Genomic DNA, 226,738 nt, shown 5'->3' with positions numbered 1-226,738 from the left:
GTTTCGATCGGTTTATGGAGGTGCGCCCTCCACCGCTGAGGTTGCCGATGCGCTAGCATCCTTCCAGCGCACCCTCGAAGAGCCGACACGGCTGGATCGTTTCCTTTCAGGTCAGTATCGCGCACTCAGCAATGAGCAGATCTGGGGCATGCATATCTTCCGCACGAAAGGCGGCTGTGCAAACTGTCACAACGGGCCTCTCCTGACGGACAACAAGTTTCATAATCTGGGGCTGTCATTTCTCGGGCGCCCAAGGGAGGATGTCGGCCGCTACACGGTCACGAACAGCCTTCTCGATGTGGGGCGCTTCAAGACGCCAAGCCTGCGGCACATCTCCCGCACCGCGCCTTACATGCACAACGGCATTATCCGTGACCTCAGGCGTGTGGTGCGCTTCTATGAAGTCGGCGGCGGCAGGACGCTTGCGCGCAACGAAGCCGAACGCGACAATCCGCTCATGCGCTTTGCCGGCATGACGTCCCCGTTCCTGGAGCCGTTTTCACTGACCGCGCGCGAGCGCGATGCGCTGGTAGCATTTCTGGAGGCCCTTTGAGGAAAGGCTTTTAAGTCACCCGGCGCGGAAGTGCTTGGAGAGCTTGAGGCCCTGGGCCTGATAGTTGGAGCCGAGGCCCGAACCGTAAAGGCCTGCCGGGGCTTCGAGCATGTGCTCGTAGATCAGGCGGCCGACAATCTGACCGTGTTCGAGGATGAAGGGCACCTCGTGGCTGCGCACTTCCAGCACTGCGCGGCTGCCGGAACCGCCGGCCGGCGCGTGGCCGAAACCGGGATCGAAGAAGCCGGCATAGTGCACGCGGAATTCGCCGACCAGCGGGTCGAACGGCGTCATCTCGGCCGCATAGAGCGGCGGCACATGCACGGCCTCTCGGGAAACGAGGATGTAGAACTCGTCCGGATCGAGGATCAGCTCGTTGCGGCCGCGACTGAACAGCGGCTCCCAAAAGTCGAAGATGTCATGCTGGTTCTTGCGATCGACATCGACAACAGAGGTGTGATGCTTCCCGCGATAGCCGATCAGGCCATCCGGCCCCGTGCCCTGGAGATCGATCGACAGGGCGATGCCGCCGCCGGAGACATTCGGCGTTTCGCTGGCGACAAGCGTGTCGCTGACATGGAGCGCCGTGAGCTCGCTTTCGCTGAGGAGCGCATTGCCCTTGCGAAAGCGGACCTGCGACAGGCGAGAGCCGCGCCGCACCACGATGGGGAAGGTGCGCGGGGAGATTTCCAGATAGAGCGGGCCGGAATAGCCGGCCGGAATCTTGTCGAATTCCTGTGCGCGGTCGGTGATGACGCGGGTGAAGATATCGAGGCGGCCGGTGGAGCTCTTCGGATTTGCCGACGCAGCCAGTTCGGCCGGCAGGTCGAGGCTTTCCATCAGCGGCACGATATAGACGCAGCCGGTTTCCAGCACCGCGCCCTCGCTGAGATCGATGACGTGCAGCTGCAGGCGGTCGAGCTTGTCGGCGACGAGATGGGACGGGCCGGGCAGGAAGCTGGCCCGCACGCGAAACGCCTTGGCGCCAAGGCGCAGATCGAGGCTCGCCGGCTGGATCTGATCGTCATCCAGCGCGGCTTCGCTTTTCAGCCGCCCGCTTTCGAACAAGCCGCGGATGGCGTTGTCCGCCAGAATGCCCGTGCTGCGCACCACAGAAGCCATAGTCATACCGTCCCGTCAGAAGCCCCGCACAAAACCAAATGCCGGCAATTGACGCAAGCGCGGGCGCGCAGTATTAGCAGATTATCCCGTGGTGATTTGGCCGGCCGGCTTGCAGCCACGTAAAACAAGTAGCTAAAAAGGCCGGGTTCGAAACCGGCTTGCTTTTGCGGCCGGTTTTTTTGTTTGAAGGCGACGATCACATGAGCAAGTCCTGGCGCCCGGCCACCCAACTCGTTCACGGCGGAACCACCCGCTCCCAGCACGGCGAAACCGCCGAAGCCATCTTCCTGACGCAGGGCTTTGTCTATGACACGTCCGCTGCGGCCGAAGCCCGATTCAAGGGCGAGACGGACGGTTTCATCTACGCCCGTTACGGCAGCCCGACAAACGACATGTTCGAAAAGCGCATGTGCATGCTGGAAGGCGCCGAAGACGCCCGCGCCACCGCCTCCGGTATGGCCGCCGTATCCGCCGCGATCCTCTGCCAGCTCAAGGCCGGCGACCACATCGTCGCCGCGCGTGCACTGTTCGGGTCCTGCCGCTGGGTCGTTGAAACGCTCGCGCCGAAATACGGCATCGAATGCACGCTGATCGACGGCCGCGACCTCGCCAACTGGGAAGGCGCGATCCGCAAGAACACAAAGGTGTTCTTCCTCGAAAGCCCGACCAACCCGACCCTGGAGGTCATCGACATCGCAGGCGTGGCAAAGCTCGCCAACCAGATCGGCGCGAAGGTGGTGGTCGACAACGTGTTTGCCACGCCGCTCTTCCAGAAGCCGCTGGAGCTTGGCGCGCATGTCGTCGTCTACTCCGCCACCAAGCATATCGACGGCCAGGGCCGATGCCTCGGCGGCGTCGTTCTGTCGGACAAGCAGTGGATCGACGAGAACCTGCACGACTACTTCCGTCATACCGGCCCGGCCATGTCGCCGTTCAATGCCTGGACGCTGCTGAAGGGTATCGAGACGCTGCCGCTGCGCGTGAAGCAGCAGACGGAAAATGCGAGCCGCATCGCCGACTTCCTCGCCGACCAGAAGCAGGTTGCCCGCGTGATCTATCCCGGTCGCAAGGACCATCCGCAGGCCGACATCATTGCCAAGCAGATGACAGGCGGTTCGACGCTCGTCTGCTTCGAGATGAAGGGCGGCAAGGAGGCGGCGTTCGCGCTGCAGGATGCGCTCGAGGTGGTGAAGATCTCCAACAATCTCGGCGATGCCAAGAGCCTGATCACGCATCCGGCGACGACGACGCACAAGAACCTGACGGACGAGGCGCGCGCCGAGCTCGGCATCTCTGACGGCACCGTGCGCCTGTCGGCCGGCATCGAGGACAGCGACGACCTGATCGAGGATTTCGCCCGCGCGCTTTCCAAGGTCCAAGCCTGATCCCGGCAGGATTGAAAAATGAAAGAGGGCACCGGCTGCAAGGCCGGTGCCCTTTGCGCTTCTCCTTGACGAAACCGTATTCGTGTAGAATAGCAGGGGTTGTTAAGTTCAAGGCTTGCCCATGTATCGTGCGCTGACCCGCGACATCGAAGTGACCGTCGAGCCATATTATCTGGCCGATCAGTCCGATCCCGACGACAGCCGCTATGTCTGGGGATACCGGGTCGTCATTTCCAACCACTCCGACATCGCCGTGCGTCTGGTGACGCGCTATTGGCACATCACCGACCAGAACGGACAGGTGGACGAGGTGAACGGCCCGGGCGTGATCGGCGAACAGCCGGTGCTCAGGCCCGGCGACACCTATGAATATTCATCCGGCTGCCCGCTGGAAACGCCGTCCGGCATCATGTTCGGCCGCTACCGCATGGAAGCGGAAAACGGGGAAGCCTTCGACGTCGCCATTCCGGCCTTTTCGCTCGACACGCCGGGACAGGCGCGCACGCTGAATTAAGGGCGGGCTGGAAGCCCCTCATCCGGAACCTTCTCCCCGCAAGCAGGGCGAAGGTTCCGGCAGGCGGATGAGGGGCAGCCGCTGACCTTAGTGCGGCAGGACTTCCGCTGCTTCGAAGCGGTAGGTGGTCGAGCAGAACTCGCAGGTGACAGCGATCTCGCCTTGTTCGTCCGCTGTATGGGCGATCTCTTCGGCGCTGAGCGCCGCCAGCACACCCTTCAGCTTTTCGCGCGAGCACGAGCAGCGGTCGAAGACCTGCTGCGGCGGGTAGACCCGCACGCCGCGCTCGTGGAACAGGCGAAACAGCAGCCGTTCGGTGCCGACAGTCGGATCCGTCAGCTCATCGGCATCGATTGTTTCGACCATGGCCTTGGCCTCGGCCCAATGATCATCTTCATCGATCCTGTGGCCGGCGTCGTCGCCGTCACCGCCGGGAAGATCGGCCTGGCGCATGCGCTCGGGTGATTGCGGCAGGAACTGCGCGACCATGCCGCCGGCACGCCAGCGATGACGCGCCTTGCCATCGGCATCACGGTCGTACAGCTCGGCGACGCCAAGGCGCACCTTGGTCGGGATCTGCTCCGACTGGCGGAAATAGACGCCGGCGATCTCTTCCAGCGTATGGCCGTCGAGCGGAACGATGCCCTGGTAGCGCTGCATATGCGCGCCCTGATCGATGGTGAAGGCAAGGATGCCCTTGCCGAGCAGCTCATGCGGCTCGGTCGCGCCGGCAGCGATGGCGGCATCGAGCGCGGCCTGATCGAAGCGCGCATAGGCGCGCACATCCTGCGGCGCGGAGAAATCCGCGACGAGCAGGTCGACCGGGCCATCGCCCTTGGTCTGCACGATCAGCTTGCCTTCGAATTTCAGCGAGGTTCCGAGAAGCACGGTCAGCGCGATGGCTTCCGCCAGCAGGCGGGCCACGGGTGCGGGATAATCATGCCGGCCGAGAATGGTATCCAGCATCGGGCCGAGCTGCACGGCGCGGCCGCGCACATCCAGGCCCTCGACCTGGAACGGCAGGACGTGGTCATCGCCGGCATAGCCGGGTTCACCGAGTTTCAGGGCGGTTTCCGCCATCATCATTCTACTCCTTCACGCGCCGCGATACCGGCGGGCGCCAGGCCCGGCCGCTTGGGGCAGCACTCTATCGTGATTGCGCATTTGCCGGCCGGGATCATTCCATACCAGGCGGGCATGCGCCAGTGAAAGCGCCTTGCGACGCCTCTGCGATAGGCCCTAGATCGTGCCGCCAGCGCCGTTTTTCAAGACGGCCTCAAACGGCTCCGAAGCACCAGGCGAGGATGGACTTCTGTGCGTGCAGGCGGTTTTCGGCCTCATCGAAAACCACCGACTGCGGGCCGTCGATAACCTCGTCGGTGACTTCCTCGCCGCGATGGGCGGGCAGGCAGTGCATGAAGAGCGCATCCTTGCCGGCACGCGCCATGAGCTGCGGATTGACCTGATAGGGCTGGAAGATGTTGTGGCCGCGGGCGCGATGCTCCTGGTTCATCGAAACCCAGGTGTCGGTGACAACAAGATCGGCACCGTCGACCATCGCCTCGGCATCGTGCCCGAGCAGGATGTTGCCGCCGTTGTCGCGCGCCCAGTTGAGGATCTTGTCATCCGGCTCGGAGCCCATCGGCACGGCCATCTTCATGGTGTAGCCGAAGCGGGCCGAGCCCTCCACGAAGGAGTGCAGCACGTTGTTGCCATCGCCCGTCCAGGTGAAGGTCTTGCCCTTGCTCGAACCGCGATGCTCCTCGAAGGTCATGACATCGGCCATGATCTGGCAGGGATGCGTGAGATCCGTCAGCGCATTGATGACCGGCACCGTGGCGTGCTCCGCCAGTTCCAGCAGGCGTGCATGATCCGTCGTGCGGATCATGATGGCGTCGACATAGCGCGACAGGACTTTGGCCGTGTCGCCGATCGTTTCGGCGCGGCCGAGCTGCATTTCCGTGCCCGACAGGAACAGCGTCTCACCGCCGAGCTGGCGCATGCCGACGTCGAACGAAACGCGCGTGCGGGTGGAGGGTTTCTCGAAGATCATGGCAAGCATCTTGCCGGCCAAAGGCTTGGTTTCGGTGCCGGCCTTGTTGGCGGCCTTTCGCGCATGCGCATCGTCCATGATGACGCGGAGATCGCTTTCCGAAACGGCGGAAAGATCGAGAAAATGCTTGGCCATGATGTATCCTGTCCCAGTCCCTTGTGCGCTCAGGCAGCCTTGGCGGCGCTCAGCTTCTCGGCGGCCCGCTCAATGCGGGCAAGCCCTTCGCGTGCATCTTCCGCCGTGGTGATCAGCGGCGGCAGAAGGCGCAGCACATTGTCGCCCGCCGGTACGGCAAGCAGCTTTTCAGCGCGCACGGCCTTCAGCAGATCGGCGACAGGAATCCGCGCCTTGATGCCGAGCATCAGGCCCTCGCCGCGCACGTCCTCGATGATGTCAGGGAAGCGATCCTGCAGCGCCGCGAGGCCCTGACGGAACACCAGCGCGACATCACGCACATGCTCCAGGAAGCCATCGGCAAGCACCACGTCGAGCACGGCATTGCCGACGGCCATGGCGAGCGGATTGCCGCCATAGGTGGAGCCGTGCGTGCCGGCCACCATGCCGGATGCCGCTTCGGCCGTCGCAAGGCACGCACCGAGCGGGAAACCGCCGCCAATGCCCTTGGCGATTGCCATGATATCGGGCGCAACGCCGGAATGCTCATAGGCGAAGAAGCGGCCCGTGCGGCCAACGCCCGTCTGCACCTCATCGAGGATGAGCAGCAGGCCGTATTCGTCGCAGAGCTGGCGCAGCTCCTGCATGAACTCCTTCGGCACCGGCCTGAGGCCGCCCTCGCCCTGAACGGGCTCGATCAGGATTGCGGCGGTTTCCTCGGTGATCGCGTCCTTTACGGCGGCGATATCGCCGAAGGGAACCTTCAGGAAGCCCGCCGCCTTGGGGCCGAAGCCCTCGATGTACTTTTCCTGTCCGCCCGCGGCGATGGTCGCGATCGTGCGGCCATGAAACGCGCCTTCGAAGGTGATGATGTGGTATTTGCCGGGATGCCCCTTGGCGAAATGGTAGCGGCGCGCGGTCTTGATCGCGCATTCCAGCGCTTCCGCACCCGAATTGGTGAAGAACACCTTTTCCGCGAAGGTTGCGTCCGTCAGCCGCCGGCCGAGGCTTTCCTGACCCGGAACCTCATAGAGGTTGGAGAGGTGCCAGACCTTGTCGGCCTGCTCCTTCAGCGCGGAAACGAGATGGGGATGACCATGCCCAAGCGAGCTGACGGCCACGCCGGCGGCGAAATCGAGATATCGGTCGCCCTTCTCGTCGACCAGCCAGACGCCCTCCCCGTGCGTGAACCGGAGCGGCGCACGCATATAGGTTTCATAGAGCGGCGCGGCATCGGCCATGGCGCGTATCCTCCAAAAGGGATGCGGAAAAGAAATTCAGGGGCTTGACTTTCCGATTGCCAGAAAAATCAAAAGCCGCCTTGCGGCGGCATGCTGCACTATCTGCATTTCATGTCGTGATGTCAATAAAATGCATAGCTCCAAATCGCACTGAACCTCCCGCAGGGTGAGGATTCACGGCATCCATGGACAGTGTCGCTATCGAGTCACACCCTACCAGCAAGTTGGGGAAAACTCCGAAATCGATTCGCCCCGATTCCCCCGACTCTTGTCACAGAGTCCCCCGGACTCTAGGTTAAGGGCCAATTACTAGACTGCATGCGGCGGAACTAGTCACCACCAGAGTTAGGGCGCTCAGGCTGCGAATTCGTTCGTGGCGCGATGAGGGATTCCCGCATAGCGAGCGCCGAACGGAGACGAGAGCATGAACTGGACAGACGAGCGGGTCGAGAAACTCAAGAAGCTCTGGAGCGAGGGCCTCAGCGCCAGCCAGATCGCTGCGCAGCTCGGCGGCGTGAGCCGCAACGCCGTCATCGGCAAGGTGCACCGGCTTAACCTACCGGGCCGCGCCAAGGCTGGCGGCACGCCGGCTTCGGCCCGTCCGAAGCGCCCGGCGGCGACCACCCCGCGCCCCTCGAACTTCGCAGCGCGCCCGGCCAACGCCCCCCGCCCGGTCAGCCGGCCGGTGGGCAATGCGCTCACCAAGGACGAAGTCGACACCGATTTCGACGTAGAGACCGAGAACCTGCCCGTCGTCATCAGCGGCAAGAACGTCGTGGTACCGATGTCGCGCAAGCTGGAACTGACGCAGCTCACCGAGCGCACCTGCAAGTGGCCGATCGGCGATCCGCTGAACGACGACTTCCATTTCTGCGGCTGCGAATCCCCTGACAACTCGCCGTACTGCACCTATCACCAACGCCTCGCCTACCAGCCTTCGGCCGAGCGCCGCCGCGCGCGGTGACATTAGCGACAGAAGAATAGAAACGGGGCCGGAAGGCTCCGTTTTCGTTTGTGCGGCAAGTGGCACGCCGAGACGCAAACAGGCCCCGAAGGGCCCATTTCCGTCCTCGGGAGGAATTGCGTTCGCTCAGGTTTCCAGCGAATAGCCGGCGCCGCGGACCGTGCGGATGACATCCTGCATGTTGGCGAAGTTGAGCGCCTTGCGCAGACGGCCGACATGCACGTCGACCGTGCGCTCGTCGACATAAATGTCATGCCCCCAGACACCGTCGAGAAGCTGCGAGCGTGAGAAGACGCGGCCGGGCGAGGTCATCAGGAATTCCAGGAGGCGGAACTCCGTCGGGCCGAGGCGCACTTCACGCGTGCGGCGATGAACGCGATGCGTCTCGCGATCGAGTTCGATATCCCCGCAGCGCAGCACCGTGGACACGACTTCCGGCTTGGCACGGCGCAGCATTGCCCGCACACGGGCGACGAGTTCCGGCGTGGAGAAGGGCTTGACCACATAGTCATCCGCACCCGTGGCCAGGCCACGCACGCGTTCGCTCTCCTCGCCGCGCGCCGTCAGCATGATGATCGGCAGGCGCTCAGTTTCCGGCCGCTGGCGCAGGCGCCGGCACAGCTCGATGCCGGAAACACCAGGCAGCATCCAGTCAAGGATGAGAAGATCGGGCATGCGCTCCTGCAAGCGCATCTCCGCCTCGTCGCCGGACAGGATCGTATCCACCTCGAAACCTTCCGCCTCGAGATTGTAACGCAGGAGGACGCTCAGCGCCTCCTCATCTTCCACGACGGCTATTCTGGGCACCATGTAGAGAACCCTATCCAGTTTACTCGGAAGCTTCGGAGACATCGGCCGTGACGACGGATGTCGAGGTGTCGTCCTTCGGGCGCTCGCCCTCGGGCTGGGAGCCGGTCGCCATGTAATAAATGGTTTCGGCAATGTTGGTCGCATGGTCGCCGATGCGCTCGATGTTCTTGGCGCAGAACAGGAGATGGGTGCAGGGCGTGATGTTGCGCGGGTCTTCCATCATGTAGGTCAGGAGTTCGCGGAACAGCGAGGTGTAGATCGCATCGATCTCGTCGTCGCGCTCACGGATGGCCTTGGCCTTGTCCACCGAACGGGTGGCGAAGACATCGAGTACTTCCTTGAGCTGCATCAGCGCCAGTTCGGCCAGATGCTCGAGACCGCGGGCAAGCTTGCGCGGCATGCCCGAGCTCTGCACGGCAATCACGCGCTTGGCAGTGTTCTTGCCGAGATCGCCGACGCGCTCCAGCTCCGCGGCAATGCGGATCGTGCCCATGATTTCGCGCAGGTCCGCCGCCATCGGCTGGCGCTTGGCGATGGTGACGATCGCCTTCTCGTTGATCTGGCGTTCGGCATTGTCGAGGATCACGTCCTCGGAAATGACCTTCTGGGCCAGCGCCGCATCGGCGGAAACAAGGGCGCGGACCGAATCCGCCACCATCTGCTCGGCCGTGCCGCCCATTTCGGAAATGCGGCGGGAGAGATATTTCAGTTCTTCGTCGTAAATCGAGACAATATGGGTCGATGACATCGTTCTGTCCTTAATACACGCGGGTTTCAGGGGCTAAGGCGACGAAAACGTCAGCCGAAGCGGCCCATGATGTAGTCCTGCGTGCGCTGGTCATCCGGGTTGGTGAACATCTTGTCGGTGTCGTTCTCCTCGACGAGGTTGCCGAGGTGGAACATGGCGGTGCGCTGCGACACGCGGGCCGCCTGCTGCATGGAGTGCGTCACGATGACGATCGTGAAATTGGTGCGCAGCTCGTGGATCAGTTCCTCGACCTTGGCGGTGGCGATCGGGTCGAGCGCCGAGCAGGGCTCGTCCATCAGGATGACTTCCGGGCTGACGGCGACGGCGCGGGCGATGCACAGGCGCTGCTGCTGACCACCGGAGAGGCCCGTGCCGCCTTCGTGCAGGCGATCCTTCACCTCGTTCCACAGGCCGGCCTTCTGCAGGCTCTGCTCGACAATGGCGTCCATGTCGGCCTTCGCCTTGGCGAGGCCATGGATGCGCGGACCATAGGCAACGTTCTCGTAGATCGACTTAGGAAACGGGTTCGGCTTCTGGAACACCATGCCGACGCGGGCGCGCAGTTCCACGACGTCGATGTTCGGATCATAGATATCGTCGCTGTCGAGCGTGATGCGGCCGGTCACGCGGCAGCCGTCGATCGTGTCGTTCATGCGGTTGAGCGTGCGCAGGAACGTCGACTTGCCGCAACCCGAAGGGCCGATGAGCGCGGTAACGGTGTTTTCGCGGACGTTGAGGTTCACGTCGTAGAGGGCGCGCTTCTCGCCGTAATAGACCGAAACGTCCTTGCCGATCATCTTGTAGGAAATGTCGTTCATTTGTCTGTCCAGGGCTTTCTCGACTGCTGCTTCTGACATCATGTTCATATGACCGGTCCTTCTACCAGCGTCGTTCGAAACGGCGGCGCAGGAGGATCGCACCGACATTCATGAGGATGAGGAAGATGAGGAGCACGATGATGGCTCCCGACGTGCGCTCCACGAAGGCGCGTTCGGCCTCGTTCGCCCACATGTAGATCTGCACCGGAAGAGCCGTTGCCGGGTCCATCGGCGTTGCCGGGACGTCGGCGACGAAAGCGACCATGCCGATGAGGAGCAGCGGCGCGGTTTCGCCGAGCGCATGGGCAAGGCCGATGATCGTGCCGGTCAGGATGCCCGGCATGGCGAGCGGCAGGACGTGATGGAACACGGTCTGCATCTTGGAGGCACCGAGCCCGAGTGCTGCTGCACGGATCGAAGGCGGCACGGCTTTCAGCGCGGCGCGGGTCGCGATGATGATCGTCGGCAGCGTCATGAGGGTCAGCACCAGACCGCCGACCAGCGCCGCCGAGCGCGGAAAGCCGGCAAAGTTGATGAAGACGGCGAGACCGAGCAGACCGTAGACGATGGAAGGTACGGCGGCGAGGTTGTTGATGTTGACCTCGATGAGATCCGTGAAGCGGTTCTTCGGGGCAAACTCTTCGAGATAAATCGAGGCGGCCACGCCGATCGGCAGCGACAGCACCAGCACGATCAGCATCATGTAGAGCGAACCGATGAGGGCGACGCCCACGCCTGCGGCCTCCGGACGGCTCGATGCGCCGTTGGTGAAGAGTCCGGTGTTGAAGTGCTTGGAAAGGGCGCCGCTTTCGGCAAGCTGGTTCATCCAGCCGACCTGCTTGTCGGAGACCTTTCGGTTCGTTTCGGGCACGCCGAGATCGATCTGCCCCTTGAAGGCGGAGTCGAGATCGCCGTGCGCCAGGAAGGTGACGTTCTGCGTCGTGCCGATGATCGACGGATCGGCCGTCACGAGATTGCGCAGCTGCACCCGCACGCTGTCGGAAATCATGCCGTTGACGGCTTTCAAGCCGGCGCGGTCGTCTTCGCTGACGCCGAGCACCTTGGCGAGCGCGTTGCGCGCCACGACGGGGTAGTTCGCGGTCACGAGCTTCTGCGGATTGGTGGCGCGCTCGTTGTTCTTGTCGATGATCTGCTGCGAGAACTCGACCGGGATCGTGATCATCGTCTGCTGGAATGCGGTGTAGCCTTTGGAGACGACCGAAAACAGCAGGAGGAAGAGGAACAGGAGGCCGAAGGCGATTGCTGCCATTCCGTAGAAGCGGAAGCGGCGTTCGGCGGCATAGCGGCCACGCAGGCCGATATCGCGGCGTTCGGGCTTGGCGGAGGCGCCGACGGCAGCCATGGAGGGGCTGGTGGAGACCTGGCTCATTCGTACTGCTCCCGGTATTTGCGCACGATGTAGAGGGCGTAGATGTTCAGGCAAAGCGTGATCGCGAACAGCGTGATGCCGAGCGCGAAGGCCACCAGCGTCTGCGGCGAGGTGAATTCGAGGTCCCCAGTCAGCTGGTTGACGATCTTGACCGTCACCGTTGTCATCGGCTCGAACGGATTGAGCTGCATGCGGGCGGCGACACCGGCCGCGAGCACCACGATCATGGTTTCGCCGATAGCGCGCGAGGCAGTCATCAGCAGTGCACCGACAACGCCCGGCAGTGCGGCCGGCATGATGACCCGCTTGATGGTTTCCGAGCGGGTGGCACCGAGACCGAGCGAACCGTCACGCAGGGCGCGCGGCACTGCGGTGATGATGTCGTCCGATAGCGAGGAGACGTAGGGGATGAGCATGATGCCCATGACGATGCCGGCCGTCAGAACGCTCTGCGCCTGGATGAAGCTCGCATAGTTGCCCGTGACGAGGCCGTTCAGCTGTGCGGAGATATCGCGCAGGAACGGGCCGACGGTGATAAGGGCGAAGAAGCCGTAGACGATGGTCGGGATGCCCGCGAGCACTTCGAGCAGCGGCTTGGCGATGGAACGCACGGTCCGCGAGGCGTACTCCGACATGTAGATGGCGGCGAAGAGACCGACCGGCACGGCGACCAGCATGGCGACGAAGCCGATATAGAGCGTGCCTGCAAGCAACGGGATCAGGCCGAACTGACCGGCCGACGCCGTGGCGCCCGCTGCGGCGAAGCGCGGATCCCAGGTCGTTCCGAAGAAGAATTCCCAGGCCGGAACCATGTTGAAGAAGTGGATGGCTTCCGTCGCCATGGAGGCCACAATGCCGACCGTCGTCAGGATCGCGATGGAGGACGCCGCGATGAGGCTGACCAGCATCACACCCTCCACGCGGTTGCGAGCGCGGAACTTCGGCGCAATGGCGCGATAGGAGAGGAAGGCGCCGGCAAGGGCCGCGATGATGACGAGGATCGACAGGAAGGTGCTGCTCGCCTGCGTCATGCGGTTGAGATCGTCGGCGGATGTCAGCATGTACGGCGCCGGATCGGCCGCAAGCGGAACACCCTTGGCAGCCAGAACGGTGCGGGCGGTCGCGCTATCGGCGAACATCGCTTCGCGCTCCTGGGCCGACAGCGTGTTCAGGCCGCGCGAAATGGCGCCGATCATGTTGTAGGCGAGGTTCTGCTCGGCCTGCGACGTGGCCTTGACCTCTTCAGGAAAGCCGCCGCGAACCGTCGAGCTGATGTAGATCGGGCTTGCGATGATCCAGACCAGTATCACGACGAGAGCCGGCAGGATCGACCAGATAGCGACGAAGGAACCGTAGTAGCCCGGACGCGAATGCAAGCTCGAGAGCTTGCCGCCGGCAAGCGCGTTGGCGCGCCAGCTTCCGAAAAGATAGCCCGCCACGCCGATCACGGCGATGATGAGCAAAAGAAAGGAAATACTCATTTTAGGAAAGTCTCCTGGCGAGATCATCCGCCCTGAGCGTGCCAAATCGCTCGCCCCGACCGTTCGACAGGGCGCCCCATTCCCGGTCGAAGAACATGACGTGGGCGTCGCCGCCCGAAAGCCAGAGGTCGCCGCGGCGCAAACCGCCGCGGCGACCCAAGGTCATTACATGATCTTACCGTCAGCGAAGGCCTTGCGGATTTCTTCGCGCTCGGCTTCCGGAGCGGCAACGAGGCCGTATTCAGCCAGCGGAGAGTCGGGGCCGATCATGTCGTCGCTCGTGAAGAACTCGACATATTCCTTCAGGCCGGGGATGACGCCGAGATGCGCCTTCTTGACGTAGAAGAACAGCGGGCGCGAAACCGGGTATTCGCCGGAAGCGATCGTTTCGGTCGACGGAACGATACCGTTGACGGTGGCGACCTTCAGCTTGTCGGCGTTGTTTTCGTAGAAGGACAGGCCAAAGACGCCGATGCCGGACTTGTTGGCAGCGATACGGGCGAGCGTTTCGGTGTAGTCACCGTCGATATCGACAGCCAGGCCGTCCTTGCGAACGGCGACACACTTGGCGTGCTGTTCCTTTTCGTCGGAAACGGCAGCCTTGATCGCGTCAAGCGCGCCGGCATCCTTGCAACCGGCAGCCAGGATCTTCTCTTCGAAGACTTCGCGCGTGCCGTGCTTTTCGCCCGGGATGTAGGCGGCGATTTCGGCGTCCGGAAGGTCCTTGTTGACTTCCGACCACTTCTTGTAGGGATTGGCGACCAGCTTGCCGTCAACGACGACTTCGGCGGCGAGGCCGAGATAGAGATCCTTCGGAACCAGCTTCAGATCGGCATTGCCGCTGTCGGTTGCGAAGACGATGCCGTCATAGCCGATCTTCACTTCCTGGATCTCTGTCACGCCAGCGGCCTTGCAGGCCTCGACTTCGCTTTCCTTGATCGGACGCGAAGAATTGGCAACGTCGATGGTGTTCGGGCCGACGCCCTTGCAGAATTCCTTCAGGCCGCCGGAAGAGCCGCCGGATTCGACGATCGGGGTCTTGAAGTCCGGATAGGTCTCGGCAAACGTCTCGGCGACGATCTTGGCATAGGGAAGAACGGTGGAGGAGCCGGCGATCTGGACCTGGTCGCGCGCAACGGCAACGCCTGCGAATGCGGCGGAGGCTACAAGCGCCGCAACTGTGAACTTAAGAGATTTCATCTGGGTTCTCCCGAAGAGGACATATGTGGGAAGCGCTCGTCTGGCGCTCTCTGCCGCTGACCGGCGGCTTCTCTCTACGCCCCGATCGCCATCCCTTTTATGTCAGTTTCGCGAAACATTTGTGACAGGGTAACCGACTGAAAATAATCGCTTATTCCAGACAGGCCCGATACGTCGTGACAGTTTGTGTCAGAACTTCACCGTAAAGACGGTTCCCTTGCCCACCTCGGACCGCACCACGAGGCGTGCCTTGTGGCGGGTAAGGATATGCTTGGCGATCGCAAGCCCAAGGCCCGTGCCTTTCTTGGACCGGCTGGCCTCGACATTAACCCGGTAGAAACGTTCTGTGATGCGCGGCACATGTTCAGGAGGAATGCCGGGGCCGTAATCCTTAACGGAGACCTCGACGGGCGCCCCGCCGGTGCCGCCGGAGAGCGCCACGTCGACGCGCTTGCCATCCTGGCCATATTTGCAGCCGTTCTCGATGAGGTTCTCGAAGACCTCCACGAGTTCGTCCCGCTCGCCAGAGACGAGAACGGGATGGGCGGGCAGGTCGAGCACGATGTCGACGCCGAGCTCCGAGGCCAGCGGCTGCAGACTGTCGCGAACATGGGCGATCAACGGTACGAGATCGACGGTCTGATCGGGCGCAACATTCGACCGCAGCTCGAGGCGTGAAAGCGACAGGAGGTCATCGACAAGCCGACTCATGCGCGTGGCCTGTTCATGCATGATGCCGAGGAAGCGCTCGTGGGCCTTGGTATCGTTTTTTGCAGGGCCTTGCAGCGTTTCGATAAAGCCGCGCAGCGAGGCGAGCGGTGTGCGCAGTTCATGGCTGGCATTGGCGATGAAATCGGACCGCATGCGATCGATACGGCGGGCCTGCGAGACATCGCGGAAGGTCAGGAGCCAGAGCGGTTCGCCGGATTTTTCGGCCAGAGGGGCAATACGGACCACATAGACCGTCTCGGACGGCAGGCGCTCGGCATGCTCCGTTTCGCGCGGCTGGCCTGTCGCGAGGGCTTCGCGGACCATGTCGAGGATGCCGGGTGCGCGGATGCGCCCCGCAAGGTCGCTTCCGAGCGGGATAGCCCCGAAGACCGCCTCTGCGGCGCGGTTCTGCAATCTGACGGTCTCGCGGGCGGAAATCAGCAGGGCCGGCGCATCCAGCGCGCCCAGGACGGCGGCGATGGCCGACAGATCGTCCTGCCCGGCAGCCACGGTATCGTTTTCCGGCACCGCAACGGCCGGAACCGCCATGGTGCGCGCATTGCCTTCGGCGGCGCGCCGGTCGGTTCGCACCAGGCCGGCAATGACGAGCAGGAGCACGGTGAAGGACACCCAGCCCAGATGCAGGCCGGCAAGCCACATCACGAAGCCGACAAAGATGGCCGAGGCGATCAGAACGCGCTCGCCCCACAGTTGCGTTGCCAGCCAGCCGAGGATCGTCCGCTGATCCGTCACCGCCACCCATTCCCTTGCAAGCATCTCAGCCTCCGCGCCCCGCCGATTCTCGATGGATAGCGCGATTTCATGACATGTTTTTCACGGTGCGCTTGAATTCGCAATGCGCTTATGGCCACCTTTCGAAGAAGCGGCGCGCGCCGCGGTCTGTACCCGAAGGAGCAAACGATGGCGGAAGTGGCCGAAAACCGGTCTGTCGAACTGGATATCAACGGCAAGAAGCGGGTGTTCGACATCGACAATCCCGTGCTGCCCGACTGGATCGAGGAGAAGGCCTTCGGCTCCGACGACTATCCCTATGAAAAGAAGCTCGACAACAAGGAATACGAGAAGACGCTAAAGCTGCTCCAGATCGAACTGGTCAAGGTACAGTTCTGGCAACAGAAGACCGGAAAACGCATCATGGCCGTGTTCGAGGGCCGGGACGCGGCCGGCAAGGGCGGCGCGATCCATGCGACCATGTCCTACATGAACCCGCGCTCCGCGCGCATCGTCGCGCTCACCAAACCCACCGAGACCGAGCGCGGCCAATGGTATTTCCAGCGCTATGTCGCCACCTTCCCCACGTCGGGCGAATTCGTGCTGTTCGACCGCTCCTGGTACAACCGCGCCGGCGTCGAACCGGTCATGGGCTTCTGCACGCCCGAGCAATACGAACGCTTCCTCAAGGAAACGCCGCGCTTCGAGAAGATGATCGTTTCGGACGATATCCATCTCTTCAAGTTCTGGCTCAATATCGGCCGGGAGATGCAGCTGAAACGGTTTCACGATCGCCAGCACGATCCGCTCAAGGTCTGGAAGCTCTCGCCGATGGACATTGCCGCGCTCAACAAGTGGGACGACTACACACAAAAGCGCGACCGGATGCTGAAGGAGACGCATTCGGACCACGCGCCCTGGACCGTGATCCGCGCCAACGACAAGCGGCGCGCGCGCATCAACCTGATCCGCCACATCCTCAAGACGCTCGACTATGACGGCAAGGACAAGAAGGCGATCGGCGAGATCGATGACAAGATCGTCGGCACGGGGCCGACTTCGTAAAGTAGGCCGACGAAAATCTGCGAAGGCGCGGGACCGGCCCGCGTCCGCTTCTTATTCGCCCGGGAGGATACGGACGGCGTAGAGGTTCACGCTCGCGCCGCCGCCGGCAATGTCGCTGTTGAGCAGCAGATGTCCCGGCTCGCTCGGCGAAAGCGAGCGGTCGAACTCCACCTGGAACAGAATGTCCGTGCGCTCCGACACCGTGAAGCGATGGCGCCCGCAGCCGCCCATGGTGGAGAAATCGCATTCCACAGCCACCTGCACCGGCTTGTCGCCGGCAGCCTGCACGGTGAGCGCGATCGTTGAGGTCTTGCCGCCCATCTCGCTCAGAACCTCCGGCGATACCTCTATCTGCACCGCACCGGCACGCTCCGGGTTTGTCGAGGTGATACGCACGGCCTGCCCGTCGCTGGTGCTGACCGATTCGAATCGTCCGGCCGCACCGGCGGAAAGCTTGGCGGCGTCGCCCGGCGCGAAGACCGAGCGCCAATCGGAGGTGAAGCGGCTTTGCGTGTCGAGCGCCTTCTTGATCGGGTCCTCGCCGGAGAAATCCTCCGCCGAAACCCGCGCCGGCGGCCTGGAGTCGTCCTGCAGGTCGTCCAGCAGGCCGCTCGATCGCACCCACCAGGCAAGCGCGCCGAATGCCGCGATCAACGTTGCGAGCACGAGAAGGAAGGAGAACAGCCGCCCCCGGCGCTTGCGCGCCTTGGCGACGCGCTCCGGGCGGAAATCGGAGGGCTGGCTCGCAGAGGCGGCCGCCGCCGTCGTCGTCGGCGCACCGCCTTCACCGAGACGCTCCATGCGCTCGGGACGTATCGCGCCCATATCGCCTTGCGGCGCCCTGCGCTCCGGCTCGATGCGCGGCTCGGCATCCAGCGTCGGCTCAGGGCGGATATCACGCTCGGCGCGCATCTCCGGTTCGGGCCGCATCTCGACCCGCGGCTCCGCGCGGACCTCGCGTGCGGCGGCACCGGCCTGCGCCCGCTCTTCCGTCTCGATCTGGCGGATCGTCGCCTCGAGCCGATGGCGTTGCGCGGCCACCGCCTCGGGATCGTTGATGTCCTGCTTGCGCAGGCCCGCCTCCAGGGCGTTGCGCGCCGACTGGTAGATGCGTGCGCGCACCTCGGCATTGGCACGTTCCGAGCGCGCCAGCGCGTTTCTGATTGCCGCTTCCAGTCCGCTCACGTCCGATCCTTCTCGGCGACCGCTCCCCGCCGCGGTCAAACACATCTGTGGAAAGAGCTTCACTTTCCGGCTTTTGTTGGTTTTTGCGTAACGTTTGACGAGAATTTGCGCAAGTCTCGGCAGCCGAACCGCCCTCCTTCTCCGGGGATAAGCTGCGTTGGAGCCCGCAGCACGCGAGCCACGATCGCTCCAGCCGCCACAAACGCGAATCGGGGCGGACGCGCACCGGACCGGTTCAGTGGGATCACACCGGCGCGATCACGACGGGCCACATGGCCAGAGAGCCCAGTTCGGCGAGGCACGGCGCTTGCCGGTGCTCTCGGGCCTGCTACCGACTAACGCCCCTTTACCCGTCCGCCTTCAACCTCTTTTCACGGCGCATTCCCACTGCTATCCTTTTGACGTTTTCGTAAACGTCAAAGAAGGACGTCTTCATGGCCCTGCCCGCGATCCTCAAGGACAAGCTGCGCCTCCCCGTTGTCGCGGCACCGCTCTTCATCATCTCGCACCCTGCACTGACCATCGCGCAATGCAAGGCCGGGGTGGTCGGCGCCTTTCCAGCGCTGAACGCGCGCCCGGAATCGCAACTTGACGAGTGGCTGGCCGAGATAACAGAAACCCTTGCCGCACATGATGCGCAGCACCCAGACCGCCCGGCGGCGCCGTTTGCCGTCAACCAGATCGTCCATCGCTCCAACAAGCGGCTGGAGCACGATCTCGCGATGTGCGTGAAGTACAAAGTGCCCATCGTCATTTCTTCGCTGGGGGCGGTGCCTGAAGTGAATGCCGCGATCCACTCCTATGGCGGCATCGTGCTGCACGACGTCATCAACAACCGGCACGCAAGCTCCGCGATCCGCAAGGGCGCCGACGGCCTGATCGCCGTCGCAGCCGGTGCGGGCGGCCATGCGGGCACGCTCTCGCCCTTCGCACTCGTCCAGGAAATCCGCGCATGGTTCGACGGCCCCCTGCTGCTCTCCGGTGCCATTTCCACCGGCGGCGCCATTCTTGCAGCCCAGGCGATGGGCGCCGACATGGCCTATATCGGCTCGCCCTTCATCGCCACGACAGAAGCCCGTGCCAGCGATGCCTACAAGCAGATGATCGTCGACAGCGCCGCCGCCGACATCGTCTATTCCAACTATTTCACCGGCATTCACGGCAACTACCTGAAACCCTCCATCGCCGCCGCCGGCATGGATCCGGACCATCTGCCGGAGGCTGATCCCTCGAAGATGGATTTCGAGACGGCAACATCAGGGGCCAAAGCGTGGAAGGACATCTGGGGCTGCGGCCAGGGCATCGGCGCCGTCCAGTCCGTTACCCCGACGGCAGAACTCGTCGCGCGCCTGGAGCGGGAATATGCCGCCACCAAGGCCCGCATCGCTGCCGGCTGAAGTGGGCGCGCACCAGATGGCGCGGGGAAAAATGCGGAAGTTGAAACTCACCGCTTGAAATCTCCGCGCATAGCGGTTATCAGCGCACCCATTCCGGTCCCGGCACGCTTCGGGACCATGAAGGCCGCTTTAGCTCAGTTGGTAGAGCACGTCATTCGTAATGACGGGGTCACGTGTTCGAGTCACGTAAGCGGCACCATCTTCCTCCCCAAAACATTTATGATTTCGACTTGCCGTCAGGCAGACGCAGTTGGTGGTTAAATCCGGTAAACTGTTAGACTCGATCGTCCCCTTTACAGGAGCCTCCTCGTATGAGCGACACCTGCCCTATTCCCACGCCTGAACAACGGCGCGCCAACGATATCGTGGAGAATGCCCAGGCGCGGATGATGGATGCCGTCCTGGCAGCGGTTGAGGGTGCTGCGCAAGAGGTGGGGGAGGCCTGGAAAAGCGTCCAGACGCCAGAGGCTCCGCCGCCGCAGGACTATTTTGCCGCCGTCGTGCACCAGCGCATGTTCCTGCTTCTGTGCGGTGCCGATGCCGAGCGTATGACGGGCGGTGACCCTGCCATCGCGGGCCATCTCATCGGCAATCAGCAGAAAATCGTCGAGCATTACTGGACAGCGAAAGACGGGAAAGACGCCGCCCCCTGAAACATCCCTCGCGGGGGCCCGCCACCTTGCGAACCGTGCGGACGCCGCTAGACTGACGCAGTTACACGGAGCTTGCGATGATCGTACAGGCCTGCTTGAACGGGGCACGGCCCCACGACTACCATCCGCGCTTGCCCACTACCGCAGACGCCATGGCCGCCGACGGCGCGGCCTGTGTTGCGGCGGGTGCGGCTGAGTTGCACATCCACCCTCGCGGTGCCGACGGACGCGAAAGCCTGGCGGCCATCGATGAAACGATACTGGCCGTGCGACGCGCCTGCCCGGGAACGCTTATCGGTGTGTCGACGGGCGCCTGGATCGAAGGCGACGTGGAGCGGACGCGGGACTGCATTTCCCGCTGGCGCATGCTGCCCGACTATGCCTCCGTCAATCTGTCGGAGCCCGATGCACCGGCCGTCATCGGATTGCTGCATCATATCGGTGTCGGCGTGGAGGCGGGGCTGGCCACCATTGCCGATGCCGAACGGTTCGCTTCGCTTGCAGACAGCCGCCGTATCTTTCGCGTCCTCATAGAGATCGAGGAGCAGGATTTCGCCAGGGCCGATGCGATTGCCGATGGCATCGAGCGTGTTCTTGCGCGCGCCAATATTGTCCGGCCGATCCTGCTTCACGGTTTCGACGCGACTGTCTGGCATTTCGTTGCACAGGCGCATCGGAAACGCTGGTCCACCCGTATCGGATTGGAAGACGGGCGCCTGCTCGAGAACGGCGAACAGGCATCCGGAAATGCCGAACTGATCGGTGCAGCCGCGGCCATCTATCGCCGGAGCGCAGCGTAAACGACGCTGCAAAACGGCATCGTCAGCTGGCGTTGCGCCCACGTTCAGGCAGGTCCGGCGTCTGTGGGCGGGCGTCCAGGCGGATTGCGGCGGGCGGATCCGTCGCGTCGATCTCCCGAATCCATTCACGCCAGATCGCGACCAGCAGCGCCATCAGCACGGGGCCGATGAACAGGCCGAGAAAGCCCATGGTTTTCACGCCGCCGATCAGGCCGAAGAAGGTCGGCAGGAAGGGCAGCTTGATCGGACCACCGACGAGGCGCGGCCGCAGCGTCTTGTCGACGATGAAGAGTTCCACCGAGCCCCAGATGAACAGCGCGAGGCCGGCGATGGGCGAGCCGCTGGACACGAGATAGATCGAGACGAGTGTGAAGGAGAGCGGCGCGCCGCCCGGAAACAGCGCCATGACGCCGGTGAGAACGCCAAGCGTGACGGCCGAGGGCACGCCAGCGATCCAATAGGCGACGCCAAGCACGATGCCCTCGCCGATGGCGATCAGCGTCATGCCCGTGACGGTGGAGCTGATGGTAGCGGGAACAATGCGCGAGATGCGCTCCCAGCGCATCGGCAGGATACGCTCGCCGAGACGATCCACCTGGGCGGCGAAGGACTGGCCATCGCGATAGATGAAAAACAGGGCGATCAGCATGAACAGCATGGCGAGCAGAAGGCCGAAGGCCTTGCCGCCGGCCGCAAGGGCCACGCGGTAGATGTTGCCGATATTGGCGCCGCTGACGATCTGCGTCAGTTCGCCGATGGCGCCGGGATGATCGAGGAAGCGCGTCCACTGCATATCGAGCCAGCCGCCGATGACAGGCAGCGCGCCGATCCAGTCCGGCGTAGGCGCGCCCGTGCGATTGGTCTCGACCGCCCAGCCGATCCACTCGCGGATTTCGTGGAAGGCATAGGTCGACGCGATCATGATCGGCCCGATGATGAAGCCGAGAATGAGGAGGATCGCGATGGAGGCGGCAAGCGTGCGGTTGCCGTTGACCTGCGCGAGCAGGCGCGAATAGAGCGGCCAGCTAGCGAACGCAATGACGAGGGCGGCCAGAACCGGGACCACGAAACCATGGAAGAAGTAAATGCCGGCCAGCACGACGAGGACAAGCAGCCAGCGCGCCGCCGATGTCGGCGAGATGAGCGCCGCTCCGCTCGGGCGCGCCATACCGATCAGCCGGGGCTCATTTCTGCGATGTTCCGATTGCGGCAAACTCGTCTACTCCATTGGGGCCGTGCAGGCCGGGCCTCTAGATAAGGTCTATCCGAAGAATGTTAAACATATACGTGGTTTTTTCGTCGCTGGCGTGGTGAGACGCCGCAGCCGGGCGGCCTCACGAAAAAGCTATCGGGCACGAGACGGGCGATTGTTGACGTTTACGTCAATGTAAGATAGCCATGGTGCTTGATGGCGCCCGCCAAAAGCATCATCTTGTTCGCACCGGACGGTTGGAGGACCATGCGGTGACCGCAGGACGGACGATGCCCCACGCGCCCACGAGGAGGAACCCCATGTCGGCCATTGAACAGAAGCCATCCACCGAAGCGTCCGGCCGTTTCTGGCTTGCCTCCTATCCCGAGGGCATGGCCGAAACGATCGCGCCGCTTGGCCATTCATCGATCGGCGCGCTGGTGGAAAGCTGCTGCGCCCGGTATGCCGACCGCCCGGCCTTTACCAGCATGGGCAAGACGCTTACTTTCCGCGACTTCGACGCAGCCTCGAAAAAGGTCTCGGTCTGGCTGCAGGCGCAGGGGCTGGAAAAGGGCGACCGCGTCGCGGTCATGATGCCCAATATCCTTCAGAACCCGGTCGTGATCTTCGGTATTCTGCGCGCCGGTCTCGTCGTGGTCAATGTCAATCCGCTCTACACGCCGCGCGAGCTGGAACACCAACTGAAGGATTCGGGCGCCAAGGCGCTGTTCGTGCTGGAGAATTTCGCCGGCACCGTGGCACAGGTCGTCGCGCGCACCGCCGTTCGCCACGTCGTCGTCACGACGATGGGCGACATGCTCGGTCTGAAGGGGCTGATCGTCAACCTCGTGGTGCGCAGGATCAAGAAGCTCGTGCCCGCGTGGTCGCTGCCGGGACATACACCTTTCAAGCAGGTCATGAGCCAGGGGGCGCAAAACAGCCTGAAGCCGGTGGACATTTCGCCTGGCGATACGGCCTTCCTGCAATATACCGGCGGCACGACGGGTATATCCAAGGGGGCGACACTCACCCATGCCAACCTGCTTTCCAACATGGAGCAGATCAAGCTGTGGATCGAGCCGGTCTTCCGCATCAAGAAGCGGCCAGAGCAGCTCGTCTTCGTCTGTGCGTTGCCGCTCTACCATATCTTCGCACTCACCGTGAACGGGCTGATGGGCATCGCGCTCGGCGGCCACAACGTGCTGATCGCCAATCCGCGCGACATCCCGGCCTTCGTCAAGGAACTGGGCAAGTACCGCGTCCACATCTTCCCCGGCCTCAACACGCTGTTCAATGCCATGATGAACAACCCCGACTTCGAGAAGCTGGACTTTTCCGAACTCGTGCTGACGCTCGGTGGCGGCATGGCAGTGCAGCGGCCGGTCGCGGAGCGCTGGCAGAAGATCACGGGCTGCGCGGTGACCGAAGGCTACGGCCTGTCGGAAACCTCGCCGGTCGCCACCGCGAACCGCTTCGACAGCCCCGATTTCACCGGCACGATCGGCCTGCCGCTACCCTCCACCGATATCGAGATCCGCGACGACGAGGGCAAGACGCTGACGCTCGGCGAGGTCGGCGAGATCTGCATTCGCGGGCCGCAGGTCATGGCCGGCTACTGGCAGCGGCCAGACGAGACGGCAAAGGTGATGACACCGGACGGCTTCTTCCGCTCCGGCGATGTCGGCTTCATGACCTCGGAAGGCTATACCAAGATCGTCGACCGGAAGAAGGACATGATCCTCGTCTCCGGCTTCAACGTCTTCCCCAACGAGGTGGAGGAAGTGGCCATGTCGCTGGCCGGCGTGCTGGAATGCGCGGCGATCGGCGTGCCCGACGAACATTCCGGCGAGGCCGTGAAACTCTTCGTCGTCAAGAAGGACCAGGCCCTGACGGAGGCCGACGTGAAGGCCCATTGCGTCGCCAACCTGACAAACTACAAGCGGCCGAAATTCATCGAATTCCGTGCCGACCTTCCGAAATCCAATGTCGGCAAGATCCTGCGCAAAGACCTTCGGGGCTGACACAGCCCCGGTTAAACCGATTTAATTTTTTCGCGGAAGGCGCATTTGCGGTCTTGATTTGCGCCCTCCAAAGCGACTAGCTAACCGGCATCGTCCCAAGGCCCGAGGAACACGCCGATGAACGCGCTTGTCGAAAAGCTGAAATCCATCGTTCGCGAGACCAATGCCACAGACATAAGGGCGGCCTTCGCGGCCGATCCGCAACGGTTCTCCCGCTACAGCGTCACGCTCGAAGACTTTCTCTTCGATTATTCCAAATGCGCTGTGAACGACGCCGTGCTTGATGGCCTGGAAGAGCTTGCCCGCAAGGCCGGCGTCGAGACGAAGCGCGACGCGATGTTTGCAGGCGAGATCATCAACATCACCGAAGAGCGCGCCGTGCTGCACACGGCCTTGCGCAACCGCGCCAACACGCCCGTCCTCGTCGAGGGCAAGGATGTCATGCCCGACGTCAATGCCGTGCTTGATGCCATGGGTGCGTTTTCCGACGGCGTGCGCTCCGGCGCCCTGAAAGGCGCGACGGGCAAGAAGATCACGGACGTCGTCAATATCGGCATCGGCGGCTCGGATCTCGGCCCCGTCATGGCGACGCTGGCGCTGGCACCCTATCACGACGGGCCGCGCCTGCACTTCGTTTCCAATATCGACGGCGCGCATATTGCCGACACGCTGAAGCTGCTGGAGGCGGAAACGACGCTCTTCATCGTCGCGTCCAAGACCTTCACCACCATCGAGACGATGACCAATGCCGCGACCGCGCGCAGGTTCATCGCCGACGCGCTGGGCGAGGCCGCGGTCGGCAGCCACTTCTGCGCGGTCTCGACGGCGCTCGACAAGGTCGCGGCCTTCGGCATCGGCGCCGAACGCGTCTTCGGCTTCTGGGACTGGGTCGGCGGGCGCTACTCGATCTGGTCGGCCATCGGCCTGCCGCTGATGATCGCTATCGGCAAGGAGAACTTTGCCGATTTCCTGGCCGGCGGCCACGCTATCGACACCCATTTCCGCACCGCGTCGATCCGCGAAAACATCCCCATGCTGCTCGGCCTGATCGGCTATTATCACCGCAACGTGCTGGATTATCCCTCGCGCGCGATCCTGCCCTATGACCAGCGGCTGTCGCGCTTTCCCGCCTATCTTCAGCAGCTCGACATGGAATCGAACGGCAAGTCGGTGACGATGGATTCCACGCCCGTCGAAGGCCAGACCGGCCCGGTCGTTTGGGGCGAACCCGGCACGAACGGCCAGCACGCCTTCTACCAGCTGATCCATCAGGGCACAGCCATCATTCCGGCCGAATTCATGATCGCGGCCAACGGCCACGAGAAGAGCCTGCGCCACCAGCACCAGCTGCTGATCGCCAATTGCCTGGCGCAGTCCGAAGCGCTGATGAAGGGCCGCACTTTCGCCGAGGCCAAGGCGCAGCTCACCGCCAAGGGCATGGACGAGGCGAAGGCCGACCGGATCGCGCCGCACCGCGTCTTCTCCGGCAACCGCCCATCGATCACCATGGTCCACGACAGCCTGACGCCCTTCGCGCTCGGCCGGCTTATTGCGCTCTACGAGCACCGTGTGTTCGTCGAAGGTGCGCTCTTCAACATCAACTCGTTCGACCAGTGGGGCGTGGAGCTGGGCAAGGAGCTGGCGACGGGCCTTTTGCCGGTCGTCGAGGGCAAGGAAAGTGCGGCAGGCCACGATTCATCGACCGCCGGCCTTGTCACCGCACTGCTGAAGGCGGCGAAATAATCCATAGCCTTTCCCGTGAATATGGGTTCACCGGAAAGGCTCTATATCTTTGCTTTTGCCGCATTGTCCGACGCCGACGCGATCCCGCTTCGCCTGGAAATGCCTAGCGAAGGCTGAAGCGGCGTGCCGCGAACGAACTGCGCGGCACGCGGGCGAGATTGCCCAGAAACTCCCGCGCGCAGGCACGCCAGCTGTAGGTCGCGGCCCGGCTGAGCGCGACGTCCTTGGGGATGTCGAGAGCGGCGAGTGCTGCTTCACGCAGATCTTCCGACAGAACGCCGGCATCACCCAACACGTCGCGCGGGGCCGTCACCGGGAATGCGGCGACGGGAACGCCGCTGGCAAGCGCCTCCAGCATGACATTGCCGAACGTATCCGTGCGGCTCGGGAAGACGAAGACATCGGCCGAGGCGTAGACGCTCGCCAAATCCTCGCCGGTCTTGCGGCCGAGGAAGTGCACATCGGGATAGCGCTGGCGCAGCGTGGCGAGATCAGGCCCGTCGCCGACCACGACCTTGCTGCCCGGCAGGTCGAGACCTAGGAAGGCCGGAAGGTTCTTCTCCACCGCGACACGCCCGACATTGAGAAAGATCGGTCTTGGCAGTCCGAGATCGCGACGTTTGGCGGGATCAAACAGCTTGGTATCCACGCCGCGCGACCAGCGCTTGATGCGCACGAAACCGCGCGCCGCCATTTCCGTGCCGAGCGACTTCGTCGCCACCATCATGCCTTCGCCGGCATTGTGGAAGCGGCGCAGCCACCAGTAGCTCCAGCTTTCGGGAATGGGCAGGCGGGCGCTGATGAATTCCGGAAAACGCGTGTGATAGGCCGTCGTGAAGGGCAGCCTGCGGCTGAGACAGGCACGGCGCGCCGCCATGCCGAGCGGGCCCTCGGTGGCGATATGGATATAGTCAGGCGCGATTGCCTCGATCTCGGCCAGCACGCGCCGCGAGGACGCAAGCGCCAGGCGGATTTCGGGGTAGGACGGCAGCGGGACGGTCGCGAACTTTTCCGGCGTGAGGAAGACGACCTCGACCCCCTCCTCCGCCATGGACCGCGCCAGTTCCTCCAGCGTGTGCACCACGCCGTTCAGCTGCGGGCGCCACGCATCGGTGACGACGAGCACGGTGGACGCCCGGCCATTCGTCGGGACAGGTACAAGCGAATCTGGAGCAGTGTGATCGAGCATGGCCCCTTTTGACCATGCCGCGATGACAGGGGGATGAAGGGGTGCCAAGCGGCTCCCCTTAGCGGGATGTCGCTCAGGCGAGCCCGATCTCGTTTGCCCAGGGCGGATTGGCGCCCGCGCGGGAGACGGTGACGGCCGCAGCCTTGGCGCCGAGCGCCAGCGCCTTGGCGATCTGCTCCTGCTCGAGCCTGGCCACCTGCTGCTTGGTGAGCAGGTTCTGCATCTTGAGCGAGGCCAGCACGCCGGCATCGAAGGTATCGCCAGCACCAACCGTATCGACAACGCTGACGCGTTCGCTCGGCACCGTCACCTTGTGTTCCGCCGTATAGCCGACGGCGCCGTCGGCGCCACGGGTTACGACGACGAGCTTGGCGCCGTGGTGCAGCCAGTAGCGGGCCAGGGCATCCTCATCGCCATCAAGACCGAACCAGGCGAGGTCCTCGTCGGAGAACTTGACGATATCGGCCATCGCCGCCATCCGGCGGATGCGGGCCATATGCGCGTCCTTGTCCTTGATGAAGCCGGGGCGGATGTTGGGATCGAGCGAGATGACGCACTTTCCGTGTTCGCGCTTCAGGAGCGCTTCATAGGTGGTGCCGCAGGGTTCCGGGATGAGGCTGATCGCGCCGAAATGCAGCGCCTCGCACGTATCCCCCAGCGCCGGCAGCTCGGCTTCGGTGATCATGCGCCCGGCTGTGCCTTCGTCATAGAAGGCGTAGGTGGCATGACCATCGACCAGCTTGACGAAGGCGACCGTTGTCGGGCGCGACAGCGTTGCGCAATAGCTGTAGTCGACGCCGCTTTCGCGCAGCGTCTTGCGCAGGATATCGCCCATCATGTCATCGGACAGGCCGGTGAAGAAGCCCGTGGGCACGCCGAGGCGGCCGAGCGCGATGGCCGTGTTGAAGATCGCGCCACCGGCATAGGGCGCATAAGCGTCCTCACCGAGCGTCGTCGTCCGCGGCAGCATGTCGATCAGCGCTTCACCACAACACAGGATCATCGAAATTCCTCCAACCGAATTTCAATCGATTTAAACAATCACGGCGGAAAGCGCCAGCGCTTTTTAGGATGTCGGCAGTTCCGAGACACCGCCATGGGCGGCCGACCAGGCCAGTGGCGCATCGAAGAAGGAGGAGACGGAGGCGAGCGTCGCGTCATCGAAGAGCTTTTCCTGACGCGCGACGGCCAGAACATCCCGCCAGGTCGCGACATGATGCAGCTTCACGCCGCCATTGGCATAGCGCGCCTCGGCTTCCTTGAAGATGCCGTAGTAAAACAGCGACATGCCATGATCGACCACGCCGCCGGCCGCGCGGATCGCGTCGATGAAGGTGAACATGGAGCCGCCGACCGTTACGAGGTCCTCGATGACGAGCACGCGCGCGCCTTCTGCCATCACGCCCTCGATCTGCGCATTGCGGCCGTGGCCCTTGGGCTTCTTGCGCACATAGATCATCGGCAGGCTGAGGCGATCAGCAAGGAGGGCCGCGAAGGGAATGCCGGCCGTCTCGCCACCGGCGATCACGTCGATACGCTCGAAGCCGACATTGCGGGTAAGGGTCGCGGCGGCGAAATCCATGATGGCCGAGCGGATGCGCGGATAGGACAGCAGCTTGCGGCAATCCATGTAGACCGGGGAGGCCATGCCGGAGGCGAGCTTGTAGGGTTCTTCCGGGCGGAAATGGACCGCCTTGATCTCCCACAGCATGCGGGCCATCAGCTCCGCCATCACGTCTCGGTCCGGAAAGGAATTGGAAAACATCGGCATCTCCCGCAGGGTTCTATCCCCGTGCGCATAGCAGCAAGAGTGTCGGCTTTCCAGCGTTGAGACAACGAAAAACCCTCCCCGGGGACCGGGAAGGGTTTCTGGAGGATCAGACGGGTGTTCGGGATCAGGCGGCGCGGCGGGCGTCGACCGAGAGCGAACCGGGGCCGAAGGCGGCAAGCACGAGGAAACCACCGGCAATCGTGATGTTCTTCCACATCATCAGGCCGTTGAAGACCGTGAGCAGGCCGTTTGCGCCTTCCGGGAAATCCGGAACGTTGATCGCGCCGCTGTGGAAGGTGAGTGCGGTGAACACGCAGAAGGCGGCGAGCAGGTAGGCCGTGATCTTCGTCTGGAAGCCGACGAGGATGAAGAGGCCGCCGACGAGTTCGAAGATGCCGGCAATGTAGGCGAGAGCGGTCGCTGCCGGCAGGCCGGCACCCGCGATCATGCCGGCGGTGCCGGCGGGATCGAGCAGCTTGGGATAGCCCGCAGTGATGAACATGAGGGCGAGGAGGATGCGTCCGACGAGGACGACGGCGTTCTGCGGCATGGAAAGCTCCTGAGGCTTCGTTGTTTGCGTTGGCGACAGAGATAGCAGCTTTCATTCGTCAAGCTAGCCGGTCGTTCGGAAGACAGATTGTTCACTTTTTGAGAACGAACTTCTGTTCCCGCCGGAACAGAGCGGCACATGGGACCATGCGAGAAGGGTGCATACCGCCTGCCCTTTCAGGAGAGATCATGCGTCCCACCCTGCTCGCCCTCGCCCTTGCCGGCGTCTTGTTCCCCTTCACTCCCGCCAGCCACGCGGACGCTTCTTACGGCGAAGGCTATTACGGGCACTATCAGCAGAATTGCATCACCAAGCGCATCCGAACGGCGGATGCCTATGGAAGGCCCGTCACGAAGCGCGTGCGCATCTGCGGATAGCGGCCGCGAAGGCACGTTCTTTTCTGTTGCAAGCGCCCGGCTGCTGGGCGAAGATTTCCGCCGGGTGGCGCATTTGGCGCTGGCCGGGGGCCGCGGACATGAACGAGATCAACAAGAGTGCCGCATTCTGGCGTTCCTTTCCCATTTTCGAGGGTTTCAGCAAGGAGACGATCGGCGAGATCGCTTCGATCGCGACCTATCGCAAATGGTCGGCGGGAACGGTGATCTTCCAGCGCGGCGACGAGGGCACCTACCTCATCGTGCTTGTGACCGGCCGCATCAAGCTCTCCCTCATCACGCCACAGGGCAAGGAACTGTCGTTGCGCCAGCTCGAACCCGGCGCCGTGCTCGGTGAGATGGCGATCCTCGACGGCCAGCCGCGTTCGGCGGATGCGACCGCGGCGGTGGCGACGGAAGGCTATGTCATCGTAAAGCGCGATTTCCTCGACCTGCTCGCCCGCAACCCTTCGGCCGCACAGGCGGTCATTCACTATCTCTGCACCAAGCTGCGCGAAACGACGGAACAGCTGGAAACAATCGCGCTCTACGACCTCGATGCGAGGGTCGCCCGTTTCTTCCTCGCCACGCTGCGCAACATCCACGGCGAGGAATTGCCTGACAGCGCCAATCTCCAGATCGCACTGAGCCAGACTGAAATCGCCGGCATTCTCGGCGCGAGCCGACCGAAGATCAACCGCTCGATCCTTGCGCTGGAGGAAGCCGGCGCCATCCGGCGCAAGGACGGCATCATCCAGTGCCATATCGGACGGCTTTACGGCATTGCCGAGCCGGACGACGACTAGGCTGTCGAAAGCAATGATCGTAAAGAAATACAGGTCCCTCGCCGCCGGCCTCATTGCCAGCCTTGCCGGCGCGCTGGCGCTTCTTGCCCTGGGCGAGACGGCGCTGGAGCGGCAGCGCGAATTCTATTTCGACGCGCTCACCCAGGCGGTTCCGGCGGCCCGAAGCGACCGCATCGTTGTCGTCGACATCGATCGCAAGGCCTTCCAGAGCATGCCGAACCGTGACTGGACGCGAGCGGAGACGGCGGCGCTCGTCGAAAAGCTTGCGGCGGCCAAACCCACCGCCATTGCCTTCGACTTCATCTTCAGTACGGATTGCGCGCCTGACGTGCCCGCCAATGCGGCGTTGGCGCAGGCCATCGGCAAGGTGCCGACCGTCCTCGGCTTCCTGATCGGCGAAACGCTCGACGGCGCGCCGCATCCGGTGCCGAAGCTTGCGTTGCACCGGCCCGTCGACGTGCCGGACCTCTGGTTCGTCGAGGGCACGGAAAGTTCATGCACCTTCCTTCAGGACCGCTCATCGGCAGCGGCAGCCGCCTTCCTCGTCGGGGACGAGGATGCGGTGGTACGACGGGTGCAGGCATATGCGATCGTCGGGAATGCAGCCTATCCCGCGCTTGGCGTGGAGGTGGCCCGGCTTGCAGCGGGGGCGCGAACACCCGTGCTGGGCGGCAAGCCGGCTTGGCTTCGCCATGACAGCCGCGTCCTGCGGCTCGATGAGGACGGCAGCCTGCGCTTCGTTGCAAGCGGTGCCGGGGCCATCGCGGCACGTACCTTCTCCGCTGCCGATGTGGTGGCCGGCGCCGTGCCGGCAGAGAAGCTTGCCGGCAAGGTCGTGCTGATCGGCAGCAGCCTGCCCAATCTGGGTGGGCTGCGCACCAGCGCTTCGATGCCGCTCGAGCCATCGGTGCAGATTCACGCCGACCTGGCGGACGCCATCCTGACCGGCCACATCCCGACGCGCGATCCGCTGCTGCCCCCCGTCGAAGCCGGCTTTGCTCTGTTTGCCGGTGCAGCCGCGGCGCTTGCGGCGGCGCGTCTTCGGCCGCTCGGCGCCGCGGTTTCCGGCCTCGGCCTGATCGGACTCATCTTCGGCGCGTCGGTGCTGCTCTACGAGCGAACCGGCCTGCTTTCCGATGCGATCGGCGTATCGCTTATCGTTGCCACGGCCGCGCTCGTCACCGGCCTCATGCAATACGCCCATGTTCGGCGCGCGGAAGCCACAGCCCGGCAGCGTTTTGCGCAATATCTGCCGCAATCGGTCGTCTCGCGCTATATCGACAATCCCGACATGGGGCGTGTGGCGGGCGAGGCACGGCAGGTGACGGCGCTCTTCACCGATATCGAGGGCTTCTCTGCACTGGCGCAAAAGATAGGCCCACACGATCTCGTCAAACTGCTCGACATCTACTTCGCCGAGGTCAACGCACTCGTTGCCCGCCACGGCGGCATGGTGGACAAGGTGGTGGGCGATGCGGTGCATGCTCTTTTCAACGCACCTGATGATCTGGAAGGCCATGTCGACAAGGCGCTGGCCTGCGCCGACGACATCCGCACACTCACCGAGGAGATGCGCCACCGGCCCCTGTTCCTCGAACAGGCCTTCGGCCGGACCCGCATCGGCATCGAGACGGGCATCGCCGTGTTGGGCGAAGTCGGCGCCGGCGGCAGGCTCGACTATACGGCCCATGGCGATGCCGTGAACCTCGCCGCGCGGCTGCAGGACGCCAACAAGTTCCTGGGCACGCAGATCTGCATCGGCCCGCGCGCCGCGAGCGAAGCCAGTCGAACACTCCGTCCCATCGGCAGCCACGAAATCCGCGGCTTCGGGACGATGGCGCTGTTCACGCTCGACTAGAATATTTGCGTTCGCAGCCTTATCCGGCCCCGACACTGGCATAGGCTTCGCGGATGCGCGCTTGGCCCCATCGGGCCACGGCCGTGGGTGCGGCGCCGGGTGCGGCGAAATCCACGCCCTCGCCGCGGCCGACCTGCCGTGTCACGCCACCGCCAGTGACCTCGACCAGCCCGTGTTCCACGAAGACGGCGAAGGCTGCATCACGGCTCGGGCCGGCGAAGAATTTCGTGCCGCGCACGCCGATCATGCCGAAGGCGGTGCGCATGCTGAAATCGATCTTGGTAAGCCCCTCGGCACGGTCGAACATCATCTGGCCGGTGCCGAGCTCGATCGTTCCGCCCTGCCCGGCGATGAAGCTGTCGATCAGCAGTTCTGTCTCACTGCCAAGAAGCAGGCTCGTATCGTCGCCCAGCGCCAGGGCCGCGAAACTCTCCTTGCCGGTCGCCACGAAATCGCGGTCCATCAGGCTCGCGCCAGCGCTCAGGCCCTCCAGATGGCCGGCCTGCCGGCGCGTCACATCGCCCGTGATCTTCACGGCCTTGCCGATGACGGTGTTGGCCTGCGCCGCTCCGACCCCGGCCCCCATGAGCGTCAGCGCCCCGCCGGCCAGGAAGAGCCGTCGCCCGAAAAGGCGTGGGTTCAGTGCTTGGGACGGTCTCATGACATGTCTTTCGCTTCGATATGCGTGGCGCGGACTTGACCCGATGGCGGCGGCGGCGTCAACCGCCCAACCCGCTTGGGCCATCTCCTTATGCGCCGATCCGGCCGCGCCCTCTGTTTCCACGGAGACAGCAACCGTTTCACCGGCCGCCAAAGCTCGCGCCCGGTCAGACGATCTCACCGGCCTGCGGGCCCCAGGTGTCCGTCATGGCAAAACCGTTTGCCAAGGGATCGGTCGGGTCGAGTGCGATCTGGTGCAGGCCGAAGGTCCAGCCGCGGCCGGTAATGCTGGGAACGATCGCCGGGCGGCCGGCAACCATGGCCTCCGCCTCCAGTCCGACTTCGAATTCCGTGCCGATGATCGAACGCGAACGGAACGTATCGCCGACCTTGGCGAGGCCGCGGGCGTGAAGCGTGGCAAGATTGGCGGAATTGCCGGTGCCACAGGGCGAGCGGTCCACGCGGCCGGGCCACATGGTGGTGGCGGTGCGCACGAGACCATCAGGATCGCGATCGCGGAACATCACATAGGCGATGCCGCTGATCTCGGGAATCTCGGGATGCACGACCTTCATGGAACGATTGATGAGATCCTTCAGTACCATGCCGGCATCCACCAGCGCGCGGGCATTGGCTTTTTCGATCTTGGTGCCGATCTGATCGACATCCACAAGCGCATAGAAGATGCCGCCGTACGAGATATCGAAGCGCACGCGGCCCCAATGGGGCGTGTCGATCTCCACGTCCAGCGCCTCGACGAAGGAGGGCACCATGGTGAGCCGGACCTTTTCGCAGCGCCCGTCACGGCAGGTCGCCGTCGCCTTGACGAGGCCGGCGGCGGTATCGAGCACGACGACCGTCTCCGGCTCCTTCATCTCGACGATACCGGATTCCAGGAGCGCCGTCGTGACGCAGATCGAATTCGAGCCCGAAGAGGCATGCGCCTGATCGGCCTGAAGGATGATGAAGCCGGCATCTGCCTCCGGGCGCTTGGCCGGCAGCAGCAGATTGACGGAGCCTGTCGCCGCCGCGCGCGGCTCGAGGCAGAGAAAGCGGCGCAGGCTGTCGTCGACCGTGTTGATGTGATTGAGCTGCTCGGCGATCGTGTTGCCGGGGATTTTCGGCACACCGCCGATCGCCACTTTACCGATTTCGCCTTCGCAGTGAACGTCCAGCAGCTGGATCGTGCGCTTCCATCTCATATCGATATCTCCGCTCCACCGGCTGGCCGGCTCTCCTAGTCTGATATATCAGATTGTCGCCCGTTCCAACCGCTTTTCATGCTGCCGGTTTACACGCTACGAAAGTGGTCTGCGCACCACGGGATTCTCCATGACAAAACTCATCGTTTTCACCGACTTGCACATGGTGCCCGAAGGCGCCACGATCATCGGCCTCGACCCTTACGGCAGGCTGCTTGCAGGCATCGAGCACGTCAACCGCTATCATGCGGATGCCGACCGGGTGATCTTCATGGGTGACCTGACGCATCGCGCCGACCAGCCGTCCTACGAGCGCCTGCGGGACCTTCTCTCGCTGCTGACGCCGCCGGCCGCCATCACCATCGGCAACCATGATCATCGCGCGCGTTTTCTGGAAAGTTTTTCCCATGTGCAGCCGGACGAACACGGCTTCATCCAGCAGGTGATCGATCTCGGCGACTGCCGCGTCGTGCTGCTCGACACCCTGTTTGCCCCGCCTTACGACTATCCGATGAGCCATGCGGGCTATCTGTGCGAAACGCGCCTCGCCTGGTTCGACCGAGCGCTGGCCGGCGCGGGCGGGCGGCCCGTGCTCATCTTCATGCATCACCCGCCGCACAAGACAGGCTTCACCGGCATGGATGCCATTCGCCTGGGCAACGAGGATGCCTTCTACGAGCTGGTGATGAAACACGGCAATGTCCGCCACATCTTCGCCGGCCACGTGCACCGCACGATCGGCGGGTCGCATCTCGGCGTTCCCTTCTCAATCTTCAAGAGCCCCATACACCAGCAGCCGATGCCGTTCGACACGCCCGACACCTCGCTTTCGGTGGACGAGCCTGCCGCCTACGGCATCGTCGTCGTGACGCAGGAAGGGCTTCAGGTCCACACCGAGGACTACGAGATCGCCGGGCGCGACGTGGCAATCGCCTGACGGCGGTTCAGGCGATTGACAAGCAGGCCCCGAACGGCCCCGCCGCATCACTGCCCGACGGCGGTTGTCGTCGTGTCTTCGACGGAATTGCCGAGGCGTCGCCACTGATCTTCGTAGTTACGGCGCGTCACCGGATCGAAGACGGCGATGGGTGTCGAGACCGCGATGCTCGCGGCACTGCCGACCGTCTGCGCCGTGCCAAGAGCGACCGCGCCGAGGCGCTCGCCGAGACCGACCTCGGAATCCGTTACCGACTGGCCGTCGATGAGGCGATTGCCGATGAGACGAACCACCTCCGGGCTTTCGGCGAATTTTCCGTGGTTGAGGCGGTCGCCGGATTTCAGCGCCGTCAGGTCGAGCACGGTAATGCCCTGCTTTTCCAGCATGGTGCGGTAGGGTTCTTCGGCCGGATTGATCTGGCCGAGCCGGTCGATATTGCCGGAGATGCGGCGCGACAGCGTCAGCGCGCGGTCATCGCGAGAGACGAAGAGAGTAAAATTCGGGCGATCCTTGCTGTCCTTGCCGATGGCCCGCATCTGCTGGCCGAACACATCGACGTCGAGATCGGGCGACGCGAGAATGACCTGCTGGATCTTCTTCGGCACGCGGCCGTCGCGGATCGCCATCTGGCGCAGCGTTTCCACGGCAAGCCAGGTGCCCATGGAATGCGCCATGATGGTGATTTCACCGACCTGCGGCGTGTTGACAGCGGCCCGCAGCAACTCCTCCAGCGCATCGCGCGAATAGTTGGTGCTTTCCTTGTCGTAGGAATAATCGAAGATGCTGGCGCGCGAGGGCCAGGTGAAGATCACCGGCGCCGCATCGGTCTTGGAGTCGTGCACGATCTGCGCAAAGCGGTAGACGGCGTCCTCATAACGGTTGTTGAAGCCGTGCACGAAGATCAGCACCCGGCGGCTCTTCGGCAGATTGCGGCCGAGCCAGAGGCGAGCAGACTTCGCACCATCGACCGGCTTCACGCTGACCGTGGAAAAATCCTTCATAGGATCGGCGGGCAGCTTCTTGGGCCATTGCACCTGGCCGACCTTGCGCCTGTCATCGGGCGGTATCGACACGACGATGTCGCTGAGCGCCAGCTCCGAGCCGCGCTCGCCGGAAAACAGAACGCCGGGCTGGCTGGAGGGCGCGCGCGTGGTCGCAACCAGCAGATCGACGGTGGATACGCCCGGGGTCACCGTTCCGCTCGGCACCAGAACACCCTCCGGCCGACCGGCACAGCCGGCCAGCACGATGAGCCCGGCGAATATCACACGTCGCAACATGCGCGGCACCTGGCGGTTCGTCATGTCCCGCTTCCTTCACTTTCCCGTTTCGCCGGCGCCTGAAAGCTCCGCTCGCTCCTGCTTAGCCGAGCAGCGGGCGCTTTTGAAGAGAAGGCATGCGGGCGCGCGCTCACAGCCGCGCAAGGAACCGTCCCCGTGACATATCGGTCACGGGCGGAAAAGCCGCTTTGGTGAACGAATGCGCAAAGAAGCGCATCGGTCATCGGCTTGCGGAATGTCGATTGGAAGAATGGCGCACCCGAAGAGATTCGAACTCCTGACCCCCAGATTCGTAGTCTGGTGCTCTATCCAGCTGAGCTACGGGTGCGCTGGCAGTGGCGGGTTTATTGCCCGGCTGCGAGGCGGTTCTCTAAAGGGTGCTTCGGGTTATTGCAAGCGTCTTTCGGAGAAAAATGTATTTTTTTCATTGCGGCACCTCGTGCTGACGAGGTTACGCGCGGTGGCGGAAGGCATCCAGCGGGACGGGACGGTCCGGAAGCTCGATGCGGAAGAGCGTGCCGGGCGTGACCTTTTCCACAAGCGCGATCGTGCCGCCATGCGCAAGCACCAGTTCGCGGGCGATCGCAAGGCCCAGCCCCGTCCCGCCGGAGCGAACAGAGCCCCGGAAGGCCGTGAACAGGTTCTCGCGCGCCTTTTGCGGCATGCCGGGCCCGTTGTCCTCGATAGCGATAGACACGACGCTGCCGGTGCGCAGACCCGTGACGATGACTGTGCGGCGCTCGGCGGAAATTTCCTGCGACAGCGCCTCGACCGCGTTGCGGCAGAGATTGTGGATCACGCGGAAGAGCTGCTCGCCATCCGCATCGACCTGAAGGGCCGATTCGACCTCCACGACGAAATCGATGTCGCCGCGCGCATCCAGTGCGAGCACCTCGGAGACCTCCTGCACCAGCGGCCGCAGCGAAACGAATCGGCGGCGCGGCTCCGGCTCGCGCATGCGGCCATAGGACATGACCTCGTTTGTATAACCGACGGCGCGGTCGATGCTGCGCAGAAGCTTCGGCGCAACGCGCTTGACCACGGGATCGTCGACATCCGAAAGGCGGTCGGACATGAGTTGCGCCGACGACAGGATGTTACGCATGTCGTGGTTGATCTTCGAAACCGCAAGACCGAGGTCCGCGAGGTTCTTCTGTTCTTTCAGCGTGCGCTGCAGCGTCTGCTGCATGGCCGCCAAGTGGATGCCTGCGACGGCGATTTCGTCGCGCCCGCCGGACGGACGCAGGACACGGGCGGGATTGGACGGATCGGCGGCGAATTCGCGGATATTGGCCGTCATGCCACGCACCGGGCGGATCAGCAGTCGGTTGAGCGCGAAGAAGATCGGGGCGGCCGTAACAAGCGAAATGAACAGGGAGAGGAAGAAGACGTTGCGCGCGTAGCGCAACATGGCACGGCGCAGGGCGCCGTCGTCGAGAAGCAGTTCGATACGCGTCGTCGTCTCTCCCACGGGGCCGTAGACGCGGATGACCCGGTTGCCGCCGAAAAGCAGCGTATCGAAGGCATCGTAAACGGCGGTGAGCGTCGAGACATCCGACAGATCATATTGCGCGTCCACAGTCGGCGGCATATCGATCGCGGCGACCATACGCGAGGCATCGGCCTTCTTAAGCACGATCGCCTTGGCGCCCGTCGCCAACAGCGTCTCCTGCTGCACGGAGCGCGGCAGCTCCTGATCCGGCAGGCCTTCAATGACGACACTCGCGGCAGCGGCGGTGTTCAGCCGGTCGCGCAGCCACATCAGCCGCATATTGGCGACCGAAGGCACGAAGATCAGGATTTCAGCGATCAGAACGAAAATCGCCGTCACGAGGAGGAGCCTGCCGGAAAGCCCCGACAGAAAGCCGACTTTCGGCACCGGCATCTCGGCCAAGGACGGCGTTCCGTCTCTGTCCACCATGTCTCAACTCCCGGGCCCGGCCACACGATGCGCCACCACACAGGCACCGCTCGGCGGCGCGTTCTCGATAACGACCGCGAGCCAATTATAGGAGATTACGGCAATTTTTCCAACGGAGCGCCGAGCAATGAAAAACGCGGCGATCCTGCGACCGCCGCGTTCGATTTTGAGATGGCTTCAGCCTTCGATCAGAATTCTTCCCAGTTCTCCTGGACCGCGGCGGCCGATGCAGCGCCACCGCCGCCGAAGGCGCGGGCGACATTGCCCATCATGCGCCGGGCCGGCGATTCGACCGGGCGCGTTTCAGTGCGGGCGACAGCGATGCGCTGGAGCGCATCGCCAGTGCGGAAGCGGGCGACCAGGTCGGCGAGGCCGTCGGCTTCCGCCTTGAGCTTGTGGGTCGCGGCCGAGGTCTCCTCCACCATGGCGGCATTGTGCTGGGTGACCTGATCCATCTGGTTGATGGCGGTGCTGACTTCCTGAAGTCCGGTCGCCTGCTCGCGGGCGGCCGTGGCAATCGAGTGGATGCGATCGTTGATGGTCACGACGCGCCCCTCGATGTCGGTCAATGCCGCACCCGTTTCCTGCACGTACTTGACGCCGACGGACACCTCGTCGGAAGACTTGGTGATCAGCCCCTTGATGTCCTTGGCCGCACTGGCGGCACGCTGTGCGAGCTCACGCACTTCCTGCGCGACGACAGCGAAGCCCTTGCCGGCCTCGCCCGCGCGGGCAGCCTCGACACCGGCATTAAGGGCCAGCAAGTTGGTCTGGAAGGCGATCTCGTCGATCACGGAAATGATCTGGCTGATCTCCGACGAAGCCTGCTCGATACGGCCCATGGCATCGATGGCGTTGCGCACGATGGTGCCGGACTGCTTGGCGCTCTGTGTCGCCTCGGCGACCATGCGGCTCGCCTCGCCTGCCTGATCCGTCGAATTCTTTACGGCGACGGTGATCTCGTCGAGTGCAGCGGAGGTTTCCTCAAGGGCCGCAGCCTGCTGTTCGGTGCGCTTCGACAGATCGTCGGATGCGGTGCGCAGCTCGCCGGAATTGGCGTTGATCGCATCGGTGGACGAACGCACCTCACGCATCGTGCGCTGGAGCGTGGCCAATGTCGCGTTGACGTTCTGCTGCAGTTCGGCGAACGCGCCGCGGAAGCTGCCGCTCATGGTCTGCGTGAGATCGCCCTCGGACAGCGCGCCGATGACGCGGCGGGTTTCGGCAATGCCTTCCTCGACGCCGGCCACGAGTTCGTTGACGCTGCGCGCGAACCGGTTGAGGTCGTCGTTGTCGTAGTCCTTGTTGATGCGCGAGGAGAAGTCACCGGCTGCCGCGGCATGTACGACGGTGGCGATGGAGGACTGGAGGTCGGCGCTCTTCTCGCGCAGAACCTGTTCCTGCGCATTGAGATCGCGCACGGTGATGGCGTTCTGGCGGAAGACGGCGACCGCGGCTGCCATTTCGCCGATCTCGTCCTGACGGCCGGCATAGGGCACTTCGGTCGCGAGATCGCCGCCGGCAAGACGGTTCATGGTGTCCGTGACCTTCTGGATCGGACGGCTCAGCTCGTTGGTCGCGATGTAGAAGGCTGCACCGCCACCGACGGCCAGGCCAACGCCGATCGTTCCCAGAACCAGGGTGAGCATGAGCGTTTCGAATGCGGCGACGTCGCTTTTGATCGCGCTCAGATTGGCGTTATCGGTTTCGACGACGGCGTCGATTTCCTTCTGGAAAGCCTTGCGGTTGGCGCGGTTGCTCTCGTTGTTGCCCTGCTCGTTGGCGGCAACGGGTGAAACCTGCGTACCAAGGCGTGCCGTTTCCGAGCGGAAGGTGCGGAATTCGGCAGCACGGGCGACGACCGCATCGAAGGCGGCCTTCTGGGATTCAGGCACGAGCGGACGCCAGTCGTTCAGCGTCTTGTCGATGCCGTCGAGTTCCTTGCTGATTCCGTCGGCGAACTTCTTCGCACTCTCGCTGTCCTTGGAGGCATAGATGCCACGGGCTTCCATCACGACGGCCGTGACCTGGCGGTTCAGGTGCTCGCCCAGGAAGGCGCGGTCGGAGGCGTTCTGATACCGGCCGAGCTTGGCGCTGTATTCGGACACCACATGAACGGCGATTCCACCAACAAGCACAGAAACGAGCCCCATCATGCCCACGATGAGATAGATCTTTCCCCGTATTTTCACGTCATACTCCAATAGGTAAGCGGAACGGCAAGATGGCACGATCCAGCTCACCCCCTCGGGGAGAAATGTAAGTTTCAAAGGTTAATTAGATTTTGATGAAAATCCCCTCATTTTCGGCCTGAAGGTCTTTGAAGACGGGTACTTAGTGAAGACCTGCGGAGATTTTCATCACGCGACGCTCATCCCACTAAATAGTCGCGACGTTTCACAACCCTTGAGGGAAACAGCATTAACGACTTGGACCGGCAGCGCGACGTCAGGCCCACAATTGACTTTCGACCGTTTTTGCCCTTATAAGCCGGCCACGTTCGGAAAGCTCGGCTTCCCGTGAGGGATAACCGTTGCCGGACAGAAACGCTGCTTGCTAAAACGCAAACCCAAGAAGGGCCGCACACCGCGGTATTAAATAAATGTCCAAGCGTACCTACCAACCCTCCAAGCTTGTTCGCAAGCGTCGTCATGGCTTCCGTGCCCGCATGGCAACGAAGGGCGGCCGCAAGGTCCTCTCCGCTCGCCGCGCACGCGGTCGCGCTCGTCTCTCGGCCTAAGCCGTGCTTGCCCGAACAGAGGCGACGGGCATATGACGAAAACTGTTGGAAAATCCACTGTCGGACGGCTGAAAAGCCGTCCGCAGTTTCTTTTTGTGCGCGAGGGCGAGCGCCGCAGGGGACAGCTGTTCCTTCTCGAAGTGCGCGACCGGCAGATGCCGGAGGAGCCCCCTCGCGTCGGCTTCACCGTTACGAAGAAGCATGGCAACGCCGTCGAGCGCAATCGCATGCGCCGCCGCCTCAAGGAGGCGGTGCGGCTATCCGCCGGGTTTGCAATGGAGCCCGGACACGACTATGTGGTTGTCGCCAGACGGGACGTGTTACACGCGCCCTTCAAAACCCTAAAAGCGAGCCTGAAAGACCGGATCGCAACAGGTAAGAAACAGAAGCGGCAGCAATCCTCAGCTGCTCCCGGGAAAGAGTGATGGAAAAGAACCGCAATTATTTCGTGGCGATCGCACTGTCCGTGCTGATCCTCGTCGCCTGGCAGTTCCTGTATGTGAACCCGAAGCTGGAAAAGGATCGCGCCGCGCTGGAAGCCCAGCAGGCCACCCAGACACAGCAGCAGACAACGACGACGACCGACGGCACCACGCCTGCGGTGAGCACGAGCGGAACGCTGCCCGGCGCGACGGCGACAGGCACGGCCACCGAGGCGCGTGATACCGCGCTTGCGAAATCCGCGCGCGTCGAGATCGACACACCCGCGCTTTCCGGCTCCATCAACCTGACGGGCGCGCGCTTCGACGACCTGAAGCTCAAGGAATTCCACGAGACGGTCGACAAGTCGAGCCCGATCATCACGCTGCTCAGCCCGGCTGAGACCGAACACGGCTACTTTGCCGAAATCGGCTATGTCGGCAGCGATGCGACCGGCACGGTTCCGGGGCCCCAGACGGTGTGGACGCAGGACGGCTCCGGCAAGCTGACGCAGACGACCCCGGTGAAGCTGACCTTCACCAACGACAAGGGCGTTACCTTCGCCCGCACGATCTCGGTCGATGAACATTACATGTTCACCATCAACGACAGCATCGAGAACCGCACGGATGCGGCCATCGCGCTGTCGCCCTACGGCCGCTCGACGCGCTTCTTCAAGCCGACCGATCCGTCGGTCTACGTCCTGCACGAAGGCTTCATCGGCGTGCTCGGCGACCTCGGCCTGCAGGAAGTGAAGTACAGCAAGACCGAGGACAACACGACCGTCACGCCCGGCAAGGCGACCGGCGGCTGGCTCGGCATCACCGACAAATACTGGGCGACGGCGCTCGTACCGCCGCAGGCCACACCTTACGAGACGCGCTTCTCGCACTTCACCGACGGCCGTTCGCGCTACCAGGCGGACTATCGCCAGGACGACATCACCGTCGCGCCGGGCCAGACGATCGAAGTCAAGAACCTGTTCTTCGGCGGCGCCAAGGAAGTGCCGATCATCGACCAGTACGAGAAGACCTACGCGATCCCGCAGTTCGACCTGATGATCGACTGGGGCTGGTTCTGGTTCTTCACCAAGCCGATGTTCCAGCTGATGGACTTCTTCTTCCGCTATTTCGGCAATTTCGGCATCGCGATCCTGATCACCACGATCGTCGTGAAGGGCCTGTTCTTCCCGCTCGCCAACAAGCAGTACGCTTCCATGGCGAACATGAAGAAGATGCAGCCGAAGATGGAGGAGCTGAAGGCCAAGCATGGCGACGACCGCATGGCGCTGCAACAGGCCATGATGCAGCTCTACAAGGAAGAGAAGATCAACCCGCTGGCGGGCTGCTGGCCGATCCTTCTGCAGATCCCGGTTTTCTTCGCGCTCTACAAGGTCATCTATGTGACCATCGAGATGCGCCATGCACCGTTCTTCGGCTGGATTCAGGACCTGTCCGCTCCCGATCCGACCTCGATCTTCAACCTGTTCGGCCTGCTGCCTTTCGCGGTGCCGCACATGCTGATGATCGGTGTTTGGCCGATCATCATGGGCATCACCATGTTCCTGCAGATGCGCATGAACCCGACGCCGCCGGATCCGACCCAGGCGATGATCTTCACCTGGATGCCGCTGGTCTTCACCTTCATGCTGGCGACCTTCCCGGCCGGCCTCGTGATCTACTGGGCCTGGAACAACACGCTCTCGATCATTCAGCAGGCGATCATCATGAAGCGCCAGGGCGTGAAGATCGAGCTGTTCGACAATCTCAAGGGCCTGTTCAGCAAGAAACCGAAACCATCCTGACGACTGGTCAGGCGACGATTGCAAAACCCGGCCTCGCGCCGGGTTTTCTTTTGCGCGGCGCTGCTTCTCTCGCTCGGCACCGCGCTTTGGTGGCAGCGTCGCGCTTGACATTCTCGGCCAAAACCGGGAAGCGGAGGGCCTGAAACAAAGGCAGGACGCAATGACCGAGACGACGACGCCCGGCGAAAAGCCCCTCTTCGGACGTCCGTGGATCTTCATCCGCGGCGTGCCGGCCATGAAATTCCTGCCGCCAGAAGGTCCGCCGGAGATCGCCTTTGCCGGGCGTTCGAATGTCGGCAAGTCGTCGCTGATCAATGCGCTCGTCGGCCACAAGGGGCTCGCGCGCACCTCGAATACGCCCGGCCGCACGCAGGAACTCAACTACTTCGTGCCGGATGGTTTTTCCGGTGCGGCAGATGACCTTCCGCCCATGGCGCTCGTCGACATGCCAGGATACGGCTACGCCCAGGCGCCCAAGGAGCAGGTGGACGCCTGGACCAAGCTCGTCTTCGACTATCTGCGCGGCCGCTCCACGCTCAAGCGCGTCTATGTGCTGATCGACAGCCGCCACGGCGTCAAGAAGAACGACGAGGAGGTTTTCGCGCTGCTCGACAAGGCCGCCGTCTCCTACCAGATCGTGCTGACCAAGACGGACAAGATCAAGGATGCCGGCGTGCCGCGCCTCATCGAGGAAACCCGGCAGCAGATCCTGAAGCACCCGGCCGCTTATCCGGAAGTGCTGGCGACATCGTCGGAAAAGAGCCGCGGGCTCGATGATCTGCGCAATGCCATCCTGACGGCGATCGCGCGTTGATCAATCCGGCCTGCGCGCCTCAGTCAGCCTGCGGCGGATAGGCGTGCACGTCGCCGCGGAAATCGCGCAGGCGGAAACAGCCGTCATCCGCCTCTTCCACTGCCGTGGAATCCGCGCGCACCTTGCCGTGCCCGCCCGGGATATCGAGGATATAGGCCGGCTGGCAGAGACCGGAGACGCGGCCGCGCAGGCTCTCGACCAGTGCCCTGCCCTCGGCAAGCGTCAGGCGGAAATGCGCAGTGCCGGGCGCAAGGTCCGGGTGATGCAGATAGTAGGGTTTGACCCGGTTCTCGACGAAGCTGCGCATCAGCGCAGCCAGTACATCGGCATCGTCGTTGACGCCTTTCAGCAGCACCGTCTGGCTGATCATGGCCATGCCAGCATCGACGATGCGAGCAATGGCGGCACGCGCATCCGCCGTGAATTCGCGCGGATGGTTTGCGTGAAGCGCGACATAGGTCGTCTTGCCGGAGGCCTTCAGCGCGTCGATGAGCGCGGCGTCGACGCGGGCGGGATCGACGACCGGGACGCGGGTGTGAAAGCGCACGATCTTCACATGCGCGATTGCACCCAACCGCTCCATGATGGCCTGGAGGCGTCGCGGCGAAAGCACGAGCGGATCGCCGCCCGTCAGGATCACTTCCCATATTTCCGGCCGTTCGGCGATGTAGGCGATGGCCGCGTCCAGCGCGTTGGCCGAGAGCGTGCCGAGGCCTTCCGGCCCGACCATCTCGCGGCGAAAGCAGAAGCGGCAATAAACGGGGCAGACATGCACCGCCTTGAGCAGAACGCGATCCGGGTAACGATGTACGATGCCCTCGACGGGGCTGTGGGCGAGGTCGCCGATGGGATCGGCGCGTTCCTCCGGCAGGGTGACGAGCTCGGCGGCGTCAGGCACGAACTGCCGCGCAATCGGATCCGAGGGATCGTCGGCATCGATCAGGGCAACGAGCGCGGGCGTCACCGCCACGGCATAGCGCTCCGCAACCCTTGCTGCATCGGCTCGCTTCGCTTCGGGCACAAGGCCAGCTTCCGCGAGTTCGGCGACCGTCGTCAGGCTGCGTAGCGCGGTCACTGTGCCGTCTCCGCGACCGGCGCCCAGATCACCTGGTCGATGCGCCGGGCGCCCGTGGCCAGCATGACGAGACGGTCGAAGCCGAGCGCGATGCCGCTCGCTTCCGGCATGATGGCGAGCGCGGCGAGGAAATCCTCGTCGAGCGGATAGGTCTCGCCGTAGACGCGTGCCTTTTCCGCCATTTCCAGCTCGAAGCGGCGGCGCTGCTCCGCCGCGTCCGTCAGCTCTCCGAAGGCATTGGCCAGTTCCACGCCACAGGCATAGAGTTCGAACCGCTCGGCGACGCGCCGGTCATGCGGGACGGGACGGGCAAGGGCGGCTTCGGCAATGGGATATTCGCAGAGGATCGTGGCGCAGCCGAAACCGAGTTCGGGTTCCACCTTCTCCACCAGCACGCGGCTGAACAGGTCCGCCCAGGTATCGTCGCCGGCAACGCGCAACCCGGCCGCCTGCATCGCCGCGGCAAGCCTTTGCCGGTCGGTCGCGCCATCAGGGTCGATGGTGGCGAGGAGATCGATACCGGCATGGCGCCGGAAGGCGTCCGCCACCGTCAGCCGCTCGGGCGCAAGATCGGGATCGCAGGTCGCACCGCGATAGGTGAGGTGCGAGACGCCGGCCACCTTGGCGGCAAGCTTCAGAAGCGCGCCGCAATCCTCCATCAACACGTCATAGGTCTCGCCGGCGCGATACCATTCCAGCATCGTAAATTCCGGGTGATGCAGCGGTCCGCGCTCGCGGTTGCGATAAACATGGGCAAAGCAGGCAATGCGTCTTTCGCCTGATGCCAACAGCTTCTTGCAGGCGAATTCGGGCGAAGTGTGCAGGTAAAGCGGCGTTTTCTCACCCGCATGACCGATCGCAGTCGTTGCGAAGGCATGCAGATGCGCCTCGTTTCCCGGGGAGACCTGCAACGTCGCCGTATCGACCTCGATGAACTCACGCGCCGCGAACCAGCCGCGCAACGCCGCCTGGATACGGTTGCGCGCCAGCAGGAACGGCCGGCGATCGGCATGGACATCGGGCGTCCACCAGGGCGAGGGCTTCAGGTTCATGGCGTTTCCATGACAGGTTTCTTCGGACCAGACGGCGGCGGAGACTGGTGTTTTGCCGGAATATAGGATAGTTGCGGCCCCGAAAACGCTTTTTCAGGCGCTCGGGGAAGACGTCGTGCGACGGTCCTCTACGACGCGGTCCATTCAGTTACAAGGAAGACTTATGGTAAAGATCATCGCTTCTTCCGTCCGTAAGGGCAATGTGCTCGACGTCGACGGCAAGCTCTATGTCGTGCTGACGGCACAGAACTTCCATCCGGGCAAGGGCACGCCGGTCACGCAGGTCGACATGCGCCGCATCTCCGACGGCGTGAAGGTCTCCGAACGCTACCGCACGACCGAGCAGGTCGAGCGCGCCTTCGTGGAAGACCGCGAGCACAACTTCCTCTACGAGGACGGCGACGGCTACCACTTCATGAACCCGGAAACCTACGACCAGCTGACCATGTCGGTCGAAGATATCGGCGACCTCAAGGCCTATCTCCAGGAAGGCATGACGGTCGTCCTGTCGGTGCATGAGGGCGTTGCCATCGCCATCGACCTGCCGCGCCACGTTACGCTCGAGATCGTCGAAACCGAGCCGGTCGTAAAGGGCCAGACGGCCTCGTCCTCCTACAAGCCGGCGATCCTGTCGAACGGAATTCGCACGCTCGTTCCGCCGCACATCACCGCCGGCACCCGCGTCGTCATCGCCACCGAAGACGGTTCCTACGTGGAACGCGCCAAGGACTGACCGGTCTCTTCCAGAAAAAGGCCGCCCGCCGGAAAAACGGTGCGGCGGCCTTTTTGCTTTCAACTTCCGGAAAATCCGGTAAGACCCGACTCCGGCTTTCACAACGAAGACGGGATTCCCGCATGACCAAATTCGACGTGCTGACGGTCGGCAATGCCATCGTCGACATCATCGCGCGCTGCGACGAGAACTTCATCACGGACAATGGCATCATCAAAGGCGCGATGAACCTCATCGATGCGGAGCGGGCTGAACTGCTCTATTCGCGCATGGGACCGGCACTGGAGGCCTCCGGCGGCAGCGCCGGCAACACGGCCGCGGGCGTTGCCAGCTTCGGCGGCAAGGCCGCCTATTTCGGCAAGGTCGCCAACGACCAGCTCGGCGACATCTTCATTCACGACATCCGCGCCCAGGGTGTGCATTTCGAAACGAAACCGCTCGCCAAAACGCCGCCGACTGCGCGTTCGATGATCTTCGTCACGCCGGACGGCGAGCGCTCGATGAACACCTATCTCGGCGCCTGCGTGGAGCTTGGGCCCGATGACGTGGAAGAACAGGTCGTCGCCGAGGCGAAGGTCACCTATTTCGAGGGTTATCTCTGGGATCCGCCGCGCGCCAAGGATGCGATCCGCGAATGCGCCCGCATCGCGCATGCCCATGGCCGCGAAGTCTCCATGACGCTGTCCGACAGCTTCTGCGTCCATCGCTATCGCGGCGAGTTCCTCGACCTCATGCGCTCGGGCACGGTCGACATCGTCTTCGCCAACAAGGCCGAGGCGCTTGCGCTTTACGAGACCGAGGATTTCGAAGAGGCGCTTACGCGGATTGCCGAGGACTGCCGGCTTGCCGCGGTGACCATGAGCGAGGAAGGCTCCATCATCCTGACAAAGGGCGAACGCACGAAGGTGGACGCAATCGATATCCCGCGCGTGATCGACACGACGGGTGCAGGCGATCTCTACGCCGCCGGCTTCCTCTATGGATATACGGCCGGCCGCACACTTGCCGATTGCGGCAGGCTCGGCAGCCTTGCCGCCGGGCTCGTTATCCAGCAGGTCGGGCCCCGCCCGCTGCTGTCGCTTTCGGACGAAGCCCGAAAGGCCGGTCTTATTTGAAGGCTTCGCCCGGATAGGCGCCCCAGATCTCGTTCTGCGAGACCCATCCGGCGGCGCCTTCCGCTTCGGCGCGGCACCAGTCGCCATTGCATTCGCCGACCTTCACGACGACGCCGGGCTGGATCTTGGCGACGATTGTCGCATTGGGCAGCGCTTCACGACGCATGTTGACGAAGACATCCTCACCCTTGCCGCGCATCCAGGGCGCGGTGACGGCGGTGCGCTCGCCCGACAGCAGCGCCTGGTTGACCCAGCCTTCCGTGCCGTCGGCATCGCGGATGCGGCGCCAGTTATCGTATTCCTGTATGATCTCCACAGGCACGCCAGACTTCATGTAGCGCCAGGCGACAGCGTAATCGACGCTGGGGCCGACGCGCAGGTTCACGCTCTTGGCCTTGAGGCTCACGAAGCGCGGCAACGGCAGGCCGCTCGGCCCCTTTGCCGCCTGCGCATGGGCCATCTGGATGCCGGCGACGGAAACGAGGATACCCGCGAGGGTGGCGAGGCTGAAACGCATGACAAGGTTACGCATGGCAAATCCGCACGAACAGAGGAGGGCATCGGGCTTCAGAACCGGCACGCTGCGGCAAATCGCGGGGACCGCTCCCTGAGCGGATTGTCTTCGCGACCGGGTCTGGTAGAAAATGCCCCTGATGAAGCAATCCTTGCCCAACTTGGTTAAGGACCCGTCAACAGGACGCCGGAACATCCCATGACCCAGAAGAAAAAACCGAAGGTCTATATCACCCGCCGCCTTCCCGAGGTGGTGGAGACGCGGATGCGCGAACTGTTCGACGCTGAACTCAACATAGACGACACGCCGCGCAGCCAGCCCGAGCTGGTGGCCGCAGTCAAAAGCGCGGATGTTCTCGTACCCACGCTAGGCGACCGGATCGATGCCGCGCTCATCGAGCAAGCGGGCCCGCAGCTGAAACTCATCGCCTGCTTTTCGAACGGCGTCGACAATGTCGACGTGGAAGCGGCCGCCAGGCGCGGCATCACGGTTACCAACACCCCGAACGTGCTGACCGAGGACACCGCCGACATGACGATGGCGCTCATCCTTGCGGCGCCCCGGCGCCTTGCCGAAGGTGCGCGCATCCTGACGGACCGCAAGGGCGAATGGGCCGGCTGGTCGCCGACCTGGATGCTCGGCAGGCGCATCTGGGGCAAGCGCCTCGGCATCGTCGGCATGGGCCGCATCGGCACGGCCGTGGCCAAGCGCGCCAAGGCCTTCGGCCTCTCCATCCACTACCACAACCGCCATCGCGTGCGCCCGGACACGGAAGACGCGCTGGAGGCGACCTACTGGGACAGCCTCGACCAGATGCTGGCGCGCGTCGATATCGTCTCGGTCAACTGCCCCTCGACGCCTGCGACCTACCATCTGCTTTCGGCCCGCCGGCTCGAGCTGATGCAGCCGACGAGCTACATCGTCAACACGGCGCGCGGCGGCATCATCGACGAGACGGCGCTGATCAAGTGCCTGCGCGAGGGCAAGATTGCCGGCGCAGGCCTCGACGTGTTCGAAAACGAGCCGTCGGTCAATCCGAAGCTTCTGAAGCTGGCGGCGGAAGGCAAGGTCGTGCTGCTGCCGCATATGAGTTCGGCCACGATCGAAGGACGCGTCGACATGGGGGAGAAGGTCGTCATCAACATCCGCACCTTCTTCGACGGCCATCGCCCGCCGGATCGCGTGCTGCCGGGGCGGGTGTAGCGGTTAAGCGGCATACCCCCCTCTGCCCTGCCGGGCATCTCCCCCACAAGGGGGGAGATCCGCAAGCAGCGGGACCTTCGCTTCATCAGCTTTCAGGAGAAGGGCAACACGGCGCCACAATTCAATCTCCCTCCTTGTGGGGGAGATGCCCGGCAGGGCAGAGGGGGGGTGAAACGGCACCCACCGTCAGGACTCAAGTACCGCTGTTGCGCCGCCGGTATTTCAGCGTCTCGAACCGGGCCGCCAGCCCGTCATAGAGCAGCAGGCGGCCGACCAGCGGCTCGCCCGCACCCGTGACGAGCTTGATCACCTCCATCGCCATCAGCGTGCCGATGACACCCGTCAGCGCACCGACAATGCCGGCTTCGGCGCAGGCGGGCACGACACCCGGCGGCGGGGCCGTGGGGAAGAGATCGCGGTAGCCGGGATATAGCGCACCGTCCGCGCCGGCCTCGTAGGGTTTAAGCACCGTCAGCGAACCATCGAAACGACCGACCGCGCCGGTGACCAGCGGGATGCCCGCGGTCTCGGCCGCATCGGCGGACGTGTAGCGTGTATCGAAATTGTCGGAACCGTCCACCAGAAGATCATAGCCGGCTAACAAGTCCGCGGAATTCTGTACGGTGAGGCGTTCCGCGATGCCGGTAAAGCGGACATGCGGGTTGAGGCGAGCGACCGCAGCCGCCGCACTCTCAACCTTCGGCGCACCGAGACCCGCCGTGTCGTGGATCACCTGCCGCTGGAGGTTGGAGAGCGAAACTGTGTCGTCGTCGATGACGCCGATATGCCCGATGCCGGCGGCGGCAAGATACTGGATGACCGGCGCACCCAGCCCGCCTGCGCCGACAACAAGGACATTTGCCTGCTTCAGCCTCTGCTGACCGGCACCGCCGATTTCGGCCAGCACGATATGGCGACGGTAACGGTCTATCTCTTCGGGGCTCAGAGGATCGGTCATGGCAGAATGCCTCCGTTCGAGACGGTGAGGAACTGGGCGCGCTCGCCGAGCGCATCGAACATAGACCGGTCCGTGCCGGTCATGAAGGCCTGGCCGCCGAGCGCATCGACGCGGTCGAACAGTGCGGCGCGGCGGCCTTCATCGAGATGGGCGGCGATCTCGTCGAGCAGCAATACCGGCGCATGGCCGGTCATGCCGCCGACAAGCCCCGCATGGGCCAGGATGAGGCCGACGAGCAGTGCCTTCTGCTCCCCCGTTGAGCAGCGTTCGGCCTCCATGTCCTTTTCGCGGTGGCGAACGAGGAGGTCGGCACGGTGGGGACCTTCCAGCGTGCGGCCGGCGGCAGCATCGCGGTAACGGCCGTCCTGCAGCAGGCCGAGATAGATATCCTCGATCTCATAGGCAGGGCGCTGCCATTCCTCGTCCAGGAAGCCCGACAGCCGCATCGTGGCCGACGGAAACGGCCCATCATCGCGCGCCGCCTCGACGAGGCCGGACAGCAGCCCCACGAGTTCGTGGCGCGCATGGGCCATGGCGATACCAAGCTCGGCCATCTGCTTTTCCAGCGCTGTCAGCCAGGCGGGATCGGGCCGCGACTCGGACAGGAGACGATTGCGGCCGCGCATCGCCTTTTCGAAATCCGCGGCCCGACGGCCATGCTCGGGATCGAGCGACAGCACGAGCCTGTCGAGAAACCGGCGCCGGTCGGCGGAGGGGCCGGTGAACAGGCCATCCATCGAAGGCGTCAGCCAGACCACGCGCAGATGGTCCAGAAGCTCGTCCACGGTGCGGGCGGGCGTGCCGTTAAGGCGAAGCCTGCGCGCCTGCCCCTCCTCGCCGCCTTCGGTTCCGGTACCGATATCCACCTCGCCCGACATGCCGTCGAGCGTGGCAAAGACAGAAAAGCCACCCGCGCTTCCGGCGCGGGGGATATCGCCATAGGCGGCGCGGCGCAGGCCGCGGCCGGGCGACAGGAACGACACCGCTTCCATGAGGTTCGTTTTGCCCGCACCGTTCTGTCCTGTCAGCACGACATGCCGGCCGTCGAACGGCAGCGATAGGCTCGCATAATTGCGAAAATCCGTGAGCTTGAGGCGGGAAAGGGAAACCTTGTGCGGCATGGCTTGAGAGCTAGAGCATTTTTCACGCGAGTGGAATCACTTGCGGGCATATTCATCGGACAACAACAGAAAGATGGTGTCGTGGCCGGCCGCAACCAAGTCCGGCCCGGCCGATAACGCAAGAAAGGTTGCCTGCGCGGCCCCAAGCGGGTAATCGAAAGGCCCGCGCTTTGCATCCTCCTCTCCCAGCCAACAGGTTCCTGTCTTGCTCAACGCCACACCCGTTTTCGATCGCAGCTTCTCGGCTTTCCTCTTCGACATGGACGGCACGCTGATCAATTCTATCGCTGCTGCCGAACGTGTCTGGTCGCGCTGGGCGCTGAAGCATGGGCTGGACGTGCCGACCTTCCTGCCGATGATGCATGGCAAGCGCGGCATCGATACCATTACGCAACTGGGACTGCCGGGTGTGGATGCGGCTGCGGAGGCCCTGGAGGTCGAGCGGCAGGAAATCGAGGACGTGGAGGGCGTGGTTGCCCTGCCCGGCGCCGTTGCCTTCCTGACGGCCCTGCCTCGGGATCGCTGGGCCATCGTGACGTCGGCCCCCATAGCCCTTGCCCGCCGCCGCCTTGCGGCCGCCGGTATTCCGCTGCCGGATGTCCTTGTAACGTCTGAGGATGTCACCAAAGGCAAGCCAGCGCCGGATGGCTACAAGCTCGGTGCCGCGCGGCTTGGCTTCGATCCGGCCGATTGCCTGGTGTTCGAAGACGTGCCCGCCGGCATCCTTGCCGGGGAGAGCGCCGGCGCGAATGTCGCAGTGATCACTGCCACACACGACCATCCGATCGAAACGAGCCACCCGCAGCTCGCGAACTACCTCGGCGTGGCCCCTCTCGTCGCCAGCGATGGGACGCTGCGGCTCGTCCACACGGCCGGCTGAGTGTTCAAGCGGATGGGCTTGCCGCAATCCCGGTAAGAACGGCGTCGACGACGGCGTCGATGTCCTTGTCGGAAATGTCGAGCCTGTCCGTCAACAGGCGACCCCAGGCGAAACTCGCCAGTATTTCCGTCATCAGCTCGGGATCCGCATCCGCACGCACTTCGCCACGCGCCTGCGCCGTCTTGATAATTTCGCCGCTCTGCGCGCGCCGGTCTGCCATGTAGGCAGAAAGCGCGGCCAGCGCCGCCGGCTCGCCCTGCGCCTTCGCCACCAGACTGCGGAACACCGCGCCGCTGGTGTGTTCGCGCCAAGTCTTCAGCAGGCCGGAAAGATAGGCGCGCAGATCATCTCGCACATTGCCCGTATCGGGAAAGATGAAATTGATGTGCTTGCGGCTGTGGTAGACATCCAGCAGAAGAGCCGCCTGCGAAGGCCACCAGCGATAGATGGTCGGCTTGCCCGCGCGCGCGCGCTTGGCCACCGCCTCGATGGAGAAGCCGTTCAGGCCGTTTTCCAGAAGCACAGCTTCAGCAGCCGCCAGAATGGCCTCCTGACTTGCCGGATTGCGGGTGGCTCCGATCGAGCGGCGGGCCGGGCTGTTTTCTGTCTCGGGCATGGCATTTTCCTTTTTTATGTTTCTAGCACAGTAGGCACTTGAACGGAACGTTTCGTTTCTATATAAACGAAACGTTCCGTTCCATAAAGGTCCTCCCATGTCCGACACATCCGTTCCCCGCAAGCTTTCCAAGTTGCACCTCGCCCTCGCCATGCTGGTGCCCGTCTACCCGCTGATCACGACGATCCTTTATATCGTCCTGCCGCTGACCGAGCGCTGGACGATCTGGCAGCGTACGGCTGTCATCGCGCCCGTGATGGTCTTCTCCATCGTGTTCGTCGTCTCGCCCTTCGTGCAGAAGCGTTTCTCGAACTTCATTCTAAGGGCGGCATAAAAAAAGCCGGGGCGCGTCGCACCCCGGCTTTTTGCTTGTCTTTCAATACGGCTCAGCCGTCGAAGAATTCCTTCATCCGGGCGAAGAAACCCGACGATTCCGGATTGTTGTCCTTCGAGGAAATCTCCTCGAACTCCTTGAGCAATTCCCGCTGGCGCTTGGTCAGCTTCTGCGGCGTCTCGATCTGGATCTGGATATAGAGATCACCGACCTGCGAGGAACGCAGAACCGGCATGCCCTTGCCCTTCAGGCGGAACTGCTTGCCGGCCTGCGTGCCCTCCGGCACCGATACGCGCGACTTCGTGCCGTCGAGCGTCGCGACATCGAAGGTGCCGCCAAGCGCTGCCGTCGTCATGGAGATCGGCACGGCGCAGTAGAGGTCCGCACCGTCACGCTGGAAGAACTCGTGCGGCCTCACCGACAGGAAGATGTAGAGGTCGCCCGCGGGGCCGCCACGAAGGCCTGCCTCGCCTTCCCCGGCCAGCCGGATGCGCGTGCCGTCCTCGATGCCCGAGGGTATGTTGACCGACAGCGAGCGCTCTTCGGTGACGCGGCCGTTGCCGTGGCACTTCGTGCAGGGATCGCTGATCGTCTGGCCGCGACCATGACAGGTCGGGCAGGTGCGCTCGACGGAGAAGAAGCCCTGTGCGGCGCGCACGCGACCAGAGCCCTGGCAGGTCGCGCAGGTCTTGGGGCTGGTGCCCGGCTTGGCGCCAGAGCCGGAACAGACATCGCAGGTGATCGACGTCGGTACGCGGATCTGTGCGGTCTTGCCCGCATAGGCCTCTTCCAGCGAGATTTCCATGTTGTAGCGCAGGTCGCCTCCGCGCTCGCGCCCGCCGGAGGAGCGACGCTGGCGACCGCCGCCCATCATCTCGCCGAAGATGTCTTCGAAGATGTCGGAGAAGCCGCCGCCCTGGAAACCGCCGCCGCCGAAGCCGCCACCGCCCATGCCGCCCTGCTCGAAGGCGGCGTGGCCGTATCGGTCATAGGCCGCGCGCTTCTGCGGGTCCTTGAGCGTCTCATAGGCCTCGTTGACGTCCTTGAACTTCTGTTCGGCTGAAGCATCGCCGGGATTCTTGTCCGGGTGAAACTTCATCGCCATCTTGCGGAAGGCGCTTTTCAGCTCCTTCTCGTCGGCGGTCTTGGAGACACCCAGCGTCTCGTAAAAATCAGCTTTTGCCATTCGGGTTCACGTCCGTTTCGTGGGAACGGTCTTCTTGTTATGGACCTGGAAGCTTGCCTTAGCCTGCGCGAGCGAAAAACGCGCATGCAAAAAGGCGGAAGCCAGCGAAGGGAAGGCCATGACATCGTCGCCGCGAAAAACGGGAGTAATCATGGTGCCTTGTTTCCCTTCGCGCTGACTTCCGCCTTCCTGCTATCCAATTGCACCGGCCGCGTAAAACGCGGCCGGCATCTCTGGAGGCTTAGGCCGACTTCTTGTCGTCCTTGACTTCCTCATAATCGGCGTCGACGACGTTGTCGCCGGCATCACCCGAGGAAGCGGCCTCTTCGGCCTGCTGCGCCTCATAGATGGCCTGACCGAGCTTCATGGAAACTTCCATGAGCGTGTTGGTCTTGGCCTTGATGTCCTCGGCGTCCGGCTCGGATGCTTCGACAGCGGTCTTGAGCTCGGCAATCGCGTCCTCGATGGCCTTGCGGTCGGCTTCCGTGACCTTGTCGCCGTAGTCCTTGAGGGACTTTTCCGACGAATGGATCAGGCTTTCGGCCTGGTTCTTCGCCTCGACAGCCTCACGGCGCTTCTTGTCGGCCTCGGCATTGGCTTCGGCGTCCTTGACCATCTTCTCGATGTCGGCGTCGGACAGACCACCGGAAGCCTGGATGCGGATCTGGTGCTCCTTGCCGGTGCCCTTGTCCTTGGCCGAGACCTGCACGATGCCGTTGGCGTCGATGTCGAAGGTGACTTCAATCTGCGGCATGCCGCGCGGTGCCGGCGGAATGCCGACGAGGTCGAACTGGCCGAGCAGCTTGTTGTCGGCAGCCATTTCACGCTCGCCCTGCGAGACGCGAATGGTCACGGCCGACTGGTTGTCTTCGGCGGTCGAGAAGGTCTGCGACTTCTTCGTCGGGATCGTCGTGTTGCGCTCGATCAGACGGGTAAATACACCGCCCAGCGTTTCGATGCCGAGAGACAGCGGGGTCACGTCGAGGAGCAGAACGTCCTTGACGTCGCCCTGCAGAACGCCGGCCTGGATGGCGGCGCCCATGGCGACCACTTCATCCGGGTTCACGCCCTTGTGCGGCTCCTTGCCGAACAGCTGCTTGACGACTTCCTGCACCTTCGGCATGCGGCTCATGCCGCCGACGAGAACGACTTCGTCGATCTCGGCCGCCGTGACGCCGGCATCCTTGAGGGCTGCCTTGCACGGTGCGACGGTGCGCTGGACGAGGTCATCGACCAGAGCTTCGAACTTGGCGCGCGTCAGCTTCATCGTAAGGTGCTTCGGACCGGAAGCATCGGCCGTGATGAACGGCAGGTTGATTTCGGTCTGCTGCGAGGAGGACAGTTCGATCTTGGCCTTTTCGGCAGCTTCCTTGAGGCGCTGCAGAGCGAGCTTGTCGTTCTTCAGGTCGATGCCCTGATCCTTCTTGAACTCGTCAGCGAGGTAGTTGACCAGACGCATGTCGAAGTCTTCACCGCCGAGGAAGGTATCGCCGTTCGTCGACTTCACTTCGAAGACGCCGTCGCCGATTTCCAGAACCGAGATGTCGAACGTGCCGCCGCCAAGGTCATAGACAGCGATGGTCTTGCCGTCCTTCTTGTCGAGGCCGTAGGCGAGGGCCGCAGCCGTCGGCTCGTTAATGATGCGGAGAACTTCAAGACCTGCGATCTTGCCGGCATCCTTGGTTGCCTGACGCTGCGCGTCGTTGAAGTAGGCCGGAACCGTGATGACGGCCTGCGTGACTTTTTCGCCGAGATAGGATTCAGCGGTTTCCTTCATCTTCTGAAGGATCATCGCGGAAATCTGCGAGGGGGAATACCCCTTGCCCTGTGCCTCGACCCAGGCATCGCCATTGTCGCCCTTGACGATGTTGTAGGGAACAAGGCCCTTGTCCTTCTCGACGAGCTTGTCGTCGTAGCGGCGGCCGATGAGGCGCTTCACTGCGAAGAGGGTGTTTTCCGGGTTGGTGACGGCCTGGCGCTTTGCCGGCTGGCCGGTCAGGCGCTCGCCATCATCGTTGAAGGCGACGATCGAAGGGGTCGTACGCGCGCCTTCCGCATTCTCAATGACCTTCGCGTCCTTGCCGTCCATGACGGATACGCAGGAATTGGTCGTCCCGAGGTCGATACCGATTACTTTAGCCATGTCATTCTCTCCTTCAAGCGAACTGCCGGAACCCATTCAGGCATTCTTTTGGCAGCCCCTAATGGTATGGTCTTAGCGAAAGCCCCGGACTTATCCGTAGCCTTGCGGGGTATATAAGGACCCCTCCAGACGACTGCAAGACATCGCGACGCCGCAAAGCTCGCAAAATCAGCACGTCCGGCGCAGGATTGCCGGCCCGTCCGCGCACGCTGCAATCAAGCGCAATCGCGGGCGCGATTCAAGCCATTGCTCGCGAAGCTGATCCAGACGGACCCAGATCTTTTACAATCACGCTACCAGTACGCAGCGCTCAATGTCGAAATGCGCGCGCCCACCTTGTCCCTCCACCTGAAGGCGGGCTTCCGCGCCGACCAGCCGCGCATCCCGGCCGGAAATCCCGATGGAGGACAATGGACGGCTGAAGGCGATGGAGACCGCCCCATCCTCGTCAGCCGCCGCGGTCCGCGCGGCAGCCGCAAGGTGCGCATTCTCGGCAGATGGCAACCCATCACGCTCGCGCAAGAGGCGCGACTGGCCGTCAGCACGAGCCGAATGCAGGAGGCGCTGCGGGCAGCTCACAGGCGCGAACCGAACTGGAAACCAACGCCGCAAGCCCAAGCCTATGAGACGGTTGAGGGGCTGATACGCGCCAATGAGGCGGTAGCACGGGAGACGACGCTTCGCGCGCTCCAAATTAGGTTGCCGCGGACCGGGGTCGGACCTTATGCAGAGGAATGGATTCCCGCACCAGCCACCAATAGAAAAACAAATGTCACTATAGCTTACGGATAGAGTAGGCGGCGGCCGTTAGCCCCCCAGAAGCACATCCAGCAGCGTCGTGCGCCGCGTGGCCGGCTGGCGCTGTTCGCCCACATCGGCAGGCGGCGTCATGCCATCGTCGAAAGGTACCGCGCCCGTCTGTTCGCTCGCGACAGCCGCGCCACCTTCTGCCGGGCGCTCGTCGACGCCCAGCGTGCGGGAGATGACGTCGAACAGTTCGTCGCCGCCTTCCTGCGGCACCGGCTGGGTGCCTTCCAGTAAGGGATCGCCGCCCGCGGTTCCGAAGAGCGGCGAGGGTGTGAGCCCGGCATGGGCGGCGGCCATGAACTGGCTCCACGCCTGGGCCGGAAGCCCGCCGCCGGTGACCTTTTTCATCGAATCGCCATTGTCGTTGCCGAACCAGACACCGGTCGTCAGGTTGCTGGTATAACCGACGAAGAGCGCATCGCGGAAGGATTGCGTCGTTCCCGATTTGCCCGCCGCCTGCCAGCCGGGAATGCGTGCCGCCTTGCCCGTGCCCTCGGTAATGACCCTCATCATCATGCCGTTCATCATCGAGACGATGTTGGGTTCGAGAACGCGGGGCGGATTGTCGTAGGTGTTCTCGTAGAGCACCTTGCCTTCGGCGGTCGAGATGCGGCGGATGATGTGCGGCGTCGCCTTGTAGCCACCGTTCATGAAGGGCGCATAGGCCGATGTCAGCTCCACAAGCGTGACTTCGGACGTGCCGAGTGCAATCGAGGCATTGGCCTGCAACTCCGATTCGATACCGAGCCGGCGCGCAAGCTTGACGACATCGTTCGGGCCGACCTCCATGACGAGCTGGGCCGCAATCGTGTTCAGAGAATGGGCGAGCGCGGAGGTGAGCGTTACCTCGCCGCGGTATTTCTGATCATAGTTCTCGGGCGTCCAGTTGCCGATACGGACAGGCGCGTCGTTGCGCACCGACAGCGGTGAACGTCCCGCTTCAAGCGCTGCGGCATAGACGAAGGGCTTGAAGGCGGAGCCGGGCTGGCGTTTGGCCTTGGACGCGCGGTCGAACTGGCTCGTGGCATAATCCCGCCCGCCGACCAGCGCGCGAATGGCGCCCGTGCCGTCGATGGAAACGAGGGCGGCCTGAGAGGCGTTGGATTTCGCGCCGTTCTTGTCGAGCAGGGCGGTGAGCGTCTCCTCGGCCTTCTTTTCCAGATCAAGGTCGATGGTCGTATCGATGACCAGGTCTTCCTTGATGTCGCCGATCATGCCCGGCAGCTGCGCCATCACCATGTCGGCGGCATAGTACTGGGCGCCCGACCAATAGCTCTTCGCCCGCGCAGGCGTCTGCGACATGGCGGTCTTGATCTCGTTGTCGGTAACGAAACCTTCCTCGCGCATCGCGCCGAGCACCACCTGCGCGCGGGCTTCGGCGGCTTCCGGGTCGCGGGCGGGCGACAGGCGCGACGGCGCCTTGAGCAGACCGGCGAGAAGCGCCGCCTCGCCGAGGTTCACGTCGCGCGCGGACTTGTTGAAGTAGCGCCGCGAGGCGGCCTCGACGCCATAGGAATTCGAGCCGAAGAAGACGCGGTTGAGATACATCGCAAGAATCTGGTCCTTGCTGTATTTGTGCTCGAGCCAAATGGCGAGCAGCACTTCCTGCACCTTGCGCTCCAGCGTGCGGTCGGGCGAGAGGAACATGTTCTTTGCGAGCTGCTGCGTGAGCGTCGAGCCGCCCTGCACCATGCGGCCGGACGTGACGTTCGTCAGCATGGCGCGGGCAAGCCCCAGCGGATCGATGCCGAAATGCGAATAGAAGCGCCGGTCCTCGATGGCGATTACTGCCTGAGGAATGTAGGGCGACATGTTTTCCAGCGACAGCGCCTCGCCGCCGGTCATTCCGCGGTTTGCGATGGCGTCGCCGTTGACGGCCAGGATCTTGATGTTCGGTGGCCGGTCGGGAATGGCCCAGCTCGTGGCACTCGGCATGCGCGCGCCGTAATAGAGCACGAGGCCGCCGACGCCGATCGCGCCCCAGATACCCAGCACGATGCACCAGTAGAACAGGCGACGGATAAGACCAAAAAAGCCGCCCGACGTGCCGCGCCGGCGCGACGAGGCGCGCTTTTCACGCGACGTCTTCTGGGCTTTACCGCGGGCCTTGCGGCCCCCATCGACAACACGATCCTCGGCGCCGACGTGGAAGTCATCGTCGTCGTCTCGTCGTCCGGAACCCCGGAAAGACGGTTCGATGCGCTGGGATTTGCGGTTGGATGCCATAAGCGGTCGGAGATGCCCTCGGAAACGTTGTCGTCCGATGAACTTTAAATGCGGCGATTTAAGGGGTCGTTAAGAAGCGGTGAACACGTCACCGTGACTTTGAGCCAAATCGGCGTGAAGAGATCGGGCGGCCCGAAGGCCGCCCGGAGAAACTGCCTCAATAGTAAGGCGAAAGGCACTCGCGTCGCGGGCCATAGTTGGGCTGGAACGTGTTGTCGTAAGCCCGGTAGGAGCGGTACTGTGCGAAGCACCAGTCGGTGTGGCGCGGGTTGATACCCGCTTCGCGCGGACGGGAGTAACCGTCATTGGCGATTGCACCACCGATGATGGCGCCGGCACCGAAAGCGGCCAGCGGATACCACCAGCCATCGGAATGACGGCGATAGCCACGACGATGTTCACGATAACCGCGGTGGCCATTGTGCCAGCCACGACGATCCTCGCGCCATGCACGGCGGTCACGATAATGACGCTCGCGATAGTACTGCACCTGCTCGACGTCCGTAGATTGCGAAACGCCGGCCTTGGGCAGCGGCATGGCGATGGCCGGCGCGGCCACAAAGGACGTTGCAAACATGGCTGCTGCCATGACTGCGGACAGGCCGGTCTTGATCGATGTCTTCATGGCGGTCTCCCTACTGTTCGTAGTTCTTCATGTTGTTCTAGACGTTTCATATAATGAAATAATTCGAATGAACGCAGTATGAACCGGAAAGATCCTGCCTAGTCTTCGCCTTCCCGCACGCGCGCAAGATAACGGGACCGCTCATAGATCAGGATCACGACCAGCGCCATGATGAACGGGATGATCAGGTAGAACAGCCTGAAGACGGCGAGTGCGGCGAGCACAGAAGCCGGATCCATATCCGGCAGGCCGGCGATGAAGACCAGTTCGAGCACGCCAATGCCACCGGGGGCATGCGACAGGAGCGCCACCGAAAAGGACGCCAGGAAGATGCCGAGAATCACGAAGAAGCCCGGATTGCCTTCCGTCGGCAGCACGAAATAGATGATCGCAGCCGCACCGATCAACTCGATGGGCGCGATGAAGAGCTGGCGGAAGACCAGCGAGGGCTTGGGATATTCAAGCTTCAGCCACCGGGTGTTGATCGGCCGGAAACCGACAAGACTGCCCACCACGTAGAGGGCTACCAGCGCCAGGATCACGAAGCCCGTCGAATAGGCCGCCTCGAGCGGAAGAAAATCGGCGAAGCGCTCGATGATCTCGGGTTCAAGCACCAGGACGAGGCCGAAGAGCATCACCGTGCCGAGCGCGAAGGTGAAGGAGCAGAAGGCAACGAGGACGCCGACCTCCGATCCCGTCAGCCCCTTCGACGTATAGGCGCGGTAGCGCACCAGCGCGCCCGAAAACACCGAGGCGCCGATATTGTGTGACAACGCATAGGTCGTGAAGGATGTGACCGTGATGTACCACAGCGATATGCGGTGGCCGAGATGCTCCAGCGCGAGATGGTCGTAGGCCGCAAGCGCCGCATAGGCCACAAGCGTTGCGACACAGGCGAGAAGCCAGCCGGATGTGGGGATGGCGTGGATGCTGGCGATGAATTCCTCAAGGGAAAGACCGCGCAGGTCCTTGTAGAGAATGTAGATGGACAGAGCGATGGCGAGCGTGCTGACGAGCGGCCAGAAGAACTTCTTCAAACGCTTCATCCTGCCTCGCCTCCTGCCGGCATCATCCTGTTGCGGCAAGGGTTTTTCGCGATCCATCGTGACGCCATCCTCATCCTTTCCCCATTTTCCGGGCCTGTCATCGCACGCGGCGATGCAGGCTTTCTCTTGTCCGTAGGCCAGTCTTTACCCGTGTGCGATTAAAGCCGGTCCTTTTCGTGATCACATCTGCGTCAACGTGCGGCGAGCGCTGCGAGAATCCGCACCCAGGAGCGGATACCCTTTTCGAAGGAGCGCAGCTCGTACTTCTCGTTCGGCGAATGGATGCGGTCATCCGCCAGGCCGAAGCCGACGAGAAGCGAATCCATGTCGAGCATCTTCTGGAAATCGCCAACGATCGGGATCGATCCGCCCATGCCGATGATGACGGCGGGCTTGGGCCACTCGTCCGAAAGCGCCGACTTGGCCTTGTTCAGCAGCGTCGAATCGTAGGGCAGCTGGATTGCCGGCGAGCCGCCATGGGCGTGGAACGTGACCGAGCAATCGGCCGGGATCTTGGAGCGCACATAAGCACGGAAGGCATCGCGCACCTTCGCCGGGTCCTGCTTGCCGACAAGGCGGAAGGACACCTTTGCCGAGGCTTCCGCCGCGATCACGGTCTTGAACCCCTCGCCCGTATAGCCGCCGGTAATGCCGTTGACTTCGGCCGTCGGACGCGCCCAGGTGAGTTCAAGCACGGAACGGCCCTTTTCACCCGAAGGAATGGAAAGACCGACCTCGCCGAGGAAGCTTTCAGCAGTCTTGCCGAGCGTCTCCCAGGCAGCCTTAATCTGCGTAGGCGTCTCCTCGACACCGTCGTAAAAACCATCCAGCGTGACGCGCCCCGTCTCGTCATGCAGGCCGGCGAGGATGTCCGTGAGGATATGGATCGGGTTTGCGGCCGCGCCGCCGAAATAGCCGGAATGCAGGTCGCGGTCGGCGGCCTTGATGACGATCTCCTCGCCGACCAGGCCGCGCAGCCCGCCCGAGATGGCCGGCGTATCGCCGTCCCACATATTGGTATCGCAGACGAGCGCGAAGTCGGCCTTGAGCTCGGCGGCATTCGCCTCGAGGAACGGCTTCAGCGACGGAGAGCCGGATTCCTCCTCGCCTTCGAAGAGGATGGAAACGCGGCAGGGCAATGCGCCCACCGTTTCCTTGTAGGCCCGGCAGGCCTCGACAAAGGTCATAAGCTGACCCTTGTCGTCGGACGTACCCCGGCCGGTGATGACGCGGCGGCCGCCGGCGGACTCACGCACCGCCGGCTCGAAGGGATCGTGATCCCAAAGGTTCAGCGGATCGACCGGCTGCACATCGTAGTGGCCGTAGAACAGAACATGCGGCGCATCGGGTTTGGCACCGTCGTGATGGGCGACGACCATGGGGTGGCCGGGGGTGTCGCGCACCGTCGCGTCGAAGCCGAGCGAGCGCAGTTCCGCCACCAGCCATTCGGCCGCCCTGCGGCACTCCGCCTTGAAGGCCGGATCGGTGGAAATGGACTTGATGCGCACCAGCTCGAACAGGCGTTCGAGGCTGGCCGGGACACCGGCAATGGCGTGATCGAGGACGGGCAAAATATTGGTCATGGTAGAATCCCCGGAGAATACCGCGTCGCGAGCGGAGACGCCCGGGCCTTCATGCGGCAAATCAGATGTGTTCATGCCGACATTAGACCGATCGCGTCGGAGAGGGCAAATCGTATGACGTTTCCGCGACGGTCACACGCGCGGATCGCGGCCGAGATTTGCAAGCAGCATGCGCATGTACTCCAGCAGAAGCTCGCGCTCGAAACGACGGAATCCCTGGAAGAGAGCGTCCTCGGTCTGGCTGGCCGCCGTCATGGCCGTATCGCGCAGGGCCTTGCCGCGCTGCGTGAGGAAAACGAGTTGCGCGCGCCGGTCGCTGGGATGGCGCCGGCGCGAGATCAGGCCGTCGCGCTGCATGCGGGCCAGGGTGTTGGCCATCGTCGCCTGCTCGATGTCGAGGCGGTCGAGAAGTTCGCGCTGGGTGAGACCGTCGCCGTTCCACAATTCGAGCAGGACGGGCAACTGCCCCGGGGCGAAGCCGGCCCCGTCCGCCCGTGCCTGGAGGGCACGGGACGCCGCCTTCGCCAGGAGATTGGCGAGGTATGCTGCCGACGCCGTCCGGTCAAAGTCCATGCACGAACGCTATGCCGGTTCAGGGCGGAAGACAATGGATAGCCTGCGATCCACGAACCCAAAAACGAGAAGCCGCCTACGACAGGAGGCTTGTCGCGGCGGCTTCTTCGAATTATGGACAAAGGCCCGGAGAGGGGGATGAGGCCTTTGTCCTTTGTCTGGCGCGGCGGGGGACAGGCCGTGTGCCAGACAACGGCTTGATCAGGTGCCGTTGATAGATAATTGTGCCTCCGAATGTGGCTTTTCAAGGGAGCCAAGTCCCCGCGAGAATTACAAATTGGTAACGTTCGCGTGAGGCTTTTCAGCCCTGTGAAAGGCCCTTCCAGGCGCAATGAAAGATGGACGCGGAAAGCCGCCCGCGCTATCCATTCACCCCATGAAAAAAGGTGATCATCTCTTCCTCGTCGACGGCTCCGGCTTCATTTTCCGCGCCTTCCACGCCATCCCGCCGCTCAACCGCAAATCGGACGGGCTGCCGGTCAATGCCGTCTCGGGTTTCTGCAACATGCTGTGGAAGCTGCTGAAGGATGCGCGGAATACAGATGTAGGCGTGACGCCGACCCATTTCGCCGTGATCTTCGACTATTCGTCAAAGACCTTCCGCAACGAACTTTATGACCAATACAAGGCAAACCGCACCGCGCCGCCGGAAGACCTCATTCCGCAGTTCGGCCTCATCCGCCATGCGACCCGCGCCTTCAACCTGCCCTGCATCGAGAAGGAAGGCTACGAGGCCGACGATCTGATCGCGACCTATGCCCGGCTTGCCGAGGCTGACGGGGCCGACGTTACCATCGTCTCGTCCGACAAGGACCTCATGCAGCTCGTGACGCAAAACGTCTCGATGTATGACGGCATGAAGGACAAGCAGATCTCCATTCCCGAGGTCATCGAGAAATGGGGCGTACCGCCGGAGAAGATGATCGACCTCCAATCGCTCACGGGCGATTCGACCGACAACGTGCCCGGCGTGCCCGGCATCGGCCCGAAGACCGCGGCCCAGCTGCTGGAAGAATACGGCGACCTCGATACATTGCTGGCCCGCGCGGAAGAGATCAAGCAGGTCAAGCGCCGCGAGAATATCATTGCGAACCGCGAACTCGTCCTTCTCTCGCGCCAGCTCGTAACACTCAGGACGGACACACCGCTCGACACGACGCTCGACGAACTCATCCTCCACCCGCAGGACGGCCCGCGCCTGATCGCTTTCCTGAAGGCCATGGAGTTCACCACGCTCACCCGTCGCGTCGCCGAAGCCTGCGATTGCGATGCGGGCGCCATCGACGCAGCCAACGTGCCGGTCGAATGGGGTGCGGAAGCCCATGGGCCCGATCTCGACAAGGGTGACGTCGCCGGCCCGGCACTTCAGCTTGACGGCGAAGAGACGGCCGCCGAAGCGGCCGCAACGCTGCTGCCCACTGCCGGTGGGGATGCCAACACGCCTTCCGCTCTCGCCCGCGGCCGTGCCGAGCGCTTCTCCGCCGCGCCGATCGATCATGCGTCTTACGAGACTGTGCGCGATCTCGACGCCCTCGACCGCTGGATTTCCGCCGCGCGGGAAACCGGTCTTGTCGGCTTCGACACGGAGACCACTTCGCTCGACGCGATGCAGGCAGAGCTCTGCGGTTTCTCGCTGGCCATCGCCGATAATGCGAAGGATCCGACCGGCGCGGCCATCCGCGCCTGCTACGTGCCGCTCAATCACAAGACCGGTGTTGGCGACCTGCTCGGCGGAGGGCTCGCCGAGGGGCAGATCCCCATCCGGGCGGCGCTCGAACGGCTGAAGGTGCTGCTGGAGGATCCGTCGGTCCTGAAGGTCGCGCAGAACCTCAAATACGACTACCTCGTCATGCGCCGGCACGGCATCACCATGCAGAGTTTCGACGACACGATGCTGATGTCCTATGCGCTCGATGCGGGCGCCGGCACGCACGGCATGGACACGCTTTCGGAACGCTGGCTCGGCCACAAGCCGATCGCCTACAAGGACGTCGCCGGGTCGGGCAAGGGTGCGCAGACCTTCGACATGGTCGACATTGCCCGCGCCACCGCCTATGCGGCAGAGGATGCCGACGTGACGCTGCGCCTGTGGCACGTGCTGAAGCCGCGTCTGGCAGCAAACCGAATGACGACCGTCTACGAAAGGCTGGAACGTCCGCTGGTGCCGGTTCTCGCGCGCATGGAAGAGCGCGGCATCACCGTCGACAGGCAGGTCCTGTCTCGCCTTTCCGGCGAACTGGCCCAGGGCGCCGCCCGTTTCGAAGAGGAAATCTACGAGCTGGCCGGCGAACGTTTCAATATCGGCTCGCCCAAGCAGCTTGGCGACATCCTGTTCGGCAAGATGGGCCTGCCCGGCGCCTCCAAGACCAAGACCGGCCAGTGGTCCACCTCCGCGCAGGTGCTTGAAGACCTCGCCGCGCAGGGGCTTCCGTTGCCGCGCAAGATCGTCGACTGGCGCCAGCTCACCAAACTGAAATCCACCTATACCGACGCGCTGCCTGGGTTCGTGCATCCCGAAACCAAGCGGGTGCACACGTCCTATGCACTCGCCGCCACGACGACCGGCCGCCTCTCCTCCTCCGAGCCGAACCTGCAGAACATTCCGGTTCGCACGGCGGAAGGCCGCAAGATTCGCACGGCCTTCGTCTCGACGCCGGGCAACAAGCTGGTCTCGGCCGACTACAGCCAGATCGAGCTGCGCGTGCTCGCCCATGTCGCGGAAATTCCGCAGCTGAAGCAGGCCTTCGCCGATGGCATCGACATTCATGCGATGACGGCGTCGGAAATGTTCGGCGTGCCGGTCGAGGGCATGCCGGGCGAAGTGCGCCGGCGCGCCAAGGCGATCAACTTCGGTATCATCTACGGCATTTCGGCCTTCGGGCTTGCCAACCAGCTCTCCATCGAGCGCTCGGAAGCCGGCGAGTACATCAAGAAGTATTTCGAGCGCTTTCCGGGCATCAAGGACTACATGGACAGCACGAAAGCCTTTGCGCGCGAGCACGGCTATGTCGAGACGATCTTCGGCCGCCGCGCGCACTATCCCGAAATCAAGTCGTCCAATCCATCGGTGCGCGCCTTCAACGAGCGCGCCGCGATCAACGCGCCCATCCAGGGTTCGGCCGCCGACATCATCCGCCGCGCCATGGTGAAGATGGAGCCTGCGCTCGCCGCCGCCGGCCTTTCGGCCCGCATGCTGCTGCAGGTACACGATGAACTGATCTTCGAAGTCGAGGACGGCGAAGTCGAAAAGACGATCCCCGTCGTCGTCGACGTCATGGAGAACGCCTCGATGCCGGCGCTTTCCATGAAGGTGCCGCTGAAGGTGGATGCGCGCGCGGCCCATAACTGGGACGAGGCGCACTGAAGGGACGGTTGCCCCTCATCCGCCTGCCGGCTCCGTCTCCCCCGCAAGCGGAGCGAAGGTCGCCGCAGCGGGGTGGGGATTATCAGGCCGTCTCGTTCATCTCGGCGTGCCCTGTCTGGATGTTCCAGAGCGTGCGGTAAAGCCCGGGGCATTCGACGAGCCGGTCGTGCGGGCCGGACTGGATGATGCGGCCGTCGTCCATCACATGGATGGCGTCGGCATGGACCACCGTGCTCAGCCGGTGCGCCACGAGAATGACGGTGCGCTTGCCCTTCATCTTGGCGAGCGAGCGCTGGATCGCCGCCTCGGTCTCGTTGTCGACCGCGCTCGTGGCCTCGTCGAGGATCAGAATGGCGGGATCGATCAGCAATGCGCGGGCAAGCGCGATGCGCTGGCGCTGGCCGCCAGAGAGCTTCTGGCCATATTCGCCGATCTGGCTTTCATAGCCGTCCGGCAGCGCACGGATGAAGCCGTCGGCCTCGGCAAGCCGGGCGGCTGCCTCGACCTCCTCGCGGCTCGCTGACGGCTTACCATAGGCGATGTTGTCGGCGATGGAGCCGGAGAACAGCGTCACCTCCTGCGGCACCCAGGCCATGCTCCTGCGCAGGCGCTCGCCCGACCAGTCCGCAAGCGGCACGCCATCGAGGCGGATCGCGCCCTTCTGCGGGCGGATGAACAGGCCGAGCAGCTTGATGAGTGTCGACTTTCCGCTGCCAGTCGGCCCGACCAGCGCGACCGTTTCGCCCGCCCGGATCGCAAGATTGATATCGGTGACCCCGCCCGGGCTCGTCGCATAGCGGAAGCCGACGCCTTCCAGTTCAAAGCGGCCGGAAACCGAAGCGTCGTGCGCGCCGTGCGGCTCGCCGCGCGGTTCATCGAGCAGGCGCAGGATGCGGCGCGTCGAGGCCATGGCGCGCTCGTAGAGATCGGCGATTTCGGCGAGATGGGTCATCGGCCAGAGCAGGCGCTGGGTGAGGAAGACGAGCAGGCCATAGGCGCCCACCTGCATCTGGCCGGTCAGCGTCAGCCAGCCGCCGATGAGGAAGGTGGCGAGGAAACCCGAGAGGATCGCCATGCGGATGATCGGGATGAAGGCGGAGGAGACGCGGATCGCCGCCCGGTTGGCGTCGACATAAGCCCGGCTTTCCTTGCTGAGCGCCGCGGTCTCGCGGGCCTCGGCACCGAAGGCGCGAATGGTCTGGAGGCCTTGCAGGTTGGTGGTGAGCCGCGCGCCAAGACCGCCGGCGCGCGCGCGCACCGCATCGTAACGCGCCTGCGCGCGGCGCTGGAACCAGAAGGCTCCGGCAATGATTGCCGGAACCGGCGTGAACGCGACGACGGCGATCAGCGGGCTGACGATGAAGAACACCGCGCCGACGAGGACGACGGCGGCAAAGGTCTGGATCAACTCGTTGGCGCCACGGTCGAGGAAGCGCTCGAGCTGGTTGATATCGTCGTTCAAGACGGCCACGAGATCGCCCGACCGGTTCTCCTCATAGAAGCTCGTGGGCAGATGCTGGGCATGGTCGTAGCATAGGATACGCAGGCGATGCTGCACGTCCTGCGCCAGGCCGCGCCACAGGATCTGGTAGAAATACTCGAAGAGCGATTCCCCGAACCAGATCAGGAAGGTGGCAATGCCGAGCAGCGTCAGCTGATGTACGGGATCGGTGATGCCGACCTGCGCCACGAAGGAATCCTTGCCGCGCACCACGACGTCCAGTGCGATGCCGATGAGGATTTCCGGCATCACGTCGAAGATCTTGTTGATGACAGACGCCGCAACCGCCCTGACGACGCGGCCCTTCTCCTCGCTGACGAGCGAAAGCAGCACCCGCAGCGGATGGCGTTTGCCGGAGGAGAATGGTGCTGAGGGCGGGGAAATGGACATAAGGCAACCTGTTGTCGGCAAGGGACGAGGCGTGGAGGCTTCCGCCTCTAACCGGGCGGACCGGCGGTTGCAATCTCTTAATCCTGTTTGTCGGCACGCCGCGCGCCTTAACGTCGCCTTAAGGCCATCGGAGTGTTATCCCCGCGACGAATGGCACGGAGAAAAGGCATGCGATCCCCATCCGGTACAACGCCGGTTCTTCGGTTGGTGGCTGCTATGACGGCAATTGCAATTCCCCTTCAGGCGAACGCGGCCTGCCTTTCGGGCGTCAACCTCGCGGGCGCGGAATTCGGCCAGGGGCGCGGCACCTACGGCAAGGACTACGCCTATCCGTCGGACGAGACGATCACCTATTTCGCGGACAAGGGCTTCAATGCCGCGCGCCTGCCGTTCAAATGGGAACGCCTTCAGCCGCGGCTCAACCGAAACTTCGACAAGGCGGAGCGCAAGCGCCTATCCGATACGGTGAAGGCCCTGCGCAAGGCCGGCATGACCGTTATCCTCGACCCGCACAACTATGCCTATTACGGTGACCAGCAGATCGGCTCGGCCGCCGTGCCTGATAGCGCCTTCGCCGATTTCTGGAGCCGGCTCGCGGTAGACTACAAGCAGGATGCGGGCGTCCAGTTCGGGCTGATGAACGAGCCGCACGACGTGCCGGCAACTCAATGGCTGGCTTCCGCGAACGCAGCCATCGCCGCGATCCGCGAAACCGGCGCGACCAACCTCGTGCTGGTGCCCGGCACGATCTGGAGTGGCGCGCACAGCTGGGAAGAGGAACGGGACGGCGGCGCCAACGGCACGGTCATGCTCGGCATCCAGGACCCGGCCGACAACAACGCTTACGAGGTCCACCAATATCTGGATGGCGATTTCTCCGGCAAGGCGAGCACCTGCGAGCGCGCGGATGATGCCGTGAAGGCGCTGGAGCGCTTCACCGACTGGCTGAAGCGCAACGGCAAGCGCGGCTTTCTGGGAGAATTCGGCGGATCGGCCGAGCCGGCCTGCCTTGACGGTCTCGCCCGTATGACCGCGCTGGTCCATCGCGAAAACGCCGTATGGACCGGCTGGACCTATTGGGCGGCGGGAGATTGGTGGCCGGCCAGCGAGCCGCTCAATATCCAGCCTACAGCCGATGGAGACCGCCCGCAGCTGGCTGCCCTCATGAGCGGCGGTGCGCTGCCCGCAAAACCGGGAACCTGCCCGTCGCTTCCCTGAAGATGGCCCTCAGAAGAAGACGTGGGTCGGCCAATGCACCGGACGACGGGACGAGGAAAGGCGGCTACCTTCGAGCGGCAGGGGCTCCTGCATTCCATCGGCAGCGTCTTTTTCGCCGGGATTGTCGGCAGACCGCGCATCCTCGGTCTTCGGCTGAAAGCCGACCGGATAGAGGTTGAAGTAGCCGAGCGTCACGCCACCGAGATACATCATGCCATCGCTTCCGTTCTGGTTAAGATCCGGTCATCATCATGGCAAAAACGTGGCGGCTGTCAATAGTCCATAAAATTTGTAATCTATTCAGCCCTTGATGCCGCCTGCCGCCAAGCGTTACGAGACGGCGAACGCCACCGGAAACCACCGTTTGTACACTCTGGACCAGACCGAACGCTTCGAGCAGGACATCCGCAAGAGCCGGTTCCTCGCGGTTGCCTGCCCGGTCGACACCGAGGCGGAAGCGAAGGCGCGGCTAGCCGAGGTTTCCGATCCTTCCGCCAACCACAATTGCTGGGCCTGGCGCATCGGCCAGGCCTACCGCTTCAGCGACGACGGCGAACCGAGCGGCACGGCCGGAAAGCCCATTCTCCAGGCGATCGACGGACAGGCGCTGGACCGCACTCTGGTCGTGGTGACGCGCTGGTTCGGCGGCATCCTTCTCGGCAGCGGCGGCCTCATCCGCGCCTATGGCGGCACGGCGTCGCTCTGCCTGCGCGCGGCTGCCAAGACGGAATATGTCGAACGCGCTGCCCTTGCTGTCTCGCTCGGCTTCTCCGATCTTGCGCTCGTCAAGGCCCGGCTTGCCGCCCTGCCGGGGGTCCTGATGGACGATGAAGTGTTTCATGAGAGCGGCGCAACGCTTCTCTTCCGTGTCCCGGCCGAACAGGCCGAGGAAACGAGTCGCCTCGTCATCGACCTGACGAGCGGCCGGGCCGAATTTGACGCCTGAGCGCCATCTGATCCAAAAGGCAAAATAAAATCGCCTTTCCACCGAAGGCTAGCCTGGTGGAAAGGTTTGGCGCGTCGGCCGTGTCTCGCCGAAAGCCTTCTTCCAACCACTTGAAATGACGAAAAGTTCCGGCCCCTGGCACGGCCAGAATGACGTGATACCGCTATAGGCAATCGCGATTTTTCGGTCTATCTACCGCCACGGTTACACTTTCGCGGGCCTGCGCCTGCGATCCCGCAAGACAAAGAGGACGAGACATGAGCCTTCGCATCAACGATATCGCTCCGGACTTCACCGCCGAAACCACTGCCGGCACCATCAATTTCCATGAGTGGATCGGCGACGGCTGGGCGGTTCTCTTCTCGCACCCGAAGAATTTCACGCCCGTCTGCACCACCGAACTGGGCGCAATGGCCGGCATCGAGGGCGAATTCCGCAAGCGCGGCGTCAAGATCATCGGCATCTCCGTCGATCCGGTCGAAAGCCATGCGAAGTGGAAGGCCGATATCCGCACCGCCACCGGCTTTGACGTGGATTATCCGCTGATCGGTGACAAGGATCTCGCCGTCGCCAAGCTTTATGACATGCTGCCCGCCGCGGCCGGCGAGAGCTCGGAAGGCCGCACGCCCGCCGACAACGCCACGGTCCGCTCGGTCTTCGTCATCGGTCCCGACAAGAAGATCAAGCTGATCCTCACCTACCCGATGACGACGGGCCGCAACTTCCCCGAAATCCTGCGCGCCATCGATTCGATCCAGCTCACCAGCAAGCACCAGGTCGCCACCCCGGCCAACTGGCAGCAGGGCGACGACGTCATCATCACCGCCGCTGTCTCGAACGAGGATGCCATCGCGCGCTTCGGCTCCTTCGACACCGTGCTGCCCTACCTGCGTAAAACTAAGCAGCCGGCCGCCTGATATCGGGCCGTCACCGCAATACGAAAAACCCCGCCTGAACGGCGGGGTTTTTCTTTTCGGGATACTTTGAAACGAACGGTCTTACTGGCCGACCGACGAGACCATGACGGCGTCGCCGTTTTCGATGGAGACCCAGCGGCCGGCGTGGAACGAGGCCTGACGCTTCAGATAGCGGTAGGACGTCTCGGTCCAGAGCTTCACGTCGTTGTTGAGATTGTCGAGGATGAAATCGCCCTGCGTGGTGCGCAGGGTCAGAACGGCATGCCCCTCGCCATCGGGCTTGCGCACCACGGTGATCAGCAGGTCCCCCGCCGCGAAACCCTTTTCCATGAGCATGCGGCGCTTGAGGAGCACGAAGTCCTCGCAGTCACCGGCGTCGCCGGGATAGGTCCAGAACTCGTCCTTGCCGTAGAGTTCCTTGTCCGTCATCGGCGTGATGTCGCGGTTGACGCGGGCATTGATCTGGCGGACCGTCGCCCAACCGAACTCCGTGACCTTGGCGGGCGCCTGGTTACGCGCGCCGGCGCGGCATTCGGATTTGTGGCTCTGACAGAATTCGTAATGGCCGATCGGCTGGGAGGTTACGCCGCCTGTCTTCATGGAGAGCGCCGATGCCGGCGCCGTAAAGGCCGAGGAAGAAGAAACGAGAAGCGCCAGAAACGCCGCAGTCCCAGCCTTTGCACCAATCATTCGTGCCATGAACCGTCCCCTTATCGTTAATAAAGAGTTAACGGTCAGTCGGCCCTCTCGTCAATCATCAGAATTGGCGATGCTGGAATATGGTTAAGATGTGACCGGCGCGACACGCCGGCGGCTATTGCCCGCGTGCCAGCGTTTCGGCAGCCTCCAGGATCTTGGCGATATCCTGCGGCCGCGACAGGCGGTGGTCGCCATCACGTATCATCGTCAGGACGACATCATCGCCGGACAGATGCTCCATCAGGCGTACGGCATGGGAATAGGGCACATCAGGGTCCGCCATGCCCTGCAGGATATGGACCGGGCAGCCGGTCTCGATGGCGCCCGTCAGAACGCGGTTCTTCCTGCCGTCCTCTATAAGCTTGAGCGTGTAGATGTTCGGATCGGGGCCATAGGGTGTCGGCTCCTCGAACTGGCCGCGCTCTGCCAGCGCCGTCCGCTCGGTGTCTGTCAGGTTCGGCTCTATCAGTTCCGAGGTGAAATCCGGCGCCGGCGCGATCAGCACGAGGCCGGTGATCTCGATGTCACTCTGCCGGGCAAGCTCGGCGACGGCGCGCAGCGCGATCCAGCCGCCCATCGACGAGCCGACGAGAACGATGCGCCGGGCACCGATGGCGCCGGCCGCGTGCCTTATGGCCGCCAGCGATTCCTCCAGCCAGCGCGAAATCGTGCCGTCGACGAAGGCGCCGCCGGATGCGCCGTGGCCGGAATAGTCGAAGCGCAGGCAGCCGGTGCCGAGGCGGGCGGCAAGGCCGGCGAGCTCGACAGCCTTGGTGCCGGACATGTCCGACCGGTAGCCGCCGAGCCAGACGAAGTGCGCGAGGCCGTTGCCCGCAGCGGGCGACTGGAGGGCTATGGCGATGTGTCGTTCCGCTTCACCGGTGCCGACCGTGATGAATTCCGCCGCCTGCCCATTGTCGTTCGTGCCCGTCATGCCTATCTCCCGTTCTTGCGCCCCGGCTGCGAAAAACCACCCCCGAAACCGGCCCTTGCGCCAGACCTAGACCAGATTCGCAAGCGCAAGGACAGGTGGTGATTTTTTCCACGCGCCGTGCTATTGACTTCATAAGCGCGATCAACACATTGCCGAGAAAACGCCGGCAGGCGGGCAAATGTCCTGGTCGACGCGCAGATTCATACCCTTTCGAAACAGTTCGAGGAGAACACGACCATTCGCAGACCATTCAAAGCGGAAGCCCCCGTCAAGGACGGGCCGCGTTCCAACAGGGAAATTCGGGTTCCCCGCGTCCAGCTCATCGATGCCGAAGGCCAGAACCACGGCACCGTCCCCACCGATCAGGCGCTCCGTATGGCTGAAGAGGCCGGCCTCGATCTCGTGGAGATCGCGCCGAACTCCGAACCGCCCGTCTGCAAGATCCTTGACCTCGGCAAGCTGAAATACGCCAACCAGAAGAAGGCTGCCGAAGCGCGCAAGAAGCAGAAGATCGTCGAGATCAAAGAAATCAAGATGCGCCCGAACATCGACACGCACGACTATGACGTGAAGATGAAGGCGATGAACCGCTTCTTCGAAGAAGGCGACAAGGTGAAGGTGACGCTCAAGTTCCGCGGCCGTGAAATGGCCCACCAGGAACTTGGCATGAAGCTTCTCCAGCAGGTCAAGGAAGACACGCTGACGATCGCAAAGGTCGAAGCCGAGCCGAAGCTCGAGGGACGCCAGATGATGATGGTGCTCGCCCCGCGGTGAGCCCCTTCCTCGGCGCGCCGCGCTGAACGGATCAAAGCCGCCCTCCGGGGCGGCTTTTCCATTTCTGCGCCGCCGGACCCGCAGCATGAGCGGATTCCGGTTGCGCTTTTAAAGGACATCGGTTACAAGCCGCCGTCCGAACGGTCCGGCAGGGCATGCCGTGGCCGTTCTTTACGCTGGAGCCGTGCATCGTCACGCGGCTCGAATTCAAGAAGAATGGAGTAGCAAAATGCCCAAGATGAAGACGAAATCGTCTGCCAAGAAGCGGTTCAAGATCACCGCATCGGGCAAGGTCCTGGCCGCCGCAGCCGGCAAGCGCCACGGCATGATCAAGCGTACCAACAAGTTCATTCGCGACGCGCGCGGCACCATGGTGCTGGCCGAAGCCGATGGCAAGAAGGTCATCAAGAACTACCTGCCGAACGGTCTCTAAGACTTCTCGAGCAATTTGATACGTTAAGGAGATCATGACATGGCACGTGTAAAACGCGGCGTCACCTCGCACGCCAAGCACAAGAAGACGCTGAAGGCAGCCAAGGGTTTCTACGGCCGCCGCAAGAACACCATCCGCGCCGCCAAGGCTGCGGTTGATCGTTCGAAGCAGTTCGCCTACCGCGACCGCAAGGTCAACAAGCGCAACTTCCGCGCTCTCTGGATCCAGCGCATCAACGCTGCCGTCCGCGAGCATGGCCTGACCTATGGCCGCTTCATCGACGGCCTAAACAAGGCTGGCATCGAAGTTGACCGCAAGGTCCTGTCCGACATGGCGATCCATGAGACCGAAGCTTTCGGCGCGCTCGTCGCTGCCTCCAAGAAGGCTCTGGAATACCTCAAGGACGCCGGCACGAAGAACGAGTTTGAGGCCGCCGTAAACTAACCGGCGCTCACAACCACTTTCATTCGTTGTGAAACCCGCGCCGGGGAACCGGTGCGGGTTTTTCTTTGGACCGCAGGATTCTAACCATGGATGGCAGGCATACCGCGCTCGGCAATATCCCCCATATGACCGATGGGGACATCGAGATGCTGCTTGCCGCGCTGACCCGCGAGACACGCCGGGTAGAGCGCGTCGACCTGTCGTTCGGCGCCGTCTGGATCAAGCGTTACGGCACGGAACGGCCGCCCATCTGGACGAAGGCACAGACGAGCTTGGCGAACCTGTTCCGCCTGCCCTTCCTGCGCCCCTCCCCCGCGCTCGACAGCAAGGGCATGATCGCCCGTGAGATCCGCCGCATCGAGACTTTCGCCGCTCACGGCGTACCGGTGCCGCAGGTGCTTTACGCCTCCGGCAATGCGCTGGTGCTGTCCGACGTCGCGCCGACCGTGACGGCGCGCCTGGATGCCTTGCGCGACACCGACCCCGCCGCCCACGATGCGCTGCTCGTGCGATGCGCCGCCGATCTCGGCGCACTGCACGCCAAGGGCCTGTGCCACGGCCGGCCCCACCCCCGCGATTTCTTCGTGGCGGGCGATGGCATCGGCTTCATGGATTTCGAGGAAGAGCCGGAGGCCGCAATGCCGCTTGCCGATGCGCAGGCCCGCGACCTGTGGCTGCTGTTTCTCCAGCTGACGGATCGCGCCTGTCTGGGCGAAGCGACGGCGCGGCAGGCCTATGCCGCGTGGCGCGCCGCCGCACCGCCTGAAACCGAGGCGGCGCTTGCGACGATGATGCGGTTCCTGGCCAAGTTTTTGTCGCCGACCCGATTGATCGGGCGCGTTCACATGGGTAGTGATCTGCGGCGCTTCCTCGCCGCAACCGGCTATCTGTCCGAGGTTCTCCTGGCCCCTCGCGCGGCCGATGCAAGCAAAGCAGGTAAAGATGACTGAACTCGAAACACTGGAATCCGGGCTTCTGGCCGATGTCGCCGCCGCCTCCGACGAAGCGGCTATCGAAGCCGTGCGCGTGGCCGCACTTGGCAAGAAGGGCTCCGTCTCCGAACTCCTGAAGACGCTCGGCACCATGTCTCCGGAAGAGCGCCAGACGCGCGGCGCGGCCATCAACGCGTTGAAAACCCGTGTGACCGACGCGATCAACGAGCGCAAGACAGCGCTACGTGACGCAGCCATCGATGCCCGCCTCAAGGCCGAGACCGTCGATGTAAGTCTGCCGGTCCGCTCATCGCCCGCCGAGCGCGGCCGCATCCACCCGATCAGCCAGATCGTCGACGAGATCACCGCCATCTTCGGCGACATGGGCTTTTCGATTGCCGAGGGCCCCGATGTCGAGACCGACTACTACAATTTCACGGCGCTGAACTTCCCCGAGGGCCACCCGGCCCGCGAGATGCATGACACGTTCTTCTTCCCGGTGGACGAGAACGGCGATCGCAAGGTGCTGCGCACGCACACCTCGCCCGTGCAGATCCGCACGATGGAAGCGCAAAAGCCGCCGATCCGCATCATCATCCCCGGCAAGACCTACCGCCAGGACAGTGACGCGACCCATTCCCCGATGTTCCACCAGGTCGAAGGCCTGGTTGTCGACAGGAAGGCGAATGTCGCCAACATGCGCTGGGTGCTGGAAGAGTTCTGCAAGGCCTTCTTCGAGGTGGACAGCGTCACCATGCGCTTCCGCCCGTCGTTCTTCCCCTTCACTGAACCGTCCTTCGAGGTGGATATCCAGTGCGACCGCTCGTCGGGCCCGATCGTCAAGTTCGGCGAAGGCACCGACTGGATGGAAATCCTCGGCTGCGGCATGGTTCACCCGAACGTGCTGCGCGCCGGCGGTCTCGACCCGGACGAATACCAGGGCTTTGCCTGGGGCATGGGCCTCGACCGCATCGCCATGCTGAAATATGGCATGCCCGACCTGCGCGACTTCTTCAACGCCGATGTCCGCTGGCTCAGCCACTACGGTTTCCGTCCGCTCGACATGCCGACTTTGTTCGGCGGCCTGAGCGCGTAACCGGCATCCAAGGAGAAACTAACCATGAAATTCACGCTCTCCTGGCTGAAGGACCACCTCGACACCGATGCCTCGCTCGACGAAATCTGCGAGAAGCTGACGGCGATCGGCCTTGAAGTGGAAGATGTCGACGACAAGGCGGCGTTCAAGCCCTTTGTCATCGCCAAGGTCGTTTCGGCTGAACAGCATCCCAACGCCGACAAGCTGCGCGTGCTGATGGTCGATACCGGCAAGGGCGATCCGATCCAGGTCGTCTGCGGTGCGCCGAACGCGCGCGCCGGCCTCATCGGCGCCTTCGCCGCGCCCGGCACCTATGTTCCAGGCATCGATGTCACGCTTTCCGTCGGCAACATCCGCGGCGTCGAAAGCCGCGGCATGATGTGCTCGGAAAAGGAACTTGAGATTTCCGACAACCACGACGGCATCATCGAGCTTCCGGCGGATGCGCCTGTGGGTCAGAGCTATGCCGGCTATGCCGGCCTTGACGATCCGGTCATCGAGATCAATCTGACGCCGAACCGTCCGGACTGCACGAGCATCTACGGCATCGCCCGCGACCTCGCCGCTGCCGGCCTCGGCACCCTCAAGACACCGAAGGCACCGTCCTTCAAGGTCGAAGGCGAGACGCCGGTCAAGGTGAAGCTGGAGCTTGGCGGTAATGACTATCTGTGCCCCGGCTTTGCGCTGCGCCTCGTGCGCGGCGTCAAGAACGGGCCAAGCCCGCGCTGGATGCAGCAGCGGCTCATCGCCATCGGCCTTCGCCCGATCAACGCGCTCGTCGACATTACCAACTACATGACCTTCGACCAGGGCCGTCCGCTGCACGTCTTCGACGCCGCCAAGGTGAAGGGCGACCTCGTCGTGCGCCGTGCCACAGAGGGTGAGAAGGTACTGGCGCTCGATACCCGCGAATACACCCTGAATCCGGCTAACGTCGTCATCGCCGACGACAACGGCGTCGAGTCCATCGGCGGCATCATGGGCGGCGAGCATTCGGGCTGCGATGAAAACACTGTGGATGTGCTGATCGAATCGGCCCTCTGGGATCCGATGAACATCGCCAAGACCGGCCGTTCGCACGGCATCATCACCGATGCCCGCTATCGCTTCGAGCGCGGCGTGGACCCGGAATACATGGTACCCGGCCTCGAGCGCGCCACCGAACTGGTGCTGGAACTGTGCGGCGGCGCGCCGGCCAGGACCGATGTCGTCGGTTACAAGGGCTACGCCGCCAAGGTCGTGGACTTCCCCTTCTCGGAAGTGAAGCGCCTGACGGGCCTCGACGTCTCGGAAGCCGAAAGCACCAACATCCTCACCCGTCTCGGCTTCACCGTGACCGGCGCGGGCGAGCGTGTTTCGGTCGCCGTCCCCTCCTGGCGCCCGGATGTCGATGGCAAGGCGGACCTTGTCGAAGAGGTCATGCGCATGCACGGCGTCGACAACATCAAACCGGCGCCGCTCGAAAGCCATGCCGCGGTCAACGGCCGCATCCTGACCACGCTGCAGATCCGCACGCGCCTCGCCAAGCGGGCGCTTGCCGCACGCGGCATGCTGGAAGCCGTCACCTGGTCCTTCATTCCGAAGGCCCATGCCGAGCTGTTCGGCGGCGGCGCGCCGTCGCTGGCGCTGTCGAATCCGATCGCATCGGATATGTCTGACATGCGCCCCTCGCTGCTGCCGGGCCTGCTCGCAGCCGCCCAGCGCAATGCCGACAAGGGTTACGGGGACGTCGCACTGTTCGAAGTCTCCGGTACCTATGAGAACGACCGCCCCGAAGGCCAGCGCCGCTTGGCCGGCGGTGTGCGGCGCGGCACGGCGACGCTCGCCGGTTCCGGCCGCCTCTGGTCGAATGCCGCCAAGGGCGGCGGCAAGCCGGTCGATGTCTTCGACGCAAAGGCCGACGCTCTTGCCGTGATCGAGGCCTGCGGCCTGCCGATGGGCAATGTGCAGATCGAGCCGGGCGCGCCGGGCTGGTACCATCCGGGCCGATCGGGAACCATCAAGATGGGTCCGAAGATCGTGCTCGGCTATTTCGGAGAATTCCATCCGAAGACCCTCGGCGCGCTCGACGTCTCCGGCGCACTTTGCGGCTTCGAGATCTTTGTCGATGCCATGCCGGAACCGAAGAAGAAGGCGACGCGCACCAAGCCCGCACTCGACCTCTCGCCGTTCCAGGCCGTGAAGCGCGACTTTGCCTTCGTCGTCGACAAGACGGTGGAAGCGGGCGCCATCGTGCGCGCCGCGACGGGCGCCGATCGCAAGCTGATCGCCGCGGTCAATGTCTTCGACGTGTTCGAGGGCGCTTCGCTTGGCGAGGGCAAAAAGTCCGTCGCCATCGAGGTCGTCATCCAGCCGGTCGACAAGACGCTGACGGACGAGGATTTCGAGGCGCTGACGACAAGGATCGTCGGCAATGTGGTGAAAACCACCGGCGGCACGTTGCGCGCCTGATGACGACAAAAAGGGGCGGCGACGCCCCGTTTTGCTTTTTCATGAACGGTGGTCGCGTTTTGTGAACGCTCTATCGCCGTTTTCGGCATTGCAGTCTGGTTAACGACCGCTTAATTGCCTCGCAGGGAGGTAAATTGAGGTCGAAATGGATTCTGTAGCCAATCTTCTGCCGCTCGCCCTGATGGCCTTCGGCGTTTATCTCTTCTACCGCTGGGTCGTGCGCGACATGAACCGGACGACGCGCCGCTAAAGGCGGCTCTTGTCCCTATGCATTTCCAATAAGGATACCGGCTGCCAGAACGAGACTGCCGCCCAGCACCACCTGCATCGCCGCGCGCAGGAACGGGGTCTCCATATAACGGTTCTGAATGAAGGCGATGGTCCACAACTCCACGAACACCACCAGGACGGCAATGCTCGTCGCCAACATGAAGTTCGGGATAAGGTAGGGCAGCGCGTGGCCGAGGCCGCCCAGCGCCGTCATGATGCCTGAGGCCAAGCCGCGCTTGATCGGCGAACCACGTCCCGACAATTTGCCGTCGTCATGGGCGGCTTCCGTGAAGCCCATCGAAATACCCGCACCGACGGATGCCGACAGGCCGACAAGGAAGGTCTGCCAGGTGTCCTGCGTGGCGAAGGCGGCGGCGAATATCGGCGCAAGCGTCGAGACCGATCCGTCCATCAGCCCGGCCAGGCCGGGCTGCACGTAGGTGAGGATGAATTGCCGGCGTGCCGTCTGGTCTTCCTGCGTCTTCACATCGGCCGGCGTGTGCTGTTCGCCGAGCCGCCGCGCAAGCGATTCATGCGACTTCTCCGCCAGCGCCAGATCGCCCAGCAGCTTGCGCGTGGCGGCATCCTGCGTGCGGGCGGCCGCCGTCAGGTAGAATTGATGCGCGGATGCCTCCATGGCTTCCGCCTGCGCGCGGATGGCGTCCAGCGACATGTTGCCGATCAACCAGTCCGGCTTGCGCTCCGGGAAGTCGCGCACGAATTCGCGACGTACCAGTGGGATGCGGTCGCCGAAGCGGGAGATGTGACGATCGATTAGCATCTGGCGGTGATGGCTTTCCTCGGCCGACATCTCCTCGAAGACGCGGGCCGAGTGAGGATAGGCTTCCCGCAGGGCATCGGCATAGGCGAGGTAAATGCGCCCGTCATCCTCTTCCGAGGAGATGGCGAGTGCCAGGATTTCCTGCTCGCTGAGCGATTCGAGACTGCGTTTTCCAGGGCGGAGGAGACGGGAGAACATCGGCGGCCATTCCAGTTTAGAATTATTCTAAATATAGGACTTGCCATATCGGCGTCAAGCTCGACATGCGGTCAGCCCAGGGGCTAGAGTGGCGCCGGTATGACAGTAAGGGACGAGACGTGACCGCCGGGTTGAAGCCGCTTTCCACAAGCCGCGACACGCTGCTCGATCGTCTCGGCCGCCATGTCGCCGACCGGCTTCAAAGCCAGACATCAGGCTATGAGCCCTACACGCCTTCCGATCCCGAAACGCTGTCGCGCACGCTGCACCCCGGCGACGTGCTTCTGGTCGAGGGCAACCAGAAGGTCTCGGCGGCGATCAAGTATCTGACACAGTCGACCTGGTCCCATGCGGCGCTCTTCGTCGGCGACGAGATTCCGCTGACGCTCGACCAGGCGGCGCGGCCGGCGATGGAACGGCCGCAGCTTATCGAGGTCAATATCGGCGAAGGCTGCGTGGCGGTGCCGCTCACCAAGTACCGAACCTACAACACGCGCATCTGTCGCCCGGTGGGGCTGACGCCCGACGACCGCGATACGCTGGTCGGCTTCATGGTCTCGCGTCTCGGGCTCAAATACGACCTGAAGAACATCACCGACATGCTGCGCTATTTCCTGCCGACGCCGCCCGTGCCGGTGCGCTGGCGTCGCCGCATGATCGCCTTCGGCTCGGGAGATCCGACGCGGGCGATCTGCTCGACGCTGATCGCACAGGCATTCGAATCGATCCGCTATCCGATCCTGCCGGAGGTCACGCGGGCGCCAGGCCGGGCGGCGGCGACCTCACCCTATTCCAGGGAAGAAATCCTGCATATCCGCCATCACTCGCTCTATACGCCGCGCGACTTCGACCTCTCCCCCTATTTCGAGATCGTGAAGCCGACATTGAAATATGGTTTCGATTACAAACGGCTGGAATGGGCGCCGGGACGCGAAGGCCCCTGAACCTTCTGCGGCGATCGGCCGGATTGCGAAGGTCGCGCGCCGCACCTATCTTGCCGGCATGACAGAGCAAAAACCCGACCGCCAGTCCCATTTCGCCGCCATCCGGGCCCGCGCGGAAACCGAAATGCACGCCCTTGGCATCACCGCCGATTTCATTCCGCTGCTGGTAGATACGTTCTATGGCCGCGTGCGGGCTCATCCGGAGCTTGGCCCGGTCTTCGACGGACGGCTTGCCGGTCGCTGGCCGGAGCATATGGAAAAGATGAACCGTTTCTGGTCTGCCGTCGCCTTCAAGGACGGCGGCTATGGCGGCAAGCCTGTCATGGCGCATCAGGGCGTTGCGGGCATGAACCCGCCGCTGTTCCAGACCTGGCTCGGCCTGTTCTCCGCCACGCTCGACGACATCGCGCCCTCGCCCGAGGCGAAGGCCTGGTTCATGGCGACGGCCGAGCGAATCGCAAAGAGCCTGGTGCTCTCGCTCTTCTACAACCCGGCCGACGACGATCCGGCGCTCAGGCGCGCCTGACGCCCTTTAACCCTGACGAAGCGGGGAGATCGAGATTTCGACGCGACGGTTTTGCGCGCGGCCCATTTCCGATGCGTTGGAGGCGATCGGACGTGTGAGGCCGTAGCCCATGGCCGACATGCGGCGGGGATCGACGCCGCGTGCGGCCAGGTAGTTGGCCACCGAATTGGCGCGGCGTTCGGACAGATCCTGATTGTAACGGGCATTGCCGACAGAGTCGGTATGGCCGTCGACGTCGATCAGCGTCTTGTCGAACTTGCGAAGCACGGTCGCAACCGAATCGAGCGTCGGGTAGAACGGCGGGATGACCTGATCCTGGTCCGTCGAGAAAGTGACGTTCGAGGGCATGTTCAGGATGATGCGGTCGCCGTTGCGCGTGACCGAGACGCCGGTGCCCTGGAGCTGCGCACGCAGCTCGGACTCCTGCGTGTCCATGTAATTGCCGATGGCACCGCCGGCCAGCGCGCCGATACCGGCGCCGATCAGGGCCGCGTTGCGGCGTTGCACCGGATTGTTGCCGACGAGGAGGCCGGCAACGGCGCCCATGCCGGCGCCAATGGCCGCACCGCCCGCTGTGTTGGAAACCTTCTGCTCGCCCGTATAGGGATCGGTCGTCGTGCAGGCGGAAAGATAAGTCGCGGCAAGTGCGACAAGCAGAGCCTTTTTGTACATGTGGGTCCCCGGAGACTTCGATGATTCTGCTTCAACCTAACGATTGCGGCGGGAACATGAAAGAGGGACGGCCGTCGCGCCATTTCGGGTAGACATCGCCCTTCGCGGTCGCCGTCAGGCCCGGCCCGATTCCCAGCCGAGCATCGCGCGCTTGCGTGTCAGGCCCCAGTGATAGCCGGTCAGGGCGCCGCTCTTGCCGAGCGCGCGGTGGCAGGGCACGACGAAAGAGATCGGGTTGCGGCCCACCGCGGCACCGACGGCGCGCGAGGCTGTCGGCTGGCCGAGCTTTTCGGCAATCGACGAATAGGTGACGGCGCAACCCATCGGGATACGCAGCAGCGCCTCCCAGACGCGAACCTGGAAATCAGAACCGATCAGCACGACCCGCAGCGGCTCCTCCGGGTTCCAGCGCGCGGGATCGAAGATGCGGGCCGCATAGGCCGCCGTTGCCTCGGTATCCTCGACATAATGGGCATTCGGCCAGCGGGACGACATATCCTCGAAGGCATCTGTGCCGCCCGCCTGGTCGGTGAAGGCAAGGCCGGCAAGTCCGCGGTCGGTGATCATTACGAGCGCTGTGCCGAAGGGCGACGGATGCAGGCCGTAGCGGATCGTCAGCCCCGCGCCCCGCGCCTTCCACTCGCCCGGCGACATGGCTTCATGCGTGACGAAGAGGTCGTGCAGCCGTCCGGGGCCGGACAGGCCGACTTCGAAGCTCGTTTCGAGCAGCGGCAGCGCCTCCTGGCGCAGCAGGCGCTTGGCATGATCGAGTGTCACAGCCTGGAGAAAGGCCTTGGGCGAAAGGCCCGCCCAGCGCGTGAAGGTCTTCTGCAGCTGGCTCGGCGACTGGCCGAGACGGGCGGCAATGTCTTCCAGACCCGGCTGTTGACGGTAGTCCTCGGTGATCATCTCGATGACCTGTCGGACGGTTGCGTAGTCCTGGCCATCGGGGGTGATATCGGCTTGCAAGGTCGCGGCAATGTTCATGGTCTTCTCCTGTGCCGCCAGAAAAGCACGCCGCCGGCGTGGCTGCCACCCGTTTCCTGCCGACCCGTCAATAACCGCGCTTCACGCGGGCAAGCGCACCCGAAAAGGCCGAGGCGAAGCGCTCGCGGTCATCGAGCGGCAGGAACGTGCCGACATCGGTCTCGCGCCCGTTGCCGCGCACATGCATGGCCGTGATGCCGATCTTCGGTTTGCGGGAAACGAGGAAGCGCGCCCAGAACGGGTTGAAGGCATATTGCGTTTCGCGACCGGACGCGCTGATCTTGCGGATGGAGATGCTGGTGCGTGACAGCGACACCAGTTCGCGCGCCTTCGCCGCCCGGTTGTTGAGCCAGAAGGCGCCGAAGAGAACGAGGAAATCGAGGCCGAAGAACAGGGCGACCGGCCACGCGCCCGAAATCAGGAAGACGGCCACATGCGCAAGGCTGAGAACGCCGGCGATGAGGAAGAAGATGCGATGCCCGTGGCGGCCGAGCGAACGATAAGGATGAAGCTCGGCCGAGAAGACCGGGCGCTCGTTCATGCTCATGTCGGCCATGCTCGTGTCGGCGTTGCCTTGTGTCATGACGCATGACTATAGAAGCATCATGGAAAACGGAAAGATCAAAAAATCGAGAGCCCCCGCCCCTGTCCGCCGCAAAGTGTCCGCACGGCCGAAGAGCCTTTATTCGCAGGATGACCTGCGCGAAATATTCCGCCGCTTTTCCATCCAGCGGCCTGAGCCGAAGGGTGAACTCGAGCATGTGAACCCGTTCACGCTGGTGGTTGCCGTCGCACTCTCCGCGCAGGCCACCGATGCCGGCGTCAACAAGGCGACACGCGCGCTCTTCCAGGTGGCCGACACGCCGCAGAAGATGCTGGCGCTGGGTGAGGAAAAGCTGCGCGAATACATCAAGACGATCGGTCTCTATCGCAACAAGGCCAAGAACGTGATCGCGCTCAGCCAGATGCTGATAGATCGCTTCGGCGGCGACGTGCCGCGCACCCGCGAGGAGCTGGTGATGCTGCCGGGTGTGGGACGCAAGACGGCCAATGTCGTGCTGTCCATGGCTTTCGGGCAATCGACCATGGCGGTCGACACGCATATCTTCCGCATCGCCAACCGCCTGCGCCTTGCGCCCGGCAAGACGCCCGACGAGGTGGAGGACAAGCTCGTTCGTCTCATCCCGGACGAGTATCTCTACCACGCCCATCACTGGCTGATCCTGCACGGACGTTACTGTTGCAAGGCGCGCAAGCCCGAATGCGAGCGCTGCGTCATCGCTGATCTGTGCAAGGCTCCTGAAAAGACCTGCGACGTTCCGGCCCCGCTCGTCGAACTGCCGCCCCAGCTATACGGCCCCACGCCTTAATCGCAGAGAGGGACGCTACCAGCCCGAGAAATCCGCAAGCAAGGTGTCGTCAACCCGCCCCGCAGCGACATCCGCGAGGGCCTGGTCGAGAATGGCGAGGCCTTCGCGCGCCTCGCTCTCCGTCAGCGTGAGCGGCGGCGTGAATTCCAGCACATTCGACCGCACACCGACATAATAGAGCACAAGGCCAAGCTGGAAGGCGCGGTAGACCGTAAGGGCGGTCTCCCGCATTGCAGGCGCGCGGCTGGCGCGATCGCCGACCAGTTCCACGCCGAGCGCAAGGCCATGCCCGCGGACATCGCCGATCAAGGCGTGGCGCCGGGAGAGCGCATCCAGACCGTCGCGCAGCACGCGACCGGTTCTGGCGGCATTCTCGGTCAGGCGTTCGCGCTGGATGGTCTCCAGCACGGCAAGTGCGGCCGCCGCGCAGACCGGATTGCCGTGCACGGTCTGGAGCGAGAATGCCACAGCGTGATTCATGATCGCTTCCGGCCCGACGACGGCGGAGATCGGCAAACCGCCGCCAAGGCCCTTGCCGAAGACGACGATGTCGGGTTCGATGCCGGAATGTTCGAAGGCGTTGAAGCGCCCCGAGCGGCCAAGCCCCACCTTCACCTCGTCCGAGATGATGAGGATGCCGTGCCTGCGGCAACGCTCCTCGACGGCCCTGAAGAAACCGTCCGGCGGCACCAGCATGCCGCCGTCGGACTGGATGGGTTCGATGAAGAAGGCTGCGATCTCGTCCGGCGCGATTTCTGTTTCGAAAAGCTTGTCGAGATAAGCAAGGGCCGCCTCGCTCGCGGCCTGCGGCGTATCCGCAGCATAGCTGTTGGGATAGGGAACGAGCGTCAGGCCGTCAGCGCGGGCGCCCTGTTGCGCCGGGTGCCCCGAGACCGCCATGGAGCCGACCGTGCCGCCGTGATAGGCGCCGTCGAAGGCGAGAATGCGGGACCGGCCGGTTGCCGCGATCACCATGCGCGCGACGGTCTCGTTGGCATCAGAGCCGGAATGGCCGAACCAGACGCGGCCGCGCGCCTGCTCCGGCACGAGCGACAAGAGCTTTTCGGCAAGCAGGACGCAGGCTTCGTTCGCCGACGAAAGGTAGCTCGCTCCCGCCTGATCGGAGAGCGCACGGTCGACCGCAGCCCGCACCGCCGGGTGGGAATGCCCGAGGCTCGCGGCACCCCAGGATGCGGCGAAATCGAGAAGCCGCCGTCCGTCGTCTGCCGTGAGATACGCACCGCTTCCCCCGACGACCGCCTGCGGGAAGAACCGCAGATGCGCCATGCAGGAAACCGACTGACGTTCACGCGCATAGAGGCCGGACATGGGCTTTCCCTTTACTTCTTGAAGAAGGTCAGGACCTCGTCGAGCTGCACGACGTGGCAGTAGATCATGTTGATGATCTCAAGCTCGCGCTTGTGCAGTTCGTCGGTCGCGGCCGCGCCGCAATCGTCCACGACGACCACGCCGAAGCTCTCGTCGGCAAGGCTGCGCACGGTCGAGGAGACGCACTGGTCAGTGAAGATGCCGCAGCAGATGACATCCTTGATGCCCATATTGTGCAGGATGAGGCGCAGGTTCGTGCCGGTCAGGGCGCTGTCCGTCGTCTTGGTGATGACGATCTCGTCCGCGCGCGGCTCGAGTTCCGGCACGACCTGCCCTTCCGGCAGGTCCTTGGGCAGCAGCAGGTAGTTGAAGCCGGGCTTCTTCTGGCTGAGCGAGCGGTCGCGGCCATCGGGCTTCAGGCAGGCGATGCGCGCGAAGATCACCTCCACCTTGCGCTTGCGGCACTCGTCGATCAGGCGCGCCGTGTTGGGAATGACCGTCTGGCGCATGCGGTCGTAGAACGGCTGCCAGCGCGCGGTTTCCTCGGGCGTATCCTTGGGATCGAGATAGGTGTTCTGGATGTCGATGACGAGCAGTGCCGTCGTTTCCGGATCGAGCACGATATCGTCGGGCTCTTCGGCATTCGCATAGTAGAAGGAGCGATAGGCGGTTTTCCAGGTCATGCGGTCTTCTCCTTCTTTTGGCGGCTGCGGGTGAGGATGTGGCCGATCTCGCGGTTCGGGAAGAGACCGCCCGGCCGGACGATCATGACCGCGATCATCGCGAGCGCGAGCACGATCTCCGTCAGGCCGATGACCTGGCCGGAACCTGAGGACCCGGCATTGAGCGCCGCTTCCGTGCCGCGCAGCCCCTCATAGGCGACTGTGATGAGGACCGTGCCGGCAACCGCGCCGGTGACGGTGTTGGCGCCGCCGATCACCAGCATGGTGATGATGAGGAAGGTTTCCTTGAGGTAGAAGGCCTTGGGCGCGAAGGACGTGATGAAATGCCCCCACAGCGCACCGCCGATACCGGCGATGAAGGCCGCCAGGATGAAGGCGCGCCAGCGCAGGTGCGGAATGTTCGCGCCAAGCGCGGCCGCAGCGACCTCGTCTTCGCGCGAGGCGCGCAACAGCTTGCCTGTGCGCGATTCCTTGAAGGCGAGCGCAACCACCACCACGGCGGCGGCGACAACCGCGGCAATCGGCATCTCCGTCGTCTTGGGCAGGCCGAACAGCGTGCGCGGACCGTTGGTGAGCGCGCTCCAGTTGTTCATGACCGTGTAGAGCACGACGAGGAGTGCGAAGGAGGTGATGACGGCGGCCGCATCCGAAAGCCGCATCAGAGGATAGGCGACGACGGCGGCAACGAGGGCCGCGACCACGCCGGCGGCCAGCATGGCGAGCATCGGCGAGATTTCAACGACCTTCATGAACTCATAGAGATCCGGCAGTGCCATGCCCTTCATCTGCGCCGGGATCGTCAGCACCGCCGACGTGTAGGCGCCGAGCCCCATGAAGCCGATATGGGCGAAGGATAGCAGGCCGGAATTGCCCATGAAGGTTTGCAGGCCGACGACCAGAACAAGCGAAATCAGGAGGTTCGTAGCGATGCGGTCGTAAAGCCTGATGCCGAGCATCTGGCTGCCGACGGCAATCACGGCGATGACGGCGATCAGGATGAGGGCGGTGAGATAGGAATGTTTCATGGGTTCCGCTCCTCAGGTCCGCTGGCCGCTGGCCGGACCCTTGATGAGGCCCTCGGGCCGCCAAAGCAGGATCAGGATCACAAGGCTGAAGGTGAAGGCATCGCGGAACTTCAGGAGGTCCTGCGACAGGGTGTAGTTGAGCGTGGTGTCGATCAGCGCCAGAAGGAAGCCGCCGACCACCGCACCCGGCAGGCTGCGCATTCCGCCGATGACGGTGGCGATGAAGGCCACGAGCAGCGGCTCGAGACCGACGCCGGGCACGACCGTGCCGATACGCCCGATCCACAGCAGCCCGACGACGCCGGCTAGGAAACCCGACAGCGCGAAAGCCGACGAGATGATCAGGTTGGCCGGGACGCCCAGCATGCGTGCCATGGTGAAGTTCGTGGCGGCCGCGCGCATCGCGATGCCGAGCGTCGTCTTGCGCATCAGGAAGGCGACGGCGGCCAACAGCACGATGGAGGCGGCGATGGTGATGAGATTGCGCACCGGCGTGATTGCCCCGCCGATCGAGACCGTCTGCGAGAAGATGTCTGGCAGCGGCACATTGCGCGGACGCGGCGAGATGAAGAGCAGTGCCGCGTTCTGCAACAGGTTCGAGAAAGCGAAGGAGGTGATCAGCACCGCCGTCACCGATTTCGCGCGTACCGGACGGAAGGCGATGTAGTCCGTGAGGATACCGAAGACGACCGCCATCGCAACGGCGAGAACCGCCATGAGCAGCCAGGGCAGACCGGAGCCGCTCGTCAGGAACATGGTATAGCCGGCGACCATGATGAGTTCGCCATAGGCGAAATTCACCAGCCGCAGGATGCCGTAGATGATGACAAGGCCGAGCGCCATCAGCGCATAGGCGCCGCCGAGGCTGAGCACGTCGATGAGGAACTGGATCGCGAAAGCCATGGATCAGCCTCCCAGATAATGTGCGCTGAGATCGCTGGTGGAGCGGATCTCGTCTGCCGTGCCGGACGCGACGATCGCGCCAAGTCGCATGACATAGGCACGATCGGCGACGGCGAGCGCCTGGTTCACGTTCTGCTCGACGAGCAGGATGGTCAGGCCGGATTTCTTCAGGGTCTCGATCATCTCGAAGATGCGTTCGACGATGGCGGGTGCCAGACCCAGGGAGGGTTCGTCGAGAAGCAGCACGCTCGGGCGCGCCATGAGCGCGCGGGCGATGACCAGCATCTGCTGTTCGCCGCCGGACAGCGTGCCCGCCGCTTGCGAGGCGCGTTCGGCGAGGCGCGGAAAGAGCGTGTGCAGCCTGTCGAGGTTCTCGCGGTTGCCGGCGTGGTCGCGGCGATGGATGTAGGCGCCCAGCATCAGGTTCTCGGCGACCGTCAGGTCCGGAAAGACGTCACGGGTTTCCGGTACGGTGGCAAGGCCCGCACGGATGACCTGCTCGGGATTGGCCGAGGTGATGTCTTTGCCTTCGAGCGTGACTGCGCCGCCGGAGGTCTTCATCGCGCCGGCGATCGCCTTGATGGTGGAGGACTTTCCCGCGCCGTTTGCGCCGAGCAGGCTGACGAGTTCGCCCTTGCCCACGGTGAAGCTGATGCCGCGCACGGCGCGGATCGTGCCATAGCTGACGGAGAGGTCGCGCACATCAAGCATGGGCCGCCCCCTTGCCGAGATAGGCTTCCACAACGGCCGGATGACTGCGCACGTGGGCGGCGTCTCCTTCGGCGATGGTGCGGCCGGAGGCCAGGACGTGCAGGCGGTGGCAGAGTCGCATGATGAGACCCATGTCATGGTCGATGATGATGAGGCCGAGGCCTCGGGTCTTCGGCAGCTCGGACAATGTGTGCAGCAATGTCTCTGTCTCGGTATCGTTCATGCCGGCGGCCGGTTCGTCGAGCAGCAGGAAGCGCGGCTCGGCGGCCAGCGCACGGGCGATCTCGACGCGACGCTTGTCGCCGTAGCTCAGGCTCTCGCCAAGCTCGTCCGCCTTGTCCGTCAGGCCAAGCTCGTCGAGCAGCCTGACCGCGCGCTCGGTGCTGACGGCGCGGGAAACACCCTTGGCGAGGGCCGCGGCCTCCACATTCTCCAGCACCGTCATGCCGTTGAACAGGCGAACGATCTGGAACGAGCGGCTGACGCCGGCCAGCGCAATATCGCGCGGCGACAAACCCGACAGCGTGACGTCGCCGGCGGTGATCGTGCCGCCGGCGAGCTTCACCTGTCCGGTGATCGCATTGATCATCGTCGTCTTGCCGGATCCGTTCGGCCCGATGAGGCCGAGAACCTCGCCGGTGGCGACGGACAGCGAGACATGGTCGAGAGCGCGGAGGCCGGTGAATTCCACCGACACGTCATTTACCGCGAGACGTGCTTCAGACATGGCTTTTCCGAAAAGTATGGGCCGGCTGATGCGCCGGCCCGAACGGCAGGGATCAGGGCTTCGGCAGGGATTCCGGCTTGCGCCAGCCAACGAAGCTCGGCTTGCCGGCCTTGAGTTCGATCACCGCGGCGGCCTTGTTCGGGACGTGTCCCTCTTCGGCCGTGCCGTAGTCAAGTTCGCCGGTGAGCAGCTTGAAATTGCCGTCTTCAAGCGCCTTGGCCAGTGCGGCACCTTCCGTCGTGCCGGCCGCCGTAATGGCCTGAGCGATCATCATGATCGTGTCCCAGCCCGTCGAAACGAAGGAAGTATCCGGGTCCTTGCCGAACATCTCCTTGTAGAGGCCGATGAACTTTTCCATCTCCGGATCGGCGCCTGCGCCCATCCAGGTGTGGGTGACGAAATAGACGTCGTTGCCGAACTTCTCGCCGAGCGCTTCGTGCATGGCCGGATCGTCATAGGCGTCACCGCCGAGAACCGGCGCATCGTAGCCGACTTCACGCAGCGCGCGGATGATCACGCCGATATCCGTGCCGTAGGACGAAACGAAGATGACGTCGGGCTTCTTGCCGAGCGCCTGGAGGCGCGAAAGCTGGGCGGAGAAGTTGTTGTCGCCGTTCGTATAGGTGTCTTCCAGCAGGATTTCGCCGCCGTCAGCCTTGAACTGCTCGACGAAGTACTTGGAGAGCGACTTGGTGTAGGCGATGAACTGGTCGGTGACGACATAAGCCGTCTTCCAGCCCTTTTCCTTAAGCGCGAAATCGGCAGCCGTCGCGCCCATCGTGGTGTTCCACATGGAGAGCGTGAACTGCTTGTCGCCGAGCGACCACGAGGAGTAGAGCGGGTCGGAGGCGCAGGTCGAGATGCCGACGATATCGGCGGACTGCGCCTCGCGGCTGGCCGGCGAGCCAAAATCGAAATCGCAGGGTGCGACGATGACCTGGGCACCCTTGTCGATCAGTTCGACGGCGACGTTGCCGACCGTGACCGGATCGGACTTGCCGTCGATATTGATGAACTCGATCTTCTTGCCGAGCACGCCGCCATTGTCGTTCAGGTATTTGACTGCGACCTGCGCGCCGTTGAAGCCGGGCGTGTCGAGCGGGGCCTGGATACCCGTCATCGAAAGCGCGCCGCCGATGACGATCTTGTCGTCATCGGCAAAGGCGGCGGAGGAGGAAGAGGCAAGCACGAGGCCCGCCGCCAGAAGCAATTTGGATGTTTTCATCATGATCGTTCCCCTTGATGAATGCCTTGCGGCTGTGAATGGCATGCGGTCCGGCCTTTTTCTTGTTTTGTGCGGCCCGCCTGAAAGCTCCTTGGTTGATCCCGTCGCGTAACTGTGCCGGGCCGCTTACTGCCCGATTTCCTTGAGCAGATCGTCGGTCGAAATCTGCCGGCAATAGCCCTTGATCGCATTGATCGAGAAGTCGTGCCGCTCCTGCGAATAGGTGCCGCAGGCATCGGGCACGAGCGTCACGAGGTAATTGAGGTCGCAGGCATCGCGCACCGCTGATTCCACGCACTGGTCGGTCAGGAGACCGCAGAGCACGATCTGCCGTACACCGAGATTGCGCAGGATGTAATCGACATGCGTGGATACAAAGACGCTCGACGAGCTCTTCGGCAGGACGATCTCGTCCTCCAGCGGCTCCAGCTCGTCGATGACCTTGCCGTCCCACGAGCCCTTCGGCACGTTGAAGCCGGTGATCTTGTAATCGAGGCTGCGGTCGCGGCCGTCCTTCGTCAGGCTTTCGATCGTCGTGTGCAGCACTTCGATGCCGGCCTTGCGGAAGCCGGCAAGCAGGCGCTGCATGTTCGGGATGGCGACCTCATGGATGCGCTTGAAATAGTAGCCGTACTTGCCCTCGATATCGGCGTCGGAGACGTCCTTGAACTCGCCGCCGTCACGGCGCACGGAGAAGTTCTGCACGTCGATGAAGAGGATGGCGGACGCGGCCGGATCGAGCGGCAGGTTGCGGGTGGAGGGATGGTCAGCGGCCATCGGAAGATCCTTCAAGGCTTTGGGCTGCGAGGAGAAGCGGGCCGGCAAGGCGCTCGGCCCATGCCTCCTGACCGCTCGCGTCTTGGATGAGGTCGTTGCGCACTTCGATGAGCACATGCGGAATGCCGCGTCGTTCACCGTGCACCGGGATGGTGTAGTCGGAGACATCGTCAACGTGATACGGCGCGTTGAGCTTGACCGTCACGTCGGCATTCGCTGCGCTGAAGGTTTCCGCAAGCCGTTCGGCAAAGCGCGCATCCCTGTTGTAGAGCAGGCCAAGTTCGAAATCGCGGACCGCGCCGGTGGCGCGCATGACGGGCGTGAAGCTGTGCACCGAAACGAGGACAAGCGGCCCGCCAGCCGCCTGCCGCCGTTCCAGCGCAACGGAGATTGCCTCATGCAGAGGCTGGTGGATTTCCACGAAACGGCCGCGCCGCTGGGCGTCGGAAACATTGGCATTGGCCGGAATGAGCGTGCCGTCGCTCTGCTTGAGAACGCAGTCTTCCGCTTCGAACGGGCGGTTGCAGTCGATCACCAGACGGCTGTAGCGCTGGAGGATGAGAGCGGCATCGAGCCGTTCCGCAAGCCGGCGGGCAAGGCCTTCGGCCCCGACATCATAGGCGATGTGCCGGTCCATTTCCGCGGACGCGACACCGAGATCGCCAAGTGCGGCCGGCACGGCGCGGCCGGCATGCTCGCAGGTCAGGAAGATGGACGAACGCCCGGTCGCGTTGATCCATTCCACGGGGTCCGGGTCGCCAGCATTCAGCAATCTGGACATGTCGCTATCTGCAAGACTGAGCATGAAATGGTATCCGTCGAACGTATCGGCTTGGGCCGACACGTGAGCTTCTATGACAGCCAGTCAAAGAAATTTTCCAATCATAGTCAATCCGATTTTTCCATTTGACTAATTTTTTTCATGGCGCAAATATCCGGCCCCAATAACGGGAACACACTTATGAGCGATGGGAAATCGTCGACGACGGTCCGCACGCGGATCCGGGAGGCTGCTGGGCAGCTGACCGCCAGCGAGCGCAAGATCGCCAATGCCATCCTTGCCGACTACCCCTTCACGGGGCTCGAGAACATTCAGGAACTGGCGGCGAAAACCGGCGTCAGCGCGCCCTCGATCACCCGCTTCGTCAGCAAGATCGGCTGCAGCGGCTTCCAGGATCTGCAACGTCAGCTCATCGCCGAGCTGAAGGAAGGGCAGCGATCGCCGCTCGACTTGAAGACGCGGCAAACGCCGGTCGGCCATTCGGAATTCCTGTCGGAATATGTACGGCGCATCGCCTCCGTCACGCAGGAGATGGCGGCAACCGTCTCGCAGGCGCAGTTCGATATCCTCGCCGACCTGATCGCCGATCCTTCGCGCAACATCTTCCTGCTCGGCGGCCGTGTCAGCGACAATGTCGCGTCCTTCCTGTCGATCCATCTGCGGCAGATCCGCAGCGGCATCTACCACATGTCCGACAATCCGGAATTCTGGCCGGAACACGTGTTGCGCATGCGCAAGAAGGATGTCGTGCTGCTGTTCGATTTCCGGCGCTATCAGCTCAGCCTCGCACGCCTTGCCGAAACGATCGCGCAGGCGCGTGGCGCCACCATCGTCGTGATCACCGACAAATGGATGTCGCCGGCCGCCCGCAGCGCCGACCACATCGTCGCCCTGCCGATCGAGGCCGGCACGGCCTGGGATACGGTGGCGGCCGCAATCGTTCTCGTCGAGGCGCTGATCGTGCGCGTCTCCGAGGCCGATTGGGAGGCGACGCAGAAACGCATCAGGGATTGGGACGGCGTACGCTTCTCCATGCCGGGCTACGATCAGGATACGATCAACGGGGACGACGATGAAACGTGAAGAAATGATGGTTGCCTGCTGCGGCGACCTTTCCGGCAAGGTGCGCGGCAAGGCCTTTCCGCTGGCGCAGATGGAAAAGCGCCTGAAGCGCGGCGTGGGCTGGACGCCGACCAATGTCCAGATCACCTGCTTCGACGCCATCGCCGAAAGCCCCTTCGGCTCGCTGGGCGACCTCGTGCTCATTCCCGATCCGGCGACCAGCGTCAGCATCGAAAGCGAGGAAGGCGCGCCGAACGAGAACTTCGTGCTCGGCAACATCCGCTATACCGACGGCAGGCCATGGGAATTCTGCACGCGCTCCATCCTCGAAGGCGCGCTAGAGCGCCTGCAAAGGGTGGCAGGCGTGACGCTCTACGGCGCCTTCGAACATGAATTCCAGATCAAGCATCTGGTGTCAGAGGTCGGCGGCGCCTTCACGCTGGGCGGCTTCCAGCGGGAGCGGCATTTCTGCGAGGCGATCATCGCCGGCATGCGCACGGCCGGCGTGACGCCCGACACGATCCTCAAGGAGTTCGGCGCCGGGCAGTTCGAGGTGACGATGGGCCCGCAAAAGGGCGTGACCATCGCCGACCATTCCATCATCACCCGCGAGATCGTCGGCCTCGTTGCCCGCGAGCTCGGCTACGACCCGACCTTCACGCCGATCCGCGACCCGGCCGGCGTCGGCAATGGCGTGCATGTCCACATGAGCATGCTGGACGCGTCGGGCAATCCCTTGACCTACGATCCCGCTGGCAAGCACGAACTCTCGGATGTCGCGGGCAAGTTCGTCGCCGGCATCCTGAAATATCTCGATTCGATCATCGCGATCACCGCACCGAGCGTCGTTTCCTACCTGCGGCTGACGCCGCATCGCTGGAGTGCTGCCTTCAACAATCTCGGCTTCCGGGACCGTGAAGCGTCGGTGCGCATCTGCCCGGTCTCCGATATCAGCGACATTGCCCGCGCCGCGCAGTTCAACTTCGAATTCCGTGCGGCGGACGGTGCGGCAAACCCGCATCTGGCGCTTGCCGCCATCGTCCATGCCGGCGTGCAGGGCATCGAGGAAGGCCTTGCCGTGCCGGAGGCAACGCAGGAAGATCTTTCGCTTCTCGGCACGGATGCACTTGCCGCCCGTGGCTATGTCCGCCTGCCGCAGACGCTGGAAGCGGCTTTGCAGAGGTTCCGCGGCAACGAGACCGTTTGCGGCTGGTTCCCGGAGGGTTTCGCAGACGTCTATGTCAAGCACAAGGAAGGCGAGATCGCCTATCTCGCGGGCAAGACCCAGGCGGAGATCTGCGCGGCGTACGAAGGCGCCTACTGAGCCGAACCGCCATCTGACGATCGAAAAGCCGGCACGATCCTGTGCCGGCTTTTCCTTTATCATGCCTGCGGAAGCGCGAAGCCGGGGTCCTTGCGGCTCAAAGCCTTGTGCACGTGCACCATGAGGCCAGCGGCGAAAAGCGGGGTGAGAAGGTTGACAATCGGTATTGCCAGGAAGGCCGCGACCAGCAGGCCGGCGATCAGCACCGTGGAAAAGTGCTTTTCCCGAAACAGCCGCGCCTCCTGCGGCGAGCGATAGCGCATGGCGGCAAACTCGAAGAATTCCCGGCCGAGCAGGTAGCCGTTGACGGCGAAGAAGGCGATGAGATTGACGCCGGGGATGAACAGCAAGAACAGCGCGACGAGATTGCCGACAAGAACGATGCCGAGGAATTTGACCGAGCCGGCAATCGCCTGCCCCATCGGTAAGGGAACGCCCGGCGTTTCGTTTGGATAGTCCCGCTTCTCGATGACCTCGGCGACGTCGTCGAGGAAGAAGCCGGCGATGATGGCGGTCACTGGGGCCAGCAGCAGCGCCAGGCCGAGCGCAAGCCCGATGCTGGCGACGATGCCGAACACGAAGGTGAGCCAGCCGGCCCATTGCGGCAGATCGGGCATGAACGCGCCTTGCAGCCATGGCCAGGCGAAGGCGATGAAGCTTTCGCGCAGCCCGAACCACACGACGATGAGGGCGAGGAGTGTCAGGCCCAGAACCTTCCAGAAGACGCTACGCGTTTCGGGGGCGAAGAGGTTGGCAAGCGCAAGCCGCGCGGCGTCGAGGATCATCGAAAACTCCTGTTCGACCTCGCATGTAGGGTGGGGAAAACCGGCCGGCAAGGCAGGAGATGAGAACGCTCCATTAAGGCCGCGTTAAAGGACGGGCCCTAGACTTTCGCGCAACCGCACAAAGCGCGTCTTCGAGAAAACCAGGGAACTGTCATGCACAATGTCCGGATCAGCAGGCTCCTGCCGGCGCTCTTCCTTCTGATGGTCGTTCTGGGGGCGCTGCAAGGCGCGGTTGCCTTCCGCTCGCTGTCGGCGATGACCGGCCATATCGAGCGCATCGGCACCGACCGCATGCCGCAGCTGAGCGCCATCCTGCAGCTGAGCCACGCCTTCTCCGATCTCAACGCGATCTACGCAGAACATCTGCTTTCGATGGACCCGGACGAGATCGGCCGCATCGAGGCGCGCATCAAGGAACGCACGGAAGCCTTCGAGGCCATGGTGAAGACCCATGCGGCCGACAACAGCGGCGACGCCGCGGCAATCGCCGGGATCGACACCATCAAGGCGACGCTGACGACCTATCTCGACGAAGCCGGCAAGCTCGTGCAGTTCTCCGCCATCGGCGCCAAGGGACCGGCGCTCGACATCTACAAGGGGTCGATGAAGGCAAGTGCCGATGCGATCACCGCGGCGCTCAACGCGCTCGTGGCGCACACCCAGACCGTGACGGACGAGACGATCGAGACCGCACGCGGCGAGGAAGGTTCCGCCTTTGCGCTGACCTGGGCCTCGCTCGCCGCCGCGATGGGCCTCGCCATCGCTGCCATTTTCCTCGTCAACCGACGCGTCGTGCGACCGCTCAACGGCCTTGCCGGCGCAATGAAGCGGCTGGCCGAAGGCGATACGGTCGTCACCATCCCCAGCGCCGGCCGCAAGGACGAGATCGGCGACATGGCCGGCACCGTCGCCGTCTTCCGCGACAATGCCGCCGAGCGCCAGCGTCTCGAACGCCAGGCCGAAGACGACCGCCACCGCGCCGACAGCGAGCGACAGGCACGCGAGGCGGAACGCACCCGTGACAGCGGTCAGGTCCAGCAGGCGGTCGCAAGCCTTGCAGACGCTTTGGGCAAGCTCGCCGCCGGCGACATGACCTGCCGCATCGACGTGCCCTTCGAGGGTGATCTCGACCGGCTGCGGGCGGACTTCAACGCCTCCGTCTCGCGCCTCAGCGATGCGCTGCGCGAAGTGGGCGAGAACGCCGCGGCGATCGATGCGGGCGCAAGCCAGATCCGCTCGGCGGCCGACGACCTGTCGCGCCGCACGGAACAGCAGGCCGCTTCCGTCGAGGAGACCGCCGCGGCGCTGGAAGAGATCACCACCACCGTCAAGGATTCGACCCGGCGCGCGGAAGAAGCCGGAGACCTCGTTTCGCGAACGCGCACGGGCGCCGAAAAGTCCGGCGAAATCGTTCGCCGCGCTGTCGCGGCCATGCATGAAATCGAGAAATCCTCCAGCGAGATCACCAGCATCATCGGCGTGATCGACGATATCGCCTTCCAGACCAACCTTCTGGCGCTGAACGCCGGCGTGGAAGCCGCTCGCGCAGGCGAGGCCGGCAAGGGCTTTGCAGTCGTGGCGCAGGAAGTCCGCGAACTGGCCCAGCGCTCGGCCAAGGCCGCCAAGGAAATCAAGTCGCTGATAACCACCTCGGGCGAGCAAGTCCGCACCGGCGTCTCCCTGGTCGGCGACACCGGTCGCGCATTGCAGACCATCGTCACCGAAGTGCAGGAGATCAACAGCCACGTTGCGGCCATCGTCGAGGCGGCGCGCGAACAGTCGGTGGGCCTTCAGGAAATCAACACAGCCGTCAACAGCATGGACCAGGGCACACAAAAGAATGCTGCCATGGTCGAGGAGACCACGGCCGCAAGCCACGGCCTAGCCGCCGAAGTGCAGGCACTCAACGCTCTGATCGGCCGCTTCAATGTCGGCGGCGCGGCGGCGTCAAGCCGAACCGTGCAGGCACCGCATCTTCACGTCGTCCCCACGACGCCGTCGATGCCTGTCACACCCCAGCCTGCGGCGGTTCGCAAATCCCCGGGCCAATGGAACGTCAAGGCGGCTTCCAGCCAGTCCCGTCCCGTCACCTCTCCCGCGCTCGCACTCAGCGAGAAGCTCGCCGGCGCATTCGGCGCACATCAGGAGAAGAGATCGGATGCGGATTGGGAAGAGTTCTGAGAAGACCGGCAATCCACCGTCCCCATCTCACTTTTCAGGCGGTTCGCCGGATCGTGACAGGATGAGCGCGCTTCCGGCCTTATGAGGCAGAACGCCCAGCGACACTGGCGCCTCGCCTTCCTTCTTCAGCCAGACTTCGAGCGCACGCTTTTTCTCATTCGCATCGGAAACCGGCGTGAGGCGGAGCGCGCCGTTGGTTTCTTCATAATGCACGAAATGGTCGATTGCGGCTCCCTCGCCGGCCGCGTCGGAAACGAGCCGGCCGGCACCGACGGGCCGTTGCGTGAGCAAGCCCCCGAGGGACAGGACGAGGCCGGCCGCAACGGCAAGGCCCGCGAAGGCAAGTCCGCGCCAGAAGCCGAGGGAATTCCAGCACCCACCCGAAACCTTGCCTGTGAACACCGCATCGCATGGGCCCATATGCAGGACCTGCCGGCCGCCGCCGAGGCCGACACCGGGCGCGGCATGCGGCGGCGTGTCGTCGCTGAAGGTCAAGAGCGTTTCCTGCCAGCGGCCGACCATCGCCGCAAAGCGGCGGTCGGATGCCAGCCGCGCCTCGACCTTGCGGCAATCCTCCTGAGAAAGCGCGCCGAGCACATATTCACCGGCGATCACTTCGTCGCAGCGGGTCTCTCCCATATCTCGGCCGAATGCCGTCATCGCTTCCTGCACTCTCTCGGTTCGCGCGGATGGCGCGCAACGGTGGTTTTCTCTCATATAGGAACGCGCGGATGCATTTTCCCATAGCAGACACGCATGGACATCATAATCTTCCCATCGCCATTGCGCTATCGACGCCGCAGCTGTGAAAGGCGCTTTCTCGCGCCCGCCGACGCATTGTGAAAAGAGGATCATTCCATCGTCACAAAACATGCGTTAAACAGGCGCCCACCCATTCCCGAGAGGCCGCCATGTCCCAATCCGAAAGCGAAAACCAAGCCCGCCTTCTCGTTCAGGCCCTGCCCTACATGCAGCGCTACGAGAACAAGACCATCGTGGTGAAATATGGCGGCCACGCCATGGGCAACCCGGAGCTCGGCAAGGCTTTCGCCAGCGACATCGCGCTTCTCAAGCAGTCCGGCGTCAACCCGATCGTCGTGCACGGCGGCGGCCCGCAGATCGGCGCCATGCTGACCAAGATGGGCATCGAATCGAAGTTCGAAGGCGGCCTGCGCGTCACCGACCAGAGGACGGTCGAGATTGTCGAGATGGTGCTGGCCGGCTCGATCAACAAGGAGATCGTCGCGCTCATCAACCAGACCGGCGAATGGGCGATCGGCCTGTGCGGCAAAGACGGCAACATGGTCTTCGCCGAGAAGGCCAAGAAGACCGTCACCGATCCCGACAGCAATATCGAGCGCGTTCTGGACCTCGGCTTCGTCGGCGAGGTGGTGGAAGTCGACCGCACGCTGATCGACCTGCTTGCCAAGTCAGAGATGATTCCGGTCATCGCGCCTGTTGCCCCCGGCCGCGACGGCCACACCTACAACATCAACGCCGATACCTTCGCGGGCGCCATCGCCGGCTCGCTGAACGCCACCCGCCTGCTCTTCCTGACGGACGTTCCCGGCGTGCTCGACAAGGATGGCCAGCTCATCAAGGAACTGTCGGTGGCGCAGGCCCGCGCGCTCATCAAGGACGGCACCATTTCCGGCGGCATGATCCCGAAGGTCGAGACCTGCATCGACGCCATCAAGGCCGGTGTCCAGGGCGTGGTCATCCTCAACGGCAAGACAGCCCATTCGGTGCTTCTCGAACTCTTCACCGAGCATGGCGCCGGCACGCTGATCGTGCCCTGACGGCTCTCACCGGCGGCAACGCGCCGCCGGGTCTACCAGAAGAGCAGGCCGAGGATGCCGCAGACGATGAGAAGGCATCCTGCCACTTCCGTGCGGTTCACCCGCTCATGGAAAAGGAAGTAGGAGGCCATGAAGGTGAAGACCAGCTCGATCTGGCCGAGTGCGCGCACATAGGCCACCTGTTGCAGGCTCATGGCCGTGAACCAGCAGGCCGAGCCCATGACGCCGGTAATGCCGACCAGCGACGAGGAGCGCCAGCTCTTCAGCACCTGAACGATCTCGTTCTTGTCCTTCCACAGCATCCAGATCAGCATGAAGGCCGTCTGGAAGGTCGTCACGCAGGCGAGCGTGACGGCCGCGTTCATGATGGGCCCCGGCCCATCCAGCGAGAGGGCGGCGCTGCGATAGGCGACTGCCGACACGCCGAAGACACCGCCCGAGGCGATGCCGATCAGGGCGGTGCGGCCGGTCAGCGCCGCGAAAGTGTTGCGCCAGGACAGCGGCGACCGGGCGACCGAGATCAGCATGACCCCGATAACCCCGACGATGATGGCGACGACTGCGCCGGGCGTGATGCGCTCGCCGAGCAGGATGAAACCGAAGATCGCCGCCTGGACCGGCTCCGTCTTGGAATAGGCCGTGCCGACGGCGAAATTTCTCAGCGAGAAGAGGTAGACGAGCAGCATCGTCGCGAAGATCTGCGCGAGGCCGCCGATCACCGCCCAGGCCGCAAAGGTCCAGTTGAGCGCGGGAAACGCCAGGCCGGCGATCCAGTGCAGCGAAAGCGCATAGAGGATTGCCAGCGGGAAACCATAGCCGAACCGCACGAAGCTCGCGCCGCGCGTACCAAGCGAGCCCTGAAGATGCTTCTGCAGGGCCGAGCGCAGGTTTTGCAGGAAGGCGGCGGCGATGGTGATGGGGATCCAGAGTTCCATGCACTGCCGCTAGCACGGCGGTTTCGGCAAATCCATCTCCGGCGAAGCGGCGCTTGAAATTTCCGTTTGCCGCCGCGCGGGCCCATGGCATAAGGCAGCCATGACCGATCTTCCGAACAAAGCCGACTTCGCCCATGTGCGTGACTGGGTCTTCGACCTCGACAACACGCTCTATCCGCATCACGTCGATCTCTTCGCCCAGATCGACAAGAACATGACGGCCTATGTCTCGGCGCTGCTCGGTCTGTCGCGCGAAGATGCGCGCGCCCTGCAAAAGCAGTATTATTACGACCACGGCACGACGCTGAAGGGGCTGATGCTCCATCACAATATCGACCCCCTGGATTTCCTGGAAAAGGCGCATGCCATCAACTACGGCGTGCTGTCGCCCGACCTGTCGCTCGGCGAGGCCATCCGCGCACTGCCCGGCCGCAAGTTCATCTTCACCAACGGCAGCGTCAAGCATGCCGAGATGGCCGCGAAGGCGCTCGGCATCCTCGACCATTTCGACGACGTCTTCGACATCGTGGCGGCGGAATACATGCCCAAGCCCGCGGGCGCGACCTATGACAAGTTCATGGCGCTGCACCGGATCGAGACGCAGCAGGCCGTGATGTTCGAAGACCTGCCGCGCAATCTTCTCGTGCCGAAGACGCTCGGAATGAAGACGGTGTTGCTCATTCCGCAAAACGACAACCACGAATTCGTGGATGCCTGGGAGAGGCGCTCGGAAGAGGACAAGCATATCGATTATGCGACGTCCGACCTTACGGCCTTCCTCAACGCGCTTCTCTGACGCGAGCGGCCACATTCCCGACACGGAAAAAACCCTTTCCCGCCAAAGGGTTCAATTACCAATTTGTAACTGGCCACGGCCGGCTTTCCCTCTATCCTGCGCTCCCAAGGGACGACAATGGATGAAAGGAACGACCATGGCTAAAAAGGAACTCCTTCTCGGCGCCGTTGCCGCCAGCCTTATCTTCTCGGGCATCGCCGCCCCCGCCTTCGCCGCGAAACACGAAGGCAAGCACGACAAGCATCATGCCCGTCATACCGCGATGATCGAGCGGCTCGACACCGACAAGGATGGCAAGGTGACGCTTGCCGAATTCAAGGCCAATGCCGCCAACGCCTTCAAGGCCTTCGACGCCAATGGCGACGGCCAGGTGACGAAGGATGAGATCACGGCTCGCCACGCCGCGTTCAAGGATGCCCGCAAGGCGATCCGCGCCGCCGCCGATACCGACAAGGACAAGGCCCGCGAGACACTGCGCGCCGTTGGCCCCTACATGCTGCCGGGTGCGGGCAAAATGTTCGACCACGCCGATACCGATAAAAACGGCACGCTTTCGGAAGCCGAAGTTATGGCTGCTGCCGAAAAGATCTTCGAACGTCGCGACACCAACAAGGATGGCGCCATCGACGTGGCGGATGTCCGCGCCGGCGGCAAGGGCAAGTGGCACGGCAAGAAGAGCGAAGAGCGTGCGCAGCGCATGCTGGAGCGCGTCGATACCGACAAGGACGGCAAGATCTCGCAGGCCGAGATGCTAGCCTATGCCACGGCAAACTTCGAGCGGTTCGATACGGACAAGAACGGCGAAGTGACCAAGGCGGAAGTCGACGCCAAGCGTGAAGCGTTCCGGGATGCCCGCAAGGCGTTTCGTGCGGTCAAGGCGACCGATGGCGAAGCCAAGGACGCCGCGCGTCAGGCGATGCGTGACGCGCGTATCGACGGCATGGGTGCACGTATGTTCGAGCGCGCCGACACGAACAAGAACGGCGTCCTGACGAAGGCCGAGATGGAAACGGCCGCCGCCGCCCTGTTCAAGCAGCGCGACCGCAACGGCGACGGCTTCATCACTGCCGACGAAATGGTCATGAAGCACCACAAAAAATAGAGCTTTCCCTGCCAGTACGTCCAACTGAAACGCCCCGGCCATGCCGGGGCGTCTTTTATTGGCGGCAGTGTACAGCTTGGCCTCGTGTCAGGCTTCGGCCACAGCCTGCTCGGGCTCGAGCTTCTCGTAGAACTTCACGATGATGTCCCAGGCCTCTTCGGCCGTCTCGACGAATTCCAGGAGCTCGACATCGCCGGGCGCAATGGTGCCGAAGGCGGCCAGCGCATCGAAATCGATGATCTTGTGCCAGAATTCCTTGCCGAACAGGATGAGCGGAACCAGCGCCATGCGCCCGGTCTGCATCAGCGTGACCGTCTCGAACAGCTCGTCAAGCGTGCCGAAGCCGCCCGGGAACACCGTGACGGCCTTGGCGCGCAGCAGGAAATGCATCTTGCGGATCGCGAAATAGTGGAAGTTGAAGCTGAGTTCCGGCGTGACATAGGGGTTCGGCGCCTGCTCGTGCGGCAGCACGATGTTGAGGCCGATGGACGGCGCACCGACATCGGCGGCGCCGCGGTTGCCTGCTTCCATCACGCCCGGCCCGCCGCCGGTGACGACGACATATTCCTTGAAGCCGAGTTCCGCCGATTTCTCAGAGCACATGCGCGCGAACTTGCGCGCTTCCTCGTAGTAGACCGAGGCCGCCTCCAGATTGGCGCGCTGCGTCTCGTTGCGGGCCGCCCAGGCATCCTGGCCGGGGGCAGGAATGCGCGCACCGCCGAACATGACGATGGTCGACTTGATGCCGTGCTCGGCCAGCATCATCTCCACCTTCAGGAGTTCCAACTGGAGGCGCACGGGCCGCAGTTCCTCGCGGCAAAGGAAATCGTCGTCGACATAGGCAAGCCGATAGGCCGGATGAGCCGATTGCGGCGTCTGGGGCACGACGGCGGCGCGATGCTTGTCCTGCGCGCTGTCGGCCAACGGATCCCACACGCCATCCTTGCGGCGCAGATTCTTTTTCTTCAGTCTTGCCATCACTCTTTTCCTGTCTTGCCGCCGCGCGGAATCACCATTGCGTCCGTGCGACAGTATCTGCCGGAAAAGGGCTTCATCTTTTCCGGCACTTGCTCTAGAGCATTTCGCTGATTGATGAAATCGACCTTCCGGCCTCCCGACAAGCGAAAATAAGCGTCGAAGTTTAAGGAATTCCGATGAGCACGTCCGATCTCGCCACCCTTTCCGCAACCATCGAACGCGCCTTCGAGGAACGCGACGGTGTCAGCACCAGCACGCGCGGCGAAATCCGCGACGCTGTGGAAACATCGCTCAACCTGCTCGATGCGGGCAAGGTGCGTGTCGCCGAACGCGGCGCCGACGGCAACTGGACGGTGAACCAGTGGCTCAAGAAGGCCGTGCTGCTCTCCTTCCGCCTCAACCCGATGGAAATCGTCAAGGGCGGCCCGGGCGATTCGTCCTGGTGGGACAAGGTGCCCTCCAAGTTCGACGGCTGGAGCGTCAACGAATTCGAGAAGGCTGGCTTCCGCGCCGTGCCGAACTGCGTCGTTCGCCGTTCGGCCTATATCGCACCCAACGCGATCCTGATGCCCTCCTTCGTCAATCTCGGCGCCTATGTCGGCGAAGGCACGATGGTCGACACGTGGGCGACGGTCGGCTCCTGCGCGCAGATCGGCAAGCATGTGCACCTGTCCGGTGGCGTCGGCATCGGCGGCGTGCTGGAGCCGATGCAGGCCGGCCCGACCATCATCGAGGACAATTGCTTCATCGGCGCCCGCTCGGAAGTCGTCGAAGGCTGCATCGTGCGCGAGGGCTCCGTGCTCGGCATGGGCGTCTTCATCGGCAAGTCGACCAAGATTGTCGACCGCGCGACCGGCGAAGTGACCTATGGTGAAGTGCCGCCCTATTCGGTCGTCGTCGCCGGCTCCATGCCATCAGACAAGACCATGCCGAACGGTCTGCCCGCGCCTAGCCTCTATTGCGCCGTCATCGTCAAGCGCGTGGATGCGCAGACCCGTTCGAAGACCGGCATCAACGAACTGCTCCGGGATTGAGCCATGACAGCCGTTGAAGAGCAGAGACCGCGTCTCACCTGGCTCTTCTTCGGCTGGTCGGGTCGCCTCAGCCGCGCGCCCCATGCGCTCGGCTGGGCCTTCTGGCTTATGGTGATGTCGGCTGCCTTCACGCGCGTCCTCACCGTGTCCAAGGATCATCCGTCCTTCATCCTGTGGGCTCTCGTGTTTATCCTGGCCGCGGTCCTCTCGACCATCTCCTCGCTGATGCTTTCGATCAAGCGATTGCACGACATGAACCTGCCGGCCCCGCTCATCCTCTGCCTCTTCGTTCCCGCGCTTTCCTTCTTCGCGCTCTTCGTGTTTCTCGTCTGGCCCGGCACCCGCGGGCCGAACGAATACGGGCGCATCCCTGACCATCCGAAGGACTGAGCAGCACGCACTCCGGCCACGCGTGACAGCTTGCGAACGATGGGCTACATCTCGATTCCCTCTGTTTCCGTGCCGTGATCGCATGCCCATGACCTCTGTCGACCCGATTGCCAATCTCGCCACCCTGATCCGCTGCCCGTCCGTGACGCCCGCCGAGGGCGGCGCGCTGACGGCCCTTGCCGCCATGCTGGAGCCGCTCGGTTTCACGGTGGAGCGCATGGTGGCCAGCGAGCCAGGAATGCCCGATATCGAGAACCTCTATGCCCGCATCGGCACCGGCGGTCCGCATCTGATGTTTGCGGGCCATACCGATGTCGTGCCTGTCGGCGACGAGGCTGCCTGGACGCATGATCCGTTCGGCGCGGAGATCGCAGGCGGCGAGATGTTCGGCCGCGGCGCCGTGGACATGAAGGGCGGCATTGCCTGCTTCGTCGCCGCCGTCGCGCGCCATATCGAGAAGCACGGTCCGCCGAAGGGTTCCGTCTCCTTCCTCATCACCGGCGACGAGGAAGGCCCGGCTGTCAACGGCACGGTGAAGCTGCTCGAATGGGCCGCCGCCCGCGGCGAGCGCTGGGATGCCTGCCTCGTGGGCGAGCCGACCAATCCCGACCAGCTCGGCGACATGATCAAGATCGGCCGGCGCGGCTCCGTCTCCGGCACCGTGACGGTGCACGGCGTGCAGGGACACGCCGCCTATCCGCACCTCGCCGACAATGCCGTGCGCGGCATCGTCGCGCTGACGGACGCCCTGATGCATCCGCCCTTCGACTCCGGCACGGAGAACTTCCAGCCGTCGAACCTCGAAGTCACGACCATCGACATCGGCAACCGCGCCACCAATGTCGTGCCGGGCAAGGCAACCGCCAGCTTCAACATCCGCTTCAACGACGTCTGGACGGCCGAGACCGTGATGGCTGAGATCGTGCGCCGGCTCGATGCCGCGGCCGCCGACGAGCGGCTGCGTCCCGGCCGCGACCCCGTGCGCTACGATATCGCCTGGGCCGAACGCCCCAGCCATGTCTTCCTTACGCGCAACAACCAGCTGATCGCCTCGCTATCAGGCGCAGTAGAAGCGGTAACCGGCCGGGCGCCGAAGCTTTCGACGACCGGCGGCACCTCCGATGCCCGCTTCATCAAGGACTATTGCCCGGTCGTGGAGTTCGGCCTTGTCGGCCAGACCATGCATATGGTGGACGAACGCGTGGCCGTCGCCGATCTCGAGACGCTGACCGTGATCTACGAGACCTTCATCGAACGTTGGTTCGACAATGCCCGGGCTTGACGAGGTTCTCCACTATCTTACCGGCGTCTTTCTGCTGCTTCGCCAGAAGCAGGAAGGCTTCGGCTGGCTGGACCTGACGCTGCGCGGCTTCACGCGGTCGTTCTGGGCGATCGTGTGGTGCCTGCCGGCCTTTGCGGTGATCTGGGCGTCGTGGCGGCTCTACTATCTCGCCGCCATGCCCGCCGATACGCCCGCCGGTCTCAATTTCTTGGTGAAACTCGCCGTTATCGATGTCGTCGGCTGGATGCTGCCGCTCGTATTGCTGGCAGTGCTTGCCCGCCCGCTGGGCTATGGCAACTATCTCGCAACGCTGGTGACCGCGAGCAACTGGGTTGCGATCCCCTTTGCCTATGCTGCCGCCGTGCCCTTTGCGCTGACACTCGTGCTGCCCACCAGCGCGCCGTTTGCCGGCCTGCTTCTCTACGTGGTCTTCGGAGCCAGTGTCGTGCTGCAGTATCGGCTCGTCTGGATGTGCGTCGGCAAGCAGACGCTTCTGGCCGCGGCCATCACCGCGATCTTCGTGCTGCCGCCGATGATCGTCGGCCAGGAGCTTCAGCGTCTTCTCGGCACGATGCCGGTCTAGCTCAGTAATCGACGGCCATGAAGTAAAGGCCGTCCGGCGGCGCCACGGGGCCGCAGGCCTTGCGGTCGCGGGACTCCAGCGCCGCACGCACATCATCCGCCGTCCACTTGCCCTCGCCCGCCAGCTTCAGCGTCCCGGCAAAGGAACGGATCTGGTTGTGCAGGAAGCTTTGCGCGGACACACGCATCTCGATGAGATTGCCGCTGCGCGTTACCTCCAGCCGGTCGATGGTGCGCACCGGGCTGTTTGCCTGGCACTGGGCTGCGCGGAACGTCGTGAAGTCGTGCCTGCCGACGAGCATCTGGCCAGCCGCATGCATGGCCTCGTGATCGAGGTCTTTGGCGACAAACCAGGCGCGGTTCGCCTCCAACGCGAGCGGCGCCTTGCGCGAGATGATGCGGTAGAGATAGTGCCGCTTCTTCGCGGAGAAGCGCGCATCGAAATCGTCGGGCACCTGTGCTGCATCGAGAATCGCGACACGCTCGCCGGCCATGCCAAGATGGGCGTTGAGGGCGTTGCGGAGCGTGTGTTCCTTCCAGTCGCGCGTCAGGTCCGCATGGGCGACCTGCCCTGTCGCATGCACGCCGGAATCCGTGCGTCCCGCACCGCGGATCGAGACGGTCTCGCCGGTCAGCGACAGGATCGCCGCCTCGATGGCGCCTTGCACGGAGGGCCCATTGTCCTGCCGCTGCCAGCCCACATAGGGGGTGCCATCATATTCGATCACGAGCTTGTAGCGCGGCATCAGGCCAGGACCTGACCGGGTGCGACCGGTGTGCCGCGCAGGAAATCGGCCGCATCGAGCGGCCTGCCGCCGGCCTTCTGCAAGCGCATCAGCCGGACGGCGCCCTTGCCGCAGGCGATGGTCAGCGCATCGTCGAGAACCGTTCCGGCGGGGTGCCTGGCGGCTTCATCGATGAGCGCACTTGCCAGCACCTTGACCCGTTCCGGCTTGCCGGCGACGGGCAATTCGAACCACGCGCCGGGAAACGGCGAGAGGCCGCGGATATGATTGTGCACGTCCCGGGCAGGTCGGGAAAAATCGATACGGGTCTCGGCCTTGTCGATCTTGGCGGCGTACAGCACGCCCTCCTCGGCCTGCGGCGTCAGCGGCAGATCGCCAGCCTCCAGCTTCCCCATGGCCTCGACCATCAGTGCGCCGCCGGCCTGCATCAACGCATCGTGCAGTTCGCCGGCGGTCATGGCCTCGCCGATCGCCACGCGGCCGGTGAGTGCGACAGGGCCGGTATCGAGTCCCTTGTCCATCTTCATGATCATCATGCCGGTCTCGGCATCGCCTGCCATGATCGCCCGCTGGATGGGAGCGGCACCTCGCCAGCGCGGCAGAAGAGAGGCATGGCCGTTGTAGCAGCCGAGGCGCGTGCCGGTCAGGATAGCCTCCGGCAGAAGCAGGCCGTACGCCACGACGACGGCGACATCCGCCTTCAGGGCGCGGAACGCCTCGCGCTCAGATTCCTCACGGAAGTTGACGGGTGTGTGGACGGGAATGCCGAGCCGCTCGGCCGCCTGGTGCACGGGGGATTTGACCAGCTCCAGGCCGCGGCGGCCGGCCGGGCGGGGTGGCTGGGAATAGACGGCGACGATTTCGTGGCCCGCCTCGGCCAGTGCCGTCAAGGTCGGGACGGAGAAGTCCGGCGTGCCCATGAAGATAATGCGAAGGGCCATCGGTCAGCCTCCGTGAAAGCGGTTGCGGTGAAACCGCAAGGCGGTCTCGCGTCCGCAACCGCGTGAAAACGAAGCCGCAGCAATCGCGCTCAGAGCGCCTTGCTGCCGCGCAGCTTGGCGGCCTTGGTGAATTTGCGGATCACCATTTCGCGCTTCAGCTTGGAAATATGGTCGATGAACAGCACTCCGTTCAGATGATCGATCTCGTGCTGGAGGCAGGTGGCCAGCAGGCCGTCGGCCTCCGTCAGCTTCTCCTTGCCATCGCGGTCGAGATGCTTGACCTTGATCGCCGCCGGACGCTCGACTTCCGCGTAGTAGTCCGGGATAGAAAGGCAGCCTTCCTCGTAAACCGAGCGCGCATCCGTGGCGGAGACGATTTCCGGGTTGATGAAGACAAGCGGCTGCTTCTCATCGCCATCCTTCGACACGTCGAGCACGAGCATGCGGCGCGCAACGCCGATCTGGATGGCGGCAAGGCCGATGCCCGGCGCGTCGTACATGGTTTCCAGCATGTCGTCGGCGAGCTTCTTGACCTCGCCATCCACGGTCTCGATGGGCTGCGAGACCTGGCGAAGGATCGGATCGGGAAGGATAATCAGCGGCTTGATGGTCATGCGCCTCCTTAACCTGCTTTTTTCGGGCTTTCAATCGGCTTGCGCGGCCGGAAAATGGCTTTGTTCACGGTATGATCTGGTTTTTGCCATCATCCATGGTATGGTCGCGCCATGATCGATCCTGCCCTTGATACGCTTCTCACCTCCACACTCGACCGGCTCGGCGGAACCGGGCCCGCGCTGGCCCTGCTGCTCGCCGCGCTGATCCTGATTTTCGGCCTGCTTTCGGCCCGCCGGAGCCAGGCGCGCCAGCGCGAGGCGGCAAGCATTGCGGAGCTGCGCTTCGCCGAACTCCTCAAGGCACAGACGGAGATGCAAGGTCGTGTCGCTGCGATGGCCGAAGTCTTCGGCGCCAAGCAATCCGAGACGAACCAGGCCATCAACACGCGGCTCGACGGGCTGACGCAACGGCTCGGCCAGTCGATCTCCGAACAGACGCGGGCGACACACGAGAACCTGCGCCGCCTCCAGGAGCGGCTTGCGGTTATCGACAACGCCCAGACCAACATCCAGTCGCTTGCCAAGGATGTGGTGGGGCTTCAGGCCATTCTGTCCAACAAGCAGACGCGCGGCGCCTTCGGCCAGTCGCGCATGGAGACCATCATTGCCGATGCGCTGCCGTCCGGCGCCTATCAATTCCAGGCACAGCTTGGCAGCGGGGTGCGTCCGGACTGCACGATCCGCATGCCGAACGGCCAGCCGCCGCTCGTCGTGGATGCGAAATTCCCGCTGGAAGCCTGGAACGCCATGTCGGACGCGCGCTCGCCGGAAGCCGCGAAGGTCGCTGCCCAGCAATTCCGCCGCGACATGGAAATCCATATCCGTGATATCTCCGAAAAGTACCTGATTGCCGGCGAGACGCAGGACACGGCCTTCCTGTTCGTACCGTCCGAATCGATCTTCGCCAGCATCCACGAGAATTTCGAGGCCGTCGTGCAGCGGGCGCACCGCGCACGCATTGTGATCGTCTCGCCATCACTACTGATGCTGTCGGTGCAGGTTCTGCAGGCCCTTCTGAAAGACCAGCGCATGCGCGAGCAGGCCCATGTCATCCAGGGCGAGGTTGGGCGTCTCATGGACGATTTGACGCGGCTCGACGACCGGGTGCGCAAGCTGCACGGTCATTTCACCTCCGCCCAGAAGGATGTGGACCTGATTTTGACGTCGACTGAGAAGCTTACACGGCGCGGCGCGCGGATCGGCGAGCTGGAATTCGAAACTGTCACCGCACTTTCGGAGAGCGCTGATACGGTTGCAGAAGGCCGAACGGCGCCGCCGCGGCTGAGGGTGGTTGACGAGGACTGACTGCCTCAGGCAGTGTCCGGCGGAAACGACAAAGGGCTATTTTCATGATCACCGTCTTCGGCTCCATCAACATGGACCTCATCGCCACGCCGGAACGCCTGCCGAGACCTGGCGAAACGGTGATGGGCACCAGCTTCACCACCGCTGCCGGCGGCAAGGGGGCCAACCAGGCGCTCGCCGCACGCCGTGCCGGGGCCATGGTGCGCATGGCCGGCGCCGTGGGCGACGACCGCCTGGGCAGCCAGGCGCTGGCGCTTCTGGCGGATGCTGCCGTGGACCTCAACGCCGTACGCTATCCCGCCGAGGCGACGGGCACCGCCCACATCCTCGTCGCGCCCGACGGCGAGAACATGATCGTCGTCGTTCCCGGCGCCAACGGCACTGTCAGTGACGAGGATGCCAGACGCGCCGTCACCGCCATGTCGCGTGGCGATTACCTGATGCTGCAATTCGAAATCCCGACCACAGCGATCGAGGCCGCGCTGGCCGCCGCCAGGCAGAAGGGTGTCGTCTCGATCATCAACATCGCGCCGTTCAATGCCGAAGCCAAGAGGCTCGGCGGTACGGCCGACATCCTTGTCGCCAACGAAACCGAATTCGATCTCTTCGCCGGCAAGGGCGAACTCTCCGGTGAGGAGCGCGAAGCGGTCATGCGTCGCATCCACGGCGAGAACGGCCAGACCATCATCGTCACACTCGGCGCCGATGGTGTCGTCGCCATCCGCAAGAATGAGATCTACCGGGCCGCCGGCCTCAAGATCGAGCCGGTAGATACGGTGGGCGCGGGCGACACGTTCTGCGGCTACCTTGCCGCCTCGCTCGATGCCGGACTTGCCTTCAAGGACGCGTTGCGTCGCGCAGCCGTCGCAGGGTCGCTCGCCTGCCTGAAGCCCGGCGCCCAACCTTCCATTCCCTTCGCAAACGCCGTCGACGCGGAGGTCTGACGCCATCGCCCAACCCCCGTTGCGGGCAGGATTTCGCAACGGGGACACCGGATGTCGTTTTGCCCGCAACGCCCGGTAATTCAGCGATCCTGCTGACAATGAGGATCGAAATTTGGCTCTTTATTAATATTCTACAGAGTATTGAAATCCTCACGCCCCCGGCCTCGCGAAACGCGATCCGGGTGGTTCAGGACGCAGGTCGCGCGCCTCGCACTCCATGATGGAGCTCATCCCGACAATCGAACGTGCTTTTCCGCGACACCCGTCGCGGACGCTTCCTATCGTGAGGATTTCATGTTCAAGCTTCAGGCCAAGTCGCTTGCGACGAAGCTCATCGCAGTGACCGGCGGCATCATCGCCCTGGTGCTGCTCGCCTCCAACACCGTGCTCATCCAGCAGAGCCAAGATCGCGTCGCCGGCCTCGTCTACTCCGAGGCGAATACGGAAGCGAAAGCCATCGCGTCGGACATCGCGACCGATATCGGGCAGCTTGCAAGCGCCGCGCGCTCGATGGCCGGCGTGATCGAGCAGGGCCACACCAACGGTCACTTCGACCGCAAGGAAGTGGTTGATATCATCAAGGCCAATGCGGAGAAGAACGACTTCGCGCTCGGCAGCTGGTTTGCGGAGGAGCCCAATGCCTTCGACGGCAAGTCGCGCGAGATGAGCGAATCTCTGGAAAGCGGTACGTTCAAGGATGGTTCGTTCAACCCTTACTGGACGAAACGCAAGGACGGCTCCATCGGGCTTTCCACCTTCGAATCCGACTACAAGGCCGAATGGTATTCGTTGGCGGCGAATTCGGGCAAGGGCGCGATGACCCAGCCCTACAAGGAAAGCTCGACCGGCGAAGGCTTCACCATGGCCTCCATCGCCTTTCCCGTCGTCTCCGGTGGCAAGCGTATCGGCGTCACTGGCGTCGACGTCTCCCTGAAGACCCTGTCCGACAAGCTGAGCAAGCTGACGCCGTTCGGCCAAGGGCGTGTGCTGCTGCTGTCGCAGACCGGCAACTGGCTCGTCGCGCCGAATGCCGACCTCGTCATGAAACCCTATGAAGGCATTGGCGAAGATATCGTCAAGTCCGCGCTCTCCACGGGCAAGCCGGGTCTCGTCGAGAACATGACTTTCGACGAACTCGCCGCGTTCGACCGCGTCGTCTACCCGTTCGCGCTGCCGGACATCAACACCTCCTGGATCGTGCTCGTCGATGTTCCGCGCGCAGCGATCAATGCGCCGGTGCAGGATCAGACCTTCATGATGATCATCGGTGGTCTCATCGTTCTGGCTGCCGTGCTGACCGGGCTCTATCTTGCGGTGCGCGCGTTCGTGCAGAAGCCGCTCGCCGGCCTCGTCCGCGACGTCGATGCCCTGAGCGGCGGCACCTATACGCAGCCGGTCGCCGGGCAGGACCGGTCCGATGAAACCGGCGCCGTCGCCAAGGCGCTGGAAGGGTTCCGCCACCAACTCGCCAACACACGCACGCTCGAAGCCGAAGCCAGCCGCCAGCGCGAGCTGACGGAAACCGAACGCAACCGCTCGGAAACAGAGCGCGCGGAATCGAGCGCCCTGCAGCGCGACATCGTCGCGCGTCTCGGCGACGGCCTCGCCCAGCTCTCGGAAGGCAACCTGGCGTTCCGTCTCTCCGGCGATTTCCCGGGCGAGTACGGCAAGCTGAAGACCGACTTCAACTCCGCCATTGCCAGCCTTGAAGAGACAATCCAGACGGTCAACGCCTCCGTCGGCAATATCGGTGGCGGTACGAGCGAGATCTCCAAGGGTGCGGCCGACCTGTCGCACCGCACCGAGCAGCAGGCCGCAAGCCTCGAGGAGACCGCAGCCGCTCTCGACGAGCTGACGTCACAGGTCAACTCCAGCGCGGAAAATGCCCGCATCGCGGCCAAGTCCGTCGAAACCGCGAACCAGGACGCCAGCCGGTCGGGCGAGGTCGTGCAGAAAGCGATCGACGCGATGCACGGCATCGAGAGTTCGTCTCGCGAAATCTCCAACATCATCGGCGTCATCGACGACATCGCCTTCCAGACGAACCTGCTGGCGCTCAATGCCGGCGTGGAAGCGGCGCGCGCCGGTGAAGCCGGCAAGGGCTTTGCGGTCGTGGCACAGGAAGTGCGCGAACTCGCCCAGCGCTCGGCCAATGCCGCCAAGGAGATCAAGACGCTGATCAACACGTCGGAGTCCCAGGTGCGCGACGGCGTCAGCCTCGTCGGCCGTGCGGGCGACGCGCTGGAAAACATCGCCCACCAGGTGAACCAGATCAACGACCTCATCCGCCAGATCTCCTCTTCCGCGTCCGAACAGGCCGTGGGGCTCAAGGAAATCAACTCCGCCGTCAACCAGATGGACCAGGTCACGCAGCAGAACGCCGCGATGGTGGAGGAAACCACCGCCGCCAGCATGGCGCTGAACGACGAAGCCCAGACGCTGAAGTCGCTCGTCGCCCGCTTCCGCTCCGGCTCGATGGCAGCAGCAGGCATGCAACAGGTACAGCAGGCCGCCCGCCCGCAGGTCCAGCCGCAGCGCGCGTCCTACCAGCCGGCCCGCGCGGCGAACCGTACGGTCCCGCAGGTTGCGGGCAACACGGCGCTGGCCCACGATGATTGGGAAGAGTTCTGAGCCGACCCTTCGATCCAGGCAAAAGGCCGGCGGAAACGCCGGCCTTTTTCGTTGTAGTCGAAGGCATGCCCGTAACGAGGCTGCCCGGGCTACTTCGGCTGGGTTGGTTGCGCCTGCAGCCGCCCGCGTGAACGCGACCGCGTGGCGTTGGCAAGCCGTTGCGTGGCTTCCTTGAGTTCAAGCTCGGAGAAGAGCGGCTGGTATTCCGGCCGCAGCATCAGCGCCTCCATGGAAAGCTCGACCTTGCCGGCATCGAGCAGCCGTTCCAGGCCGGTCGTGCCGGGCTTGAAGACGAGTTCCTTTGCCGCCGCCACGCCGCCGTTAAGCAGCACGAACCGGCGCAGCAGGACGGGGCGAAAGCCGAGGTCGGCGAAGCGGTCATAGAGGCCCACCATCTCCTTGTGAAAACGGGCCTCCACCGCGGGGCTGGCAACGCGCGGACCCCGCATCAGAGGCGACCGATGCGCTCGGCAAGCAGCGCGAAGAACCCGTCGGCATCGATATCCTTCATGACGCGGGCATTGTGCCTGCGGCTGGTCACCTGCCACCAGTCGACCACCGTCATGCCGGCGGTGAGCGGCGAGGCGGTTTCAACCTCGACATTGCAATCGCGACCGGAGAACAGGTCCGGTTTAAGGAGATAGGCGATGACGGTCGGATCGTGCAGCGGCCCGCCGTCGGAGCCGTATTTCTCCACGTCAAACCGTTCGAAGAATTCCAGCATCTCCACCAGAGCCTTCGCCGGGCGGTTGCCGATGGCGCGGAGCTTTTCGACGCGGCTCTTCAGCGTCAGCACCTTGTGGGTGACGTCGAGCGGCATCATGACGATCGGAATACCGGACTTCAAGACCGCAGCGGCCGCCTCCGGATCGACATAGACGTTGAATTCGGCCGCCGGCGTGATGTTGCCCCCCTCGAAGAAGCCGCCACCCATCATGACCAGTTCGCGCACCCGGCCGGCGATCTCGGGCGCCTTTTCCAGCGCCAGGGCGATGTTCGTGAGCGGGCCGAGGGTGCAGAGCGTGACGGTGCCCGCCGCCTCGCACTTCAGCGTCTCGATGATGAAGTCGACGGCATGCTGCGGCTGGAGCGGCATCTGCGGCTCGTGCAGTTCCGGGCCGTCGAGGCCGGTCTTGCCGTGAACATGCTCGGCGGTCACCAACGGACGGGCAATCGGCCTGTCGGCGCCGGCGAAGACCTTGATGTCGGTACGTCCGCAGAACTCCAGAATGATTCGGGCATTTGTAGACGTCCGCGACAGCGGCACATTTCCGGCCACGGTCGTGATGCCGAGGATTTCGAGCTCCGGGCTGCCCAGCCCCAGCATGATCGCGGCGGCATCGTCCTGGCCAGGATCCGTATCGATGATGATTTTCCTTGGCTCAGACATGCCGTTTCGTCCTTGTCTCTTTATGATTTTCGCCAGCACCGCGCGGACGAAGCGGCGACTATATTTGCGAAATCGCGCTTCGCAAGCGTCTTGCGCGGCAGGCGCGCAGTCACCATATTGGTTCCGTCGGGGTGCCGGTATCGGGTCCCGTCTTGGTCGCTTGAAAGCAAGGACTGGATGTATGTCTCGCATGACCCCTTTCGCAAGCCCGCTGCTGCTGGGCTTCGACGCCATGGAAAAGACCCTCGAGCGTATCGCCAAGGGCAACGATGGCTATCCCCCCTACAATATCGAACGGCTGCGTTCGAACGACGTGACGGGTGCGCCGGAGCGCCTGCGCATCACACTGGCCGTGGCGGGCTTCTCCGAGGAGGAGCTTGATGTCACGACAGAGGAAAACCAGCTTGTCATCCGCGGCCGTCAGACCGACAGCAACGAACGGGATTATCTTTACCGCGGCATTGCCGCTCGCCAGTTCCAGCGCACATTCGTCCTTGCCGACGGCATGCGCGTGGAGGGTGCCGAGTTGAAGAACGGCCTTCTCTCGGTCGATCTCATCCGGCCGGAACCGCAGCGAATGGTAAAGAAAATTAACATTTCCGTATCAGACTAGATCATGAGCCGTTCCTGCGGGAACACCCCGCCGGACCGTCTCGAGCGTAACCTGATCGCTGACGCACCGAGCTCCCTTATGGACGCGGGCGCCCAGCGGCCGGCACTTGCCGGCATTGCCATGGAGGCAAAGATGGGACTGAAGACCGTTACCCCCACCGTTTCGAAGGCAGATCTCGCACATCTGGGCGAGGGCGAAGTCGGCTACATCAGGAAGATGAAGGCGGATGAAGTTTCGCGCGTCTTTCCCGAAGCGCCCGAAATCGACCCCAGCCTCGACCTGTGGGCCCTGTTCGGCGCCGACGGCACGCCGATCCTGCTGACCGACAATCGTTCCAGCACCTTCTACAAGGCTGCCGAGGACGACCTGCGCACCGTGAGCCTCCACTGATCCTGAAGCCGGAGCCTTCCGTCAGAGACGGCGGAAGGTGAGGTAGGCGGACTTGCGTCCTTCGCGCTTGGCCTTGGCCTCGTAGCGCGTTCCCGGCCAGCCTGCATAGGGCGTCAGCCAGTCGGCCGCGTTCTCCGCGGTCCATACGAAAGCGGGATGCGCCCCGCAGTGCATCAGCGTCCAGTTGACATAGGTGTCGATGTCGGACGCGAAGCAGAAGTGCCCGCCCGGTTTCAGCACGCGGGCAAAACGATCCAGATTGACCCTGGACACGAAGCGCCGCTTCCAGTGCTTTTTCTTCGGCCATGGGTCGGGATAGAGAAGATCGATCTGATCGATCGAGGCCGCCGGCAACCAATCCAGAAGTTCCGTCGCATCGTCATCGTAGAGCCGGATGTTCTTCGCGCCCGTATCCTCGATGCTGCCGATGAGCTTCGCCATGGAATTGACGAAGGGCTCGACGCCGATGAACGCCGTCTCCGGGGTTTCCTGCGCCCGATGAATGAGATGCTCGCCGCCGCCGAAACCGATTTCGAGCCGCACGCGCGCCGGCTTGAAATCGTAGAGCGACGCGATATCGACCGGCGCGGGTTCCGAAAGGTCGACCTTCAGTGCCGGAAGCAGAGTCTCAAGATGATGCGCCTGCCGCTCCCTCAGCGGTTTTCCCTTTCGACGACCGAAGAAGGCCTCGGTCGCGCGGCTGCGGCGCTCTGCATCGGTCATGGCGATCTCAGTTCTTCAGGGCTTCCTTGAGGGCCTTGGCGAGGTCGAGGCGCTCCCAGGAGAAAGAGCCGTCCCGGCCGGCCTTGCGGCCGAAATGACCGTAGGCGGACGTCTTGGCATAGATCGGCTTATTGAGGTCGAGGTGGCGGCGGATACCCGACGGCGACAGGTCCATGACCTTGCGGATCGCGGCTTCCACCTCGTCTTCGCTCACCTTGCCCGTGCCATGCAGGTCGACATAGATCGACAGCGGCTGTGCGACGCCGATGGCATAGGAAATCTGGATCGTGCAGCGGTCGGCCAAGCCGGCGGCCACCACGTTCTTGGCGAGGTAGCGCGCGGCATAGGCAGCCGAACGGTCGACCTTGGTTGTGTCCTTGCCGGAGAAGGCGCCGCCGCCATGCGGGGCTGCCCCGCCATAGGTGTCCACAATGATCTTGCGGCCGGTCAGACCGGCGTCGCCATCCGGGCCACCGATGACGAACTTGCCCGTCGGGTTGATGTACCAGACGCAGTCGTCGGCGATCTTGATGTCGTGGAGGGCCTCGCGAATATAGGGCTCGACAACCTGGCGCACCTTCTTGGAGTCCCAGCTTTCATCGAGGTGCTGGGTGGACAGGACGATCGAGGCGACGTCGGCGGGCTTGCCGTCGACGTAACGCACGGTCACCTGGCTCTTGGCATCCGGTCCAAGCTTGCCGGCATCGCCCACGCCCTTCTTGCGGGCCTCGGCGAGCAGCTGAAGGATGCGGTGCGAATAGTAGAGCGGCGCAGGCATCAGCTCCGCCGTTTCACGGCAGGCGTAACCGAACATGATGCCCTGGTCGCCGGCACCCTCGTCGCCCTGCCTGTCGGCGGCGTTGTCGACGCCCTGGGCGATATCCGCGGACTGGGAATGCAGCAGAACGTCGATCTTCGCCGTCTTCCAGTGGAAGCCATCCTGCTCGTAGCCGATGTCACGGATCGCCTTGCGCGCAGCGGACTTGAACTTCGACGGGTTGATGACGTCGTGGCCGTTCTTGTCTTTCTTGAGAAGGCTTGGCGGCAGACGCACTTCACCGGCGATGATAACGCGGTTGGTGGTTGCGAGCGTCTCGCATGCGATGCGAACCGACCAAGGATCGATTTTCGACTTCACCGCCTCGCGATAGACCAAATCGACGATCTCGTCGGAGATGCGGTCGCAAACCTTGTCCGGATGCCCCTCGGCGACGGACTCGCTGGTGAAGAGATAATTGCTGCGCATGCGGGAAGTCCCCTCAAAGAAAACAGACTTCGACGTTGTTATTCATTTCACAGCCCAAAAACAAGAACAGAAGGACATAAGAATATCTTTATATCGAAATTTCCTTCTCCGACGCGCCCAGACAGGCCTGCGGCACAAGCACAAAAAAACGGCCCCGAAGGGCCGCCTTTTCAGACCGTGAAGCTGAGAGCGATCACTCGATTTCGGCTTCGGCTGCCAGTGCCTTCACGAGGTCTACGAGCTTGCGGCGCACCTTGGGATCGGTGATCTTCACGAAGGCGCGGTTCAGCTGCAGGCCCTCGGAGGACGACAGGAAATCCACCACATAGTTGGAGCTGGAAGCATCGGCGAAACCGCTCTGGGAGTCAGCGGTGTCACCGGGTGCGTCCTCGAAAAAGAATGCGACGGGCACATTGAGAATGCTCGAAATATTCTGCAACCGGCTCGCGCCGACGCGGTTCGTGCCCTTCTCGTATTTCTGAATCTGCTGGAAGGTGATGCCGAGGCTTTCGCCCAGCTTCTCCTGGCTCATACCGAGCATGGTCCTGCGAAGCCGAATTCTGCTGCCGACATGAATGTCGATCGGATTCGGCTTCTTCTTGTTTTCCATCATCACTTTGGTCCTAACGCGGAAATGGCCCCACCCCGACCGGCACCCTTACTGAATACTTAACGTCACGTTGTATGCGCGACCTCCGGAGAGTCCGACATTACAGGAGAACGACCGGTGGCGGGCACTATGCTATTTTAGGGGTTTTTGGTCAATTCAATCTGTTTCTAAAACCAACGCGCGAAATGCTGGCCACAAGAAAGAAAAGGCCGAGAAGAACGGGAAAGAGCCAATCCCGCCACTTCGACCATTCGCCCTGCGCAATTCTACCCGGAAGGGTTGCATCCACAAAACCGGCAATGTCATAAGACAGGCCCGAGATCACCTCGCCCCTGGCGTCGACGATTGCGGAAATACCGTTGTTGGCGGCGCGAATCAACGGCATGCCGCGCTCCACGGCGCGAAGACGCGCCTGCTGAAAATGCTGGTAGGGTCCGGGCGTGTTGCCGAACCAGGCATCGTTGGTCACGTTCAGCAGGGCGGCCGCCCCTTCGGATGCGGGACCGATCTCGGACGGAAAGATCGCCTCGTAGCAGATCAGCGGATAGAGACCCTTGCCGAGCGCGTTCAACAGCGGATGCTCGCGTGCCGCCGAAAACCCGCCTGGCATGGCCACAGGGGAAACGCCGAGGCTTTCGAAGACATCGGCAAAGGGCATGTATTCGCCGAAGGGCACAAGATGAACCTTGTCGGCCGCGCCGATGATCTGCCCCTTGCCGTCGATCGCGTAGATCGAGTTGTAGTAGCGCGGCGCCTTGCCGGACCCCGCACTTTCGGTGCGCACCGCCCCGGCGATCAAGACCTGGTCGTCATCCAGAACCTGCGCGATCCGCACCAGCGCATCGGGATTGTCCGTCAGAATGAAGGGTATGGACGTTTCCGGCCAGACGACGATATCCGGCCGCTTGTCCCCTTCGGCAGGCTTGGCAGCGCTCAGCGCCAGATGTTTTTCGAAGATGTCCGCGCGGGCGGAATCGTCGAGCTTCATGGCCTGGTCGATGACCGGCTGGACAAGGCGGATGACCGTCGCCTGATTTTCCGGCAACGGCAGGACATGCAGCGCATAGACGCCATAGCCGACATGGGCTGCGAAGAGGACCAACGCAAGCCCGAGGCCAGCCACCCTTCCCCGCCGCGTGCCGAGCAGCGCCGGTGCTGCGAAGACGAAGACGGCGAGCACGTTCATGCCGGCGATACCGACGAAGCCTGCGGATTGCATCAGCAGCGGGACCGGCATCATGCCATAGCCGACGGCATTCCACGGAAAGCCGGTGAACAGCGTGCCACGCAGCCATTCTCCCACGCCGAACGCAAAGGCGAGCGCGGCGATCCGGCCCATGCCATCGGACCAGAACAGCCGGGCAAGTGCTGCAGCAAAACCGTAATAGAAGGCAAGGAAGGCCGGAAGCCCGAGCACTGCGAGCGGCACGGCCCAGGCGAAGGCATCCGCTTCCACCAGCAAGGCATTGCCGAGCCACCAAAGCCCGCCGACGAAATAGCCGAAGCCGAACAGCCAGCCTATGCGGAAGGCAGGTGCCAGTCGCCGAATAACGCCGGCCTCGGGCGCGGCGGTCGCACCGTCGAGAAGCCAGACGAGCAGGGTGAATGAAACGAACAGCGCCGCCAGGAAGCCGAAGGGCGGCAGTGCCAGGACGCCGATCAGGCCGGCAAGAAATGCAACAAGCGCCCGTCTTTTTCCAGACAGGAGCATGACCGTGCCCGCAAGCCGCTCCATGCCGTCCCCTTCTTGTCGCTTTCCCCGAATCAGCCGCGCCAGTCTTCCAAAAAACCGCCGCCTTGTCCCGCGTCACGGCAGGACAAGGCGCAGATCATTTTGAAGATTGTTTCAGGACGGCTCAGTCCGTGCCGGTGCTGCGGGCCTGCGGCTCCGAAACCGTAGCACGCTCCGGCGTCACCGCTCCCGCCTCGCCTTCGGGGCGACGTTCCCGACGGCGCACTGCACTGGCACGCTTGCGGGTTACGCGCACGCGCTTCACACGACGCGGGTCGGCATCCAGAACGTGAAATTCGAAGCCTGGCACTGCCTGCACCACCTCGCCACGCACCGGAATGCGTCCCAGCGAGGCGAAGATGAGGCCGCCGAGCGTATCGGCATCCTCCAGCTGGGCGCGGATATCGAAATCCGGACCGATCGCTTCGGCCAGCTCCTCGAGTTCGACGCGGGCGTCCGCGATGAACACGTCGTCGCCGGCGCGCTGGATCATGGCCTCTTCGTCGTCGTGCTCGTCTTCGATATCGCCGACAACCATTTCGACGATGTCCTCCAGCGAGGCGAGACCGTCCGTGCCGCCATATTCATCGATGACGAGCGCCATCTGCGTACGGTCGGCCTGCATGCGCGCCATCAGGTCGGCGGCCAGCATCGACGGCGGCACGAAGAGGACCTGCCTGATGATGCCGGCTTCCGCGACGGTCTTGGAAAGATCGACACGGCCGAGGTCGAATTCGGCTTTCGGCGTGCGAACGGGCTTTTCGCCGTTTGCGGCCACGGCCTTGGCGCCGCTTCGGCGCTTGTTGCGGGCCTGCTTGGTGACATAGGCGAGCAGGTCGCGGATGTGGACCATGCCACGCGGATCATCGAGGCTTTCATGGTAGACCGGCATGCGCGAGCGGCCGGAATCCTCGAAGATCACCATCAGTTCGGCGATCGTGATGTCCTGGTCGACGGCCTCGATATCAGCGCGTGGGACCATCACGTCCTCGACCCGCACCTCGCGGAACCGGAGAATGTTGTGCAGCATCGCCCGTTCTTCGGGCAGGAAGGCCGGCGAGCCGCCGCTCTCTTCCGTCATCAAGGCCTCTGCGAGGTCCTTGCGGAGGCTGGAGGCCCCTGTCATGCGCCAAAGCCGCGTTGCACGGGACCAGAGAGATGTCCGGCTCCCGTTTTCCTGCTTTGGCGCGCTGGTACTACTGCCCGCCTCGTCCTGACTTGAGGCATCCGCCTCGTGCTTTTCCGTCGCTACGGACTGGTTTCTGAAGTCGCTCATTGGTCCAAACTGGTTAATCGGGATCGTCCCCGTATGGGTCAGATAGGCCAAGCCCGGCAAGAATGCGAGTCTCAAGCCCTTCCATTTTTTCCGCCTCTTCGTCGTCCATATGATCATAGCCGAAGAGATGCAGAAATCCATGCACCATCAGATGCGTGAGATGGTCGTCGAAAGACTTGCCGAGTTCGGCAGCCTCGCGGGTCAATGTTTCCTCTGCAAAAATGATGTCACCGAGCATCGGCCCCGGCATTTTGCCCGGCGTGAGCGGAAAGGCCGGGAAGGACAGGACGTTGGTCGGCTTGTCCTGGCTGCGCCATTCCGCATTGATGCCGCGGATCTCCGCGTCATTGGTGAAAACGAGGGAGACTTCCGGTGCACCTGTTTTCGGAAAGGGCTGCTTTTCATTGTCGCGCAGAAAATCGGCGGCAGCACCGAGCACCCGCTTGCTCATGTCGAGCAGATGCGCCTCGGAGGGCCATGGGCCCTCCTCTATGGAAATTTGGATATCAAGTTCGCTCATTGGACTTGTCGACCGCTCAGCGGTCGGTCTGCTCGCTTTCGTCCTGTACGGCGGTCGTCGCCTCATAGGCCCGCACGATGCGGGCGACCATCGGATGGCGCACCACGTCGACATCCTTGAAGCGCACGACGGAGACGCCTTCGACGCCTTTGAGGATCTGCAGGGCCTCCACGAGGCCCGACTTGACGCCGCGCGGCAGGTCGACCTGGCTCGGGTCGCCGGTGACGATCATGCGGCCGTTTTCGCCCAGACGCGTCAGGAACATCTTCATCTGCATCGACGTCGTGTTCTGTGCCTCGTCGAGGATGACGGCGGCATTGGCCAGCGTGCGTCCGCGCATGAAGGCGAGCGGCGCAATTTCGATGACATTGGCGGCAATGGCGCGTTCGACCTTGTCGCCCGGCATCATGTCGTAGAGCGCGTCATAGAGCGGGCGGAGATAGGGATCGACCTTTTCCTTCATGTCGCCGGGCAGGAAGCCGAGGCGTTCGCCGGCTTCCACGGCCGGACGCGACAGGATGATGCGGTCGACGGCGCCACGCTCGAGAAGCTGCGCGGCATAGGCGACGGCGAGATAGGTCTTGCCTGTGCCGGCCGGGCCGACGCCGAAGACCAGCTCGGAGCGCTCCAGCGCGCGGATATAGGTATCCTGCGTCGGCGTGCGGGCGGCGATGGTCTTCTTGCGGGTGGAAATCTGCGACATGGTCAGCTTGGCCTTGCGCTCCATGGTCGGCAGCGACAGCTGGTCGTCGGCTGCAATCGCCATGCGGATGGCGCCCTCGACATCGGAAAGCTCGATGGAGCCGCCCTTCTGGAGCCGGTCATAGAGATAATCCAGTGCCCGGCGAGCCTGGCTGGTGGCCACGCCATCGCCGGAGATGACGACGGAATTGCCGCGCGCCCGCGCATCGATATGCAGGCGCTGCTCGATGAGCTTCAGATGCTGATCGAACTGGCCGAAAAGCTCGCTTGCGTATCGATTGTTCTCGAAAGTGAGCACGAATTGATTGGCGTCGGTCTCGGTCTTCGACTGGCGCGGCGAGGACGTCATCAGTTCGTGTCCGTTCAAGCGGTCAAGCTCCTTGTATGAAACCCGTCAACCGATCGCTTCGGCGAAGAGGCTGTTGGGCCCGGCATCGATGATTCGCACCCGGATAATGTCACCGATTTCAGAACCTTTTGCATCAATATTCACAGGCTGGAGCCAAGGCGACCGGCCAACGAGCTGGCCGGGCATGCGGCCGGGCTTCTCCAGAAGCAGGTCGATCTCCTTGCCGATGCAGGTCCTGGCGAATTCGCGCTGCTGGCGAAACAGTAAAGCCTGCAATCTTTCAAGGCGTTCGGCCTTCACGTCCTCTGCCACATGGCCGTCCATCTCCGCGCCCGGCGTGCCGGGGCGGATGGAATATTTGAACGAAAATGCCTGTGCATAACCGACTGTTTCGATGAGGCACATCGTGTCTTCGAAGTCCTCATCCGTCTCGCCCGGGAAGCCGACGATGAAATCGCCTGATATCGCAAGGTCCGGCTGGACGGCACGGATGCGCTCGATCAGGGCGACATATTCGGCGGCCGTGTGGCGCCGGTTCATGGCTTTCAGGATGCGGTCGGAGCCGGACTGCACTGGCAGATGCAGATAGGGCATCAGCTTGGGCAGGTCGCGATGCGCCCCGATCAGGCGGTCGTCCATGTCGCGCGGATGGCTGGTGGTATAACGCAGGCGCGCCAGTCCCTCGATTTCGGCCAGGCGGTAAAGCAAGTCGCCCAGCCCCCACTCGTTGCCATCAGGGCCGAGACCATGCCAGGCATTGACGTTCTGGCCGAGCAGCGTGATCTCACGCACGCCGCCCTCGACGAGACGTTCGGCCTCCGTGGCGATCTGCGCGACAGGCCTGGAGACCTCAGAACCGCGCGTGTAGGGCACCACGCAGAAGGTGCAGAACTTGTCGCAGCCTTCCTGCACGGTGAGGAAGGCAGTGACGCCGCGCGCACGGGTCCTGGCTTTTTCAGGTGCCGGCAGGTGCTCGAACTTGTCCTCGATGGCATAGTCCGTCTCGACGACGCGCTCACCGCCCTTGGCGCGGCGCAGCGCGTCGGGCAGGCGGTGATACGTCTGCGGACCGACGACAAGGTCGACGGCAGGCGCGCGGCGCAGGATCTCCTTGCCCTCGGCCTGGGCGACGCAGCCGGTGACGCCGATCACCATTTCGCGGCCGTCTTTGGCGCGGGCCTTCTTCATCTCGCGCAGCCGGCCGAGCTCGGAATAGACCTTTTCGGCGGCCTTCTCGCGGATGTGACAGGTGTTGAGCAGGACCAGATCGGCCTCTTCCAGCACGTCCGTCGCCTGATAGCCGTCCTTCGACAGGGCATCCGTCATGCGGTCGCTGTCATAGACGTTCATCTGACAGCCATAGGTCTTGACGAACACCTTGCGGGTGTTCGGCGTGGCCACGGGGACATCAGGGGCGGAAAGGGACTGTTCGCTCATGGCCGTTTCCATAGTGGAAAAAGCCCTGAGAATGAAGCATTTCTTTGTTTTCGCCGTTGCAACCGCAGGCTACCGACCGCGCAGGCGTGCGCCGAGCATGGCACGGATGCGTGCCTCGACCGTGCGGCTTACCTCCTTGCGATTGCTCGTGCGCTCGTAATCCACGCGCTCGCCGAAATCGACATCGACGTCCACAGCCCCGGCGCGCAGGATGCCCATGAGGTGCGGCAGGAGTTCGATATCGCCCGGCCAAGCGGCGATCGGGCGGTGGTAGCGGCCCATCGCCATGCCGTGCAGACCGGTATAGGCGATGGAAACGGGCTGGATGTGAACGATACCGTCGGGCGCGTGCGGCACGGCGGAGGCGGCGGCACCGAAGAGCGAGGATTTTACCTCCAGCAGGCGATTGCCGTCGGAGGTCGTTCCCTCGGGAAAAAGCACGACGATCTCGCCGGCTGTCAGGCGCTCGGCGATTTCGTTGACCTGTTCGCCGGTCTTCTGGCGCTGCTCGCGCTCCACGAAGATCGTCGCCTGGAGGCGGGCGAGAATGCCGAAGACCGGCCAGTCGCGCACGTCGGACTTGGCGATATAGACGACATCGGCTACCGAACCGAGCACCAGAATGTCCTTCCACGAAGCGTGATTGGCGGCCAGAAGCAGCGGACGCTTCGTCTCCAGCGTACCATGCACACGCACCCTGATACCGAGCACCCGGCAGGCGACGCGGTGCCAGAAACGCGGCAGAACGCGGCGGATCTTCCAGTTGAAGCGCAGGCCAAGGAGTTGGAGCGGCAGCAGCAGGAGCGTGACCGCAAGAAGGACAAAGACGCCCAGGGCGATGCGCAGCCAGGTAATCAAGCGCTCACCGGACAGATGTCAGGGCGGGAGCGGCGACGGGCCTCACTCACCCTCCTTGAGCGGGATGCCGTAAAGCTCCAGCCGGTGATCGACCAGCTTGAAGCCGTGCTCGCGGGCGATCCGCTCCTGCAGCGCCTCGATTTCCGGGGAGTGAAACTCGATGACGTGGCCGTGCTTCAGGTCGATCAGGTGATCGTGATGCTCGTCCGGCACGGTTTCGTAACGCGACCTTCCGTCGCGGAAATCATGGCGCTCGATGATGCCGGCATCCTCGAACAATTTGACGGTGCGATAGACGGTGGAGATGGAAATGCGCGAATCGATGGCCGAGGAGCGGCGATAGAGCTCCTCCACGTCGGGATGGTCGGCGGAGCCCTCCAATACGCGCGCGATAACGCGGCGCTGCTCTGTCATGCGCATGCCGCGCTCGACACACAGCTCTTCCAGCGATTTCTCGACATACGTCATACGACCTGCCCTCGTTCTTCCGGCCTCCCGAAAGGGGACTAGCGAAGATCGCGCCGCATGACAAGCGCCGTGGAGCGGGCGCCATCGGCCGAGGCATAATAGGCCTTGCGCTCGCCAACCTTGGCGAAGCCGAGCTTTGCATAAAGGCCGCAGGCTGCATGATTGGCGGCATCCACCTCGAGGAAAATATCCTCTGCACCACGCATCTTTGCCTCACGCAGTGCCGCCAGCATCAGCCGCCAGCCGAGACCGCTGCGCCCGAAGCGCTGGTCGACGCCGATGGTCAGGATTTCCGCCTCGCCGGCCGTGGCGCGCGCAAGCACGAAACCGCCGGCGGCGCGCTCCGCCACGCCGGCCTTCAGGGCGAGAAAGCCGAAGACGGTATCCTGCGACAACAGCGAGTGAAGCTCGCCATCGTTCCACGGCTGGGCAAAGCGCAGCCTGTGCAGGGCCGCGGCCAGGCCAACGTCATCCTTTTCGAGCGGAAAGACCTCGAACACCGGCTTGCGGGTGAAATAGTCGCTGAGAGACATTCACGCCCTCCGGATCGCAAAGCCCGACTGTGGCTTGGCATCGGGCCCGCGCAGGTAAAGCGGCTTCGGCTGGTTGGCCTCGGGATCGAGGCGGGCGCCGAGCCGTGCGACGGTCGCGATGGAAACGCCGTCCGTCTCTGCTCCGGCATCCGCACGCAGCAGCGCGGCAGCCGAGCCGCCAAGCGCTTCGCCATCCGCCAGCACGACGGCACGCGCCGCCTCGACCGAGGCAATGGCCGGGGGCGTTGCTGCGCTGCCATCAGCTGAGAAACGCTGCCAATAAACCTCGTCGCGCTTGGCATCGATGGCAATGAGCGACGGCCCGGGCCTGCCGGCAGCAAGGGCGGCAAGCGTCGAGACCCCAACGGCCGGCACGCCAAGCGCCAGCGCCAGGCCGCGCGCGGCGGCAACACCGACGCGGATGCCCGTGAAGGAGCCGGGGCCGATGGTGACGGCAACCCGGTCGATATCCGGGAGGTTCATGCAGGCCGCGTCAAGCGCGGCATCGACGAATTCCATCAGCCGCTCGGCATGACCGCGGCCGATATCTGCCCCGGCGGCGCCGAGGACGATATCCTTATCGGAGTCATAGAGTGCGGCAAAACAGCCCGTTCCCGCCGTATCGATCGCGAGAACGATCATGCCGGGCACCGGCGATATGCGCGGCGGGCCTTATGCGACGGCTTCAACTTCCTGCACTTCCGGTACGAAATGGCGAAGAAGGTTCTGCACGCCGTGCTTGAGCGTCGCCGTCGAGGACGGGCAACCCGAGCAGGCGCCCTTCATGTTGAGATAGACGACGCCGTCGCGGAAACCCTTGAAGGTGATGTCGCCGCCGTCCTGGGCGACGGCCGGGCGCACGCGCGTGTCGAGCAGTTCCTTGATGGTGGCGACGATGGTCTCGTCGCCCGCCTCGAAGAACTCGCCCTCATCATCGCCGTTACCGCCGAAAGCGCCACTGGCCAGCACCGGCTGGCCGGACATGAAGTGTTCCATGATATTGCCGAGAATGGCCGGCTTCATATGCTGCCAGTCGGCGCCGTCCTTGGTGACGGTAATGAAATCATAGCCGAGGAAAACACCCGTGACGCCGGGAATGCCGAAGAGGCGGGCGGCAAGCGGAGACGCAGCACGCGCCTCGGTCTCGTCGCGAAACTCGGCCGTGCCACTCTCCAGCACCACCTTGCCCGGCAGGAACTTCAGGGTCGACGGGTTCGGCGTCGTTTCGGTCTGGATGAACATCTTACTCTCCGTGCGGCCTGACAGGCTCGCGGCCATATTCTTTAGAAACGTTCAAAAGAAGATAAACCTTTCGGTCGTTATCTTCAAGGTCGAGACCTCAACTCAGCGCATCCAGTTCCTCGTCGCTCAGCTGATCCGGGATCACGGTGACGGGGATCGGAAATGCCTGCGCGCGGCTGGCGAGTGACGTCACGAGCGGCCCCGGCCCTTCCTTGGACGAGCCGGCGGCAAGAACGAGGATGGCGATATCGCGGTCTTCCTCGATCAGGCCGTTGATCGCCTCGCTCGCCACGCCCTCGCGAATCACGGTTTCCGGCTCGATGCCGATGGCCTCGCGCAGCGCCTGGCCGGCCTTGGCCAGCACAGCCTCGGCCTCTTCGCGCGCCTCCGCCCGCATGATCTCCTCGACACCCAGCCATTGCTGGAAATCGCCATTGGCGATCACGTAGAGCAGCACCACGGCACCGTTGGAATTCTTCGCACGCATTCCCGCATAATGCACGGCACGCTGGCATTCCGGCGTGTCATCGATAACAGCCAGAAATTTGCGGCGGTGGCCTTCCAGGCGGGAAAGTCGTCGAGAAACCATGCGGCCCCCTTCTCTCTAAGACGTTTCGGGGTCGACCTTACTGCACAAAACCGATGATGTCGCGAACTTCCTTCATGGTTTTTTCGGCCCGTGCCCGGGCCCTTTCGCCGCCATCGCGCAGAATAGCGTCGATATGGCTCGTGTCGTCCATCAGGCGGCGCATCTCGTCCGTGATCGGCGAGAGAACGTTGACGGCAAGATCGACCAGCGCTGGCTTGAAGGCAGAAAACTGCTGGCCGCCGAACTCGGCGAGAACGTCGGCCTTGGTCTTGTCGGCAAGGGCCGCATAGATGCCGACGAGGTTGTCCGCCTCGGGGCGTCCCTTCAGGCCCTCGACCTCGCTCGGCAAGGCGTCCGGATCGGTCTTGGCCTTGCGGATCTTCTTGGAGATCGTCTCGGCATCGTCGGTGAGGTTGATGCGCGACAGGTCGGAGGCATCGGACTTCGACATCTTCTTCGTGCCGTCGCGCAGGCTCATGACGCGCGGTGCCGGTCCGCCGATCAGCGGCTCGACCATCGGGAAATAGGCGTGCACCGGCTCCTCGCCGACCACGATATCGACGCCGATGCCGGCCTTGCGGATGTGATTGCCGAAGTCGATGTTGAACTTCTGCGCGATGTCGCGGGTCAGCTCCAGGTGCTGCTTCTGGTCGTCGCCGACGGGCACATGCGTCGCGCGGTAGACGAGGATGTCGGCGGCCATCAGGCTCGGATAGGCAAGCAGGCCGAGCGAGACCTGTTCGGCATTCTTGCCGCCGGTCTTGTCCTTGAACTGGGTCATGCGCTCCATCCAGCCGATGCGCGCCACGCAGTTGAAGATCCAGGCCAGCTCGGCATGCTGCGGCACGGCGGACTGGTTGAAGACGATGTGCTTCTTCGGATCGATGCCGGCGGCGATGAAGGCGGCGGCAATCGAGCGGATCTGGCCGCGCATGTCCTCGTGCACCAGCTGCGCGGTGATGGCGTGCAGGTCCACGACGCAATAGATGCAGTCGTTATCGTCCTGCAACGCCACGAACTTGCGGATCGCGCCGAGATAGTTGCCGAGGTGGAGATTGCCGGTCGGCTGCACGCCGGAGAAGACGAGGGGCTTGAATGCGCTCATGACGGTTTCCTTCAGGCGGGTGGAGGGCCTGGTTCTGTTGCACGCGCAGTTTCCGGCACGGTTCTGCGGACGGATCTGCGAAAGAAATACGCCGCGCTTATGCACGGCGCCGGGACGCCGATCAAGTGGGGCCGATCTCGCGGCGACACCTCTCATCAGGCATTCCTTATAAATGACACTTTCCGGTTGTTCCTGGCTGCGGGGATTTGAGGGAAGGTCGATCCCGATCGGCCGTTTTGTGACGAAGGGGCGCAAAACGGGAGGACACCGTGCGAAGGAACGGTTCCATTCTGCTTGCCTGCATCGTGGCTGTGACATCGCTCTTCGCGACGGAGACCACGGCAGGCCGCAGCGACAAGCACGCCGCCAGGACCGACAAGGACGTCGTGGCGAAAACATACAGCATCCAGACGCCGCGCGTGCGGCACCGATGTTTCCCCGGCAAGCTCAGGGGCGTGCTGTCGCATATCGCCCGCGCGGTCGGCCGAAGGCCCCTCGTCACCTCCGGCCACCGCTCGAACGGGCGGCGCGGCTCCTATCACCGCAAATGCCTTGCGGCGGATATCCGCGTTCCCGGTGTTTCGGTAAACCGCATCCTCGCGGCCGCGCGCTCGGCACCAGCCATCGGCGGCCTCGGCACCTATTGCAACGGCATCGTGCATGTCGATGTCGGGCCGAAGCGGCGCTGGCATCATTGCGGCGGCGGGCTGGCACGGCTCACGACACGCGCGCGGCCCGCCTCGCGCTAGATTGCGTCTAGTCGGCGGACCCCTCGCCCGGCACGGCTTTCGCCTTGCGCTTCATGTTGCGGCGGATCATGCCGAGATCGGCGCCGCCGATGAGGAAGGCGACCGAGAAATAGACGACCATGGCGAAGCCGATCAGAAGGCCGAGCGCCGCCAGCTGTTCGAGGAGCGGCGAGGACGGCGCGAGCCGGTCGGCGAGGAAGCCGGAGGCGTATTCCAGCGACACGGCCATGACGAGGGTCGCGACGATGAGGCGCGCCACGCGCCAGGCAAGCGCCCGCTCCAGCGGCCAGTGACCGCGCCGGACCAGCGTCACGAAGAGAAGCAGCGCCGTCAGCCAGCCGGAAACGGCCTCGGCGGTGGCGATGCCGCGCTCATGGAAAAGCGGGAAGAGCGAGACGGCCAGGATGCAGTTCACCACCACCGACAGCATGGTGATGCGCATCGGCGTCTTGGTATCCTCACGCGCGAAGAAACCGGGATTGAGCGCCTTGATCATCACGAAGCCCGGCAGGCCGAGGCCGTAGATCGCGAGCGTCCCGGCAACGATCGAGGTCGTATCGGGGCTGAAGGCGCCGCGCTCGTAGAGAACCCGCACGATCTCATCCGAAATGACCCAGAGCGCGCCCGCGGCCGGCAGGGTGAGGAAGAGCACGAACTCCATGGAGCGGTTCTGGATATTCGCCGCCTCGATCTGGTGCCCGCCCTTGAGCGCACGCGCAAGCTCCGGCAGCAGCACCACGCCGACGGCAATGCCGACGACGCCGAGCGGAAGCTGGTAGACGCGGTCGGCATATTGCAGGGCCGCAATGGCGCCGTCCTTGGTGGAGGCGATCATCTGGCCGATCAGCTGGTTGATCTGGGTGATGCCGCCCGTCACGGCCGCGGGGAAGGCCAGCCACAGCAGGCGCTTGACGTTCGGCGTCATGCGCGGCCTACGAAAGCCGATCCGGATGCCGGCATGGCGCACACCCGCGTAAAGCACCGCCATCTGCAGCAGCCCCGCCACCAGGACGCCCCAGGAGAGATACCATGCCGTATCGAGCGGCGAGGCACCCTGCCAGAGCGCGTAACCCAGCGCGCCGATCAGCACGACATTGAGGAAAACGGGCGCAACGGCGGCGGCGAAATAGTGATGCAGCGAGTTCAGCATGCCCGACAGCATGGCCGTCAGCGACATACACATGAGATAGGGAAACATGACGACGGCAAGCTTCACCGTCACGTCGAACTTCTCCGCGTCGCCCACGAAGCCCGGCGCGATGATCCAGGCGACGATGAGCGGCATCAGCAGCTCCATCGCAATGGTCAGCAGAAGCAGGACCGTGAACAGGACGCCGAAGACCTCTTCGGAGAAGCGCTTGGCGCCATCGACACCGCCTTCCTCGATCTCCTTGGCGAAGAGCGGCACGAAGGCGGCGTTGAACGCGCCCTCGGCAAAGAGACGGCGGAAGAGGTTCGGGAAGCGGAAGGCGGCATAGAAGGCGTCCGCCATCGGCCCGGTGCCGAGCGCGGCCGCCATCAACGTCTCACGGGCGAAGCCGAGCACGCGGCTGCCGAGCGTCGCACCGCCCACCGTCGCGAATTTCTTGACCAGACTCATTGTTCTGCCCTGACCTTTTTCGGCGTGGCGGGCACCGGCGCGATCATGCCTGAAGGCATGCGGTCGCGCAGTTCGTCCGCCTCATCCGCCATGACGGCCTTCAGCCGCGCGATGATATTGGCCTGCCGGTTGTCCGTCGTGATCTTCTGGCCGACCAGATCGGTGACGTAGAAGGTGTCGATGACCTTCTCGCCGAAGGTCGTGATATGCGCCGAGGCGATATCGAGCGACAGGTCGGACAGCACGGCCGTGACCTCCGACAGCAGGCCGGGCCGGTCGAGGCACTCGATCTCGATGACGGTGAACTTGTTCGACAGCGTGTTGGAGATGGTGACGGCCGGCGAGACGGTGAAGGTGCGGCTGCGCTTGCGGCTCTTGGTGCGCGTGGCGATGACTTCCGGCAGGCGCTTGCGGCCGGACAGCACGTCCTCGATCATCTTGCCGATGGTGCCGGCACGGCGCATCTCGTCGGAATCGTTGGGGAATTCGCGGTTGACGAGGATCGTGTCCAGCGCCCGCCCGTCGGATGTGGTGAAGATCTGCGCATCGACGATGTTGGCGCCGGCCGCCGCACAGGCACCGGCAATCACGGTCAGAAGCCGCGGATGGTCGGGCGATAACACCGTGATTTCGGTGATGGCATGAAACGAGTGGGTGCGCACCGTGGTCGCCAGCGTCTGGCGGGCCTTGTCGGTCTCGCGGATGAAAGCCGCATGCCGGACCTGATCCTCCAGCGAGACCGTCAGCAGATAGGGATCGTAGTTGAGGTTCGCATAGGTCTTGCGATCCTTTTGGCTCCAGTCGGCCGGCAATGCCTTGAGCAGGACCTCACGCGCCGCCTGCGCCCGCTCCTTGCGAGACAGTTCGGAGAAGCCGCCGGAAATCAGAAGCTCGGTCTCGTAGTAGAGGGTGCGCAGCAGCTGGCCCTTCCAGCCGTTCCACACGCCGGGGCCGACCGCGCGGATATCGCAGACCGTCAGCACGAGCAGCATCTTCAGGCGCTCCAGCGACTGCACCTTGTCGGCGAAGTCGACGATGGTCTTGCGATCGTTGAGGTCGCGGGTCTGCGCGACCATCGACATGGTCAGATGTTCCTCGATGAGCCAGACGACCAGTTCCGTCTGCTTCGGGGAGAGGCCGAAACGCGGGCAGAGCTTGCGGGCAACCTTCGCCCCGGCCACCGAATGATCCTCGGGGCGGCCCTTGGCGATGTCGTGCAGCAGAACCGCGACATAGAGCGCGATGCGGTCCTCGATGGCCGGCATCACTTGGTAGCTGAGCGGATGGGCCTCCTTCTCGCGGCCCTGGTCGATGCTTGCCAGCACGCCGACGGCGCGGATCAGGTGTTCGTCGACCGTATAGTGATGATACATGTTGAACTGCATCATCGCGACGATCTTGCCGAATTCCGGAATGAACCGGCCGAGCACGCCCGCCTCGTTCATGCGGCGCAGGCTGAGCGCGGGATCGCGCGGCGAGGTCAGGATGGACAGGAAGAGGCGGTTCGCCTCCTCGTCCTCGCGCAGCGCCGCATTGACGAGCTTCAGCGAGCGCGTGACCTGCTTCAGCGCATCCGGGTGGAATTCCAGCCCGTTGATATCGGCGATGTGAAAGAGCCTGATGATGTTGACCGGATCGCGCTTGAAAACATCGGTACTGGCAATGGTGATGCGGCCGCGGTCCTCGACGAAATCCAGCGTGCCGGCGATCTTGCGCGTGCGGTGGGTGAAGCGGCTGATCACCGCGGTCAGGCCCGGCGCTTCCTTGGCCTGCTGATCCTCCAGAGTCGCGCAGAAGATGCGCGTGAGGTCGCCCACGTCCTTGGCGACGAGGAAATAGTGCTTCATGAAGCGCTCGACGGCCGAAAGGCCCGGATGCGGCTGGTAGCCGAGGCATTCGGCGATTTCGCGCTGGATGTCGAAGGACAGACGCTCTTCCGCCTTGCCGGTCAGGAAGTGCATGTGGCACCGCACGGCCCAGAGGAAGTCGTCCGCCTTCTGGAAAAGCTTGTATTCCTGCCGCGAGAGCACGCCGAGCTTCACCAGTTCGGCCGGGTCGCGGATGTGATAGAAATATTTGGCGATCCAGAACAGCGTGTGCAGGTCGCGCAGCCCGCCCTTGCCTTCCTTGACGTTCGGCTCGACGAGGTAGCGCGTGTCGCCTGCCTTGCGGTGACGCTCGTCGCGCTCGGCAAGTTTGGCGGCGATGAATTCCGGGCCGGTGCCGCGCACGATCTCGCGGTCGAAGCGCACGCCCAGCTCCTCGAAAAGAGCGACCGAGCCGCAGATGAAGCGAGCCTCGAGGATCGCCGTGCGGATCGTCATGTCACCCTTGGAAAGCTGGATGCATTCCTCGAGATTGCGGGTTGCATGGCCAACCTTGAAGCCCAGATCCCACAGGATATAGAGCATGAACTCGATGGCCGGCTCGCTCCAGGCGGCAGGCTTTGCCGGCAGCAGGAAAAGCAGGTCGATATCGGAGCCCGGCGCAAGCGTGCCGCGCCCGTAACCGCCGACAGCCGTCACCGTGATGCGCGCGGCAGGCGGCGCCTGGCCGGCGCTGAAGACATGGTTGAGCGTGAAATCGTGAAGGACCGCGATCAGCTGATCCTGAAGCCAGGAGATGCGTGCGGCGCATTGCAGGCCGCTACCGTCCGCAAACAGCAGCTCGCGCGCCCGTGCCCTGCCCTCGCTATTGGCCTTCTTGAACTCGGCCAGAAGCGCGCTGCGCATGCGGTCGCGATAATCGGCATTGGCGCTGGCAATGAATTCGCATCTTGCGCGCAGTGCAGGCACGTCGAGAAGGCCGGATTCGGCCGGTGCCAGAAGCTTCTTTTCCATCGGATTCCGGCTTGCGTCCCGCTTGTCGTCCATCGCCCGTTCGGTGCGCATGCCTATAGACCCTTTCGGCACGCGAGGACAATCACCCTAGCCGTTACCGGTTGCCAAGTTCTTTCTTCAGCGCATAAAGCGCATCCAGCGCCGCACGCGGCGTCATGTCGTCCGGGTTGAGGTCCTTCACCAGTTCCTCGACCTTCGACGGGGCAAAGCTGCGCTGCACCTCCTCGCGGCGCACCGCGACCTGGAACAGCGGCAGATCGTCGATCAGCTGGCTTGCCGGGTTCTTGCGGTCCGCGTCCTCGAGCTTTGCGAGCACATCCTTGGCGCGCGCCACGACCGAGGCCGGCAGGCCGGCAAGACGCGCCACCTGAATGCCATAGGAGCGATCCGCAGCCCCCGGGCCCACCTCGTGCAGGAAGATCACGTCGCCGTCCCACTCCTTGACGCGCATTGTGGCGTTGGAAAGGCGCGCGAGCTTCTCCGACAGCACCGTCAGCTCGTGGAAATGCGTGGCGAACAGCCCTCGGCAGCGATTGGCCTCGTGCAGGTGCTCGACGGCGGCCCAGGCGATGGACAGGCCGTCGAAGGTCGCGGTGCCGCGGCCGATCTCGTCGAGAATGACGAGCGAGCGGTCCGTCGCCTGGTTGAGGATCGCCGCCGTCTCGACCATCTCGACCATGAAGGTCGACCGGCCGCGCGCAAGGTCGTCGGATGCGCCGACGCGCGAGAACAATCGGTCCACCACGCCGATATGGGCGCTTTCGGCCGGCACGTAGGACCCCATCTGCGCGAGGATGGCGATCAGCGCGTTCTGGCGCAGGAAGGTCGACTTACCGCCCATATTGGGACCGGTCAGCAGCCAGATCGCGCCGTGGCCCTTGCCGTCATGGGGCGAGAGATCGCAGGAATTGGCGACGAAGGCGGTGCCGTGCTGGCGGCGCAGCGCCTGTTCCACGACCGGATGCCGCCCGCCGACGATGGCGAACATGGTCGAGCCATCCACGACCGGCCGGCAATAGGCCTGCTCTTCCGCCAGGGCCGCCAGCCCGACGGACACATCCACCACGGCAAGCGCGCGCGCCGCCGCCTTGATCGCCTCGGCTTCCGCCACCACCGCCTCGACCATGCCGTCGAAGGCGGCAAGCTCGATGGCGAGCGCCCGGTCGGCGGCATTGGCGATCTTGGTTTCGAGCTCCGAAAGCACCGTCGTGGTGAAGCGCATGGCGCCGGCCATTGTCTGCCGGTGGATGAAACGCGCCTTGGCCGCGTCGCTGTCGGTCAGCGCCCCGGCGTTCCCGGCCGACACCTCGATGAAGTAGCCGAGCACGTTGTTGTGCTTGATCTTCAGCGACTTGACGCCCGTCTCCTCGGCATATTCCAGCTGGAGGCCGGCAATGACGCGGCGGGACTGGTCGCGCAGCGCCCGCATCTCGTCCAGCTCGGCATCGGCCGCCTCGCGGATGAAGCCGCCGTCGCGCTTCAGAAGCGGCAGCTCGTCGGCCAGCATGAAGGCCAGGCGGTGCGACAGATCGATCGGCAGCGTAGCGATCGCGTCGCGCGCGGCGGCCAGCTCGCCCTCCAGCGCCTCGGACGCCATCAGGCGGGCGATCTCGGCGGAGGTGGAAAGCCCCTGGAGGATCGCGCCCAGGTCGCGCGGACCGCCACGGCCGAGCGCGATGCGCGAAAGCGCGCGCGGCATGTCGGGCAGCTGCTTGAGGGCGCGGCGCAGGTCCTCGCAGAAGGAGGGCCGGTCGGCGAGCGTCGCAATCGAATCGAGCCGGGCGTTGATGGCCTCGGGGTCGGTCAAGGGCGACATCAGGCGTTCGGCGAGAAGACGCGCACCGCCGCTCGTGGCGGTGCGATCGATCGCCTTCAGGAGCGTGCCGCTGCGCTCGCCCGACAGGGTGCGGACCAGTTCGAGATTGGCGCGGGTGGCGGGATCGATGAAAAGCGTCGAGGCCGAGCTTTCGCGCTCCGGCCGGCCGAGCGGCGGGCGCTCGGCGATCTGGGTCTTTTCGACATAGGCGACGGCGGCGGAGGCCGCAGCCATCTCGGCGCGCGAAAACGTCCCGAAACCATCGAGGGTGGAGACGCCGAAATAGCGCGCGATTCGGCCTTCCGCCGTGGCGCTGTCGAACAGCACGGCCGGCTGCGGCACGGCCACGCGGCCGAGAACATCGAGCACTGGGCGGAAATCGGGATCGTGGAACAGGGTGTCCGGCACAATCAGCTCGCGCGGATCGATGCGCAGGATATCGGCCAGAAGCTGGCCCTGCGCGGTCTCCGACAGGCGGAAGATGCCGGTCGAGATATCGATCCAGGCGAGCGCCATGGAGGGTTCCGCCCCGCCGCGAATGCGCGCGACGGCCATCAGGTAGTTGGCGTCCGAGGGCGAGAGCAGCTTTTCCTCGGTCAGCGTGCCCGGTGTGACGAGGCGCACGACATCGCGGCGCACAACGGATTTCGAGCCGCGCTTCTTCGCCTCCGCGGGATCCTCGACCTGCTCGCAGACGGCGACGCGGAAACCGAGCGCGATGAGCCGTTGCAGATAATCATCCGCCGCATGAACCGGCACGCCGCACATGGGAATGTCGAGGCCCATATGCTGGCCGCGTTTCGTCAGCGTGATGCCGAGCGCGCGCGAAGCGTCCACGGCATCCTGGAAGAACAGCTCGTAGAAATCCCCCATGCGGTAGAACAGCATGCTGTCCGGATTGGCCGCCTTGATCTCGATAAACTGCTCCATCATCGGCGTGGCCGATGCGCGGCTTTCGTCGGAGGCGAGTTCGGCCGTCGACAGGATATCGTTCGGTCGTGCGATCTGGTCGTTCACGGAGAGTCAGTTCTTCCTAAAAAAGAGGTGTCACCCTAGCCATGTGCCGCTATAGAAAACAACACCTGCGTGGAGGTGTGGGCCTATCGCCCACAGGAGTATGAAGGGGGACAGCATGCCGGGAACCGACAAATCCGATCGCCAGAAGGCCAGCGTCACGGACATCGAAGCACTGGATTTCCACTCGTCCGGCCGTCCGGGCAAGCTGGAGATCACGCCGACCAAGCCGATGGCGACGCAGCGCGACCTGTCGCTCGCCTATTCGCCCGGCGTCGCCGTGCCCGTGAAGGCCATCGCCGAAGACCCCTCGACCGCCTACGACTACACCACGCGCGGCAACATGGTCGCCGTCATCTCGAACGGCACGGCCATTCTCGGCCTCGGCAATCTCGGCGCGCTCGCCTCCAAGCCGGTCATGGAAGGCAAGTCGGTGCTCTTCAAGCGCTTTGCCGACGTCGATTCCATCGACCTCGAGGTCGATACGGAGAATGTCGACGAGTTCATCAACTGCGTGCGCTATCTCGGCCCCTCCTTCGGCGGCATCAATCTCGAGGACATCAAGGCGCCCGACTGTTTCATCATCGAGAGCCGCCTGCGCGAGCTGATGGACATTCCAGTCTTCCACGACGACCAGCACGGCACCGCCATCATCGCCGCCGCCGGCCTCATCAACGCGCTGGCGTTGACCGGCCGCGACTTCAAGACGACGAAGCTCGTCTGCAACGGCGCGGGTGCGGCCGCCATCGCCTGTATCGAACTCATCAAGGCGATGGGCTTCGCGCCCGACAACGTCATCCTCTGCGACACCAAGGGCGTGATCTACCAGGGCCGCGAAGAGGGCATGAACCAGTGGAAATCCGCCCATGCGGTCAAGACCGACCGCCGCTCGCTGGCCGAGGCGATGGCCGGCGCCGACGTGGTGTTCGGCCTCTCGGCCAAGGGGGCGTTTTCCGAAGAGATGATCCGCTCCATGGCCCCGCGCCCGATCATCTTCGCCATGGCCAATCCCGACCCGGAAATCACGCCTGAGGAAGTCGCGCGCATCCGCGACGACGCGATCGTGGCGACGGGGCGCTCGGATTATCCGAACCAGGTCAACAATGTTCTGGGCTTCCCCTACATCTTCCGCGGCGCACTCGACGTGCGGGCCTCGACGATCAACGATGCGATGAAGATCGCCGCCGCCGAGGCGCTCGCCAACCTCGCGAAGGAAGACGTGCCCGATGACGTGGCCGCCGCCTATCAGGGCGTGCGTCCGCGTTTCGGGGCACAATACATCATTCCCGTGCCCTTCGATCCGCGCCTTATCTCCGCCATTCCCGTCGCCGTGGCCAAGGCCGCGATGGAAACCGGCGTCGCACGCAAGGACATTCCCGACCTCGACGCCTATGCGCGTGACCTGAAGGCGCGGCGCGACCCGATCGCCTCGACGCTGCAGCAGATCTACGCCCGCGTGCGCCGCCAGCCGAAACGTGTCGTCTTCGCCGAGGGCGAGGAAGAGCAGATGATGCGCGCCGCCGTGTCCTATGCCAACCAGCAACTCGGCACTGCCATCCTCGTCGGCCGCGACGACCGGATGCGGGAAATCGCCGAGCGCGCCGGCATCGACCTCGACCGGCCCGGCATCCAGCTGCTCAATGCCCGCATCTCGACGCGCAACGATGCCTATATCGACTATCTCTATGCCCGCATCCAGCGGAAGGGTTTCCTCTACCGCGATGCACAGCGCATGATCCACAACGACCGCAACCATTTCGCGGCCTGCATGGTGGCGCTTGGCGATGCAGATGCGATGGTGACGGGCCTGACCCGCAACTATTCGACAGCGCTGGAAGACGTGCGCCGCTGCATCGACCCAAAGCCCGGCCACCGCGTCATCGGCGCCTCGCTGGCGCTTTGCCGCGGCCGCGCCGTGCTGGTGGCCGATACGGCCGTGCACGACATGCCCTCATCCGAGGAACTGGCCGATATCGCAGAAGAGGCTGCCGGCCTTGCCCGCCGCCTCGGCTACGAGCCGCGCGTGGCGATGCTCGCCTACTCCACCTTCGGCCATCCGTCGGGCGAACGCTCCGAGCGGGTGCGCGAGGCGGTGAAGATCCTCGACCGCCGGCGCGTCGATTTCGAATATGACGGTGAAATGGCGGCCGATGTCGCGCTCAATCCGCGCATTATGGAGCAGTATCCGTTCTGCCGTCTCTCAGGCCCCGGCAACGTGCTGGTAATGCCGGCGTTCCACTCGGCATCGATCTCGACCAAGATGCTGCAGGAACTCGGCGGCTCGACCGTCATCGGCCCGCTTCTGGTCGGCCTCGACAAGTCGGTGCAGATCGTCTCGATGGGTGCGAAGGATTCGGACATCGTCAACATGGCGACGCTGGCCGCGTATAATTCGGGCGGTTAAGGCAGTAGGCAGCAGGCAGCAGGCAGCAGGGGAAGAAAACACCCCTGCGGCCTGTGTTGCCTACTGTCTCATTCTCAGCTCGCGAAACGCCCGGCGTCTGCGCCATAATAGTTGAGATAGCGGCCCGAAATCTGGCCGATCGGTAGAACGATCAGCACGTCCGTCGTGTTGAAGGCATGGTCCACGACCGCGCCGCTGCCGATCGTCGCACCCAGTCTCAGGTAGCCCTTCACAAGCGGCGGCATGGCCACCAGCGCCTTGCGCGCATCGATGCCTTCCGCCGGCATCAGATCCATGACGCGGAAAAGCTCCGGCCGGGCCGAAACGCTCCAGTCGTCCTTGGCCTGCACATTGTGGTGCAGGAAGGAGAGCGCCAGCGCGTGCTCTTCCGGCACCGTGCCGTGGAAGGAGGCGCAGCCGAACATCACGTCCACGCCATGCTTCAGCGAATAGGCCCAGGCACCCTGCCAGAGCAGCTCGACCGTGCGCTTGGTGCGATAGGCCGGCAGCACGCAGGAGCGGCCGAGCTCCATGAAACGCTTGTCGGGATGGCGGGCAATCAGCGCATCGACATCGAATTCTGACTGCGAATAGAAGCCGCCGGAAACCGCCGCCACATCCTGCCGAAGCAGGCGATAGGTGCCGACGATCTGTTCCTCGGCGTCACCCTCGATCGAAGTATCGAGCACGAGCAGGTGATCGCACACCATATCCCAGGCGTCGATATCGCGCTTGCGGCGCACGGCATCGGGCGAAAGCTGGGCGCTCATCTCTTCGACGAAGACCCGGTAGCGCACGGCCTGCGCGGCATCGATCTCGGAGACGGAGCGCGCCAGACGGGTTTCGAGATTGCCGATGCGGCCCAGCACGTCAGACGCCGGCCGTTCCGTTGCCGGGGCGGGCTTCTGAGCGATCTCCGCGGGAGCGATGGTCTGGGCGAGGTCGAGCGTCATGGAAGTCTACCCGTTAACAAGCTTCGCGACTTTAATCACGATTCTGCAACAGGATAATGACGTAAAGCTGGCTTGGATAGGGCAAAGCCGCCGGCGTCGCCCGTCAGGCCCGCGCCCGCCGCGCGATCCGGGCGATTTCTCCCAGAAGACGCGCGGGATCGGCGGGCTTGGCCAGTACCGCATCGGCGCCGATGGCAAGGAGTTCCTCAGCGAGGCCCGTGCGGTTGTCCGCCGTCAGCACCATCACGGGAAGGCGGGCATTGCCGTAATCGCAGCGCACGATCCGCGCGATCATCTCCTGCGCCTCTCCACCCGGCATGCCGAGATCGGTGACGATCAGGTCAGGCGCAAACGGCCCCGCATCCGTCGCCCCGCCGAGCGCGGAGACAAGAGCCGGATAATCCGGCACGTGGCGCACCGTATGGCCGGCGCGCTCCAGGACAGAACGCACCAGCATGGCGTTGACCGGATCGTCCTCTGCCAGAAGGATGCGGATGCCGGAAAATGCCGCCGGACGCGGATCGGGCGCCACCGGCGGCGGGTCCTTCAGGATCGGGCGGTTGTCGTTGATGGCATCGCGCACCTCGATGCCCTTCATCCGCCCGCGCAGCACCTCGACGAGCGAACGCTCACGCAACGGCCGAATCAGCCAGGAATCATAGCCTTCGGCCTTGCCGATGGCGCGGCTGCCGCGATCCTCGGGGTTGACGAGATAAATCCGGCGCGCCGCACTCTCGCGGAAATAGGCCATGTCGACCAGCTCGCGGCGGAACGCCCCGGCCAGGCGGTTGTCCACGATGATATCGGTGAGGCTCTCGCCTCGCTCGGCCAGGCGGCGCGCGACATCTTTGGCTTCCTCGACGGACGTGGCGAGGTGACAGGCACCGCCGAGCGCGCCGATGGTGTGCACCAGCGCCGCCGATGCCGGGCCTGCCGGCGCCAACAGAAAGACGAGGCTGCCATGCAGCACGCTCTTGCGCGCGCCGCGGGAGGGGCGCGACCGCGCCTCGACCGGCATGCGGATGGTGAAGATGCTTCCGCGGCCGGGTGTGCTTTCGAGTGTCAGGGCGCCGCCGGCCTCGGAAAGGATGCGTGCGGAAATCGCAAGCCCCAGCCCGGTGCCGCCGCTGCGTTGGGCAGCGCTGCCCGTCTGTTCGAACTCCTCGAAGATGCGGGCCTGCTCGTCCGGCCGCATGCCGGGGCCCGTATCCGTCACCCGGATAAGGATGGCATCGCCGTCGAGCGCCGTTTCCAGCAGGACACCGCCCCTATGGGTGAATTTCACGGCATTGCCGACGACATTGTAGAGCACCTGCCGCAGGCGCGAAGCGTCATATAGAAGCAGGCCCGGCACATCCGCGGAGACGAACGAGCCGATCTCGATGCCCTTTTCATGGGCGCGCGGCGACAGCATCTCCACGACGCTTTCCAGCATCGGACGCACCGGCTCTTCGGAGGGCCGCAGCTGGAAGCGCCCGGCCTCGATGCTGGAGAAGTCGAGCAGATCGTCGACGAGCTGCACCAGCGCGTGCCCGGACTGGCGCATGCCGGCGAGGTAATTCTTCTGCTCGGCCGTGAGCCGGGTCTGTCCCAGCAGATGTGACATGCCGAGGATACCTGAAAGCGGCGTGCGGATTTCGTGGCTGACGGTGGCGAGCAGGCGTGACTTGGCGTCACTTGCCGCCTCCGCGCGCTGGCGGGCTTTCTCGCGCTCGACTTCGGCGCGGCGCTCCTCCGTCACGTCGCGGGCGATGGACTGCACCACCAGTTCGCCGGACGCGGGATCGCGCACCGTGACATCGTGCCAGGAATAGATGCGCATGCCCGCCGGGCCCTGCATGTCGACATCGTAGCGATGCGCGCTTGCCTGCGAGCGGAAGGAAAGGCCGAGCGCTTCCAGTTTGCGGCCTTCGACATCGGCGACGCCCGTCAGTTCGCCCAAAATGGCATTGGCCCGCAGGATACGGCCATCAAGTGTGCGGGTGACGATGATATCGCCCAACACGTCATGGATCGCCGAGAGGATTTCAGAAGTCTCGCTGCGCTCCCAGCCGCGATCGTGCACCGTCTCGATGCCGGCGGCCGGTTGGCGGGATAGGAAAAGGAAGACAGCACCGGCGATGCCCGCAAGGCCGAGCCCGGCGGCTGCGACATAGAAGCCCGATGCGATCCCGGTGATCAGAACCAGCGCGGCGCAAAGCAGGCCGATGGCGGCAATGACGTTTCGGATCGTCGCATAGTTATCCGACGCGGGTGCCGGGGTGGCGGATGCTACGTCTTCGAGCGTCGCCTCTCCATCCAGTCGGCCACGAGCCGACCGGGACGGTGCCTCGGCAAATTCGGCCTGAAGCCGGCTCTGTAGCTTTACGGGTTCGCTCATGGGATCCGCTTATCACGCGGACCGTTCAAATCGGCTTCAGCAAGTCGCTAAAAGTTTAGCGATCCTTGCGGCGCAGCAGGAGCAGCTCGTCGAGGATCACCAGGCCCGCGCCGATGGTGATGAAACTGTCGGCGAGATTGAACACCGCAAAGGACCACGTCTCCGTGTAGAAGAGGATATAGTCGATCACGTAGCCGAAAAGCGCCCGGTCGATGAGATTGCCGAACGCACCCGCGATGATGAAGGCGTAACCGGCATGGGCAAACCCGCGCTCCTTCGGAGTCTGCCGCCACAGCCAGGCGACGAAGGCCACGACGAAGAGGCGCAGCGTTACGATCAGCCAGCCCTCCAGACCCGACAGCATCGAGAAGGCGACGCCGTAATTGTAGGTGCGGTAGAGGGCCAGCATCGGCATGACATGCACCGCCTCCTGGAAGGGAAGCCACATCTCGACGGCGAATTTCACCGCCTGATCGAGCAGCAGCGCCAGCAGGATGACGATGATGACCGGTACCGGCCGGGACATGAGGGGAATGCGATTGGTCATGCGCGGTCGTCCAGCGTCAGCAGATGGCGGCGCGCCTCGAAGAGCATAACGCCGGTGGCGATGGCAAGGTTGAGCGAATCCGCAAGACCCGCCTGCGGAATGCGGGCAAGCGCATCCGCCTCGCTCGCCAGCGTATCCGGCAGACCGGACTGCTCGTTGCCCATCAGGAGCACGACGGGCTTCGTCTTGTAGTCGATGGTGCGATAATCGACGGCGCCGGCAAGATGGGTCGCGACGACGCTCACGCCCGCGCCCTTCTTCCAGGCGAGAAAGTCCGCAACGCTGGTCCTGACCAGCGGCACGGCAAAGACCGAGCCCATCGTGGCGCGCACGGTTTCCATCGAGAACGGATCGGTGCTTTCACCCACGAGGATGACGCCGCTCGCGCCCGCCGCATCGGCCGTGCGGATGATCGTGCCGAGATTGCCGGGGTCGCGCACGCGGTCGAGCGCGACATAGGTCTCGCCGTTCCCGGGCTTGAGGTCGCGCAGGTTCGTCCAGCGCTGGGTGAAGATGCCGACGACCATCTGCGGATTGTCGCGCCGCGTGATCGAGGCGAGCACCTTCTCGCTCACCTCCAGCACCAGCCCGCCGCGCGCCACCGTCTTCGTCGCGCATTGCACGACCTGCGGCTTGTCCTTGACGTTCTTGGCATAGACCAGCGTGCGGATCTCGAAGCCGAGCTCCAGCGCGTCGATGACGAGCTTGAGGCCTTCGGCCATGAAGCTTTTCGTCTCGTCGCGGTGCTTCTTGTCGGACAGCGCCTTGATGTCCTTGACGATCGGGTTGGCGAGGCTCGTGACCTCCTTGACCTGCCCGACGCGGCGCGTTCCCTTGTGATCGTGGCTCATGGGCTGATCCATCGGCTGAAGAGGGAGGTGGAGAGCGCGCGGCCGGCTTGCTTGCCGTCCGTACCGCTCTCGCGAATGACGAGTTCGCCCGATTCCACCGTACCGCCGGCGCCGCGCATCGTCTCGCGCATCAGCTCATGGATTGAATAGAAGCTCGCGCGGATCGAATAGGCCGTCAGCACGAGGCCGATGGCCTTCGGCGACAGGATTTCGCGGCAGACATCGAGCATCAGCGGCAGATGGTCGAAGAGATGCCAGACCTCGCCATTGGGGCCGCGGCCGAATTTCGGCGGGTCGGTGAGGATGATGTCGTATTTGCTGCCGCGGCGTTCCTCGCGCTGGATGAACTTCATCGCGTCTTCACAGATCCAGCGGATCGGCAGCTTGTCCATGCGGCCGAGCGCCTGGTTCTCGCGCGCCCAGCCGATCGCCTTCTTGGAGGCATCGACATGGGTGACTTCGGCCCCGGCAGCGGCGGCCACCAGCGACGCGACGCCGGTATAGCCGAAAAGGTTCAGCACCTTGACCGGGCGGCCGGCCGTCTCGACCTTCTCCTTCATCCAGCTCCAGTGGGCAAGCTGTTCGGGGAAGACGCCGACGTGACGGAAGGCGGTGAATCGGCCATGGAAATCGACACCGAGGAGCTGCATCGGCCAGGTTTCGCCGAGAGCCTCCTTGGGGAACTTCCAGCGCCCCATGCCGTCCTCGTCCGTATCGCCGGTGAAGAGGGAGTCCGCCTTTTCCCAGAGGCCATCAGGCAGGCTTCGCTGCCAGAGCGCCTGGGCTTCCGGACGCACGATGCGATAGGGACCGTACTGCTCCAGCTTCTCGCCGGCGCCGCTGTCGATGAGGCGATACTGATCCGAACCCGCCGTTTCGAGAATGACCGGTACGCGCTCGGCAGGCTTTGCCCCGTCACGACGCATCAGCGGGCGCGCGGGCGCATCCGGCGCCGGGCGCGGCTCCTTCTTCGCGGCGGGCTTCGCAGCGATTGTCTTTACGGCGGGGGCCTTCTGCGTCTGCGCCCGCGCAGGTCCGTGCGGCTTGGCGGATGCGGCAGGGCCGCTTTTCGGCCGGCGGTGTCTGTCCTTCACGATGGATCGTCCGTCGTCGGTTGGAAACTGGCCGGCAACGCCGGAAAACAAGCGGCTCCCATACCATCCCTCCCCCACTTGGCAAAGCGCTTTCCGATGACGATAACTTGAGACCACACAAGGGAGAATCGAAGATGGACCTGACCGGTGAGGAACGCATAGCCGCCCCGCGCGATGCCGTGTGGGCCGCTCTCAACGATCCCGACACGCTGAAGGCCTGCATTCCCGGCTGTCAGGAGATCATCCGGCGCTCGCCGACGGAGCTCGACCTGACCGTGAAGTTCAAGATCGGCGTCGTTTCGGCCACCTTCAGCGGCGAAGTCACCCTTTCGAACCTCAACCCACCCGAGAGCTATACGATTGCAGGCGAAGGCAAAGGCAACATTGCCGGCCTCGCCAGGGGCAGCGCAGATGTGCGGTTGATCGAAGATGGGGCCGGAACGATTCTCGCCTATGACATCCACACCAAGGTCGGCGGAAAGCTCGCGCAGTTCGGCTCGCGCCTCATCGGTTCCTCGGCCAGAAAGCTGGCGATGCGCTTCTTTGCCGATCTCGAGGCGCGGCTGAACGGCAGGGCGGTTTAGATCACTTTCCCGGTGACGGCAAAACGGCCTGCGAGGCGATCGCTTCCGCACGGGTGCGGTGCTTTTCGGCCTCGCTGTGCCACTTCACCGCCTCGTTGGCCTCGATGCGTGCACGCTTGCGGTACTTGCCCTGCGTGAACCAGGTGATCAGGGCACCCAGCACAAGGCCGAGGATCGTTGCGAGAAACAGGTAGACGAAGAAGGGCGCGGTGACGGACAGCACGCTGTCTTCCGGCCGGAAGGGATTGAGCGCCAGGGTCACGGGCTGGCGATTGGCGACCGACAGCACGATCAGCAGGATGCCGATCGGGATCAGCACGAGGACGTTGACAACTCTCTTGACCATGACGTCACCTTTCCGGCGCGAGGCGCGGCTAGCACCCAGCTTCCATTCTGCGGCATCGCGTAACCCCGCGAAACCTTTAGCGAATCGCCTCAATCGTCCTGGTCGGCCTGACCGGGATTGAGGCGCTCACGCAGTTCCTTGCCGGTCTTGAAGAACGGAACCCACTTCTCTTCGACGAAGACCGCATCGCCGGTGCGCGGGTTGCGACCGGATCGCGAGGGGCGGTTCTTGACCGAAAAGGCCCCGAAGCCGCGCAACTCGACCCGGTTACCGGCGGCAAGCGCATCGGTGATCTCGTCGAGCACGGCATTGACGATGTTCTCGACGTCGCGATGGTAGAGGTGTGGATTGCGAGCGGCGACAATCTGAACCAGTTCGGACTTGATCACTGTATCCCCCTCAAAAACTCTTGTTTTTCAATCATGGTCAACCTGCCAAACGGAGACAAGACCGTCAAGAAACAACTTCTGGCCACCCAGTTTTTCGATTGTCGGCTGCAGGTCGAGCGGCATGCCGAGAAGCGAACGGACGAAATCGAGCGCGCCCGACCCGAGGAACGGGAAGCCCGTTCGGCTGGCCGGCGCATAGTCGATAACGGGAAGATCGGCCGAGACCTTGCGCTCTGTGAGATAGGCGCGGATCGCCTCCGGCCCGCCCAGCGTATCCACCAGCTTGGCGGCAAGCGCCTGCCGGCCGGTGAAGATGCTGCCATCGGCAAGGCGCAGGACCTCGGCACGCGGCAGCTTGCGCCGCTCTGCGACCAGATCGACGAACCAGTCATAGCTGTCCATCACCATGGCGCGGATCATGGTCTTTGCCTCTTCGCTGGCCGGATGGAACGGTGACGGCTCGGCCTTCAGCGGCGCCGACTTGATCTCCTCCAGGGAGACACCAATCTTGTTCATGAGATCCTTCAACTGCGGATACTGGAAGATAACGCCGATGGAGCCGGTGATCGAGCTTTCGCCGGCGATGATCGTATCGCCAGCGGTCGCGATCATATAGCCGGCGGAGGCGGCAAGCGTGCGCACATCCGAGACGACCGGCTTCTTTTCCGCCACCTTGCGCAACGCCTTGAAGATGACTTCGCCGCCATAGGTCGTGCCACCCGGCGAGGAAATCGTCACCACCAGGGCTTTCGCGCGGTCGTTGCTTGCGATGCGATCGAGGCGCTCCAGCAGGTCCTTGTCGTCCTGGATGATACCGGAAATCTCGACGCGCGCGATATGGTCGCCTGCTCCGGCGCCCGGCCAGCGCCAGGCGACCGTCGCGAGGATGGCGGCAAGCGCGATCAGGATGGCGACGACACGCCAGAAGGTGAGTTTGCGACGCAGCTGCCGGCGATCGGCGATGGCGGAGTGATCCATTCCCTGTCCTCATTCCCTATGGAAGCCAACCCGCAGGTGACTTGCCGAAGGCCCTATCGATATGGCATTGGCCGTGCAAATGGCAATTCGTCGCCGAACTTTCTTGGCATCCATTGTTTGTTCAGGAATAATCGCCATATGGGAGCCGTTACCAAGGCGACCCGATTTGCCGATACTCGAATTCAAGCAGGCAGGATGCTGAACAGCGCGGCAGACACACCGACGGGTGCGCAAAGCACAGGCAATTCCGTGGAGGCGTACCGCCTCGCGACACGGCATTCCTCGCGCGTGCGCATGCTGAAGATCGCCCTGCCTGTCGCCGCTCTCCTCATCGGCGCCGTTTTCGCCGTCGTTTCCATCGTGCGCACCTATCTGCCTTCCGATCTCCAGGTGGAGAGTGCGTCTATCGAAGACGGCAAGATCGTGATGCGCAATCCGGCTATCGCCGGCCGCAACAAGGACGGCATAAGCTATTCCATGAAGGCCGAACGCGCGCTGCAGGACATGAAGCAGCCCGACGTCATCGAGCTTCACGACATCCTCGCGAAAATGCCGATGAACGAATCCACGGTCGCCGAGGTCGTCGCCCAGAACGGCATCTACGACCGCGGCCGCAACATGCTCGACATGGTCGCGCCCTTCACCATCCATCTCAATACAGGCCTCGATGCAGCCTTCCAGTCCGCCCAGCTCGATATCAACGGCGGCACGATGTCGACGGACAAGCCCGTCTCGATCAAATCCAGCGGCGCATCCATTGTTGCGCAGTCGCTGCGAATGACGGATAAAGGCAAGGTCGTCGTCTTCGAGGGCAAGGTCGTCGTCAATGTCGACCCGGCCGCCATCCGCAACAAAGAACAGTAAGAAGCCCCATGTTCGCCACCCTCTCCGCCCCTGTCCGGGCCACCAGCCTTTTGGTTCTTGTCGCGGGCTTCGCGTTTGCCGCCGCCCCCGTGGTCGCCCAGCAGACGAGCAAGATGACGGGCATGCAGCTCTCCAACGACGAGCCTATCCAGATCCAGAGCGATAAGCTCGAGATCCGCGACCAGGAACGCAAGGCCGAGTTCACCGGCAATGTGAAGGTCGTACAGGGCACCACCACGATGCAGGCCGGCCGGATGGTGGTCTATTACAAGTCGGGCGAAGGCTCGGTTGCCAGTGGCAATGCCGACATCGAGAAGATCGACGTCTTCGACAAGGTCTATCTCAAGTCTGACAAGCAGGAAGCGACCGGCGACACCGGCACCTTCAACATGGTCAACGAGACCATGCAGCTGAAGGGCAAGAAGGTCGTTCTGTCCGAAGGCGAAAACGTCTTCGTCGGCTGCCAGCTCAACGTTGCCATGCGCACCGGCGAGGCCACCCTCGATGCCTGCGGCGGCCGCGTCATGATCCAGCTGGATCCCAAGTCCCGCAAGCAAACGAACTGATATAGCGTTTTACCCAGTGGCCTCTTCCCTGCTCTCCCGTCTGACGCGCGCTCCGAAAAAAGCTGCGCAGGATCACGCTCCGCACGCAGCGGATCTGGCACGCTATGAGGGCACCCTCATCGCGCGCGGGCTGACCAAGACCTATCGCGACAGGCGCGTCGTCAACGGCGTGTCGCTCGTGGTTCGACGGGGCGAGGCGGTCGGGCTTTTGGGGCCGAACGGCGCGGGCAAGACCACCTGTTTCTACATGATCACCGGGCTGGTGCCAGTCGACGAAGGGTCGATCGAGATCAACGGCCACGAGGTGACCACCATGCCGATGTACCGCCGCGCGCGGCTCGGCGTCGGCTACCTGCCGCAGGAAGCGTCGATCTTCCGCGGCCTGACGGTGGAAGAAAACATCCGCGCCGTTCTGGAAGTGCACGACAAGGACAAGGCGCGGCGTGAGGCGAAGCTCGACAGCCTGCTCGCGGAATTCTCGATTTCCCATCTGCGCAAGTCGCCGGCCGTGGCGCTTTCGGGCGGCGAGCGCCGTCGTCTGGAAATCGCCCGCGCGCTTGCCACCGATCCGACCTTCATGCTGCTCGACGAGCCCTTTGCCGGTGTCGACCCCATTTCGGTCTCCGACATCCAGGCGCTCGTGCGCCATCTCACGTCACGCGGTATCGGTGTTCTCATCACCGACCACAATGTGCGCGAGACGCTTGGCCTGATCGACCGGGCCTATATCATCCATGCCGGCGAAGTGCTGACCCACGGCCGGGCGAACGACATCGTCAACAATCCGGATGTCCGCCGTCTCTATCTCGGCGATAACTTCAGTCTCTGAGGCCGAAACGGCGATGTTCACCAAGTTCGCCGCTGCGACTTGACCAAACCCCCTAAAAAAGCAATTTTTGGGCCAGTTGGATTTTGCCACGTCCACCGTGGCGGACGAGAACTGTTTTTCCGGGGAGTAACGCGTCCGAATGGCACTCGCAGCCAGCCTTTTCCTGCGCCAAAGCCAGTCGCTGGTCATGACACCGCAGCTGATGCAGTCGATTCAGCTGCTGCAGATGACGCATTTCGAACTGAACCAGTTCATCGAGCAGGAAGTCGAGAAGAATCCGCTGCTCGAAATCGCACCGGCCGACGATGGCGGTGGCGGCGCAGGTGACCATATTCTCGTCAATGACGACCGCGGCCCTGCCGAAAGCATGGGCAATGAGGATGTCGGTGAGCCGGATCTCTACGACAACGCAACGATGGGCAGCGCGGGCGATGCGTCCGAAACCTTCGACGGCGGCCTCGACAACGTGTTTCCGGACGATGCCGGACCGCGGACCGCGGATGCGCCGGAGCTGATCGGTCAATGGAAGTCGATGCCCGGCAGCGAGGCGGGCGAAGGCTATGACCTCGATGACTTCGTGGCCGCGCGCAAGACACTGCGGGACGTTCTGAACGAACAAATCCCCTTCACGCTGTCTAGCCCCATCGATCGGCTGATCGCACAGCATCTTGTCGACCAGCTCGATGATGCTGGGTATCTGCAGGGCAATATCGCCGAAACCGCGCTGAAGCTCGCCAAGCCGGTAGCCGAAGTGGAGCGCGTGCTCTCCAGCCTGCAGCAGCTGGAGCCGCACGGCGTGTTTGCCCGCTCGCTCAGCGAATGCCTCGCTCTCCAGCTGAAGGCGCTCGACCGGTTCGACCCGGCCATGGCCGCACTCGTTGGCAATCTGGAGCTGCTCGCGCGGCGCGACTTCGCCACGCTCAAGAAGCTATGCGGCGTGGGCGAGGAAGACCTCCTCGACATGCTGGCTGAAATCCGCAAGCTCGATCCCAAGCCCGGCACGCGCTACGAGACGGGCGCCTCGGAGGCCGTGGTGCCCGACATCATCGTGCGCGCGGCGCCTGACGGCTCCTGGCACATCGAACTCAACGCCGACACGCTGCCACGCGTGCTCGTTAACCGGGACTATTACGCCAACGTCTCCAGCCGCACGCGTCGCGACAGCGAAGATCACGGCTTCCTGAACGAATGCCTCCAGACGGCCAACTGGCTGACCCGCAGCCTCGACCAGCGTGCCCGCACCATCATGAAGGTGGCCACCGAGATCGTGCGCCAGCAGGACGCCTTTCTCATGCATGGTGTCGATCATCTGCGCCCGCTGAACCTCAAGACGGTCGCCGATGCGATCAAGATGCACGAATCGACGGTGAGCCGCGTCACCTCCAACAAATATATGCTGACGCCGCGCGGCCTCTTCGAGCTGAAATATTTTTTCACCGTCTCGATCGGCTCGGCCGAGGGCGGCGATTCCCATTCCGCCGAAAGCGTACGCCACCGCATTCGCGCCATGATCACACAGGAGGACCCCGCCGCGGTGCTGTCCGACGACGATATTGTCGATGCCCTGCGCAAGGGTGGTGTGGATCTCGCGCGCCGCACGGTCGCCAAGTACCGCGAGGCGATGAACATCCCGTCTTCCGTGCAGCGGCGCCGGGAAAAGCGGGCCTTGGCCAAGGCGGCGGCCTCGTAAAACAGGCCTGCACAAACCGCCTTGCGACGGCCGGAAGTTAACGATCGCTGAATCCGCCGATTGACTTCACTGGCCAGACGGGCTAATGCGCGCCCCAATTCCAATGGGAAGACAGGCCGGAATTCCAGATATATCCCCGTTTTCCTTTATCAGGCGATGCCCACGACATCACATGCGTGAAAAGCTTGGAACGTGGATGAGGTTGGAATAGACTGTTGCACGCAAATCACGAAAGAGAGGAAACCTCCATGAGTGTGCGTGTATCCGGTAAACATATGGAAATCGGCGACAGCTTCCGTCAGCGAATTGAAGAGCAGATGGGAGACGCCGTAACCAAGTATTTCGACGGAGGATATTCGAGCCAGGTCACCGTAGAAAAAGCGGGATCGCGGTACAGCGCGGACTGCAAGATCCACCTCGATACGGGGATGGCCTTGCAGGCAAATGGCGAAGCAAACGATCCTCTGGCCGCCTTCCAGTCGGCCTCGGAACGGATCGAGAAGCGCCTGCGCCGGTACAAGCGCAAGCTCAAGGCACACCATAATGGCAACGGTCACGATGCCTTTGCAGAAGTAGCCTACACGGTGATGGATTCGGTCCCCGACGAAGACGACGAGCTTCCCGAGGACTACGCACCGACCATCGTTGCGGAAAGCACGAAGAAACTCAGGACGATGTCTGTCGCAAGTGCCGTCATGGCGCTCGACATGACGGACGATCCGGTTCTTCTCTTCCGCAGCGCCGGCTCGGAGCAGCTCAATATCGTCTACCGACGCAACGACGGAAATATTGGCTGGATCGACGCAGCCAATATCAAAGGCTGAGTGAGGGGAACGTGGTGCCGGTCACCGGCACCACGCTCTTCAACCCCTTCACGCAGCGCACGAGGACAAAAGCATGGCATTGGCAGGTCTACTGCAGCAGAGTGCGATTATTCCGGCGATGAAGGCCAACTCCAAGAAGCAGCTGCTTCAGGAGCTGGCGGCAAAAGCGGCCAAGATCACCGGGATTCCGGAACGCGAGATCTTCGACGTCATCCTTCAGCGTGAACGGCTCGGTTCGACCGGCGTGGGCAATGGCATCGCCATCCCGCACGGCAAATTGAGGGCGCTTACCCAGATCATCGGTCTCTTTGCGAGGCTCGAGACCCCCGTGGACTTCGAGGCGCTCGACGACCAGCCGGTCGACCTCGTCTTCCTGCTTCTGGCGCCGGAAGGTGCCGGGGCAGATCACCTCAAGGCCCTGTCGCGCATCGCGCGCGTGCTGCGCGATCCCGCGATGGTCGCCAAGTTGCGTGCGTCCGACAACGAAAGCGCCATTTATGCCTGCCTCAGCGAGGAACAGGCGTCCGCGGCCTGAGGCCGCTCATCTCTGCATGAAAAAACCGGCGGCCTCGCGGCCGCCGGTTTTTGTTTGTCCTGCCGAACCTATCGGACGATCAGGCGTCCGCGGCATTCGCCTCGCCGGACGGCGCCTTCGGGCCGCCCTTGGACACGCCGACCATGGCCGGACGCAACACGCGCTCGCCAATCGTGAAGCCGGCCTGCACGACCTGAACGACCGTATTGTTGGCGACATCGGGGTTGGGCACTTCGAACATTGCCTGGTGGAAGTTCGGGTCGAACTTCTCGCCCATCGGATCGAGCTTGCGCACGCCGTGGCGCTCGAGGGCGCCGAGCATGGAACGCTCGGTCATTTCCACGCCCTCGGCCAGTGCCTTCAGGCTCGCATCGCTCTCCAGCGCATCGGCCGGGATGGCATCGAGCGCACGGCGCAGATTGTCGGAGACCGCCAGCATGTCGCGGGCGAAACCGGCGACGGAATAGGACTTGGCATCCTTCACATCGCGTTCGGTGCGACGGCGCAGATTGTCCATCTCGGCGGCGAGCCGCAGGTATTTGTCACGAAGATCGGCATTTTCTGCGCGCAGAACGTCCAGCGGATCGGGCGTGGCGACGGCCTCCTCCTCGATGATCGCGTCCTCTGCGGCTGCATCCGCGGCGAGATTGCTGTCCACCGCTTCGTCAGGTCCGTGTTTCTTGCTCTCGTCGGTCATGACGTACTCCGAATTGCAACTGTTGGGGTTTGGGCCCGATATCGAGGTTTAGACCCGAAAAATCAAGGGCTGAAGGGGTGAATAGCGGCTCTCAGCGCGAAAGCCGCGACATCAGTTGGGCCGTATAGTCCACCATGGGCACAATACGGGAATAATTCAGCCGTGTCGGACCGATAACGCCCACGGCGCCGACGATCTTGTCGTCGCCGTCGCGATAGGGCGCAACGATCAGCGAGGAGCCGGAAAGCGAGAACAGCTTGTTCTCCGAGCCGATGAAGATGCGGACCCCCGGGCCGGTCTCAGCGAGGTTCAGCAACTCGATCAGGCTGTCCTTGCGCTCAAGGTCGTCGAACAGCAGGCGCAGGCGATCGATATCATCAGCTCCGGCCAGCCCTTCCAGAAGATTGGCCCGGCCGCGCACGATGAGCCGCGTCGCCTTGCTTTCCTCGAAGTCGCCCGACCAGACGGCGAGGCCGCGCTCCACGAGATCCTGCGACAACCGGTCGAGCTCGCGGCTGATCTCGCCGCGCAGCCGCTCGAGCTGCGAGCGCGCTTCCAGCAGCGTGTTGCCAGCCAGATGCGCGTTGAGGAAATTGGCGGCCTCGGTGAGCTGCGAACTGGTGACACCCGCCGGCAGTTCGATAATGCGGTTTTCCACCTGGTCGTGATCGCCGACAAGCACGACCAGCGCCTTGGTCGGTTCCAGGCGGATGAACTCGACATGCTTGAGGACGGCGTCGTTCTTCGTGGTGATGACAAGGCCCGCACCGCGCGACATGCCTGACAGCGCCTGGCTCGCCTCGCTCATCATGGTCTCGACCGCGCCGTGCTTCTGGCCATGCGGGCGTACATGCCGCTCGATGGAGGCGCGGTCCTCCGCCGAGATGTTGCCGACCTGCATAAAGGCATCGACGAAAAAGCGAAGACCAAGCTGCGTGGGCAGCCGTCCGGCGCTGATATGGGGGGAATAGATGAGACCGAGCTCTTCCAGATCGCTCATCACATTGCGCACGGAGGCCGGCGAGAGCGACATGGGCAGGATGCGGGAAAGATTTCGCGACCCCAGCGGCTCGCCGCTTTCCAGATAGCTTTCCACGATGCGGCGGAAGACTTCCCCTGAACGCTCGTCCAGTGCCGCCTGAACGTCAGGACCCGGAGATCTCAAAACCATCGTCTGTCTGCAACCCTGTTACTCCACCGGAATATAGTGATTTCCAAGGGCAGCGCAAAACGGATTTTCCAACCAGTTGCCGCACCGGCATTCCCTCGCCCGGCGAAACGGTCTAAAGCACTCCCACCATACCAATAAGGAGTTCGCAATGCGGCCGTCCGGCAGAAAAACCGATCAGATGCGCAAGGTTTCTTTCGAGCGCAACGTTTCCAAGCATGCCGAAGGGTCCTGTCTCGTCAAGTTCGGCGACACGCATGTTCTGGTCACTGCAAGCCTTGAGGACAAGACGCCGCCGTGGCTGCGCAACAGCGGCAAGGGCTGGGTGACCGCCGAATACGGCATGCTGCCCCGCGCGACCGGCGACCGCATGCGGCGCGAAGCCGCTGCCGGCAAGCAGGGAGGCCGCACGCAGGAAATCCAGCGCCTTATCGGCCGGTCGCTGCGCGCCATCGTCGACCTCGAAGCGCTCGGCGAACGCCAGATCACCATCGACTGCGACGTCATCCAGGCCGATGGCGGCACCCGCACCGCCTCCATCACCGGCGCCTGGGTGGCCCTGCACGACTGCCTGAAGTGGATGGAAGCCCGCAGCATGATCAAGACCGACAAGGTGTTGAAGGATCACGTTGCGGCCATCTCCTGCGGCATCTTCGCCGCCCAGTCGGTGATTGACCTCGATTACCTCGAAGATTCCGCCGCCGAAACCGACGCGAACTTCGTCATGACCGGTTCGGGCGGCATCGTCGAGATCCAGGGCACCGCCGAGGGCAAGCCGTTCACCGAGGAGGAATTCGCCTCGCTGATGCTGCTCGCCCGCAACGGCATTGCCGAACTCGTCGAGATGCAGAAGCAGGCCATCGCCTGAGAGGGATTTGCCCATGGCCGCCGCGCTCGAAGGTATTCTCGAAACCGCGCTCTATGCGGACGACCTCGACGCGGCGGAAGCCTTCTACGGCGAGTTGCTCGGACTACAGAAGATAACGCGGCAGGCAAACCGCCACGTCTTCTTCCGCTGCGGCCCCGGCGTTCTCCTGATCTTCAATCCGCAGGAGACCATCGAACCACCGCCGCCCCATGCCTTCCCCGTGCCGGTGCACGGCGCGCGGGGTCCCGGCCATGTCTGCTTTCGCGTTCCCGGCCGGGAGCTTGATTTCTGGGTGCAAAAGCTCGTAGAAGCCGGCATCACTATCGAAGCGGATTTTCATTGGCCGAACGGCGCCCGCTCCATCTATTTCCGTGACCCCGCCGGCAACAGCCTCGAATGTGCCGAACCCGGCCTGTGGAACATCGCCTAGGGAAACCTCATGCGCAAGCTCGATACCAAGACGATCGTCGTCGCCAGTCACAATGCAGGTAAGATCCGCGAGATCGAGGACCTGATCGGTCCCTTCGGCTTCTCGGCGAAATCCGCCGCCGAACTGAACTTCGAAGAGCCCGATGAAACCGGCACGACCTTCGAGGAGAACGCCACCATCAAGGCGCTCGCCTCGGCAAAGGCATCCGGCCTGCCCGCGCTTTCGGACGATTCCGGCATCGTCATCGATGCCCTTGATGGCGCACCCGGCGTCTACACCGCAAACTGGGCGGAAACGGCGACCGGCACGCGCGACTTCGCCATGGCCATGGAAAAGGTCGAGAAGGCGCTTGCCGAGAAGGGCGCAACGGAGGCCAAGGACCGCACCGCGCGCTTCGTCTCCGTGCTCTGCCTCGCCTGGCCGGACGGTCATACCGAACTCTTCCGCGGCGAAGTCGAGGGGCATGTCGTGTGGCCGCCGCGTGGTACCAGCGGCTTTGGCTACGACCCCATATTCCAGCCGGAAGGCTATGAGACGACGTTCGGCGAGATGAGCGCCGAGGACAAGCACGGCTGGAAGCCGGGCGACGCGGCTGCGTTGTCGCATCGCGCCCGCGCCTTCACGATCTTCGTCGAAACCTGCCTGAAGGCGTAAACGACACATGACGGCAGTGCCCTTCGACATGCGGCCGAGCATCCTGACGGATCTCTCCGATCCCGGCTTCGGCGTGTATGTGCACTGGCCGTTCTGTGCCGCCAAATGCCCCTATTGCGACTTCAACAGCCACGTCCGACACCAGCCGGTCGACCAGCCGCGTTTCGTGCAGGCCTTCCTGAAGGAAATGGCGACGATGCGCCGCGTGACGGGCTCGCGCACCGTCACCAGCATCTTCATGGGCGGTGGCACGCCGTCGCTGATGGCACCGGAAACGGTGGATGCCATTCTCAACGGCATCGCGCGGCACTGGCATGTGCCTGACGGTATAGAGATCACCCTGGAGGCCAACCCGTCCAGCGTGGAGGCGGAGCGCTTCCGCGGCTATCGCGCCGCCGGCGTCAACCGCGTCTCGCTCGGCGTGCAGGCGCTGAACGACCGCGACCTGAAATTTCTCGGACGTCTGCATGACGCCGCCGATGCGCTGAAGGCGATCAAGCTGGCGCGTGACATCTTCCCGCGCATGTCCTTCGACCTGATCTATGCCCGCCCGAACCAGACGGTCGCGGAGTGGGACCTGGAGCTCAAGGAGGCGGTGTCCTACGCGGTCGACCACCTTTCGCTCTACCAGCTCACCATCGAGGAAGGCACGCCCTTCTACGGCCTGCACAAGGCCGGAAAGCTGATCGTGCCTGACGGTGAGCAGTCGGCGGTGCTCTACGAGGCGACGCAGGAGATCACCGAGCGTGAGGGCATGCCGGCATACGAGGTCTCCAACCACGCCCGCCCCGGCTGGGAGAGCCGCCACAACCTGACCTACTGGCGCTATGGCGACTATGTCGGGATCGGCCCGGGCGCGCATGGCCGTCTGACGACGGGCGGCGCGAAGATTGCGACGGCGACCGAGCGCAAGCCGGAAGCCTGGCTCGGTCTCGTGGAGACCGAAGGGCATGGCATGATCGAGCAGGAGCTTCTGGAGCGCGAGGCGCAGGCCGACGAACTCTTGCTGATGGGCCTTCGCCTCAAGGAGGGCGTCGATCTTGCCCGCTGGCAGAGCCTGTCGGGCCGCGACCCGGACCCGGACCGTGAGCAGTTCCTCATCGAACACGGCTTCATCGAGCGCCTCGGCAATTCCCGCCTGCGCTGCACGCCGGCAGGGATGCTGATCCTGGATGCCGTGGTGGCCGATCTCGCCTGCTGAAGGCAGCAGGCAGTAGGATCAGTTCTGAAACGGCCTTGGCCGTCCATCCCTGATGCCTACTGCCTATCACCTCATTCGTTGATCAGACGCTTCAACAGCTCAATCTCGTGGCTGAGCTTGGTATCGCCGGAGATGAGTTCCTCGATCTTGCGCACGGCATGCAGAACCGTGGTGTGATCGCGTCCGCCGAAGCGGCGGCCGATTTCCGGGAAGGACCGCGGCGTCAGCGTCTTGGACAGATACATGGCGATCTGGCGCGGCTTGACGATGACGCGGGTGCGGCGGTTCGAGACGAGCTCCTGGCGCGACACATTGTAGTGCTTGGCCACCACGCGCTGGATATCCTCGATGCGCACGCGGCGTGGCTCGCCGGCAGCAACGAGATGGCCGAGCAGTTCGTCGACGCGTTCGATCGTCAGGTTCGGCTCGAAGGAACGACGGAAGAGCAGCTGGTTGAAGGCGCCTTCAAGTTCGCGGCCGCTCGCCGTGATGTTGCGGGCGACATGGCTCAGGATTTCCGGCGAGATATCGAGCGAGTGGTCTTCCTGCTGGGCGGCCGCAAGGCGGCGCTTGAGGATTTCCAGGCGCATCTCGTAATCCGGCGCTTCCATCTCGATGGCAACGCCGCCCTGGAGGCGCGAGCGCACCCGCGGATCGAGCGATTCCAGTTCCCACGGCGCACGGTCGGCGGCGACGACGACCTGCTTGGCGGAATCGAGCAGCATGTTGAGCAGGTGGCAGAACTCGTTCTGGATCGAGTTACCCTGCAGGAACTGCATGTCGTCGATGATGAGCAGATCGATGTTGCGCAGCGTTTCCTTCAGCGACAGCGCATCGTTGTCACGGATGGCCGTTGCGAAGCGCCACATGAAATATTCGGCGGTCAGGTAGACGACGCGCGGATTGCGGGCGCTGGAAAGCGCACCGAGTGCGATCGCCTGCAGGAGATGCGTCTTGCCGAGGCCGACGCTGGAATGGACGAAGAGCGGATTGAAGCGCACAGCGCCTGCACCGGCTTCCGCAATGGTGCGGGCGGCGGCAAGGGCGACACGGTTCGACGTGCCTTCGACAAAGGCGTCGAACGTGTAGCGCGGATCGAGCGGCGAGCCGAACAGCGGGCTCGTGTTCTGCGTGGCGCGCGGCTGAGCGGCGGCAGCGACCGATGCGACGGCACTTGCCACCGTCTGCGGGCCTGAGGCGGTGCGGCGGGTCTGCGCCTGCGGTGCAGGCTGCTCGACGACGGCATCCTCGACGGCGCCGGCGCGGGCACCACGGGTAGCGGTGCGCACCAGGATCTCCACCTTGAGGATCTCAGCGTCTTCCTGCTGGAAGAGCGAGGTGATGAGATCGAGATACCGGTTGTTGATCCACGACTTCAGGAATGTCGTGGGAACGGAAAGACGCACGAGGCTCTTGGAAACGGAGTGAATCTTCAGTCGTCCGAACCAGCTTGCATAGACGTCGGGACCGACCTGCGCCTTCAGGCGCGCGCTGACTCGGTCGAAAAGCGCGTCTTGCTTCATGTCGGATGGAACCCCCGCGTCCGTTGTTTGCACTCCTGCTTGCGGGAGCGCTTGTCTTGCATTTTCCCCGTTTGCCAATGCACCAGCCGTCCTGGCCGAATTCATCTGCATTTTGCCGCCTTTCATGCTCTATTCGCCACGCCGGCAGCATTGCCGGCGCCTTTCATGTTTGCCATGTCCCGAACCGGGTGAGCCAATCGCCCCGTTCTGGATATGGTGCCCCGAACCATCCCGGTCCCCAAACTCCGGCACAGTCCCTTCTCCCAAACACAAGTCGCTTCGGACCGACCGGACATCCCTGTCTGAGCCGACCGTCCCGATTGGTGTCGTACCGCCGTTCCCTCGTAGAACCGCAGCAGACACCGTATCACCGTCGAGGCGCTTTACACGCATCGACAACCGGCACAACCCTGGGTCACAAAAACCATTGCCAGCGTGCCGGTGGCACCTGGGGCAAGCTTTGCCGATTGGGTGATTTTACGAAGCGCAAACCGCTCCGTCACAGAGGACAAAAACAACCATGGCCACCGTTGAAGACGGCCTTGCCGATGCTTGTTTTAAGGCTTGTCCCGCGCCCCCTGTGGAAAGCATTTAGGCAGGATCAGGGGGCAAGATCAATGGCGAATTTTACGCAAAATTAAGGCCCGGCCGTTGACTCGGATGGGCGTTTTTGACTCGGAATCGAGGCCTCTCAAGAGAATCCGTTAGGAATCAATGGCTTTGTTTTCGACCCGCTTTCGGAGTGCGCGAAAAACGAAAAAAATAAAAATTCGCTTGACTCAAATTGCCGTCAAACTTCCGCAACGAAAGGCTGCCGGAAGCCGGGTAACCTCCGGCAAGTAATTGAATTTAAACAATTTTCATCGTCACTCTTTTGACACGATCGAGCCTTGCGCGTTAACCATAGCGGCGCCGAAAAAGCAAAGAAAAAGCCCGGCCGATGGCCGGGCTTTGACTAAAAATGCATAGCTCTTCGGACTGAGCGATCAGGCCGACATCGTCTTCACACGGTTTGCGAGGCGCGAGACCTTGCGCGAAGCCGTGTTGGCGTGAAGGACGCCCTTGGTGGCGGCGCGCATCAGTTCCGGCTGGGCTGCCTTAAGGGCAGCAGCGGCAACCGTCTGGTCACCGGAAGCAATGGCTTCCTCGACCTTGCGGATGAAGTTGCGGACGCGCGAGCGGCGCGACTTGTTGACTGCGGTGCGCGCGGCGATCTTGCGGGTCGCCTTCTTAGCCGAGGTTGTATTGGCCATGTATGCCTCTCTTCAGAAATCTGACACAAACTCCACCCTCGCTGTGCCGGGTCACTGCGACCTGTCATCCAAGCAATTCGGGAGCAATATCGGAAAACCTCAGAATTCGGCTTTCCAGACTGTGGGCGGCGTATAGCTGGAAACCGCGGTGTCGTCAACGCGGATTCTGCAAGAAAGGCCGGACGGATGCTCAGCGGTTCCTGAATGTCGGTTTGCGCTTCTCCATGAAGGCCGCCATGCCCTCCTTCTGGTCCTCGGTGGCAAACAGCGCGTGGAACAGCCGGCGCTCGGCGCGCATGCCCTCCGACAGCACCGTCTCGTGTGCCCGGCCGACGGCCTCCTTCGCCATCATGACCGCCGGCAGCGAGAAGCCTGCGATCTTTTCCGCCGCGGCCAGCGCCTCGTCCAGAAGCTTTTCCGGCGCGACGACGCGGGCGACGAGACCGCAGCGTTCGGCCTCCGCCGCATCCATCATGCGGCCGGTCAGAACGAGGTCCATGGCCTTCGCCTTACCGACGGCACGCGTCAGCCGCTGCGTGCCGCCCATGCCGGGAATGACGCCGAGGGTGATTTCCGGCTGGCCGAACTTCGCCGTCTCGGAGGCGATGATGAAATCGCACATCATGGCGAGCTCGCAGCCGCCGCCGAGCGCAAAGCCGCTGACGGCCGCGATCATCGGCTTGCGGCAGGCTGCAATCGCATCCCATCCGGCGGCGAGGTCTTCCGTCACCGCCTCGGCGAAGCCATAGGGCTGCATTTCCTTGATATCCGCACCGGCCGCGAAGGCCTTCTCCGAGCCCGTTATGACGATCGCACCGATACCGGCATCCGCCTCGAACCGCGCCAACACGCCCTTCAACTCGTCGAGCAGCTGGCGGTTCAGCGCGTTCAGCGCCTGCGGCCGGTTGAGCGTGACGAGACCAACGCGTCCACGCGTTTCCACCAGCAGCGTTTCATAGGTCATGCTTTCTCTCCTCGTTTGCGGCGCAATACCGGTCCCCGGCATCGGCATCACTTCTGGCAGACCGGGCAATGGAAAGTCGAGCGGCCACTCTGCACGATCCGGCTGATGGTGCCCGAGCAGCCCGGTGTCCGGCAAGGCTCGCCCTCGCGGTCGTAGGCGGAGAAGGTGTGCTGGAAGTAGCCAAGCGAACCGTCGGTGCGGATGTGATCGCGCAGGGTGGAGCCGCCGGCCTCGATGGCGTCGGCGATGACCTGGCGGATCGACTCGCTCAACGCGACCAGCTCCTTCTTCGGCTTGCCTGCCGCCGTCACCAGCGTTCCCGCCAGCCGTTCGGGCGACAGATGCGCGCGCCAGAGCGCCTCGCACACATAGATGTTGCCGAGACCGGCAATGTTCTTCTGGTCGAGCAGTGCCGCCTTCAGCGGTGTCTGCCGGCCACGGAACTTCGCCGCGATGTAATCGGCATCCAGGCTGTTGCCCGTCGGCTCGGCACCGAGATCGCGAAAGAAGGCATGGGCGGCGAGATCCTCTCGCCGCGCAAGATCCATGAACCCGAAACGCCGGGGATCGTTGTAGATGACCCGGCGCTCCCCTTCCCCGGTCTCCAGATGAAGCACGACATGGTCGTGACGCGGGTCCTTGCTGCGCGGCATGTGAAAATCGCCGGGCGTTTCTTCCAACGCCGGGCCTTCCACGCGAAACGACCCGGACATGCCCAGATGCGAGATCACCACGTCGCCGCCTTCGAGATCGATCAGCAGGTATTTCGCGCGCCGGCCCAGCGACACGATCCTCTGCCCTTCGAGCGCTTGCGAAAAGGCGGGCGGAAAGGGAAAACGCAAATCCGGACGGCGCAGTTCGGCTCTTTTTATCCGAGACCCTTCCATGACGGGCGCGAGGCCGCGCTTGACGGTTTCCACTTCCGGCAGTTCCGGCATATCCATCTCCTTGAACGGGATTTAACCTTGGGCGCATTTGCCGCGCTCCGGCATTTCCCTCTCGGCAATCTATGTCCTATATACCCCGCGAAGCGTTCAGATAGCGCGGCAACAGCCAATTCGCTATGGTCTTCGCGGCAATTCGGCTGCGACAGACCGGCCCATGGAGACGACGATGACGGAACAGCGCACATCCGCAGACGGCGGCATGGAAACCTCCTACGGCTTTCGCCAGGTTCGCGAAGGGGAGAAGCAGGCGCTCGTCAACGACGTGTTCCACAAGGTCGCCAAGCGCTACGACATCATGAACGACGTCATGTCCGCCGGCCTGCACCGGGCCTGGAAGGATGCGATGATCGCAAGCCTCAACCCGCGCAAGGACCCGTCCTACAAGACGCTCGATGTAGCGGGTGGCACGGGCGACATCGCCTTCCGTATCATAGAGGCATCCGATCGGCTGGCCCATTCCACCGTGCTCGACATCAACGGCTCGATGCTGGCAGTCGGCGCCGACCGGGCCGCAAAGAAGGGCCTGTCGGCGAACCTCGATTTCGTCGAGGCGAATGCCGAGGAACTGCCTTTCGAGGCGGGCAGCTTCGATGCCTATACGATCGCCTTCGGCATCCGCAATGTGCCGCGCATCGATGTGGCGCTTTCGGAAGCCTACCGGGTGCTGAAGCGCGGCGGCCGCCTGCTCGTCCTGGAATTTTCGGAAGTGGAGATGCCGCTGCTCGACAAATTCTACGATGCCTGGTCGTTCAATGCGATCCCGCAGTTCGGCAAGATGATCACCGGCGATGCGGAGCCCTACCAGTATCTCGTTGAATCCATTCGCAAGTTCCCCAACCAGGAAGACTTCGCCGCGATGATCCGCACCGCCGGCTTCTCGCGGGTGAACTACACCAACTATACCGGCGGCATCGCCGCGCTGCATTCGGGCTGGAAGCTCTGATCATGATCCGTTTCTCGTCTTCACGCAGCCTTGCCGCATGAGCGTCGTCAGTGCCTATCTTCGCCTCGCCCGCGTGGGCTGGGTTCTCGTGCGCGAAGGCGTCGTCTCTGCCCTGCCGACCGAGGGCATGCCGCCGCTGGCACGCACTGCGCACGCCTTCGCCGGCCTTCTGGCGCGCCGAAGGGCCACGCGCGAAGACCGCGGCGACCGGCTGGCGCGCGCCATCGAGCGCCTCGGCCCGTCCTATGTGAAGATGGGCCAGTTCCTCGCGACGCGGCCCGACGTGGTCGGCGCCGAGATCGCCGTGGAGCTTTCCGCCCTCCAGGACCGCATGGCGACGTTCCCGCGCGAGGCGGCGGTCGCGACGGTGGAAGGTTCGCTCGGACGAAGGCTCGATGACCTCTATGTGACATTCCTCGATCCCGTCGCCGCGGCTTCCATTGCGCAGGTGCATCCTGCGACGGTGCGCGACGCCAACGGCGAGCGCAAGGTCGCCGTGAAGGTCATCCGGCCCGGCGTACGCCAGCGCTTCACCCACGATCTGGAGGCGATGTATGCCGCAGCGCGGCTGCAGGAAAAGATCCTGCCCAACACGCGCCGCCTGAAACCCGTCGAGGTGACGCGAACGCTGGAGCAGACGACGAAGGTCGAGATGGATCTTCGCCTCGAAGCCGCAGCGCTTTCCGAGCTTGGCGAGAACACCGCCGACGATCCCGGCTTTCGTGTGCCCAAGGTCGACTGGGAGCGCACGGGGCGCGACGTCGTCACCATGGAATGGATCGACGGCGTCAAGATGTCGGATGTCGAAGGCCTGCGCGCGGCCGGCCACGATCTGAACCAGCTCGCCGACACGCTCATCCAGTCTTTCCTGCGCCACACGCTGCGCGACGGCTTCTTCCATGCCGACATGCACCAAGGCAACCTGTTCGTCGATCCGCAGGGCGTCATCGTCGCGGTCGACATGGGCATCGTGGGCCGGCTCGGCAAGAAGGAACGCCGCTTCCTCGCGGAAATCCTCTACGGTTTCATCACGCGCGACTACCAGCGCGTGGCCGACGTGCACTTCGAAGCCGGCTACGTGCCCTCTCACCACGACACGGCGAGCTTCGCCCAGGCGATCCGCGCCATCGGCGAACCGATCCACGGCCAGCCGGCCGAGACCATCTCCATGGCCAAGCTGCTCACCCTGCTTTTCGAGGTGACGGAACTGTTCGACATGGAGACCCGCACCGAGCTCGTCATGTTGCAGAAGACCATGGTGGTGGTGGAAGGCGTGTCGCGCACGCTCAACCCGCGCTTCAACATGTGGAAGGCCTCGGAAGGCGTCGTCGGCGACTGGATCCGCGACAATCTCGGCCCCAAGCGCCTCCTCGTCGACCTGCGCGACGGCGCACACGCCGCCCTGCGGCTGGCGGAAGCCGCCCCGGAGATTGCCGCCAAGGCCGAGAAGTTCTCGCACGACCTGACCGTGATGGCAGAGCGCGGCCTGCGCTTCGATGCGGAGACGGCAGAGGCCATCGGCCGCTCGGAAGCCCGCCACAGCCGTTCGGGCCGCGTCGCGCTCTGGCTGATCGCCGCGACGCTCGTCTACATCGCCTGGAAGCTCACCTGAGCCGCTTGACCGGCGCCGGCCCGGCGCTAGTCTCCTTGCCATGACCGCAGAGCCACAAGGCGCCACTGAACCCCTATCCTTTCTCGAGCGCACGCGACGGCAGCTGCGCGGCCTCTATTTCGGCCGGGACCGGGAGGCGGTCCGTTTCCAGATTGGCATGCTGCTCCTCGATGTCGCGATCCTCGCGTTCTTCATTGCCGGCCCCTATCTGCGACAGGGCTCGGCCTATGTCGTCGTCGACTATCTCATCGCCGCCGTCATCGCCTTCGAACTGTGCGCGCGGGCCCTGATCGCGCCGAACCTGCGCTACTGGGTCATGCGGCCGATGACCTGGGTGGATATCGTCATTCTCGGCACGCTGCTCTTTCCCAACCAGCTGCACAATTTCGCCTTCCTCAGGGTGCTGCGCATCTGGGCGATCAGCCAGAGCAAGCTGGTCACGCTGACGCTGCGGAGCACCGGGCATGGCGACAAGGAAGACCTCATCCAGGCCTGCGTGAACTTCCTTGTCTTCCTCTTCCTCGTCACGGGCTTCGTCTATTCCAATTTCTTCTACGGCGCGGAGGGCTTTGCCGGCTTCGTCGACGCCCTCTATTTCACGGTCGCGACCGTCACAACCACGGGGTTCGGCGATATCGTGCTGCCTGGCACGCTCGGCAAGCTTACCGCCATCGTGACGATGATCGTCGGCATCTCGCTTTTCGTGCGCCTCGCCCAGGCGATCGTTCGGCCCTACAAGGTGACCTTCCCCTGCCCGCAATGCGGCCTGTCGCGCCACGATGCCGACGCCGTACACTGCAAGGCCTGCGGCCATGTCCTCAACATTCCCGACGAGGGCAGTTGAAGCCGGCCGGCGAAGAGCGCTTGGAAATGCGGTTTCGACGCGATAGGACATCATGACCGCCCTTCGGGGCCGCTTGCGCCTCACGAGCCCGGGACACGCCATGCCGCTTGCAGGAAAACGCATCCTCCTCGTCATTTCCGGCGGGATCGCCGCCTACAAGAGCCTCGATCTCATTCGCCGTCTGCGCGAACGCGGGGCGGAGGTACGGCCTGTCATGACATCGGGCGCCCAGCACTTCGTCACACCGCTTGCCGTCGGCGCCCTGTCGTCCGGCCATGTCTATACGGATCTGTTCTCGCGTGAGGACGAGCAGGATGTCGGCCATATCCGCCTTGCCCGCGATTGCGACCTCATCGTCGTCGCGCCCGCCACGGCCGACCTGATGGCCAAGATGGCGAACGGCCTTGCCGACGACCTCGCCTCGACCGTGCTTCTTGCCACCGACCGACCCGTGCTGCTTGCGCCCGCCATGAACCCGAAGATGTGGTCGCATGCCGCGACGCGCCGCAATGTCGAGACGCTGCGCCGCGACGGCTTTGCCTTCATCGGCCCGAATGCCGGCGAGATGGCCGAGAGCGGCGAGGCCGGCGCCGGCCGCATGGCTGAACCGCTGGAAATCGTCGCGGCGGTGGAACACCTGCTGGATGGCGGCGCGAAGCCGCTTGCCGGCCGCAGGGCCGTGGTCACGTCAGGCCCGACGCATGAGCCGATCGATCCCGTGCGCTATATCGCCAACCGCTCCTCGGGCCGTCAGGGCCATGCCATCGCCGCAGCGCTCGCTCGGCTTGGGGCCGAGGTGACGCTCGTTTCCGGACCGGTCACGATCCCTAATCCGCCAGGCGTGACGGTGATCCGCGTCGAGCAGGCATCGCAGATGCTGGAGGCGGTGCTCGCCACGCTGCCGGCAGATATCGCCGTCATGGTGGCCGCCGTCGCCGACTGGCGCGTGGCGACGCCCAATGCGGAAAAGATCAAGAAGCAGCCCGGCGAAGGACCGCCGCCGCTGATGCTGTCGGAAAACCCCGATATCCTGAAGACCATCGGCCATCACGCGAAGCGCCCGGCTGTCGTCGTCGGCTTCGCGGCCGAGACGCAGGACGTCGAAAACAACGGCCGGGTGAAGCTTGAGAAGAAGGGTGCCGACCTCATCGTCGCCAATGATGTCTCGCCGGAAACTGGCATCATGGGCGGCACGATGAACAGCGTGAAGCTGATCACCGCCGATGGCATCACGGCATGGCCAGAGCTTTCGAAGGACGATGTCGCTGATCGTCTCGCCGGCTGGATTGCCGAACGGCTTACGTGACGAGGGCGAGTTTCGCTTCCATCGCTCCTGCCGGGCGGCCGGCAGGCGAGAAGATGCGCATGTCGACGCCGTTTTCACCGAGCACGACGGCGCTGCCATCCGGGATTTCCACCCAGGCCTCCGTGTCGTCGTTCAGCGGCTCTGACACGAGGCAATAGCCGCCGGTATCGCCCATCGGCGCGGCGTAGAGCGTGGGTGCCGCATAGTCCGTCGCATAGCGCACGGCGTAAAGCTGGTTGCCATCGGAGAAAGCGGCCGTGAAGCGAACCAGCACGCGATGCTCCAGATGCGCGGCAAGCCGCTCGACGAAGGCGATGGTCTCTGCCATGGCGCCGAGCGGATCGCGGGCAAGGCCGAATTGCAACGCCAGAAGGAAAAGCAGTTCGGAATCCGTCGAGCCCGTGCGGGCGTTATAGAGATCATTGTCCAGCATGGTCTCCAGCGGCCGGCGCATATGCTCGAAATCCGCAATCTGGCCGTTGTGCATGAAGGACCAGACGCCGTGCACGAAGGGATGGCAATTGTCGCGCCGCGTGCCGCCGCCCGTCGAGGCGCGGACATGGGCCAGGAAGAGCGGCGAGCGGACCTGCCGCGCAATGCTGCGAAGATTGCAGTCGGACCAGGCCGGCAGGATATCGCGGTAACGACCGGGCTCGGGGCGGTCGCCATACCAGGCGATGCCGAAACCATCACCGTTGGTGGCCGTCTTGGCACGGGTGGCGCAATGGGACTGTTCGATCAGCGAATGGGCGGGCGAGGAAACGAGTTCCTCGAGAAAGAGCGGCTCTCCGCGATAGGCTGCCCAACGGCACATGACATTTCCTGCTTGATTGGACCGGTGCGAACCGGTGACTGATCCGACGCATTAACCATGGCACTACCCGGATTTTCAACGCAAATGGGTAAAAATGCGTTAACGAAAGTAAACGGGACGAAACCATGCGTGTCATTCCGGCACTGACGAATAATGGAAACGGTGCCGGGCCAGGTGGTCTGCGGTGAACACTGCGTTTCACATCGGGCAGATTTCGTGAACAATCACGCTGGCGTATAGGAACGGTCAAGCAACCCAGTCGAAAGGACTTCTTCCATGTCCATACGCCCCGTCAAACACGAAAGCATCGCCCGCCCCGCCATGGAAGGCGCCGGCGTGAAGCTGCACCGCGTCTTCGGCTTCGGCGATCCGTCGCTGACCGACCCGTTCCTGATGATGGACGATTTCCGCAACAACGATCCCGATGACTATATCCGCGGTTTCCCGTGGCATCCCCATCGCGGCATCGAGACCATCACCTATGTGCTGGCCGGCAGCGTCGAACACGGCGACAGCCTCGGCAACCACGGCGTCATGGGCGCCGGCGACGTGCAGTGGATGACGGCCGGCAGCGGCATCCTGCACCAGGAAATGCCGCGCGGCGATTTCGCCGGCAAGATGCATGGCTTCCAGCTGTGGGCCAATCTGCCCTCGTCGCTCAAGATGACGGCGCCGCGCTACCAGGACATCAAGTCCGCCGATATTCCCGTCGCCATCGACGACGACGGCACGGTGGCGCGCGTCATCGCCGGCAGCTTCTGGGGCAAGACCGGCCCGGTCGACGGCATCGCCGCCGAGCCCGTCTATCTCGACATCTCGGTGCCGCCGGGCAAGACGAAGCGCCTGCCGGTCGATACCTACCGCTCTGCCTTCGCCTATATCTTCGCCGGCTCCGGCACGTTCCGCGACGCCTCCAAGCCCTTCGGCGTGAAGGTGGAGAAGGAGTTCCAGGGCGAGGAGCTGAACATCCGCGACCTCTCCGGCAACCGCACGCTCGTCGTGTTCGACACAGGCGACGAGGTCACGGTGCAGGCCGGCGAGCAGGGCATCCGCTTCCTGCTGGTCTCGGGCAAGCCGATCGAGGAGCCCGTTGCCTGGCACGGTCCGATCGTGATGAACACGCAGGCCGAGCTGCAGCAGGCCATGCGCGAGTTGCGCAACGGCACCTTCATCAAGCCGGCGCATTGACGGCAAGCGACAGGCCCCTATCCTTCCGTCTTGACGTGAGGCGGAAGGACGAGAGATGCGGATCGACGGACAATGCCATTGCGGCTTCGTGACCTACGAGGCTGACATCGATCCCGATGCGCTGCTCATCTGTCACTGCACGGACTGCCAACGGCTGACCGGCTCGCCCTACCGCGTCACCGTGCGCGTGCCGCGAGCGGATCTCACCCTCACCGGCGAGACGCCGAAGGTCTATACCAAGATCGCCGAAAGCGGCCGTGAGCGATTTCTGCATTTCTGCCCGGAATGCGGAACGCCGCTGTTTTCCTCCGGCGCGGGCGCGGCGGCCGCCTTTTGGGGTATCCGTTGGGGCAGCATCAACCAGCGTGCCACCCTCAAACCGAAGCGCCAGATCTGGTGTTCTTCGGCCATGGACTGGTTCGGCGAGACCGGCGCCCTGCCCGGCGCGTCGCAGGAGTAGAGCGTGGCAAACGGACGTTTCCAGGTTCTGCGCACGGCCATCGGCGGTGTCGAAGCCGTCATCGCCGACAGCAGCCATGCCTTTGCGCGCCACAGCCACGACACCTACGGCATCGGTCTTGTCGAACGCGGCGCCCAGACGTCGGCGAGCGGGCGGGGCCGAGTGGAGGCGCAGGCCGGCAACACGATCACCGTCAATCCCGGCGAGGTGCATGACGGCGCGCCGCTCGGCGGCGCATCCCGCGCCTGGCGAATGGTCTACATTCAGCCCGACATCGTCGCGGCCGCCGCACAGGACATTTTCGAAGGACGCGCCCGCGAGGAGTTTCATGCGCCCGTGCTGGACGACAGCCGCGTCGGCCGGCTTGTCGCAGCCGCGCTCGTAGCGCTGGTCGACACACAGGCTGCCGCAATCTGCCGCGATGAGCGCCTTCTCCTGCTGCTGGCGGCCGTGTTGCGCGAACAGGCGCCCCGCCGCGAGGGCATCGCGGCTGCCGGCATCGCCCGCGCACGCGAGCGGATCGATGCCGACCCGGTCTCGCCCGTCACGCTCGATGCGCTGGCCGCCGATTGCGGCCTTGGCCGTTTCCGGCTGGTGCGGGATTTCGCTCGCGCCACGGGGCTGACACCCCACGCCTATCTCATCCAGCGCCGGACGGATCTCGCCCGCCGCCTCATCGCCGCCGGCAATCCGCTCGCGGACGCCGCGGCCGGCGCGGGCTTTGCCGACCAGAGCCACATGACGCGCAACTTCACGCGGCGTTACGGCTACACGCCGGGCGCCTATCTTGCCGCCCTCGCCTGACCTGCAATTTCGTTCAAGACCGAAAGGGCCACCCCGTGTTTCCTGCCGCCTCTTCAAGTACATGGAAACCCGAAATGACCACGGAATTCCTCGTCACCTCGCTCATCGTCATCCTGCTTCCGGGCACCGGCGTCATCTACACCGTGGCACGCGGGGTCAGCGGCGGCTTTCACGCCGGCCTGCTTGCGGCCCTCGGCTGCACGCTGGGCATCATCCCGCATATGCTGGCCAGCATCGCCGGGCTCGCCGCCATCCTGCATGCCAGCGCGCTTGCCTTCGAAGTCCTACGCATCGTCGGCGTCGCCTACCTGCTCTTCATCGCCTGGAGCATGATTCGGGACAGCGGCACGCTCGATATGGGACCGGAACAGCCGGTCGAGACGGCCGCGCGCATCGTACGCAAGGGCGCCTTCACCAATGTCTTCAACCCCAAGCTCTCGCTGTTCTTCCTCGCCTTCCTGCCGCAGTTCGTGCCCGATGGCGCGCCGCACCTGACGGCGCGGATGCTCTTGCTCGGCGGCGTGTTCATGCTGCTGACCTTCCTCGTCTTCGCCGCGTATGCGGCGCTTGCGGCAAGCCTGCGCCGACAGGTGCTGAGCCGGCCGGCGGTGATGACTTGGATGCAGCGCAGCTTCGCCGCGGCCCTGGGGCTCATGGGCCTGCGGCTGGCGCTTTCGGATCGCTGAGCGTCACGCCCAGAGCGCGTGGAAATGGTGCAGCGGGCCATGGCCCGTGCCGACGGTCAGCGCATCGGATCCGCGCACGGCACCGGCGACGAAGCTCTTGGCCGCCGCCACGGCATCGGGCAGCGAATGCCCCTTGCCCAGTTCCGCCGCCACCGCGCTCGACAGCGTGCAGCCGGTGCCGTGGGTGTTGCGCGTGAGCACGCGCACGCCCTCGAACCAGCGCAGCCCGCCCGGCATCGCCAGCACGTCGGGGCTCTCGTTGCCCGGCAGATGCCCGCCCTTCAGCAGAACCGCCTTCGGTCCGAGCGCCAGCAGGCGTTTCGCCTGGTTTTCCATGGCCGCACGGTCGGTCGCCTCGGCCTCGGCGAGCAGGGCGGCCGCCTCCGGCAGGTTCGGCGTGAGCAGGGTGGACAGCGGCAGCAGCCGGCGCGTCAGGGCCTCCACGGCTTCTCCGGCCAGAAGCGAGGCTCCACCCTTGGCGATCATGACGGGATCGAGCACGATGGGAACGGAGCGATGCGGCGACAGCGCATTCGCCACCGCCTCGGCGATCTCGCCCGAGGCGATCATCCCGATCTTGACGGCGCCCACCCGCACATCGGCGAAGACATCGGCGATCTGTGCCGCGACGAAGGCCGGCGGCACGAGATGCACGCCCGAAACGCCCTGCGTGTTCTGCGCCGTGAGCGCCGTCAACACCGCCATGCCATAGGTGCCGCGGGCGGCGAAGGTCTTGAGGTCAGCCTGGATGCCGGCGCCGCCCGAGGGGTCGGAGCCTGCGATCGAGAGAATGTTTGCGATTGTGTCTGCCATCTCGCCTCCTTGCGGACGGAGGCGGACGCGGGGCAACGGCAATTGCAGTGCCAGCGACTCCCTCCGCCGGCATGATCCGGTTCAGGTTCAAAGGGTGCTTCTCAGCCCGCCTGCGCGGACGCCCCTGTCTGGCAACGCTTTTCGCAAATGGAGAGGCGCCTGTCACCCTGAAAGTGACAGGCCGCCGTCACGCCTTGGTGACGTGGTACTCCTTGATAGCGACCATCTTGATATCGGGATAGCGCTCCGCCTCGTAGCGCAGCGAGAAACTGTCCTGCGCCAGGAACACCGGATCGCCATCGAGGTCGCGGGCAATGTCGCCGCGGCGCTGGGTGACGAACTTGTCGAGTTCGGCCGCGTTTTCGGAGGAAATCCAGCGGCAGACGGAGAAACGCGACATTTCGAAGGACACCGGCAGGCCGTATTCCTGTTGCAGGCGCTCCTTGAGAACGTCGAGTTGCAGCGCGCCGACGACACCGACGATGGCCGGCGTGCCGTCTTCCGGCGAGAAAAGTTGCACGACGCCCTCTTCGGCCATCTGCTGGAGCGCTTCCTTGAGCTTCTTGGCCTTCATCGCGTCTTCCAGCCGCACGCGGCGCAGGATTTCCGGCGCGAAGTTCGGCACGCCCTCGAACACCAGCGCCTCACCTTCCGTCAGCGTATCGCCGATGCGCAGCGTCCCGTGGTTGGGAATGCCCACCACGTCGCCGGCATAGGCCGTATCGGCGAGCTGGCGCTGCGAGGCGAAGAAGAACTGCGGCGCCGAAAGCCCGATCGTCTTTCCGGTGCGGGCGAGCCGCACCTTCATGCCGCGCTCCAGCATGCCGGAGCAGACGCGCGCGAAAGCAATGCGGTCGCGGTGGTTCGGGTCCATATTGGCCTGGATCTTGAAGACGAAGGCCGTCATCTTGTCTTCGGCGGCGTGGACCTTGCGCACATCCGCCACCTGGTCGCGCGGCGGCGGCGCGAAGGCGCCGAGCGCGTTGATAAGGTCGCGCACACCGAAATTCCGAAGCGCCGAGCCGAAGAAGACCGGCGTCAGATGCCCCTCGAGGAAGGCTTCGCGATCGAACGGGCGGCATGCCTCGCGAGCCAGTTCCATCTCGTCGATGAAGGTCTGGCGCTCGTTTTCCGGCAGGTGCTTGGCGACCTCGGCAGCATCGTCCATCTTCGTCGGCTGGACCTGCGTGTCCGAGCCGCGGAAAGTGCGGTCGGCCAGATGATAGGAGCCGCAGAAGGTCTTGGAGCGGCCGACCGGCCACGTCACCGGTGCCGTATCGAGCGCCAGCTTTTCTTCCACCTCGTCGAGGATTTCGAAGGGATCGCGGCTTTCGCGGTCCATCTTGTTGACGAAGGTGATGATCGGGATGTCGCGCAGGCGGCAGACCTCGAACAGCTTCAGCGTTCGGGGCTCGATACCCTTGGCGGCATCGATGACCATGACGGCCGCATCCACCGCCGTCAGCGTGCGGTAGGTGTCGTCGGCGAAGTCTTCGTGACCGGGCGTGTCGAGAATGTTGAAGACGTTGCCGTCATATTCGAAGGTCATGACCGAGGTCACGACCGAGATGCCGCGCTCACGCTCGATCTTCATCCAGTCGGACCGGGTCTGGATGCGGTCTTTCTTCGCCTTCACTTCACCCGCGAGCTGGATGGCGCCGCCGAACAGCAGCAGCTTTTCGGTGAGTGTGGTTTTACCGGCGTCCGGGTGCGCGATGATCGCGAAGGTGCGGCGGCGGGAGACCGCCTCGGCAAGGGTTTCGGCCATGTTCAAGCAATATCCTGTGAGTTGGCGCGGTCTTTACAGGCTCCGCCGCGAAGATGCAATTGACGGCCCGCGCCTGCGACCGGCTTATGGGTGCCATGAACGCGCACGCCCCCACGAAGCCCACGCTCTCTCTCGTCCGCCTGCCGAACGGCGCGAATATCGAGCTCCCCGCCTACGAAACGACGGGCGCCGCCGGCATGGACCTGCGCGCGGCCGTGGATGCCGATGCGCCGATCACGTTGGAGCCGGGAAAACGCGCGCTCGTGCCGACCGGCTTCGTCTTCGAAATCCCGCATGGCTACGAGGCGCAGATCCGGCCGCGTTCCGGGCTCGCCTTCAAGCATGGTGTTACCTGCCTCAACACGCCCGGCACTATCGACAGCGACTATCGCGGCGAGGTGAAGGTGCTGCTCGTCAATCTGGGCGAGGACGCCTTCACCATCGAACGCGGCATGCGGATCGCCCAGATGGTCATCGCGCCTGTGACGCAGGTCGCCGTGCGCGAAGCCGTAGAGGCAAGCGAAACCGCCCGTGGCGCGGGCGGCTTCGGCTCCACCGGCGTCCGGTGATCGCGGCCGACAAAGCGGGCCTCGTCTTCCGCGCGCATTACTTCGACGACCGCGCCGCCTGGCAGGGTCTATGCGACCTGCTCCAGGACATATTCGAGATCGACGTTTCGGGCATGGACCGGCTCGGCGGCCCGGACCCGACCAGCGCGCCCTTCGGCTTCTTCGACGCAGATGGCACCTGCATCGCCAACATCACCGCCTTCGCCATGCCGCTCGTGATCGACGGCGTGTTCGTACGGGCGGCCGGCCTGCAATCCGGTGCGGTCCGGCCGGGCCACCGCGGCCGCGGGCTTTACCGCGCCGTCATGGAAGCAGCGCTTAATCATTGCGATGCCGAGGGCTTCGAAGCCGTCTTGCTCCTGACCGACACGCCCGCGCTCTACGAGAAACACGGCTTCCGACCGCTTTCGCAGCATCGCTTTGCCGGCACACCTCCGGTGGGAGGGCAGGCATCCGCCGCCCGTCGGCTTCAGGTTGGCAACGAGGCGGACCTCACGCTGCTCAGCCGGCTGCTCGATGGCCGTGCACCGGTTTCCGACCGCTTCGCGCCGCTCCGGCAGAAAGAAATGTTCCTGTTCAACGCGTCTCTGATACCGGACCTCAAGCTTGACCTCCTGGAGGAAGCGGGCGCGGTCGTTGCGTGGCAGGCGGATGACGACGGCGATGTCGATATTCTTGATATCGTCGGCACACGCATGCCCGCCCTCGCGGACATTCTCGCCAGCCTCGCTGTCGCCGCGCAGCGCGTGACCGTGCATTTCGCGCCCGATCACCTGGCGTGGAATGGCGAGGCCCTTGCTGACGACGGCGAGATGGTTCTCATGCTGCGCGGCCCGGACGGTCTCAGGCCCGCCCTGCCGTTCGCGCTGCCGCCGATGGCCGAATTCTGATCAGCGGCGCGCTTCGGTCGCCATGCGCAGCGCCAGCGCGGCCAGCACCGTGCCCATCAGCCAGCGCTGCACGAGTACCCAGCGCGGGCGCGTTGCGAGAAGCGCCGCGACGGAGCCGGCCGACACGGCGATCAGCGCATTGACGCTGACGCTGATGACGACCTGCACGCCGCCAAGCACCAGCGATTGCCCGAGGACGTTTCCCTTCGCCGGATCGATGAACTGAGGCAGAAGCGAGAGATAGAGGACGGCGATCTTCGGGTTCAGCAGGTTCGTCAACAGCCCCATGAAGAAAAGCCTGCGGTTGCTGTCGCGCGGCAGCGCCTTCACTTCAAAGGGGGAGCGGCCGCCGGGTCGCAGCGCCTGCCAGGCAAGCCAGGCAAGATAGAGCGCACCGGCAAACCGCAGCGCATCATAGGCGAAGGGCACCGCCATCAGGAACGCGGTGATGCCGAGCACAGCCGACAGCACATAGAAGACGAAGCCAAGGGCGACGCCGCCAAGAGAGACGAGACCAGCCGCCGGACCCTGGCAGATCGAGCGGGAAACGAGATAGATCATGTTCGGCCCCGGCGTCAGAACCATGCCGAGGGCGATGAGGGCGAAGGCGGCAAGACTTGTCAGATCGGGCAACGAACATTTCTCCCTGATGCACACCGAAGGCGTATCCCTCGCTTCCCGCCGTCGCAAGGATGACACTTGTCTCGGTGACAAATGGGCCATCAGCCGCGTGGCATATGGTTTGCGAAAATGCAGGCTCCACGGCACTTTCCGCTCGGGCAAGCTGGCCGGAAGAACCGGGCTCTCCGGCTTACACGCTCGCCTTGTTGGCGCCGATTCAGATCGCGGATTCGCGAAATCGACCCATTGCCGGAAAACGACGTCGGGCGTAAGAGGGGCCGATCAAGGAGCCCTCCATGTCTCTCGCCGTTCTCCTCGCCTATTCCGGCGCGCTCTTCATCGCCGCCATCATTCCCGGTCCCGGCATCACGGCCATCGTCGCGCGCGCGCTCGGCTCCGGTTTCCGGCCGACCTTCTTCATGGGGCTCGGGCTGATTCTCGGCGACATGGTCTATCTAACGGCCGTCATCCTCGGCCTCGCTTTCATCGCGCAGACCTTCACCACGGCCTTCATGGTCATCAAGATCGCCGGTGCGCTCTATCTCGGTTACATCGCCTGGAAGCTTTGGACCGCCGGGCTCCTGCCGCAGGATATCGAGGCCCGTCGCTCCACGAGCATCGGCGCCGCCTTCCTTTCCGGCCTGCTCGTGACACTCGGCAATCCCAAGACGATGCTGTTCTACGTGGCGCTCGTGCCGACGCTTGTCGATCTCAATGCCGTCGGCCTCAGCGACTATGGCCTGCTGCTGGCCGCGACCTTTATCGTGCTCCTCGCCGTGCTCATCCCCTATATCGCGCTGGCCTCGCGCGCCCGGCTGCTTCTCAGACAGCCAAGGGCCCTGCAAAGGCTGAACCGTATCGCTGCGAGCGTTCTTGCCGGCACAGCCGCCTATATCGCGACCAGGGCGGCTTGAGGGAGCGGACTTTGGGTATGGAATGACCGGATTATTCCACAACCGGCGCTTTTGCCGCGAAATCCGGACTCGTCTAAAGCCCTATTCCCTCCTACATTCGCTTCAACGAAAACCAGGAGGAATCCGATGAGCGATACCCGCAAACCCGGCCGCGGCCGCGTCTATGCATCCATCACCGAGACGATCGGCGACACGCCCGTCGTGCGCCTCGACAAGTTCGCCAAGGAAAAGGGCGTCGTCGCCAATCTGCTCGGCAAGCTCGAATTCTTCAATCCGATCGCATCGGTGAAGGATCGCATCGGCGTGGCGATGATCGAATCTCTGGAAGCGCAGGGCAAGATCACGCCCGGCCAGTCGACGCTGGTCGAGCCAACCTCTGGCAATACCGGCATCGCGCTTGCCTTCGCGGCGGCTGCCAAGGGCTATCGCCTCATCCTCACCATGCCGGAGACCATGTCGATCGAGCGCCGCAAGATGCTTGCGCTGCTCGGCGCCGAACTCGTGCTGACAGAAGGCCCCAAGGGCATGAAGGGTGCGATCGCCATGGCCGAGGAACTGGCAAGCACCATTCCCGGAGCCGTCATCCCGCAGCAGTTCGAGAACCCAGCCAACCCGGAAATCCATCGCAAGACCACGGCCGAGGAAATCTGGAACGACACCGACGGCGCCGTCGATATCCTCGTTTCCGGCATCGGCACCGGCGGCACGATCACCGGTGTCGGGCAGGTTCTGAAGGCCAGGAAGCCAGGCTTCAAGGTCGTCGCCGTCGAACCGGCCGACAGCCCAGTTCTGTCGGGCGGCAACCCCGGTCCGCACAAGATCCAGGGTATCGGCGCCGGCTTCGCGCCTGCCATCCTCGACAAGTCCGTCTATGACGAGGTCGTCACCGTCACCAATGACGAGGCCTTCGAGAATGCCCGTCTGGTCGCCCGCCTCGAAGGCGTTCCGGTCGGCATCTCCTCAGGCGCCGCTCTGACGGCCGCCGCCAGGGTGGGCAGCCGCCCGGAAAATGCCGGCAAGACGATCGTCGTGATCATTCCGTCGTTCGCGGAACGCTATCTGTCGACCGCGCTCTTCGACGGTCTCGGCTGAGACGACGACGGCCCGCCGAGTAACCATCGGCGGGCTTTCCCATGCGCGGGTCCGGCTGCGCGGAGCCGTCACGCTTCACCACCTCTCCCCTTTCATGCGCGATCTTGAACGCGCCCTCGCTTTCCATGATGCCATGCGGATGGCGGCACGCAACTCTGGCCGCGTCTGATCCGATATCGGTTCGGCGAGGCCGATCGGGGCTGTCGCGACAGCCCTGCCAATAGCGGCGCTCACAGGTTCGCGCTCACGGAACGCGCCAGTTCGGCGCAACCACCCGGCCCCGGATTACCATCATCTTCGCGGCACCCGACCTGGCGACGGTCGACCGTTTCCACGCGGCGGTGCTTTTCGCGGGGCGGCGACGATGGAGTACCGGGCATTCGCCCATTATGGCAAAACCGACTATGCCGCCGCCGTCATCGATCCGGGCGGCCACTGTATCGAAACCGTCCTTAAGGGGGCGGTCTGACGGCACGGCCGGCGGCAGCGGCCCGTCCTTCCAATCTCCGATCCTCCGTCACACGGCATGCCGGTCGGCCTGCGCAAGCCTAGGCCGCCGCATGCATGCGTTCGCCTGCAATGCGATAGGAGATCGCCTCGGCGAGGTGGATGCGCCCGATGAGTGGCGCGTCCTCCAGATCGGCGAGCGTGCGCGCAACCTTCAGCACCCGGTGGTATCCACGGGCGGAAAAGCGCATCTTCTCGGCGGCATCGCGCAGCAATTGCAGCCCGGCGGGATCGGGCTCCGCCATGCGTTCGACGAGCGCGGTGGAGGCGCGCGCATTGCTCGTCACCTGGGGCATGCCCAGACGGGCAAACCGGTCGATCTGCAGGGCGCGCGCGGTCGCTACGCGCCGGGCAACCGCCTCGCTCGGCTCGGTGGCCACGGGCCGGATGAGATCGCTCGCCGAAACCGCGGGCACATCGATGCGGATATCCACCCGGTCCATGAACGGGCCGGAAATGCGCGCCTGGTACTCGCTCATGCAGCGCGGTCCGCGCGCGCAACTGCGTCCCGGCTCACCCGCCATGCCGCAGCGGCAGGGGTTCATTGCCGCCACAAGCTGGAAGGCGGCGGGGTAGCTGACGCGGTGGTTGGCCCGCGCGATGATGCATTCGCCGGTTTCGAGCGGCTGGCGTAGCGCATCGAGCGCCTGCGGCGAGAATTCCGGCAGCTCGTCGAGAAACAGCACGCCGTTATGGGCCAGCGACACCTCGCCGGGTCGGGCACGCGAGCCGCCGCCGACAAGGGCGGCCATGGTCGCGGAATGATGTGGTGCGCGGAACGGCCTGCGATCCGACAGGCGCCCGCCGGAAAGCTGGCCGGCGATGGAATGGATCATCGAGACATCGAGCAGTTCCGCCGGCGAGAGCGGCGGCAGGATGGCGGCCAGCCGCGCGGCGAGCATGGACTTGCCCGAGCCGGGCGGCCCGACCATCAGCATGGTATAGACAAAAGACCCTCCTGCGTATTAGGACGCCGCCATGCCTGAGAAAACTGTCCACGCCATCCGCCCCAAAGCCTACTCCTACGTTCGGTTCTCAACACCCGAACAGATGCGGGGTGATAGTCTACGTCGTCAAACAGAAGCGGCGGAACGATATGCCGCCCTCCACGGCCTCGACCTTGACCGAGAATTGACCTTTCGGGACTTGGGCGTCTCTGCCTACCGAGGCGCGAATGCGGATACCGGGCACCTCGGGGAGTTTCTAGCAGCCGTTCGGCATGGCGACATAAAGCCCGGTAGCTTCCTCCTTGTTGAAAGCCTCGACCGCCTTAGCCGCCAGAAGCCGCGCCGCGCCGTCCGCGTGTTGGAGCAGCTTTGCGAAGAGGGCATTACGGTGGTCACGCTAGACGACCAAAGGGCATATACCGAGGAGGTACTAGACGAAGACCCGACCGCTCTCCTAGTGGCAATCCTCGTTGCCGCCCGCGCCCATGAAGAGAGTGCCACCAAGGCCCGCCGAGTGCGAGAGGCATGGGGAGCCAAGCGCAAGACAGCCGCCGCCAAACCCCTCACCCGCCTGTGCCCCGGATGGGTCCGCCTTCGGGATGACCGTAGCGGTTTTGACCTCATCCCCGAACGGGCCGCTATAGTGCGCCGGATTTTCGACATGGCACTGAGCGGACGCGGGCAATACTCTATTGCCGAGACGCTCAACCGAGAGGGAATTCCTGTCTTCGGGCGTGGACGACATTGGCACCGCTCTTACGTAAAGAAGATGCTGGCCAACCCTTCGACCATCGGGACTTATACCCCGCATACGATGGAGCGCGTCAACGGGAAGCGAGTTCGCACCCCCACGGAACCTGTCCCCGATTACTTTCCTGCCGCCGTCGACCGGGAGACCTTCGAGCGCGTGAATGGACTTACCAAGGGCCGTGCAATCGGGGCGCAGCCGGAAAGATCGCGTGCCCCTGCCAATATGCTGGCAACGCTTGCAAAGTGCCCGCTATGCGGTGGCACCATGACCCGCGTTAGCAAAGGTAGAGGGAAGAGGGCTGGGAAGCCTTACCTCGTCTGTGCTGCCGCCAAGACCGGAGCCGGTTGTGAATATCACCAAGTACGGGCGGAATACGTTCACGTTGCAATCCTAGGCAAGGCCGAAGAACTAGTTGCGAATATGCCCTCGCCTAGCGAGGACCTAGAGGCGCAGTGGAGCCATCTTTCCGGGGAGATCGCCGGACTGGAAGAAGCCACAGAACGGGTCGTGGAAGCGATTTCCGTCGCGGGCCACTCCAAAGCCCTACTCGATCGCTTGCGTGAGACGGAAGGGCTCCTAGAGGTTGCGCGCCGTCGGCAAGAGGCACTGGCCGGGGAGATTGCCTCAACGCTCACTAATCGCGTTCAGAACGTTGCCAACAACGATTTCCTCGGCGCGGTCGAAAGCGGGGACGTGGGCCGGATCAATGCCGCACTACGCCAGCTATTCAGCCGCATCGTCGTGAACTACCACACCGGATGTCTTGAGGCGCATTGGAAGCATGTTCCGGACGCCGTTTCGGAAGTTTTCTTCATACTGCCGATGGGTGGTGACGATTGACAACCCTGCATAGGCGTTGTTTCGTTGGTGCGACTCCGCGTTAGAAGTGATCGGATCACGTCTTTGGAACAACGAAAGGCGCTTCCATGGTGGGCGGGTGGGATAAGAGTCCTGGTCCTGAGAATGATTACGCCTCATATGGTTCGGGCTCCGGCTGGGTCGGTACGGTGATTTTTGCTTTAGCCTTAGTGGCTGTTGTGGCGCTGATCAGTATCGCCATTGCATCTGATGCAGGTGCCGCGTCTAGAGGCGCTGGCGTCCCAAGTTCGGATGCGCTGGCGCGTTGCGCTGTTACGAGCGCGGCGAAGATCGCACGACAGCGCGGGGACGCTTTAGCTCTCGCCCGGACTCTTCCACTCTTGTGTAACCGTGATATGGCGGCGCTTGAAAGGGCGTATGTTAGACGTTTCGGGATTGAGCGCGGACGGCGGATATTCCGACATGCTCGCTTCAAGGATACGGTCGTGGAGCTAGGAACTGCTACTATCGTGAAAGTGCGAATGCGCTAATCAGGTTAGATATGACACAAAATCCGAGACATTGACCCCGACAAGTTCGGACGTGCGGCACCCCCTCCGCTATCTCCGCGAACGGCCATTGCGCTTTCAATACAAGAAGATAGGCAAAGCGATCATAACGAATAAGGCGTATATTATCTTAAACTGGTTGTTTACTAGCAAATCAGCACCACTATCTGTGTATCTCCTCAATATATCGTTAATATAAGGCAAGGTAACCCAAGCAATTATCGATATATATATTATAAATGTTAAGAATATTGAAGATAGAGCGGTAGGCAATATAGGAAGTATTGTCTGATTTCCAAATTTGTAAGAAAGCATTGATGCAATTCCGGCCGCTCCCCAAGCGCTCATTGCATATCCTTTCTCGCATCGCCCTGCTTCAACTACAAATTCTTCTCTGCTAACTGTTTGCAAAGGGGCGTCGTCACATTTATAAATCATGCGGTCATTTATGGTTTCGACCCCTTTTCCGAGATTTCCTATCCACATGATTTCATTCTCAGAGTATATTTTCGAGCCAAACTGAAATATAGAATCTAGATCATCTCCAAAGAAGTTCACATCCCTAAGAAGATATTTGTAGTCGTTCCAAAATTTCAGGTTCGACGCTCCGGCCGTCCCGACGACATCAAATGTGTATATCGCATTAGAAAAGGCATCCCTGTAACTATCTATTGGCTTGACCTCGACAACCCCATCAGCCGATCTTATTATTTCGGATATAATTTTTGACGTCTCCTCAGGAGAATATACGCCCTTCTCAAATATTACTGTGTTTCCAACGCTAGTTAGCTCTTTAGCCGCAACCTTTTCCACGGAAACGTCCGCGTGCGCCGGTGCGATGAACATAAGAGGGGTGCCATAAGACCAGCCGCGTTCAGCTAAGTCGCCCACCTTAACTTCAACAGATTCATCGCTAGCGCGTTCAAAATCACTCTCCCCTGCCCTTGGCGCGGCCATTAAGAGCGCCGTCCTGATTGACAGGCTTTGTTCCTGTAGGGAGTCTTGGAGCGCGACCCTTATGGTCGCCTCGTGCGACCGCGCGGCTAACTTGTGTGATACAAAAATCAACGCTGGCAGAATGAAAATAACCAAAAAAAATGAGACCACGAGGTCCGAAACGGCGAGAAAGCCAACCTCTATCACATTTTTACAGTAAGCAGCTAAACGAGAGAATGTGAGTGTCTGAAAAAATGACACCACGTCCACAAGCACAAACGATATAAAAACCAATATGGAGAATGCGTTGAAATCAAAAAGTGAAGATATATATTTATAAGTGTATTTATTGAATTCATCTCCGTTTTCAAGATACTGAAGTGAATATATGAAAACAATTGAGAAAACGCTTATTATAAGAAGAGATAGCGCCCTTCTCCAAAACCCTCGGCCAATTATGTTCAATAAGAACGCGTGAAATAGCATAACTCGATCAGCGACTGATTGCTGCGATGTCCCGAATACGTAGGATGCAAATCTCTCACGCAAATCACGTTTTAGATGAGTATCGAGCATGTGGAATAAGTATAGCGGTGTCGATATTCCGAGGAGAGCAGCCGCCTTTCCTACAAATGGTTCCAAATTCGAGTCTCCTAATCGCAGCCTACCGGCGAGCAGAAAACATACCTCAACATCTAATTGCTGCAAGTCAGCGTGAAGGGTCTGCCGTGCAACGCCCCCAAAAATGATGAAAAATCCGAGGCAACGACCTCGACAGGTGCGGCCGCGCAATACCCCCCGGTGGGGTCGGCTTTTGGCCCGCTGGTGGCCCGATTGCCGCCGTTGGTTGATGTCCCGGCCCCTCGCCCGTCCTTCTCTGCTTCCTCCATTTCCCGCACCACGTTCGCCGCCCCCCTGCCTCGCCCGCTCCATCCTCTTGTCCACTAAGATAAACATTTGTGCACACAGGTATTGACGCGTGCATTAATCGTGCACTAAATATCGACCACGAAGTATCTTAGAGGATAGTGCACATGGGGACGACCGTAGGTTACGCTCGGGTTAGCTCGACGGGGCAAGATTACCAGACGCAGGTGGACAGGCTGACAGCAGCCGGGGCCACCAAGATATTCAGTGAGAAGCAATCCGGCCTTGATGACGACAGGCCAGAGCTTGCCAAGTGCCTTGACTACGTGCGGGAAGGCGACACGCTCATTGTGACCAAGCTGGACCGGCTTGCTCGCTCGGCATCGCACCTTCACCAGATCGTGGACGGGCTCAACAAAGACGGCGTGGGCTTCAAGGTGCTAGACGACGCCAGCCTCGACACGACCACGCGCACGGGGAAGCTGGTCTTCGGCATCCTCGCCAGTATCGCGCAGTTTGAGACAGAACTTCGGAAGGAGCGCCAGCTTGAAGGTATCGCGAAGGCGAAGGCCAACGCGGAGAAGGCGGGAACGCCGTGGATCACCGGGCGCCCTGTCACCCTCAACCACGACGAAATCAGGAAGCTACGGGCCGGAGGACTGTCTGTCCGCCAGATCGCCAAGGAAGTCGGCTGCTCATCGTCGGCGGTGCAGAAGGTATTGAAAGCAGGGGAGGTGTGATCATGTCGATTGTGGCAATCATCATGACAGGCGTTGGCATCTTCTACCTTGCCGGTGCCACTCTGGCGGGCATTTGGGGCGTATGGGATACGTTCTTCCGGTGACGGCCCGTCTCGCCCTCCGGCCCTTCCGTCACTTCGCAAACACGTCGGCTACATCCTAGGACAAGGCGCGGTGCGACGTTCTGTCCACTCAGTCCCACGTCTTGGATCATCACGCCACCTCACCCGCCACAATCGCCGCCCGCTGAGTCAACCGCCGCCGCCCCGATAGTCCCACGTATTGGACCTTCCTTCCGCCATCGCCACCAGTCCAATATCTTGGCCTAAGTCCTTGTTTCCCTGCGATTCTTCATGTGCAATTTGGTCGCCATGCCAAATCAAAAAGGAGACCCCCAGGCATGGTTATCACGTCCATTTCTAGCCGCACCGCGCAGCTTTTGGCCCTTTCGGAAGCCGCTGAACTCCTCCTGTGCGCCATTCGCGCCCTTGCGGTAGACCACCCGGACAGCCTTTCCGAGGCCCGCCGTCCCGCTGAATGGGCGCTGGCGAAGATCGAAGAGGCCCAAGTCCTCCCGCTGGAGGGCCGCTGACATGGCCCGGCAGCGCGGGAACCTTTGGCAAGCCGACGTTCGGCAGGGTGACGGCACACGGCTCCGCCCGACCTTCAAGACGGAAAGCGAGGCGGCGCATTGGGAAGCAGAGGCAAGGGAGGCGATCCGACAAGGCAAGCCCCTCCCGCCCTCAGTGCGCCCGTCGCGGCGAACGTCAGAGCGCAATCTGCATCTTCTCGGGCCCCTATTCGATTTCGTGGCAAGGACCGAATGGGCCGGCAAGCGGGCGGAGATCACGTTGACCGCGAACGGGCGGCACGTCTGCGAGTTCTTCGGACGCAATAAGCCGGTGGCCGACATAACCGCCGCCGACATTGCCGAAATGAAGCTGCACTTTGCCGAAACGGGCCTTGCCCCGGCGACGGTGAACCGAAAGACAGCAGCGTTGTCCAAGATGTTGTCCATAGCCAAGGACGATGGGGTCATTGACGCGATGCCCCGCATCCGGTGGGCGATGGAGGAGAAGACCCGCTTCCGCTATATCGATGAGCGCGAGGAACGGGCCCTCTTGGCCTATTGGGAAGCGAACGGGATGCATTCGATGCGGGAGCTTTGCATCTTGCTCCTCGACACTGGGGCCCGGTGCTTCACCGAAATGATTGCCGCGCGTTGGGATGCGTTCGGGCCGGGTTTCAAGACGGTGACGTTCTGGCACACGAAAACGAACCGCCCGCGCACCGTGCCGCTCACCAAGAGGTCCCAAGCGATAATCGCGCGGCTTCATCAGTTGAAGGCGCATCGGACGCAAGGGCCCTTCACCGGGTTCAAGAAGAGCACCATGCGCAATGCCTGGGCGACCATGCGCGCGGTTATGCAGATGCAGGACGTGACGCCTCATACGTTGCGACATACCTGCATCACGCGGCTGGTCCTCGGCGGCGTTGATATTAAGCGCGTCATGGAATGGGCCGGGCACACGAACGTCTCGACCACGATGCGGTATCTCCAAATCCGACCTTCCGCGTTGCTCGACGTGCTGCACGTTCTGGAGTCTGGCGAGGCCACATAGGGCGTCGGAAACCAATTACCCCCGGATCAAGCTCTGATCTTCGTATTTCGCTCCGTCGCGTCTCTTCGCGCCGGGCACCCTTTCCCTCGACAGCTACAAGGATTTTGCCATGTCGAATTTCTCCACGTCCGCCCCTATCGCCGTCCCCTTCGCAACCCTTTGCGAGATTGCGGACGAGTCCGATTTCCTCCTCGGCGCTGCACTTGAAGCGAGCGACTATCCCGACGAAAATGTTTACTCGACAGTGGAGGGCGGCACTTTCGGCGCGCTTATCACAGCCGCCCGCGGCCTCCATTTCGCGGCGCTCGCCATCGCGACAGGCAAGGGCTTGGCTTCGGAGGAAGTGCTATCCGCTCTCCGCAACGCGGAGGGAGCCGTGACGTTTGTTGCCCGATATGCGGAACAGGAGGCCCGGAAGCTCTCTAGCTGAGGGGGGCGATCTAATCCCCTCCATGGCCTTCGGTTCACCGCCGGGGGCCGCTTTCGCTGTGCGGCTGGTTCCCATGCGGCGTTAGTGGCTCCGGGATAGATTACCCCTCCATTAAGGTGATTACCCCCGTATTAAGGGGAAGCTCTCCCTTCCGTCCCGGGTCAGGTACTGTTGTGGAATATGGGACATGGTGGACAACAGTGGTGGGGCAGGGGTGCGAGTGTCAGCCGCTTGTGGTCACTAAACGGGGTATCTACGGGGCAGGTTCTTCCTTGTCTCCTCCTCCTGTCCTTCCCGCTCTCACACCCTCTCCATCTGCCGATAGTTGATATGCAAATATGCATGTCTCTTCACGAAGCTACGCAACCTTCGCCTGTCTACTAATCTGTTTCCAGCCATGTTCCGTCCGCGCCCCTCTTGGCCCCCTTCCGCGCCACGGGCGTCTCCCCTGTTTTTCATCTATGTTTCACGAAAGGAAATCCTTCATGTCCACCACCGCAGCCCGCAGCACACGCCACCGCCGGCCCCCTATTCGTTTCCGCGACGAGCACGGCAGGGAATGCCTCAAGGTCCCCCTTGACAGGTTCGGGCGGAAGTACGCAACCGCCACCGAGCGGGGTTATCAGGCTGTCCAAGAGGCCGGAGCAACCGGCGCTTGGTATTTGAACAGCAACGGCCACGGCGGCTCCTATGTCCGCACCCACGCGGGTGAAACGCTCCTCATGCCCGCGCGTATTATCGCGGGAGCAAAGGCCCGCAGCGTGGTCCGGTACGTCAACGGCGATCCCCTCGACCTCCGCCCGGAGAATATCATCTTGCAACGCGGGGCCGCGAAGAGAGCCGATGCTGTCATTGTCGCGGATAGTGTCACGGCGGACCAGGACGGCGAGTGGTAGGCCGATGACGCCCCACTATCAAAGGGGCGATGACCCCACGACACCCCCTGAAACAGCCGAAGACCGTAAGCGTCGCCTCCGCCGAGAAGAACAGCGCCGCTACCGTCAGCGATACCCGGAGAAAAGAGCCACCGCCAATCGCCGGTACTATGCCGCCCATAAGGAGCGGTGGAAGGTCTATGCCGAGAACCGGAAGGAAAGGATCAACGCCAATGTGTGACTTTGTATCCATCCTCGGCGTCGGCCTCGGGATCGCGCAGAATGCTGTCCAGTACAGCGCCGCGCAGGACCAGTACGAGGCACAGATGGAGGTCCAGCGGCAGAACGCCATCAACGCTTCTCGCGCCGCTGAGAACCAATACGCCAACATCAACATTCGCGCGCAGCAGGAAGACATGGCGCGCAACCAGCAGCAGCTAGAGACCAACATCGAGACCGCCAAGGCGGCTTCCACTGTCGAAGTGGCGGCGGGACAGGGCGGCGTGTCGGGCCTCTCCGTGGATGCCGTACTCCGGGATATCTACGCACAGCAGGGGCGCAATGACGCCGCGCTGGATGTCAACGCCCGGATGAGCCGGGACTACCTGACGGGCGAAATGAAGGCGGCAGAAGCCGGGGGGCAGAACCAGATCAACTCGGTGCCGATCCCGGAGAAGCCGAGCATGATGCCCTACGTCCTCAATGCATTCGGCTCCGGCCTGAACGCTTATTCCAACCGCCCCAAGAAGAAGTGAAAGGACTCCGCCGCATGGCTGGACTCTTCGGCACGCGTGCCCAAATTCAACCAATCAAGCAGACCGCAATCCAGCCCACCGGCATCCCCGGTTCCACATTCGTCCGCCCGCAGCAACGCGAGGTCGGGGCCAATTCTCAGCGTCTAGGCGAGGCGCTGGCGGCGCTGAACCCGGCACTTATGAACTTCGCCAAGACGATTGAAGAGGAGAAGAACGACCCCACCACCCGCGCCAACAAGGAACAGGTCGCCCGTCTCCAGCAGATGAACCGGGAGCAGCTTGTCGCGGAGATCAAGAGCGGGAGCCTTGACGGAAAGCGGGTTCAGCAGGACGCGGCCGAGCTTCTTCTTGCCGAGCGGGCCAATGACGATCTCCGCACCAGATGGACAGAGTTCTACAATACGGAATTCAACCGCTCCACCGGAGACGCCCATGCGGAGTTTGAGCGCATCCGGCAGGGTATTGCCGCCGACCTCCCTTCCGAGGTTTCGCGTGGCCATCTCTACCGCCTGTCTGCCGACTTCGGGCGGGCATGGATGGAGAAGGACGTCGAGGAGAAGATCGCCAACGTCAAGCAGGAGGTCGCCACCACCATCGTGGGCGGTTTCCGCAATTCCATTGACGACGCGATCAACCTTCACGGCAAAACCCCGGAAGAGGCCGCTAGGATCATCTTCGGGAAGTCCGCAGCGAACCGCGCATTCCTTGACCTGTCAGGGCAGGAGCAGAACGAGACCGTTATCTCCGTCGCAGAGGAATACTCAAACCGGGGCAGACCGGACATCGTGAAGGCACTCCTAGAAGCCGATAGAGTGGGCGAGGATGGTCGCATCGTTCCCTCCATTGCTTCGACGCAGAAGTGGGCCAGCACGGCTCTCAAGCTCATTCGGGCGGCGGAGAACCTTCGGGACGAGGAGTGGACGAAAGACGACCTCAACGGGCAGAGATCGATTGAAGCCATGGTGCAGGAAGGGCGTTTCACGGAAGAGGCCGCAAAACCTTTCCGGGGTCGCGTAAGTGACGACTGGCTCAATAAACAGGTGGTCGAGAGTGACACCCGCCTCCGGGTACTTGAAGTCCAGCGAACGCGTGAGGAGGAGAAAGCGGCAGCGCGGCGTGAAGCCGTTTCCCGGAAGAACGAGGTCAGGGCCCAAGTGGGCGGCATCCTAAGCCGTCACGGCGGGCGTTCCCGGCTCCGGGATATGGAACTCCCGAACGCGAGTGGCACCGGCACCACCACATATACCGTGGAGCAGCAGGTGAAAGATGAGGTGGCCGCTCGGGAGGCGGATTGGCGGCGGGAACGCGATGACATGCTGGGCAAAGGCGTCTCGGAACAGGATGCGGATAAGGCGCTCGATGCAAAGAAGCTCGACTGGTACGCAGCCGCCCGCGTCACGAATGCCGAATGGGACAGCCTCCTGAACGGTTTCGCTGCCGGTGCTGCCGCCGATACGATCCTTCAGGGCGGGCAGGTATCAGCGCACTATGTCAAAAGTGCGGAACTCTATCGCCGCCTCAAGGCCGGGAACTCTGCATATGTCCGCACTTTCCTGTCTGATGACGACAGCCGGGCCATGCTTGACTATTATGATCGCCTCGTCACGGAGGGCCGCAAGCCGCCCGAGGAGGCTATCCGAACCGTGGCCGCGTGGGGTGGTAAGCAGCCGTGGGAAAGAGTGACGGCGCGCGCGCTGAGGCCCGCAGACGAAACCGCCATCGTGGACGACATGGTGAAAGAGTTAGACCTTGATGCTCGTGGGTCCGACTGGGCGCTCATTACTCGCATGGTGCGCGGCATGGCCGAGGGCGAAAACATGACGTTGGCTGACATCAAGGCAAACCTGCCGAAGAAGCTTAGGGACAGCACCGTCGCCGTCAACGGCGTTCTGGTTGAAGAGCACCGCGACCTCCCGGACGACTTCCCGCAGCTTATGGAGGAACGGCTTGCCGAGCTTTCCCCGATGATCGCCAAGCGTCATGGTTTGGATGAGAACGATCCTTCCGACCTCTATGTCCAGCCAGTATCGGGGGAGACCAAATGGGAGGTTTGGTCCAAGCAAAGAGGTGGGACAGGTTTCTTCATTCTGCCGAAGGACCTTGCAGTTATGACCGATCGGAAGAACCGCGAACGTGAGGAGATCGCCACCAAGCTCCGCAGCGAGAAGGAGGTGGAGCGCGGGGAAGCCTTCGCCGCCTATCAGGACGACCTCAGGCGCGAGCGGGCATCGGTCGAGAAATGGGAGGCCCGCGCAGCAAAGCGCCCGTCTCGCCTCAACAAATCTGTTGCGGAGAAGCTTAGGGCCAACTTCACGGAGCGCGTTATCAGAGACCTAACGGTTACCGAACGGGCCGAGAAGAAGCGGGCAGACGAGCAGAAGATGGTGCGCGAGTTCAGACAAGACCATAAGGACCGGCATCATGCGGTCTTGTCCTTCCTCCGCTCGTTGGTTCCGAGCGTGAAGGTGGGCGACACCATGGTCATCGGAAAGTAGGTGCGAATGGGGCCTCGCAGGGAAACTTGCGGGGCCTCACAGTCGCTCGTGAACGAGCTAGCGACGGCGGGTGGCGCCACAGTGGCCGCATACTGGCTGGCTTACCACATTCGGATGGGCCTGAACTTCCACAGGCGACGTCAGGGCTGGTGCATACGTTCTGTCAAAAAGAATATGCCATGGAGGGTCGTTATCAACATCGAGCTAAAGCCGAGAAGAAGGCCAGAGCCGACCAAAAACTCCAAGAGCCACCAAATGTATGGGCCGTTCGGCATCGCCTCAAAGTATTTTTCCAAATTCGGAATCACGGACGCCATAGCATTGATACAAAGGAGTAATAGACATAGCAGGAGCGATAAAATAACAAGATAGGAGAATAAGTACGACAGGAACTGCCTACGGGTCAAAGGGTGAGAAATACTCTTACCGCGCACTCTTATATTAACCAAAGGCGTTGGGTCCGGCATCTTATTATCCATCCCCGCCCCTCCAAACGTTGCAACCGCAGCTAGTCCCGCGAAATAAAATCCGGGAAGAGTCGATAAAATGGTTTGCAGCTTGTCGAAAACGCCGTTACTCCCTAACCATCTAAAGTCGAGACCGAGCCCTAAATACACAAAAGCAATTATAGAGTAAACAAAAATCGGAAGCCATGTTGTATACTTCCGCATCTCAGGATGCTTTATCTGACGATACGCGAACCCCCGCGTCAATTCATAGAGAAGTTCGCGCAACATCTATATAGCCCTGTGTTGCTTGAATTGGACGATAGCGGGGTCGCAAAGCCGCGCTACTACGCCCTTCGAAGAATGGGCAAGCGGGGGAAATATCGGCCCGATCTCGAAACTTTCAACATAGAGGTCGTTCAAGGGCTGTCCAGTCGCAGAGTTCAATTCAACCGTGACAAACCTACTTGCTCCCGGCCTCTTATACGACACCTTAGCAATGCCGTAGTTTCCTGAATTAGCCTTTATTGCCTGTTCAATAGAGTTCCAAACCTGAGCAGGCAAGTTTCCGTGATCAATATTGAGCTTCAATTCTGTATGAGATTTTCTAAGGAATGGCGCACCGGCGATTGGCGTTATGGGCTCGCTGCGAACCAGACTGATACCAGTCAACCTTCCATCGTTAATGTCCTTAATCATTGACGCTGACGGACGCCCCCTGAGTTCGACATGAGGGCAACATCTATCCATCCGAGGCTTGTTATCCTTATTCAGCCCACCGCCCGGCGCAGGATACGAATAAAATTCCTTGTTCTCGTTATACTCGTAATTCAAGAATTTGCTCAGAATACGCTGAATTAGTCCTGCTGTGATGCCGGGCACGCGTTCGATAGCGCACGTGTAAACGTTTGGTTGAGCCTTCTCCGCTGCAATCGAAATCAGAACATGGCAAGCGAAGTCCGCACCGACTGTTCCGTTCTTCTCGTGCTCAACATAACCGCCATTCGCGGGATCGGAATAGACGCTATTCGGCGCGGCCGTGTCAGAAAGGCGCAACAGGATAGCGACATGTCCCTCTTGTTCATCTTTCACGACGTCTCCTATCAAGAGCGTCGCTTTATCGTTGTTAAGTGGGTACGTGCGCCCCGCTTTCCACATTTTTTCCCAGACTGCTAACGCTTCATCAAAGGCCAAAACCTTCGCACCGTCCTTCCGGGCGGCAAGCTCGAGGTCGTAAATATAGAAGGACCGCCGGTCATTTTTCATCGAAGCACCTCACACGTATATTCCCGCATATTCATCAGAGTTGTATTACTGTCGCAACTTCAATTTGCCGGAATAAGTGGATGAGTAACAGATCGATTAAGCGGCGCCACTCACCAAGCTCAAGAGGGGCACTTCTCTGAAAGCCGTAACCGGGGGTCTTTTGTTCCTAACTTGAGCAGATTGTGGTTGCCCGCCGCCGCCACTTCCAGCGCGCGCTTGGCGCTTTCCTGCCCGCGGATATCAGCGAGATCGGGCAGGCCGGTTGCGGCGGCGCGAATGGCCGGCGCCGGTCGCGACAGGACCTGGCTTCCCTTGAAATGATTGGCGAGCGCAATGAGGCTGCGCGGTGCCAGAATATCGAGGCCGCCGCCGGCCCAGGCCGCTTCCGCGCCGTTTTCCGCCGGGCAGATCAGACCCTTGCCCAAGGCGTTGGCCGCCATGGCCGCCGGAAGCGCACCGGCAACCGGCGCGATCGTGCCGTCGAGATTGAGTTCACCGATGACGAGATAGTCATCCAGCGCATCGCCGGGCACCGCACCCAGTGCCGTCATCAGCCCCAGCGCAATGGCGAGGTCGTAATGGCTGCCCTCCTTGGGCAGGTCGGCCGGCGCCAGATTGATCGTGACCCGCTTGGGCGGCAACGAGAGACCGGAGGCGTGCAATGCGGCCTGAACCCGCTCGCGGCTTTCCGCCACGGCCTTGTCGGCGAGACCGACGATCTGCATGCCCACCTTGCCGGGCGCAACCATCACCTGCACATCGACAGGCACGCCCTCGATACCCTGAAACGCTATTGTCCCGACACGCGCTACCATGACTGCCCCCGCTCGCTTCAGCCGAAAACGGACCATCAACCCGCCCCAGGGTTGCAATTGCAAATCTGGCACGGAACGCGGAATGAAACAAGAACAATTATAGAACTTGCGAGAGAATTATCCACGCCTTGGTTGCAGGCGGTTGCATCGGCGGAACAAAGGCGGGGCGACGGCGAACCGCAGGCCCCGCCGCCGGCCTCAGCGCTTGCTTTCGATGGCGTCCCAAAGCAGGGCCGCGATGTCGGCGCCGCCGAATTTCTTGACCTCGCGCAGCCCCGTCGGCGAGGTGACATTGATCTCGGTCATGTAGTCGCCGATGACATCGATACCGACGAGCAGGAAGCCGCGTTCGCGCAGCGATGGGCCGATGCGGGCGCAGATTTCCTTTTCGCGCGCGGTCAGTTCCGTCGGCTCCGGGCGGCCGCCGGCATGCATGTTGGAGCGCGCATCATGCTCGGCCGGCACGCGGTTGATCGCACCCACCGGCTCGCCATCGACGAGGATGATGCGCTTGTCGCCCTTGCGGACATCAGGAAGATATTGCTGGGCAATAAAGGGCTCGCGGAACATCTGGCCGAACATTTCGAGCAGCGACGACAGGTTGCGGTCGTCCTTGGTCGAATGGAAGACGCCGGCGCCGCCATTGCCATAGAGCGGCTTGAGGATCATATCGCCCATCTCGTCACGGAAGCGGCGAATCTCGGCGGGATCGCGGGTGATCAGGGTCTTCGGCATCAGGTCGGCGAATTCGGTGACGAAGATCTTCTCCGGCGAATTGCGCACCCAGGCCGGATCGTTGACGACAAGCGTCTTCGGGTGAATGCGCTCGAGCAGATGCGTCGAGGTGATGTAGGCCATGTCGAAGGGCGGGTCCTGGCGCAGCAGCACCACATCCATGGTGGCGAGATCGACGCGCTCGGCCTCGCCCAGCGTATAATGGTCGCCCTTCACGTCGCGCAGCTCCATCGGCTCGACGCTCGCATAGACCTTGCCGTCACGCAGGCTCAGCCGTTCTGGCGTGTAATGGAAGAGCTTGTAGCCACGGGCCTGCGCCTCGAGGCTCATGGCGAAGGTGGAATCGCCGGCGATGCTGATGGTCGACACATGGTCCATCTGGACCGCGACGTTCTTGATCTTAGCCATGAAAAGTCCCCTCAGAAATGCCGCACACATTTAGGACGCCGCGGGCGCGAAGACAACGCCGGCCGGAGGCGAAATCCGCGCCAAAAGAATAAGATCAAGGCTCCACGCCGAGGAAACGGAACGGCTCCGACGGGACGAAGTCCGCGGTGGCGTCGCCGGAATAGGTATGGTCCTGATCCGTGCCGAGATCGAGCTTCAGCACCTTGCCCGTCTGCGGCGTGAAATCGATCTTGCGAAGATCGACCCAGAACGTGTTGGGCGTGACGGCGGACTCGAAGAAATAGAGACCGCGCCTGTGATCGGCGACCGTCCGCCAGCGGGTCGAAGAAATGTTGGGCTCTTCCGGCGTGGTGATGCCGAAGGGAACGGACACGTTGCGGATGACGCTGAACACGCTGGCCAGCGCGCGGTTCGGATCCTCGGCCTTCGGAATGGCGTTCACATAGAAGGAGGCGCGGGCGAAGCGGTCGGCCGCCCGGTTGGTACCCGGCAGCATGACCGTGCCGCCGATCTGCTTCCAGTAGGCATCGAGCGCCAGCTGCTGATCGAAGACGGGCGAGTTGGTCATGACCTGATAGGTGCGGTCATGATGAATGACCTGTTTGCCGCCGATATACTCGATGATGGCGCTGTCACCGGACGCATCGGACATCGACAGATGCAGTGTCGTCAACCGCGTCTCGCCCGGCACGTTGTCCGAAATGAGGATGAAAGGCTCTTTTTCCAGCGCGTCGACGGCTTCCGCGACGGTGGCAAAATTATCGAGCACATATTGCGCCCAGGCCGCGATGGTGAGGCCCGGCTTGCCGGGCTCCGGCTTCGGATATTCCGATTCCACCAGCCACAGCACGTTGGCCACGAGACCACGCTCGTTCATTCCGTCCGTGGTCGAGACATCATAGCCCGTCGCGATGACGCTGCCGTAGCGGGAGGTCCATTCCAGGGAGTTCGGCCCGACCTCGCCGTTGCGCTTCATGCCCCGCGGGAATGCCCAGAGATTGGTGGCGACATCGAGCTTCCAGTCCATCGAGCGGGCGGTGATGACGTTGTCGTCGGGCCCGAGATAGACGAGGCGGGTGCAGGCCTCCGCCACAGGCGCCAGCGCCATGCAAGACGCGACAAGCGCAAGGACGGCGGTTCTCGCCCTGTACAGGATCGTGTTTCGCATGGTTTCTCCCCATTCGGCATTCAAGCGGAAACAGGCTATCGCGCTGCTGCAAATGCGCAACCCCCGGGCGTCTCGTGAGCTGAGCTTGTTATAAGGCGTACCCCTGACGGATGCGTCACAGTTCGTGTCGGTTTTTCGCCTTGATCAGAACGCATCCGCGAGGTGTTTTGGAAGCCGCCACGGCTGCACCGCAACGATGTCGTAACGCAAGGAAATGCGGTGGGCATCGGGCTGGCGGGAGAGCCAGATTTCGCTGGCCGCGCGAATGCGGCGCTGGGCCGTGCCGGTAACCGCAAAGACGGCGCTGTCGACATCGCGGCGCGCCTTGACCTCCACGCAGACCACCAGATCGCCGCGCCGGGCGATGATGTCGATCTCTCCGGCCTTCGTACGGTATCGCATGGCGCGGATGCGGTAGCCCTTGGCGAGAAGATAGAGCGCGGCGAGATATTCCGAGACATGCCCGCGGCGGAAGGCCTTGAGCCGGTTCGGATCCGCCGGCCTATCGCGCATCGGCGTCCTTCAGGTCGAGCAGGCGCTGGTAGAGATCGCGACGCGGCAGGCCCGTCTGGCGAGCCGCCTCGGTCGCCGCCTTGCCGGCCGGCATGTCCTTGACGAGCTGTGCGAGCAGCCGGTCGACATCCTCTGCCTCGGGTGCGGCGGCCTCGCCCGGCGGGCCGATCACCAGCACGATCTCGCCCTTTACTGCACCCGCCTGCGCATAGTGCGCGGCAAGCTCGCCCAACGTGCCGCGGCGGAATTCCTCGAAGGTCTTTGTCAGCTCACGGCAGACGCAGGCCGGCCGGCTGTCCCCCAGCACATCGGCGGCGGACACGAGCGTGGCCGCAATGCGGTGGGGCGATTCGAAGAAGAGAAGCGTGGCGGGAACGCCGGCAAGCTCGGCAAGCCGGTCACGCCGGGCCTTGTCCTTCGACGGCAGGAAACCGGCGAAGAAGAAGGCATCGTTCGGAAGACCGGCGCCGACAAGGGCGGCGAGCGGCGCCGAGGCACCGGGGATCGGCACGACGCGATGGCCGGCTTCGATGGCGAGCAATGCCAGGCGATAGCCGGGATCGGAGACCAGAGGCGTGCCGGCATCCGACACCAGCGCCACGGATTTGCCGGCCTCAAGCGCCGCGATCAGGCGCGGGCCGACCTCGTCGGCATTGTATTCATGGTAGGCATAGGGACGGTTGACGATGCCGTAACGGTCGAGCAGCACACGGGTCACGCGCGTGTCCTCACAGGCGAGCACATCGGCACCGGCCAGCGTTTCGAGCGCGCGCAGCGTGATGTCGGAGAGGTTGCCGATGGGGGTCGCGACCAGATAGAGCGCCGGCTCCTGCGGCCGGGCGGGCACCACGGCATTGTGCAGCCGGAACGTCCTGCCGCCTTCGCCCGACCCGCCTGCCACGCCTTCGTCCCGCATCGATCCTTCGCCTTTCAGGCCGGGTGAACGGCCGCGTATTTCACTCCTTATGGGCGAGCGCCGGCACAGTCGCAAGAGACGACGGTTGACTATCGCGTGTCACGCACCGTTAGCACTTGCAATCCGTCGCGAAATTCTGCCATTTTGCCCGTCCCATCTTTCCGGCCTGGCCGGAGTTTCAAGGCAATGCCGCGCCGGTTTCCGGCGTGCCAGCGGTCGAAAGCGGTACAGTTCATGCGCATTACTCTCGAGCGGTCCAATCTCCTGAAGTCGTTGAACCACGTTCATCGCGTGGTCGAGCGGCGCAACACGATCCCGATCCTCTCGAACGTTCTGCTGCGCTGCGATGGCGCCAGCCTCGACATGAAGGCGACGGACCTCGACCTTGAGATCACCGAGGCAACGCCGGCGCAGGTCGACCAGGCCGGCGCCACCACCGTTCCGGCCCATTTGCTCTACGACATCGTGCGCAAGCTCTCGGACGGTTCGGAAGTGGCGCTCGCCACCAATGCGGACGGCTCTTCCATGTCGGTCACATCGGGCCGTTCAAAGTTCTCACTGCAGTGCTTGCCGCAGTCCGATTTCCCCGATCTCACCGCCGGCAGCTTCTCGCACACGTTCCGCCTCAAGGCGACGGATCTCAAGATGCTGATCGATCGCACGCAGTTCGCGATCTCGACGGAGGAGACCCGCTATTACCTCAACGGCATCTTCATCCATACCATCGAGAGCGACGGCCAGCTGAAGCTGCGCGCCGTCGCCACTGACGGTCACCGCCTGGCCCGCGCCGATGTGGAAGCGCCGTCGGGTTCCGAGGGCATGCCGGGCATCATCATCCCGCGCAAGACGGTCGGCGAGTTGCAGAAGCTGGTCGACAACCCCGAACTCGTGGTCACCGTCGAGGTGTCCGATGCGAAGATCCGCTTCACCATCGGCTCCATCGTTCTGACTTCCAAGCTGATCGACGGCACGTTCCCGGATTACCAGCGCGTGATCCCGACCAACAACGACAAGGAACTGAAGATCGACTGCCAGTCTTTCGCGCAGGCCGTCGACCGCGTCTCCACCATCTCGTCGGAGCGCGGCCGTGCCGTGAAGCTGGCGCTGGCCGAGGGCCAGCTGACGCTCACCGTCAACAACCCGGATTCGGGAAGTGCGACGGAAGAGCTGGCGGTCGGCTACGACAACGATCCGCTCGAAATCGGCTTCAACGCGAAGTACCTGCTCGACATCACCGCGCAACTGTCGGGCTCGGAAGCCGTGTTCATGCTGGCCGATCCAGGCTCGCCGACGCTCGTGCGGGATCTCGCCGGCGACGACGCGCTCTATGTTCTGATGCCGATGCGCGTCTAGGACTGTTCGCGCGGCATTGGGAAACCGTTCCGGAACCCGCTGCCTGCCGGCGGGTTTCTTTTTTATCCGGGCCCTGCCCGGAAACGCCTGATAGCGACGCAATCAGACTTGTTTTTGACGCAAACCGCGTCGCATATTCGCCGGGCCGATGAGTCGAGGGGGCATAACCCGCCAGCGGCTTGCGGATGAACCATGAAGGGGAACGATATGACGCTGCGCATGAAGGTGAAGGAACGCTTCGGCAAGAAATTCGACGACGAAATCCGTTTCTTCAAAGGCTGGGTGAGCAACACCAAGGCGGTCGGCGCGATCATCCCGACCTCTTCCGTGACAGCCCGGCGGATGGCGAGCGTCGTTTCCACCGCCTCCGGCCTGCCTGTCCTTGAGCTCGGCCCGGGCACCGGCGTCATCACCAAGGCGATCCTCGGCGCGGGCATCGCTCCGGAAAAGCTGGTTTCCGTTGAGTTCTCGACGGACTTCTACAATTACCTCGTCGAACGCTTCCACGGCGTCAATTTCATCAACGGCGATGCCTTCGATCTCGACAAGACGCTTGGCGACCTCAAGGACACGACCTTTGACAGCGTCATTTCCGCCGTGCCGCTGCTCAATTTCCCCATGCACCGCCGCGTCGAGCTGATCGAGGACCTCCTGTCGCGCATCCCCGTCGGCCGGCCGGTCGTGCAGATTTCCTACGGGCCGCTTTCCCCCGTCGTCGCCATGCCGGACCGTTATCAGATCAGCCATCTCGACTTCGTCGTGCGCAACATCCCGCCGGCGCAGCTGTGGACCTACCGCCGCACCCACTAGGGCGCTGCCGGTGTTCGCCGTCTACATCACCCATCCGCAGGTCGCCATCGACCCGGCCGTGCCGGTGCCCGACTGGTGCCTTTCGGAAAGTGGATTGGAGAGGGCGCGGCTTGCGGCCTCCTGCGGCTGGGCGGCGCAGATCGGCCGCTTTGCCGCAAGCACCGAGCGCAAGGCCATCGAGACGGCCGAAATCCTCTCCGCCGGGCGCGTAACGATCGAGACGCACCACGCCATGGGTGAGAACGACCGTTCCGCCACCGGCTTCCTGCCGCCCGATGCCTTCGAGGATGCCGCAAACTGGTTCTTTGCGCATCCTGAGGAGAGTTTCAAAGGCTGGGAGCGCGCCGTGGATGCGCAGGCGCGCATCGTCGGCGCCATCGAACGGATACTTGCCGCGCACGATCCCGCTGTTCCCATCGCCTTCGTCGGCCATGGCGGGGTCGGCACGCTGCTGAAATGTCACCTGCAGGGCAGGCCGATTGCGCGCGACGGCGACCAGCTCGCCGGCGGCGGCAATCTTTTCGCTTTCCGTCTTGCGGACCGCACCGTCACATGCGACTGGACGGCAATGGAATCTTGGAAAGGGTTTTGACCATGTCCGCGCGCGACCGCCTGATCGTTGGCCTCGATGTACCGACCATCGCGGAGGCGGAAAAGGTGGTCCGGACATTGGGCGATACCGCCCTCTTCTACAAGATCGGCTACCAGCTGGTCTTTGCCGGCGGCCTGGAATTCGCCCGCGACCTTGCCAAGGACGGCAAGAAGGTCTTCCTCGACATGAAGCTTCTCGACATCGACAACACGGTGGCCAAAGGCGTCGAGAACATCGTCAGGATGGGCATGTCCATGCTCACCCTGCACGCCTATCCGAAGGCGATGGCGGCCGCTGTCGCCGCGGCGAAAGGCTCTGACCTCTGTCTGCTGGGCGTCACCGTGCTCACCTCCATGGATGCCAAGGACGTCATCGACGCCGGCTATGAATACGATCCGCATACGCTCGTGCTGCGCCGCGCCGAACAGGCTCGCGTCGCCGGCATGGGCGGCGTTGTCTGTTCCGCCGAGGAAGCGCGCGCCGTGCGCAAGATCGTCGGCCCCGACATGGCCATCGTCACGCCGGGCATCCGCCCGGCCGGTGCCGAGCTTGGCGACCAGAAGCGCGTGATGACGCCGGCCGATGCCCTGAAGGCCGGCTCCAGCCATCTCGTCGTCGCCCGCCCCATCGTCAAAGCCGCCGATCCGCTCGCCGCCGCGCGGGCAATCCTTGCCGAGATGGACGGCGCGCTGACAGCATAACCACAGGGAGAGAACCATGGCGAAGGGTTACTGGATTGCACGGGTCGATGTTCGCGACGCCGAGCGCTACAAGGATTATGTCGCCGCCGCCAGGCCGGCCTTCCAGAAGTACGGCGCCAACTTTCTGGCCCGCGGCGGTGCTTTCGAGCGGCTGGAAGGCCAGGTGCGTGCTCGCAATGTGGTGATCGAGTTCCCGTCGCTCCAGGCGGCCATAGACTGCTACAACTCGCCGGAGTACCAGGTCGCCGCCGCCATCCGGCAGGAAGTGGCCGACGCAGAGATGGTCGTCGTCGAGGGCGTGTGAGCATCCTGCGGGCCGACGCCTGAAAAACCGGCGCGCGAGACGCTTCGCCACGCTTCACCTTGCCGATGCTTTGGGCTATGTAGGCCTCACCTACCGATCCTATTCCTCAGGAGCAGCCTCATGACCTTGTCCAACCTTCCGCCGCTCGTCACCGTCTTCGGCGGCTCGGGCTTCGTCGGGCGTCATGTGGTGCGCGCGCTGGCACGCCGCGGCTACCGCATCCGCGTCGCCGTGCGCCGTCCCGATCTCGCCGGTTTCCTTCAGCCGATCGGCGGCGTCGGCCAGATCTCCTTCGTCCAGGCGAACCTGCGCTACCGGCTTTCGGTCGATCGCGCCGTTGCCGGCTCCGACCATGTCGTGAACTGCGTCGGCCTGCTGCTGGAAAGCGGCCGCAACACCTTCGACGCGGTCCAGGATTTCGGCGCGCGCGCCGTGGCCGAGGCCACCCGGGCGGCCGGTGCCACGCTGACCCACATCTCCGCCATCGGCGCCGATGATAAATCCGCTTCCAGCTATTCCCGCACCAAGGCGCGCGGCGAGGCTGCCGTGCTGCGCGCGGTTCCGGATGCCGTCATCCTGCGCCCGTCCATCGTCTTCGGTCCGGAGGACGGCTTCTTCAACAAGTTCGCCACCATGGCGCGCTTCTCGCCGGTCCTGCCTTTGATCGGCGGTGGCCACACGAAGCTCCAGCCGGTCTATGTCGCCGATGTCGCCGAGGCCGTCGCACGCTCCGTGGACGGCACGATCGCCCGCGGCCGCGTCTATGAACTCGGCGGCCCGGAGGTCCTGACCTTCCGCCAGTGTCTCGAGACCATGCTGCGCGTGACGGACCGCAAGAACCCCTTCGTCTCGCTTCCCTTCGGCATCGCGTCGCTGATCGGCTCCATCGCCTCGCTGGTGCCCTTCGTGAAGCCGCCGCTCACCTCCGACCAGGTGACGCTGCTGCGCGCCGACAACATCGTCTCGCAGGCCGCCATCAGCGAGGGCCGCACGCTGGAAGCCATCGGCATCGAGCCGGCGCTGGTGGAAGCCATCCTGCCGAGCTACCTCGTCCGCTATCGCCAGCAGGGCCAGTTCACGCGCCTCGACCGCACCGCCTGAACCTGCCTTTCCCGCATGAAAACGGCCGCCGTGCGAGGTCTCGCGCGGCGGCCGTTTCGTTTCTCGCAGGGGGTTTTGCGGCGGCTGTTGCACTTATGCAGCGGTTAAAAAAAGCGTTGCGGCATTTACGCGGGATTCAGCATGTCGCGATATTGCTTGTGTGAGGGTCAGAGAATAAACACCGCCCCCGTCGCGTCCTGCAGGAAAGCAGCGTGCGGCGTATTTCAGCACCTCGAGAGGCTTTCGGCGCAAATGGGCAAGGCAATTGCAATCTTCTTCGGATTTTCGGCTCTGATCATCGTGGCCGGATCCTTTGCCGCCCCCTCGACGGTTTCCGCCGGCAAGCACGGCTGCACGCCGGCTTATGGCGTCGATCCCTGCACGACCGCGTCGGTCAAGTAAGCTCCGGCCAGTCTGGAGCGACCGGCCGAAGCCGGTCTTTCAACCCCAGATCAGAAGGGCGATCAGGCCCAGCGTTCCCACGATGATCCGCCAGATGGCGAAGATCGTGAAGCCGCGGCGTGACACGAAGTCGAGCAGCGAGCGGACGACGAAGAGACCGGCGAAGAAGGCGGCGATGAAGCCGACACCGATGATCAGGATGTCGTCGGAGGACAGCGCGTCCCGGTTCTTGTAGAGGTCGAGCGTGAAGGCGCCGAGCATGGTGGGCATTGCCAGGAAGAACGAGAATTCCGCGGCCGAGCGCTTGTCCGTGCCCATGAGCAGCGCTCCGGCAATGGTGGCGCCCGAGCGCGAGGTGCCGGGGATCATGGCCAGGCACTGGCAAAGGCCGATCTTGAAGGCGAGCGACGGCGGATACTTCATCGCATCCGTATAGCGGGGCTGAAGCGGCATGCGGTCGATGACATAGAGGATGATGCCGCCGACGATCAGCACCACGCAGATCAGCATGGGCGTTTCGAACAGCACCGTCTTGATGAAATCATGCGCGACCATGCCGATGACGACCGCCGGCAGGAAGGCCACGAGGACGCTGATGACGAAGCGCCGCGCCTCGGGGCTCGACGGCAGCGCGACGGCGACCTTCCAGAGCTTTGCCGCGTAGACGGAAAGGATCGCGAGGATCGCACCGAGCTGGATGAGCACGGCGAAGGTGTTGCCCGGCGACTTGAAGCCGAGAAAATGTCCGGCGAGCAGGATATGGGCGGTCGAAGACACCGGGATGAATTCGGTCAGGCCCTCGATGAGGCCGAGGATGAGGGCGCTGACGATGGACTGGTCTGCCATGAAACTTCCTTGAGTCTTTGGGAGGAAAGGCGAGAAGCGAAAGCGGGCGTGCAGCACGAGGCCCGATTCGCTTGTGTTTGTACCACCAAATTTCTATAGGTTCGTCAAATCAGCCGTGGCCAAATCAGTTCCGCATGAGTCGGCGGGTCCGGCATATTCCTTTCCGCACGATGAGTAAAAGCCGCGTTCATGCCAACACTCTATCATCACCCGATGTCTGCCGCCTCCCGCTTCGTCCGCCTCATCCTTGCGGAATACGGGTTCCAGACGGAGCTTGCCGAGGAACAGCCCTGGGAGAACCGGCGCGACTTCCTGGCGCTCAATCCGGCCGGCACGCTTCCCGTCTATGTGGATGACAGCATGCGCGCGCTCTGTGGCGCCAGCATCATCTCGGAATATCTCGACGAGACCCATGGCGTTCTGAAGCGCGACCGTCGCCTGCTGGCGGAAGATCCCTTCCAGCGCGCGGAAATCCGCCGCCTCACGGAATGGTTCCTGCAGAAGATGGAGCAGGACGTCACCCGTCCCCTCGTGCGCGAGCGTATCTTCAAGCTCCAGATGACGTCCGACCAGGGCGGCGGGCCGCCGGACAGCAAGATCCTGCGCAACTCGCGCGCCAATATCCGCCAGCACATGAAATATCTGTCCTGGCTGGCCGGCTCGCGCACCTATCTTGCCGGCGATCGCCTCTCCTATGCTGATTTGGCCGCCGCGGCCTGTCTTTCGGTGCTCGACTATATGGGCGAGATCAACTGGGCAGACGCGCCGCAGGCCAAGGACTGGTATCAGCGGCTGAAATCGCGCCCCTCCTTCCGGCCGCTGCTGGCCGAGCGCGTGCGCGGTGTCACCCCGGTCTCGCACTACGCGGACCTGGATTTCTGAGGACCTGATCATGTCGGGCGACGAGAAGATCCGGCGCCGCCTGACCGATTTCATCAAGGCGGAAGCGGCCGACAAGGGGTTTGACCTCTGTCGCATCACCGCTCCCGATTCCATTCCCGAGGCACCTGCCCGGCTTGCCGATTTCCTGGCCGCCGACTACCACGGCACCATGGACTGGATGGCGGAGACGCAAGCCCGCCGTGCCGATCCGCGCGTCCTGTGGAACGACGTTCGTTCCATCGTGCTTTTCGGCATGAACTATGGCCCGGCGCACGATCCGCGCGCCGGGCTTGCCATGCCGGACAGGGCGGCGATCTCGGTCTATGCCCAGAACCGTGACTATCACGACATCATCAAGGGCAAGCTGAAGGAGGTGGCGACCCGATTTGCCGCGCGCGGCGGAGAGGACGTCAAGGTCTTCGTCGATACCGCGCCCGTCATGGAAAAGCCGCTTGCCGCCGCCGCAGGGCTCGGCTGGCAGGGCAAGCATACGAACCTCGTCAGCCGCACGCATGGCTCGTGGCTGTTTCTCGGCAGCCTCTTCACCACCGCCGATCTCCTGCGCGACGAGCCCGAGCGCGATCATTGCGGCTCCTGTCGCGCCTGCCTCGATGCCTGCCCGACGGATGCCTTTCCCGCGCCCTACAAGCTCGATGCGCGGCGCTGCATCTCCTATCTCACCATCGAGCACAAGGGCACGATTGCGCCCGACCTGCGCGAGAAGATCGGCAACCGCATCTATGGCTGCGACGATTGCCTCGCCGCATGCCCGTGGAACAAGTTCGCGGCCGCGGCCTCGGAAATGAAGCTCGTCGCGCGCGATGAGCTGAAGGCGCCCGCCATCGCCGATCTGCTCGCGCTGGATGATACCGCCTTCCGCAGCCATTTCTCCGGTTCGCCGGTCAAGCGCATCGGCCGCGACCGCTTCGTGCGCAACACGCTGATCGCCGCCGGCAATTCGCGCGATCGCGGCCTGATCGCGTCTTGCATCCGTCTGGCGGACGATACGGCGCCCATGGTGCGTGGCATGGCCGCATGGGCGCTTTCCCGCCTTATGGATGCTGGCGAATTCGCAAAATTTGCGGCAGGAAGGGTGGAAGACGCGGACGAGGACGTGCGCGCGGAATATGAAAGAGCAAAGGCAGACACGCGTTGAAGCACCTCCTGATCCTCGGTGCCGGCTTTACCGGCAAGGCCATCGGCGAAACCTTCAGGTCGGCCGGCTATACGGTTTCCGGCACCACCCGCTCTGAGGAGAAGGCGGAAAGCCTCCGCGCACTCGGCATCGAGCCGATCGTCTATGACGGCAACGACCTGTCCGACGCGCTCCTCGCCGCCATGGCGCGCACCACGCATGTCGTGCAGTCCATCGCCCCCGGCAGGGACGGCGACCCGCTCTTTCGCGCCGGAAGCCCTGCGCTTTCCACATTGATGCCCAAGCTCGCATGGGCCGGCTATCTCTCCACCGTCGGCGTCTACGGCGATCACGAGGGCGCCTGGGTTGACGAGGACACGCCGCTGAACCCTGTCTCCGCCCGTTCCATCGAGCGTGTCGAAGCGGAGAACCACTGGCTCGCCTACGGCCAGGTCTCCGGCCTTCCCGTCGCAGTGCTGCGTCTTTCCGGCATCTACGGACCGGGCCGCAACGCGCTGCGCAACATGGAGGACGGCACCGCCCGCCGCCTCATCAAGAAGGACCAGGTGTTCAACCGCATCCGCGTCGAGGATATCGGCGGGTCAGCACTCTTCTTGGCAGACCGGAGCCTCGGCGGCGTCTGGAACATCACCGACGACGAGCCCGGCCCGCCGCAGGACGTGGTGGCGGAAGCCGCCCGCCTGATGGGCTACCCCATACCGCCGGATATTCCCTTCGAGACGGCGGAACTTTCTACCATGGCTCGGTCTTTCTACGGGGAGAACAAGCGCGTCTCCAATGCGAAACTGCGCGCGGCGGGCTTCGGTTTCAAGTATCCGAACTACCGCCTTTCGCTCGCCGAGCTCTATTCCTCCGGCCGCTGGCGCGGTTGAGGGCGGGAGGCGGCTGGCGCTGTCTTTTGCGATTTAATACAACCTAAAATTTATCTGCCACATTATTGCCGCCGAATTCCTGTGCAATTCCGGCCGACATTGAAAGTTTTTTCCGAAAAATTGCACTAATGCCGGAAGACCATTCCGCTTTTCAGGTAGAGACAGTTTATCGACTGATTCGAAAGAACTTTTCCCACCTCATTAACCAAGGTTAAAAATCCATCGCGGGCGATGGACTGTATATCCTGCGGGCTTGCGACAGCAAGTGTGGCGGGTTGAGGCACGTTTTCGCCATTTTTGCTTCCTCATAGGGCGCCAATCACAGCGAAAGCCTACAACCTGCCCTGAAGGTCCATCGATATATGACGTCCAAGCTCTCCAGCATCGCCATTGCCGCGCTCGTCGCCGCTTCCTCTTCCTTCGTGTCGTTCTCCGATGCGCAGGCCGCCGGTTGTGGCCGCGCCTCCTGGTATGCGCTGCACTCGCGCACGGCCTCCGGAGAGCGCATGAACCCCAACCTCATGACGGCCGCCCATCGCAGCCTGCGCTTCGGCACCAAGGTCAAGGTCACCAACGCCAACAACGGCAAGAGTGTCGTCGTGCGCATCAATGATCGCGGCCCGTTCATCCGCGGCCGTGTTCTCGATCTCTCCAAGGCCGCCGCTTCCAACATCGGCATGATCCGCTCCGGCCATGCCAAGATCTGCTACGAGGTCATCGGCTGATCTTGAATTCTGTCGGCTCCGGCTTGCTCTTGCTGCATTCCGCCGCTACCACGACGCAAAACGGAGTAAACGGATGCGATTGGGTGGGCGGCTCTCGGGAGCCATCGAGGTTCTGACGGATATCGAGACGCGGCGACGCCCCGTCGCAGATGCGCTCAAGGACTGGGGCCTCTCCCATCGGTTCGCAGGCTCCGGCGACCGCGCCGCCATCGGCAATATCGTCTATGACGCGCTGCGCATGAAACTGTCGCACGCCTATCTGATGGACGATGACAGCCCGAATGCGCTGGGCCATGCCGTTCTCATGCGCCAGTGGGGCCTCACGCCCGAAACGCTTGCCGCGGAATTCGACGGCGACCGCTTCGCGCCGGAACCGCTGGACGAGGAAAAGCTCGCCGCCTTCCGTTCCCGCAATCTCGACGATGCCGCGCCCCACGTTCAGGGCGACATCCCCGAATGGATCCAGCCCGCCTTCGAGACGAATTTCGGAAGCGACTGGCTGGATGAGGCCAAGGCGCTGGCGGGTCGGCCGACCCTCGATCTTCGCGCCAATACCCTCAAGGCGGACCGCGAGAAGGTGCTGAAGGCGCTGGAGCGCAACGGCGCCGTCGCCTCCGCCATCGCCCGCCAGGGCGTGCGCATTCCCGCCGGTGAGGGCGCATCGCGCCTGCCCAATGTCACTGCCGACCTCGCCTTCCAGAAGGGGTGGTTCGAGGTGCAGGACGAGGGCTCGCAGATCGTTGCCGATCTCGCCGTGCCGCGCGAAGGCGAGCAGGTGCTCGATTTCTGCGCCGGCGGCGGTGGCAAGACGCTCGCCATGGCGGCCGCAATGCACAACAAGGGCCAGGTCCATGCCTATGACACGGACCGCAAGCGCCTCGCCCCGATCATCGAGCGGCTGAAGCGTGCCGGCACCCGTAATGTCCAGGTCCACGAGGACCTTTCCAGCCTCATGCCGCTGAAGGAACGCTTCGACCGCGTGCTGGTCGATGCGCCGTGCACGGGCACCGGCACCTGGCGGCGCCGCCCCGATACCAAGTGGCGCCTCACGGAAAAGAATCTTGAGGAGCGCCTTGCCCAGCAGCGGGAGGCGCTTGCCAATGCCAGCGCCTTCGTGCGGCCGGGCGGTTTCCTGTTCTACGTCACCTGTTCCATCCTGCCGCAGGAGAACGAAGAGCAGGTCAACGGCTTCTGCGAAGACCATCCCGGCTTCGAAATCCTGCCGGCCACCGAGACCTGGGGCACGCTTTTCGGCAAGGACAAGCCGCAGCCCCGCTCGCGCGACGGCAGGACGGTGACGCTCACACCGGCGACCACCGACACGGACGGTTTCTTCTTCTGCGCCATGGCGCGCAAGCGCTGACGTTTGCGTTGTGTCAAAGGCGCGGAACAGCTTGAAACCGTTCTAAACTATACACTTTGACACAAGTTTTTATTTGGTCCATGACATGCTGGCCTGAACAGACCCGGCCCCGGCTTTACGGGCCGTTCGGACTGCGGCCATCGGCTGCTGTCCGGCGTCGGGGGACACGCCAAACAGGACACCAGGAGACGTCATGACCACTTCCTTCCTTCGCGCGGCCGTCTTTGCACTCGCCACCGCGACATCCGGCCTTGCCATCGGCACGGCGCATGCGGCTGCCGATCCGGCCGCCATCGTCAAGCATTATGCCGAGATCGCGCACGCGAAGTTCTCGGACTCGCTCGATGCCGCAAAGGCGCTCGACGCCGCCGTCGACGCGCTGATCGCCAAGCCGAGCGACGAAACGCTGAAGGCCGCGCGCGAGGCATGGCTCAAGGCCCGCGTGCCCTACCAGCAGACGGAAGCCTACCGCTTCGGCAACCCGCTCGTCGACGAGTGGGAAGGCAAGGTCAACGCCTGGCCGCTCGATGAAGGCCTGATCGATTATGTCGACCCGAGCTACGGCACCGAGAGCGACACGAACGCGCTGTTCGTCGGCAATGTCATTGCCAATCCGAAGCTCGAGATCGCCGGCAAGGCCATCGACGCCACGACCATCACGCCCGACGTCCTGCAGGAACTGCACGAGGCCGGCGAAGTCGAGGCGAACGTGGCGACCGGCTACCACGCCATCGAATTCCTGCTGTGGGGCCAGGATCTGAACGGCACCGGTCCGGGTGCGGGCAACCGCCAGGCCAGCGACTATGACACGGCCAATTGCACCAACGGCAATTGCGACCGCCGCGCCGCCTACCTGAAGGCCGCCTCCTCGCTGCTCGTCACCGACCTGCAGGAAATGGTCGCCGCCTGGACGCCGGAAGGCGACGCCACCAAGAACGTGACCGCGGATCCGAAGGCCGGCATCACCGCCATGCTGACCGGCATGGGCTCCCTCTCCTATGGCGAGCTTGCCGGCGAGCGCATGAAGCTCGGCCTCCTGTTGCACGATCCGGAAGAAGAACACGATTGCTTCTCCGACAACACGCACAACTCGCATTACTATGACGTCGTCGGCATCCAGACCGTCTATACGGGCGAATATACCCGCCCTGACGGCACCAAGATGACGGGCCCGTCGCTGCACGAGCTCGTCGCCGAAAAGGACGCGGCACTCGACAAGGAGATGACCGAGAAGCTGGACGCCAGTCATGCAGCCTTCAAGGCGCTGGTGGACCGCGCGGAAGGCGGCGAGGCCTATGACCAGATGATCGGCGAGGGCAATGCCGAGGGCAACAAGGTCGTGCAGACCGCCATCGATACGCTGGTCGATCAGACCAAGACGATCGAGCGCGTCGTTGCGTCGCTCGATCTCGGCAAGATCGAGCTTGAAGGCTCCGACAGCCTGGATAATCCTAACGCTGTCTTCAAATAAGAAAGAAGGCGGGCCGCCGTCCCCGTGGACTGCGGCCCGATTTCACGCATGACGAAACGCCCTGCCCGCCGTCTGCTCGCGGTTTGCGCCGCGGTTGCCGTGTCGGCGGGCGTTTTTGCGCTTGGAACGGCCCATTCCTCCGGCCGCGCCCGTGACGATCTCTCTGCGAAAGACCAAAAGCGCGTGGAGGCCGCGACCGCGCTTGCCACCGATTTTTCCAAGGCGGAGCAGTACGAGGCGATGTCCGGCGGGGCCGCGACGTCGCTCGCGCGAACCGACATCAACAGCTTCTCGCATTTTTCCGAAAACATCACTTTTGAAGAGCGGGAGAGCTTCAAGCTCGGCAATGCGCTGTTCCAGAAGCTCTGGGTGTCCTCGCCGTCCTCCACGCAGGCGTCCGACGGGCTCGGCCCGCTCTACAATGCGCGCTCGTGCCAGACCTGCCATATACGCGACGGCCGTGGCCATCCGCCGGAAGGCGCGGCCGACGCCACCTCCATGTTCCTGCGGCTTGCCCGCCCGGCGCGCACGGAAGACGAAAAGGCGGCTCTCGACAGTTTCAGCCAGATGAGCCTGCCCGACCCGGTCTACGGGCGCCAGCTGCAGGATCAGGCCGTGCCGGGCCTCAAGGCCGAGGGCCGTATGGCCGTCACCTATACCGAGGAGCCGGTAACGCTTGCCGGCGGCGAGGTCGTCATGCTGCGACGGCCGCACTATTCCGTCACCGACCTCGCCTATGGCGACCTCGACCCGGCCACGACGCTTTCACCGCGCGTTACGCAGCCGATGCTCGGCCTCGGGCTGATCCAGGCGATCCACGAGGCCGATATTCGCGCGCTTGCCGATCCCGACGATGCGAACGGCGACGGCATCCGCGGCCGCGCGGCCATCGCTATCGATCCCGCAACCGGCAAGCAGGCGCTCGGGCGTTTCGGCTGGAAGGCACAGTCCGCCACCGTGCGCCGGCAGAGCGCGGAAGCCTTCGCCTTCGATATCGGCATATCGACGCCGGAGGTGCCCTTGCACCAGGGCGATTGCATGCCCGCGCAAACCGCCTGCCTGGAACGGCCGGACGGCGTCCAGCCGCGGCTTGGCGACGTGGAAGCGCCGCCGCCGGTCATGGACCTCGTCACCTTCTATGCCGAAAACCTCGCCGTGCCCGCCCGGCGCAAGGCGAGTTTCCCCGAAACGCTGGCGGGTAAGCGCGTCTTTTACGAGACAGGTTGCGTGTCCTGCCACCACCCCAAATTCGTGACGCGGCGCGATGCCGACAACAAGGCGCATGCCTTCCAGCTGATCTGGCCCTATTCCGATTTCCTGCTGCACGACATGGGCGAAGGCCTTGCCGACGGACAGGCGGTCGGGGTTGCAACAGGCCACGACTGGCGCACGCCGCCGCTCTGGGGCATCGGCCTTACAAAAACCGTCAACGGTCATACGTTCTTCCTGCATGACGGGCGCGCCCGCAACCTCACCGAGGCCATCCTTTGGCACGGCGGGGAGGCCCAGGCGGCGCGCGACCGCTTCGCCGCGCTGGAAAAACACGACCGCGACGCCCTTCTTACCTTCCTGGAGAGCCTCTGATGACCCGGCGCCTGTCCATTGCCCGCCTCCTGCCCATGCTTGCGGGTGGTCTTCTTTTGTCGGCCACGCTTCCGGCGCTGGCGCAGGAGGGCACCGCCCCCGTGCCGCCTGATCTCACCGATGAGAATGTCGTCGGCGTGATGACCAAGGCCGTGGATGAGGTCATCCGCCCCGGCTACCGTGCCTTCCACGCCTCTGCCGGCGCGCTCGCCGAGGCGACCGACGCCTTCTGCGCGAGCCCTTCCACCGAGACGCGGCAGGCGGTCGATACCGCATTTCGGCAAGCCGTCGCCGACTGGGGCCGTATCGAGATCGTACGCATCGGTCCGGTGCTCGACGACAACCGCTTCGAACGCATCCTATTCTATCCCGACCGCAAGAGCACCGGCCTCAAGCAGGTGCAGGCGCTTCTTCAAAAGCAGGACCCGGCGGACGCCGACGCCGCGACGATGGGCACCAGAAGCGTCGCCATCCAGGGCTTCGGCGCGCTGGAATTTGCGCTTTACGGCACGGGCGCGGACGCGCTGATGACCGGGCCGGAAAGCTTCCGCTGCCGTTACGCCGCTGCCGTCGCCAGCCATATCGAGAAGACGGCGGGGCAGCTCGTCGCCGCCTGGGACGCGCCTGACGGCGTGCAGCAGCACTGGAAGCATCCCGGCCCGCAGAACCCGGTCTTCCGCACCGGCCGCGAGGCGATGACGGCGCTCCTCGGCATCCTCGTGCATGGCGCGGAAGCCGTGCGCGACCAGCGAATCGAGACCTTCTACCGGCACGGCGGCATTGCGCGCCCGAAATCGGCGCTGTTCTGGCGCTCCGGCAACACCTGGGTGTCGATCGGCGCCAATATCGAGGGCCTTCGCGCCCTGTTCGACACGTCGGGCATGGCGGGCCTCATCGATCCCAGCTTCGTTTCCATCGGCGGCAATATCGATTTCGTGCTGAAAGCGCTGGCACGCGTCACGCCGACCATCGATCCCGATATCGAAAAGGCGGTGTCGACGCCCGAGGAGCAGCAGAAGATCGCCTTCCTGCTCGTCAATTCGCGTGACCTGATCGAGCGGCTGAACGGCGAATATGGCACGGCCATGGGGCTGGGCGCTGGCTTCTCCTTCGCGGACGGCGACTGATGCGCGCGGCGGGCCGGCCAAGTGGGGCAATCGAACGCCGCGCCTTCCTGCGCATGGCGGGCGTGGGCTTCGTCGCAGCGCTTGCGCCGCGCCCGTCCTTCGCCCTGTCGCGCACCGATGCCGTCTTCGCGTCCGGCTACCGCGACCACGACGGGACGTTCGGCATCGCCGTGCTTGCCGAGGACGGCACCGTCATTGATCGCACGCCGCTTCCCGCCCGCAGCCACGGCATGGCCTTCTCGCCCCTGACCGGCCACCTCGTCGCTTTCGCGCGACGGCCCGGCACTTTCGCGCTGGTGATCGACCGCACCGGCAGAGCCGAGCCCGTCACCATCGCCGCCGCCGAGGACCGGCATTTCTTCGGCCACGGCTGCTTTTCGCCTGACGGGCGGCTGCTCTATGCCAGCGAGAACGATTTCGACAACCGCCGCGGCGTCATCGGCCTTTACGATGCCCGCGACGGCTATCGCCGCATCGGCGAATACCAGACCTACGGCATCGGCACCCATGATCTGTCGGTCAGCGACGACGGCAAACTGTTGATCGCCGCCAATGGCGGCATCGAGACCCACCCGGATTTTGGCCGCACCAAGCTCAATCTCGACCATATGGAGCCCTCGCTCGCGCTGATCGATGCGGCAACCGGCGCGCTCGTCGAACGCCATGCCCTGCCGGAAAAGCTGCGCCAGCTTTCCACCCGCCACATCGATCTCGACGACAAGGGACAGATCTGGTTTGCGTGCCAGTATGAGGGGCCACGCAACGACCTGCCACCGCTCGTCGGCCATTTTGGTAAGGGCGAGGACCTGACCTTCCTGTCGCTGCCAGCCGAAACGACCATCGGGCTTGCCAATTATGTCGGCGCCATCGCCGTCAACCGAAGCGAAGGGCTTGTCGGCCTCACCTCACCCAACGGCGGGCGCTTCGTCGTGCTGGAGGCCGAGAGCGGCCGGATTATCAGGGACGACGCCGTCACGGATGCGGCCGGCATTGCCGCGGCACCGCACGGTTTTGCCGTCTCCTCCTATGACGGCCGCTTTGCCGGACGGCGCGAGCCCGTCGCCTGGGACCAGCACATCGCAAAACTCTTGGCCAACCACTGAAACCGTCTGGACGATCCCCTGCAACGCCCTAATTTGCGCACCATGAGCAACAAGACCCTGACCTATCTCGTCTTCATCGTCGTCGTTCTCGGCGGCGGCCCTCTCATCGGCGCCAACAACGTGCCCGGCGAATGGTATCAATCCCTCGCCAAGCCGTCGTTCAACCCGCCCAACTGGGTCTTCGCACCGGTCTGGAGCATCCTCTATGTCATCATCGGCGTGGTCGGGGCGCGGACATGGCTCGCCTATCGCGGTACGATGGCGATGCGGCTGTGGTTTGCCCAGCTCATCCTGAACTTCGCCTGGTCGCCGCTGTTCTTCGGCTGGCGCGATCCCTCCTCCGCGCTCATCGTCATTCTCGGCCTGCTGGTCGCCGTCATCGGCTTCATGGTCGCCTCCTGGCGGCAGGATCGCACGGCATCCCTGCTCTTCGTGCCCTACCTCGCCTGGGTCGCCTTCGCGACGGCACTCAACACCGCAATCGTCATGCTGAACTGACACGCGTCCCATCATGACGCTTGCAGTGCAGCATCGGCCATGCAAACCTCGGCCTGTCCCGCTTTCGGCCGGCGCGCCAGCAACCGTGTGAGTATCATGACAGGCTTTCCTCCGTCGGGTTTCGCCGACCGCATCGCCAGGAGCTTCGAACGTCAGGCCGCCATGCGCCTGATCGGCGCGGAACTCACCCGCGTTTCCCACGGCACGGTAGAAATCGAGCTTCCCTTCGACGAGAAACTGACGCAGCAGCACGGTTTCCTGCATGCCGGCATCATTTCCGCCGCGCTCGACACGGCATGCGGGTATGCCGCCTATTCCGTCATCGACCCCGATGCTTCGATCCTCACCATCGAATTCAAGGTCAACCTGATGTCGCCGGGACGCGGAGAGCGCTTCCTGTTCCGCGGCGAGGTCACCAAGCCCGGCTCCAACATCATCGTCGCCGACGGGCGCGGCTACGCCGTGTCCGACGGCCCGGCCAAGCTCATCGCCTCCATGACAGGCACGATGATGGTGGTGCGCGGGCGCGAGGACGTCGCGGGATGAGCGTCACTCTCAAGTCGGTCGGCAATCATCGTGTTCTCTATGTCATGGCCGTGGATGCCGAATACGGCCCGCATCTGAAATCGCGCATCACACCGCTTCTGACCGGTGTCGGCCCCGTCGAGGCCGCCGTGCAGATGACGCTGGCGCTCGGCCATCTCGAGGCGGAGGCCCGCCTGCCCGATTTCGTCGTCTCTCTCGGCTCGGCCGGCTCGGCCACGCTGGAACAGACCGGCATCTACCAGGCGACCTCGGTTTCCTATCGCGACATGGATGCCTCGGCCATCGGCTTCACCAAGGGCGCCACGCCCTTTCTCGCGCTGCCGGCGGAAGTGACGCTTCCCGCGCGCATTCCCGGCATCGCCGAGGCACGGCTTTCCACCGGCGCCAATATCGTCTCGGGCGTGGCCTATGCGGCCATCGACGCCGATATGGTGGAGATGGAAACCTATGCGTCGCTGCGCGCCTGCCAGGCCTTCGGCGTAAGGCTCATCGGCCTGCGCGGCATTTCCGACGGCAAGACCGAACTCAGCCATATCGGCGACTGGACGCAGTATCTCGGCGTCATCGACGAAAAGCTCGCGGCGGCGGTCGACCGGCTGGAAGCGTCGTTGCGCGACGGTACGATCGTGCTGAAAGGCTGAAAATCCGGCCTGTCCCCGGTTGCGCGTCGCACGGATATTCATTAAAGGCTCGCCATGACCCAGACAGCCCATCCCGACAGCGTTCTCATCATCGATTTCGGCAGCCAGGTGACCCAGCTCATCGGGCGGCGCGTGCGCGAAGCAGGCGTCTATTGCGAGATCATCCCCTTCCAGTCGGCGGAAGAAGCCTTCCACCGCATGAAGCCGAAGGCGATCATCTTTTCCGGCGGCCCCGCCTCTGTTCTCGACCAGGGCAGCCCGCGCGCGCCGCAGGTGGTTTTCGATTCCGGCCTGCCGATCCTCGGCATCTGCTACGGCCAACAGACGCTGAGCCTGCAGCTCGGCGGCACCGTCGAAGGCGGCCATGCCCGCGAGTTCGGCCGCGCCGATGTGGAAATCCTGAAGTCCAGCCCGCTTTTCGAAGGCTTCTGGGACGTTGGCAAGAAATATCCGGTCTGGATGAGCCACGGCGACCGCGTCACCGAGGCGCCTGAAGGCTTCGAGGTCATCGGCACCTCGGAAAACGCGCCCTTCGCCATCTGCGTCAACGAGGCGAAGCGCTACTACACGACGATGTTCCACCCGGAAGTGGTGCACACGCCCGACGGCGCCAAGCTGCTGTCGAACTTCGTGCACAAGATCGCCGGCATCAAGGGCGACTGGTCGATGTCGGCCTATCGCGCCCGTGCGGTTGAAGCAATCCGCGAGCAAGTCGGCGACAAGCGCGTCATCTGCGCGCTGTCGGGCGGCGTCGATTCGTCCGTTGCTGCCCTCCTCATCCATGAGGCCGTCGGCGCGCAGCTCACCTGCATCCTCGTCGACCACGGCCTGATGCGCAAGAACGAGGCGGCCGACGTCGTCGCCATGTTCCGCGAACACTACAACCTGCACCTCATCCACGTGGACGCCGTCGACCGCTTCGTCGGCGAGCTGGAAGGCGTTTCGGATCCCGAGACCAAGCGCAAGATCATCGGCCGCCTGTTCATCGAGGTCTTCGAGGAAGAGGCCGGCAAGCTCGGCGGCGCGGAGTTCCTCGCGCAGGGCACGCTTTATCCTGATGTCATCGAAAGCGTCTCGTTTACCGGCGGCCCTTCGGTCACGATCAAGTCGCACCACAATGTCGGTGGCCTGCCCGAGCGCATGAACATGAAGCTCGTGGAGCCGCTGCGCGAGCTCTTCAAGGACGAGGTGCGCGTGCTCGGCCGCGAGCTCGGCCTGCCCGAGAGCTTCATCGGCCGCCACCCGTTCCCGGGTCCGGGCCTTGCCATCCGCTGCCCGGGCGGCATCACCCGCGACAAGCTGGAGATTCTGCGCGAAGCCGATGCGATCTATCTCGACGAAATCCGCAAGGCTGGCCTCTACGACAAGATCTGGCAGGCCTTCGCCGTGCTGCTGCCGGTCCAGACCGTCGGCGTCATGGGCGACGGCCGTACCTACGAATTCGTCTGCGCACTACGCGCCGTCACCTCCGTCGACGGCATGACCGCCGACTTCTACCACTATGACATGAACTTCCTCGGCCGTGCGGCAACCCGCATCATCAACGAAGTCCGCGGCATCAACCGCGTCGTCTACGACGTCACGTCGAAGCCGCCGGGCACGATCGAGTGGGAATGATGGTTTTGTCCCGGCGATAGTCTCCCATCGCCGGGACAAACTTTATCGGGCCATGGCTTGGCAGCTCATGCGCCCACGACAGCCCTGTTCTGCCGCCTCAGGAAAATGATCTGTGCCGCCAGGCCGATGATCAGGACGGCCAGCAGCGTCGCCTGCGCGCCGAGCAGCAGCGGCGAATCCAGATCGGGCGCCAGCGGATGTCCATCCGGAACCCGGCGCAGGATCTCGGTGATTGTCGGCAACATCAGAAGAAATGCGCTTAAGGTGAGACAGATGGTCTCGACATATCGTTCAAGACGCGTGCGGCCGAAAAGGCGCTCTGCACCGTAGCCTGCGGCCAGAAACAGGATCGTCGCCCCGGCAATGCCGTAGCTCACGGGCTGGCGCGCAACGAGGAACGCCGTCGTCGCACCGATCAGCATGGACACGAGATAGATCATGCCCGCGCCCGAGCGCGGAACGATGCGGCCGTGCCGGGCGAACATATAGACCGCCACGGGAATGGCCGGCAGGCTGCCGAGTGTGTGGACCCAGCCGAGAGGTGAAATTCCGAACATCAAACTGTCCTTTGCTTGAAGATGAAAGGTTGGCTATCTACTAGTTGGTAGGTGATCGGCGTAAGCGCTGTGGCATTGAAATTCGCATGTCTAGGCGGCGATGCGCTCCAGCAGGGAGCGCGCCACTATGCCGAATGCAGCAGGCTCGCCATAGGCACGCGCCGAAAGCATCGCACCATGCACGGCCGCCATGAACAGCTCCGCATTATCGTCAGGCGTTCCGCTCAGTGTAAAGCGGCCTTGCGCGGCGCCGCGCTCCAGCACGCAGGCGAGCCAGCCGGAAAGATGCCGGAAATGACCGCGCACTTCCAGCGCCACTTCCTCCGGTAGCACCTGCATTTCCGTGGCGAGCAGCGCACAGACGCAGAAGGGATGGGACGCGTCGGCGATACAGGTCTCCCAATAGCCGAGATAGGCCTCGATCTGCGCACGCGGATCGGCGACGGCCTGTTCCAGGTCCGCCATGCCCTGCCGCGCCTCCTCGCGATATTGCGCGACGACCGCCCGCACGAGATCGGCCTTTGCCGGAAAGTGATGGTGGATGCTGGCCTTGCGGATGCCGACCACCGCAGCGATATCGGCGTAACTGAAACCGTTGTAGCCTCCTCGCACAAGGAGTGTGCGAGCGCAGCGAAGAATATCGTTGGCGGTAGAAGGAAGATTGCTCATGCCGTTTACCTACCAACTAGTAGGTCGAAAAGCAAGCCAATTCCTTTTCAGCACGATCAGGCCGTCGTTAAAAGCCGAAGGACTGCTGCGCCGGCGCGGGCGGCGCGAAGGAAATGCCCTCCAGCGCCAGCATCTTTAGCTTGGAGGACGAGCCGCCCGGCGCGGAGAAGCCGCCGACCTTGCCGCCGGCGGCAAGCACCCGATGGCAGGGAATAATGAGAGCGACAGGGTTCTTGGCCATCGCCTGGCCGACCTCGCGCGCCATTTCCGGGCCTGCGCCGAGATCGCGGGCTATCGTGCCATATGTCGTCGTTGCGCCCCACGGCACCCGGCGCGCGGCATCGTACACCGTGAGGAAGAAATCACTCTGGTCCGAGAGGTCGAGCGCGACACCGCTGAAATCGACCGCCTCGCCCGCGAAATAGCGTTTCACCGCATCCACAGCGCGGGCGACATCCGGCGGCGGCGGCCCGGCCTGCGCCTCGGGCAAGCGGCGCGTCAGCAGGCGGCGTGTCGTTTCCGCGTCCTCGCCGGGCAGCTGGAAGCGCACGATGCCGGCCGCGGTCCAGGCGATGCCGCAGGGGCCGCCCTGCGTTTCGAAGATCAGGTATCGGATATCGCCGGGCATGATCGGCTCCTTTCCCGTTTCGCCCAAGATCGGGCTTTGGCCCGCCGCTTTCAACCCGATTCTTGCCGGGGCTTGCGCGATGCGCCGTCCCTTCGCATAACCGGGTGAAACGAAGCAGCGAGGGCATGACGTGGAACGGACAGAGATCATCATCGGCGGCGATACGGCCGGCATCGAATGGCGCTTGCCGGTGTTCCGCTTCAAGGGCAGCGATGCCACGGCGCCGTCGGTCTATATCCAGGCCGCTCTCCACGCCAACGAACTGCCCGGCGTGGCGCTTTCGCATTTCCTCCTCGAAAGATTACGCAAGGCGGATGCCGTGGGCGCCATACGCGGCGACATCACCGTCATCCCGCAGGCCAACCCGATCGGGCTTGCCCAGTCCCATTTCGGCGAGATGGAAGGCCGGTTCGACCTGGGCTCGCGCACCAACTTCAACCGGGATTTTCCGCTCGTGGCGCTCGCCGAGCGCGACACGCTGATCGCCGGCATGGACCGCCGCAGCGCCGTCGACCGGCTGAAGCGCACGCTGCTCCACACGGCACTCGGACACGACCTCGTGCTCGACCTGCATTGCGATGACGAATCCCTGCAATATGCCTATATCGACGATGCCTTCTGGCCGGAGGCGGCCGATCTCGCCTCAGCACTCGACATGCAGGCGGTCTTCCTCTCCGACGGCGAAAGCACCGCCTTCGAGGAGGCCGTCGGCCACGCCTTCAAGCGCCAGGGCGGCGACAAGCTGAAGTCCGTGCCCGGGCGCCTCGCCGTGACGTTGGAGCTGCGCGGCCGCCGCGACGTCTATGCCGATATAACCCAGCGCGATGCCGAGGGCCTGTGGGCCTTCCTTGCAGGCCGCGGCGTGGTCGCCGATCCCGCACTGACCGTGCGCCCCTATACCGGCCCGGCCGTGCCGCTCGACAATATCGAGATGGTGAAGGCGCCCGAGCCGGGCACCATCCTCTTCCACCGCGATATCGGCGAGACGGTCAAGGCGGGCGACATCCTCGCGACCCTGATCACCCGCCCGGGCGACCCCGATGGCACGGTCGACGTGGCCGCGCGCCATAACGGCCTGATCGCCACCCGCAGCTCCGCGCGTTATGCGCGGCGCGGCGACGACCTCATGAAGATCGCCGGCCACGAGCCGACACGGCGCGACCGCAAGCCCGGCACGCTGGAGGATTGACGCCGGGACAAAAATCTTCCGGCGGGCGGCATAATCTCCTCTCGCATTCGCATTGTCAGGGGCAATATATAGCGGGGGCGGGCTTGCCGCCCGCGGGATGAGCCGAATGCATCATGTTTGACACCCTCGCCGTCTACTGGCCGCATATCCTCGTCGCACTGTCCATCGCGCTGGGCGTTCCGGCCGCGATCCACGCGACCATGACGAAGGAGGAGGTGCGCGCCGCCATCGGCTGGGTCGGCGTCATCGTGCTTTCGCCCGTCGTCGGCGCCGTCATCTACTACGTCGTCGGGGTGAACCGCATCCGCCGCAAGACGCTCAGTCTCAGCCGGGAGGGTTTGCTTGCCTCCGGCTGGGAGCACCGCGCCGAATATGACGTGTCCAACGAGCATGTGCAGGTTGCCTTCGGGGGAGCGCTCGCCGCCATGCAGCGGCTGGGCGATACGGTCGGCCGCTTCCGGCTTACATCGGGCAACCGCATTGGCCTCCTGTCGAGCGGCGACGAGGCCTATGCCGCCATGCTGGCAGCCATCGACGCAGCCGAACGCTCCATCCTGCTCGAAACCTATATTTTCGACCGGGACGATGCCGGCGGGCGTTTCGTGGCGGCGCTGGCCGATGCGGTGGAGCGCGGTGTCGAGGTGCGGGTGCTGATCGATGCCGTCGGCGCGCGCTATTCCATTCCCTCCGTCGTGTCGGAACTGAAGCGGGCGAACGTCCCGGTCGACGTGTTCAACGGCAATATCGTCATGGGTCTCAGGCTGCCCTATGCGAACCTGCGTACCCACCGCAAGATCCTCATCGTCGACGGCAGCGTCGCCTTTACCGGCGGGCTCAACATCCGCGCCGGCTTCTGCACGGAATTCGCCGGCGCCGCGGCGGCACTCGATACGCATTTCCGGGTCACCGGCCCCGTGGTGGGCGATCTCTTCCGCCTTGCCTACGAGGACTGGCGCTTTTCCGGCGGCGACGAGCTTTCCGGCGAGGCCTGGCATATCGCCCCGCCGCCGGATGCGCCGGGCAGCGGCATGCTGGCGCGCGTCGTGCCGTCAGGGCCGGACAAGAGCCTGGAAACAAACCATCGCGTGCTGATGGGTGCGGTTTCCGTCGCCAAGAAGCATATCCGCATCATGTCGCCCTATTTCCTGCCCGACCGCGAACTGATCAGCGCCATTCTCACAGCCGCGCGGCGCGGGGTCAGGATCGATATCGTCGTGCCCTATTCCAACAACCTGAAACTGGTCGATCTCGCGATGAGCGCCCAGTTCGACCAGATGCTCAAGCACGGCTGCCGCATCTGGCGCGCTGCCGGCGTGTTCAACCATTCCAAGCTCACCGTGGTCGACGACGCCTGGGCCTATATCGGCTCGTCTAACATCGACCCGCGCTCGCTCCGGCTGAATTTCGAGGTGGATATCGAGGTGGTGGATACAGGCTTTGCCGAGCGCATCGGCGAGCGCATCGACACGGCCCTTGCCGGTGCCCACGAGGTGACGCTTGAGGAACTCAGGGCGCGGCCCTTCGTCCAGCGCCTCGTCGAACACATTACCTGGCTTGGCTCGCCGTATCTGTGAGGTCCACAGCCCGGCTCGACACCGCTTCCAGATCGATATGCGCCTTGATCGGCAGGTGATCGGAGGCGATACGCGCCAGCGGCGTGTCGTGCACCTCGACGGAGGTCACGAGATCGTGCGGATGGCCAAGCGCACGGTCGAGCGCCAGCACGGGAAAACGCGAGGGAAAACTCGGCACCGCACCCGACGCCGGGTCGAAGGTCGGCTGGAGGCGGGCGAGCGAGGAACGCCGGCCCACGCGCCATTCGTTGAGATCGCCGACGAGCAGCGTCGGCATGACCTCTTCCTCGGCCACCGAGGCGAGGATCGCCATGGCCTGCTGCTCGCGCGAGCGCTTGAGCAGGCCGAAATGCGCGGCGACGAGCCTGAGTTTTCCGCGCGGCAGGTCGAGCGTCACGACGAGCGCGCCCCGCGGTTCCACGCCCGGCAGCTTCAGTTGCCGGACGGCACCGACCGCACCCTTGCGGATCATGATCATGTTGCCGTGCCAGCCATGGCCGGACGACGAGAGCGCGGTGATCGGCACCGGCACCAGCCCGCAGTCGCGCTCCAACGCCTCGAGGTTCAGCAGGCCCGAGCGTTCACCGAAGCGCTTGTCAGCCTCCTGCACGGCAATCACGTCCGCGTCTATCTCGGCAATCACGCTTGCCGTGCGTTCGGGATCGAAGCGCCGGTCGACGCCGACGCATTTGTGCACATTGTAGGAGGCGATCACCGTGTCACCCGGGCGATTGCTTTCCGGCGGCCGGTAGCCACGGCGGTTGCGAATGGCCGTCAGCAATGTGGCGGATGTCGTCCTGCTGTTTCTATCCAATGCACCTTCCTCGTGGCACCCATGCATCATATGGGCGCGCGCGCCTTTCCGGCAACCACCCGGCCGCTGGAAGGTTCCGGAAAAATTACGGCAGCGGGCTCACCTGCATCTTCGGGCTGTCGAGCAGGATGGTCGAGCGCAGCGTCTTGATCTCACCCATGCGCTCGAATTCGCTCCACAGCAGCCGGCGGTAATCCCCGGCATCCTTCACCGCGATCTTCAGCAGGAAATCGAAACTGCCGGCGACCGTGTGGCACTCCACGACCTCCGGCATGCGCCGCACGAGATCGATGAACCGTTCGCCGACACGCGGGCCGGTGCGCTCGAGCGACACTTCCAGGAAGGCCTGGAAGCCGATGCCGGCGGCACGCGGATCGACAATCACCGTGTGGCGGATGACCCCGCTCGCCTCCAGCCGCGCAAGCCGGCGTGACAGGGGTGCGGGCGACAGGCCGACCTTTTCGGCGAGCTGGTTGTTGGAGAGACCCGCGTCCTCGACGAGCAGGCGGATGATGCGCCGATCCGTCTGGTCCAGCACGACCTCATCGGCAACCTTCTTGTCCATGTCAGCCCCATCAGCAAAAATCCGGCTCAATCTAGCGGATTTGCGCAAGAAGACAAAAGCCTGTTGCGCAATCTCCGCAAAATCATGGTCGATTTTGCGGGAGGTTTCCCCTACACCACCGATATTCCCATCCAGACAGGATCTCTTGATATGTTCGACGCCCTCGCCCGCCAGCCCGACGATCCGCTGCTTGCGCTGATCGGCCTTTTCCGCGCGGATGCACGCGCCGGCAAGGTGGATCTGGGCGTCGGCGTCTATCGCGACGAGACGGGCGCAACCCCGATCTTTCGCGCCGTTAAAGCCGCAGAACGCCGCCTCGTCGAGACGCAACCGAGCAAGGCCTATGTCGGCCCCGAAGGCGATCCCGTCTTTCTCGATCATCTCTGGGCGCTGACGACGGGCGAGGCCGGCAAGAGCCGGGCGACCGCCGGCCTCCAGACGCCCGGCGGTTCCGGCGCGCTGCGTCTCGCCGCCGATCTCATGGCGCATATGGGCACGAAGCGCGTGTGGCTCGGCCTGCCGAGCTGGCCGAACCATGCCGCGATCTTCAAGGTCGCCGGGCTCGAAGTCGTCGGCTATCCGTTCTTCGATATCCCTTCGCAGACCGTACTGTTCGATCGCATGATGGAGGCGTTTTCGGGCGCGTCTGCCGGCGATGCGGTGCTCCTGCATGCCAGCTGCCACAACCCGACCGGGGCCAATCTCACCGACGACCAGTGGCGCGCCGTCTCCGATCTCATCGCCGCGCGCGGCCTGCTGCCGCTCGTCGATATCGCCTATCAGGGTTACGGCCGCGGGCTGGACGAGGATGCCGCGGGCCTGCGCACGCTGCTTTCGGCCGTTCCCGAGGCGCTGGTCGCCGTCTCCTGCTCGAAGTCCTTCGGCCTTTACCGCGAGCGCACCGGCGCGATCTACGCGGCCTGCGGCAATGCCGAAACGGCGCTCTCCGTGCGCAGCAACCTCGCCTCGCTTGCCCGCACCAGCTATTCCATGCCGCCGGACCACGGCGCGGCCGTGGTCGCCACCATTCTTGGCGATGCGGCACTCAAGGCCGACTGGATGGCGGAACTGGAAACCATGCGTCAGCGCATCACATCGATCCGCGAACGCCTCGCCGCCGGCCTTTCCGCCCGATGGCAGGTGCTGACGGCGATCCGCGCCCAGGAAGGCATGTTCTCGCTGCTGCCGCTCGAGGAAGCCGATGTCATGAAGTTGCGCGCCGAACACGCCATCTACATGCCCGCCTCCGGCCGCATCAACATTGCCGGCCTCAAGTCGGCCGAGGTCGATACCGTCATCGAAAAATTCCTGAGCCTCTGAGGGTCCCATGACGACCGAGACCATGACCTCGCCGGAACGGCACTCCGTCTATGAGGATGTGATCGCCATCCTCATCGGCACGATGTTCGTGGCGCTCGGCGTGGTGATCTACACCAAGGCCGTGCTGCTCACCGGCAGCACGTCGGGTCTGGCGCTCCTGCTGCAATATGCGACAGGCATCGGTTTCTGGTGGCTGTTCTTCCTCATCAACCTGCCGTTCTACGTGCTGGCGGTGAAGAAACTCGGCTGGGCCTTCACGCTGCGCACCTTCGCGGCCGTCACGCTCGTCTCGATCCTCAGCCGGCTGACCTCCGAACTCGTCGGCTTCTCCCATCTCGATCCGCTCTATGCGGCCGTCATGGGCGGGGCGCTGGCCGGCACAGGCCTGCTCATTCTGTTCCGGCACCGTACGGGACTCGGCGGCATCAACGTTCTCGCCATCTACCTGCAGGATCGCTTCGGCCTGCGCGCCGGCTATTTCCAGCTTGCCGTCGACCTCGCGATCCTCGCCGCCGCCTGGTTCGTCATCCCGGCCGACCGGCTTGCGCTGTCGCTGATCGGCGCCGTCATCGTCAACATGACGCTTGCCATCAACCATCGTCCCGGCCGCTATCTGGGCGTGACGTGATCGCGTTCGCACCTTAAGAAGGCGAAAACGACAGAAGGAGGCATGCGTGACCGTCACCATCTACGGCATCAAGAACTGCGACACGATGAAGAAGGCCCGCACCTGGCTGGACGCCAAGGGCGTCGCCTACCGGTTCCACGACTACAAGGCCGAGGGCATCGACGCTGAGAGCCTGAAGCGCTGGGTGGAAAGGCTCGGCTGGGAAACCGTGCTCAACCGCTCCGGCACCACCTTCCGCGCCCTGCCGGATGCCGACAAGCAGGGCCTCGATGCCGGCAAGGCCATTGCCCTGATGCTCGCCCAGCCCTCGATGATCAAGCGCCCGATCCTCGATCGCGACGGCGCGCTGACCGCCGGCTTCAAGCCGGAGATCTACGACACCCTGTTCTAAACGTCAGTCGTCGGAGTAGCGCTCCTCGGCCCAGGGAT

222 protein-coding genes, 2 tRNA genes, 3 pseudogenes and 2 riboswitches (2 of these 229 cut by a window edge) are annotated in these 226,738 nt (G+C 63.6%); of the genes and pseudogenes, 110 read left to right on the top strand and 117 right to left on the bottom strand.

The window, feature by feature from the left end:
- A protein-coding gene (locus MKI86_RS09025; protein WP_241600121.1) for a cytochrome-c peroxidase crosses the window boundary here: on the top strand, nt 1-553 show its 3' end. Its footprint begins 650 nt before the window's first position; only the last 553 of its 1,203 coding nucleotides appear in the window; its start codon lies off the left edge, out of view; it ends in the stop codon at nt 551-553.
- Nucleotides 554-568: 15 nt separating this feature from the next.
- On the opposite strand, the gene MKI86_RS09020 is transcribed toward MKI86_RS09025, so the two are convergent.
- Nucleotides 569-1,675 (bottom strand): 2'-deoxycytidine 5'-triphosphate deaminase, encoded by a 1,107-nt coding sequence (locus MKI86_RS09020; RefSeq protein WP_241600704.1) that lies wholly within the window; start codon nt 1,673-1,675, stop codon nt 569-571.
- Between the two features lie 78 nt (nt 1,676-1,753).
- Nucleotides 1,754-1,832: riboswitch (SAM riboswitch) on the top strand.
- A 43-nt stretch (nt 1,833-1,875) separates the two neighbouring features.
- On the opposite strand from MKI86_RS09020, the gene MKI86_RS09015 reads away from it, so the two are divergent.
- Together MKI86_RS09015 and apaG are read left to right on the top strand one after the other, a co-directional pair.
- Nucleotides 1,876-3,060, top strand: coding sequence for an O-succinylhomoserine sulfhydrylase (locus MKI86_RS09015; protein WP_241600119.1), 1,185 nt, complete (start codon nt 1,876-1,878; stop codon nt 3,058-3,060).
- Nucleotides 3,061-3,181: 121 nt separating this feature from the next.
- A complete protein-coding gene (gene apaG, locus MKI86_RS09010) occupies nt 3,182-3,574 on the top strand; it encodes a Co2+/Mg2+ efflux facilitator ApaG/CorD (protein WP_134647799.1) in 393 nt (130 codons plus the stop codon).
- Between the two features lie 87 nt (nt 3,575-3,661).
- On the opposite strand, the gene MKI86_RS09005 is transcribed toward apaG, so the two are convergent.
- The 3 genes from MKI86_RS09005 to MKI86_RS08995 form a co-directional block, all read right to left on the bottom strand.
- Complete coding sequence (locus tag MKI86_RS09005) at nt 3,662-4,654, bottom strand: Hsp33 family molecular chaperone (RefSeq protein ID WP_241600117.1); 993 nt, start codon at nt 4,652-4,654, stop codon at nt 3,662-3,664.
- 196 nt (nt 4,655-4,850) lie between these two features.
- Nucleotides 4,851-5,762, bottom strand: a complete 912-nt coding sequence (gene argF, locus MKI86_RS09000; RefSeq protein ID WP_241600115.1) for an ornithine carbamoyltransferase — start codon at nt 5,760-5,762, stop codon at nt 4,851-4,853.
- Between the two features lie 29 nt (nt 5,763-5,791).
- On the bottom strand, nt 5,792-6,982 hold the full coding sequence (locus MKI86_RS08995; protein WP_241600114.1) for an aspartate aminotransferase family protein: 1,191 nt from the start codon (nt 6,980-6,982) through the stop codon (nt 5,792-5,794).
- Between the two features lie 424 nt (nt 6,983-7,406).
- Between MKI86_RS08995 and MKI86_RS08990 the strand changes: the two genes are divergently transcribed.
- Nucleotides 7,407-7,946 carry a GcrA family cell cycle regulator gene (locus tag MKI86_RS08990; protein WP_241600112.1) on the top strand — a complete coding sequence of 180 codons (540 nt, stop codon included), beginning with the start codon at nt 7,407-7,409 and terminating at the stop codon, nt 7,944-7,946.
- A gap of 126 nt (nt 7,947-8,072) precedes the next feature.
- Here the strand turns inward: MKI86_RS08990 and phoB are convergent, their stop codons facing one another.
- The 8 genes from phoB to phoR form a co-directional block, all read right to left on the bottom strand.
- Nucleotides 8,073-8,756 (bottom strand): phosphate regulon transcriptional regulator PhoB, encoded by a 684-nt coding sequence (gene phoB / locus MKI86_RS08985; RefSeq protein ID WP_134647809.1) that lies wholly within the window; start codon nt 8,754-8,756, stop codon nt 8,073-8,075.
- Nucleotides 8,757-8,775: 19 nt separating this feature from the next.
- Nucleotides 8,776-9,504, bottom strand: a complete 729-nt coding sequence (phoU, locus tag MKI86_RS08980; RefSeq protein ID WP_134647811.1) for a phosphate signaling complex protein PhoU — start codon at nt 9,502-9,504, stop codon at nt 8,776-8,778.
- 50 nt (nt 9,505-9,554) lie between these two features.
- Entirely contained in the window at nt 9,555-10,370 is an 816-nt protein-coding gene (gene pstB / locus MKI86_RS08975) for a phosphate ABC transporter ATP-binding protein PstB (RefSeq protein ID WP_241600110.1), read from the bottom strand.
- A 13-nt stretch (nt 10,371-10,383) separates the two neighbouring features.
- Nucleotides 10,384-11,712, bottom strand: coding sequence for a phosphate ABC transporter permease PstA (gene pstA, locus MKI86_RS08970; RefSeq protein ID WP_241600108.1), 1,329 nt, complete (start codon nt 11,710-11,712; stop codon nt 10,384-10,386).
- On the bottom strand, nt 11,709-13,193 hold the full coding sequence (gene pstC, locus MKI86_RS08965; protein WP_241600106.1) for a phosphate ABC transporter permease subunit PstC: 1,485 nt from the start codon (nt 13,191-13,193) through the stop codon (nt 11,709-11,711). Before pstC ends, pstA begins: the two co-directional genes overlap by 4 nt.
- A gap of 1 nt (nt 13,194) precedes the next feature.
- Entirely contained in the window at nt 13,195-13,359 is a 165-nt protein-coding gene (locus MKI86_RS08960; protein WP_241600104.1) for a hypothetical protein, read from the bottom strand.
- Nucleotides 13,359-14,393 (bottom strand): PstS family phosphate ABC transporter substrate-binding protein, encoded by a 1,035-nt coding sequence (locus MKI86_RS08955; protein ID WP_241600101.1) that lies wholly within the window; start codon nt 14,391-14,393, stop codon nt 13,359-13,361. Before MKI86_RS08955 ends, MKI86_RS08960 begins: the two co-directional genes overlap by 1 nt.
- Nucleotides 14,394-14,582: 189 nt before the next feature.
- On the bottom strand, nt 14,583-15,881 hold the full coding sequence (gene phoR, locus MKI86_RS08950; protein ID WP_370879926.1) for a phosphate regulon sensor histidine kinase PhoR: 1,299 nt from the start codon (nt 15,879-15,881) through the stop codon (nt 14,583-14,585).
- A gap of 144 nt (nt 15,882-16,025) precedes the next feature.
- Here phoR and ppk2 point away from each other — a divergent pair, with 144 nt between their 5' ends.
- A complete protein-coding gene (gene ppk2, locus MKI86_RS08945) occupies nt 16,026-16,901 on the top strand; it encodes a polyphosphate kinase 2 (RefSeq protein ID WP_241600098.1) in 876 nt (291 codons plus the stop codon).
- Nucleotides 16,902-16,952: 51 nt separating this feature from the next.
- Here ppk2 and MKI86_RS08940 read toward each other — a convergent pair whose 3' ends face one another.
- Nucleotides 16,953-18,086 (bottom strand): biotin transporter BioY, encoded by a 1,134-nt coding sequence (locus MKI86_RS08940; protein WP_241600096.1) that lies wholly within the window; start codon nt 18,084-18,086, stop codon nt 16,953-16,955.
- 434 nt (nt 18,087-18,520) lie between these two features.
- On the opposite strand from MKI86_RS08940, the gene MKI86_RS08935 reads away from it, so the two are divergent.
- From MKI86_RS08935 to MKI86_RS08920, 4 genes are all read left to right on the top strand, one after another.
- Nucleotides 18,521-19,483, top strand: a complete 963-nt coding sequence (locus MKI86_RS08935) for an NAD(P)H-dependent flavin oxidoreductase (protein WP_241600094.1) — start codon at nt 18,521-18,523, stop codon at nt 19,481-19,483.
- A 123-nt stretch (nt 19,484-19,606) separates the two neighbouring features.
- Nucleotides 19,607-19,682: transfer RNA gene (locus tag MKI86_RS08930), tRNA-Thr, on the top strand.
- A gap of 112 nt (nt 19,683-19,794) precedes the next feature.
- Nucleotides 19,795-20,136, top strand: coding sequence for a hypothetical protein (locus MKI86_RS08925; protein WP_241600092.1), 342 nt, complete (start codon nt 19,795-19,797; stop codon nt 20,134-20,136).
- Nucleotides 20,137-20,213: 77 nt separating this feature from the next.
- Nucleotides 20,214-20,936, top strand: a complete 723-nt coding sequence (locus tag MKI86_RS08920; protein WP_241600090.1) for a 3-keto-5-aminohexanoate cleavage protein — start codon at nt 20,214-20,216, stop codon at nt 20,934-20,936.
- Between the two features lie 22 nt (nt 20,937-20,958).
- Here the strand turns inward: MKI86_RS08920 and MKI86_RS08915 are convergent, their stop codons facing one another.
- A complete protein-coding gene (locus MKI86_RS08915) occupies nt 20,959-22,104 on the bottom strand; it encodes an AI-2E family transporter (RefSeq protein WP_241600088.1) in 1,146 nt (381 codons plus the stop codon).
- Nucleotides 22,105-22,448: 344 nt separating this feature from the next.
- On the opposite strand from MKI86_RS08915, the gene MKI86_RS08910 reads away from it, so the two are divergent.
- Both MKI86_RS08910 and pgi read left to right on the top strand, forming a co-directional pair.
- Nucleotides 22,449-24,149: a long-chain-fatty-acid--CoA ligase gene (locus tag MKI86_RS08910; RefSeq protein ID WP_241600086.1), complete on the top strand. Its 1,701-nt coding sequence runs from the start codon at nt 22,449-22,451 to the stop codon at nt 24,147-24,149.
- Nucleotides 24,150-24,266: 117 nt separating this feature from the next.
- Nucleotides 24,267-25,892 (top strand): glucose-6-phosphate isomerase, encoded by a 1,626-nt coding sequence (gene pgi, locus MKI86_RS08905; protein ID WP_241600084.1) that lies wholly within the window; start codon nt 24,267-24,269, stop codon nt 25,890-25,892.
- 103 nt (nt 25,893-25,995) lie between these two features.
- Here the strand turns inward: pgi and MKI86_RS08900 are convergent, their stop codons facing one another.
- The 4 genes from MKI86_RS08900 to MKI86_RS08885 form a co-directional block, all read right to left on the bottom strand.
- A complete protein-coding gene (locus MKI86_RS08900; RefSeq protein ID WP_241600082.1) occupies nt 25,996-27,081 on the bottom strand; it encodes a glycosyltransferase family 4 protein in 1,086 nt (361 codons plus the stop codon).
- 73 nt (nt 27,082-27,154) lie between these two features.
- A complete protein-coding gene (locus MKI86_RS08895) occupies nt 27,155-28,084 on the bottom strand; it encodes a carbohydrate kinase family protein (RefSeq protein WP_241600080.1) in 930 nt (309 codons plus the stop codon).
- A gap of 63 nt (nt 28,085-28,147) precedes the next feature.
- Nucleotides 28,148-28,846 (bottom strand): orotate phosphoribosyltransferase, encoded by a 699-nt coding sequence (locus MKI86_RS08890; protein WP_241600078.1) that lies wholly within the window; start codon nt 28,844-28,846, stop codon nt 28,148-28,150.
- Between the two features lie 130 nt (nt 28,847-28,976).
- Entirely contained in the window at nt 28,977-29,402 is a 426-nt protein-coding gene (locus MKI86_RS08885; protein WP_241600076.1) for a DoxX family protein, read from the bottom strand.
- Between the two features lie 188 nt (nt 29,403-29,590).
- Here MKI86_RS08885 and MKI86_RS08880 point away from each other — a divergent pair, with 188 nt between their 5' ends.
- From MKI86_RS08880 to MKI86_RS08870, 3 genes are all read left to right on the top strand, one after another.
- Entirely contained in the window at nt 29,591-29,779 is a 189-nt protein-coding gene (locus tag MKI86_RS08880; RefSeq protein WP_241600074.1) for a hypothetical protein, read from the top strand.
- A gap of 98 nt (nt 29,780-29,877) precedes the next feature.
- On the top strand, nt 29,878-30,582 hold the full coding sequence (locus tag MKI86_RS08875) for a Crp/Fnr family transcriptional regulator (protein ID WP_241600072.1): 705 nt from the start codon (nt 29,878-29,880) through the stop codon (nt 30,580-30,582).
- 13 nt (nt 30,583-30,595) lie between these two features.
- Nucleotides 30,596-32,440 carry a CHASE2 domain-containing protein gene (locus MKI86_RS08870; protein WP_241600069.1) on the top strand — a complete coding sequence of 615 codons (1,845 nt, stop codon included), beginning with the start codon at nt 30,596-30,598 and terminating at the stop codon, nt 32,438-32,440.
- A gap of 19 nt (nt 32,441-32,459) precedes the next feature.
- Here the strand turns inward: MKI86_RS08870 and MKI86_RS08865 are convergent, their stop codons facing one another.
- Both MKI86_RS08865 and MKI86_RS08860 read right to left on the bottom strand, forming a co-directional pair.
- Complete coding sequence (locus MKI86_RS08865) at nt 32,460-33,101, bottom strand: FecR family protein (RefSeq protein WP_241600067.1); 642 nt, start codon at nt 33,099-33,101, stop codon at nt 32,460-32,462.
- Nucleotides 33,102-33,267: 166 nt separating this feature from the next.
- Entirely contained in the window at nt 33,268-34,302 is a 1,035-nt protein-coding gene (locus MKI86_RS08860; RefSeq protein ID WP_241600065.1) for a proline racemase family protein, read from the bottom strand.
- Between the two features lie 130 nt (nt 34,303-34,432).
- Between MKI86_RS08860 and spdA the strand changes: the two genes are divergently transcribed.
- Nucleotides 34,433-35,239 carry a 2', 3'cyclic nucleotide phosphodiesterase SpdA gene (gene spdA, locus MKI86_RS08855; RefSeq protein WP_241600063.1) on the top strand — a complete coding sequence of 269 codons (807 nt, stop codon included), beginning with the start codon at nt 34,433-34,435 and terminating at the stop codon, nt 35,237-35,239.
- Nucleotides 35,240-35,286: 47 nt separating this feature from the next.
- Here spdA and MKI86_RS08850 read toward each other — a convergent pair whose 3' ends face one another.
- The 4 genes from MKI86_RS08850 to MKI86_RS08835 form a co-directional block, all read right to left on the bottom strand.
- The gene (locus MKI86_RS08850; protein ID WP_241600061.1) at nt 35,287-36,543 is read right to left on the bottom strand and encodes an alpha/beta hydrolase; all 1,257 of its coding nucleotides are present in this window, start codon (nt 36,541-36,543) and stop codon (nt 35,287-35,289) included.
- A gap of 227 nt (nt 36,544-36,770) precedes the next feature.
- A tRNA-Arg gene (locus MKI86_RS08845) sits at nt 36,771-36,847 on the bottom strand.
- A gap of 123 nt (nt 36,848-36,970) precedes the next feature.
- Complete coding sequence (locus MKI86_RS08840; protein ID WP_370879925.1) at nt 36,971-38,440, bottom strand: sensor histidine kinase; 1,470 nt, start codon at nt 38,438-38,440, stop codon at nt 36,971-36,973.
- A 188-nt stretch (nt 38,441-38,628) separates the two neighbouring features.
- On the bottom strand, nt 38,629-40,632 hold the full coding sequence (locus MKI86_RS08835) for a methyl-accepting chemotaxis protein (RefSeq protein WP_241600059.1): 2,004 nt from the start codon (nt 40,630-40,632) through the stop codon (nt 38,629-38,631).
- A 410-nt stretch (nt 40,633-41,042) separates the two neighbouring features.
- Between MKI86_RS08835 and rpmH the strand changes: the two genes are divergently transcribed.
- From rpmH to yihA, 4 genes are all read left to right on the top strand, one after another.
- A complete protein-coding gene (gene rpmH, locus MKI86_RS08830) occupies nt 41,043-41,180 on the top strand; it encodes a 50S ribosomal protein L34 (protein ID WP_037405882.1) in 138 nt (45 codons plus the stop codon).
- 32 nt (nt 41,181-41,212) lie between these two features.
- Nucleotides 41,213-41,605, top strand: coding sequence for a ribonuclease P protein component (gene rnpA, locus MKI86_RS08825; protein ID WP_241600056.1), 393 nt, complete (start codon nt 41,213-41,215; stop codon nt 41,603-41,605).
- Nucleotides 41,605-43,404: a membrane protein insertase YidC gene (gene yidC / locus MKI86_RS08820; RefSeq protein ID WP_241600043.1), complete on the top strand. Its 1,800-nt coding sequence runs from the start codon at nt 41,605-41,607 to the stop codon at nt 43,402-43,404. Before rnpA ends, yidC begins: the two co-directional genes overlap by 1 nt.
- 160 nt (nt 43,405-43,564) lie before the next feature.
- Nucleotides 43,565-44,218: a ribosome biogenesis GTP-binding protein YihA/YsxC gene (gene yihA, locus MKI86_RS08815; protein ID WP_241600041.1), complete on the top strand. Its 654-nt coding sequence runs from the start codon at nt 43,565-43,567 to the stop codon at nt 44,216-44,218.
- A gap of 19 nt (nt 44,219-44,237) precedes the next feature.
- Here the strand turns inward: yihA and MKI86_RS08810 are convergent, their stop codons facing one another.
- Nucleotides 44,238-45,293, bottom strand: a complete 1,056-nt coding sequence (locus MKI86_RS08810; protein ID WP_241600031.1) for a lysine-2,3-aminomutase-like protein — start codon at nt 45,291-45,293, stop codon at nt 44,238-44,240.
- Nucleotides 45,290-46,345 carry an EF-P lysine aminoacylase EpmA gene (epmA, locus tag MKI86_RS08805; protein WP_241600029.1) on the bottom strand — a complete coding sequence of 352 codons (1,056 nt, stop codon included), beginning with the start codon at nt 46,343-46,345 and terminating at the stop codon, nt 45,290-45,292. Before epmA ends, MKI86_RS08810 begins: the two co-directional genes overlap by 4 nt.
- A 163-nt stretch (nt 46,346-46,508) precedes the next feature.
- On the opposite strand from epmA, the gene efp reads away from it, so the two are divergent.
- Both efp and MKI86_RS08795 read left to right on the top strand, forming a co-directional pair.
- On the top strand, nt 46,509-47,078 hold the full coding sequence (gene efp / locus MKI86_RS08800) for an elongation factor P (protein WP_241600026.1): 570 nt from the start codon (nt 46,509-46,511) through the stop codon (nt 47,076-47,078).
- A 122-nt stretch (nt 47,079-47,200) separates the two neighbouring features.
- Entirely contained in the window at nt 47,201-48,193 is a 993-nt protein-coding gene (locus tag MKI86_RS08795) for an adenosine kinase (protein WP_241600025.1), read from the top strand.
- Here MKI86_RS08795 and MKI86_RS08790 read toward each other — a convergent pair.
- Entirely contained in the window at nt 48,186-48,710 is a 525-nt protein-coding gene (locus MKI86_RS08790) for an SH3 domain-containing protein (protein ID WP_370879939.1), read from the bottom strand. The two genes, MKI86_RS08795 and MKI86_RS08790, sit on opposite strands and share 8 nt — an antisense overlap.
- 195 nt (nt 48,711-48,905) lie before the next feature.
- Here MKI86_RS08790 and MKI86_RS08785 point away from each other — a divergent pair, with 195 nt between their 5' ends.
- The gene (locus MKI86_RS08785) at nt 48,906-49,910 is read left to right on the top strand and encodes a 2-hydroxyacid dehydrogenase (protein ID WP_134647876.1); all 1,005 of its coding nucleotides are present in this window, start codon (nt 48,906-48,908) and stop codon (nt 49,908-49,910) included.
- Nucleotides 49,911-50,103: 193 nt separating this feature from the next.
- On the opposite strand, the gene MKI86_RS08780 is transcribed toward MKI86_RS08785, so the two are convergent.
- Genes MKI86_RS08780 through MKI86_RS08770 form a run of 3 tightly spaced genes read right to left on the bottom strand, consistent with a single transcriptional unit; the run spans nt 50,104 to nt 52,202 of the window.
- On the bottom strand, nt 50,104-50,868 hold the full coding sequence (locus MKI86_RS08780) for a molybdopterin-synthase adenylyltransferase MoeB (protein ID WP_241600008.1): 765 nt from the start codon (nt 50,866-50,868) through the stop codon (nt 50,104-50,106).
- Nucleotides 50,865-51,989, bottom strand: a complete 1,125-nt coding sequence (recF, locus tag MKI86_RS08775) for a DNA replication/repair protein RecF (protein ID WP_241600006.1) — start codon at nt 51,987-51,989, stop codon at nt 50,865-50,867. Before recF ends, MKI86_RS08780 begins: the two co-directional genes overlap by 4 nt.
- A 36-nt stretch (nt 51,990-52,025) precedes the next feature.
- Entirely contained in the window at nt 52,026-52,202 is a 177-nt protein-coding gene (locus MKI86_RS08770) for a hypothetical protein (RefSeq protein WP_241600004.1), read from the bottom strand.
- Between MKI86_RS08770 and MKI86_RS08765 the strand changes: the two genes are divergently transcribed.
- Entirely contained in the window at nt 52,195-52,869 is a 675-nt protein-coding gene (locus MKI86_RS08765) for an HAD-IA family hydrolase (RefSeq protein WP_256465729.1), read from the top strand. The two genes, MKI86_RS08770 and MKI86_RS08765, sit on opposite strands and share 8 nt — an antisense overlap.
- Before the next feature lie 4 nt (nt 52,870-52,873).
- On the opposite strand, the gene MKI86_RS08760 is transcribed toward MKI86_RS08765, so the two are convergent.
- On the bottom strand, nt 52,874-53,485 hold the full coding sequence (locus tag MKI86_RS08760; protein ID WP_241600002.1) for a TetR/AcrR family transcriptional regulator: 612 nt from the start codon (nt 53,483-53,485) through the stop codon (nt 52,874-52,876).
- A 97-nt stretch (nt 53,486-53,582) separates the two neighbouring features.
- Here MKI86_RS08760 and MKI86_RS08755 point away from each other — a divergent pair, with 97 nt between their 5' ends.
- On the top strand, nt 53,583-53,819 hold the full coding sequence (locus MKI86_RS08755; protein WP_241600000.1) for a hypothetical protein: 237 nt from the start codon (nt 53,583-53,585) through the stop codon (nt 53,817-53,819).
- Nucleotides 53,820-53,871: 52 nt separating this feature from the next.
- Here MKI86_RS08755 and dnaJ read toward each other — a convergent pair whose 3' ends face one another.
- The 8 genes from dnaJ to MKI86_RS08715 form a co-directional block, all read right to left on the bottom strand.
- Nucleotides 53,872-55,005, bottom strand: coding sequence for a molecular chaperone DnaJ (dnaJ, locus tag MKI86_RS08750; protein ID WP_241599992.1), 1,134 nt, complete (start codon nt 55,003-55,005; stop codon nt 53,872-53,874).
- 241 nt (nt 55,006-55,246) lie between these two features.
- Entirely contained in the window at nt 55,247-57,148 is a 1,902-nt protein-coding gene (dnaK, locus tag MKI86_RS08745; RefSeq protein ID WP_241599990.1) for a molecular chaperone DnaK, read from the bottom strand.
- A 288-nt stretch (nt 57,149-57,436) separates the two neighbouring features.
- Entirely contained in the window at nt 57,437-57,727 is a 291-nt protein-coding gene (locus MKI86_RS08740) for a hypothetical protein (RefSeq protein ID WP_241599981.1), read from the bottom strand.
- Nucleotides 57,728-57,955: 228 nt separating this feature from the next.
- Entirely contained in the window at nt 57,956-60,181 is a 2,226-nt protein-coding gene (locus MKI86_RS08735) for a transglycosylase domain-containing protein (protein ID WP_241599979.1), read from the bottom strand.
- Nucleotides 60,182-60,338: 157 nt separating this feature from the next.
- Nucleotides 60,339-60,806 carry a BA14K family protein gene (locus MKI86_RS08730; RefSeq protein WP_241599977.1) on the bottom strand — a complete coding sequence of 156 codons (468 nt, stop codon included), beginning with the start codon at nt 60,804-60,806 and terminating at the stop codon, nt 60,339-60,341.
- Between the two features lie 98 nt (nt 60,807-60,904).
- The gene (locus tag MKI86_RS08725) at nt 60,905-61,852 is read right to left on the bottom strand and encodes a lysylphosphatidylglycerol synthase domain-containing protein (RefSeq protein WP_241599975.1); all 948 of its coding nucleotides are present in this window, start codon (nt 61,850-61,852) and stop codon (nt 60,905-60,907) included.
- A 191-nt stretch (nt 61,853-62,043) separates the two neighbouring features.
- Complete coding sequence (locus MKI86_RS08720) at nt 62,044-63,435, bottom strand: M20/M25/M40 family metallo-hydrolase (RefSeq protein ID WP_241599973.1); 1,392 nt, start codon at nt 63,433-63,435, stop codon at nt 62,044-62,046.
- Nucleotides 63,436-63,567: 132 nt separating this feature from the next.
- Nucleotides 63,568-64,008 (bottom strand): MarR family winged helix-turn-helix transcriptional regulator, encoded by a 441-nt coding sequence (locus tag MKI86_RS08715; RefSeq protein WP_241599971.1) that lies wholly within the window; start codon nt 64,006-64,008, stop codon nt 63,568-63,570.
- A 376-nt stretch (nt 64,009-64,384) separates the two neighbouring features.
- On the opposite strand from MKI86_RS08715, the gene polA reads away from it, so the two are divergent.
- A complete protein-coding gene (polA, locus tag MKI86_RS08710) occupies nt 64,385-67,372 on the top strand; it encodes a DNA polymerase I (RefSeq protein WP_241599969.1) in 2,988 nt (995 codons plus the stop codon).
- Nucleotides 67,373-67,454: 82 nt separating this feature from the next.
- Here the strand turns inward: polA and MKI86_RS08705 are convergent, their stop codons facing one another.
- Nucleotides 67,455-69,263, bottom strand: coding sequence for an ABC transporter ATP-binding protein (locus MKI86_RS08705; protein ID WP_241599966.1), 1,809 nt, complete (start codon nt 69,261-69,263; stop codon nt 67,455-67,457).
- Nucleotides 69,264-69,479: 216 nt separating this feature from the next.
- On the opposite strand from MKI86_RS08705, the gene MKI86_RS08700 reads away from it, so the two are divergent.
- The gene (locus tag MKI86_RS08700; RefSeq protein ID WP_241599964.1) at nt 69,480-70,481 is read left to right on the top strand and encodes a glycoside hydrolase family 5 protein; all 1,002 of its coding nucleotides are present in this window, start codon (nt 69,480-69,482) and stop codon (nt 70,479-70,481) included.
- Nucleotides 70,482-70,490: 9 nt separating this feature from the next.
- On the opposite strand, the gene MKI86_RS08695 is transcribed toward MKI86_RS08700, so the two are convergent.
- A complete protein-coding gene (locus MKI86_RS08695) occupies nt 70,491-70,694 on the bottom strand; it encodes a hypothetical protein (protein WP_241599962.1) in 204 nt (67 codons plus the stop codon).
- A gap of 151 nt (nt 70,695-70,845) precedes the next feature.
- On the opposite strand from MKI86_RS08695, the gene MKI86_RS08690 reads away from it, so the two are divergent.
- Entirely contained in the window at nt 70,846-71,427 is a 582-nt protein-coding gene (locus MKI86_RS08690; protein WP_241599960.1) for an IMPACT family protein, read from the top strand.
- Nucleotides 71,428-71,684: 257 nt separating this feature from the next.
- Nucleotides 71,685-72,344: a peroxiredoxin gene (locus tag MKI86_RS08685; protein WP_160870173.1), complete on the top strand. Its 660-nt coding sequence runs from the start codon at nt 71,685-71,687 to the stop codon at nt 72,342-72,344.
- A gap of 81 nt (nt 72,345-72,425) precedes the next feature.
- On the opposite strand, the gene MKI86_RS08680 is transcribed toward MKI86_RS08685, so the two are convergent.
- Complete coding sequence (locus MKI86_RS08680; RefSeq protein ID WP_241599958.1) at nt 72,426-73,043, bottom strand: transglutaminase-like cysteine peptidase; 618 nt, start codon at nt 73,041-73,043, stop codon at nt 72,426-72,428.
- Nucleotides 73,044-73,158: 115 nt separating this feature from the next.
- Complete coding sequence (locus tag MKI86_RS08675; protein ID WP_241599955.1) at nt 73,159-73,977, bottom strand: alpha/beta hydrolase; 819 nt, start codon at nt 73,975-73,977, stop codon at nt 73,159-73,161.
- Nucleotides 73,978-74,214: 237 nt separating this feature from the next.
- Between MKI86_RS08675 and infC the strand changes: the two genes are divergently transcribed.
- The 6 genes from infC (at nt 74,215) to pheT (ending at nt 80,107) form a co-directional block, all read left to right on the top strand.
- Complete coding sequence (gene infC, locus MKI86_RS08670) at nt 74,215-74,751, top strand: translation initiation factor IF-3 (RefSeq protein ID WP_241600696.1); 537 nt, start codon at nt 74,215-74,217, stop codon at nt 74,749-74,751.
- 229 nt (nt 74,752-74,980) lie between these two features.
- Nucleotides 74,981-75,184 carry a 50S ribosomal protein L35 gene (gene rpmI / locus MKI86_RS08665; RefSeq protein ID WP_134647921.1) on the top strand — a complete coding sequence of 68 codons (204 nt, stop codon included), beginning with the start codon at nt 74,981-74,983 and terminating at the stop codon, nt 75,182-75,184.
- 39 nt (nt 75,185-75,223) lie between these two features.
- Complete coding sequence (gene rplT / locus MKI86_RS08660) at nt 75,224-75,628, top strand: 50S ribosomal protein L20 (RefSeq protein WP_069060325.1); 405 nt, start codon at nt 75,224-75,226, stop codon at nt 75,626-75,628.
- An 86-nt stretch (nt 75,629-75,714) separates the two neighbouring features.
- Entirely contained in the window at nt 75,715-76,578 is an 864-nt protein-coding gene (locus MKI86_RS08655) for a lipopolysaccharide kinase InaA family protein (protein ID WP_241599954.1), read from the top strand.
- On the top strand, nt 76,571-77,656 hold the full coding sequence (pheS, locus tag MKI86_RS08650) for a phenylalanine--tRNA ligase subunit alpha (protein ID WP_241599952.1): 1,086 nt from the start codon (nt 76,571-76,573) through the stop codon (nt 77,654-77,656). The genes MKI86_RS08655 and pheS overlap by 8 nt, the downstream gene beginning before the upstream one ends.
- 24 nt (nt 77,657-77,680) lie before the next feature.
- A complete protein-coding gene (gene pheT / locus MKI86_RS08645; RefSeq protein WP_241599949.1) occupies nt 77,681-80,107 on the top strand; it encodes a phenylalanine--tRNA ligase subunit beta in 2,427 nt (808 codons plus the stop codon).
- A gap of 265 nt (nt 80,108-80,372) precedes the next feature.
- On the opposite strand, the gene mbfA is transcribed toward pheT, so the two are convergent.
- Nucleotides 80,373-81,356 carry an iron exporter MbfA gene (gene mbfA, locus MKI86_RS08640; protein ID WP_241599947.1) on the bottom strand — a complete coding sequence of 328 codons (984 nt, stop codon included), beginning with the start codon at nt 81,354-81,356 and terminating at the stop codon, nt 80,373-80,375.
- A gap of 119 nt (nt 81,357-81,475) precedes the next feature.
- Between mbfA and MKI86_RS08635 the strand changes: the two genes are divergently transcribed.
- Both MKI86_RS08635 and MKI86_RS08630 read left to right on the top strand, forming a co-directional pair.
- Nucleotides 81,476-82,300, top strand: coding sequence for a C40 family peptidase (locus MKI86_RS08635; RefSeq protein WP_241599944.1), 825 nt, complete (start codon nt 81,476-81,478; stop codon nt 82,298-82,300).
- Between the two features lie 58 nt (nt 82,301-82,358).
- On the top strand, nt 82,359-82,826 hold the full coding sequence (locus tag MKI86_RS08630) for a group III truncated hemoglobin (RefSeq protein WP_241600694.1): 468 nt from the start codon (nt 82,359-82,361) through the stop codon (nt 82,824-82,826).
- Nucleotides 82,827-82,832: 6 nt separating this feature from the next.
- Here MKI86_RS08630 and MKI86_RS08625 read toward each other — a convergent pair whose 3' ends face one another.
- The 3 genes from MKI86_RS08625 to MKI86_RS08615 all read right to left on the bottom strand — a co-directional run bounded on the left by MKI86_RS08625 (nt 82,833) and on the right by MKI86_RS08615 (nt 85,068).
- Nucleotides 82,833-83,498, bottom strand: a complete 666-nt coding sequence (locus MKI86_RS08625; protein WP_241599942.1) for a YiaD family glycine zipper/OmpA-like lipoprotein — start codon at nt 83,496-83,498, stop codon at nt 82,833-82,835.
- A 114-nt stretch (nt 83,499-83,612) separates the two neighbouring features.
- Nucleotides 83,613-84,485 carry a methylated-DNA--[protein]-cysteine S-methyltransferase gene (locus MKI86_RS08620; RefSeq protein ID WP_241599940.1) on the bottom strand — a complete coding sequence of 291 codons (873 nt, stop codon included), beginning with the start codon at nt 84,483-84,485 and terminating at the stop codon, nt 83,613-83,615.
- 67 nt (nt 84,486-84,552) lie between these two features.
- Entirely contained in the window at nt 84,553-85,068 is a 516-nt protein-coding gene (locus MKI86_RS08615; RefSeq protein ID WP_241599937.1) for a DUF2244 domain-containing protein, read from the bottom strand.
- Between the two features lie 22 nt (nt 85,069-85,090).
- Here MKI86_RS08615 and nth point away from each other — a divergent pair, with 22 nt between their 5' ends.
- Nucleotides 85,091-85,855, top strand: a complete 765-nt coding sequence (gene nth, locus MKI86_RS08610) for an endonuclease III (RefSeq protein WP_241599935.1) — start codon at nt 85,091-85,093, stop codon at nt 85,853-85,855.
- A 15-nt stretch (nt 85,856-85,870) separates the two neighbouring features.
- On the opposite strand, the gene MKI86_RS08605 is transcribed toward nth, so the two are convergent.
- The 9 genes from MKI86_RS08605 to MKI86_RS08565 all read right to left on the bottom strand — a co-directional run bounded on the left by MKI86_RS08605 (nt 85,871) and on the right by MKI86_RS08565 (nt 94,040).
- Nucleotides 85,871-87,184, bottom strand: coding sequence for an aspartate aminotransferase family protein (locus tag MKI86_RS08605; RefSeq protein WP_241599933.1), 1,314 nt, complete (start codon nt 87,182-87,184; stop codon nt 85,871-85,873).
- A gap of 11 nt (nt 87,185-87,195) precedes the next feature.
- Entirely contained in the window at nt 87,196-87,867 is a 672-nt protein-coding gene (locus MKI86_RS08600; protein WP_241599931.1) for a cysteine hydrolase family protein, read from the bottom strand.
- The gene (locus tag MKI86_RS08595; protein WP_241599930.1) at nt 87,864-88,892 is read right to left on the bottom strand and encodes a branched-chain amino acid ABC transporter permease; all 1,029 of its coding nucleotides are present in this window, start codon (nt 88,890-88,892) and stop codon (nt 87,864-87,866) included. Before MKI86_RS08595 ends, MKI86_RS08600 begins: the two co-directional genes overlap by 4 nt.
- Before the next feature lie 12 nt (nt 88,893-88,904).
- On the bottom strand, nt 88,905-89,795 hold the full coding sequence (locus MKI86_RS08590) for a branched-chain amino acid ABC transporter permease (RefSeq protein ID WP_241599928.1): 891 nt from the start codon (nt 89,793-89,795) through the stop codon (nt 88,905-88,907).
- A gap of 3 nt (nt 89,796-89,798) precedes the next feature.
- Entirely contained in the window at nt 89,799-90,506 is a 708-nt protein-coding gene (locus tag MKI86_RS08585) for an ABC transporter ATP-binding protein (RefSeq protein WP_241599926.1), read from the bottom strand.
- Entirely contained in the window at nt 90,499-91,233 is a 735-nt protein-coding gene (locus MKI86_RS08580; RefSeq protein WP_241599924.1) for an ABC transporter ATP-binding protein, read from the bottom strand. The genes MKI86_RS08585 and MKI86_RS08580 overlap by 8 nt, the downstream gene beginning before the upstream one ends.
- Before the next feature lie 52 nt (nt 91,234-91,285).
- The gene (locus MKI86_RS08575) at nt 91,286-92,461 is read right to left on the bottom strand and encodes an ABC transporter substrate-binding protein (protein ID WP_241599922.1); all 1,176 of its coding nucleotides are present in this window, start codon (nt 92,459-92,461) and stop codon (nt 91,286-91,288) included.
- 123 nt (nt 92,462-92,584) lie between these two features.
- Nucleotides 92,585-93,235, bottom strand: coding sequence for a cysteine hydrolase family protein (locus tag MKI86_RS08570; protein WP_241599920.1), 651 nt, complete (start codon nt 93,233-93,235; stop codon nt 92,585-92,587).
- Nucleotides 93,225-94,040: an N-formylglutamate amidohydrolase gene (locus MKI86_RS08565; protein ID WP_241599919.1), complete on the bottom strand. Its 816-nt coding sequence runs from the start codon at nt 94,038-94,040 to the stop codon at nt 93,225-93,227. The genes MKI86_RS08570 and MKI86_RS08565 overlap by 11 nt, the downstream gene beginning before the upstream one ends.
- A 156-nt stretch (nt 94,041-94,196) precedes the next feature.
- Between MKI86_RS08565 and MKI86_RS08560 the strand changes: the two genes are divergently transcribed.
- On the top strand, nt 94,197-95,099 hold the full coding sequence (locus MKI86_RS08560; protein WP_241599917.1) for a MurR/RpiR family transcriptional regulator: 903 nt from the start codon (nt 94,197-94,199) through the stop codon (nt 95,097-95,099).
- Nucleotides 95,089-96,402, top strand: a complete 1,314-nt coding sequence (locus tag MKI86_RS08555) for a type I glutamate--ammonia ligase (RefSeq protein WP_241599915.1) — start codon at nt 95,089-95,091, stop codon at nt 96,400-96,402. Before MKI86_RS08560 ends, MKI86_RS08555 begins: the two co-directional genes overlap by 11 nt.
- A gap of 59 nt (nt 96,403-96,461) precedes the next feature.
- Here MKI86_RS08555 and MKI86_RS08550 read toward each other — a convergent pair whose 3' ends face one another.
- Nucleotides 96,462-97,187 carry a sulfate transporter family protein gene (locus tag MKI86_RS08550; RefSeq protein WP_241599913.1) on the bottom strand — a complete coding sequence of 242 codons (726 nt, stop codon included), beginning with the start codon at nt 97,185-97,187 and terminating at the stop codon, nt 96,462-96,464.
- 153 nt (nt 97,188-97,340) lie between these two features.
- Here MKI86_RS08550 and MKI86_RS08540 point away from each other — a divergent pair, with 153 nt between their 5' ends.
- Nucleotides 97,341-99,368 (top strand): HAMP domain-containing methyl-accepting chemotaxis protein, encoded by a 2,028-nt coding sequence (locus tag MKI86_RS08540; RefSeq protein ID WP_269470862.1) that lies wholly within the window; start codon nt 97,341-97,343, stop codon nt 99,366-99,368.
- A gap of 27 nt (nt 99,369-99,395) precedes the next feature.
- Here MKI86_RS08540 and MKI86_RS08535 read toward each other — a convergent pair whose 3' ends face one another.
- Nucleotides 99,396-100,028: an anti-sigma factor gene (locus tag MKI86_RS08535; RefSeq protein WP_241599911.1), complete on the bottom strand. Its 633-nt coding sequence runs from the start codon at nt 100,026-100,028 to the stop codon at nt 99,396-99,398.
- A 251-nt stretch (nt 100,029-100,279) separates the two neighbouring features.
- Here MKI86_RS08535 and argB point away from each other — a divergent pair, with 251 nt between their 5' ends.
- Nucleotides 100,280-101,167 (top strand): acetylglutamate kinase, encoded by an 888-nt coding sequence (gene argB / locus MKI86_RS08530; protein ID WP_241599909.1) that lies wholly within the window; start codon nt 100,280-100,282, stop codon nt 101,165-101,167.
- 32 nt (nt 101,168-101,199) lie between these two features.
- Here argB and MKI86_RS08525 read toward each other — a convergent pair whose 3' ends face one another.
- Nucleotides 101,200-102,102 carry a DMT family transporter gene (locus tag MKI86_RS08525; protein ID WP_241599900.1) on the bottom strand — a complete coding sequence of 301 codons (903 nt, stop codon included), beginning with the start codon at nt 102,100-102,102 and terminating at the stop codon, nt 101,200-101,202.
- Nucleotides 102,103-102,202: 100 nt separating this feature from the next.
- Between MKI86_RS08525 and MKI86_RS08520 the strand changes: the two genes are divergently transcribed.
- Both MKI86_RS08520 and MKI86_RS08515 read left to right on the top strand, forming a co-directional pair.
- A complete protein-coding gene (locus MKI86_RS08520; protein WP_241599898.1) occupies nt 102,203-102,898 on the top strand; it encodes a pyrimidine 5'-nucleotidase in 696 nt (231 codons plus the stop codon).
- Nucleotides 102,899-103,034: 136 nt separating this feature from the next.
- Entirely contained in the window at nt 103,035-104,000 is a 966-nt protein-coding gene (locus tag MKI86_RS08515; protein ID WP_241599896.1) for an EF-hand domain-containing protein, read from the top strand.
- A gap of 87 nt (nt 104,001-104,087) precedes the next feature.
- On the opposite strand, the gene MKI86_RS08510 is transcribed toward MKI86_RS08515, so the two are convergent.
- Nucleotides 104,088-104,978: an LOG family protein gene (locus MKI86_RS08510; RefSeq protein ID WP_241599887.1), complete on the bottom strand. Its 891-nt coding sequence runs from the start codon at nt 104,976-104,978 to the stop codon at nt 104,088-104,090.
- 176 nt (nt 104,979-105,154) lie between these two features.
- Between MKI86_RS08510 and dapD the strand changes: the two genes are divergently transcribed.
- The 4 genes from dapD (at nt 105,155) to MKI86_RS08490 (ending at nt 108,267) form a co-directional block, all read left to right on the top strand.
- A complete protein-coding gene (gene dapD / locus MKI86_RS08505) occupies nt 105,155-106,012 on the top strand; it encodes a 2,3,4,5-tetrahydropyridine-2,6-dicarboxylate N-succinyltransferase (RefSeq protein WP_241599885.1) in 858 nt (285 codons plus the stop codon).
- Nucleotides 106,013-106,015: 3 nt separating this feature from the next.
- A complete protein-coding gene (locus MKI86_RS08500) occupies nt 106,016-106,402 on the top strand; it encodes a DUF805 domain-containing protein (protein WP_241599883.1) in 387 nt (128 codons plus the stop codon).
- A gap of 88 nt (nt 106,403-106,490) precedes the next feature.
- Complete coding sequence (gene dapE / locus MKI86_RS08495) at nt 106,491-107,684, top strand: succinyl-diaminopimelate desuccinylase (RefSeq protein ID WP_241599881.1); 1,194 nt, start codon at nt 106,491-106,493, stop codon at nt 107,682-107,684.
- The gene (locus MKI86_RS08490) at nt 107,671-108,267 is read left to right on the top strand and encodes a hypothetical protein (protein WP_241599879.1); all 597 of its coding nucleotides are present in this window, start codon (nt 107,671-107,673) and stop codon (nt 108,265-108,267) included. Before dapE ends, MKI86_RS08490 begins: the two co-directional genes overlap by 14 nt.
- Before the next feature lies 1 nt (nt 108,268).
- Here MKI86_RS08490 and truA read toward each other — a convergent pair whose 3' ends face one another.
- The 3 genes from truA to def form a co-directional block, all read right to left on the bottom strand.
- Nucleotides 108,269-109,012, bottom strand: coding sequence for a tRNA pseudouridine(38-40) synthase TruA (gene truA / locus MKI86_RS08485; protein ID WP_241599877.1), 744 nt, complete (start codon nt 109,010-109,012; stop codon nt 108,269-108,271).
- Nucleotides 109,012-109,953, bottom strand: coding sequence for a methionyl-tRNA formyltransferase (gene fmt, locus MKI86_RS08480; protein ID WP_241599875.1), 942 nt, complete (start codon nt 109,951-109,953; stop codon nt 109,012-109,014). The genes truA and fmt overlap by 1 nt, the downstream gene beginning before the upstream one ends.
- Before the next feature lie 89 nt (nt 109,954-110,042).
- The gene (gene def, locus MKI86_RS08475; protein ID WP_241599873.1) at nt 110,043-110,567 is read right to left on the bottom strand and encodes a peptide deformylase; all 525 of its coding nucleotides are present in this window, start codon (nt 110,565-110,567) and stop codon (nt 110,043-110,045) included.
- 111 nt (nt 110,568-110,678) lie between these two features.
- Between def and MKI86_RS08470 the strand changes: the two genes are divergently transcribed.
- The 3 genes from MKI86_RS08470 to MKI86_RS08460 all read left to right on the top strand — a co-directional run bounded on the left by MKI86_RS08470 (nt 110,679) and on the right by MKI86_RS08460 (nt 115,447).
- The gene (locus tag MKI86_RS08470) at nt 110,679-111,872 is read left to right on the top strand and encodes a DNA recombination protein RmuC (protein WP_241599871.1); all 1,194 of its coding nucleotides are present in this window, start codon (nt 110,679-110,681) and stop codon (nt 111,870-111,872) included.
- Nucleotides 111,873-111,916: 44 nt separating this feature from the next.
- The gene (locus MKI86_RS08465) at nt 111,917-112,816 is read left to right on the top strand and encodes a ribokinase (protein ID WP_241599868.1); all 900 of its coding nucleotides are present in this window, start codon (nt 111,917-111,919) and stop codon (nt 112,814-112,816) included.
- 294 nt (nt 112,817-113,110) lie between these two features.
- Complete coding sequence (locus MKI86_RS08460) at nt 113,111-115,447, top strand: methyl-accepting chemotaxis protein (protein ID WP_241599866.1); 2,337 nt, start codon at nt 113,111-113,113, stop codon at nt 115,445-115,447.
- Between the two features lie 89 nt (nt 115,448-115,536).
- Here the strand turns inward: MKI86_RS08460 and MKI86_RS08455 are convergent, their stop codons facing one another.
- A complete protein-coding gene (locus MKI86_RS08455; RefSeq protein WP_241599864.1) occupies nt 115,537-115,896 on the bottom strand; it encodes a hypothetical protein in 360 nt (119 codons plus the stop codon).
- Nucleotides 115,896-116,837, bottom strand: coding sequence for a nucleoside hydrolase (locus tag MKI86_RS08450; protein ID WP_241599862.1), 942 nt, complete (start codon nt 116,835-116,837; stop codon nt 115,896-115,898). Before MKI86_RS08450 ends, MKI86_RS08455 begins: the two co-directional genes overlap by 1 nt.
- Nucleotides 116,838-117,018: 181 nt before the next feature.
- On the opposite strand from MKI86_RS08450, the gene MKI86_RS08445 reads away from it, so the two are divergent.
- Both MKI86_RS08445 and MKI86_RS08440 read left to right on the top strand, forming a co-directional pair.
- On the top strand, nt 117,019-117,450 hold the full coding sequence (locus MKI86_RS08445) for an Hsp20 family protein (protein ID WP_241599860.1): 432 nt from the start codon (nt 117,019-117,021) through the stop codon (nt 117,448-117,450).
- A 132-nt stretch (nt 117,451-117,582) separates the two neighbouring features.
- On the top strand, nt 117,583-117,840 hold the full coding sequence (locus tag MKI86_RS08440) for a BQ00720 family protein (RefSeq protein ID WP_241600692.1): 258 nt from the start codon (nt 117,583-117,585) through the stop codon (nt 117,838-117,840).
- A 21-nt stretch (nt 117,841-117,861) separates the two neighbouring features.
- Here MKI86_RS08440 and trmB read toward each other — a convergent pair whose 3' ends face one another.
- The 15 genes from trmB to trpS form a co-directional block, all read right to left on the bottom strand.
- Nucleotides 117,862-118,563: a tRNA (guanosine(46)-N7)-methyltransferase TrmB gene (gene trmB, locus MKI86_RS08435; RefSeq protein ID WP_241599851.1), complete on the bottom strand. Its 702-nt coding sequence runs from the start codon at nt 118,561-118,563 to the stop codon at nt 117,862-117,864.
- A 7-nt stretch (nt 118,564-118,570) separates the two neighbouring features.
- On the bottom strand, nt 118,571-119,809 hold the full coding sequence (gene metK / locus MKI86_RS08430) for a methionine adenosyltransferase (RefSeq protein ID WP_241599798.1): 1,239 nt from the start codon (nt 119,807-119,809) through the stop codon (nt 118,571-118,573).
- A 193-nt stretch (nt 119,810-120,002) separates the two neighbouring features.
- Nucleotides 120,003-120,422, bottom strand: coding sequence for a helix-turn-helix domain-containing protein (locus MKI86_RS08425; protein WP_241599796.1), 420 nt, complete (start codon nt 120,420-120,422; stop codon nt 120,003-120,005).
- A gap of 148 nt (nt 120,423-120,570) precedes the next feature.
- Nucleotides 120,571-122,154, bottom strand: a complete 1,584-nt coding sequence (gene lnt / locus MKI86_RS08420; RefSeq protein ID WP_241599794.1) for an apolipoprotein N-acyltransferase — start codon at nt 122,152-122,154, stop codon at nt 120,571-120,573.
- Nucleotides 122,155-122,275: 121 nt separating this feature from the next.
- Nucleotides 122,276-123,427, bottom strand: a complete 1,152-nt coding sequence (locus MKI86_RS08415; RefSeq protein WP_241599792.1) for a hemolysin family protein — start codon at nt 123,425-123,427, stop codon at nt 122,276-122,278.
- Nucleotides 123,428-123,440: 13 nt separating this feature from the next.
- Entirely contained in the window at nt 123,441-123,947 is a 507-nt protein-coding gene (gene ybeY / locus MKI86_RS08410) for an rRNA maturation RNase YbeY (RefSeq protein WP_241599790.1), read from the bottom strand.
- A gap of 16 nt (nt 123,948-123,963) precedes the next feature.
- Complete coding sequence (locus MKI86_RS08405; RefSeq protein WP_241599787.1) at nt 123,964-125,016, bottom strand: PhoH family protein; 1,053 nt, start codon at nt 125,014-125,016, stop codon at nt 123,964-123,966.
- A 27-nt stretch (nt 125,017-125,043) separates the two neighbouring features.
- Nucleotides 125,044-126,435 (bottom strand): tRNA (N6-isopentenyl adenosine(37)-C2)-methylthiotransferase MiaB, encoded by a 1,392-nt coding sequence (miaB, locus tag MKI86_RS08400; protein ID WP_241599785.1) that lies wholly within the window; start codon nt 126,433-126,435, stop codon nt 125,044-125,046.
- A 69-nt stretch (nt 126,436-126,504) separates the two neighbouring features.
- Nucleotides 126,505-127,293: a lyso-ornithine lipid O-acyltransferase gene (gene olsA, locus MKI86_RS08395; protein ID WP_241599783.1), complete on the bottom strand. Its 789-nt coding sequence runs from the start codon at nt 127,291-127,293 to the stop codon at nt 126,505-126,507.
- Between the two features lie 42 nt (nt 127,294-127,335).
- On the bottom strand, nt 127,336-127,761 hold the full coding sequence (locus MKI86_RS08390; protein ID WP_134648023.1) for a Fur family transcriptional regulator: 426 nt from the start codon (nt 127,759-127,761) through the stop codon (nt 127,336-127,338).
- 38 nt (nt 127,762-127,799) lie between these two features.
- Entirely contained in the window at nt 127,800-128,294 is a 495-nt protein-coding gene (locus tag MKI86_RS08385) for a GNAT family N-acetyltransferase (protein WP_241599781.1), read from the bottom strand.
- Nucleotides 128,295-128,936 (bottom strand): tRNA (adenosine(37)-N6)-threonylcarbamoyltransferase complex dimerization subunit type 1 TsaB, encoded by a 642-nt coding sequence (gene tsaB, locus MKI86_RS08380; protein WP_241599772.1) that lies wholly within the window; start codon nt 128,934-128,936, stop codon nt 128,295-128,297.
- Between the two features lie 30 nt (nt 128,937-128,966).
- A complete protein-coding gene (locus MKI86_RS08375) occupies nt 128,967-129,536 on the bottom strand; it encodes a NifU family protein (protein WP_241599770.1) in 570 nt (189 codons plus the stop codon).
- 97 nt (nt 129,537-129,633) lie between these two features.
- Nucleotides 129,634-130,125 carry a universal stress protein gene (locus tag MKI86_RS08370; RefSeq protein WP_241599768.1) on the bottom strand — a complete coding sequence of 164 codons (492 nt, stop codon included), beginning with the start codon at nt 130,123-130,125 and terminating at the stop codon, nt 129,634-129,636.
- A gap of 37 nt (nt 130,126-130,162) precedes the next feature.
- Nucleotides 130,163-131,230 carry a tryptophan--tRNA ligase gene (trpS, locus tag MKI86_RS08365; protein WP_241599766.1) on the bottom strand — a complete coding sequence of 356 codons (1,068 nt, stop codon included), beginning with the start codon at nt 131,228-131,230 and terminating at the stop codon, nt 130,163-130,165.
- 269 nt (nt 131,231-131,499) lie between these two features.
- Between trpS and MKI86_RS08360 the strand changes: the two genes are divergently transcribed.
- Nucleotides 131,500-131,979, top strand: coding sequence for a YcbK family protein (locus tag MKI86_RS08360; protein WP_241599764.1), 480 nt, complete (start codon nt 131,500-131,502; stop codon nt 131,977-131,979).
- A gap of 7 nt (nt 131,980-131,986) precedes the next feature.
- On the opposite strand, the gene murJ is transcribed toward MKI86_RS08360, so the two are convergent.
- From murJ to mutS, 3 genes are all read right to left on the bottom strand, one after another.
- Nucleotides 131,987-133,579, bottom strand: a complete 1,593-nt coding sequence (murJ, locus tag MKI86_RS08355) for a murein biosynthesis integral membrane protein MurJ (protein ID WP_241599763.1) — start codon at nt 133,577-133,579, stop codon at nt 131,987-131,989.
- Nucleotides 133,576-136,419: a [protein-PII] uridylyltransferase gene (locus tag MKI86_RS08350; RefSeq protein WP_241600690.1), complete on the bottom strand. Its 2,844-nt coding sequence runs from the start codon at nt 136,417-136,419 to the stop codon at nt 133,576-133,578. The genes murJ and MKI86_RS08350 overlap by 4 nt, the downstream gene beginning before the upstream one ends.
- A gap of 94 nt (nt 136,420-136,513) precedes the next feature.
- Nucleotides 136,514-139,252 carry a DNA mismatch repair protein MutS gene (gene mutS / locus MKI86_RS08345; protein ID WP_241599762.1) on the bottom strand — a complete coding sequence of 913 codons (2,739 nt, stop codon included), beginning with the start codon at nt 139,250-139,252 and terminating at the stop codon, nt 136,514-136,516.
- A 115-nt stretch (nt 139,253-139,367) separates the two neighbouring features.
- On the opposite strand from mutS, the gene MKI86_RS08340 reads away from it, so the two are divergent.
- Complete coding sequence (locus MKI86_RS08340) at nt 139,368-141,653, top strand: NADP-dependent malic enzyme (RefSeq protein ID WP_241599760.1); 2,286 nt, start codon at nt 139,368-139,370, stop codon at nt 141,651-141,653.
- Between the two features lie 74 nt (nt 141,654-141,727).
- Here MKI86_RS08340 and olsB read toward each other — a convergent pair whose 3' ends face one another.
- From olsB to MKI86_RS08315, 5 genes are all read right to left on the bottom strand, one after another.
- Nucleotides 141,728-142,606, bottom strand: a complete 879-nt coding sequence (olsB, locus tag MKI86_RS08335) for a l-ornithine N(alpha)-acyltransferase (RefSeq protein WP_241599757.1) — start codon at nt 142,604-142,606, stop codon at nt 141,728-141,730.
- 103 nt (nt 142,607-142,709) lie between these two features.
- A complete protein-coding gene (locus tag MKI86_RS08330) occupies nt 142,710-144,986 on the bottom strand; it encodes a hybrid sensor histidine kinase/response regulator (RefSeq protein ID WP_241599756.1) in 2,277 nt (758 codons plus the stop codon).
- A gap of 55 nt (nt 144,987-145,041) precedes the next feature.
- Nucleotides 145,042-145,533 (bottom strand): signal peptidase II, encoded by a 492-nt coding sequence (gene lspA / locus MKI86_RS08325; protein WP_241599753.1) that lies wholly within the window; start codon nt 145,531-145,533, stop codon nt 145,042-145,044.
- Complete coding sequence (locus MKI86_RS08320; RefSeq protein ID WP_241599751.1) at nt 145,530-146,384, bottom strand: TrmH family RNA methyltransferase; 855 nt, start codon at nt 146,382-146,384, stop codon at nt 145,530-145,532. Before MKI86_RS08320 ends, lspA begins: the two co-directional genes overlap by 4 nt.
- The gene (locus MKI86_RS08315) at nt 146,381-147,478 is read right to left on the bottom strand and encodes a class I SAM-dependent methyltransferase (protein WP_306424447.1); all 1,098 of its coding nucleotides are present in this window, start codon (nt 147,476-147,478) and stop codon (nt 146,381-146,383) included. Before MKI86_RS08315 ends, MKI86_RS08320 begins: the two co-directional genes overlap by 4 nt.
- 134 nt (nt 147,479-147,612) lie before the next feature.
- On the opposite strand from MKI86_RS08315, the gene MKI86_RS08310 reads away from it, so the two are divergent.
- Nucleotides 147,613-148,062, top strand: coding sequence for an SRPBCC family protein (locus MKI86_RS08310; protein ID WP_241599749.1), 450 nt, complete (start codon nt 147,613-147,615; stop codon nt 148,060-148,062).
- A 1-nt stretch (nt 148,063) separates the two neighbouring features.
- On the opposite strand, the gene MKI86_RS08305 is transcribed toward MKI86_RS08310, so the two are convergent.
- The 3 genes and pseudogenes from MKI86_RS08305 to sppA all read right to left on the bottom strand — a co-directional run bounded on the left by MKI86_RS08305 (nt 148,064) and on the right by sppA (nt 149,775).
- A complete protein-coding gene (locus MKI86_RS08305; protein ID WP_241599747.1) occupies nt 148,064-148,408 on the bottom strand; it encodes a DUF1049 domain-containing protein in 345 nt (114 codons plus the stop codon).
- Nucleotides 148,409-148,497: 89 nt separating this feature from the next.
- Nucleotides 148,498-148,806: pseudogene (locus MKI86_RS08300) on the bottom strand (integration host factor subunit beta); the annotation flags it as partial.
- Between the two features lie 18 nt (nt 148,807-148,824).
- On the bottom strand, nt 148,825-149,775 hold the full coding sequence (gene sppA / locus MKI86_RS08295; protein ID WP_241599745.1) for a signal peptide peptidase SppA: 951 nt from the start codon (nt 149,773-149,775) through the stop codon (nt 148,825-148,827).
- A gap of 195 nt (nt 149,776-149,970) precedes the next feature.
- Here sppA and lptC point away from each other — a divergent pair, with 195 nt between their 5' ends.
- The 6 genes from lptC (at nt 149,971) to ptsN (ending at nt 155,083) form a co-directional block, all read left to right on the top strand.
- Nucleotides 149,971-150,639: an LPS export ABC transporter periplasmic protein LptC gene (lptC, locus tag MKI86_RS08290; RefSeq protein ID WP_241599743.1), complete on the top strand. Its 669-nt coding sequence runs from the start codon at nt 149,971-149,973 to the stop codon at nt 150,637-150,639.
- 8 nt (nt 150,640-150,647) lie between these two features.
- Nucleotides 150,648-151,205, top strand: a complete 558-nt coding sequence (locus tag MKI86_RS08285; RefSeq protein WP_241599741.1) for an LptA/OstA family protein — start codon at nt 150,648-150,650, stop codon at nt 151,203-151,205.
- Nucleotides 151,206-151,245: 40 nt separating this feature from the next.
- Nucleotides 151,246-152,034 carry an LPS export ABC transporter ATP-binding protein gene (lptB, locus tag MKI86_RS08280; RefSeq protein ID WP_241600686.1) on the top strand — a complete coding sequence of 263 codons (789 nt, stop codon included), beginning with the start codon at nt 151,246-151,248 and terminating at the stop codon, nt 152,032-152,034.
- Between the two features lie 139 nt (nt 152,035-152,173).
- Nucleotides 152,174-153,724, top strand: a complete 1,551-nt coding sequence (rpoN, locus tag MKI86_RS08275) for an RNA polymerase factor sigma-54 (protein ID WP_241599739.1) — start codon at nt 152,174-152,176, stop codon at nt 153,722-153,724.
- 248 nt (nt 153,725-153,972) lie between these two features.
- On the top strand, nt 153,973-154,548 hold the full coding sequence (gene hpf / locus MKI86_RS08270) for a ribosome hibernation-promoting factor, HPF/YfiA family (RefSeq protein WP_241600683.1): 576 nt from the start codon (nt 153,973-153,975) through the stop codon (nt 154,546-154,548).
- A gap of 73 nt (nt 154,549-154,621) precedes the next feature.
- Nucleotides 154,622-155,083: a PTS IIA-like nitrogen regulatory protein PtsN gene (gene ptsN / locus MKI86_RS08265; RefSeq protein WP_241599737.1), complete on the top strand. Its 462-nt coding sequence runs from the start codon at nt 154,622-154,624 to the stop codon at nt 155,081-155,083.
- Nucleotides 155,084-155,162: 79 nt separating this feature from the next.
- Here the strand turns inward: ptsN and grpE are convergent, their stop codons facing one another.
- Nucleotides 155,163-155,780 carry a nucleotide exchange factor GrpE gene (grpE, locus tag MKI86_RS08260; RefSeq protein ID WP_241599735.1) on the bottom strand — a complete coding sequence of 206 codons (618 nt, stop codon included), beginning with the start codon at nt 155,778-155,780 and terminating at the stop codon, nt 155,163-155,165.
- 91 nt (nt 155,781-155,871) lie between these two features.
- Nucleotides 155,872-156,951, bottom strand: a complete 1,080-nt coding sequence (gene hrcA, locus MKI86_RS08255; RefSeq protein WP_241599734.1) for a heat-inducible transcriptional repressor HrcA — start codon at nt 156,949-156,951, stop codon at nt 155,872-155,874.
- Nucleotides 156,952-157,099: 148 nt separating this feature from the next.
- Between hrcA and rph the strand changes: the two genes are divergently transcribed.
- The 4 genes from rph to hemW are packed head-to-tail and all read left to right on the top strand — an operon-like array spanning nt 157,100 to nt 160,101.
- Complete coding sequence (rph, locus tag MKI86_RS08250) at nt 157,100-157,816, top strand: ribonuclease PH (protein WP_241599732.1); 717 nt, start codon at nt 157,100-157,102, stop codon at nt 157,814-157,816.
- Nucleotides 157,817-157,829: 13 nt separating this feature from the next.
- On the top strand, nt 157,830-158,246 hold the full coding sequence (locus tag MKI86_RS08245) for a VOC family protein (RefSeq protein ID WP_241599730.1): 417 nt from the start codon (nt 157,830-157,832) through the stop codon (nt 158,244-158,246).
- A gap of 9 nt (nt 158,247-158,255) precedes the next feature.
- Nucleotides 158,256-158,900 (top strand): RdgB/HAM1 family non-canonical purine NTP pyrophosphatase, encoded by a 645-nt coding sequence (gene rdgB, locus MKI86_RS08240; protein ID WP_241599728.1) that lies wholly within the window; start codon nt 158,256-158,258, stop codon nt 158,898-158,900.
- A gap of 7 nt (nt 158,901-158,907) precedes the next feature.
- Entirely contained in the window at nt 158,908-160,101 is a 1,194-nt protein-coding gene (gene hemW / locus MKI86_RS08235) for a radical SAM family heme chaperone HemW (RefSeq protein WP_370879921.1), read from the top strand.
- Nucleotides 160,102-160,172: 71 nt separating this feature from the next.
- Here hemW and dnaA read toward each other — a convergent pair whose 3' ends face one another.
- The 4 genes from dnaA to mutM all read right to left on the bottom strand — a co-directional run bounded on the left by dnaA (nt 160,173) and on the right by mutM (nt 164,779).
- The gene (dnaA, locus tag MKI86_RS08230) at nt 160,173-161,624 is read right to left on the bottom strand and encodes a chromosomal replication initiator protein DnaA (protein ID WP_370879920.1); all 1,452 of its coding nucleotides are present in this window, start codon (nt 161,622-161,624) and stop codon (nt 160,173-160,175) included.
- Between the two features lie 986 nt (nt 161,625-162,610).
- Nucleotides 162,611-162,877 carry a 30S ribosomal protein S20 gene (rpsT, locus tag MKI86_RS08225; protein WP_134648075.1) on the bottom strand — a complete coding sequence of 89 codons (267 nt, stop codon included), beginning with the start codon at nt 162,875-162,877 and terminating at the stop codon, nt 162,611-162,613.
- A 190-nt stretch (nt 162,878-163,067) separates the two neighbouring features.
- A complete protein-coding gene (locus tag MKI86_RS08220; RefSeq protein WP_241599724.1) occupies nt 163,068-163,841 on the bottom strand; it encodes an enoyl-CoA hydratase in 774 nt (257 codons plus the stop codon).
- A gap of 47 nt (nt 163,842-163,888) precedes the next feature.
- The gene (mutM, locus tag MKI86_RS08215) at nt 163,889-164,779 is read right to left on the bottom strand and encodes a bifunctional DNA-formamidopyrimidine glycosylase/DNA-(apurinic or apyrimidinic site) lyase (protein WP_241599722.1); all 891 of its coding nucleotides are present in this window, start codon (nt 164,777-164,779) and stop codon (nt 163,889-163,891) included.
- 175 nt (nt 164,780-164,954) lie between these two features.
- Between mutM and ubiE the strand changes: the two genes are divergently transcribed.
- From ubiE to coaBC, 4 genes are all read left to right on the top strand, one after another.
- Complete coding sequence (gene ubiE, locus MKI86_RS08210; RefSeq protein WP_241599720.1) at nt 164,955-165,731, top strand: bifunctional demethylmenaquinone methyltransferase/2-methoxy-6-polyprenyl-1,4-benzoquinol methylase UbiE; 777 nt, start codon at nt 164,955-164,957, stop codon at nt 165,729-165,731.
- 37 nt (nt 165,732-165,768) lie between these two features.
- Nucleotides 165,769-167,343 (top strand): 2-polyprenylphenol 6-hydroxylase, encoded by a 1,575-nt coding sequence (gene ubiB / locus MKI86_RS08205; protein ID WP_241599718.1) that lies wholly within the window; start codon nt 165,769-165,771, stop codon nt 167,341-167,343.
- 40 nt (nt 167,344-167,383) lie between these two features.
- Entirely contained in the window at nt 167,384-168,187 is an 804-nt protein-coding gene (locus MKI86_RS08200; RefSeq protein WP_241599716.1) for an ion channel, read from the top strand.
- Nucleotides 168,188-168,287: 100 nt separating this feature from the next.
- Nucleotides 168,288-169,493, top strand: a complete 1,206-nt coding sequence (gene coaBC, locus MKI86_RS08195; RefSeq protein ID WP_241600678.1) for a bifunctional phosphopantothenoylcysteine decarboxylase/phosphopantothenate--cysteine ligase CoaBC — start codon at nt 168,288-168,290, stop codon at nt 169,491-169,493.
- Here the strand turns inward: coaBC and MKI86_RS08190 are convergent.
- Nucleotides 169,486-170,307: a class II glutamine amidotransferase gene (locus tag MKI86_RS08190; protein ID WP_241599714.1), complete on the bottom strand. Its 822-nt coding sequence runs from the start codon at nt 170,305-170,307 to the stop codon at nt 169,486-169,488. The two genes, coaBC and MKI86_RS08190, sit on opposite strands and share 8 nt — an antisense overlap.
- Before the next feature lie 276 nt (nt 170,308-170,583).
- On the opposite strand from MKI86_RS08190, the gene MKI86_RS08185 reads away from it, so the two are divergent.
- The 4 genes from MKI86_RS08185 to MKI86_RS08170 all read left to right on the top strand — a co-directional run bounded on the left by MKI86_RS08185 (nt 170,584) and on the right by MKI86_RS08170 (nt 173,445).
- On the top strand, nt 170,584-171,495 hold the full coding sequence (locus MKI86_RS08185) for a pirin family protein (RefSeq protein WP_241599712.1): 912 nt from the start codon (nt 170,584-170,586) through the stop codon (nt 171,493-171,495).
- A gap of 55 nt (nt 171,496-171,550) precedes the next feature.
- Nucleotides 171,551-171,955, top strand: coding sequence for a GFA family protein (locus MKI86_RS08180; protein ID WP_241599710.1), 405 nt, complete (start codon nt 171,551-171,553; stop codon nt 171,953-171,955).
- Nucleotides 171,956-171,958: 3 nt separating this feature from the next.
- Nucleotides 171,959-172,759: an AraC family transcriptional regulator gene (locus MKI86_RS08175; RefSeq protein ID WP_241599709.1), complete on the top strand. Its 801-nt coding sequence runs from the start codon at nt 171,959-171,961 to the stop codon at nt 172,757-172,759.
- Nucleotides 172,760-172,833: 74 nt separating this feature from the next.
- A complete protein-coding gene (locus MKI86_RS08170) occupies nt 172,834-173,445 on the top strand; it encodes a LysE family translocator (RefSeq protein ID WP_241599707.1) in 612 nt (203 codons plus the stop codon).
- A gap of 3 nt (nt 173,446-173,448) precedes the next feature.
- On the opposite strand, the gene thiD is transcribed toward MKI86_RS08170, so the two are convergent.
- Together thiD and MKI86_RS08160 are read right to left on the bottom strand one after the other, a co-directional pair.
- Nucleotides 173,449-174,258, bottom strand: coding sequence for a bifunctional hydroxymethylpyrimidine kinase/phosphomethylpyrimidine kinase (thiD, locus tag MKI86_RS08165; protein WP_241599705.1), 810 nt, complete (start codon nt 174,256-174,258; stop codon nt 173,449-173,451).
- Between the two features lie 41 nt (nt 174,259-174,299).
- Nucleotides 174,300-174,394, bottom strand: a riboswitch (TPP riboswitch).
- Between the two features lie 51 nt (nt 174,395-174,445).
- Nucleotides 174,446-176,026, bottom strand: coding sequence for a peptide chain release factor 3 (locus tag MKI86_RS08160; protein ID WP_241599703.1), 1,581 nt, complete (start codon nt 176,024-176,026; stop codon nt 174,446-174,448).
- 95 nt (nt 176,027-176,121) lie between these two features.
- Between MKI86_RS08160 and dut the strand changes: the two genes are divergently transcribed.
- A complete protein-coding gene (gene dut, locus MKI86_RS08155) occupies nt 176,122-176,595 on the top strand; it encodes a dUTP diphosphatase (RefSeq protein ID WP_241600661.1) in 474 nt (157 codons plus the stop codon).
- Nucleotides 176,592-177,485 carry a GNAT family N-acetyltransferase gene (locus tag MKI86_RS08150; protein WP_241599701.1) on the top strand — a complete coding sequence of 298 codons (894 nt, stop codon included), beginning with the start codon at nt 176,592-176,594 and terminating at the stop codon, nt 177,483-177,485. The genes dut and MKI86_RS08150 overlap by 4 nt, the downstream gene beginning before the upstream one ends.
- Here MKI86_RS08150 and MKI86_RS08145 read toward each other — a convergent pair whose 3' ends face one another.
- The gene (locus tag MKI86_RS08145; RefSeq protein WP_241599699.1) at nt 177,486-178,118 is read right to left on the bottom strand and encodes a LysE family translocator; all 633 of its coding nucleotides are present in this window, start codon (nt 178,116-178,118) and stop codon (nt 177,486-177,488) included. It abuts the gene before it with no gap.
- A gap of 284 nt (nt 178,119-178,402) precedes the next feature.
- On the opposite strand from MKI86_RS08145, the gene MKI86_RS08140 reads away from it, so the two are divergent.
- Nucleotides 178,403-179,020 (top strand): LysE family translocator, encoded by a 618-nt coding sequence (locus MKI86_RS08140; protein ID WP_241599696.1) that lies wholly within the window; start codon nt 178,403-178,405, stop codon nt 179,018-179,020.
- Between the two features lie 126 nt (nt 179,021-179,146).
- Entirely contained in the window at nt 179,147-180,112 is a 966-nt protein-coding gene (gene cysK / locus MKI86_RS08135) for a cysteine synthase A (protein WP_241599694.1), read from the top strand.
- A gap of 548 nt (nt 180,113-180,660) precedes the next feature.
- On the opposite strand, the pseudogene MKI86_RS08130 reads toward cysK, so the two are convergent.
- Nucleotides 180,661-181,557: pseudogene (locus tag MKI86_RS08130) on the bottom strand (YifB family Mg chelatase-like AAA ATPase); the annotation flags it as partial.
- Nucleotides 181,558-181,597: 40 nt separating this feature from the next.
- On the opposite strand from MKI86_RS08130, the gene MKI86_RS08125 reads away from it, so the two are divergent.
- On the top strand, nt 181,598-183,157 hold the full coding sequence (locus MKI86_RS08125; RefSeq protein WP_241599693.1) for a recombinase family protein: 1,560 nt from the start codon (nt 181,598-181,600) through the stop codon (nt 183,155-183,157).
- 605 nt (nt 183,158-183,762) lie between these two features.
- On the opposite strand, the gene MKI86_RS08120 is transcribed toward MKI86_RS08125, so the two are convergent.
- The gene (locus MKI86_RS08120; RefSeq protein WP_241599692.1) at nt 183,763-185,262 is read right to left on the bottom strand and encodes a hypothetical protein; all 1,500 of its coding nucleotides are present in this window, start codon (nt 185,260-185,262) and stop codon (nt 183,763-183,765) included.
- Nucleotides 185,263-185,654: 392 nt separating this feature from the next.
- Between MKI86_RS08120 and MKI86_RS08115 the strand changes: the two genes are divergently transcribed.
- From MKI86_RS08115 to MKI86_RS08085, 7 genes are all read left to right on the top strand, one after another.
- Nucleotides 185,655-186,227 carry a recombinase family protein gene (locus MKI86_RS08115; protein WP_241599689.1) on the top strand — a complete coding sequence of 191 codons (573 nt, stop codon included), beginning with the start codon at nt 185,655-185,657 and terminating at the stop codon, nt 186,225-186,227.
- A 400-nt stretch (nt 186,228-186,627) separates the two neighbouring features.
- Nucleotides 186,628-186,819: a hypothetical protein gene (locus MKI86_RS08110; protein ID WP_241599688.1), complete on the top strand. Its 192-nt coding sequence runs from the start codon at nt 186,628-186,630 to the stop codon at nt 186,817-186,819.
- Between the two features lies 1 nt (nt 186,820).
- Nucleotides 186,821-187,849: a tyrosine-type recombinase/integrase gene (locus MKI86_RS08105; protein ID WP_241599687.1), complete on the top strand. Its 1,029-nt coding sequence runs from the start codon at nt 186,821-186,823 to the stop codon at nt 187,847-187,849.
- A gap of 109 nt (nt 187,850-187,958) precedes the next feature.
- A complete protein-coding gene (locus MKI86_RS08100; protein WP_241599685.1) occupies nt 187,959-188,279 on the top strand; it encodes a hypothetical protein in 321 nt (106 codons plus the stop codon).
- Nucleotides 188,280-188,764: 485 nt separating this feature from the next.
- Nucleotides 188,765-189,175 carry a hypothetical protein gene (locus MKI86_RS08095; RefSeq protein WP_241599683.1) on the top strand — a complete coding sequence of 137 codons (411 nt, stop codon included), beginning with the start codon at nt 188,765-188,767 and terminating at the stop codon, nt 189,173-189,175.
- Nucleotides 189,176-189,387: 212 nt separating this feature from the next.
- Nucleotides 189,388-189,909, top strand: coding sequence for a virion core protein, T7 gp14 family (locus MKI86_RS08090; RefSeq protein WP_241599681.1), 522 nt, complete (start codon nt 189,388-189,390; stop codon nt 189,907-189,909).
- Between the two features lie 14 nt (nt 189,910-189,923).
- Nucleotides 189,924-192,404, top strand: coding sequence for a hypothetical protein (locus MKI86_RS08085; protein ID WP_241599679.1), 2,481 nt, complete (start codon nt 189,924-189,926; stop codon nt 192,402-192,404).
- Between the two features lie 140 nt (nt 192,405-192,544).
- Here the strand turns inward: MKI86_RS08085 and MKI86_RS08080 are convergent, their stop codons facing one another.
- The 7 genes and pseudogenes from MKI86_RS08080 to rsmI form a co-directional block, all read right to left on the bottom strand.
- A complete protein-coding gene (locus MKI86_RS08080) occupies nt 192,545-193,141 on the bottom strand; it encodes a hypothetical protein (protein WP_241599677.1) in 597 nt (198 codons plus the stop codon).
- Entirely contained in the window at nt 193,142-194,116 is a 975-nt protein-coding gene (locus MKI86_RS08075; protein WP_241599674.1) for a hypothetical protein, read from the bottom strand. It abuts the gene before it with no gap.
- A 164-nt stretch (nt 194,117-194,280) separates the two neighbouring features.
- Nucleotides 194,281-194,931: pseudogene (locus MKI86_RS08070) on the bottom strand (magnesium chelatase domain-containing protein); the annotation flags it as partial.
- Nucleotides 194,932-195,129: 198 nt separating this feature from the next.
- Nucleotides 195,130-196,074: a glutathione synthase gene (gshB, locus tag MKI86_RS08065; protein WP_241599672.1), complete on the bottom strand. Its 945-nt coding sequence runs from the start codon at nt 196,072-196,074 to the stop codon at nt 195,130-195,132.
- 94 nt (nt 196,075-196,168) lie between these two features.
- Nucleotides 196,169-197,242, bottom strand: coding sequence for a linear amide C-N hydrolase (locus tag MKI86_RS08060; RefSeq protein WP_241599670.1), 1,074 nt, complete (start codon nt 197,240-197,242; stop codon nt 196,169-196,171).
- Nucleotides 197,243-197,386: 144 nt separating this feature from the next.
- A complete protein-coding gene (locus MKI86_RS08055; protein ID WP_241599668.1) occupies nt 197,387-197,755 on the bottom strand; it encodes a YraN family protein in 369 nt (122 codons plus the stop codon).
- The gene (gene rsmI / locus MKI86_RS08050; protein WP_241599666.1) at nt 197,745-198,671 is read right to left on the bottom strand and encodes a 16S rRNA (cytidine(1402)-2'-O)-methyltransferase; all 927 of its coding nucleotides are present in this window, start codon (nt 198,669-198,671) and stop codon (nt 197,745-197,747) included. Before rsmI ends, MKI86_RS08055 begins: the two co-directional genes overlap by 11 nt.
- Nucleotides 198,672-198,905: 234 nt before the next feature.
- Here rsmI and dnaN point away from each other — a divergent pair, with 234 nt between their 5' ends.
- From dnaN to MKI86_RS08015, 7 genes are all read left to right on the top strand, one after another.
- Nucleotides 198,906-200,024: a DNA polymerase III subunit beta gene (gene dnaN, locus MKI86_RS08045; protein WP_241599664.1), complete on the top strand. Its 1,119-nt coding sequence runs from the start codon at nt 198,906-198,908 to the stop codon at nt 200,022-200,024.
- A gap of 207 nt (nt 200,025-200,231) precedes the next feature.
- Nucleotides 200,232-200,834, top strand: coding sequence for a phospholipid N-methyltransferase PmtA (gene pmtA / locus MKI86_RS08040; RefSeq protein WP_241600660.1), 603 nt, complete (start codon nt 200,232-200,234; stop codon nt 200,832-200,834).
- A gap of 10 nt (nt 200,835-200,844) precedes the next feature.
- Entirely contained in the window at nt 200,845-201,426 is a 582-nt protein-coding gene (locus MKI86_RS08035; protein WP_241599662.1) for a histidine phosphatase family protein, read from the top strand.
- 2 nt (nt 201,427-201,428) lie between these two features.
- Entirely contained in the window at nt 201,429-202,127 is a 699-nt protein-coding gene (gene pyrF / locus MKI86_RS08030) for an orotidine-5'-phosphate decarboxylase (protein ID WP_241600658.1), read from the top strand.
- A gap of 16 nt (nt 202,128-202,143) precedes the next feature.
- The gene (locus MKI86_RS08025) at nt 202,144-202,431 is read left to right on the top strand and encodes a DUF1330 domain-containing protein (RefSeq protein WP_241599660.1); all 288 of its coding nucleotides are present in this window, start codon (nt 202,144-202,146) and stop codon (nt 202,429-202,431) included.
- 120 nt (nt 202,432-202,551) lie between these two features.
- A complete protein-coding gene (locus tag MKI86_RS08020; RefSeq protein WP_241599658.1) occupies nt 202,552-203,532 on the top strand; it encodes a complex I NDUFA9 subunit family protein in 981 nt (326 codons plus the stop codon).
- 252 nt (nt 203,533-203,784) lie between these two features.
- Complete coding sequence (locus MKI86_RS08015; RefSeq protein WP_241599656.1) at nt 203,785-203,934, top strand: hypothetical protein; 150 nt, start codon at nt 203,785-203,787, stop codon at nt 203,932-203,934.
- A 39-nt stretch (nt 203,935-203,973) separates the two neighbouring features.
- Here the strand turns inward: MKI86_RS08015 and MKI86_RS08010 are convergent, their stop codons facing one another.
- Nucleotides 203,974-204,780 (bottom strand): undecaprenyl-diphosphate phosphatase, encoded by an 807-nt coding sequence (locus MKI86_RS08010; protein WP_241599654.1) that lies wholly within the window; start codon nt 204,778-204,780, stop codon nt 203,974-203,976.
- A 189-nt stretch (nt 204,781-204,969) separates the two neighbouring features.
- Here MKI86_RS08010 and MKI86_RS08005 point away from each other — a divergent pair, with 189 nt between their 5' ends.
- From MKI86_RS08005 to guaA, 13 genes are all read left to right on the top strand, one after another.
- The gene (locus MKI86_RS08005; protein WP_241599652.1) at nt 204,970-205,662 is read left to right on the top strand and encodes a glutathione S-transferase family protein; all 693 of its coding nucleotides are present in this window, start codon (nt 204,970-204,972) and stop codon (nt 205,660-205,662) included.
- Nucleotides 205,663-205,672: 10 nt separating this feature from the next.
- On the top strand, nt 205,673-206,818 hold the full coding sequence (queG, locus tag MKI86_RS08000) for a tRNA epoxyqueuosine(34) reductase QueG (protein WP_241599650.1): 1,146 nt from the start codon (nt 205,673-205,675) through the stop codon (nt 206,816-206,818).
- On the top strand, nt 206,815-207,690 hold the full coding sequence (locus MKI86_RS07995; protein ID WP_241599647.1) for an SDR family oxidoreductase: 876 nt from the start codon (nt 206,815-206,817) through the stop codon (nt 207,688-207,690). The genes queG and MKI86_RS07995 overlap by 4 nt, the downstream gene beginning before the upstream one ends.
- Nucleotides 207,691-208,052: 362 nt before the next feature.
- Nucleotides 208,053-208,415 carry a septal ring lytic transglycosylase RlpA family protein gene (locus tag MKI86_RS07990; RefSeq protein WP_134648136.1) on the top strand — a complete coding sequence of 121 codons (363 nt, stop codon included), beginning with the start codon at nt 208,053-208,055 and terminating at the stop codon, nt 208,413-208,415.
- 73 nt (nt 208,416-208,488) lie between these two features.
- Entirely contained in the window at nt 208,489-209,778 is a 1,290-nt protein-coding gene (locus MKI86_RS07985; protein WP_241599645.1) for an RsmB/NOP family class I SAM-dependent RNA methyltransferase, read from the top strand.
- 193 nt (nt 209,779-209,971) lie between these two features.
- Nucleotides 209,972-211,249 (top strand): imelysin family protein, encoded by a 1,278-nt coding sequence (locus MKI86_RS07980; RefSeq protein ID WP_241599643.1) that lies wholly within the window; start codon nt 209,972-209,974, stop codon nt 211,247-211,249.
- Between the two features lie 48 nt (nt 211,250-211,297).
- Entirely contained in the window at nt 211,298-212,833 is a 1,536-nt protein-coding gene (locus MKI86_RS07975) for a di-heme oxidoreductase family protein (RefSeq protein ID WP_241599641.1), read from the top strand.
- Nucleotides 212,833-213,960, top strand: a complete 1,128-nt coding sequence (locus MKI86_RS07970; RefSeq protein WP_241599639.1) for an imelysin family protein — start codon at nt 212,833-212,835, stop codon at nt 213,958-213,960. The genes MKI86_RS07975 and MKI86_RS07970 overlap by 1 nt, the downstream gene beginning before the upstream one ends.
- Complete coding sequence (locus MKI86_RS07965) at nt 213,960-215,063, top strand: DUF1513 domain-containing protein (RefSeq protein ID WP_241599637.1); 1,104 nt, start codon at nt 213,960-213,962, stop codon at nt 215,061-215,063. Before MKI86_RS07970 ends, MKI86_RS07965 begins: the two co-directional genes overlap by 1 nt.
- 42 nt (nt 215,064-215,105) lie before the next feature.
- Complete coding sequence (locus MKI86_RS07960; RefSeq protein ID WP_241599635.1) at nt 215,106-215,561, top strand: TspO/MBR family protein; 456 nt, start codon at nt 215,106-215,108, stop codon at nt 215,559-215,561.
- 96 nt (nt 215,562-215,657) lie between these two features.
- A complete protein-coding gene (locus MKI86_RS07955; RefSeq protein ID WP_241599633.1) occupies nt 215,658-216,107 on the top strand; it encodes a PaaI family thioesterase in 450 nt (149 codons plus the stop codon).
- Nucleotides 216,104-216,748 carry a 5'-methylthioadenosine/S-adenosylhomocysteine nucleosidase gene (locus MKI86_RS07950; protein ID WP_241599631.1) on the top strand — a complete coding sequence of 215 codons (645 nt, stop codon included), beginning with the start codon at nt 216,104-216,106 and terminating at the stop codon, nt 216,746-216,748. Before MKI86_RS07955 ends, MKI86_RS07950 begins: the two co-directional genes overlap by 4 nt.
- A gap of 54 nt (nt 216,749-216,802) precedes the next feature.
- Nucleotides 216,803-218,365, top strand: coding sequence for a glutamine-hydrolyzing GMP synthase (gene guaA, locus MKI86_RS07945; RefSeq protein ID WP_241599622.1), 1,563 nt, complete (start codon nt 216,803-216,805; stop codon nt 218,363-218,365).
- A 65-nt stretch (nt 218,366-218,430) separates the two neighbouring features.
- On the opposite strand, the gene MKI86_RS07940 is transcribed toward guaA, so the two are convergent.
- From MKI86_RS07940 to MKI86_RS07930, 3 genes are all read right to left on the bottom strand, one after another.
- Complete coding sequence (locus MKI86_RS07940) at nt 218,431-218,922, bottom strand: hypothetical protein (RefSeq protein WP_241599620.1); 492 nt, start codon at nt 218,920-218,922, stop codon at nt 218,431-218,433.
- A 90-nt stretch (nt 218,923-219,012) separates the two neighbouring features.
- A complete protein-coding gene (locus MKI86_RS07935; protein WP_241599618.1) occupies nt 219,013-219,591 on the bottom strand; it encodes a TetR/AcrR family transcriptional regulator in 579 nt (192 codons plus the stop codon).
- Nucleotides 219,592-219,658: 67 nt separating this feature from the next.
- Nucleotides 219,659-220,219: a methylated-DNA--[protein]-cysteine S-methyltransferase gene (locus tag MKI86_RS07930; protein ID WP_241599616.1), complete on the bottom strand. Its 561-nt coding sequence runs from the start codon at nt 220,217-220,219 to the stop codon at nt 219,659-219,661.
- A 130-nt stretch (nt 220,220-220,349) separates the two neighbouring features.
- Between MKI86_RS07930 and MKI86_RS07925 the strand changes: the two genes are divergently transcribed.
- Complete coding sequence (locus MKI86_RS07925; protein ID WP_241599614.1) at nt 220,350-221,408, top strand: M14 family metallopeptidase; 1,059 nt, start codon at nt 220,350-220,352, stop codon at nt 221,406-221,408.
- 113 nt (nt 221,409-221,521) lie between these two features.
- Nucleotides 221,522-222,982, top strand: a complete 1,461-nt coding sequence (locus tag MKI86_RS07920) for a phospholipase D-like domain-containing protein (RefSeq protein ID WP_241599611.1) — start codon at nt 221,522-221,524, stop codon at nt 222,980-222,982.
- Here MKI86_RS07920 and MKI86_RS07915 read toward each other — a convergent pair.
- A complete protein-coding gene (locus MKI86_RS07915; protein ID WP_370879919.1) occupies nt 222,954-223,796 on the bottom strand; it encodes an endonuclease/exonuclease/phosphatase family protein in 843 nt (280 codons plus the stop codon). The two genes, MKI86_RS07920 and MKI86_RS07915, sit on opposite strands and share 29 nt — an antisense overlap.
- A gap of 85 nt (nt 223,797-223,881) precedes the next feature.
- Complete coding sequence (locus tag MKI86_RS07910) at nt 223,882-224,361, bottom strand: Lrp/AsnC family transcriptional regulator (RefSeq protein ID WP_241599609.1); 480 nt, start codon at nt 224,359-224,361, stop codon at nt 223,882-223,884.
- Nucleotides 224,362-224,511: 150 nt separating this feature from the next.
- Here MKI86_RS07910 and MKI86_RS07905 point away from each other — a divergent pair, with 150 nt between their 5' ends.
- The 3 genes from MKI86_RS07905 to MKI86_RS07895 are packed head-to-tail and all read left to right on the top strand — an operon-like array spanning nt 224,512 to nt 226,700.
- A complete protein-coding gene (locus MKI86_RS07905) occupies nt 224,512-225,681 on the top strand; it encodes an amino acid aminotransferase (protein ID WP_241599608.1) in 1,170 nt (389 codons plus the stop codon).
- Nucleotides 225,682-225,688: 7 nt separating this feature from the next.
- Entirely contained in the window at nt 225,689-226,309 is a 621-nt protein-coding gene (locus MKI86_RS07900; protein WP_241599606.1) for a YitT family protein, read from the top strand.
- A 46-nt stretch (nt 226,310-226,355) separates the two neighbouring features.
- Nucleotides 226,356-226,700 (top strand): ArsC family reductase, encoded by a 345-nt coding sequence (locus MKI86_RS07895; RefSeq protein ID WP_241599604.1) that lies wholly within the window; start codon nt 226,356-226,358, stop codon nt 226,698-226,700.
- A 3-nt stretch (nt 226,701-226,703) separates the two neighbouring features.
- Here MKI86_RS07895 and MKI86_RS07890 read toward each other — a convergent pair whose 3' ends face one another.
- Nucleotides 226,704-226,738, bottom strand: the 3' portion of a protein-coding gene (locus MKI86_RS07890; RefSeq protein WP_241599602.1) for a sulfite oxidase-like oxidoreductase. It continues 619 nt past the right edge of the window; only the last 35 of its 654 coding nucleotides appear in the window; its start codon lies beyond the right edge, outside the window; the stop codon is at nt 226,704-226,706.

This window comes from Shinella sedimenti, assembly GCF_022601905.1.
Taxonomy (GTDB): Bacteria; Pseudomonadota; Alphaproteobacteria; order Rhizobiales; family Rhizobiaceae; genus Shinella; species Shinella sedimenti.
The sequence above is the reverse complement of the archived record's forward strand: the minus strand, read 5'-3'. Positions and strand labels throughout refer to the sequence as shown.

Coding starts and splice junctions, on each gene's coding strand:
- MKI86_RS09020 (WP_241600704.1), bottom strand. CDS start 1,675: ATGGCTTCTGTGGTGCGCAGCACGGGCATTCTGGCGGACAACGCCATC.
- MKI86_RS09015 (WP_241600119.1), top strand. CDS start 1,876: ATGAGCAAGTCCTGGCGCCCGGCCACCCAACTCGTTCACGGCGGAACC.
- apaG (WP_134647799.1), top strand. CDS start 3,182: ATGTATCGTGCGCTGACCCGCGACATCGAAGTGACCGTCGAGCCATAT.
- MKI86_RS09005 (WP_241600117.1), bottom strand. CDS start 4,654: ATGGCGGAAACCGCCCTGAAACTCGGTGAACCCGGCTATGCCGGCGAT.
- argF (WP_241600115.1), bottom strand. CDS start 5,762: ATGGCCAAGCATTTTCTCGATCTTTCCGCCGTTTCGGAAAGCGATCTC.
- MKI86_RS08995 (WP_241600114.1), bottom strand. CDS start 6,982: ATGGCCGATGCCGCGCCGCTCTATGAAACCTATATGCGTGCGCCGCTC.
- MKI86_RS08990 (WP_241600112.1), top strand. CDS start 7,407: ATGAACTGGACAGACGAGCGGGTCGAGAAACTCAAGAAGCTCTGGAGC.
- phoB (WP_134647809.1), bottom strand. CDS start 8,756: ATGGTGCCCAGAATAGCCGTCGTGGAAGATGAGGAGGCGCTGAGCGTC.
- phoU (WP_134647811.1), bottom strand. CDS start 9,504: ATGTCATCGACCCATATTGTCTCGATTTACGACGAAGAACTGAAATAT.
- pstB (WP_241600110.1), bottom strand. CDS start 10,370: ATGAACATGATGTCAGAAGCAGCAGTCGAGAAAGCCCTGGACAGACAA.
- pstA (WP_241600108.1), bottom strand. CDS start 11,712: ATGAGCCAGGTCTCCACCAGCCCCTCCATGGCTGCCGTCGGCGCCTCC.
- pstC (WP_241600106.1), bottom strand. CDS start 13,193: ATGAGTATTTCCTTTCTTTTGCTCATCATCGCCGTGATCGGCGTGGCG.
- MKI86_RS08960 (WP_241600104.1), bottom strand. CDS start 13,359: ATGACCTTGGGTCGCCGCGGCGGTTTGCGCCGCGGCGACCTCTGGCTT.
- MKI86_RS08955 (WP_241600101.1), bottom strand. CDS start 14,393: ATGAAATCTCTTAAGTTCACAGTTGCGGCGCTTGTAGCCTCCGCCGCA.
- phoR (WP_370879926.1), bottom strand. CDS start 15,881: ATGCTTGCAAGGGAATGGGTGGCGGTGACGGATCAGCGGACGATCCTC.
- ppk2 (WP_241600098.1), top strand. CDS start 16,026: ATGGCGGAAGTGGCCGAAAACCGGTCTGTCGAACTGGATATCAACGGC.
- MKI86_RS08935 (WP_241600094.1), top strand. CDS start 18,521: ATGGCCCTGCCCGCGATCCTCAAGGACAAGCTGCGCCTCCCCGTTGTC.
- MKI86_RS08925 (WP_241600092.1), top strand. CDS start 19,795: ATGAGCGACACCTGCCCTATTCCCACGCCTGAACAACGGCGCGCCAAC.
- MKI86_RS08920 (WP_241600090.1), top strand. CDS start 20,214: ATGATCGTACAGGCCTGCTTGAACGGGGCACGGCCCCACGACTACCAT.
- MKI86_RS08915 (WP_241600088.1), bottom strand. CDS start 22,104: ATGGCGCGCCCGAGCGGAGCGGCGCTCATCTCGCCGACATCGGCGGCG.
- MKI86_RS08910 (WP_241600086.1), top strand. CDS start 22,449: ATGTCGGCCATTGAACAGAAGCCATCCACCGAAGCGTCCGGCCGTTTC.
- pgi (WP_241600084.1), top strand. CDS start 24,267: ATGAACGCGCTTGTCGAAAAGCTGAAATCCATCGTTCGCGAGACCAAT.
- MKI86_RS08900 (WP_241600082.1), bottom strand. CDS start 27,081: ATGCTCGATCACACTGCTCCAGATTCGCTTGTACCTGTCCCGACGAAT.
- MKI86_RS08895 (WP_241600080.1), bottom strand. CDS start 28,084: ATGATCCTGTGTTGTGGTGAAGCGCTGATCGACATGCTGCCGCGGACG.
- MKI86_RS08890 (WP_241600078.1), bottom strand. CDS start 28,846: ATGTTTTCCAATTCCTTTCCGGACCGAGACGTGATGGCGGAGCTGATG.
- MKI86_RS08885 (WP_241600076.1), bottom strand. CDS start 29,402: ATGCCGCAGAACGCCGTCGTCCTCGTCGGACGCATCCTCCTCGCCCTC.
- MKI86_RS08880 (WP_241600074.1), top strand. CDS start 29,591: ATGCGTCCCACCCTGCTCGCCCTCGCCCTTGCCGGCGTCTTGTTCCCC.
- MKI86_RS08875 (WP_241600072.1), top strand. CDS start 29,878: ATGAACGAGATCAACAAGAGTGCCGCATTCTGGCGTTCCTTTCCCATT.
- MKI86_RS08870 (WP_241600069.1), top strand. CDS start 30,596: ATGATCGTAAAGAAATACAGGTCCCTCGCCGCCGGCCTCATTGCCAGC.
- MKI86_RS08865 (WP_241600067.1), bottom strand. CDS start 33,101: ATGAGACCGTCCCAAGCACTGAACCCACGCCTTTTCGGGCGACGGCTC.
- MKI86_RS08860 (WP_241600065.1), bottom strand. CDS start 34,302: ATGAGATGGAAGCGCACGATCCAGCTGCTGGACGTTCACTGCGAAGGC.
- spdA (WP_241600063.1), top strand. CDS start 34,433: ATGACAAAACTCATCGTTTTCACCGACTTGCACATGGTGCCCGAAGGC.
- MKI86_RS08850 (WP_241600061.1), bottom strand. CDS start 36,543: ATGACGAACCGCCAGGTGCCGCGCATGTTGCGACGTGTGATATTCGCC.
- MKI86_RS08840 (WP_370879925.1), bottom strand. CDS start 38,440: ATGGTGGACAGAGACGGAACGCCGTCCTTGGCCGAGATGCCGGTGCCG.
- rpmH (WP_037405882.1), top strand. CDS start 41,043: ATGTCCAAGCGTACCTACCAACCCTCCAAGCTTGTTCGCAAGCGTCGT.
- rnpA (WP_241600056.1), top strand. CDS start 41,213: ATGACGAAAACTGTTGGAAAATCCACTGTCGGACGGCTGAAAAGCCGT.
- yidC (WP_241600043.1), top strand. CDS start 41,605: ATGGAAAAGAACCGCAATTATTTCGTGGCGATCGCACTGTCCGTGCTG.
- yihA (WP_241600041.1), top strand. CDS start 43,565: ATGACCGAGACGACGACGCCCGGCGAAAAGCCCCTCTTCGGACGTCCG.
- epmA (WP_241600029.1), bottom strand. CDS start 46,345: ATGAACCTGAAGCCCTCGCCCTGGTGGACGCCCGATGTCCATGCCGAT.
- efp (WP_241600026.1), top strand. CDS start 46,509: ATGGTAAAGATCATCGCTTCTTCCGTCCGTAAGGGCAATGTGCTCGAC.
- MKI86_RS08795 (WP_241600025.1), top strand. CDS start 47,201: ATGACCAAATTCGACGTGCTGACGGTCGGCAATGCCATCGTCGACATC.
- MKI86_RS08790 (WP_370879939.1), bottom strand. CDS start 48,710: ATGCGTTTCAGCCTCGCCACCCTCGCGGGTATCCTCGTTTCCGTCGCC.
- MKI86_RS08785 (WP_134647876.1), top strand. CDS start 48,906: ATGACCCAGAAGAAAAAACCGAAGGTCTATATCACCCGCCGCCTTCCC.
- MKI86_RS08780 (WP_241600008.1), bottom strand. CDS start 50,868: ATGACCGATCCTCTGAGCCCCGAAGAGATAGACCGTTACCGTCGCCAT.
- recF (WP_241600006.1), bottom strand. CDS start 51,989: ATGCCGCACAAGGTTTCCCTTTCCCGCCTCAAGCTCACGGATTTTCGC.
- MKI86_RS08760 (WP_241600002.1), bottom strand. CDS start 53,485: ATGCCCGAGACAGAAAACAGCCCGGCCCGCCGCTCGATCGGAGCCACC.
- MKI86_RS08755 (WP_241600000.1), top strand. CDS start 53,583: ATGTCCGACACATCCGTTCCCCGCAAGCTTTCCAAGTTGCACCTCGCC.
- dnaJ (WP_241599992.1), bottom strand. CDS start 55,005: ATGGCAAAAGCTGATTTTTACGAGACGCTGGGTGTCTCCAAGACCGCC.
- dnaK (WP_241599990.1), bottom strand. CDS start 57,148: ATGGCTAAAGTAATCGGTATCGACCTCGGGACGACCAATTCCTGCGTA.
- MKI86_RS08735 (WP_241599979.1), bottom strand. CDS start 60,181: ATGGCATCCAACCGCAAATCCCAGCGCATCGAACCGTCTTTCCGGGGT.
- MKI86_RS08730 (WP_241599977.1), bottom strand. CDS start 60,806: ATGAAGACATCGATCAAGACCGGCCTGTCCGCAGTCATGGCAGCAGCC.
- MKI86_RS08725 (WP_241599975.1), bottom strand. CDS start 61,852: ATGAAGCGTTTGAAGAAGTTCTTCTGGCCGCTCGTCAGCACGCTCGCC.
- MKI86_RS08720 (WP_241599973.1), bottom strand. CDS start 63,435: ATGACCAATATTTTGCCCGTCCTCGATCACGCCATTGCCGGTGTCCCG.
- MKI86_RS08715 (WP_241599971.1), bottom strand. CDS start 64,008: ATGGACTTTGACCGGACGGCGTCGGCAGCATACCTCGCCAATCTCCTG.
- polA (WP_241599969.1), top strand. CDS start 64,385: ATGAAAAAAGGTGATCATCTCTTCCTCGTCGACGGCTCCGGCTTCATT.
- MKI86_RS08705 (WP_241599966.1), bottom strand. CDS start 69,263: ATGTCCATTTCCCCGCCCTCAGCACCATTCTCCTCCGGCAAACGCCAT.
- MKI86_RS08700 (WP_241599964.1), top strand. CDS start 69,480: ATGACGGCAATTGCAATTCCCCTTCAGGCGAACGCGGCCTGCCTTTCG.
- MKI86_RS08695 (WP_241599962.1), bottom strand. CDS start 70,694: ATGATGTATCTCGGTGGCGTGACGCTCGGCTACTTCAACCTCTATCCG.
- MKI86_RS08685 (WP_160870173.1), top strand. CDS start 71,685: ATGAGCCTTCGCATCAACGATATCGCTCCGGACTTCACCGCCGAAACC.
- MKI86_RS08680 (WP_241599958.1), bottom strand. CDS start 73,043: ATGGCACGAATGATTGGTGCAAAGGCTGGGACTGCGGCGTTTCTGGCG.
- MKI86_RS08675 (WP_241599955.1), bottom strand. CDS start 73,977: ATGACGGGCACGAACGACAATGGGCAGGCGGCGGAATTCATCACGGTC.
- rpmI (WP_134647921.1), top strand. CDS start 74,981: ATGCCCAAGATGAAGACGAAATCGTCTGCCAAGAAGCGGTTCAAGATC.
- rplT (WP_069060325.1), top strand. CDS start 75,224: ATGGCACGTGTAAAACGCGGCGTCACCTCGCACGCCAAGCACAAGAAG.
- MKI86_RS08655 (WP_241599954.1), top strand. CDS start 75,715: ATGGATGGCAGGCATACCGCGCTCGGCAATATCCCCCATATGACCGAT.
- pheS (WP_241599952.1), top strand. CDS start 76,571: ATGACTGAACTCGAAACACTGGAATCCGGGCTTCTGGCCGATGTCGCC.
- pheT (WP_241599949.1), top strand. CDS start 77,681: ATGAAATTCACGCTCTCCTGGCTGAAGGACCACCTCGACACCGATGCC.
- mbfA (WP_241599947.1), bottom strand. CDS start 81,356: ATGTTCTCCCGTCTCCTCCGCCCTGGAAAACGCAGTCTCGAATCGCTC.
- MKI86_RS08630 (WP_241600694.1), top strand. CDS start 82,359: ATGACAGAGCAAAAACCCGACCGCCAGTCCCATTTCGCCGCCATCCGG.
- MKI86_RS08625 (WP_241599942.1), bottom strand. CDS start 83,498: ATGTACAAAAAGGCTCTGCTTGTCGCACTTGCCGCGACTTATCTTTCC.
- MKI86_RS08620 (WP_241599940.1), bottom strand. CDS start 84,485: ATGAACATTGCCGCGACCTTGCAAGCCGATATCACCCCCGATGGCCAG.
- MKI86_RS08615 (WP_241599937.1), bottom strand. CDS start 85,068: ATGACACAAGGCAACGCCGACACGAGCATGGCCGACATGAGCATGAAC.
- nth (WP_241599935.1), top strand. CDS start 85,091: ATGGAAAACGGAAAGATCAAAAAATCGAGAGCCCCCGCCCCTGTCCGC.
- MKI86_RS08605 (WP_241599933.1), bottom strand. CDS start 87,184: ATGTCCGGCCTCTATGCGCGTGAACGTCAGTCGGTTTCCTGCATGGCG.
- MKI86_RS08600 (WP_241599931.1), bottom strand. CDS start 87,867: ATGACCTGGAAAACCGCCTATCGCTCCTTCTACTATGCGAATGCCGAA.
- MKI86_RS08595 (WP_241599930.1), bottom strand. CDS start 88,892: ATGAAACATTCCTATCTCACCGCCCTCATCCTGATCGCCGTCATCGCC.
- MKI86_RS08590 (WP_241599928.1), bottom strand. CDS start 89,795: ATGGCTTTCGCGATCCAGTTCCTCATCGACGTGCTCAGCCTCGGCGGC.
- MKI86_RS08585 (WP_241599926.1), bottom strand. CDS start 90,506: ATGCTTGATGTGCGCGACCTCTCCGTCAGCTATGGCACGATCCGCGCC.
- MKI86_RS08580 (WP_241599924.1), bottom strand. CDS start 91,233: ATGTCTGAAGCACGTCTCGCGGTAAATGACGTGTCGGTGGAATTCACC.
- MKI86_RS08575 (WP_241599922.1), bottom strand. CDS start 92,461: ATGATGAAAACATCCAAATTGCTTCTGGCGGCGGGCCTCGTGCTTGCC.
- MKI86_RS08570 (WP_241599920.1), bottom strand. CDS start 93,235: ATGGCCGCTGACCATCCCTCCACCCGCAACCTGCCGCTCGATCCGGCC.
- MKI86_RS08565 (WP_241599919.1), bottom strand. CDS start 94,040: ATGCTCAGTCTTGCAGATAGCGACATGTCCAGATTGCTGAATGCTGGC.
- MKI86_RS08560 (WP_241599917.1), top strand. CDS start 94,197: ATGAGCGATGGGAAATCGTCGACGACGGTCCGCACGCGGATCCGGGAG.
- MKI86_RS08555 (WP_241599915.1), top strand. CDS start 95,089: ATGAAACGTGAAGAAATGATGGTTGCCTGCTGCGGCGACCTTTCCGGC.
- MKI86_RS08550 (WP_241599913.1), bottom strand. CDS start 97,187: ATGATCCTCGACGCCGCGCGGCTTGCGCTTGCCAACCTCTTCGCCCCC.
- MKI86_RS08540 (WP_269470862.1), top strand. CDS start 97,341: ATGCACAATGTCCGGATCAGCAGGCTCCTGCCGGCGCTCTTCCTTCTG.
- MKI86_RS08535 (WP_241599911.1), bottom strand. CDS start 100,028: ATGACGGCATTCGGCCGAGATATGGGAGAGACCCGCTGCGACGAAGTG.
- argB (WP_241599909.1), top strand. CDS start 100,280: ATGTCCCAATCCGAAAGCGAAAACCAAGCCCGCCTTCTCGTTCAGGCC.
- MKI86_RS08525 (WP_241599900.1), bottom strand. CDS start 102,102: ATGGAACTCTGGATCCCCATCACCATCGCCGCCGCCTTCCTGCAAAAC.
- MKI86_RS08520 (WP_241599898.1), top strand. CDS start 102,203: ATGACCGATCTTCCGAACAAAGCCGACTTCGCCCATGTGCGTGACTGG.
- MKI86_RS08515 (WP_241599896.1), top strand. CDS start 103,035: ATGGCTAAAAAGGAACTCCTTCTCGGCGCCGTTGCCGCCAGCCTTATC.
- MKI86_RS08510 (WP_241599887.1), bottom strand. CDS start 104,978: ATGGCAAGACTGAAGAAAAAGAATCTGCGCCGCAAGGATGGCGTGTGG.
- dapD (WP_241599885.1), top strand. CDS start 105,155: ATGAGCACGTCCGATCTCGCCACCCTTTCCGCAACCATCGAACGCGCC.
- MKI86_RS08500 (WP_241599883.1), top strand. CDS start 106,016: ATGACAGCCGTTGAAGAGCAGAGACCGCGTCTCACCTGGCTCTTCTTC.
- dapE (WP_241599881.1), top strand. CDS start 106,491: ATGACCTCTGTCGACCCGATTGCCAATCTCGCCACCCTGATCCGCTGC.
- MKI86_RS08490 (WP_241599879.1), top strand. CDS start 107,671: ATGCCCGGGCTTGACGAGGTTCTCCACTATCTTACCGGCGTCTTTCTG.
- truA (WP_241599877.1), bottom strand. CDS start 109,012: ATGCCGCGCTACAAGCTCGTGATCGAATATGATGGCACCCCCTATGTG.
- fmt (WP_241599875.1), bottom strand. CDS start 109,953: ATGGCCCTTCGCATTATCTTCATGGGCACGCCGGACTTCTCCGTCCCG.
- def (WP_241599873.1), bottom strand. CDS start 110,567: ATGACCATCAAGCCGCTGATTATCCTTCCCGATCCGATCCTTCGCCAG.
- MKI86_RS08470 (WP_241599871.1), top strand. CDS start 110,679: ATGATCGATCCTGCCCTTGATACGCTTCTCACCTCCACACTCGACCGG.
- MKI86_RS08465 (WP_241599868.1), top strand. CDS start 111,917: ATGATCACCGTCTTCGGCTCCATCAACATGGACCTCATCGCCACGCCG.
- MKI86_RS08460 (WP_241599866.1), top strand. CDS start 113,111: ATGTTCAAGCTTCAGGCCAAGTCGCTTGCGACGAAGCTCATCGCAGTG.
- MKI86_RS08455 (WP_241599864.1), bottom strand. CDS start 115,896: ATGCGGGGTCCGCGCGTTGCCAGCCCCGCGGTGGAGGCCCGTTTTCAC.
- MKI86_RS08450 (WP_241599862.1), bottom strand. CDS start 116,837: ATGTCTGAGCCAAGGAAAATCATCATCGATACGGATCCTGGCCAGGAC.
- MKI86_RS08445 (WP_241599860.1), top strand. CDS start 117,019: ATGTCTCGCATGACCCCTTTCGCAAGCCCGCTGCTGCTGGGCTTCGAC.
- MKI86_RS08440 (WP_241600692.1), top strand. CDS start 117,583: ATGGGACTGAAGACCGTTACCCCCACCGTTTCGAAGGCAGATCTCGCA.
- trmB (WP_241599851.1), bottom strand. CDS start 118,563: ATGACCGATGCAGAGCGCCGCAGCCGCGCGACCGAGGCCTTCTTCGGT.
- metK (WP_241599798.1), bottom strand. CDS start 119,809: ATGCGCAGCAATTATCTCTTCACCAGCGAGTCCGTCGCCGAGGGGCAT.
- MKI86_RS08425 (WP_241599796.1), bottom strand. CDS start 120,422: ATGATGGAAAACAAGAAGAAGCCGAATCCGATCGACATTCATGTCGGC.
- lnt (WP_241599794.1), bottom strand. CDS start 122,154: ATGGAGCGGCTTGCGGGCACGGTCATGCTCCTGTCTGGAAAAAGACGG.
- MKI86_RS08415 (WP_241599792.1), bottom strand. CDS start 123,427: ATGAGCGACTTCAGAAACCAGTCCGTAGCGACGGAAAAGCACGAGGCG.
- ybeY (WP_241599790.1), bottom strand. CDS start 123,947: ATGAGCGAACTTGATATCCAAATTTCCATAGAGGAGGGCCCATGGCCC.
- miaB (WP_241599785.1), bottom strand. CDS start 126,435: ATGAGCGAACAGTCCCTTTCCGCCCCTGATGTCCCCGTGGCCACGCCG.
- MKI86_RS08390 (WP_134648023.1), bottom strand. CDS start 127,761: ATGACGTATGTCGAGAAATCGCTGGAAGAGCTGTGTGTCGAGCGCGGC.
- MKI86_RS08385 (WP_241599781.1), bottom strand. CDS start 128,294: ATGTCTCTCAGCGACTATTTCACCCGCAAGCCGGTGTTCGAGGTCTTT.
- tsaB (WP_241599772.1), bottom strand. CDS start 128,936: ATGATCGTTCTCGCGATCGATACGGCGGGAACGGGCTGTTTTGCCGCA.
- MKI86_RS08375 (WP_241599770.1), bottom strand. CDS start 129,536: ATGTTCATCCAGACCGAAACGACGCCGAACCCGTCGACCCTGAAGTTC.
- MKI86_RS08370 (WP_241599768.1), bottom strand. CDS start 130,125: ATGGTTTCTCGACGACTTTCCCGCCTGGAAGGCCACCGCCGCAAATTT.
- trpS (WP_241599766.1), bottom strand. CDS start 131,230: ATGAGCGCATTCAAGCCCCTCGTCTTCTCCGGCGTGCAGCCGACCGGC.
- murJ (WP_241599763.1), bottom strand. CDS start 133,579: ATGAGTCTGGTCAAGAAATTCGCGACGGTGGGCGGTGCGACGCTCGGC.
- MKI86_RS08350 (WP_241600690.1), bottom strand. CDS start 136,419: ATGGAAAAGAAGCTTCTGGCACCGGCCGAATCCGGCCTTCTCGACGTG.
- MKI86_RS08340 (WP_241599760.1), top strand. CDS start 139,368: ATGCCGGGAACCGACAAATCCGATCGCCAGAAGGCCAGCGTCACGGAC.
- olsB (WP_241599757.1), bottom strand. CDS start 142,606: ATGACGCTCGACCTCGCCCAGACCATCGCTCCCGCGGAGATCGCTCAG.
- MKI86_RS08330 (WP_241599756.1), bottom strand. CDS start 144,986: ATGAGCGAACCCGTAAAGCTACAGAGCCGGCTTCAGGCCGAATTTGCC.
- lspA (WP_241599753.1), bottom strand. CDS start 145,533: ATGACCAATCGCATTCCCCTCATGTCCCGGCCGGTACCGGTCATCATC.
- MKI86_RS08320 (WP_241599751.1), bottom strand. CDS start 146,384: ATGAGCCACGATCACAAGGGAACGCGCCGCGTCGGGCAGGTCAAGGAG.
- MKI86_RS08310 (WP_241599749.1), top strand. CDS start 147,613: ATGGACCTGACCGGTGAGGAACGCATAGCCGCCCCGCGCGATGCCGTG.
- MKI86_RS08305 (WP_241599747.1), bottom strand. CDS start 148,408: ATGGTCAAGAGAGTTGTCAACGTCCTCGTGCTGATCCCGATCGGCATC.
- sppA (WP_241599745.1), bottom strand. CDS start 149,775: ATGGATCACTCCGCCATCGCCGATCGCCGGCAGCTGCGTCGCAAACTC.
- lptC (WP_241599743.1), top strand. CDS start 149,971: ATGCTGAACAGCGCGGCAGACACACCGACGGGTGCGCAAAGCACAGGC.
- MKI86_RS08285 (WP_241599741.1), top strand. CDS start 150,648: ATGTTCGCCACCCTCTCCGCCCCTGTCCGGGCCACCAGCCTTTTGGTT.
- rpoN (WP_241599739.1), top strand. CDS start 152,174: ATGGCACTCGCAGCCAGCCTTTTCCTGCGCCAAAGCCAGTCGCTGGTC.
- hpf (WP_241600683.1), top strand. CDS start 153,973: ATGAGTGTGCGTGTATCCGGTAAACATATGGAAATCGGCGACAGCTTC.
- ptsN (WP_241599737.1), top strand. CDS start 154,622: ATGGCATTGGCAGGTCTACTGCAGCAGAGTGCGATTATTCCGGCGATG.
- grpE (WP_241599735.1), bottom strand. CDS start 155,780: ATGACCGACGAGAGCAAGAAACACGGACCTGACGAAGCGGTGGACAGC.
- hrcA (WP_241599734.1), bottom strand. CDS start 156,951: ATGGTTTTGAGATCTCCGGGTCCTGACGTTCAGGCGGCACTGGACGAG.
- rph (WP_241599732.1), top strand. CDS start 157,100: ATGCGGCCGTCCGGCAGAAAAACCGATCAGATGCGCAAGGTTTCTTTC.
- MKI86_RS08245 (WP_241599730.1), top strand. CDS start 157,830: ATGGCCGCCGCGCTCGAAGGTATTCTCGAAACCGCGCTCTATGCGGAC.
- rdgB (WP_241599728.1), top strand. CDS start 158,256: ATGCGCAAGCTCGATACCAAGACGATCGTCGTCGCCAGTCACAATGCA.
- hemW (WP_370879921.1), top strand. CDS start 158,908: ATGACGGCAGTGCCCTTCGACATGCGGCCGAGCATCCTGACGGATCTC.
- dnaA (WP_370879920.1), bottom strand. CDS start 161,624: ATGAAGCAAGACGCGCTTTTCGACCGAGTCAGCGCGCGCCTGAAGGCG.
- rpsT (WP_134648075.1), bottom strand. CDS start 162,877: ATGGCCAATACAACCTCGGCTAAGAAGGCGACCCGCAAGATCGCCGCG.
- MKI86_RS08220 (WP_241599724.1), bottom strand. CDS start 163,841: ATGACCTATGAAACGCTGCTGGTGGAAACGCGTGGACGCGTTGGTCTC.
- mutM (WP_241599722.1), bottom strand. CDS start 164,779: ATGCCGGAACTGCCGGAAGTGGAAACCGTCAAGCGCGGCCTCGCGCCC.
- ubiE (WP_241599720.1), top strand. CDS start 164,955: ATGACGGAACAGCGCACATCCGCAGACGGCGGCATGGAAACCTCCTAC.
- ubiB (WP_241599718.1), top strand. CDS start 165,769: ATGAGCGTCGTCAGTGCCTATCTTCGCCTCGCCCGCGTGGGCTGGGTT.
- MKI86_RS08200 (WP_241599716.1), top strand. CDS start 167,384: ATGACCGCAGAGCCACAAGGCGCCACTGAACCCCTATCCTTTCTCGAG.
- coaBC (WP_241600678.1), top strand. CDS start 168,288: ATGCCGCTTGCAGGAAAACGCATCCTCCTCGTCATTTCCGGCGGGATC.
- MKI86_RS08190 (WP_241599714.1), bottom strand. CDS start 170,307: ATGTGCCGTTGGGCAGCCTATCGCGGAGAGCCGCTCTTTCTCGAGGAA.
- MKI86_RS08185 (WP_241599712.1), top strand. CDS start 170,584: ATGTCCATACGCCCCGTCAAACACGAAAGCATCGCCCGCCCCGCCATG.
- MKI86_RS08180 (WP_241599710.1), top strand. CDS start 171,551: ATGCGGATCGACGGACAATGCCATTGCGGCTTCGTGACCTACGAGGCT.
- MKI86_RS08170 (WP_241599707.1), top strand. CDS start 172,834: ATGACCACGGAATTCCTCGTCACCTCGCTCATCGTCATCCTGCTTCCG.
- thiD (WP_241599705.1), bottom strand. CDS start 174,258: ATGGCAGACACAATCGCAAACATTCTCTCGATCGCAGGCTCCGACCCC.
- MKI86_RS08160 (WP_241599703.1), bottom strand. CDS start 176,026: ATGGCCGAAACCCTTGCCGAGGCGGTCTCCCGCCGCCGCACCTTCGCG.
- dut (WP_241600661.1), top strand. CDS start 176,122: ATGAACGCGCACGCCCCCACGAAGCCCACGCTCTCTCTCGTCCGCCTG.
- MKI86_RS08140 (WP_241599696.1), top strand. CDS start 178,403: ATGTCTCTCGCCGTTCTCCTCGCCTATTCCGGCGCGCTCTTCATCGCC.
- cysK (WP_241599694.1), top strand. CDS start 179,147: ATGAGCGATACCCGCAAACCCGGCCGCGGCCGCGTCTATGCATCCATC.
- MKI86_RS08125 (WP_241599693.1), top strand. CDS start 181,598: ATGCCTGAGAAAACTGTCCACGCCATCCGCCCCAAAGCCTACTCCTAC.
- MKI86_RS08115 (WP_241599689.1), top strand. CDS start 185,655: ATGGGGACGACCGTAGGTTACGCTCGGGTTAGCTCGACGGGGCAAGAT.
- MKI86_RS08110 (WP_241599688.1), top strand. CDS start 186,628: ATGGTTATCACGTCCATTTCTAGCCGCACCGCGCAGCTTTTGGCCCTT.
- MKI86_RS08105 (WP_241599687.1), top strand. CDS start 186,821: ATGGCCCGGCAGCGCGGGAACCTTTGGCAAGCCGACGTTCGGCAGGGT.
- MKI86_RS08100 (WP_241599685.1), top strand. CDS start 187,959: ATGTCGAATTTCTCCACGTCCGCCCCTATCGCCGTCCCCTTCGCAACC.
- MKI86_RS08095 (WP_241599683.1), top strand. CDS start 188,765: ATGTCCACCACCGCAGCCCGCAGCACACGCCACCGCCGGCCCCCTATT.
- MKI86_RS08090 (WP_241599681.1), top strand. CDS start 189,388: ATGTGTGACTTTGTATCCATCCTCGGCGTCGGCCTCGGGATCGCGCAG.
- MKI86_RS08085 (WP_241599679.1), top strand. CDS start 189,924: ATGGCTGGACTCTTCGGCACGCGTGCCCAAATTCAACCAATCAAGCAG.
- MKI86_RS08080 (WP_241599677.1), bottom strand. CDS start 193,141: ATGTTGCGCGAACTTCTCTATGAATTGACGCGGGGGTTCGCGTATCGT.
- MKI86_RS08075 (WP_241599674.1), bottom strand. CDS start 194,116: ATGAAAAATGACCGGCGGTCCTTCTATATTTACGACCTCGAGCTTGCC.
- gshB (WP_241599672.1), bottom strand. CDS start 196,074: ATGGCTAAGATCAAGAACGTCGCGGTCCAGATGGACCATGTGTCGACC.
- MKI86_RS08060 (WP_241599670.1), bottom strand. CDS start 197,242: ATGCGAAACACGATCCTGTACAGGGCGAGAACCGCCGTCCTTGCGCTT.
- MKI86_RS08055 (WP_241599668.1), bottom strand. CDS start 197,755: ATGCGCGATAGGCCGGCGGATCCGAACCGGCTCAAGGCCTTCCGCCGC.
- rsmI (WP_241599666.1), bottom strand. CDS start 198,671: ATGCGGGACGAAGGCGTGGCAGGCGGGTCGGGCGAAGGCGGCAGGACG.
- dnaN (WP_241599664.1), top strand. CDS start 198,906: ATGCGCATTACTCTCGAGCGGTCCAATCTCCTGAAGTCGTTGAACCAC.
- pmtA (WP_241600660.1), top strand. CDS start 200,232: ATGACGCTGCGCATGAAGGTGAAGGAACGCTTCGGCAAGAAATTCGAC.
- pyrF (WP_241600658.1), top strand. CDS start 201,429: ATGTCCGCGCGCGACCGCCTGATCGTTGGCCTCGATGTACCGACCATC.
- MKI86_RS08025 (WP_241599660.1), top strand. CDS start 202,144: ATGGCGAAGGGTTACTGGATTGCACGGGTCGATGTTCGCGACGCCGAG.
- MKI86_RS08020 (WP_241599658.1), top strand. CDS start 202,552: ATGACCTTGTCCAACCTTCCGCCGCTCGTCACCGTCTTCGGCGGCTCG.
- MKI86_RS08015 (WP_241599656.1), top strand. CDS start 203,785: ATGGGCAAGGCAATTGCAATCTTCTTCGGATTTTCGGCTCTGATCATC.
- MKI86_RS08010 (WP_241599654.1), bottom strand. CDS start 204,780: ATGGCAGACCAGTCCATCGTCAGCGCCCTCATCCTCGGCCTCATCGAG.
- MKI86_RS08005 (WP_241599652.1), top strand. CDS start 204,970: ATGCCAACACTCTATCATCACCCGATGTCTGCCGCCTCCCGCTTCGTC.
- queG (WP_241599650.1), top strand. CDS start 205,673: ATGTCGGGCGACGAGAAGATCCGGCGCCGCCTGACCGATTTCATCAAG.
- MKI86_RS07990 (WP_134648136.1), top strand. CDS start 208,053: ATGACGTCCAAGCTCTCCAGCATCGCCATTGCCGCGCTCGTCGCCGCT.
- MKI86_RS07985 (WP_241599645.1), top strand. CDS start 208,489: ATGCGATTGGGTGGGCGGCTCTCGGGAGCCATCGAGGTTCTGACGGAT.
- MKI86_RS07980 (WP_241599643.1), top strand. CDS start 209,972: ATGACCACTTCCTTCCTTCGCGCGGCCGTCTTTGCACTCGCCACCGCG.
- MKI86_RS07975 (WP_241599641.1), top strand. CDS start 211,298: ATGACGAAACGCCCTGCCCGCCGTCTGCTCGCGGTTTGCGCCGCGGTT.
- MKI86_RS07970 (WP_241599639.1), top strand. CDS start 212,833: ATGACCCGGCGCCTGTCCATTGCCCGCCTCCTGCCCATGCTTGCGGGT.
- MKI86_RS07965 (WP_241599637.1), top strand. CDS start 213,960: ATGCGCGCGGCGGGCCGGCCAAGTGGGGCAATCGAACGCCGCGCCTTC.
- MKI86_RS07960 (WP_241599635.1), top strand. CDS start 215,106: ATGAGCAACAAGACCCTGACCTATCTCGTCTTCATCGTCGTCGTTCTC.
- MKI86_RS07955 (WP_241599633.1), top strand. CDS start 215,658: ATGACAGGCTTTCCTCCGTCGGGTTTCGCCGACCGCATCGCCAGGAGC.
- MKI86_RS07950 (WP_241599631.1), top strand. CDS start 216,104: ATGAGCGTCACTCTCAAGTCGGTCGGCAATCATCGTGTTCTCTATGTC.
- guaA (WP_241599622.1), top strand. CDS start 216,803: ATGACCCAGACAGCCCATCCCGACAGCGTTCTCATCATCGATTTCGGC.
- MKI86_RS07940 (WP_241599620.1), bottom strand. CDS start 218,922: ATGTTCGGAATTTCACCTCTCGGCTGGGTCCACACACTCGGCAGCCTG.
- MKI86_RS07935 (WP_241599618.1), bottom strand. CDS start 219,591: ATGAGCAATCTTCCTTCTACCGCCAACGATATTCTTCGCTGCGCTCGC.
- MKI86_RS07930 (WP_241599616.1), bottom strand. CDS start 220,219: ATGCCCGGCGATATCCGATACCTGATCTTCGAAACGCAGGGCGGCCCC.
- MKI86_RS07920 (WP_241599611.1), top strand. CDS start 221,522: ATGTTTGACACCCTCGCCGTCTACTGGCCGCATATCCTCGTCGCACTG.
- MKI86_RS07910 (WP_241599609.1), bottom strand. CDS start 224,361: ATGGACAAGAAGGTTGCCGATGAGGTCGTGCTGGACCAGACGGATCGG.
- MKI86_RS07905 (WP_241599608.1), top strand. CDS start 224,512: ATGTTCGACGCCCTCGCCCGCCAGCCCGACGATCCGCTGCTTGCGCTG.
- MKI86_RS07900 (WP_241599606.1), top strand. CDS start 225,689: ATGACGACCGAGACCATGACCTCGCCGGAACGGCACTCCGTCTATGAG.